The sequence below is a fragment of the Streptomyces sp. NPDC058751 genome (assembly GCF_042746485.1).
GTDB lineage: Bacteria > Actinomycetota > Actinomycetes > Streptomycetales > Streptomycetaceae > Streptomyces.
Genome location: NZ_JBHYPZ010000011.1, coordinates 1 through 197,377, shown reverse-complemented (window position 1 = coordinate 197,377; position 197,377 = coordinate 1). Strand labels below are relative to the sequence as shown.

At 70.4% G+C, this 197,377-nt stretch carries 172 protein-coding genes, 8 tRNA genes, 2 pseudogenes and 1 riboswitch; of the genes and pseudogenes, 88 read left to right on the top strand and 94 right to left on the bottom strand.

The genetic code is table 11. From position 1 onward, the window contains the following. The 4 genes and pseudogenes from ACFW6B_RS13670 to ACFW6B_RS13655 form a co-directional block, all read left to right on the top strand. Window positions 1–177 (top strand): annotated as a pseudogene (locus ACFW6B_RS13670) (flavoprotein); the annotation flags it as partial. 36 nt (window positions 178–213) lie between these two features. Beyond that, a complete protein-coding gene (locus ACFW6B_RS13665; protein WP_386595344.1) occupies window positions 214–684 on the top strand; it encodes an ArsI/CadI family heavy metal resistance metalloenzyme in 471 nt (156 codons plus the stop codon). A 3-nt stretch (window positions 685–687) separates the two neighbouring features. Beyond that, window positions 688–1,941: an MFS transporter gene (locus tag ACFW6B_RS13660; RefSeq protein ID WP_386595341.1), complete on the top strand. Its 1,254-nt coding sequence runs from the start codon at window positions 688–690 to the stop codon at window positions 1,939–1,941. A 599-nt stretch (window positions 1,942–2,540) separates the two neighbouring features. Beyond that, the gene (locus ACFW6B_RS13655; RefSeq protein ID WP_386595339.1) at window positions 2,541–2,975 is read left to right on the top strand and encodes a hypothetical protein; all 435 of its coding nucleotides are present in this window, start codon (window positions 2,541–2,543) and stop codon (window positions 2,973–2,975) included. Window positions 2,976–3,246: 271 nt separating this feature from the next. Here the strand turns inward: ACFW6B_RS13655 and ACFW6B_RS13650 are convergent, their stop codons facing one another. Continuing rightward, window positions 3,247–3,471, bottom strand: a complete 225-nt coding sequence (locus ACFW6B_RS13650) for a multiprotein-bridging factor 1 family protein (protein WP_386595338.1) — start codon at window positions 3,469–3,471, stop codon at window positions 3,247–3,249. A gap of 183 nt (window positions 3,472–3,654) precedes the next feature. Here ACFW6B_RS13650 and ACFW6B_RS13645 point away from each other — a divergent pair, with 183 nt between their 5' ends. Both ACFW6B_RS13645 and ACFW6B_RS13640 read left to right on the top strand, forming a co-directional pair. Then, window positions 3,655–4,578 carry a hypothetical protein gene (locus ACFW6B_RS13645; protein WP_386595336.1) on the top strand — a complete coding sequence of 308 codons (924 nt, stop codon included), beginning with the start codon at window positions 3,655–3,657 and terminating at the stop codon, window positions 4,576–4,578. Next, window positions 4,575–6,374: a hypothetical protein gene (locus ACFW6B_RS13640; protein WP_386595333.1), complete on the top strand. Its 1,800-nt coding sequence runs from the start codon at window positions 4,575–4,577 to the stop codon at window positions 6,372–6,374. The genes ACFW6B_RS13645 and ACFW6B_RS13640 overlap by 4 nt, the downstream gene beginning before the upstream one ends. A 193-nt stretch (window positions 6,375–6,567) precedes the next feature. Here ACFW6B_RS13640 and ACFW6B_RS13635 read toward each other — a convergent pair. Then, window positions 6,568–6,654 (bottom strand) — tRNA-Leu (locus ACFW6B_RS13635). Window positions 6,655–7,141: 487 nt separating this feature from the next. Here ACFW6B_RS13635 and ACFW6B_RS13630 point away from each other — a divergent pair. The 7 genes from ACFW6B_RS13630 (at window position 7,142) to pknB (ending at window position 15,406) form a co-directional block, all read left to right on the top strand. Beyond that, a complete protein-coding gene (locus ACFW6B_RS13630) occupies window positions 7,142–7,267 on the top strand; it encodes a hypothetical protein (protein WP_386595331.1) in 126 nt (41 codons plus the stop codon). Then, the gene (locus ACFW6B_RS13625) at window positions 7,255–8,097 is read left to right on the top strand and encodes an FhaA domain-containing protein (protein ID WP_386595329.1); all 843 of its coding nucleotides are present in this window, start codon (window positions 7,255–7,257) and stop codon (window positions 8,095–8,097) included. The genes ACFW6B_RS13630 and ACFW6B_RS13625 overlap by 13 nt, the downstream gene beginning before the upstream one ends. A 10-nt stretch (window positions 8,098–8,107) precedes the next feature. Further along, complete coding sequence (locus ACFW6B_RS13620; protein WP_386595328.1) at window positions 8,108–8,629, top strand: FHA domain-containing protein; 522 nt, start codon at window positions 8,108–8,110, stop codon at window positions 8,627–8,629. Between the two features lie 120 nt (window positions 8,630–8,749). Beyond that, complete coding sequence (locus ACFW6B_RS13615; protein ID WP_386595326.1) at window positions 8,750–10,285, top strand: Stp1/IreP family PP2C-type Ser/Thr phosphatase; 1,536 nt, start codon at window positions 8,750–8,752, stop codon at window positions 10,283–10,285. A gap of 26 nt (window positions 10,286–10,311) precedes the next feature. After that, the gene (locus ACFW6B_RS13610; protein ID WP_386595323.1) at window positions 10,312–11,760 is read left to right on the top strand and encodes an FtsW/RodA/SpoVE family cell cycle protein; all 1,449 of its coding nucleotides are present in this window, start codon (window positions 10,312–10,314) and stop codon (window positions 11,758–11,760) included. Beyond that, window positions 11,757–13,238 (top strand): peptidoglycan D,D-transpeptidase FtsI family protein, encoded by a 1,482-nt coding sequence (locus ACFW6B_RS13605; RefSeq protein WP_386595321.1) that lies wholly within the window; start codon window positions 11,757–11,759, stop codon window positions 13,236–13,238. The genes ACFW6B_RS13610 and ACFW6B_RS13605 overlap by 4 nt, the downstream gene beginning before the upstream one ends. 170 nt (window positions 13,239–13,408) lie before the next feature. Continuing rightward, entirely contained in the window at window positions 13,409–15,406 is a 1,998-nt protein-coding gene (gene pknB / locus ACFW6B_RS13600; protein WP_386595319.1) for a Stk1 family PASTA domain-containing Ser/Thr kinase, read from the top strand. A 172-nt stretch (window positions 15,407–15,578) separates the two neighbouring features. Here pknB and ACFW6B_RS13595 read toward each other — a convergent pair whose 3' ends face one another. From ACFW6B_RS13595 to ACFW6B_RS13570, 6 genes are all read right to left on the bottom strand, one after another. Then, window positions 15,579–16,340, bottom strand: coding sequence for a class E sortase (locus tag ACFW6B_RS13595; RefSeq protein WP_386595317.1), 762 nt, complete (start codon window positions 16,338–16,340; stop codon window positions 15,579–15,581). Between the two features lie 87 nt (window positions 16,341–16,427). After that, entirely contained in the window at window positions 16,428–17,909 is a 1,482-nt protein-coding gene (locus tag ACFW6B_RS13590; RefSeq protein ID WP_386595314.1) for a class E sortase, read from the bottom strand. Continuing rightward, window positions 17,906–18,544, bottom strand: a complete 639-nt coding sequence (locus ACFW6B_RS13585; RefSeq protein WP_266760638.1) for an aminodeoxychorismate/anthranilate synthase component II — start codon at window positions 18,542–18,544, stop codon at window positions 17,906–17,908. Before ACFW6B_RS13585 ends, ACFW6B_RS13590 begins: the two co-directional genes overlap by 4 nt. Beyond that, window positions 18,541–18,702: a hypothetical protein gene (locus tag ACFW6B_RS13580; protein WP_386595312.1), complete on the bottom strand. Its 162-nt coding sequence runs from the start codon at window positions 18,700–18,702 to the stop codon at window positions 18,541–18,543. The genes ACFW6B_RS13585 and ACFW6B_RS13580 overlap by 4 nt, the downstream gene beginning before the upstream one ends. 31 nt (window positions 18,703–18,733) lie before the next feature. Beyond that, window positions 18,734–19,459, bottom strand: coding sequence for a class E sortase (locus ACFW6B_RS13575; RefSeq protein ID WP_386595310.1), 726 nt, complete (start codon window positions 19,457–19,459; stop codon window positions 18,734–18,736). A 68-nt stretch (window positions 19,460–19,527) separates the two neighbouring features. After that, window positions 19,528–20,307 (bottom strand): DUF881 domain-containing protein, encoded by a 780-nt coding sequence (locus ACFW6B_RS13570; protein WP_386595308.1) that lies wholly within the window; start codon window positions 20,305–20,307, stop codon window positions 19,528–19,530. A gap of 142 nt (window positions 20,308–20,449) precedes the next feature. Between ACFW6B_RS13570 and crgA the strand changes: the two genes are divergently transcribed. Beyond that, window positions 20,450–20,704, top strand: coding sequence for a cell division protein CrgA (crgA, locus tag ACFW6B_RS13565; protein ID WP_386595306.1), 255 nt, complete (start codon window positions 20,450–20,452; stop codon window positions 20,702–20,704). 290 nt (window positions 20,705–20,994) lie between these two features. Here the strand turns inward: crgA and ACFW6B_RS13560 are convergent, their stop codons facing one another. After that, window positions 20,995–21,906 (bottom strand): rhomboid family intramembrane serine protease, encoded by a 912-nt coding sequence (locus tag ACFW6B_RS13560; protein WP_386595304.1) that lies wholly within the window; start codon window positions 21,904–21,906, stop codon window positions 20,995–20,997. Window positions 21,907–22,049: 143 nt separating this feature from the next. Further along, complete coding sequence (locus ACFW6B_RS13555) at window positions 22,050–22,583, bottom strand: peptidylprolyl isomerase (protein ID WP_386595302.1); 534 nt, start codon at window positions 22,581–22,583, stop codon at window positions 22,050–22,052. A 450-nt stretch (window positions 22,584–23,033) separates the two neighbouring features. Here ACFW6B_RS13555 and ACFW6B_RS13550 point away from each other — a divergent pair, with 450 nt between their 5' ends. Beyond that, window positions 23,034–23,735 (top strand): DUF5324 family protein, encoded by a 702-nt coding sequence (locus ACFW6B_RS13550; RefSeq protein WP_386595300.1) that lies wholly within the window; start codon window positions 23,034–23,036, stop codon window positions 23,733–23,735. Window positions 23,736–24,216: 481 nt separating this feature from the next. Here ACFW6B_RS13550 and ACFW6B_RS13545 read toward each other — a convergent pair. Continuing rightward, window positions 24,217–24,289, bottom strand: a tRNA-Ala gene (locus ACFW6B_RS13545). A 181-nt stretch (window positions 24,290–24,470) separates the two neighbouring features. On the opposite strand from ACFW6B_RS13545, the gene ACFW6B_RS13540 reads away from it, so the two are divergent. Both ACFW6B_RS13540 and ACFW6B_RS13535 read left to right on the top strand, forming a co-directional pair. After that, window positions 24,471–25,019: a helix-turn-helix domain-containing protein gene (locus ACFW6B_RS13540; protein ID WP_386595298.1), complete on the top strand. Its 549-nt coding sequence runs from the start codon at window positions 24,471–24,473 to the stop codon at window positions 25,017–25,019. A 126-nt stretch (window positions 25,020–25,145) separates the two neighbouring features. Continuing rightward, on the top strand, window positions 25,146–27,125 hold the full coding sequence (locus tag ACFW6B_RS13535; RefSeq protein ID WP_386595296.1) for a protein kinase: 1,980 nt from the start codon (window positions 25,146–25,148) through the stop codon (window positions 27,123–27,125). Between the two features lie 32 nt (window positions 27,126–27,157). On the opposite strand, the gene ACFW6B_RS13530 is transcribed toward ACFW6B_RS13535, so the two are convergent. Both ACFW6B_RS13530 and ACFW6B_RS13525 read right to left on the bottom strand, forming a co-directional pair. Further along, window positions 27,158–28,726 (bottom strand): hypothetical protein, encoded by a 1,569-nt coding sequence (locus ACFW6B_RS13530; RefSeq protein WP_386595294.1) that lies wholly within the window; start codon window positions 28,724–28,726, stop codon window positions 27,158–27,160. 269 nt (window positions 28,727–28,995) lie between these two features. Then, a complete protein-coding gene (locus ACFW6B_RS13525; RefSeq protein ID WP_003999697.1) occupies window positions 28,996–29,124 on the bottom strand; it encodes a DLW-39 family protein in 129 nt (42 codons plus the stop codon). 328 nt (window positions 29,125–29,452) lie between these two features. Between ACFW6B_RS13525 and ACFW6B_RS13520 the strand changes: the two genes are divergently transcribed. Next, window positions 29,453–29,890, top strand: a complete 438-nt coding sequence (locus tag ACFW6B_RS13520; protein ID WP_386595289.1) for a DUF6344 domain-containing protein — start codon at window positions 29,453–29,455, stop codon at window positions 29,888–29,890. Window positions 29,891–30,163: 273 nt separating this feature from the next. Here ACFW6B_RS13520 and ACFW6B_RS13515 read toward each other — a convergent pair. From ACFW6B_RS13515 to dnaA, 9 genes are all read right to left on the bottom strand, one after another. After that, window positions 30,164–30,237 (bottom strand) — tRNA-Ile (locus ACFW6B_RS13515). Window positions 30,238–30,338: 101 nt separating this feature from the next. Continuing rightward, window positions 30,339–31,058 carry a DUF3566 domain-containing protein gene (locus ACFW6B_RS13510; RefSeq protein ID WP_386595287.1) on the bottom strand — a complete coding sequence of 240 codons (720 nt, stop codon included), beginning with the start codon at window positions 31,056–31,058 and terminating at the stop codon, window positions 30,339–30,341. Window positions 31,059–31,076: 18 nt separating this feature from the next. Then, window positions 31,077–33,668 carry a DNA gyrase subunit A gene (gene gyrA / locus ACFW6B_RS13505; protein WP_386595284.1) on the bottom strand — a complete coding sequence of 864 codons (2,592 nt, stop codon included), beginning with the start codon at window positions 33,666–33,668 and terminating at the stop codon, window positions 31,077–31,079. A gap of 42 nt (window positions 33,669–33,710) precedes the next feature. Then, window positions 33,711–35,774, bottom strand: coding sequence for a DNA topoisomerase (ATP-hydrolyzing) subunit B (gyrB, locus tag ACFW6B_RS13500; RefSeq protein ID WP_386595282.1), 2,064 nt, complete (start codon window positions 35,772–35,774; stop codon window positions 33,711–33,713). A 942-nt stretch (window positions 35,775–36,716) separates the two neighbouring features. Next, complete coding sequence (locus ACFW6B_RS13495; protein WP_386595280.1) at window positions 36,717–37,292, bottom strand: DUF721 domain-containing protein; 576 nt, start codon at window positions 37,290–37,292, stop codon at window positions 36,717–36,719. Continuing rightward, a complete protein-coding gene (recF, locus tag ACFW6B_RS13490) occupies window positions 37,289–38,413 on the bottom strand; it encodes a DNA replication/repair protein RecF (protein WP_386595278.1) in 1,125 nt (374 codons plus the stop codon). Before recF ends, ACFW6B_RS13495 begins: the two co-directional genes overlap by 4 nt. A 189-nt stretch (window positions 38,414–38,602) precedes the next feature. Further along, entirely contained in the window at window positions 38,603–39,478 is an 876-nt protein-coding gene (gene gnd / locus ACFW6B_RS13485) for a phosphogluconate dehydrogenase (NAD(+)-dependent, decarboxylating) (protein WP_386595276.1), read from the bottom strand. 190 nt (window positions 39,479–39,668) lie between these two features. Then, window positions 39,669–40,799, bottom strand: a complete 1,131-nt coding sequence (gene dnaN / locus ACFW6B_RS13480) for a DNA polymerase III subunit beta (RefSeq protein ID WP_386595274.1) — start codon at window positions 40,797–40,799, stop codon at window positions 39,669–39,671. Window positions 40,800–41,829: 1,030 nt separating this feature from the next. Beyond that, window positions 41,830–43,854: a chromosomal replication initiator protein DnaA gene (dnaA, locus tag ACFW6B_RS13475; protein WP_386595272.1), complete on the bottom strand. Its 2,025-nt coding sequence runs from the start codon at window positions 43,852–43,854 to the stop codon at window positions 41,830–41,832. Between the two features lie 399 nt (window positions 43,855–44,253). On the opposite strand from dnaA, the gene rpmH reads away from it, so the two are divergent. The 9 genes from rpmH to ACFW6B_RS13430 all read left to right on the top strand — a co-directional run bounded on the left by rpmH (window position 44,254) and on the right by ACFW6B_RS13430 (window position 51,322). Further along, a complete protein-coding gene (rpmH, locus tag ACFW6B_RS13470; protein WP_015659252.1) occupies window positions 44,254–44,391 on the top strand; it encodes a 50S ribosomal protein L34 in 138 nt (45 codons plus the stop codon). A gap of 21 nt (window positions 44,392–44,412) precedes the next feature. Further along, window positions 44,413–44,784, top strand: a complete 372-nt coding sequence (gene rnpA / locus ACFW6B_RS13465; RefSeq protein ID WP_386595270.1) for a ribonuclease P protein component — start codon at window positions 44,413–44,415, stop codon at window positions 44,782–44,784. Further along, window positions 44,781–45,134 carry a membrane protein insertion efficiency factor YidD gene (yidD, locus tag ACFW6B_RS13460; protein ID WP_386595268.1) on the top strand — a complete coding sequence of 118 codons (354 nt, stop codon included), beginning with the start codon at window positions 44,781–44,783 and terminating at the stop codon, window positions 45,132–45,134. The genes rnpA and yidD overlap by 4 nt, the downstream gene beginning before the upstream one ends. 3 nt (window positions 45,135–45,137) lie before the next feature. Continuing rightward, a complete protein-coding gene (gene yidC / locus ACFW6B_RS13455; protein WP_386595266.1) occupies window positions 45,138–46,430 on the top strand; it encodes a membrane protein insertase YidC in 1,293 nt (430 codons plus the stop codon). A gap of 15 nt (window positions 46,431–46,445) precedes the next feature. Further along, window positions 46,446–46,955, top strand: coding sequence for a R3H domain-containing nucleic acid-binding protein (locus ACFW6B_RS13450; protein ID WP_266760610.1), 510 nt, complete (start codon window positions 46,446–46,448; stop codon window positions 46,953–46,955). Window positions 46,956–47,073: 118 nt separating this feature from the next. Further along, window positions 47,074–47,790 (top strand): 16S rRNA (guanine(527)-N(7))-methyltransferase RsmG, encoded by a 717-nt coding sequence (gene rsmG / locus ACFW6B_RS13445; protein ID WP_386595264.1) that lies wholly within the window; start codon window positions 47,074–47,076, stop codon window positions 47,788–47,790. A gap of 422 nt (window positions 47,791–48,212) precedes the next feature. Continuing rightward, entirely contained in the window at window positions 48,213–49,286 is a 1,074-nt protein-coding gene (locus tag ACFW6B_RS13440; RefSeq protein ID WP_386595352.1) for a ParA family protein, read from the top strand. Further along, the gene (locus tag ACFW6B_RS13435) at window positions 49,283–50,377 is read left to right on the top strand and encodes a ParB/RepB/Spo0J family partition protein (RefSeq protein ID WP_386595262.1); all 1,095 of its coding nucleotides are present in this window, start codon (window positions 49,283–49,285) and stop codon (window positions 50,375–50,377) included. Before ACFW6B_RS13440 ends, ACFW6B_RS13435 begins: the two co-directional genes overlap by 4 nt. Window positions 50,378–50,704: 327 nt before the next feature. After that, window positions 50,705–51,322, top strand: a complete 618-nt coding sequence (locus tag ACFW6B_RS13430) for a GNAT family N-acetyltransferase (protein WP_386595260.1) — start codon at window positions 50,705–50,707, stop codon at window positions 51,320–51,322. A 145-nt stretch (window positions 51,323–51,467) separates the two neighbouring features. Here ACFW6B_RS13430 and trxA read toward each other — a convergent pair whose 3' ends face one another. The 9 genes from trxA to ACFW6B_RS13385 form a co-directional block, all read right to left on the bottom strand. Continuing rightward, window positions 51,468–51,800, bottom strand: a complete 333-nt coding sequence (gene trxA / locus ACFW6B_RS13425; RefSeq protein WP_386595259.1) for a thioredoxin — start codon at window positions 51,798–51,800, stop codon at window positions 51,468–51,470. A gap of 45 nt (window positions 51,801–51,845) precedes the next feature. After that, complete coding sequence (gene trxB / locus ACFW6B_RS13420; protein WP_386595257.1) at window positions 51,846–52,805, bottom strand: thioredoxin-disulfide reductase; 960 nt, start codon at window positions 52,803–52,805, stop codon at window positions 51,846–51,848. A 249-nt stretch (window positions 52,806–53,054) separates the two neighbouring features. Next, window positions 53,055–53,954, bottom strand: a complete 900-nt coding sequence (locus ACFW6B_RS13415) for a hypothetical protein (RefSeq protein WP_386595255.1) — start codon at window positions 53,952–53,954, stop codon at window positions 53,055–53,057. Further along, complete coding sequence (sigM, locus tag ACFW6B_RS13410; RefSeq protein ID WP_386595253.1) at window positions 53,951–54,679, bottom strand: RNA polymerase sigma factor SigM; 729 nt, start codon at window positions 54,677–54,679, stop codon at window positions 53,951–53,953. The genes ACFW6B_RS13415 and sigM overlap by 4 nt, the downstream gene beginning before the upstream one ends. Window positions 54,680–54,747: 68 nt before the next feature. Then, complete coding sequence (locus tag ACFW6B_RS13405) at window positions 54,748–55,668, bottom strand: hypothetical protein (RefSeq protein ID WP_386595251.1); 921 nt, start codon at window positions 55,666–55,668, stop codon at window positions 54,748–54,750. Between the two features lie 176 nt (window positions 55,669–55,844). After that, on the bottom strand, window positions 55,845–56,252 hold the full coding sequence (locus tag ACFW6B_RS13400; RefSeq protein WP_386595250.1) for a hypothetical protein: 408 nt from the start codon (window positions 56,250–56,252) through the stop codon (window positions 55,845–55,847). Window positions 56,253–56,349: 97 nt separating this feature from the next. Then, complete coding sequence (locus ACFW6B_RS13395) at window positions 56,350–58,074, bottom strand: protein kinase family protein (protein WP_386595248.1); 1,725 nt, start codon at window positions 58,072–58,074, stop codon at window positions 56,350–56,352. A gap of 118 nt (window positions 58,075–58,192) precedes the next feature. After that, window positions 58,193–60,433: a murein biosynthesis integral membrane protein MurJ gene (gene murJ, locus ACFW6B_RS13390; RefSeq protein WP_386595246.1), complete on the bottom strand. Its 2,241-nt coding sequence runs from the start codon at window positions 60,431–60,433 to the stop codon at window positions 58,193–58,195. Between the two features lie 46 nt (window positions 60,434–60,479). Beyond that, a complete protein-coding gene (locus ACFW6B_RS13385) occupies window positions 60,480–62,918 on the bottom strand; it encodes a DUF6049 family protein (protein WP_386595244.1) in 2,439 nt (812 codons plus the stop codon). Window positions 62,919–63,140: 222 nt separating this feature from the next. Between ACFW6B_RS13385 and ACFW6B_RS13380 the strand changes: the two genes are divergently transcribed. Beyond that, on the top strand, window positions 63,141–64,607 hold the full coding sequence (locus ACFW6B_RS13380; RefSeq protein WP_386595242.1) for a CCA tRNA nucleotidyltransferase: 1,467 nt from the start codon (window positions 63,141–63,143) through the stop codon (window positions 64,605–64,607). A 98-nt stretch (window positions 64,608–64,705) separates the two neighbouring features. Here the strand turns inward: ACFW6B_RS13380 and ACFW6B_RS13375 are convergent, their stop codons facing one another. The 4 genes from ACFW6B_RS13375 to ACFW6B_RS13360 form a co-directional block, all read right to left on the bottom strand. Further along, the gene (locus tag ACFW6B_RS13375; RefSeq protein ID WP_386595240.1) at window positions 64,706–65,200 is read right to left on the bottom strand and encodes a hypothetical protein; all 495 of its coding nucleotides are present in this window, start codon (window positions 65,198–65,200) and stop codon (window positions 64,706–64,708) included. A gap of 114 nt (window positions 65,201–65,314) precedes the next feature. After that, the gene (locus tag ACFW6B_RS13370) at window positions 65,315–66,577 is read right to left on the bottom strand and encodes an MFS transporter (protein ID WP_386595238.1); all 1,263 of its coding nucleotides are present in this window, start codon (window positions 66,575–66,577) and stop codon (window positions 65,315–65,317) included. 78 nt (window positions 66,578–66,655) lie between these two features. After that, a complete protein-coding gene (locus ACFW6B_RS13365) occupies window positions 66,656–67,738 on the bottom strand; it encodes an inositol-3-phosphate synthase (RefSeq protein WP_386595236.1) in 1,083 nt (360 codons plus the stop codon). Window positions 67,739–67,782: 44 nt separating this feature from the next. Next, on the bottom strand, window positions 67,783–68,466 hold the full coding sequence (locus ACFW6B_RS13360; RefSeq protein ID WP_386595234.1) for a PadR family transcriptional regulator: 684 nt from the start codon (window positions 68,464–68,466) through the stop codon (window positions 67,783–67,785). 374 nt (window positions 68,467–68,840) lie between these two features. Between ACFW6B_RS13360 and ACFW6B_RS13355 the strand changes: the two genes are divergently transcribed. From ACFW6B_RS13355 to ACFW6B_RS13345, 3 genes are all read left to right on the top strand, one after another. After that, window positions 68,841–71,600, top strand: coding sequence for a transglycosylase domain-containing protein (locus ACFW6B_RS13355; protein WP_386595232.1), 2,760 nt, complete (start codon window positions 68,841–68,843; stop codon window positions 71,598–71,600). 149 nt (window positions 71,601–71,749) lie between these two features. Continuing rightward, window positions 71,750–71,962, top strand: a complete 213-nt coding sequence (locus ACFW6B_RS13350) for a hypothetical protein (RefSeq protein WP_386595230.1) — start codon at window positions 71,750–71,752, stop codon at window positions 71,960–71,962. Window positions 71,963–72,235: 273 nt separating this feature from the next. Continuing rightward, the gene (locus ACFW6B_RS13345) at window positions 72,236–73,759 is read left to right on the top strand and encodes a glycosyltransferase family 87 protein (protein WP_386595229.1); all 1,524 of its coding nucleotides are present in this window, start codon (window positions 72,236–72,238) and stop codon (window positions 73,757–73,759) included. Between the two features lie 90 nt (window positions 73,760–73,849). On the opposite strand, the gene ACFW6B_RS13340 is transcribed toward ACFW6B_RS13345, so the two are convergent. The 3 genes from ACFW6B_RS13340 to ACFW6B_RS13330 all read right to left on the bottom strand — a co-directional run bounded on the left by ACFW6B_RS13340 (window position 73,850) and on the right by ACFW6B_RS13330 (window position 76,636). Continuing rightward, on the bottom strand, window positions 73,850–74,881 hold the full coding sequence (locus ACFW6B_RS13340) for an alanine racemase (RefSeq protein WP_386595227.1): 1,032 nt from the start codon (window positions 74,879–74,881) through the stop codon (window positions 73,850–73,852). Between the two features lie 158 nt (window positions 74,882–75,039). Next, on the bottom strand, window positions 75,040–76,161 hold the full coding sequence (locus ACFW6B_RS13335) for a lipid II:glycine glycyltransferase FemX (protein WP_386595225.1): 1,122 nt from the start codon (window positions 76,159–76,161) through the stop codon (window positions 75,040–75,042). Between the two features lie 163 nt (window positions 76,162–76,324). Further along, entirely contained in the window at window positions 76,325–76,636 is a 312-nt protein-coding gene (locus ACFW6B_RS13330) for a hypothetical protein (RefSeq protein WP_326786772.1), read from the bottom strand. 287 nt (window positions 76,637–76,923) lie between these two features. Here ACFW6B_RS13330 and rpsF point away from each other — a divergent pair, with 287 nt between their 5' ends. From rpsF to rplI, 4 genes are all read left to right on the top strand, one after another. Next, a complete protein-coding gene (rpsF, locus tag ACFW6B_RS13325; protein ID WP_037615007.1) occupies window positions 76,924–77,214 on the top strand; it encodes a 30S ribosomal protein S6 in 291 nt (96 codons plus the stop codon). A 74-nt stretch (window positions 77,215–77,288) separates the two neighbouring features. Beyond that, window positions 77,289–77,885, top strand: a complete 597-nt coding sequence (locus ACFW6B_RS13320; RefSeq protein WP_386595222.1) for a single-stranded DNA-binding protein — start codon at window positions 77,289–77,291, stop codon at window positions 77,883–77,885. Window positions 77,886–77,942: 57 nt separating this feature from the next. Further along, complete coding sequence (rpsR, locus tag ACFW6B_RS13315; protein ID WP_003949403.1) at window positions 77,943–78,179, top strand: 30S ribosomal protein S18; 237 nt, start codon at window positions 77,943–77,945, stop codon at window positions 78,177–78,179. Window positions 78,180–78,197: 18 nt separating this feature from the next. Then, window positions 78,198–78,644, top strand: a complete 447-nt coding sequence (gene rplI / locus ACFW6B_RS13310) for a 50S ribosomal protein L9 (protein ID WP_386595220.1) — start codon at window positions 78,198–78,200, stop codon at window positions 78,642–78,644. Between the two features lie 227 nt (window positions 78,645–78,871). Here rplI and ACFW6B_RS13305 read toward each other — a convergent pair whose 3' ends face one another. After that, window positions 78,872–80,209 (bottom strand): MATE family efflux transporter, encoded by a 1,338-nt coding sequence (locus ACFW6B_RS13305; protein ID WP_386595218.1) that lies wholly within the window; start codon window positions 80,207–80,209, stop codon window positions 78,872–78,874. 459 nt (window positions 80,210–80,668) lie between these two features. On the opposite strand from ACFW6B_RS13305, the gene dnaB reads away from it, so the two are divergent. Next, window positions 80,669–82,138 carry a replicative DNA helicase gene (gene dnaB / locus ACFW6B_RS13300; protein WP_386595216.1) on the top strand — a complete coding sequence of 490 codons (1,470 nt, stop codon included), beginning with the start codon at window positions 80,669–80,671 and terminating at the stop codon, window positions 82,136–82,138. A gap of 12 nt (window positions 82,139–82,150) precedes the next feature. On the opposite strand, the gene ACFW6B_RS13295 is transcribed toward dnaB, so the two are convergent. Beyond that, window positions 82,151–82,717, bottom strand: coding sequence for a dihydrofolate reductase family protein (locus tag ACFW6B_RS13295; protein ID WP_386595214.1), 567 nt, complete (start codon window positions 82,715–82,717; stop codon window positions 82,151–82,153). A 259-nt stretch (window positions 82,718–82,976) separates the two neighbouring features. Next, a complete protein-coding gene (locus ACFW6B_RS13290) occupies window positions 82,977–83,822 on the bottom strand; it encodes an oxidoreductase (protein WP_386595213.1) in 846 nt (281 codons plus the stop codon). Between the two features lie 107 nt (window positions 83,823–83,929). Here ACFW6B_RS13290 and ACFW6B_RS13285 point away from each other — a divergent pair, with 107 nt between their 5' ends. Further along, the gene (locus ACFW6B_RS13285; RefSeq protein WP_386595211.1) at window positions 83,930–84,844 is read left to right on the top strand and encodes a LysR substrate-binding domain-containing protein; all 915 of its coding nucleotides are present in this window, start codon (window positions 83,930–83,932) and stop codon (window positions 84,842–84,844) included. Window positions 84,845–84,937: 93 nt separating this feature from the next. Continuing rightward, window positions 84,938–86,323: a serine hydrolase domain-containing protein gene (locus tag ACFW6B_RS13280; protein WP_386595209.1), complete on the top strand. Its 1,386-nt coding sequence runs from the start codon at window positions 84,938–84,940 to the stop codon at window positions 86,321–86,323. Between the two features lie 72 nt (window positions 86,324–86,395). Here the strand turns inward: ACFW6B_RS13280 and ACFW6B_RS13275 are convergent, their stop codons facing one another. From ACFW6B_RS13275 to ACFW6B_RS13265, 3 genes are all read right to left on the bottom strand, one after another. Then, complete coding sequence (locus ACFW6B_RS13275; RefSeq protein WP_386595207.1) at window positions 86,396–86,848, bottom strand: GNAT family N-acetyltransferase; 453 nt, start codon at window positions 86,846–86,848, stop codon at window positions 86,396–86,398. A gap of 9 nt (window positions 86,849–86,857) precedes the next feature. Continuing rightward, on the bottom strand, window positions 86,858–87,346 hold the full coding sequence (locus ACFW6B_RS13270; protein WP_386595205.1) for a MarR family winged helix-turn-helix transcriptional regulator: 489 nt from the start codon (window positions 87,344–87,346) through the stop codon (window positions 86,858–86,860). 168 nt (window positions 87,347–87,514) lie between these two features. Beyond that, the gene (locus ACFW6B_RS13265) at window positions 87,515–88,381 is read right to left on the bottom strand and encodes a GNAT family N-acetyltransferase (protein ID WP_386595204.1); all 867 of its coding nucleotides are present in this window, start codon (window positions 88,379–88,381) and stop codon (window positions 87,515–87,517) included. Window positions 88,382–88,540: 159 nt separating this feature from the next. Between ACFW6B_RS13265 and ACFW6B_RS13260 the strand changes: the two genes are divergently transcribed. Next, window positions 88,541–89,167: an HAD family hydrolase gene (locus ACFW6B_RS13260; RefSeq protein ID WP_386595202.1), complete on the top strand. Its 627-nt coding sequence runs from the start codon at window positions 88,541–88,543 to the stop codon at window positions 89,165–89,167. A 48-nt stretch (window positions 89,168–89,215) separates the two neighbouring features. Here ACFW6B_RS13260 and ACFW6B_RS13255 read toward each other — a convergent pair whose 3' ends face one another. The 5 genes from ACFW6B_RS13255 to ACFW6B_RS13235 all read right to left on the bottom strand — a co-directional run bounded on the left by ACFW6B_RS13255 (window position 89,216) and on the right by ACFW6B_RS13235 (window position 93,083). Next, window positions 89,216–89,698 (bottom strand): NUDIX domain-containing protein, encoded by a 483-nt coding sequence (locus tag ACFW6B_RS13255; RefSeq protein ID WP_386595200.1) that lies wholly within the window; start codon window positions 89,696–89,698, stop codon window positions 89,216–89,218. Between the two features lie 181 nt (window positions 89,699–89,879). Beyond that, complete coding sequence (locus ACFW6B_RS13250; protein ID WP_386595198.1) at window positions 89,880–90,785, bottom strand: LysR family transcriptional regulator; 906 nt, start codon at window positions 90,783–90,785, stop codon at window positions 89,880–89,882. A 214-nt stretch (window positions 90,786–90,999) separates the two neighbouring features. Continuing rightward, a complete protein-coding gene (locus ACFW6B_RS13245; RefSeq protein ID WP_386595196.1) occupies window positions 91,000–92,199 on the bottom strand; it encodes a cystathionine gamma-lyase in 1,200 nt (399 codons plus the stop codon). Further along, window positions 92,196–92,687: a low molecular weight protein-tyrosine-phosphatase gene (locus ACFW6B_RS13240; RefSeq protein ID WP_386595194.1), complete on the bottom strand. Its 492-nt coding sequence runs from the start codon at window positions 92,685–92,687 to the stop codon at window positions 92,196–92,198. Before ACFW6B_RS13240 ends, ACFW6B_RS13245 begins: the two co-directional genes overlap by 4 nt. Window positions 92,688–92,705: 18 nt before the next feature. Then, entirely contained in the window at window positions 92,706–93,083 is a 378-nt protein-coding gene (locus ACFW6B_RS13235) for a phage holin family protein (RefSeq protein ID WP_386595192.1), read from the bottom strand. An 81-nt stretch (window positions 93,084–93,164) separates the two neighbouring features. On the opposite strand from ACFW6B_RS13235, the gene ACFW6B_RS13230 reads away from it, so the two are divergent. The 4 genes from ACFW6B_RS13230 to ACFW6B_RS13215 all read left to right on the top strand — a co-directional run bounded on the left by ACFW6B_RS13230 (window position 93,165) and on the right by ACFW6B_RS13215 (window position 95,679). Then, window positions 93,165–93,482, top strand: coding sequence for a cupin domain-containing protein (locus ACFW6B_RS13230; RefSeq protein WP_386595190.1), 318 nt, complete (start codon window positions 93,165–93,167; stop codon window positions 93,480–93,482). Between the two features lie 163 nt (window positions 93,483–93,645). After that, window positions 93,646–93,858, top strand: a complete 213-nt coding sequence (locus tag ACFW6B_RS13225; protein WP_386595188.1) for a DUF5326 family protein — start codon at window positions 93,646–93,648, stop codon at window positions 93,856–93,858. 544 nt (window positions 93,859–94,402) lie between these two features. Next, window positions 94,403–95,140 (top strand): IclR family transcriptional regulator, encoded by a 738-nt coding sequence (locus ACFW6B_RS13220; RefSeq protein ID WP_386595350.1) that lies wholly within the window; start codon window positions 94,403–94,405, stop codon window positions 95,138–95,140. Window positions 95,141–95,241: 101 nt separating this feature from the next. Beyond that, window positions 95,242–95,679 carry an SsgA family sporulation/cell division regulator gene (locus ACFW6B_RS13215; RefSeq protein ID WP_037615045.1) on the top strand — a complete coding sequence of 146 codons (438 nt, stop codon included), beginning with the start codon at window positions 95,242–95,244 and terminating at the stop codon, window positions 95,677–95,679. 83 nt (window positions 95,680–95,762) lie between these two features. Here ACFW6B_RS13215 and ACFW6B_RS13210 read toward each other — a convergent pair whose 3' ends face one another. Further along, the gene (locus tag ACFW6B_RS13210; protein ID WP_386595187.1) at window positions 95,763–97,268 is read right to left on the bottom strand and encodes a YibE/F family protein; all 1,506 of its coding nucleotides are present in this window, start codon (window positions 97,266–97,268) and stop codon (window positions 95,763–95,765) included. A gap of 72 nt (window positions 97,269–97,340) precedes the next feature. After that, window positions 97,341–97,497, top strand: a riboswitch (TPP riboswitch). Here ACFW6B_RS13210 and thiC point away from each other — a divergent pair. Then, entirely contained in the window at window positions 97,492–99,312 is a 1,821-nt protein-coding gene (gene thiC, locus ACFW6B_RS13205) for a phosphomethylpyrimidine synthase ThiC (protein ID WP_386595185.1), read from the top strand. (Overlaps the previous riboswitch by 6 nt.) Before the next feature lie 56 nt (window positions 99,313–99,368). Here the strand turns inward: thiC and ACFW6B_RS13200 are convergent, their stop codons facing one another. Both ACFW6B_RS13200 and ACFW6B_RS13195 read right to left on the bottom strand, forming a co-directional pair. Further along, on the bottom strand, window positions 99,369–99,764 hold the full coding sequence (locus tag ACFW6B_RS13200; RefSeq protein WP_386595183.1) for a VOC family protein: 396 nt from the start codon (window positions 99,762–99,764) through the stop codon (window positions 99,369–99,371). Further along, on the bottom strand, window positions 99,761–100,123 hold the full coding sequence (locus ACFW6B_RS13195) for a DUF1801 domain-containing protein (RefSeq protein WP_386595181.1): 363 nt from the start codon (window positions 100,121–100,123) through the stop codon (window positions 99,761–99,763). Before ACFW6B_RS13195 ends, ACFW6B_RS13200 begins: the two co-directional genes overlap by 4 nt. 209 nt (window positions 100,124–100,332) lie before the next feature. On the opposite strand from ACFW6B_RS13195, the gene ACFW6B_RS13190 reads away from it, so the two are divergent. Continuing rightward, a complete protein-coding gene (locus ACFW6B_RS13190) occupies window positions 100,333–101,277 on the top strand; it encodes a LysR family transcriptional regulator (RefSeq protein WP_386595179.1) in 945 nt (314 codons plus the stop codon). Beyond that, window positions 101,274–102,734, top strand: coding sequence for a VWA domain-containing protein (locus ACFW6B_RS13185; protein ID WP_386595177.1), 1,461 nt, complete (start codon window positions 101,274–101,276; stop codon window positions 102,732–102,734). The genes ACFW6B_RS13190 and ACFW6B_RS13185 overlap by 4 nt, the downstream gene beginning before the upstream one ends. A 211-nt stretch (window positions 102,735–102,945) precedes the next feature. On the opposite strand, the gene ACFW6B_RS13180 is transcribed toward ACFW6B_RS13185, so the two are convergent. From ACFW6B_RS13180 to ACFW6B_RS13170, 3 genes are all read right to left on the bottom strand, one after another. Further along, complete coding sequence (locus ACFW6B_RS13180) at window positions 102,946–103,809, bottom strand: hypothetical protein (protein WP_386595175.1); 864 nt, start codon at window positions 103,807–103,809, stop codon at window positions 102,946–102,948. Between the two features lie 180 nt (window positions 103,810–103,989). Then, window positions 103,990–105,132, bottom strand: a complete 1,143-nt coding sequence (locus tag ACFW6B_RS13175; protein WP_386595173.1) for a metallophosphoesterase — start codon at window positions 105,130–105,132, stop codon at window positions 103,990–103,992. A gap of 202 nt (window positions 105,133–105,334) precedes the next feature. After that, complete coding sequence (locus tag ACFW6B_RS13170) at window positions 105,335–106,447, bottom strand: LacI family DNA-binding transcriptional regulator (protein ID WP_386595171.1); 1,113 nt, start codon at window positions 106,445–106,447, stop codon at window positions 105,335–105,337. A gap of 548 nt (window positions 106,448–106,995) precedes the next feature. Between ACFW6B_RS13170 and hisC the strand changes: the two genes are divergently transcribed. The 6 genes from hisC (at window position 106,996) to ACFW6B_RS13140 (ending at window position 117,515) form a co-directional block, all read left to right on the top strand. Beyond that, window positions 106,996–108,072 carry a histidinol-phosphate transaminase gene (gene hisC, locus ACFW6B_RS13165; RefSeq protein WP_386595169.1) on the top strand — a complete coding sequence of 359 codons (1,077 nt, stop codon included), beginning with the start codon at window positions 106,996–106,998 and terminating at the stop codon, window positions 108,070–108,072. A gap of 296 nt (window positions 108,073–108,368) precedes the next feature. Then, complete coding sequence (locus ACFW6B_RS13160; RefSeq protein WP_386595168.1) at window positions 108,369–109,877, top strand: cytochrome ubiquinol oxidase subunit I; 1,509 nt, start codon at window positions 108,369–108,371, stop codon at window positions 109,875–109,877. A gap of 20 nt (window positions 109,878–109,897) precedes the next feature. After that, window positions 109,898–110,905 carry a cytochrome d ubiquinol oxidase subunit II gene (gene cydB / locus ACFW6B_RS13155; protein ID WP_386595167.1) on the top strand — a complete coding sequence of 336 codons (1,008 nt, stop codon included), beginning with the start codon at window positions 109,898–109,900 and terminating at the stop codon, window positions 110,903–110,905. Between the two features lie 60 nt (window positions 110,906–110,965). Then, on the top strand, window positions 110,966–114,493 hold the full coding sequence (gene cydD, locus ACFW6B_RS13150) for a thiol reductant ABC exporter subunit CydD (protein WP_386595165.1): 3,528 nt from the start codon (window positions 110,966–110,968) through the stop codon (window positions 114,491–114,493). 101 nt (window positions 114,494–114,594) lie between these two features. After that, window positions 114,595–116,313, top strand: coding sequence for a GAF domain-containing protein (locus tag ACFW6B_RS13145; protein WP_386595162.1), 1,719 nt, complete (start codon window positions 114,595–114,597; stop codon window positions 116,311–116,313). Window positions 116,314–116,459: 146 nt separating this feature from the next. Then, window positions 116,460–117,515, top strand: a complete 1,056-nt coding sequence (locus tag ACFW6B_RS13140; RefSeq protein WP_386595160.1) for a peptidoglycan DD-metalloendopeptidase family protein — start codon at window positions 116,460–116,462, stop codon at window positions 117,513–117,515. 58 nt (window positions 117,516–117,573) lie between these two features. Here the strand turns inward: ACFW6B_RS13140 and ACFW6B_RS13135 are convergent, their stop codons facing one another. From ACFW6B_RS13135 to ACFW6B_RS13115, 5 genes are all read right to left on the bottom strand, one after another. Next, entirely contained in the window at window positions 117,574–118,461 is an 888-nt protein-coding gene (locus ACFW6B_RS13135; protein WP_386595158.1) for a Cof-type HAD-IIB family hydrolase, read from the bottom strand. A 118-nt stretch (window positions 118,462–118,579) separates the two neighbouring features. Then, window positions 118,580–119,476 carry an LLM class flavin-dependent oxidoreductase gene (locus ACFW6B_RS13130; protein WP_386595156.1) on the bottom strand — a complete coding sequence of 299 codons (897 nt, stop codon included), beginning with the start codon at window positions 119,474–119,476 and terminating at the stop codon, window positions 118,580–118,582. Between the two features lie 368 nt (window positions 119,477–119,844). Then, window positions 119,845–120,393 (bottom strand): RNA 2'-phosphotransferase, encoded by a 549-nt coding sequence (locus ACFW6B_RS13125; RefSeq protein ID WP_386595154.1) that lies wholly within the window; start codon window positions 120,391–120,393, stop codon window positions 119,845–119,847. 194 nt (window positions 120,394–120,587) lie between these two features. Beyond that, window positions 120,588–121,532, bottom strand: a complete 945-nt coding sequence (locus tag ACFW6B_RS13120; protein ID WP_386595152.1) for a MerR family transcriptional regulator — start codon at window positions 121,530–121,532, stop codon at window positions 120,588–120,590. 41 nt (window positions 121,533–121,573) lie between these two features. Then, window positions 121,574–123,367, bottom strand: a complete 1,794-nt coding sequence (locus ACFW6B_RS13115; RefSeq protein WP_386595150.1) for an SDR family oxidoreductase — start codon at window positions 123,365–123,367, stop codon at window positions 121,574–121,576. Window positions 123,368–123,636: 269 nt separating this feature from the next. On the opposite strand from ACFW6B_RS13115, the gene ACFW6B_RS13110 reads away from it, so the two are divergent. The 6 genes from ACFW6B_RS13110 (at window position 123,637) to ACFW6B_RS13085 (ending at window position 127,747) form a co-directional block, all read left to right on the top strand. Beyond that, window positions 123,637–124,605, top strand: coding sequence for an ABC transporter ATP-binding protein (locus ACFW6B_RS13110; protein WP_386595148.1), 969 nt, complete (start codon window positions 123,637–123,639; stop codon window positions 124,603–124,605). Then, window positions 124,595–125,500, top strand: coding sequence for an ABC transporter permease (locus tag ACFW6B_RS13105; RefSeq protein ID WP_386595146.1), 906 nt, complete (start codon window positions 124,595–124,597; stop codon window positions 125,498–125,500). Before ACFW6B_RS13110 ends, ACFW6B_RS13105 begins: the two co-directional genes overlap by 11 nt. Continuing rightward, window positions 125,497–126,408, top strand: a complete 912-nt coding sequence (locus tag ACFW6B_RS13100; protein WP_386595144.1) for an ABC transporter ATP-binding protein — start codon at window positions 125,497–125,499, stop codon at window positions 126,406–126,408. Before ACFW6B_RS13105 ends, ACFW6B_RS13100 begins: the two co-directional genes overlap by 4 nt. A gap of 10 nt (window positions 126,409–126,418) precedes the next feature. Further along, on the top strand, window positions 126,419–127,138 hold the full coding sequence (locus ACFW6B_RS13095) for an ABC transporter permease (protein ID WP_386595142.1): 720 nt from the start codon (window positions 126,419–126,421) through the stop codon (window positions 127,136–127,138). A 379-nt stretch (window positions 127,139–127,517) separates the two neighbouring features. Further along, a tRNA-Ser gene (locus tag ACFW6B_RS13090) sits at window positions 127,518–127,604 on the top strand. Continuing rightward, complete coding sequence (locus ACFW6B_RS13085; RefSeq protein ID WP_386595140.1) at window positions 127,568–127,747, top strand: hypothetical protein; 180 nt, start codon at window positions 127,568–127,570, stop codon at window positions 127,745–127,747. The genes ACFW6B_RS13090 and ACFW6B_RS13085 overlap by 37 nt, the downstream gene beginning before the upstream one ends. 80 nt (window positions 127,748–127,827) lie before the next feature. On the opposite strand, the gene ACFW6B_RS13080 is transcribed toward ACFW6B_RS13085, so the two are convergent. The 9 genes from ACFW6B_RS13080 to ACFW6B_RS13040 form a co-directional block, all read right to left on the bottom strand. Beyond that, window positions 127,828–128,682 (bottom strand): HAD family hydrolase, encoded by an 855-nt coding sequence (locus tag ACFW6B_RS13080; RefSeq protein WP_386595138.1) that lies wholly within the window; start codon window positions 128,680–128,682, stop codon window positions 127,828–127,830. After that, a complete protein-coding gene (serS, locus tag ACFW6B_RS13075) occupies window positions 128,679–129,956 on the bottom strand; it encodes a serine--tRNA ligase (RefSeq protein WP_386595136.1) in 1,278 nt (425 codons plus the stop codon). Before serS ends, ACFW6B_RS13080 begins: the two co-directional genes overlap by 4 nt. A 592-nt stretch (window positions 129,957–130,548) precedes the next feature. Beyond that, window positions 130,549–131,484, bottom strand: a complete 936-nt coding sequence (gene pheA / locus ACFW6B_RS13070; protein ID WP_386595135.1) for a prephenate dehydratase — start codon at window positions 131,482–131,484, stop codon at window positions 130,549–130,551. Window positions 131,485–131,634: 150 nt separating this feature from the next. Next, window positions 131,635–132,957, bottom strand: a complete 1,323-nt coding sequence (gene efeB, locus ACFW6B_RS13065) for an iron uptake transporter deferrochelatase/peroxidase subunit (protein ID WP_386595133.1) — start codon at window positions 132,955–132,957, stop codon at window positions 131,635–131,637. 8 nt (window positions 132,958–132,965) lie between these two features. Continuing rightward, the gene (locus ACFW6B_RS13060; protein WP_386595131.1) at window positions 132,966–134,966 is read right to left on the bottom strand and encodes a copper resistance CopC/CopD family protein; all 2,001 of its coding nucleotides are present in this window, start codon (window positions 134,964–134,966) and stop codon (window positions 132,966–132,968) included. 13 nt (window positions 134,967–134,979) lie between these two features. Then, entirely contained in the window at window positions 134,980–135,459 is a 480-nt protein-coding gene (locus ACFW6B_RS13055; protein ID WP_386595129.1) for a copper chaperone PCu(A)C, read from the bottom strand. After that, the gene (locus ACFW6B_RS13050; protein ID WP_386595127.1) at window positions 135,456–136,109 is read right to left on the bottom strand and encodes an SCO family protein; all 654 of its coding nucleotides are present in this window, start codon (window positions 136,107–136,109) and stop codon (window positions 135,456–135,458) included. Before ACFW6B_RS13050 ends, ACFW6B_RS13055 begins: the two co-directional genes overlap by 4 nt. A gap of 193 nt (window positions 136,110–136,302) precedes the next feature. Beyond that, window positions 136,303–137,049 (bottom strand): YcnI family protein, encoded by a 747-nt coding sequence (locus tag ACFW6B_RS13045; protein ID WP_386595126.1) that lies wholly within the window; start codon window positions 137,047–137,049, stop codon window positions 136,303–136,305. A gap of 221 nt (window positions 137,050–137,270) precedes the next feature. Next, window positions 137,271–138,116: a hypothetical protein gene (locus ACFW6B_RS13040; protein ID WP_386595124.1), complete on the bottom strand. Its 846-nt coding sequence runs from the start codon at window positions 138,114–138,116 to the stop codon at window positions 137,271–137,273. Window positions 138,117–138,367: 251 nt separating this feature from the next. Here ACFW6B_RS13040 and ACFW6B_RS13035 point away from each other — a divergent pair, with 251 nt between their 5' ends. Together ACFW6B_RS13035 and ACFW6B_RS13030 are read left to right on the top strand one after the other, a co-directional pair. Next, entirely contained in the window at window positions 138,368–138,820 is a 453-nt protein-coding gene (locus ACFW6B_RS13035) for an ATP-binding protein (RefSeq protein ID WP_386595122.1), read from the top strand. 291 nt (window positions 138,821–139,111) lie between these two features. Next, window positions 139,112–139,936 (top strand): triphosphoribosyl-dephospho-CoA synthase, encoded by an 825-nt coding sequence (locus ACFW6B_RS13030; RefSeq protein WP_386595120.1) that lies wholly within the window; start codon window positions 139,112–139,114, stop codon window positions 139,934–139,936. A 160-nt stretch (window positions 139,937–140,096) separates the two neighbouring features. Here the strand turns inward: ACFW6B_RS13030 and ACFW6B_RS13025 are convergent, their stop codons facing one another. Further along, the gene (locus tag ACFW6B_RS13025; protein WP_386595119.1) at window positions 140,097–141,584 is read right to left on the bottom strand and encodes an aminopeptidase P family protein; all 1,488 of its coding nucleotides are present in this window, start codon (window positions 141,582–141,584) and stop codon (window positions 140,097–140,099) included. Window positions 141,585–141,683: 99 nt separating this feature from the next. Further along, the gene (locus ACFW6B_RS13020) at window positions 141,684–143,183 is read right to left on the bottom strand and encodes a PP2C family protein-serine/threonine phosphatase (RefSeq protein ID WP_386595117.1); all 1,500 of its coding nucleotides are present in this window, start codon (window positions 143,181–143,183) and stop codon (window positions 141,684–141,686) included. A 482-nt stretch (window positions 143,184–143,665) separates the two neighbouring features. Here ACFW6B_RS13020 and ACFW6B_RS13015 point away from each other — a divergent pair, with 482 nt between their 5' ends. Together ACFW6B_RS13015 and ACFW6B_RS13010 are read left to right on the top strand one after the other, a co-directional pair. After that, window positions 143,666–144,331 (top strand): bifunctional DNA primase/polymerase, encoded by a 666-nt coding sequence (locus ACFW6B_RS13015; protein ID WP_386595115.1) that lies wholly within the window; start codon window positions 143,666–143,668, stop codon window positions 144,329–144,331. Between the two features lie 130 nt (window positions 144,332–144,461). After that, entirely contained in the window at window positions 144,462–144,962 is a 501-nt protein-coding gene (locus ACFW6B_RS13010; protein ID WP_386595114.1) for a hypothetical protein, read from the top strand. 241 nt (window positions 144,963–145,203) lie between these two features. Here the strand turns inward: ACFW6B_RS13010 and ACFW6B_RS13005 are convergent, their stop codons facing one another. Both ACFW6B_RS13005 and ACFW6B_RS13000 read right to left on the bottom strand, forming a co-directional pair. Beyond that, entirely contained in the window at window positions 145,204–146,169 is a 966-nt protein-coding gene (locus ACFW6B_RS13005) for a DUF5926 family protein (protein WP_386595112.1), read from the bottom strand. A gap of 134 nt (window positions 146,170–146,303) precedes the next feature. After that, window positions 146,304–146,846 carry an ATP-binding protein gene (locus ACFW6B_RS13000; RefSeq protein WP_386595109.1) on the bottom strand — a complete coding sequence of 181 codons (543 nt, stop codon included), beginning with the start codon at window positions 146,844–146,846 and terminating at the stop codon, window positions 146,304–146,306. Here ACFW6B_RS13000 and ACFW6B_RS12995 point away from each other — a divergent pair. After that, the gene (locus ACFW6B_RS12995; RefSeq protein ID WP_386595354.1) at window positions 146,803–146,928 is read left to right on the top strand and encodes a hypothetical protein; all 126 of its coding nucleotides are present in this window, start codon (window positions 146,803–146,805) and stop codon (window positions 146,926–146,928) included. The genes ACFW6B_RS13000 and ACFW6B_RS12995 overlap by 44 nt on opposite strands. A 132-nt stretch (window positions 146,929–147,060) precedes the next feature. Here ACFW6B_RS12995 and ACFW6B_RS12990 read toward each other — a convergent pair whose 3' ends face one another. After that, complete coding sequence (locus tag ACFW6B_RS12990; protein ID WP_386595108.1) at window positions 147,061–147,870, bottom strand: glycerophosphodiester phosphodiesterase; 810 nt, start codon at window positions 147,868–147,870, stop codon at window positions 147,061–147,063. Between the two features lie 257 nt (window positions 147,871–148,127). Between ACFW6B_RS12990 and ACFW6B_RS12985 the strand changes: the two genes are divergently transcribed. After that, window positions 148,128–149,606, top strand: coding sequence for a S1C family serine protease (locus ACFW6B_RS12985; RefSeq protein WP_386595106.1), 1,479 nt, complete (start codon window positions 148,128–148,130; stop codon window positions 149,604–149,606). A gap of 163 nt (window positions 149,607–149,769) precedes the next feature. Here the strand turns inward: ACFW6B_RS12985 and ACFW6B_RS12980 are convergent, their stop codons facing one another. Continuing rightward, the gene (locus ACFW6B_RS12980; RefSeq protein ID WP_386595104.1) at window positions 149,770–150,660 is read right to left on the bottom strand and encodes a DUF2637 domain-containing protein; all 891 of its coding nucleotides are present in this window, start codon (window positions 150,658–150,660) and stop codon (window positions 149,770–149,772) included. A 428-nt stretch (window positions 150,661–151,088) separates the two neighbouring features. On the opposite strand from ACFW6B_RS12980, the gene ACFW6B_RS12975 reads away from it, so the two are divergent. Beyond that, window positions 151,089–151,173 (top strand) — tRNA-Ser (locus tag ACFW6B_RS12975). Window positions 151,174–151,276: 103 nt separating this feature from the next. On the opposite strand, the gene ACFW6B_RS12970 is transcribed toward ACFW6B_RS12975, so the two are convergent. Both ACFW6B_RS12970 and ACFW6B_RS12965 read right to left on the bottom strand, forming a co-directional pair. Beyond that, entirely contained in the window at window positions 151,277–152,554 is a 1,278-nt protein-coding gene (locus ACFW6B_RS12970; protein WP_386595102.1) for a hypothetical protein, read from the bottom strand. 337 nt (window positions 152,555–152,891) lie between these two features. Next, window positions 152,892–153,794 carry a bifunctional DNA primase/polymerase gene (locus tag ACFW6B_RS12965; RefSeq protein WP_386595100.1) on the bottom strand — a complete coding sequence of 301 codons (903 nt, stop codon included), beginning with the start codon at window positions 153,792–153,794 and terminating at the stop codon, window positions 152,892–152,894. Between the two features lie 257 nt (window positions 153,795–154,051). On the opposite strand from ACFW6B_RS12965, the gene ACFW6B_RS12960 reads away from it, so the two are divergent. The 7 genes from ACFW6B_RS12960 (at window position 154,052) to ACFW6B_RS12930 (ending at window position 161,684) form a co-directional block, all read left to right on the top strand. After that, window positions 154,052–155,236, top strand: a complete 1,185-nt coding sequence (locus tag ACFW6B_RS12960) for an acyl-CoA dehydrogenase family protein (RefSeq protein ID WP_386595098.1) — start codon at window positions 154,052–154,054, stop codon at window positions 155,234–155,236. Next, window positions 155,233–156,273, top strand: coding sequence for a bifunctional MaoC family dehydratase N-terminal/OB-fold nucleic acid binding domain-containing protein (locus tag ACFW6B_RS12955; RefSeq protein WP_386595096.1), 1,041 nt, complete (start codon window positions 155,233–155,235; stop codon window positions 156,271–156,273). The genes ACFW6B_RS12960 and ACFW6B_RS12955 overlap by 4 nt, the downstream gene beginning before the upstream one ends. 1 nt (window position 156,274) lies before the next feature. Beyond that, on the top strand, window positions 156,275–157,333 hold the full coding sequence (locus tag ACFW6B_RS12950; RefSeq protein ID WP_386595093.1) for an acyl-CoA dehydrogenase family protein: 1,059 nt from the start codon (window positions 156,275–156,277) through the stop codon (window positions 157,331–157,333). Continuing rightward, window positions 157,330–157,725 (top strand): MaoC family dehydratase, encoded by a 396-nt coding sequence (locus ACFW6B_RS12945; RefSeq protein WP_386595092.1) that lies wholly within the window; start codon window positions 157,330–157,332, stop codon window positions 157,723–157,725. The genes ACFW6B_RS12950 and ACFW6B_RS12945 overlap by 4 nt, the downstream gene beginning before the upstream one ends. Continuing rightward, on the top strand, window positions 157,722–158,888 hold the full coding sequence (locus ACFW6B_RS12940; protein ID WP_386595090.1) for a lipid-transfer protein: 1,167 nt from the start codon (window positions 157,722–157,724) through the stop codon (window positions 158,886–158,888). Before ACFW6B_RS12945 ends, ACFW6B_RS12940 begins: the two co-directional genes overlap by 4 nt. Before the next feature lie 447 nt (window positions 158,889–159,335). Beyond that, window positions 159,336–159,929, top strand: coding sequence for a SigE family RNA polymerase sigma factor (locus tag ACFW6B_RS12935; RefSeq protein ID WP_386595088.1), 594 nt, complete (start codon window positions 159,336–159,338; stop codon window positions 159,927–159,929). 78 nt (window positions 159,930–160,007) lie between these two features. After that, window positions 160,008–161,684, top strand: a complete 1,677-nt coding sequence (locus tag ACFW6B_RS12930; RefSeq protein WP_386595086.1) for a long-chain fatty acid--CoA ligase — start codon at window positions 160,008–160,010, stop codon at window positions 161,682–161,684. 138 nt (window positions 161,685–161,822) lie between these two features. Here ACFW6B_RS12930 and ACFW6B_RS12925 read toward each other — a convergent pair whose 3' ends face one another. Both ACFW6B_RS12925 and ACFW6B_RS12920 read right to left on the bottom strand, forming a co-directional pair. Then, a complete protein-coding gene (locus ACFW6B_RS12925; protein WP_386595084.1) occupies window positions 161,823–166,073 on the bottom strand; it encodes a PAS domain-containing protein in 4,251 nt (1,416 codons plus the stop codon). Window positions 166,074–166,378: 305 nt separating this feature from the next. Continuing rightward, window positions 166,379–166,969, bottom strand: a complete 591-nt coding sequence (locus ACFW6B_RS12920; RefSeq protein WP_386595081.1) for an SSI family serine proteinase inhibitor — start codon at window positions 166,967–166,969, stop codon at window positions 166,379–166,381. 157 nt (window positions 166,970–167,126) lie between these two features. Here ACFW6B_RS12920 and ACFW6B_RS12915 point away from each other — a divergent pair. Both ACFW6B_RS12915 and ACFW6B_RS12910 read left to right on the top strand, forming a co-directional pair. Next, window positions 167,127–167,217 (top strand) — tRNA-Ser (locus tag ACFW6B_RS12915). A 239-nt stretch (window positions 167,218–167,456) separates the two neighbouring features. Beyond that, window positions 167,457–167,529: transfer RNA gene (locus ACFW6B_RS12910), tRNA-Arg, on the top strand. A gap of 125 nt (window positions 167,530–167,654) precedes the next feature. Here the strand turns inward: ACFW6B_RS12910 and ACFW6B_RS12905 are convergent. Next, the gene (locus ACFW6B_RS12905; RefSeq protein ID WP_386595079.1) at window positions 167,655–169,196 is read right to left on the bottom strand and encodes a helix-turn-helix domain-containing protein; all 1,542 of its coding nucleotides are present in this window, start codon (window positions 169,194–169,196) and stop codon (window positions 167,655–167,657) included. 263 nt (window positions 169,197–169,459) lie between these two features. Between ACFW6B_RS12905 and ACFW6B_RS12900 the strand changes: the two genes are divergently transcribed. From ACFW6B_RS12900 to ACFW6B_RS12865, 8 genes are all read left to right on the top strand, one after another. Next, entirely contained in the window at window positions 169,460–170,356 is an 897-nt protein-coding gene (locus tag ACFW6B_RS12900; RefSeq protein WP_386595077.1) for a DUF2797 domain-containing protein, read from the top strand. A gap of 136 nt (window positions 170,357–170,492) precedes the next feature. After that, window positions 170,493–170,843: an antibiotic biosynthesis monooxygenase family protein gene (locus tag ACFW6B_RS12895; RefSeq protein WP_386595076.1), complete on the top strand. Its 351-nt coding sequence runs from the start codon at window positions 170,493–170,495 to the stop codon at window positions 170,841–170,843. Beyond that, window positions 170,818–171,750, top strand: a complete 933-nt coding sequence (locus tag ACFW6B_RS12890; RefSeq protein WP_386595074.1) for an amidohydrolase family protein — start codon at window positions 170,818–170,820, stop codon at window positions 171,748–171,750. Before ACFW6B_RS12895 ends, ACFW6B_RS12890 begins: the two co-directional genes overlap by 26 nt. Window positions 171,751–171,860: 110 nt before the next feature. After that, the gene (locus tag ACFW6B_RS12885) at window positions 171,861–172,601 is read left to right on the top strand and encodes a response regulator transcription factor (protein ID WP_361682791.1); all 741 of its coding nucleotides are present in this window, start codon (window positions 171,861–171,863) and stop codon (window positions 172,599–172,601) included. Next, entirely contained in the window at window positions 172,598–174,250 is a 1,653-nt protein-coding gene (locus tag ACFW6B_RS12880; RefSeq protein ID WP_386595072.1) for an ATP-binding protein, read from the top strand. Before ACFW6B_RS12885 ends, ACFW6B_RS12880 begins: the two co-directional genes overlap by 4 nt. Before the next feature lie 14 nt (window positions 174,251–174,264). Next, window positions 174,265–175,773, top strand: coding sequence for a glycosyltransferase (locus ACFW6B_RS12875; RefSeq protein ID WP_386595069.1), 1,509 nt, complete (start codon window positions 174,265–174,267; stop codon window positions 175,771–175,773). Then, the gene (locus tag ACFW6B_RS12870; RefSeq protein ID WP_386595067.1) at window positions 175,770–178,103 is read left to right on the top strand and encodes an ArnT family glycosyltransferase; all 2,334 of its coding nucleotides are present in this window, start codon (window positions 175,770–175,772) and stop codon (window positions 178,101–178,103) included. Before ACFW6B_RS12875 ends, ACFW6B_RS12870 begins: the two co-directional genes overlap by 4 nt. A gap of 189 nt (window positions 178,104–178,292) precedes the next feature. Then, complete coding sequence (locus ACFW6B_RS12865) at window positions 178,293–178,934, top strand: TetR/AcrR family transcriptional regulator (RefSeq protein WP_386595065.1); 642 nt, start codon at window positions 178,293–178,295, stop codon at window positions 178,932–178,934. A gap of 276 nt (window positions 178,935–179,210) precedes the next feature. On the opposite strand, the gene ACFW6B_RS12860 is transcribed toward ACFW6B_RS12865, so the two are convergent. After that, window positions 179,211–179,681, bottom strand: coding sequence for a PPOX class F420-dependent oxidoreductase (locus ACFW6B_RS12860; RefSeq protein WP_386595063.1), 471 nt, complete (start codon window positions 179,679–179,681; stop codon window positions 179,211–179,213). 154 nt (window positions 179,682–179,835) lie between these two features. Between ACFW6B_RS12860 and ACFW6B_RS12855 the strand changes: the two genes are divergently transcribed. Beyond that, the gene (locus tag ACFW6B_RS12855) at window positions 179,836–180,564 is read left to right on the top strand and encodes an ANTAR domain-containing protein (RefSeq protein ID WP_386595348.1); all 729 of its coding nucleotides are present in this window, start codon (window positions 179,836–179,838) and stop codon (window positions 180,562–180,564) included. Between the two features lie 132 nt (window positions 180,565–180,696). Here the strand turns inward: ACFW6B_RS12855 and ACFW6B_RS12850 are convergent. Together ACFW6B_RS12850 and ACFW6B_RS12845 are read right to left on the bottom strand one after the other, a co-directional pair. Then, a pseudogene (locus tag ACFW6B_RS12850) lies at window positions 180,697–182,355 on the bottom strand (MFS transporter); the annotation flags it as partial. A gap of 21 nt (window positions 182,356–182,376) precedes the next feature. Continuing rightward, complete coding sequence (locus ACFW6B_RS12845; RefSeq protein WP_386595060.1) at window positions 182,377–182,883, bottom strand: MarR family winged helix-turn-helix transcriptional regulator; 507 nt, start codon at window positions 182,881–182,883, stop codon at window positions 182,377–182,379. A 294-nt stretch (window positions 182,884–183,177) separates the two neighbouring features. Between ACFW6B_RS12845 and ACFW6B_RS12840 the strand changes: the two genes are divergently transcribed. Further along, a complete protein-coding gene (locus ACFW6B_RS12840; RefSeq protein ID WP_386595058.1) occupies window positions 183,178–183,375 on the top strand; it encodes a hypothetical protein in 198 nt (65 codons plus the stop codon). Between the two features lie 205 nt (window positions 183,376–183,580). Here ACFW6B_RS12840 and ACFW6B_RS12835 read toward each other — a convergent pair whose 3' ends face one another. The 9 genes from ACFW6B_RS12835 to ACFW6B_RS12795 all read right to left on the bottom strand — a co-directional run bounded on the left by ACFW6B_RS12835 (window position 183,581) and on the right by ACFW6B_RS12795 (window position 190,202). After that, complete coding sequence (locus tag ACFW6B_RS12835) at window positions 183,581–184,384, bottom strand: hypothetical protein (protein ID WP_386595056.1); 804 nt, start codon at window positions 184,382–184,384, stop codon at window positions 183,581–183,583. A gap of 103 nt (window positions 184,385–184,487) precedes the next feature. Continuing rightward, on the bottom strand, window positions 184,488–185,384 hold the full coding sequence (locus ACFW6B_RS12830; RefSeq protein WP_386595054.1) for an RNA polymerase sigma factor SigF: 897 nt from the start codon (window positions 185,382–185,384) through the stop codon (window positions 184,488–184,490). Between the two features lie 244 nt (window positions 185,385–185,628). Beyond that, on the bottom strand, window positions 185,629–186,624 hold the full coding sequence (locus tag ACFW6B_RS12825) for a SigB/SigF/SigG family RNA polymerase sigma factor (RefSeq protein WP_386595052.1): 996 nt from the start codon (window positions 186,622–186,624) through the stop codon (window positions 185,629–185,631). A gap of 235 nt (window positions 186,625–186,859) precedes the next feature. Next, entirely contained in the window at window positions 186,860–187,153 is a 294-nt protein-coding gene (locus tag ACFW6B_RS12820; protein WP_386595050.1) for a Dabb family protein, read from the bottom strand. 127 nt (window positions 187,154–187,280) lie between these two features. Next, the gene (locus tag ACFW6B_RS12815; protein WP_386595048.1) at window positions 187,281–187,457 is read right to left on the bottom strand and encodes a hypothetical protein; all 177 of its coding nucleotides are present in this window, start codon (window positions 187,455–187,457) and stop codon (window positions 187,281–187,283) included. Between the two features lie 496 nt (window positions 187,458–187,953). After that, window positions 187,954–188,038, bottom strand: a tRNA-Ser gene (locus tag ACFW6B_RS12810). Window positions 188,039–188,095: 57 nt separating this feature from the next. Continuing rightward, window positions 188,096–188,590, bottom strand: a complete 495-nt coding sequence (gene tadA, locus ACFW6B_RS12805; protein WP_386595046.1) for a tRNA adenosine(34) deaminase TadA — start codon at window positions 188,588–188,590, stop codon at window positions 188,096–188,098. A gap of 275 nt (window positions 188,591–188,865) precedes the next feature. Next, complete coding sequence (locus ACFW6B_RS12800) at window positions 188,866–189,405, bottom strand: hypothetical protein (RefSeq protein WP_386595346.1); 540 nt, start codon at window positions 189,403–189,405, stop codon at window positions 188,866–188,868. Between the two features lie 614 nt (window positions 189,406–190,019). Further along, window positions 190,020–190,202, bottom strand: a complete 183-nt coding sequence (locus tag ACFW6B_RS12795) for a hypothetical protein (RefSeq protein ID WP_355768499.1) — start codon at window positions 190,200–190,202, stop codon at window positions 190,020–190,022. A 138-nt stretch (window positions 190,203–190,340) separates the two neighbouring features. Here ACFW6B_RS12795 and upp point away from each other — a divergent pair, with 138 nt between their 5' ends. Then, window positions 190,341–190,976 carry a uracil phosphoribosyltransferase gene (upp, locus tag ACFW6B_RS12790; protein WP_386595043.1) on the top strand — a complete coding sequence of 212 codons (636 nt, stop codon included), beginning with the start codon at window positions 190,341–190,343 and terminating at the stop codon, window positions 190,974–190,976. A gap of 247 nt (window positions 190,977–191,223) precedes the next feature. On the opposite strand, the gene ACFW6B_RS12785 is transcribed toward upp, so the two are convergent. Together ACFW6B_RS12785 and ACFW6B_RS12780 are read right to left on the bottom strand one after the other, a co-directional pair. Next, on the bottom strand, window positions 191,224–191,877 hold the full coding sequence (locus tag ACFW6B_RS12785; RefSeq protein ID WP_386595041.1) for a LytR C-terminal domain-containing protein: 654 nt from the start codon (window positions 191,875–191,877) through the stop codon (window positions 191,224–191,226). A 90-nt stretch (window positions 191,878–191,967) separates the two neighbouring features. Then, window positions 191,968–192,264, bottom strand: a complete 297-nt coding sequence (locus tag ACFW6B_RS12780; protein WP_003999914.1) for a type II toxin-antitoxin system VapB family antitoxin — start codon at window positions 192,262–192,264, stop codon at window positions 191,968–191,970. Between the two features lie 306 nt (window positions 192,265–192,570). On the opposite strand from ACFW6B_RS12780, the gene ACFW6B_RS12775 reads away from it, so the two are divergent. The 3 genes from ACFW6B_RS12775 (at window position 192,571) to ACFW6B_RS12765 (ending at window position 197,346) form a co-directional block, all read left to right on the top strand. After that, window positions 192,571–194,631, top strand: a complete 2,061-nt coding sequence (locus tag ACFW6B_RS12775) for a penicillin acylase family protein (protein ID WP_386595039.1) — start codon at window positions 192,571–192,573, stop codon at window positions 194,629–194,631. After that, a complete protein-coding gene (locus ACFW6B_RS12770; RefSeq protein WP_386595037.1) occupies window positions 194,621–195,247 on the top strand; it encodes a GNAT family N-acetyltransferase in 627 nt (208 codons plus the stop codon). The genes ACFW6B_RS12775 and ACFW6B_RS12770 overlap by 11 nt, the downstream gene beginning before the upstream one ends. 104 nt (window positions 195,248–195,351) lie before the next feature. Next, window positions 195,352–197,346 (top strand): copper resistance protein CopC, encoded by a 1,995-nt coding sequence (locus ACFW6B_RS12765; RefSeq protein ID WP_386595034.1) that lies wholly within the window; start codon window positions 195,352–195,354, stop codon window positions 197,344–197,346. Window positions 197,347–197,377 lie beyond the last annotated feature (31 nt).

The following is a 197,377-nucleotide window of genomic DNA, read 5'->3' as shown; positions in this document are numbered from 1 at the left end:
GACCGGGAGGCCGCCGAACGGGTCGAGCTGACCCTGCCGGAGACCGGAGTCTGCGGCGGCGCCGGCCTCTTCGACGACCCCGCCGCCTCGCAGGACAGCGACGGCGGAGGCTGCTGCGCGGCCCCGGCCACCATCCAGATCGGCATCGGCGCCCCGGCCCCCTCCGGCGGCTGCTGACCCACCATCCCACCCATCACCAGCAGGAGGATCGCCATGTCCCGCGTACAGCTCGCCCTCCGCGTCCCCGACCTCACAGCGTCCATCGCCTTCTACACCAGGCTGTTCGGCACCGGGCCCGCCAAACTCCGCGACGGCTACGCCAACTTCGCCATCGCCGAGCCCCCGCTCAAGCTCGTCCTGATCGAAGGCGCCGAGGGTGAGGCGACGCGCATGGACCACCTCGGCGTCGAGGTCGAGACGACCGAAGCGGTGCACGGCGCCACCGCCCGCCTGGCCGAGGCCGGCCTGGCCACCGACGTGGAGAACGACACCGCCTGCTGTTACGCCCTCCAGGACAAGGTCTGGGTCCACGGCCCCGGACGAGAACCCTGGGAGGTCTACGTCGTGAAGGCCGACGCCGACACCCTCACCAGGCAGCAGGGCGGCACCTGCTGCACCGGCCCGACCGAGGACACACAGGCCGAGCCAGCGGCCAAGGCAGTCTCAACGGCACGCTGCTGCTGACCGTTGACGACCAACCTTCAGACCAGCGGGGCCACGACCGGAACCGGGGACCGGTCGCGGCCCCGCGCCGCCCTGCCCGCCCTGTGCCTCACCCAGATCACCGGCTGGGGCATCGTCTACTACGCCTTCCCCGTGCTTCTTCCGCGGTTGACAGCGGACACCGGCTGGTCGAGGAGTGCCACGACCGCAGCATTCTCCGCAGCCCTGCTCACGTCGGCCCTTGTGGGGATACCTGTCGGCCGCATCCTCGACCGGCGAGGACCTCGCGCCGTCATGACCACCGGCTCGCTGCTCGCTGTCGCGTCGGTCCTGCTCATCGCCGCGGCCCCCAACTTCTACGTCTTCGCGGCGGCCTGGCTCACGGCCGGTACAGCCATGGCGGCCACGTTCTACCAGCCCGCCTTCGCCGCACTCACGCGCTGGTGGGGCCCCGACCGCATCCGCGCCCTCACCCTCGTCACCCTCGCCGGCGGCCTGGCCAGCACCGTATTTGCGCCGATCACCGCACTGCTCGATGACCACCTCGGATGGCGTGCCACCTACGGCGTGCTGGCAATCGTCCTGGCAGCCGTCACCGTTCCGGCCCACGCCCTGGCCCTGCGAGCCCCGTGGCCACCCGCACCGGAGACAGCAGCGGCCCCCGACCGCACGCCGATCGCCCGCAGCCGCCCCTTCCTGCTCCTCGCAACGGCCTTCACCTGTTCCGGGTTCGGCATGTACGTGGTCGTCTTCGGGATGGTCCCTCTGATGATCGAGCGCGGTGCCACTCCCTCAACGGCCGCCTGGGCACTGGGACTGGGCGGAGCCGGACAGACCCTCGGACGCACCCTGTACGCCGCCCTCGCCCGCACGACCAGCGCTACAACCCGCACGGCCGTCCTGATCGCAGCGGGCGGAGCCACCACCACGGCCCTGGCCCTCGTGCACGGCCCCATACCGCTGCTGATCCTGCTGGCCGTTCTCGCCGGAGTCGTACGCGGCAATCTCACCCTGCTCCAGGCCACGGCCGTCAGCGATCGCTGGGGAACATCGCACTACGGGCGGCTCTCCGGGCTCCTGAGTGCGCCGGCCACCGTAGCGGCGGCCCTCGCCCCCTGGGCCGGTGCAGCCCTGGCCGACCCTCTGGGCGGCTACGGCGGACTGTTCCTCGCCCTTTCCGTGCTTTCCGGGGTGGCCGCCGTACTGGCCCTCGCCTCGGGTCAGGCCGCATCGGCCCGGCGTGAAGCCGACCCGCCGGGCTCTCGTCGGCGCACGTGAGCCGCTCGAACTTCCGCTGCCCCTTCCCAGCCGCGCGCCCTCACGGCCCCGCTGCACCACGCACAGCCCTGTGCGTCATGACTTGGCGGCGCTCCCTCGTCATGTCATCGCGCTCACTCAGGAACCCGGAAGCACTCGGCACCTGCAGGACCCACCATGCAGTCGAGAACAGCGGCAGAGACAGGAACAAGGCGACAGGGGGAACCGGGGAAGCCCCTCCCTCAAGCCCCGCGGGACGGACAGGCCTTCCCGCACAACCGCGCAGTACGGCATATGCCCCACTATTCCGGGGTCGACACGCACTGGAGCCGCCGCTTCCTCGGACAGGGCTGCCCATTCCCGATCACTGCAATTACCAACGACAAGGACATGCATGTGCAGGCCTTCGTCCAACGACAGGCATACCCCGAGGAATCGGAGAATCCGCATCCGGGTAATGGACAGGACACCACATTCCCGTCAGGCCTGCGCCACACCTCCAGGCCGAATTCCCTTCCCGGAACATGCAGCGGTCAGGGTAATTGATCAGGTCGCCACATCAGGCGAACAAGCCCTTGCGGATTGGGTATGTTATGCCCTCTCATAGATAGGGTTCTGGAATGATCGAAAGCCTTCCCTGGGAAGACGTCGCCGGCAATCCGGAGAAGTTCATCGAGCTCCTGGAAGAGAAGGAGGCGGAGCTGCAGCGGGAAACACACAAGGTCCGTATGGAGTTGCGCCTCGTACGTCAGATCAAGAAGCAGATGGATATCGCGGCCGAGTGGCGTGAGTCCGGCATCCCCGAGCAGCGCCAGACCGAGCCGGGTCACGACAACCCCGCACCGATCACCTCCACGGAGGGGAAACCGCCCAGCCGCAAGGACCGCATCCTCCACCTCATGAGCCAAGATCCGCAACGACACTGGAAGGCCCTGGAAATGGCGGACGCCCTGAACGAAACCAGCAAAGGAAAGAGCGTTCGGGTCGCGATGGACGAGCTGTACCGAAGCGGAAGGATTGCGAAACTTCCGAACGCTTTCCATCAGTACACCTAGCGGAACCAGGCCGTCCGGAATAGACGGAAAGGCCGCCACCGAGGAGTAGGGTCCAAGGTGGCGGCCAGTGGCGACGAACCCCACCGAAAACCTTCCAAGCGCCGGATCAGTTCGTCATGCTGCATTTTACGAGCGGCAGCGCGCCGCCGGTAGCACTGCGCGAAAACTGGTCCTGCCCTTCGCCTGAAGGGATGACCGCCTCGTGTTCAGCCTCGAACTGCCCTTCCGTGCCGCGATGACGCGGACCAGCACAGTTGCTTCTTGGCCTCCGTCACACTTCTCGACCGGGCCACAGGTCCGCTTCCAGCGCTTTCTCCAGGTTGGCGATGGTCAGCAGATCGGGCCACGCCTCCCCGTTGAGCGCCTTGGCGATGGTGAAGCGGGCGACGCCGCTGTTGCGCGACAGCTCCGCGACCGTCCAGCCCTTGCGCTCGATGGCCGCCCGCAGCCCGAGGGCCAGAGCCTGGGCGACGCGCGCTCCGTGATGCTCCTCCATGACCGCCTCAGGCCACACACCGCCGGCACAGTAAGCGCGCGGCGGCAGACGACGGGCATTCCCCTGAGGCATGAGGTGAATTCTGACCCATCCGGTCCTTCCCGGTCGCGCGGGACTGCTGTCTCAGGTACATGTTATTCGAATAACATCCCGCCTGCCGGGGTGTTGGTGTGGCGACACGTGATGAGCCAGCGGATCGATTCCTACGGCCCGTCCGGCTCCCCCGCGGGGTGGAGCCGCGTCGGCGACGAAGTGCGCCGCGTCGTCCGTCTCGCCGACCCCCTGCTGCCCTATCAGGCGCGTGAACTGCTCTCCGCCCTGGCCCAGTTGGCGCTCTTCTGCAACGGCGAGGGCCTTCCCGGAAAGGCCGAGGTGTGGCTGTCCCGTGAGGTGATCGAGCGCTTCATCGCGGTCGGCTGCCCCAACGTCAGGCAGAGCACCCGCGGCAACTACCGGACCAGGCTCCTGCGGCTCAGCGAGGTCGTCCTGGGCGGCGAATGCCGGACCGGCAAGCCCGCCAAACTGTCGAGTTCGGTTCCCAACAGTCCCTACACCCGCACCGAACTCGCGGACCTGTGGGGCTGGGTCAGTGGGCAGCCCACCGAGGAGCTTCGATGGGGCTGCAAGACACTCATGGCGCTCGGACTCGGCGTCGGCCTCGACTCACCGGAGATCATCCCCCTGCGCGTCCACGACATCCGCAGAGCCTCAGGCGGTGGCGGCCCGGTCGTCGTGGCCACGCGCGGCCCCCGGAAGAGGGAGATCCTCTGCCGCCGCCCCTGGGAAGGAGTCCTGGCCTCCGCCGCCGATCGTCTCGACACCGCAGGCACCGCCCAATACCTGTTCCGCCCCAACTGCTTCAGCCGTGGCACGAACACCGTCACGAACTTCCTGGCCCGCACGCAGCCCGGCCCGAACGTCCCTCGCCTGATCATGGGCCGTCTCAGGTCCACTTGGCTGACCGAACTCTTCGAAGAGCGGCTGCCCATCACCGTCATCGTGGCCGCGGCCGGCGTCGACACCCTCCACGGCCTCTCCCGCATCCTGCCGTTCCTGCGTGCCGTCCCCGCCGAAGAAGCCGCCCGCCTGCTGCGAGGCAGCCGATGACGACGCCACGCAGTCTGCCCAGCGATCGCCACGAGCGCCTCCTGGCGATGCGCGCCGAGCGCAGGCTCATCGACGACGCCGACGTCGAGGCGGCGGTCGAGGAAGTCGACCACAGCCAACTCGTCCCGCTGCTGGAGGAGTTCGTCCACCTCCCGCGCGGCCGGCACCGCACCTTGCGCCTCAGAAGCCTCCTGGTGGGCCTCCACCTCTGCGCCCAGGACACCGTCGGCAAGATCGTCCTGGAACGGGTCACGGACATCCTCTACTTCCGCCTCAGCCCGCACCTGCGCGCCCGGCTCGGCATACCCGAGTACGAAGACCATGACCGCGGATTCGAAGCGGCCTACGCCGTCGTCCGGCGCCTCTTCCACGCGATGAAGGACGCGATGAACCCCTCACCGCTGCCGCCCAACGGGCACCTCGCACGCGAAAAGGCGAACGCGCTGACCGCGGCAGCGGACGTCGACGACCTGGCGGAGCAGGAACGGCGGCTGGCCCTATTCACCGAATTCGTGCTGGACGCTTCCGTGCGCCCCCTCCACGATCTGCTGGCGGAACTGGCAGAGGTCTCCCTGGGCGTGGACGCCACCCCCGTCCGCACGTTCTCCCGCGGCCGTCGCACGAACGGGCCCGAGCTCGCCACCGACCCCGACGCCGGCTGGTACGCACGTGAAGGCGACCACAAAGATCCCGATGCGCCGGTATCCGACTCCATGCGCCCTCCTCCGCCGACCGCCACAAAGGGCAAGGCCAAAACCTCCCCGGGCAAGAAGAAGACATCACTCAAGAAGAAGTACCTCTTCGGCTACGACGCCCACCTCGTCGTGACCCGCGACGCCGAGCACGACGCCGTACTCCTCGACGACGGCACCCCGAACCCCGACGTCCTCCCGGTCGTCGTCCTGGGCATGGCCCTCGACAAACCCGGCCAGCGCCCCGCGTACAACGGCGTGAAGATCCTCGACCGGCTCCGCGAGCGGGGATACCGGCCCGGCTACCTGGCCGGGGACCGTGCCTACAACAACTCCGAGCCCGACGAGTGGCAGCTCCCGGTCCGGACCATGGGCTACAAGCCCATCTACGACTACAGAGTGAACCAGCTCGGCAAGCAGGCCTCGGCGGACGGCGCGATCCTCGTCGAGGGCCGCTGGTACTGCCCGTCCATGCCCGAACCCCTCATCACCGCCACCATCGACCTGTACACCGAACGCATCGACCAGGAGACCTGGATCAGACTGATCGCGGCCCGCCGCGGCTACCGCGTCATGCCCAAGGAAAACGCGGACGCCGACGGCCACCAGCGGATGATGTGCCCCGCCGAAGCGGGCAAGGCCCAGTGCCCGATCAAACCGCACACCCTCGGCCGCGGCATCCACCTTCCGCTCGTCGACCCCGAGCCCAGCCCGGCAGGACCGCTCAAAGTCTGCCGCCAGCGCACGATCACCGTCAGCCCGGAAGCCGGCGCCAAACACTGGCAGTGCCTGGACTACGGCAGCCCGAAGTGGCAGAAGATCTACTTCCGGCTCCGCAACAGCGTCGAGGGTTACAACGGATACGCAAAGAATCCACTGGCCGAGAGCATCGAAGCCGCGGGATCACGCCGCATCCGCGGCATCGCGGCCCAGACGATCCTCCTCGCCTTCCAGCTCGCCCACGCCAACCGTCGCAAGATCCAGAAGTGGCTCGAGACGCTGGCGCTCGGCGGTGAACGTCCCCGCCGTCGAACCCACCACAGGCAGAAACGCAAAGCCACCGGAACCTGGACACCCACAGGCCATCTGTCGAGAGTCGGCTGACCCGGCCATCGGCGCCCAGCACCAACCCGAAGAACAACCAGTAGCGAAAAAGCAGGGCCCTGACCGTGAGATACCTCACGGTCAGGGCCCTGCTCACGTTCCCCGTCCGAACCGGACAGTCCGCCGTCACAACGCGAAACGGGCCCCACCGGGACTTTCGTCTCCGGTGAAGACCCGTTTCGTCGGTTCTTCCTGGTGCGCGAGGGGGGAGTTGAACCCCCACGCCCTTGCGGGCACTGGAACCTGAATCCAGCGCGTCTGCCTATTCCGCCACCCGCGCATTGGGTGTGTCTTCCGTCTCCCGCTTTTTTGCCGCGAGCGCCTTCCGACATGCAGAAGATTAGCACGCTGCCAGGGGTCGAATCACATCCCTTTCCCCCGCCCCTCCCGCCCGCCCGTCGGCCGCCCCGGGCACCCGGCCCCCACAGGCCCGGTGCCCTTGCCCCGCCCGGCCTCCCGGCCCGGGCCGGCTCCGCGTCCCGCGCCGGCCGCCCCCTCACCTGCGCGCAGGCGCCCCTCACGGGTTTCGGACAGAACCGGTTCACGTATCAACCTCGTACCGGTCCAGCGCATCTCCCCAGTAGTCGGACGGGCTGCACAGTCAGGTGCGGGACACTGGTCCTGGGGCGCCTCTACGATCCATGGCAGGAGCAGTAGCGGGAAGAGTTCGAAGAGGGGCCTCTCAGGGAACTTCGGGAGGGGACTTCGGAAGGTGTCGACGAGCCGTCGACCGTGCCGACAGGGGGAACCAGCCGATTTCCCGACGCGTGGATACGATCAGTAAGCAGTACCAGCAGGGCCGGCCAGCCCGGCTGGTCCGGCAGGGCCGGAAAGACGACAGCAAGCTGTACCAGGACGGCAACGACGGAGGAGGTGCCCCATGGGAGTCCTGAAGAAGTTCGAGCAGCGTCTCGAAGGTCTGGTCAACGGCACCTTCGCCAAGGTGTTCAAGTCCGAGGTCCAGCCCGTGGAGATCGCCGGAGCGCTGCAGCGCGAGTGCGACAACAACGCCACGATCTGGAACCGCGACCGGACCGTCGTCCCGAACGACTTCATCGTCGAGCTGAGCACGCCCGACTTCGAGCGCCTCAGCCCCTACTCCGGCCAGCTCGGCGACGAGCTCGCCGGCATGGTCCGCGACTACGCCAAGCAGCAGCGCTACGCCTTCATGGGCCCCATCAAGGTCCACCTGGAGAAGGCCGACGACCTCGACACCGGCCTGTACCGGGTCCGCAGCCGTACGCTCGCCTCCTCCACGAACCAGCAGTCCCCCGAGCGCGCCCCCGCGGGCCCCGCCCAGGCGGGCCCCCGCGGAGCCCAGGGTGGCTACGGCTACCCGCCCGCGGCCGCTCCCCCCATGCCGTCCGCTCCGCCGCCCGGCGGCCGTCCGGGCATGGCACCCATGGGTGCCCGGCCCCCGGCCGGTCCGGCGGCGGGTGGCCGTATGCGGCACTGGGTCGAGATCAACGGCTCACGCCACCAGATCTCCCGCCCGACGCTGGTGCTGGGCCGCAGCACCGAAGCCGACGTGCGGATCGACGACCCCGGCGTATCGCGCCGGCACTGTGAGATCCGGACCGGAACGCCCTCGACGATCCAGGATCTCGGGTCCACCAACGGCATCGTGGTGGACGGGCAGCACACAACCCGCGCTACGCTCCGCGACGGCTCGCGGATCGTCGTGGGCAGCACCACCATCATTTACCGGCAAGCCGAAGGGTGAAGCGGGGGCAATGTCAGAGCTGACCCTCACGGTCATGCGGCTGGGTTTCCTGGCCGTACTGTGGCTGTTCGTGATCGTGGCCGTGCAGGTCATCCGCAGCGACCTGTTCGGAACGCGCGTCACACAGCGCGGCTCGCGCAGGGAGGCCGCGAGGCCCCAGCCGGCCGCGCGGCAGGCCGCGCCTCCGCAGCAGCGCCAGCAGCAGGCGCCTGCCGCCGGCGGCAGGCAGCGTCGCGGCGCACCGTCCAAGCTGGTCGTCTCGGAGGGCACCCTCACGGGCACCACCGTGGCCCTCCAGGGGCAGACCATCACCCTGGGACGGGCGCACGACAGCACCATCGTGCTGGACGACGACTACGCGTCCAGCCGGCATGCCAGGATCTACCCCGACCGGGACGGCCAGTGGATCGTCGAGGACCTCGGCTCCACCAACGGCACGTATCTCGACCGGAGCCGGCTGACGACTCCGACGCCCGTTCCGCTGGGCGCGCCGATCCGCATCGGCAAGACCGTCATCGAGCTGCGGAAGTAGTACGACAATGAGCGAGCGGAGCGAGCACGCAACGGCGGTCCACACAAGGGACCCCGGCGCGCTCCCGACCGGAGGGTGGGCACCGTGCGGATGTACCCGGAGCCGACGGGCGAGGTGCGCATGAGTCTGTCACTGCGCTTCGCCGCCGGATCGCACAAAGGCATGATCCGCGAGGGCAACGAGGACTCGGGCTACGCCGGTCCCCGTCTGCTCGCGATCGCCGACGGGATGGGCGGCCAGGCCGCCGGTGAGGTCGCCAGCTCCGAGGTGATCTCCACCATCGTCGCGCTCGACGACGACGTGCCCGGATCCGACATCCTCACCTCACTGGGCACCGCCGTGCAGCGTGCCAACGACCAGCTCCGGATGATGGTCGAGGAGGACCCGCAGCTCGAAGGCATGGGCACCACGCTCACCGCCCTGCTGTGGACCGGCCAGCGGCTCGGTCTCGTCCACGTCGGCGACTCCCGCGCGTACCTGCTGCGGGACGGCGTCCTCACGCAGATCACCCAGGACCACACCTGGGTGCAGCGCCTCGTCGACGAGGGCCGCATCACCGAGGAGGAGGCCACCACCCACCCGCAGCGCTCCCTGCTGATGCGCGCGCTGGGCAGTGGCGACCACGTCGAGCCCGACCTCTCGATCCGCGAGGTCCGCGCCGGCGACCGGTACCTGATCTGCTCCGACGGCCTCAGCGGTGTCGTCTCCCACCAGACGATGGAAGACACCCTCGCCAGCTACCAGGGCCCGCAGGAGACCGTGCAGGAGCTCATCCAGCTCGCGCTGCGCGGCGGCGGCCCCGACAACATCACCGTCATCGTGGCCGACGTCCTCGACATCGACTCCGGCGACACCCTCGCGGCACAGCTCTCCGACACCCCGGTCGTGGTCGGCGCCGTCGCCGAGAACCAGCACCAGCTCCACGACAACGGCGCCATGCAGACCCCCGCCGGCCGCGCCTCCGGCCTCGGCCGGCCCGTGCCCGGACAGGGCGGCGAGTTCGGCCCGCCCGGCAGCGGCGACACCACCGGCTACGTCTCCACGAACAGCTTCGACGACTACACGGACGACGACTTCGTCAAGCCGCGCACCGGGCGCAAGTGGCTGAAGAGATCCTTCTACGTCGTCCTGACGCTCGCCGTCATCGGCGGCGGCCTGTACGGCGGCCACCGCTGGACGCAGACGCAGTACTACGTCGGCGCCCAGGACGAGCACGTCGCCCTCTACCGGGGCATCAGCCAGGACCTGGCCTGGCTCTCGCTCTCGAAGGTGGAGAAGGACCACCCCGAGATCGAACTCAAGTACCTGCCGCCCTACCAGCAGAAGCAGGTCAAGGCGACCATCACCGAGGGCGGTCTCGCCGACGCGCAGGCGAAGATCGACGAACTCGCCGTGCAGGCCTCCGCCTGCCGCAAGGACGCCCAGCGCCGCGCCGCCGAGAGCCAGAGCAGCGCGAAGCCCAGTTCGAGCAAGGCCGACGGAACCACGGGAACCACGAAGACCTCCCTTACGTCCAAGGCCACGTCCAGCCCGAGCCCGACCCCGTCGAGCCCGGCACCCTCGTCCTCCAAGTCCACGACCGCACCCACTCCCACACCCGGCCCCAGCCTCTCCGACGAGGAGAAGAAGCTGGTCTCGCTGTGCGGTAAGCAGTAAGAAGCCGTGAGGGGCCCTGTCACACGATGAGCAGTAGTACGAACACGCCGACGCACCACACGTCCACGATCGGATCGATCGGCACACCGAGCCGACGCAACACCGAGCTGGCCTTGCTGGTGTTCGCCGTTGTCATCCCGGTGTTCGCCTACGCCAACGTGGGCCTCGCCATCGACGACAAGGTGCCCACCGGCCTGCTGAGCTACGGCCTGGGCCTCGGCCTGCTGGCCGGTGTCGCCCACCTCGCGGTGCGCAAGTTCGCTCCGTACGCGGACCCGCTGCTGCTGCCGCTGGCCACGCTCCTCAACGGGCTCGGCCTGGTGATGATCTGGCGGCTCGACCAGTCGAAGCTGCTCCAGTCGATCAACCAGGCGGGCAACGCGGCACCGCGCCAGCTGCTGTACACCGCGCTGGCGATCACCCTGTTCATCATCGTGCTGTTCTTCCTGAAGGACCACCGCGTCCTGCAGCGCTACACCTACATCTCCATGGTCGGCGCCCTGGTCCTGCTGCTGCTCCCGCTGGTACCGGGCCTCGGCGCCGAGCTCACCTACGGCGCCAAGATCTGGATCTCGGTCGCCGGGTTCTCCATCCAGCCCGGTGAGTTCGCGAAGATCGTGCTGGCGGTCTTCTTCGCCGGCTACCTGATGGTCAAGCGCGACGCGCTCGCCCTGGCCAGCCGCCGCTTCATGGGCCTGTACCTGCCGCGCGGCCGCGACCTCGGCCCGATCCTCGTGGTCTGGTTCATCTCGATCCTGATCCTGGTCTTCGAGACCGACCTCGGTACGTCGCTGCTGTTCTTCGGAATGTTCGTCATCATGCTGTACGTCGCCACGGAGCGGACCAGCTGGATCGTCTTCGGTCTGCTGATGTCCGCGGCGGGCGCCGTCGGCGTGGCCAGCTTCGAACCGCACGTCAAGACGCGTGTGCAGGCCTGGCTCGACCCGATGCACGAGTACCTGCTCAGCCGGGCCGGCGTCCAGGACGGCACCGTCCACTCCGAGCAGGCCATGCAGGCCCTGTGGGCCTTCGGCTCCGGCGGCACCCTCGGCACCGGCCTCGGCCAGGGCCACTCCGAGCTCATCCGGTTCGCCGCCAACTCCGACTTCATCCTCGCCACGTTCGGCGAGGAGCTGGGTCTGGCCGGTGTCATGGCGATCCTGTTGATCTACGGTCTGATCGTGGAGCGCGGCATCCGCACCGCCCTCGCCGCCCGCGACCCGTTCGGCAAGCTGCTCGCCGTCGGGCTGTCCGGCGCCTTCGGACTCCAGGTCTTCGTGGTCGCCGGCGGCGTCATGGGCCTGATCCCGCTGACCGGTATGACCATGCCGTTCCTCGCTTCCGGCGGTTCCTCCGTCATCGCCAACTGGGCCCTGATCTCCATCCTGATCCGCATCAGCGACACTGCCCGGCGCCCGGCGCCCGCCCCCGCCCCCAACCCCGACGCCGAGATGACCCAGGTGGTCCGCCCGTGAACAAGCCCCTGCGCCGGATCGCGATCTTCTGCGGGCTCCTCGTCCTCGCCCTGCTCCTCCGCGACAACTACATCCAGTACGTCCAGGCGGACAGTCTGCGGACCGACCCGAACAACCGCCGCGTCGCCATCGAGCGGTACGCCACCCCGCGCGGCAACATCATCGTCAACGGCGATCCCATCACCGGGTCCGCCGAGACGAAGAAGAACGGCATCAACGACTTCGTCTACAAGCGCACCTACAAGAACGGCGCCATGTGGGCGCCGGTCACGGGGTACGCCTCGCAGGCCTTCGGTGCCACGCAGCTCGAGAAGCTGGACGACGGCATCCTCACCGGCAACGACGACCAGCTCTTCTTCCGCAACACCCTGGACATGCTCACGGGCAAGGAGAAGCAGGGCGGCAACGTCGTCACCACCCTCAACGCCGCCGCGCAGAAGGCCGCCTACAAGGGCCTGCTGAGCCGGGGCAAGGGCGCCGTCGCCGCGATCGACCCGCAGACCGGCGCGATCCTGGCACTGGCCTCCACCCCGTCGTACGACCCCTCCTCCTTCGCCGGGAACACCGACGACGACGCGAAGGCCTGGAACAAGCTCCAGAAGAAGAACAACCCCGACGACCCGATGCTCAACCGGGCGCTGCGCGAGACCTACCCGCCCGGCTCCACCTTCAAGGTGGTCACCGCGGCGGCGGCCCTGGAGAACGGCCTGTACACGACGGCGGACCAGCGCACCGACACCCCGCTGCCGTACATCCTCAAGGGCACCCGGACCGAGCTGAAGAACGAGGGGAACATCCCCTGCAAGAACGCCACCATGCGCGTGGCGCTCCAGTACTCCTGCAACACCGTCTTCGGCAAGATCGGCGCCGACCTCGGCAAGGACAAGATGCTGGCGCAGTCCGAGAAGTTCGGCTTCGGCTCCGAGCAGTTCGTCCCGGTGCGCTCCAACGCCTCCGTCTTCCCCAAGTCGATGGACGCGGCCCAGACCGCGCTCAGCTCCATCGGCCAGTTCGAGACCGCCGCGACCCCGCTGCAGATGGCCATGGTGGCCTCCGCCATCGCCAACAACGGCACGCTCATGAAGCCCTACATGGTCGACAAGCTCCAGGCGCCCAGCCTGGACGTCGTCTCGCAGACCGAGCCCGAGAAGCTGAGCGAGCCGCTCTCCGAGTCCAACGCCCAGATCCTGCAGTCCATGATGGAGACGGTCGTCAAGGAGGGCACGGGCAAGAGGGCGCAGCTCTCCGGCGTCACCGTCGGCGGCAAGACCGGTACCGCCCAGCACGGTGTCGCCAACAGCGAGAAGCCGTACGCCTGGTTCATCTCCTACGCCAAGCTCGCCGACGGCAGCATCCCGGTCGCCGTCGCCGTGGTCGTGGAGGACGGCAGTGCCGTCCGTGACGACATCTCCGGTGGCGGTCTGGCCGCGCCCATCGCAAGGGACGTGATGAAGGCAGTCATCGACAGCAAGAAGTGACCCCGCTCACGTCCCCATCACATCGGTGCACGTTGCGATACCGGTCCTGTCACGGGTGACGGTCTAGGCCAGGTCACAGAAGCCGATCCGGGTACGGTATGCCCGGACAGCACACCGCCGGACCACACAAAGGTGCGGTCGGGACCGACGGAGAGGGCTGGTAGGTAGCTATGGAAGAGCCGCGTCGCCTCGGCGGCCGGTACGAGCTGGGCCACGTGCTCGGCCGTGGTGGCATGGCGGAGGTCTACCTCGCGCATGACACCCGGCTCGGCCGTACCGTGGCGGTGAAGACGCTGCGGGCCGACCTCGCGCGCGACCCGTCGTTCCAGGCCCGGTTCCGCCGGGAGGCCCAGTCGGCCGCCTCGCTCAACCATCCCGCGATCGTCGCCGTCTACGACACGGGTGAGGACTACATCGACAACACCTCCATCCCGTACATCGTGATGGAGTACGTCGACGGGTCCACGCTGCGCGAGCTGCTGCACTCGGGCCGCAGACTGCTGCCCGAGCGGTCCATGGAGATGACCATCGGCATCCTCCAGGCCCTGGAGTACTCGCACCGCGCCGGCATCGTCCACCGCGACATCAAGCCCGCCAACGTCATGCTGACGCGCAACGGCCAGGTCAAGGTCATGGACTTCGGCATCGCCCGCGCCATGGGCGACTCCGGCATGACGATGACGCAGACCGCCGCGGTCATCGGCACGGCCCAGTACCTCTCTCCCGAGCAGGCGAAGGGCGAACAGGTCGACGCCCGCTCGGACCTCTACTCCACCGGCTGTCTGCTCTACGAGCTGCTGACCGTGCGCCCGCCCTTCGTGGGCGACTCCCCGGTGGCCGTCGCCTACCAGCACGTCCGCGAGGAACCCCAGCCCCCGTCGGTCTTCGACCCCGAGATCACGCCCGAGATGGACGCGATCGTGCTGCGGGCCCTCGTCAAGGACCCGGACTACCGCTACCAGTCCGCCGACGAGATGCGCGCCGACATCGAGGCATGCCTCGACGGCCAGCCCGTCGCGGCCACCGCCGCCATGGGCTCGGTCGGTTACGGCGGCTACGGCGACGACCAGCCGACCACGGCCCTGCGCTCCGCGGACGCCCAGGCCACGTCGATGCTGCCGCCCATGAACCCGGACGACGGCGGCTACGGCTACGACGACCGTCCCGACCGGCGCCGCCAGAAGAAGAACAACACCTCGACGATCCTCCTGGTCGTCGCCGGTGTCCTGGTGCTCATCGGCGCGATCCTGATCGGGAAGTACGCGTTCTCGGGCAAGGGGACGGGCGGCGACGCGTTCAAGGTGCCCAACTTCGTGAGCCAGACGCTGCCGGACGCCCAGAAGATGGCGGGGAACCGGGAGCTGAAACTCAACCCCACGAAGAAGCCGTGCGAGGACGAGCCCAAGGGCAACATCTGCTCGCAGGACCCGCCCCTGGGTTCGACGGTGAACAAGGGCGACACGATCAATGTGGTCGTGTCCACCGGCGCGCCGAAGGTCTCGGTGCCTAGCGTCAAGGGCAAGACCCTGGACGAGGCCAAGAAGATCCTCGAGGACGACAAGTACGGGTTCACGGTCAAGCCGGTGTTCGAGGAGTCCACGGAGGAGCCGAACAGGGTCCTTGAGCAGGACCCGGGTCTCGGTGACGAGGTGGAGAAGGGTTCCACCATCACCCTGACCGTCTCCAAGGAGAAGAAGCAGTCGGTCGTCCCGAACGTCTCCGGCAAGAGCTGTGACGAGGCCAAGGCTCAGATGACGGCCAGCAACCTCGTCGGCGAGTGCGTCGACACGGAGACCGACGACCAGAACCTGGTGGGCAAGGTCATCCAGACGACCCCGACGGCCGGCACCCCGGCCGACCCGGGCTCCAAGGTGCAGATCCAGATCGGCAAGGCCAAGCAGCAGCAGCAGTCGGCGGTGCCGAGCGTCGTCGGCAAGACCGTGGCCGAGGCGAGGCAGATCCTCCAGGGCGCCGGCTTCAACAACATCCAGTTCCAGCCGGGCAGCGACGGAAGCGACGACGCCAGGGTGATCGCCCAGGACCCGAACGCCAACACCCCCGTCGACAGCCCGGACAACACCGTGGTCAGGCTGACGACGATCAAGATCGGCGGCAACAACAACGGCGGCAACGACGGCGGCGGCTTCCTCGGCGGGAACAACGGATAAGCCCCCACCAAGGACCGCCCTCGGACGACCGAGCGGGAAGGGCCCCGGCACTCTTGGAGTGCCGGGGCCCTTCCCGTCGAACCGCGTCCGTGAGCTGTATGTGAGCTGGTGAGCGAAAGCCCCGTGGCGTCGGCGCGTCACTCCGGTGCGGTGCGCAACGGCTCCGAGAGGGCTAACGCAGTTCCTTCGGGGGTGTCCGGGCGTTGTCGACCTTCTCCACGCGCTCCAGTTCGCCCCACACCACGTAGCGGTAGCGGGAGGTGTAGACCGGGGTGCAGGTCGTCAAGGTGATGTAGTGGCCCGGCTTCGTCCTGCCGGACTGCTTCGGGACGGTCTTGAGGACCTCGACGTTGTACTTCGAGGTCTCCGGGAGGATGCCGAAGACCTTGTAGACGTACCACTTGTCCCGGGTCTCGAAGACGATCGCGTCGCCCTCGTCGATCTTGTCGATGTTGTGGAACTTGGCGCCGTGGCCGTCCCTGTGGGCGGCGAGGGTGAAGTTGCCGTCCTTGCCGCTCGTCGGCAGGGACGACTTGACGGGTTCCGTGTAGTAGCCGGCGACGCCGTCGTTGAGGATCTTCGTCGCCGTGCCCTTCTCGACCAGGATCTCGCCGTTCTTCATCGCCGGGACGTGCAGGAAGCCGATGCCGTCCCTGGTGTCCAGGGCGCCCGGACCGCTCGGGGTCTGCGCCCAGTTGTCGCGGACCCTGTCGCCCTGCTTGTGCGCCTCGCGGTCGGCCATGACGTTCGTCCACCACAGCGAGTAGACGACGAACAGGCCGAGCACCAGCCCCACCGTGATGAGGAGTTCGCCGAAGAAGCTGACCGTCTTCGCGAACCATCCCATGGGACGGCGTCCGCCGCGCACGTCACCGGAGACCGTGTATCCGGCCGCCGATCCGGCGCGTTCGTCGTGGTCGGTCCTCGCTGCCACTGTTCATCTGCCCCGTCTGGTCCGACTCAGGTTGTCTCTCGTGCACGTTCCGCCCGCCCGCGTCCGTGCGCGCGCCGGCGTCCGTCATCAGCCGAGCAGCGCGTCGGGCTTGCCCTTGCTGCGCGGCCGGTCCTCGACCATCTTGCCCCAGACGATCATCCGGTACTTACTGGTGAACTCCGGTGTGCAGGTGGTCAGTGTGATGTAGCGGCCCGGCCCGGTGAAGCCCGAACCCTTGGGGACGGGGTCGAGCACGCTCGTGTTGCTCGGAGGCGTCACCGGCAGGATCGACGCCATCTTGTAGACGTAGTAGTCGTCCTGCGTCTCGACGACGATCTCGTCGCCCGGCTTGAGGCGGTTGATGTAGCGGAACGGTTCGCCGTGGGTGTTGCGGTGACCGGCGACCGCGAAGTTGCCGGTCTTGGCGTCGGGCATGGCCGTCTTGAGGGGCGCTTCGCCGTAGTGGCCGACCATGCCGCGGTCGAGCACCTTCGGCTTGCTGATGCCCTCGGCGATCGGCGCGACCACGTCCAGCTTCGGGATGTGCAGGATGGCGAAGCCCTGCCCCGGCGAGAACGTCCCCGGATTGCGCTTGCCGTCCGCCCAGTCCTGCTGGAGGCTGCTCGCCTCGCTTCCCGCCTGCTGGTGCGCCCGCACGTTCGACCACCAGAGCTGGTAGGTCACGAACAGCAGCATCAGCACGCCGGTGGTGATGAACACCTCGCCGACCATCCGGCTCACGAGGACCGTCGCGCCCGGTTTCGAGGCCCGTGCCGCCCGCCGGGCGTCCATCCGGCTCCGAGGGGCCTCAGCGGGCCCCTGAGCCGCCTCCTGGGGCTCCTGGGGGTCCTGGGCCCCTCCGGGCCGTCCGTGGCGTCTGGCGGCCTTACGGCGGGCCGCCCGGCCCCCGGGAGCGGCGACGGTCCCGTTGTCGGCCGCACGCCCGCGGCGCTCCGCCCTCGTGGGCGCTGCGGCACGGCTCAGCGCGACCGTCTCGTCGTCCAGCGGCAGGCCCGGCACGACCGGTTCCGCCGCGGGAGCGGCCGCCGGTCCGCGGTGGTGAGGGGTCGCGGGCTCCTCGTACGGCGGGGCGTACGTCCGCTCGTACTCGTCCGTGTACGAGGGTGCCGACGCCGGCGTGGAAGGCATGGCCTGCGTCGGCGCCTGGGCCTGGGCTTGTACCTGGGCCTGCGCCTGCGCCTGGGCGTACGCCTGGGCCGCATACGCCTGCGCCGCCTGGGCCTGGGCTTGCATCTGGGCTTGCATCTGGGCCTGGGCCTGCGCCTGGGCCGCGTACGCCTGGGCCTGGGCGGCCTGCAGTTGCGCGGCCTGCATCCGGGCGGCCTGCTCCTGCTGTGCGTACCAGTCGGGTCCGTACCCGCCGTGGCCGTAGCCCTGCTGCTGTGCGCCCTGCCCCTGGCCGTGCTGTACGCCCTGCCCCTGGCCCGGCAGCGGATCCGTCAGCGGGTCCGCGAGCCCCCCGACCGTCGCCTCGAACGCGCCGGCGCCCCCGTACGCGGCCTCGCCGCCGTAGGGGGAGCTGTCGCGCTCGGGGCGCAGCGCTGTCACGCCGTGGCCCTGCCCACCACCGGGGCGAGCCCCGCCGACCTCGCCACGGCCACCTTGTCACCGCACTCGAGCAGCCAGTTGGCGAGCATCCGGTGGCCGTGCTCGGTCAGCACCGACTCCGGATGGAACTGCACGCCCTCGACCGGAAGTTCACGGTGCCTCAGACCCATGACGATCCCGTCGTGGGTACGGGCCGTGACCTCCAGCTCGGCCGGAACGGTCTCCGGCTCGGCCGCCAGCGAGTGGTAGCGGGTCGCGGTGAAGGGCGACGGCAGTCCGGCGAAGACCCCCTTGCCCTGGTGCTCCACGAGCGAGGTCTTGCCGTGCAGCAGCTCGGGCGCCCGGTCGACCACACCCCCGTACGCCACCTGCATCGACTGCATCCCGAGGCAGACGCCGAAGACGGGGACCCCGGTCGCGGCGCAGTGCCGCACCATGTCGATGCAGACACCGGCCTGTTCGGGGGCGCCGGGCCCCGGGGACAGGAGCACACCGTCGAAGCCGTCCTGGGCGTGCGCCGTCGACACCTCGTCGTTGCGCAGCACCTCGCACTCCGCGCCCAACTGGTACAGGTACTGGACCAGGTTGAAGACGAAGCTGTCGTAGTTGTCCACAACGAGGATGCGCGTGCTCACTGGTTGTCCACCGTCACATCGTTGAAGGGCAGCAGCGGTTCGGCCCACGGGAAGACGTACTGGAAGAGCACGTAGACCGCCGCCAGGACGAGGACGAGCGAGATCAGCGCCCTCACCCATACGCTCCCCGGCAGATGCCGCCAGATCCAGCCGTACATGCCGTCCCTTCCGTCGCCGTACGCCAACAGACTAACGGCGCAGAGCCGCCGGTTTCCCTGCCTCCACGGGCTGTGTGGAATCGAGGTGTGCCCAGACGATCAACCGGTGGCTGTGCCCCCACTCCGGATCGCACGTGGTCAGCGTGAGATAGCGCCCCGGACGCGTATACCCGGACTTACGTGGCACAGGGTCGATCACCTCAATGTCGGAGGGCACCGTTTTGAAGGGGCCTTTGTCGATCCGATACGTGAACCAGGTCGTCCCGTCCGTCAGAACCACCGCGTCACCCCGCCGGAGCTGGGGAAAGTCCTTGAACGGATCACCGTATGTGCGCCGGTGACCCGCGACCGAGAAATTGCCCTCCTGGCCGAGCCGGGCGGTCCCCCGGTAGTGGCCGAGCCCCTTCTTCAGCACCTGCGCGGCCGTGCCTTCGAGCACGGGCTTGTTCCACGTGAAACCAAGACGCGGGATGTACATGACCGCGAAGGGTCCGCCGTACTCGTAGGGACCGGGCGCCTTCGGGCTCGTGCCCGCCGTCCCGCCGCCGCTGCCCGTACCTCCCGAGGAGTCCGGCGGGGTCTTCGGCGGCTCGGTCACCGCGCCCGTCGACCACTGCTTCTGGAGCACTTCGATCTGGTGGTCCATCGCGCTGTCGGCCTTGACGCCCGTCCAGAACAACACGTAGACGACGAAGAGCACGATCAGGGTGCCGGCGGTCAGGCACAGCTCACTGATCGTCCTGACGAGCACTCGCACCGACACAAGGCCCCCCGGCGGCAGTTCGCTCCACGGGCTTCACCCACCGCTCCGCGAGGTCCGGGCGCCTATTCCACGGGCTTCGCGTAGTGGAGATCCACTGTGCCCGAGTAGCCGGGAAGAGTCACCGTCCCGTTCTCCTCGACTTTCCAGCCGAGCCCGTAGACGTTGACGTACACCATGTAGTTCTGGATCGCCGGGGAGGCGGCGAGCGACTTCTGGAGCTTCGCCGGGTCACCGATGGCGGTGATCTTGTAGGGGGGCGAGTAGACGCGGCCCTGCAGGATCAGGGTGTTGCCGACGCAGCGCACGGCGCTGGTGGAGATCAGCCGCTGGTCCATCACCTTGATCCCCTTGGCGCCGCCCTGCCAGAGCGCGTTCACCACCGCCTGGAGGTCCTGCTGGTGGATCACGAGGTAGTCGGGCTGCGGCTCGGGATAGCCGGGGAGCTTGGCCGTCGCGTTCGGCGGGGCGTCGTTGAGCGTGACCGTGACCGCCTCGCCCTTGAGCTTCCGGGTCCCCGCGTTCTTCTCCAGCGCCTCGAGCCTGGCGTCGCCGGCCGCGCTGCCGCCGTCCTCGCCGCCTGCGAGGGCGTCCACATCGCGCCGCAGGCTGCCGTTGGACTCGTCCAGCGTCGCGTTCTTGTGGCTGCGCTCCTGAATCAGGTCGGAGAGTTTCAGCAGCGACGAGTCCGTACGGATGTTCGTACCCTTGGCGGTGTCGAAGCTCGTGAAGAAGATGAGGCCCGCGAGGGCGAAGACGCCCACGGTGAGGACACGTACCGGCCGGAAACGTCGCGTACCGCCAGGACTGGAATTCGTCCCGGGGAAGTCGGCAGAATTGCTCAACGTACCCTTATCTCCTTCGGCGCCGCGGAAGCACTACGCTAACGGACGCCCGGGGGAGCGCTCAGTGTCCCCTTGTACGCTGCCCCGGAGCCCGCCCCAGTTCCCTGCGCGGCCACGCAGCGCATCGACAGGAGAGACCCTCGTGCCGAAGTCACGTATCCGCAAGAAGGCCGACTACACGCCGCCCCCGGCGAAGCAGGCGACCAACGTCAAGCTGACCAGCAACGCCTGGGTGGCCCCGGCCATGCTGGCCATGTTCCTCATCGGTCTGGCCTGGATCGTCGTCTTCTACGTGACGGACGGCTCCCTGCCGGTCGACGCCCTCGGCAACTGGAACATCGTGGTCGGCTTCGGCTTCATCGCGGCCGGGTTCGGCGTCTCCACGCAGTGGAAGTGAGCGTCTTCGCCCACCTGGAAGCGACATGGGCACGAGCTCTGCCCACAGCTGTCCACTGAGTTATCCACAAGAGTTGTCCACAGGTGGAAAAGAAAGACGATCTGTGGATAACCAATAGGCGGTTGACGCTGGTGTGATTGGTCGACCGGCCCCCGCAAACCTGTTCGCCCCCTGTCCGACCTGCGAAAACTCGGGTCAGTGACAGGGGGCACAGTTGTTCCCGCACAGCGTGCACAACATCCGGAATGATCTGTGGACAACATCACTTCTCAGGTGAGCCGAACGCTCCCTCAGGTGAGCTGAGCCGTCCTGACCAGGGTCGTGACGACCACTGCGGCCAGCATCAGCGCGGCGACCCCGTACTGGACGAGGCTCCTCCGCTCACGCGGGGCGTGGACCATGGCGTAGCCCACCACCACACCACCGATCAGACCGCCGACGTGCGCCTGCCAGGCGATGTTGAAGCCGGGCGAGAAGCTGATGATCAGGTTGACCACCAGCAGGCCGATGATCGGGCGCATGTCGTAGTTGCGCCTGCGCATCAGGACCGCGGTGGCGCCGAACAGGCCGAAGATCGCGCCGGAGGCGCCGAGCGAGGGCTGGGCGGGGTCGGCGAGCAGATAGCTGAACGCGCTGCCCGCGAGGCCCGAGACGAAGTAGAGGGTGATGAAGCGGAAGCGGCCGAGCACCGCTTCCAGGGGACCGCCGATCCACCACAGGCTGACCATGTTGAACAGGATGTGCATGACGCCGCCGTGCAGGAACATCGACGTCACCATGCGGTACCACTGGCCCTCGGCCACCCCCTGGACCTCGCCGGAGAGAAGGGCGCGGCCGAAGAGGTCGAAGCTGTCGGTGAAGGAGCCGCCCACCGCGACCTGGACGAGGTAGAAGGCCAGGTTGAGGCCGATCAGCACCTTGGTGACGAGCCGGGGGTCGGACGCGACGGTGCCGCCCGCGAGGGTGCGGGGCTGGTTGGCCGTCCGGGCGTGGCCGGTGCCGGAGCCGCCGCGGACGCAGTCGGGGCACTGGAAGCCGACGGAGGCGCTGACCATGCACTCGGGGCAGATCGGACGCTCGCAGCGAGTGCAGCGCACACCGGTCTCCCGGTCCGGGTGCCGGTAGCAGCCGGGCAGGCTCCGCGCGTCCTGCGGTTCCTGATCCCGCGGGCCCTGCGGGCTGCCGGGCGGCTGCTGGTCCATGGGGTCCCCTCAATCTCCGTACGGCTCGCACACGGTCTCGGCGGGTCCGGGTGCAACGCACCGCCCCGTCCATCCTTACGGATGCACGGGGCGTTTTGTTCCCTGCGGGACGCTTCGGGCTCACGAGAGAGCCCGGCGCGGGCTCAGCGTTCGCGGGTCTCGACGACGACCGACTCGATCACGACGTCCTCGAGCGGACGGTCCGTGCGCGGGTTGGTCGGGGCGCCGACGATGGCATCCACGACCTTCTGGCTGGCCGCGTCCGTGACCTCGCCGAAAATGGTGTGCTTGCGGGTCAGCCAGGCCGTCGGGGAGACGGTGATGAAGAACTGCGAGCCGTTGGTGCCCGGGCCCGCGTTGGCCATGGCCAGCAGGTAGGGCTTGTCGAACCGCAGGTCCGGGTGGAACTCGTCCTCGAACTGGTAGCCGGGGCCCCCGGTGCCGTTGCCCAGCGGGTCGCCGCCCTGGATCATGAAGCCCTTGATCACCCGGTGGAAGACCGTGCCGTCGTACAGCTTGTCCATGGACGTCACACCCGTCTCCGGGTTGACCCACTCGCGCTCACCCGTGGCGAGTTCGACGAAGTTCCGGACCGTCTTCGGCGCGTGGTTCGGCAGGAGCCGGATGTCGATGTCGCCCTGGCTGGTCTTCAGGGTGGCGTAAAGCTGCTCGGCCACGATCTGCCTTCCGTTGCCTTCTCTTGACTGCCCGATCCTCGCACGGACCGGGCCGCTCGGCCCCCGACCGCCACCCCCGGACGCACGTACGGACACCGGCTCCTGGAAGAACGTCATACGTACGGAAAGTGGTGCGCGCGGGAAGTCGCGCCCCCGGAAATCCCGTCGAGTCGCGCCGGACGGGAGCGGGCCGAGGCGATCCGTGGCATTGTCGACGACAAGCTCCTGTTGCCCGCATTGATCCGCTTGATCCGCTATCTCACTCGATCGACATCCGACCGGCTTCATCCCCGGAGTCTCCGGGAGTCGGCACCCGTGACACGGATGCCCGCCCTCACATGCCCCGCTCCCTCTGGGCGGGCATGATCGCCCCAGGGGTGGAAAGGTGAACTGTGTGTCTTTGGGGGTACCTGGTACCCCCGACGTACGCCACCGAGGAGGAGGAAACCCGTGACCCGCATCGACAGCGTGCGCGCCGCGACCGGCTCGGCGAAGGACAGCGTGCTGCACGCCGCGGAAGTGGTGGCGCCTTACGCCGACACGGCCAAGGACAAGGCCTCGTACTACGCGAGCGAGGCACGCGTGCGACTCGCGCCGAAGGTGTCGCAGGCCGCCGAACAGGCCCGCGTCCAGTACGACGTCCATGTCGCGCCGCGCCTTGAGCAAGCCCGTACGCATGTGCCGCCGAAGGTCGACCTGGTCGCCCAGGAAGCGGCCGTCCGCACCCGCAAGGCGGCCCGTCAGGCCGCCGACTACTCCAAGCCGAAGATCGAGCAGGCGGTGGCCGCGACCCAGCCCGTCCGGGACGAGGCGGCCGCGCGCGGTGTGGCGGCCATCGCCGCCCTGCGCGGCCAGGTCACACCGCAGGAGATCCAGAAGCTGCTCCGCAAGCACGAGCGCCGCGCGAGGACCGGCCGTCTCGTGAAGGGGCTGGCCGTGCTGGGGATTCTGGCGGCCGGCGCTTTCGCCGCCTGGAAGTGGTGGGACAAGCAGGCCAACCCCGACTGGCTCGTCGAGCCCCCGGCCGCGACCGAGGTGCCCGAGACGGGGCACCTGTCGGCGGTCGACGGCAGCGGTCAGTCCGACCTGGACCCCGAGGTCCAGGCCAAGGAAGCGGAGGAGAAGGCGGCGGAGCGCGACGACCGTCACTGAACCGTCCAACACCGCCGTGGGGCAGAAGACTTGACGGTCTTCTGCCCCACGGCGGTGTTTCACGTGGAACATCGGCGGGAGCGTCAGCGAACGCTCCGCGCGGGATTTACCCGCACCCTCCTCGATGACGTTTGCAACGGTCCTCGTGTGCAGCATCCATGAAGATGTTGTTGACGGAGTGCGCCGAAGCGGTCACACGACAGCCCCCGCAACAGCCCGCACAAGGGTCCTGGCAGCCCCGTCGCCCCACCGTCGCCGCATCGGCCGCGCGCACAGCGCGCCCACAGCCCGGACACCGTCCGCGCCGTTTGCGCAAAGAACTGCAACGCCTGCAAAGTCACTCCTGTGACTCACGTCACTGACGTCACACCGCCCCGGTCCTGTCGGGTTCAAGAGCCGCCCCACCAGGGGCGCGCGCGGGCACGGAGGACATACGAAAACCGGCCAGCCGCCCTTGTGGGCGTCCGGCCGGTCCGATGTGTGGAGCCTAGGGGAGTCGAACCCCTGACATCTGCCATGCAAAGACAGCGCTCTACCAACTGAGCTAAGGCCCCGTAAGAGGAGCGTCCGACCACAGGAACCATCTGTCGACGGGCGCCGCAGACCAGAGTACCGGGTCATCCAGGGGATCTCGCAAAATATTGGGGGTCCCCGTGGACGACCACTCTCCGTAAGATGCTCGACGTGGTTCGCTGTCGCGAACCGCGGTACTTGGGGAAGCGATGGGGAGACGCAATGGACGCCGCACAGCAGGAAGCAACCGCGAGAGCCCGCGAGCTGCAGCGGAACTGGTACGGGGAGCCGCTGGGGGCGCTCTTCCGTAGGCTCATAGAGGACCTGGGACTGAACCAGGCGCGTCTTGCCGGGGTGCTGGGGCTGTCCGCACCCATGCTGTCGCAGCTGATGAGCGGTCAGCGGGCCAAGATCGGCAATCCGGCGGTGGTCCAGCGCGTCCAGCTCCTGCAGGACCTGGCGGGGCAGGTCGCCGACGGAAGCGTCAGCGCCGCCGAGGCGACCGAGCGGATGGACGAGATCAAGAAGTCCCAGGGGGGATCGGTGCTCAGCAACACCACGCAGTCCACGACCAGTTCGGGAGCCCCGACGGTCAAGCGGGTGGTACGCGAGATCCAGTCACTGCTGCGTTCGGTGGCCGCCGCCGGAGACATCATCGACGCGGCGGACACCCTCGCCCCGACCCACCCCGAACTGGCAGAGTTCCTCCGGGTCTACGGTGCCGGCCGTACGTCCGACGCGGTCACGCACTACCAGTCCCACCAGAGCTGAGCCGAGCCCGGCCGCCGACCGCCCGGTGCCGGAGGCTCTGACGCCTGCCGGCCGCCGCACGTCACGCAGCCGGGCACCTCGGAAGAGGTCCCCGGACCGACCGCCGAAGGGGAGCGACGTACGACCATGGGTGAGGTCTTCGCAGGCCGGTACGAACTGGTCGACCCGATCGGGCGCGGGGGAGTCGGTGCGGTGTGGCGCGCCTGGGACCACCGGCGGCGGCGCTACGTGGCCGCGAAGGTGCTCCAGCAGAGCGACGCGCACGCCCTGCTGCGGTTCGTACGGGAACAGGCGCTGCGGATCGACCATCCCCATGTGCTCGCCCCCGCCAGCTGGGCCGCGGACGACGACAAGGTCCTGTTCACCATGGACCTGGTCGCCGGAGGCTCCCTGGTCCACCTGGTCAACGACTACGGCCCCCTGCCCCCCGCTTTCGTCTGCACCCTGACCGACCAACTCCTCGCGGGTCTCGCCGCCGTGCACGCGGAGGGGGTGGTGCACCGTGACGTCAAGCCCGCCAACGTGCTCCTCGAAGCGACCGGCACGGGCCGGCCGCGGCTGCGTCTGTCCGACTTCGGCATCGCCATGCGGCTGGGTGAACCCCGGCTCACCGAGACCAACTACGTGGTGGGGACGCCGGGTTACCTGGCCCCGGAGCAGATGCTGGGCGCCGAGCCCGACTTCCCCGCCGACCTGTTCGCCGTCGGCCTGGTCGTCCTGTACCTCCTGGAGGGCAGCAAGCCCGACGCCAAGGCTCTGATCGAGTACTTCGCCGAGCACGGCACCCCGTCCGCGCCCCGGGGCATACCCGAGCCCCTGTGGCAGGTCGTGGCGATGCTCCTCCAGCCGGATCCGCATTCCCGCTTCCGGACCGCCACGGGGGCGCGCAAGGCTCTCGCCGCGGCCGTCGAGCTGCTGCCCGAGCCCGGACCCGACGACGAGCTGATCGAGGTCTTCGACCAACTCGGCCCACTGCCCGAGGGGTTCGGGGCCACGGGGCCCCTGGAGCGCAGGAACGCTTCGCCGGAAGGTTCGAGGACCCTGTCCTCCCGCGGACTTGCGGACACCACGGCCGCCGCCCCCGGAATCGACACCGGCTCGGTCTTCGGCCCCGGCACCGACTCGGTCTTCGGCTCCGCCACCGGCACGGGCCCAGGACTCGGCACGAGCGGCTCCGGCGTTCTTCCCCCCTCGGCGTCCGCACCCGACCCGGAGGAAGGCCCGTCCGTCGGTGCCGGCGGCGCGGAGCAGGGCTCGGCGCGGTGGCCCGCCGAGGGCGGCCCGCCGGGTCGGCCGGATAGCGCCGAGGCGGGAGCCGAGCCGAGTGGGGGGCACGTACGGCATCCGGCCGCCCCTGACGGCACGCAGACCGGTCAGGACGGCCACGGCGCACAGACCGGTCCCGCCTCCCCCGTCGTGCAGGCCGGCCTCCCGTCCCAGGGCGCACACGCTCGGCCCGAGCCCCAGGGCACACAGGCCGAGTCCGCGTCCCAGGGCGCACGGTCCCGGCCCGCGTCCGAGGACGGCCGGTCTTCTTCCGCGCCGGACGGCACACCCCCGGCCCCGGCCCCGGGGAACTCCGTCCGGCCGTCCTCGATGTCGGACACCGGAAGTTTCCATCTGCCCCCGCCGAGGCCCTCGACCGCGGCCGACCCCCGGCGGCAACCGCGGACCGAGCCCCCGGGCGCCTCGTCGCCGTACCCACGGCCACCGCACCTCCAGGCGCCCGGGACGGACCCGCAGTCGCCCACACCCCCCAGCCCGGTCCCGGTCCCGCTCCCCCCGCCGGCGTCCGCACCGTTCTCCGTGCCGACGTACGACACGACTCCCACCCCGACTCCCCCGACCGCGCCCGTTCCCGCGTACGCGTCCTTCCCGCACCGGTCCCCGGTCCCGCCTGCCGCGATGCCGCAGCACACGTACGCGTCCACCGCTTCGTACACCGCGCGGTCCGTTCAGGTTCCGCCCGGGAACGCGGCGCGTCCGGAGCACCGCGGGAGGCACACCCGGCCGCGTCCGGGACCGCCCGCGGCGATCGCCGTGCCGATGCTGCTGCTCGCCCTGGCCTGCTTCGCGGTGGGTTTCTGGGCACTGGCCCAGCTCTGAGCCCGGGAAGGGCGGGGAAGCGTCACCGGGCGCTACAGGCCCCGCGCGGCCCCCTGCTCCCAGGGAGCCTGTGACGGCACCGGCAGCGAGGCCGAAGCCGTGTCCGCGTCCTCGGGGACGGCCGCGGGCCGGACGGCCCGCGCCGCGCGGCGGCGCGCGACCACGGTCCACATCCCGAGCGTCAGCGTCAGCAGGGTCCCGGTGCCGATACCGCCCGCGGCGATCAGTCTCATGACGCCGCTGCGGCCGGTGTCACCGCCCTGCCCGGTGCCCGTCGTACGGTCCGCCGTCCCGTCACCGGCCGCGTCGTCGATGTCGCCCGCCGGAACGGCGAACACGTCCCGGGGCTCCGGCTTCCCCGCGTAGGAGGGCCCTGTTTGCGCCGCTCCGGACACGTTCACGCGCAGCGTCAGCCCGAACGGCCCCTCGCCGAAGCGGTCGGCGACCTGTGCGGCGAGGTGGACCACGAGGTAGTAGGAGCCGGCGAACCGCATCCCGCTCACGCGGTCGTTGAGCGCGTAGCGGTTCTCGTAGGCGACGGGAGGCAGCGGGCCGAGCGCGACGGAGCGCTGGTCGCCGTCGTACCCGGAGCCGACATCGTCGACGAAGCCCCGTACCGGGTTGTAGAGGGCCATGACGAGAGCGGTGCCGACAGAGCCCTCCCCACGGCTCGAACTGCCCAGGTCCGCGGTCACGTGGACCTGCTGTCCCCAGTCGACGGGCACCTTGTAGAAGCGGGTCTGTCCCGGGCCGACGGTGTCCTTCCAGACTCCCTGTTCCAGCGGGGCGGCCCTGCTGAACCCGGCGCCACCGCCGCGGTGCCTCGCCTCGCCCACGAGCGCCTCGGGCGACGCCGAGTTCCAGATTTCCGGGGCGGTCGTGGTGTCGGGCGCCGTCCTCAGACGTGGCTCCGACACATAGCCGAGTTCCAGGTCCCAGGGGCGGGGCGCGGAGGGCTCCGTGCCGGACGGACCCGCCGTGCCCCTCGTCGTACCCGCCGCTCCGGTGCGCTCGACGACCACGTAGTACGTCCCCTCGGCCTGGCAGGCGTACCGCTCACCGCTCGTCTCACGGGACGCCCAGGCGGCGACGGGGTGCGGGCTCTGGGTGGCGCCGAAGTGGACACTGCCGGTGGACGAGCAGTTGCGGCCGTTGGCGTCCTGCAGGGAGACCTTGAGGCCGTCCGAGTAGGAGACCGTCCCGCCCGGCCGGGGGACGGCGGTGGCGGAGACGTACGCGTCGGAGACGGCGTCGAGTTCGAGACGGTAGTACAGCCTGCCGTCCCTCCCCACGGCCCCGATGGAGCTCTTGTACGTGCGGCCGGGCCGGAGGAGTGCGGAGTCCGTCGTGCCGGACGCGCCCTCGACGACGACGGCGTCCTCGGCGAAGGCGTACGGCCCGGACGTACCGTCGGCGGCCGTGCCCGGGCCTTCCGCTGCGGCCCGCGCACCGGCGGCCCCGGGAGCGGCTGCGGCCCGGCCCACAGGCGCGAGGGTCACGCACAGCACGGCCGTCGTCGCCGTCACCGCCACGAGCGTCCGGCCGTACCCCGGCCCCGCGCACCGGCCTCCGTCATGCCGGCCCCCTGTGCGCCGCCCCATCACGCGCCACCCCTCGTCGAAGCCCCCTGGCGCGAACCATCCTGCCCCGTCGGCCACCGCGGCACCGGGCTATCGGTGGGAGCGGCCGAAAGGATCCGGCCGAACCGCTGTCGGTCCCGCCCCGGCGACCGGTCCGCTCCGGCCCCCTTGCCCACGTGAACCGCATGAACCGCGCGAAGCGGCGGGATTCCGGGAACCGGAGGGATCCCGGGAACACAAAACCCCGACCGCGAGGCGGCCGGGGTCTGCTCCGAGACTGTTGTCGATCCTCACGAACCCGTGGGCACGGAGTCGGTCGCCTCCGTCCACAGATCCTGCTCGGCGCGATCCGCCTGGATCTGGCGGTACACGAGGAGCCCGCCGATGGCGGCCAGTGCGACCAGGAGAAGCTTCTTCACCGCGCGACCTCGTCTTTCGTTGACGTAGGGGACTTCTGGCGCCCGACTATACACACCGACCGATATCGATCGGTGACCTGGATCGGCCCTCAACTGCGGCTCCGCGCACCGCGGGAGGACGGGATTCGGGACACCTCGATCTCACGGTGAGCACGCGTCACAGACAGCGACTTTCAAGGGCATCCTTGAACTTTTCCCATCACTTGCGACCATACGGGTGGTGTTCATCTGAACATCAACGCGCCACGAGCGCGGGTCCACCACTTCGCGGCCCGCATACACATCATGAGGAAAGTACGCAAATCGCCTGACCCGAAAGTGAGGGGCCGTGACCCGGAACAAGGTCATGAAGCTCTGGAGCGCGATCGTCACCGCCTTCCTGGCGCTCTGCACGGCGCTCGGACTCGTCACCACCACCGCGGCCGCCGCGGTACCGCAGACCGGTCCGGCCCGCAACACCGGGACCACGGTGGCGGCCCCGGCGATCGCCCCGGTCCCGGCCTTCCGGACCTGGTCCCACAGCCGGGCCCTGCCCCCCACGATGAAGCAGCGCATCCGCGCCGAGGCGCACGGATCCTCGCCGAACTGCCGCCACCGCGTGCCGGCGGACGAGGGCACGGCAGACGAGGGCACGGCGGACCCGGCCGCTCCAGGCGGCCTGGAAGGCCCCGCGGAACCCGACACCTGTTCAGGGCCCCGGGCCCTCGCAGCGCCCGGCACAAAGCCCCTGGAGGCCCTCGCACCGGTGACGCGGCCCCACCCCTGAGCGGCCGCCGGTCCGAGCACCACGACAGGCCCCTGGCCAGGCACAGGACGGACGCCGGCATCAACGGACATCACTCCGTGGCGTGCGGCCCGCACCCCCTCACGGACACCCTGAAGTAGCGGCGAACTTGCGTACGAAGCTCCCAGGGCGAAGGCCCGGCGACCCGGAAGGGTCGCCGGGCCTTCGGCATTACGGCTCAAGCACGCAGGCATGCGCAGGAGCGCACGAACGCCGAAGACCCCCAGTCATGATGACTGGGGGTCTTCGAACCGGTGGGGCTAACAGGATTTGAACCTGTGGCCTCATCCTTATCAGGGATGCGCTCTAACCAACTGAGCTATAGCCCCGCCGCGCTTTGCGGTGTGTGTCCCGCGCGCTGACCTCTGAAGATTAGCGCACGACGCGGCCAGTCCCAAAATCGATAGTCGGAGGGCGTTCGAAGACGCCCTCACTCGTCCTCTGCGAGGGTCAGCTCCACACCGCCGACGAAGCCGGCGGAGAGGTTGTAGATGAACGCGCCGAGGGTCGCCAGAGCGGTCGCGAGGACCACGTCGATGACCGCGATGACCGACGTGAACATCAGGACGTGCGGGAGCGAGAGGAAGGACTGGAGGTCGAAGCCGTTGGACTCGTTCGACCCGGTCGCCTCGGAGATCGTGCCGCCGACCGTCGAGAAGACGCCCATGGCGTCCATGACCATCCACAGCACCGCCGCCGCCACGATCGTGCAGATGCCGAGCGCGATGGAGAGCAGGAAGCTGACCTTCATCACCGACCACGGGTCGGCCTTGGCCACCCGCAGCCGCGCCTTGCGCACGCGCGGCGTCGTGCTGGCACCGGTGCGCGGCCGGCGGACCGCGCCGACCGGCTGCTGCTGCGCCGGGTACGCCTGCGGCGGGTGATACGGCTGCGCGGGCTGCTGCCCGTGCCGCTCGCCCGGCAGTGGTGTCGCCGCCGCCGGCGGCACCGGCGGCGTGCCGGGGGCGACCGGCGCCCCGACCGGGGCCGCCTGCCCGCCCGCGTGCTGCTGGGCCTGCTGGCCTCGGGTGTCCGTCACAGTTCCCCCCTGGGATCCATGAGAATCATGGGAGCCAGTCCCGTCCATGGCGGTGCCACGGCCGCCGTCCGTTTCCGTACCGGTCGCTCCGGCGCCCGTGGCTCCACTCACGACGACTCACTCCTCGCGCTACTCGGCCGAGGACGGCTCGCCCTCTTCCGTACCGACGGCCTCGACGCCCTCGACGGTCTCGTCCACGGCATCGTCGCCGTCGACCTCCTCCGCCTCCCGGCCGGCCTCGGCGTTACGAGCGATGCCGACCACGGCATCGCGCTTGCCCAGGTTGATCAGTTGGACGCCCATGGTGTCACGGCCCGTCTCCCTGACCTCGTTGACTCGCGTACGAATCACACCACCCGACAGTGTGATGGCGAGGATCTCGTCGGTCTCCTCGACCACCAGCGCGCCGACGAGGGAACCGCGGTCCTCGACGATCTTGGCGGCCTTGATGCCGAGGCCGCCGCGACCCTGGACGCGGTACTCGTCGACGGCGGTCCGCTTCGCGTACCCACCGTCTGTGGCAGTGAACACGAACGTACCGGGTCGAACAACATTCATCGAGAGAAGCTCGTCGCTCTCGCGGAAGCTCATGCCCTTGACGCCCGAGGTCGCACGGCCCATCGGTCGCAACGCGTCATCCGTCGCGGTGAACCTGATCGACTGCGCCTTCTTGCTGATCAGCAGCAGATCGTCCTCTGCGGAGACAAGTTCGGCCCCGATCAGTTCGTCGTCGGATCCGTCCTCCGTCTCGCGCAGGTTGATCGCGATGACACCCCCGGAACGGGGCGAATCGTAATCCTTGAGCGGAGTCTTCTTGACCAGTCCGCCCTTGGTGGCCAGCACCAGGTAGGGCGCCGCCTCGTAGTCGCGGATCGCGAGGATCTCGGCGATCGCCTCGTCCGGCTGGAAGGCCAGCAGGTTGGCGACGTGCTGTCCACGCGCGTCACGGCCGGCGTCCGGGAGCTCGTAGGCCTTGGCGCGGTAGACCCGGCCCTTGTTGGTGAAGAACAGCAGCCAGTGGTGCGTCGTCGACACGAAGAAGTGGTCGACGATGTCGTCCTGCTTCAGCTTCGTGCCGCGGACACCCTTGCCGCCCCGCTTCTGCGAGCGGTAGTCCTCGGTCTTGGTGCGCTTGATGTAGCCGCCGCGCGTGATGGTGACGACGATGTCCTCTTCGGCGATCAGGTCCTCGATGGACATGTCACCGTCGAAGGGCACCAGCTTGGAGCGGCGGTCGTCGCCGAACTTCTCGACGATCGCGGCGAGCTCCTCGCTGATGATGCCGCGCTGGCGCACCGGCGAGGCGAGGATCTCGTTGTACTCGCGGATCTTGGCCTGGAGCTCGTCGTGCTCCGAGATGATCTTCTGTCGCTCCAGGGCGGCCAGTCGGCGGAGCTGCATCTCCAGGATCGCGTTGGCCTGGATGTCGTCGATCTCCAGGAGGCCCATCAGGCCCTCTCGCGCGATCTCCACGGTGTCGCTGCGCCGGATGAGCGCGATGACCTCGTCGATGGCGTCCAGGGCCTTCAGGAGGCCGCGCAGGATGTGCGCGCGCTCCTCGGCCTTGCGCAGCCGGAACTTCGTGCGGCGGACGATGACCTCGATCTGGTGCGTCACCCAGTGGCGGATGAACGCGTCCAGGGAGAGAGTGCGCGGCACGCCGTCGACGAGCGCCAGCATGTTCGCGCCGAAGTTCGTCTGCAGGTCGGTGTGCTTGTACAGGTTGTTCAGGACGACCTTGGCGACGGCGTCGCGCTTGAGGACGATCACGAGCCGCTGGCCGGTGCGGGAGCTGGTCTCGTCCCGGACGTCGGCGATGCCGCCGATCTTGCCGTCCTTGACCAGGTCGGCGATCTTCTGGGCGAGGTTGTCGGGGTTGACCTGGTACGGGAGTTCGGTGACCACCAGGCACTGGCGGTTCTGGATCTCCTCGACCTCGACGACCGCGCGCATCGTGATGGAGCCGCGGCCCGTGCGGTACGCCTCCTCGATGCCCTTGCGGCCCACGACGAGCGCGCCGCTCGGGAAGTCCGGGCCCTTGATGCGCTCGATCAGGGCGTCCAGGAGCTCCTCGTGGGAGACGTCGGGGTTCTCCAGGTACCACTGGGCGCCGGCCGCGACCTCGCGCAGGTTGTGCGGCGGGATGTTGGTCGCCATGCCGACCGCGATACCGGCGGAGCCGTTGATCAGCAGGTTCGGGAAGCGGGCCGGCAGGACGGTCGGCTCCTGGGAGCGGCCGTCGTAGTTGTCCGTGAAGTCGACGGTCTCCTCGTCGATGTCGCGGACCATCTCCATGGACAGCGGCATCATCTTGCACTCGGTGTACCGCATCGCGGCCGCCGGGTCGTTGCCGGGAGATCCGAAGTTGCCGTTGGAGTCCACCAGCGGCATGCGCATCGACCACGGCTGCGCGAGGCGGACCAGCGCGTCGTAGATCGAGGAGTCGCCGTGCGGGTGGTAGTTGCCCATGACGTCGCCCACGACACGGGCGCACTTGTAGAAGCCCTTCTCGGGCCGGTAGCCGCCGTCGTACATCGCGTACAGGACGCGGCGGTGGACGGGCTTGAGACCGTCCCGCACGTCGGGCAGGGCGCGCGAGACGATGACGGACATCGCGTAGTCGAGGTACGAGCGCTGCATCTCCGTCTCGAGCCCGACGGGCTCGATGCGCAGGGTGGAATCGCCCTCTTCGGGAACGCTCGGGGTGTTCTCGTCGGTCATTGCTGGTGAAGATCCTTTCTGACGCGGTCAGCTGAGACCGACTCAGATGTCGAGGAAGCGGACGTCCTTGGCGTTGCGCTGGATGAACGCGCGGCGTGCTTCGACGTCCTCGCCCATGAGGACCGAGAACAGGTCGTCGGCCTGGGCGGCGTCGTCGAGGGTGACCTGGCCGAGGACCCGGTGCTCGATGTCCATCGTGGTCACGCGCAGTTCCTCGGCGTTCATCTCACCGAGACCCTTGAAGCGCTGGATCGAGTCCTCGCGGACGCGCTTGCCCGCCTGGCGGCCGATCTCGATGAGGGCGTCGCGCTCACGGTCCGAGTACGCGTACTCGAAGTCGTCCCGGCCCCACTTGATCTTGTAGAGCGGCGGGCGGGACAGGAACACGTGCCCGGCCTCGACCAGGGGCCGCATGAAGCGGAACAGGAAGGTCAGCAGCAGGGTGTTGATGTGCTGGCCGTCGACGTCGGCGTCCGCCATCAGAATGATCTTGTGGTAGCGGAGCTTCTCGATGTCGAAGTCCTCGTGGACTCCGGTGCCGAAGGCGGAGATCAGTGCCTGGATCTCCTGGTTCTGCAGGATCTTGTCGATCCGCGCCTTCTCGACGTTGAGGATCTTTCCCCGGATCGGGAGGATCGCCTGGTACTGCGGGTTGCGGCCGGACTTGGCCGAGCCGCCGGCGGAGTCACCCTCGACGATGAAGATCTCGCACTTGGTGGGGTCGTTCGACTGGCAGTCGGAGAGCTTGCCCGGCAGGGACGCCGACTCCAGCAGGCCCTTGCGGCGGGTGAGGTCGCGCGCCTTGCGGGCCGCCACGCGCGCGGTGGCCGCCTGGATCGACTTGCGGATGATGTCCGCGGCCTCGTTCGGGTTGCGGTCCAGCCAGTCGTTGAGGTGCTCGTAGACCGCCTTCTGGACGAAGGTCTTGGCCTCCGTGTTGCCCAGCTTGGTCTTGGTCTGGCCCTCGAACTGGGGCTCGCTCAGCTTGACCGAGATGATCGCGGTCAGACCCTCGCGGATGTCGTCGCCCGTGAGGTTGTCGTCCTTCTCACGGAGCAGCTTCTTGTCGCGCGCGTACTTGTTGATGAGCGAGGTCAGCGCCGCACGGAAGCCCTCCTCGTGCGTGCCGCCCTCGTGGGTGTGGATGATGTTGGCGAAGGAGTAGACGCCCTCGCTGTAGCCGCTGTTCCACTGCATCGCGACCTCGAGGGACAGGCTCTTGTCCTTGTCCTCCGCCTCCAGGTCGATGACGGTGGGGTGCACCGGCTCTCCCTTGCGGGAGTTGAGGTACTTCACGAAGTCGACGATGCCGCCTTCGTAGTGGTACGTGACGGTCTTGACCTCGGCCTTCTCGTCGGCGCCCGCCTCGTCCGCACCCGAGGTGGCCTTCGCCGACTCGCGCTCGTCGGTGAGCTTGATCGTCAGGCCCTTGTTGAGGAACGCCATCTCCTGGAAGCGCCGCGAGAGCGTCTCGAAGGAGTACTCCGTGGTCTCGAAGATGTCCGCGTCGGCCCAGAAGGTGACGGAGGTGCCGGTCTCGGCGATCTCCTCGTGCTGCGCCAGCGGGGCCGTCGGGACGCCCATCTTGTAGTCCTGCGTCCAGCGGTGGCCGTCGGTCCTGACCTCGACGGAGACCCTGCTCGACAGGGCGTTGACGACGGAGACGCCAACGCCGTGCAGACCGCCGGAGACCGCGTAGCCGCCGCCGCCGAACTTGCCGCCCGCGTGCAGCACGGTCAGCACGACCTCGAGGGCCGGCTTGCCCTCGGACGCGACGATGCCGACCGGGATGCCACGGCCGTTGTCGACGACGCGCACACCGCCGTCCGGCAGGATCGTGACCTCGATCGTGTCCGCGTGGCCTGCCAGCGCCTCGTCGACCGAGTTGTCCACCACCTCGTACACGAGGTGGTGGAGTCCACGCTCACCGGTCGAACCGATGTACATGCCAGGTCGCTTGCGGACCGCGTCCAGACCCTCGAGGACGGTGATGGCACTGGCGTCGTACGAGGATGTGACCTCGCCGTTCGCGCCGGCGTCGGTGGACGGGATGTTCTCGTTGGGGTTGCCGGAATCGGCCACGAAGCGCCCTTTCTGGCACAGCACGAGCCGAACTCCCGGCGGGTGGCCGGAGCGGCTGCGGCGTGTTGCGTTGGTAAGCCTTAGTCAGCGTTGCTCGGTGCGTCCCACTAGTGGGGCGGGATTATCTTCCAGTCTACCGGTAGCGCTGACAGTGATGGGGGTTTGCCGGTACCTGAGTCCGCATGTGCCGCCCTGAACCGGTCTCGCCCGACTCCCCATATGCGGACCCGGGCCCAAAGAGGCTTACAGCGGCACTCAGCCCTTCCGAGAGTCAACCTCCGGCTACTGACGGGTCAGGTCCCCGTCCAGCGTCGCGCGCGGTCACCCGCGGCGGTCGGCCGGAGCCCTCGGGACAGCACCCCGCCGCCTGGCCGAGGCGCCCTTCGGACAAGCACCGACAAGCCTCTGACCAGCGGATATGTAAGGTCCTCCGGGTCGGCGGGCAGAGGGTGACGAAGAGCGGCGCACCCTGCGGACGACGGCCGCCGAGGAACCGTGGGAACACGTGGTCATCCTCGGGCGGGACCGGTGGAGGAGCCGGACCCCCGCCGGTCGGCCGCCGCGGGTGCCCTGTGGCGTCGGCACACACCCCGGACCCGGGGGCGGCACGGCCGGGGTCCGCCGCGGACGACGGCCGGAATTCGTCCACCGCCGTCGGCCCGGTTCCGTTCCGATCACCAGGTTCGGCAGGGGAAGGCGGCCCGAAACGGCCGGGATCACCCGGTTCGAGGCGGACCGCCGCGAGGACGGCCGGCACCGCCCGGTCCGGCCGGCGGCCGTCCGCGGAGGGGCCGGGATCGCCCGCCGCCGGAACCGGGGAGGCCGTCGGCCGGAGGTCGTCCGCGGGTGCCACGACACCGGTCACCGTCGCGGGAAAGGGGTGGCCACAGCCACGAGACGCCACGAGACCCCGTGAGAGAGGCGTGCGCGCGAGCACGCCCGGTTTCAGGGCCCGGCGTACGCCGGTCACCCGTAGGTGTCGCCGGGACCCGTACTGCCCGGCGCGCGCAGCGGCCCGTACCGCCGCGAGGGGCCCGTCGGCCCCTGGACCTTGATCAGGCGCACCGTTCCGCGGCCGAGGTCCTGGTTCAGCCGTGCCACGAGCTGCGGTGCCAGCAGGCGCAGCTGGGTGGCCCAGGCGGTCGAGTCGCACTGCACCGTGAGCACCCGCTCGGCCGGGTCGTCGTCGTAGCGCAGCGGGACGCAGTGCTTGGCCAGGTCGTCGCCGACGATCTGCGGCCAGCGGCCCATCACACCGCCCACCGCGGCCGGGGTCTCCCATCCGCGCTCGGTGAGCAGACGGTTGATGGCGGCGCCGAGCGCCATGGGGTCGCGTCCGTCGGCACCCGAACCCGAGCGCAGGCCGCCGCCGCGCCGCGCCTGCTTCTTCTGCCGGGCCGCGTCCCCACGCGCGCGTGCCTGTTCCTTCGCGGCGCGCAGCGCCACACGCGCGAGGTCGACGCCGGACGGCTCCGGGGCCTTCTTGCGGGGCCCGGTGCCGGACGTGCCCCCGGCACCCGCTCCCGATGTGTTCTCTGTCACAGGCGTTCCACCGTGCCTTCGGACACGGCGTACCGCGTCCCGGTCAGGACATCCGGTACGTCGTCGTCCACGGCCGCCGTCACAAGCACCTGCTCACCGGGGGCGACGAGCTCCGCGAGGCGCTCGCGCCTGCGGCTGTCCAGCTCCGCGAAGACGTCGTCGAGGACCAGCACCGGCTCGTTGCCCTCGGCCCTGAGCAGGTCGTACGAGGCGAGGCGCAGCGCGAGCGCGTACGACCAGGACTCGCCGTGCGAGGCGTACCCCTTGGCGGGCAGCCGGCCGAGCTTGAGGACCAGATCGTCCCGGTGGGGCCCCACGAGGGTCACACCTCTCTCGATCTCCTGCTTGCGGGTCTCCTCCATGGCGGTCATGAGCTGGGCGTAGAGCTCCTCACGGGTGTGGCCCACGACCCCGGGCGAGGACGCCTTGTACTCCAGGGCCACGGGCCCGCCGCCGGGCGCCAGCTGCTCGTACGCCTTGTCGGCCAGCGGCTGGATCGAGGCGACCAGGTCGAGCCGCTGGGCCATCAGCTCGGCTCCCACGCGCGCGAGGTGCTGGTCCCACACGTCGAGCGTGGACAGGTCCAGGGTGCGGCCGGCGTGCCGACGGGCCAGCGCGGCCGACTTCAGGAGGGTGTTGCGCTGCTTGAGGACCCGGTCGTAGTCGGACCGGACGCCCGCCATGCGTGGGGACCGGGCGGTGATCAGTTCGTCGAGGAACCGTCGCCGCTCCCCGGGATCGCCCTTGATCAGTGCGAGGTCCTCGGGCGCGAACAGCACGGTTCGCACGATGCCGAGCACGTCACGCGGCCTGACCTGCGAGGACCTGTTGATGCGGGCGCGGTTGGCCTTGCCGGGGTTCAGCTCCAGTTCGACGAGCTGCTGGCGCTCTCCCTGGCGCACGGCGGCCCGGATGATCGCCCGGTCGGCGCCCATGCGCACCAGCGGCGCGTCCGAGGAGACGCGGTGGCTGCCGAGGGTCGCGAGATAGCCGACGGCCTCGACCAGGTTCGTCTTGCCCTGCCCGTTGGGTCCCACGAACGCGGTGACGCCCGGATCGAGCGGGACCTCGACCCGGGCGTACGAGCGGTAGTCGGCCAGCGACAGATGCGTGACGTGCATGGTCGTTCGCCGACCTCCCCCGGCATGGTGTTTCGGGTTTTCCCCAAGGTCCGTACGGACCTTGGCCCTCAGGTTCTTCCCCAGTTGTGGACAACCGGGCCTTCTTCACCCAGTCATGAACAACCAGGTCTTCTTCCCCCGACTGTGGACAACCGGGTCACCCCGGGTGTGGAGAACCCGGGGCGTCGATCAGGCCTTCTCGACGGCGTGGCCGCCGAACTGGTTGCGCAGCGCCGCGATCATCTTCATCTGCGGCGAGTCGTCCTGCCGCGAGGCGAAGCGGGCGAAGAGGGATGCGGTGATGGCGGGCAGCGGGACGGCGTTGTCGATGGCCGCCTCCACGGTCCACCGGCCCTCGCCGGAGTCCTGCGCGAAGCCCTTGAGCTTCTCCAGGTGCTCGTCCTCGTCCAGCGCGTTGACGGCGAGGTCGAGCAGCCAGGAGCGGATGACCGTGCCCTCCTGCCAGGAGCGGAAGACCTCGCGCACGTCCGTCACGGAGTCGACCTTCTCCAGCAGTTCCCAGCCCTCGGCGTACGCCTGCATCATCGCGTACTCGATGCCGTTGTGAACCATCTTCGCGAAGTGGCCCGCACCGACCTTGCCGGCGTGCACGGCCCCGAAGTCGCCCTCGGGCTTGAGCGCGTCGAAGACCGGCTGCACCTTGGCGACGTGCTCGGCGTCGCCGCCGTACATCAGCGCGTAGCCGTTCTCCAGGCCCCAGACGCCGCCGGAGACACCGCAGTCGACGAAGCCGATGCCCTTGATGCCCAGCTCGACCGCGTGCTTCTCGTCGTCCGTCCAGCGCGAGTTGCCGCCGTCCACGACGACGTCGCCCGGCTCCAGCAGGACGGCCAGCTCGTCGATGGTGGACTGGGTCGCGGCGCCCGCGGGGACCATGACCCACACCACGCGCGGGCCCTTGAGCTTGCCCACGAGTTCTTCCAGGCTGTGGACATCGGCGAGGTCCGGGTTGCGGTCGTATCCGATGACGGTGTGACCTGCGCGGCGTATCCGCTCGCGCATGTTGCCGCCCATCTTGCCGAGGCCGACGAGACCGAGCTCCATCAGTTGTTCCTTAGGGGTTGCGACGTGGCGTGAGGGCACTCTCGTACCTGTGTCCGAGCCTAAACCGGGGGGTACCACCCACGCCTTTCGGGCACCGGTGGAACTCACGCACATCTGTGGACATACGCGCTCAGACGTATGCCCGCCCATGGTGCGCCCGCCGGCCCCGGGGGACCGGCGGGCTCCGGGGTCAGCCGGACAGGCGCACCGGCATGATCAGGTACTTGTAGGCCTCGTCCGCCTCGGCGTCCACGGCGGGCCTGCCGCTGAGCAGGGCCGGCTTCGTGGACGTCGTGAAGGAGAGCTGGGCCACCGGCGAGTCGATGGCGCTCAGTCCGTCGAGCAGGAACGTCGGGTTGAAGGCGATCGAGACGTCGTCGCCCTCGAGCTGGGCGTCGACCCTCTCCACAGCCTGTGCATCGTCGCTGGAACCGGCTTCCAGGATCAGCACGCCCTGCTCGAAGCTCAGCCGCACCGGGGTGTTGCGCTCGGCGACCAGGGCCACGCGCTTGACGGCCTCCACGAAGGGCGCGGTCTCGATGACGGCGACGGAGTTGAACTCCGTCGGGAACAGCGAGCGGTACTTCGGGAGGTCGCCTTCGAGCAGACGGGTGGTCGTACGGCGCCCGGCGCCCTCGAAGCCGATCAGGCCCTCGCCCGCGCCGGAGCCGGACAGCGCCAGGATCACGCTCTCGCCGCCCGTGAGGGCCTTGGCGGTGTCCAGGAGCGTCTTGGCGGGCACCAGGGCGACCGCGGACGCCTCCGGGTTCTCCGGCTTCCACAGGAACTCGCGGACCGCGAAGCGGTACCGGTCGGTGGACGCCAGGGTGACCTTGTCGCCCTCGATCTCGATGCGCACACCGGTCAGCACGGGGAGCGTGTCGTCGCGCCCGGCGGCGATGGCCACCTGGGCGGCGGCGGAGGCGAAGACCTCACCGGGGACGGTGCCCGTCGCCGACGGCATCTGGGGCAGTGCCGGGTACTCCTCCACAGGCAGGGTGTGGAGTGTGAACCGCGAGGAGCCGCAGACCACGGTCGCCCGTACACCGTCTGTGGAAATCTCCACCGGGCGGTTGGGGAGCGCGCGGCAGATGTCCGCGAGGAGGCGGCCGGACACGAGGACCGTGCCCTCCTCGTCGACCTCCGCGTCCACGGAGACCCTCGCCGAGACCTCGTAGTCGAAGCCCGACAGGCTCAATGCGCCCTCTTCGGCCTTCAGAAGGAGGCCGGCGAGCACAGGAGCCGGCGGACGGGCCGGGAGGCTGCGTGCCGCCCAGGCCACTGCCTCCGCGAGTACGTCGCGTTCCACCCGGATCTTCACCGTTGCCGCCTCCGTCTGTTGCCGGCGCTCTCGCCCTGCTGGCCTTCGTCGTCTGACTCGGTGCCGTTCCGACCGCTGAGGGGAAGGACACCGGGGACCAGTCTGACGCACGGCGCTGACAGTCGTTGCCCCTCGGGGTCAAGTCGCACCGAGCGGCGGTCGAGGCTCCGAGAGCGAGTTGTGCACAGCCCCCTCTTCGAAACGATTCCCAGGCTCTCTCTAGTTGGTCTTAGTAGTAGGGCCTGTGGATACCGTGGATAACCCCGTTTACGCAGCTCAGAGGCGATTTTTTGTCCACCGGCCCTGTGGGCGGAAGCAGTGGACAACTCGGGGTCGCTGTGGACGACGGAAAGTTCTGCACACCCGGTCCACAGCCGGGGGCGACTTCTCCCCAGCACCGTCCCCAGCTTTACCCACGTTCCCCACAGGCCAATCCGGCACCTTGGTGTGACGCCTTTCACTCGACGCGGTGAGATGGTGCGGCGCGTTGCCGAACAGTGGACAGGCTTGTGGAGAAGCTGGGGATCACTGGGGACAACCAGCTCGAGCCTGTGGGTCGCCAGTGGACAACTTGGCACACAGCCTGTGGATCCTCTCTTCATCCACAGGCTGTGGAGAGTCTCTGTCCACGAATCCACAAGCACCTGACCTGGTCTGATGGCCTTTCAACAGCCTTGCCTGTGGAAACGATCTGGACAACTTCCCAGTCCCCAGGATGTGGACGGGAAAAAGTTGGCACATCTGTGGAAAGTGGCCGTAACCATGCTCGGATTCGAACAGCAGATGTCGGGTCGGTAGCGCCGACAGCGGGGCCGGCACCCCCGGAACGCGGTCCCGGAGCCCTCGGGAAGCGTGTGGACCGGGCGGGAACGGGGAGCCGGAGCGGTGGCGGGGCCGCGGGCGGGAGCGGTGGCGGGGCCGCGGGCGGGAGCGGTGGCGGCGGCTGCGGGCGGGAACGGCGAAGGGCGCCCCGGGACATCGTCCCGGGGCGCCCTCAGGCAGCGGTGCCGTCGTCCGGCACCGGCCTCCGTCAGCCGTTCTTGATGCGGTTCGTGAGTTCGGTGACCTGGTTGTAGATGGAGCGGCGCTCGGCCATCAGCGCGCGGATCTTCCGGTCGGCGTGCATCACCGTCGTGTGGTCGCGGCCGCCGAACTGCGCGCCGATCTTCGGCAGCGACAGATCGGTGAGCTCACGGCACAGGTACATGGCGATCTGCCGCGCCGTCACGAGGACGCGGCTGCGCGAGGAACCGCACAGATCGTCCACCGTGAGCCCGAAGTAGTCGGCGGTGGACGCCATGATCGCGGTCGCGGTGATCTCGGGGGCCGAGTCCTCGCCGCCGGGGATCAGGTCCTTGAGGACGATCTCCGTCAGGCCGAGGTCCACGGGCTGCCGGTTGAGCGACGCGAACGCCGTCACCCGGATCAGCGCGCCCTCCAGCTCGCGGATGTTGCGCGAGATCCGCGACGCGATGAACTCCAGCACCTCCGGCGGGGCGTTGAGCTGCTCCTGGACCGCCTTCTTGCGGAGGATGGCGATACGCGTCTCCAGCTCGGGCGGCTGGACGTCGGTGATCAGACCCCACTCGAAGCGGTTGCGCAGCCGGTCCTCCAGGGTGACCAGCTGCTTGGGCGGCCGGTCGCTGGAGAGCACGATCTGCTTGTTCGCGTTGTGCAGCGTGTTGAAGGTGTGGAAGAACTCCTCCTGCGTCGACTCCTTGTCCGCGAGGAACTGGATGTCGTCGACGAGCAGGATGTCCATCTCCCGGTACCGCTTGCGGAAGCTGTCGCCCTTGCCGTCGCGGATGGAGTTGATGAACTCGTTGGTGAACTCCTCCGAGCTCACGTACCGGACCCGGGTGCCCGGGTAGAGGCTGCGCGCGTAGTGCCCGATCGCGTGCAGCAGGTGCGTCTTGCCGAGCCCCGACTCCCCGTAGATGAAGAGGGGGTTGTACGCCTTCGCCGGCGCCTCGGCGACGGCCACGGCGGCGGCGTGCGCGAAGCGGTTCGAGGCGCCGATCACGAACGTGTCGAAGAGGTACTTCGGGTTCAGCCGCGCGGTGGGCTCGCCCGGACCCGGTGGTGGCACGGGCTGCGCGGACTTCGCCCCGGGGGCACCGCCCGCGGACGGCAGCGAGGGGACGCCCCTGCGTCCCTGTCCGCCGTCGGAGGGGTCCTGCAGATCGCGGCGCTCCGGGCGCTGGTCGTAGTCGGGGCGCTGCTGCTCGTAGGGCGGACGTTCCACCGACTGGGTCCGGTAGTCCTGCGGCGGCGAGGCGTAGGGGTCCCGCTCAGGGAAGCCGAGGCGCTGCTGCTGCCAGCCGTAGTCGTCCTGGGAGTGGCGCGGCCAGGCGCCCGGCTCCGGGCGCTGGTAGTCCGGGTACGCGGGACGTGCGGTCGGCAGCTGGTCGCCCGGGGCGCCGGGCAGCGGTTCGGCGCGGTGGCGGCCGTAGCCCTCGTACCCGTCGCGGCGGGAGTCGTACGGAGCGCGGTCGTCGCGGCCCTGCGGCTCGTACGCGCCGCGGTCGTCACGGCCCTGGCCGCCGTCGTAGCCGCCGCGGTCGTCACGGCCCTGGCTGTCGTAGGCGCCGCGCTCGTCCCGCCCCTGGCTCTCGTACGGGCTGCGCTCGTCCCGGGTCTGTGTGCCGTCGTACGCGCCGCCGTCGTACGCGTTCCGGTCGTCGCGGCCCTGGCTCTCGTAGGGGTCGCGGCCCTGGCCCGGTCCGGTGGGGAGCTCGGGCTCCTCGTAGCGGGGCGGGGCGGGCATGGAGGGCTCGCCCGCGGAGTCGTCGACGGTGATGGCGATCCGGATGGGGCGCCCGCACTCGCGGCTCAGCGTCTCGCTGACGATCGGCGCGAGACGGCCTTCCAGCACGTTCTTGGCGAACTCGTTGGGGACGGCGAGCAGAGCGGTGTCCGCGACCAGGGCCAGGGGCTGGCAGCGCTTGATCCAGTGCTCGTCCTTGGCCTCGACGCCCTGCCCCCTGCCCTCGCCCAGGAGCTGTTCCAATACGCGTGGCCACACTGCGGCAAGATCGGCAGGTACGTCAGCCACGGGGCACGCTCTCTCACGGGTCCCACGAACGTGTGGTTCTGGGAACGGGTTGGGAAGTCAGTCGCTTGGGGCGGGGAGGAACAAAACCGCTGGGGCGGCGAGAAGGGAACGAATCGGAGTCCAGCCAAGGTAGTCAGGGCGACCGGTGCGGTTCAAGTTGTTGTCCCCAGCCTGTGGATAGTGTCCCCCGCGGAAGGTTGGTTTGACCGGATGGCGTAGCCGCGCGTACCGTAACCAGGTCGAGTTGTCGATGGCTGCTGCCGCCTGCCTCCGATGGGCACAGATCGCGAAGAGTGATCGGGAAGCGGTGCACTCGGGCGTAATGCGAGTTTCCTCGTGGGCGCACGGTGACAGCCAGGGCGGCACCCCGCCACCACCGATTCTTTCTGGAGCCCCCGAGTGAGCAAGCGCACCTTCCAGCCGAACAACCGTCGTCGCGCCAAGACCCACGGCTTCCGTCTGCGGATGCGCACCCGTGCCGGCCGCGCGATTCTCGCGAACCGCCGCGCCAAGGGTCGCGCCAGCCTGTCCGCCTGATTACTCACAGGTCATGATCTCGTGCTGCCTACCGAGCATCGGCTGAGGCGGCGCGAAGACTTCGCGACCGCGGTACGCCGAGGACGTCGGGCCGGACGCCCGCTTCTCGTCGTCCATCTACGTAGCGGTGCACCGGACCCGCACGCGCCTGGGGAGAGCGCTCCCTCGACGCGTGCGGGTTTCGTCGTGAGCAAAGCCGTGGGCGGAGCGGTCGTGCGCAACAAGGTGAAGCGCAGACTCCGCCATCTGATGCGCGACCGAGTCACCCTGTTGCCCCCCGGTAGCCTGGTAGTCGTACGAGCGCTGCCCGGTGCGGGTGACGCCGACCATGAACAGCTGGCCCGAGACCTGGATGCCGCTCTGCAGCGGCTGCTGGGAGGGGGCGCGCGATGAAGTACCCACTGCTTGCTCTCATCAAGCTGTACCAGTGGACGATCAGCCCGTTGCTCGGGCCGGTCTGCAAGTACTACCCCTCGTGCTCCCGGTACGGCTACACAGCCATCGACCGGCACGGTGCGATCAAGGGAACGGCACTGACCGCCTGGCGCATCCTCCGGTGCAATCCGTGGTCGCTGGGCGGTGTGGACCATGTCCCGCCGCGCAAGCGCCCGCGGTGGCACGAATTGCTGCGTAACGCCTGGCGTGCACGCAGGGGCGGGACCTCCGCCGCCGAACCGGCCACCGGGGAAACCACTGCCCCGGGCCCGGCCGCCGAGACCCCGTCCCATGCTCAAGGAGCTTGATTAGTGGACACGATTGCCAGTCTCTTCAGCTTCATCACGACACCCGTTTCCTGGGTCATCGTCCAGTTCCACACGGTGTACGGCGCCATCTTCGGCCCCGACACCGGGTGGGCCTGGGGCTTGTCCATCGTGTCCCTGGTGATTCTGATCCGTATCTGCCTGATCCCGCTCTTCGTGAAGCAGATCAAGGCGACCCGGGCCATGCAGACGCTGCAGCCCGAGATGAAGAAGATCCAGGAGCGCTACAAGAACGACAAGCAGCGCCAGTCCGAAGAGATGATGAAGCTGTACAAGGACGCGGGCACCAACCCGCTCTCCTCGTGCCTTCCCATCCTGGCGCAGTCCCCGTTCTTCTTCGCCCTGTACCACGTGCTCAACGGCATCGCGACGGGCGAGACGATCGGCGTCATCAACGAGGAGCTGCTCGCCAGCGCCCGTAAGGCCCACATCTTCGGTGCCCCGCTCGCCGCGAAGTTCACCGACAGCGCCGAGACGGTCGAAAAGCTCGGCGCGACGCTGACCGACGTCCGGGTCGTCACCGCCGTCATGATCGTCCTGATGTCGGCCTCGCAGTTCTACACCCAGCGTCAGCTGATGACGAAGAACGTCGACACCACGGTGAAGACGCCCTTCATGCAGCAGCAGAAGATGCTGATGTACGTCTTCCCGATCATGTTCGCCGTCTTCGGCATCAACTTCCCGGTCGGTGTCCTCGTCTACTGGCTGACCACCAACGTGTGGACCATGGGCCAGCAGATGTACGTCATCCGCAACAACCCGACCCCGGGCTCGAAGGCTCAGGCCGCGTACCTGGAGCGCCTGCAGAAGCGCGTCACGCAGCACGGCAAGACGCGTGGCCGCGGCGAGAAGGCCATCGTCAAGGCCATCGTCGTCAAGGGCCGCGACCGCAACGAGTACGAGCGCAAGTTCATCAACAGCCTGACCAAGGCAGGTCTCGTGGCCCAGCCCGACGGCCTCGTGATGGCCGGCGAGACCACGACGGCCGTCGAGTCCGAGGACGGCACCACCACGGCAGCCGCTCCCAAGCGTCAGCAGCCGAAGCGCCAGACCAAGGCGCAGCGTCAGTCGGGCGGGGCGTCCAGCAGCGCACCGGCAGACGATGCCGAGCCGAAGACTTCGCTGAGCAAGTCCGACGAGCCGCAGGACGCCAAACCCTCCTCCGCCGCGAAGCCGTCCTCCGGCAGCGGCAGCAAGCCCGGCACCGGTACCCGCAGCAAGGCCCAGTCCGGACAGCGCAAGGGCCAGCAGCGGCCCAAGTCCCCGTCCAAGAAGTAAGAAGGAGTCCATCCCGTGACGGAAGGCACCACCTCCGCCGCCGCTGAGGGCGACACCCTGACCCGCCTGGAGCAGGAGGGCGAGATCGCGGCGGACTACCTCGAGGGTCTGCTCGACATCGCCGATCTCGACGGTGACATCGACATGGACGTCGAGGCCGACCGCGCCGCTGTCTCGATCATCAGTGACTCGGGCGGCCGAGACCTGCAGAAGCTGGTCGGCCGGGACGGCGAGGTGCTGGAGGCGCTCCAGGAGCTCACGCGTCTGGCCGTGCACCGGGAGACCGGGGACCGCAGCCGGCTGATGCTGGACATCGCGGGGTTCCGGGCCAAGAAGCGCGAGGAGCTCTCCGAGCTGGGTGCCAAGGCCGCCGCCGAGGTCAAGAGCTCCGGTGAGCCGGTGAAGATGGACCCGATGACGCCCTTCGAGCGCAAGGTCGTGCACGACGCGGTCAAGGCCGCGGGTCTGCGCAGCGAGTCCGAGGGCGAGGAGCCGCAGCGCTTCGTCGTCGTGCTTCCTGCCTGATCGGTACGTAGGTTCCTTCGGCCCCGTCTGTTGCGCAGACGGGGCCGAATTTTGTCAGCCTGATAGTCCTGGTGATCAGCGCCCAGTGCGCTCAAGCGGTACGGAAGGACGGTCCCCCGTGACGGAGGCAGCGGAGCTTCCCCCCGCGCCCGAGCAGGCGCGCGAGGTATTCGGCGATCGCTTCGCGGATGCGGTCCGGTACGCGGAACTACTGGCCGAGGCGGGAGTGCAGCGTGGGCTCATCGGCCCTCGCGAGGTGCCCCGGCTGTGGGAGCGGCACCTGCTGAACTGTGCGGTGCTCTCCGAGGTCGTGCCCGAGGGCGTGACCGTGTGCGATGTCGGTTCCGGTGCGGGGCTGCCCGGCATTCCCCTGGCGCTCGTCCGGGAGGACATCAAGATCACGCTGCTTGAGCCTCTGCTGCGTCGGACCAACTTCCTCTCCGAGGTCGTGGAACTGCTCGGTCTCGACCATGTGACCGTCGTGCGCGGCCGCGCCGAGGAGGTCATGGGGAAGCTCCAGCCGGTTCACGTGGTGACCGCCAGGGCGGTCGCTCCGCTCGACCGGCTGGCGACATGGGGCATCCCGCTGCTGCGCCCGTACGGCGAGATGCTGGCCCTCAAGGGCGACACCGCCGAGGAGGAGCTGAAGGCCTCTGCCACCGCGCTGAGCAAGCTCGGTGCCGTGGAGACCTCCATCCTCCACGTCGGGGAGGGCATCGTGGATCCGATGTCCACCGTGGTGCGGGTGGAGGTGGGTGAGAGCCCCGGCGGTGTGCGTTTCGCGGCCAAGCGGGCCAAGGCCGCCAGGACCGGCCGGACGCGCCGCAGGCGCTGACCCCGGACGATGTGAGCGTCATTACTCCCGGTTCCCGTATGAGGGGCCGGGAGTTCTGCTGTGCGGAAGTTTCGCTCTTCAAAGCCGGGAGTTGTTTCTCACTTCCGTCGGCCGGCCGGTCGGATCGGATCGGTCTCGTCACATTGGTCTCGATGGCGGACCTGGACGGCCATGGCCACTGGGGCAAAAGCTGGCAAACCTGCGCATATCGGAGTGTCGTGCCGCGATGAACTGGGCGGCTCGGCATCGTGTTTCACGTGAAACGTCGCTCACTGTTGCACGGCATCATCAGTCGCGGCCGAGCTGCGGCCGAACCCCGCGATCGGAAGCCTCTCGGGTCACTCGGAGGTGGCCAGGAGTTGTCCACAGAGGTGGATTTCTCCACAGAACAACGGGCCTCGCTGGTTCGCGACCCCAATGGCATGGGAGGCTCTGTTCATTGCGAGCCTGAAGTCGAGGAGAGTGAATCCTTGCGGTCCGACGCCAACATCGCGGGACCGATGACCGATCCGGTCCCCGGTCCCCGTACCGAATCGACGGGGGTAGATGTTTCACGTGAAACACCGCCCCCGATGGACGACACTCCCATCGGTCGTGCTGCCCAACTGGCTGTGGAGGCGCTAGGTCGCGCCGGCGAGGGCCTGCCACGGCCCGAGCGGACCCGAGTCATCGTGGTCGCCAACCAGAAGGGTGGGGTGGGTAAGACCACGACCACGGTCAATCTTGCCGCCTCGCTGGCCCTGCACGGCGGCCGGGTCCTGGTGATCGACCTCGACCCTCAGGGCAATGCTTCCACGGCCCTGGGCATCGATCACCATGCCGAGGTCCCGTCGATCTACGACGTGCTGATCGACAGCAGGCCGCTCTCCGAGGTCGTTCAGCCGGTCCCCGATGTCGAGGGCCTCTTCTGCGCTCCCGCCACCATCGATCTCGCCGGTGCGGAGATCGAGCTGGTGTCGCTGGTGGCCCGGGAGAGCCGGCTGGAACGAGCGATCCTGGCGTACGAGCAGCCGCTGGACTACATCCTCATCGACTGCCCGCCGTCGCTCGGTCTGCTGACGGTCAACGCCATGGTCGCCGGCGCGGAAGTGCTCATCCCCATCCAGTGCGAGTACTACGCACTCGAAGGGCTGGGCCAGCTCCTGCGCAACGTCGAGCTGGTGCGCGGGCACCTCAACCCCGACCTTCACGTCTCGACGATTCTGCTCACCATGTACGACGGCCGGACCCGCCTCGCGTCCCAGGTAGCGGAGGAGGTGCGCAGCCACTTCGGCAAGGAGGTGCTGCGGACGAGCATTCCGCGTTCGGTCCGAATTTCGGAGGCCCCGAGTTACGGGCAGACGGTTCTGACTTACGATCCGGGTTCGAGCGGTGCTCTCTCGTATCTTGAGGCCGCGCGCGAAATCGCCCTCCGAGGAGTCGGAGTGGCGTACGACGCGCAACATGCCCATGTGGGCGGACAGAACGATCAGAACATGGTGGAGGGGATCCAGTGAGCGACCGACGACGGGGTCTGGGGCGGGGTCTTGGCGCGCTGATCCCCGCGGCTCCGACAGGTGAGCGGCCGGGTGTTTCGGCGAGTGGGGCACCCTCCTCGCCGACCGCCGGCCCGGTACTCACAACGGAGCGCGGGGTGGCGGTGGCGAAGGTGACAACGCTGCCGTCTGTTTCACATGAAACGGAGGACGAGGCGTCGATCGCAGCGCTGGAGGCGTTCCAGGCTCCTGTCGGTGCGCACTTCGCCGAGCTGCCCCTCGACGCCATCACGCCGAATCCGCGCCAGCCGCGTGAGATCTTCGACGAGGACGCTCTCGCTGAGCTCGTCACCTCCATCAAGGAGGTCGGACTCCTCCAGCCTGTCGTCGTGCGCCAGGTGGGTTCCGGGCGCTACGAGCTCATCATGGGAGAGCGCCGTTTCCGGGCCTGCCGTGAGGCGGGGCTCGAGGCCATTCCGGCGATCGTGCGAGCCACGGAGGACGAGAAGCTTCTCCTGGACGCGCTCCTCGAGAACCTGCACAGGGCTCAGCTGAACCCGCTGGAAGAGGCGGCGGCCTACGACCAGCTGCTCAAGGACTTCAACTGCACGCACGACCAGTTGGCGGACCGGATCGGACGGTCGCGTCCTCAGGTCTCCAACACCCTGCGCCTGCTGAAGCTCTCCCCGGCGGTTCAGCGCCGCGTGGCTGCCGGAGTTCTCTCCGCCGGACATGCGCGGGCACTCCTCGCGGTCGACGACTCGGAGGAGCAGGACCGCCTGGCTCACCGCATCGTCGCCGAGGGGCTTTCGGTGCGGGCTGTGGAGGAGATCGTGACCCTCATGGGGTCGCGTCCCCAGACCGCTCAGCGCTCCAAGGGGCCGCGGGCCGGCAGCAGGATGTCTCCGGCGCTGAGTGATCTGGCGACGCGCCTCTCGGACCGCTTCGAGACCCGGGTGAAGGTCGACCTGGGGCAGAAGAAGGGCAAGATCACTGTCGAGTTCGCTTCGATGGAAGACCTTGAGCGCATCCTCGGCTCCCTCGCCCCGGGAGAAGGACCGGTTCTTCAGAAGAGCCTTCTGGACGAGGACTCCGACGACGCGGAAAGCTGAGTCGGCTGACTGGTGGACCGATGTCCGATCGGGCCCACAGAAGAGCGGGCCGTGTCCGGCGTGTGCCGGAATACGGCCCGCTCTTTGCTTTCTGGCGGTATCGAGGGAATCGCATCGTGGATACGATGCGATGGGTATGGCGCATCCACCTGGCAGCACCTTCATAGGGGAGGCGGGGGTCATGCGGACCGTGAGCCGTACCGGACTGATGACCGCAGGTCTGGGACTGGGAGCAGTCGGCGGGTTCGTCGGCAGCCTGCTCAGAGAGCGGAGCCATCTGGCAGCTGCCCGTGACGCCGCGGGCGAAGGAAGCGAGGAACATCCTTCATGGGGCGTCGGCTCGTACCGCTCACGCTGGACAACCTTCCGGACCTTCCCCAGCGCTGTCGGTCGTGCGTCTTCTGGGAACTGGATCCTGTCAGCGGTGAAGCCGCGGTAAAAGCGGGCACGAGCGCCGTGGAGAAGGAAGCGTGGATCTCCTCGGTTCTGCTGGACTGGGGATCCTGCGGCCGGGTCGCCTACGTGGACGATGTGCCGGTGGGCTACGTGCTTTACGCGCCGCCGGCCTACGTCCCCCGCTCCACGGCATTTCCCACGAGCCCCGTCGCCCCGGACGCGGTTCAGCTCATGACCTCGTTCATCATGCCGGGCTATCAGGGACAGGGACTGGGCCGGGTGATGGTCCAGACGGTGGCCAAGGACCTGCTGCGCCGGGGGTTCAAAGCGATCGAGGCTTTCGGGGACGCCCGGTGGAAGGAACCCGCCTGTGTCCTGCCCGCAGACCATCTCGTCGCGGTGGGCTTCAAGACGGTGCGTCCTCACCCCAGGTACCCCCGCCTGAGGCTGGAACTTCGGACGACGCTCTCCTGGAAGGAAGACGTGGAGCTGGCGCTGGACCGGCTTCTCGGAGCGGTTCAGAAAGAGCCGGTGCTGCGTCCTTTGTGACGGTCGGCCGCAGCGCTCGTGCCCCGTGGTCGACGCGGTTGCCGGGTGATTCGCCGTCCTCCGGTAAAGCGAATGGGCCAGCCCGCTCGGGCTGGCCCATTCGTGTTTCACGTGAAACACATGCCGCGTGTGCGGCCGTCGCTGATCAATCGGCGATGAAGTCCTCGAGGTCGCGCACGATCGCGGCCTTCGGCTTCGCACCGACGATGGTCTTGGCGACCTCGCCACCCTGGTAGACGTTCAGGGTCGGGATCGACATGACGCCGTACTTGGCGGCCGTCGCCGGGTTCTCGTCGATGTTGAGCTTGACGATCTCGATCTTGTCGCCGTGCTCGGCGGCGATGGCCTCGAGCGAGGGGGCGATCTGGCGGCACGGGCCGCACCAGGCGGCCCAGAAGTCCACCAGGACGGGCTTGTCGTTCTTGAGGACGTCCTGCTCGAAGGTTTCGTCGGTCACGTTCTTGAGGGTGCCTGCCACTGCGGGCTCCTTAACTTATGTGGGCGGTGGGGAGGACGGAGATGATCAGACGGTGGCGGCAGCGGTCTCGCTGTCCGTGAGAGCGGCGAGGTAGCGCTCGGCGTCGAGGGCGGCGGCGCAACCGGTGCCGGCCGCGGTGATCGCCTGGCGGTAGGTGTGGTCGACGACGTCACCGGCGCCGAAGACGCCCGTCAGGTTGGTGCGGGTCGAAGGCGCGGCGACCTTCAGGTAGCCCTCGCCGTCCAGGTCGAGCTGGCCCTTGAAGAGCTCGGTGCGCGGGTCGTGACCGATCGCGATGAACAGACCGGTCACCGGCAGCTCCGAGGTCTCACCGGTCTTGAGGTTGCGCAGCGTCAGGCCAGCCAGCTTCGGGTCACCCTTGATCTCGGCGACCTCGCTGTCCCAGATGAACTTGATCTTCGGGTCCGCGAAGGCACGCTCCTGCATCGCCTTGGAGGCGCGCAGGCTGTCCCGGCGGTGAACGATCGTGACGGACTTGGCGAAGCGCGAGAGGAAGGTGGCCTCCTCCATCGCGGTGTCGCCACCGCCGATGACGGCGATGTCGTGGTCCTTGAAGAAGAAGCCGTCACAGGTCGCGCACCAGGAGACGCCACGCCCGGAGAGCGTGTCCTCGTTGGGGAGACCGAGCTTGCGGTGCTGGGAGCCCGTCGTGACGATCACGGCCTTGGCGCGGTGCACCGTGCCGGCGGTGTCCGTGACGGTCTTGATCTCGCCCGTCAGGTCGACGGCGACGACATCGTCCGGGACCAGTTCGGCACCGAAGCGCTCGGCCTGGGCGCGCATGTTGTCCATGAGCTCGGGGCCCATGATGCCGTCCTGGAAGCCGGGGAAGTTCTCGACCTCGGTGGTGTTCATCAGCGCACCGCCCGCGGTGACGGCGCCTTCGAAGACCAGCGGCTTCAGCGACGCGCGCGCGGTGTAGAGCGCCGCCGTGTAGCCGGCGGGCCCAGACCCGATGATGATCACGTTACGGACGTCGCTCACGGCTTGATTCCTCGTCTCTGGAGACTGCTGCATACCGGTGGGAGCATCTCTCAGTACTCTCACCCCACCCAACGGATCCTAAGGGGCTTCAATTCCCGCTGTGTCAGGGCACACGAAGACCGGGGGTCGGACCGAGACCCCAAGGGGTGCCAGGGCGACGGACCTCTGTGCTTCACCGTGGCAGGGGGTGCTGATGGGGCGCTCGGGACGACGACGGCCGATGTGCCGGAGGTTCCGTGGCAGGTGGGTTCAGGAACGTGAGTACGACCGCGTCAGCAGCAGCTTGCCGGGCGACGGAGAGGACTGTTTCTCACAGGAGGCGTCGACGAGGTAGGCCATGACCCTCGCCTTGTCGGAGGCGTCGGACACCACGAGGAGATAGACGCTCTTCCCCTGGAACGAGCCCTTCTTGGCGGCGAGGATCACCCCGGGATCTCCGGTTCCCTGCTGGACACACTGGGGAGCCGCGGGGGCAGGAGTGATCAAGGTTTTCACGCCGCCGGAGTCGGTACCGGCGTCCTGTGACTCGGCACTCCAGGGCTTGGCACTGGGCAAGCCGTCACCTGACGCCTTGCTCTTCGTGAGAAGGCCCGAGACCTCGCCCTTCAGCGTCTGCTCGGAGAACACCGTCCGCGGCCCCGACTCGTGCTGGGATGCTGTCTGGGAACTCTTGCCGGAGCCGTTGCCGTCCAGGGACTGGACGAGGATCGTGCCCAGCCCCAGAGCCGCGGCAGCGATGGCGGTGGTGAGGAAGACCGTCCTGCGGCGGGCACGCCGTGTCCGGTGGGAGCGACCGGGGCCGGTGGCCCCGCGGGGATGTCCTGAAGGACTGGCGGCGGCCGACGTTTCACGTGAAACAAGAGGACGGTCGGCGTCGGCTGTCCCATCGGGAGCGGTGCCCGGCAGGGCTTCCGCGGCCAGCGCGGCATCGATGCGTTCGGCGACATCGTCGGGCATCCGTGGGGCCCCCGGCAGATCGCCGAGGAGACCGCGGATCTCCTCCAGGGAGTCGTACACGTCGGTGCAGAGCACGCACCCGTCGAGGTGCTGCCGTACGTCCTCGGTACGGGAAGGTGAGAGCAGACCTTCGGTGAGGTCGGAGATCTCCGCGACGTCCGGGTGTCCGGCCTTGTCCGTCGTGGATGTCACGCCTGCCCACCTCCGCCCTTCACAGCAGCTGAACCGTTCGGCCCTGTCTCACGGGGACCTGACGCCGGGGGTCCCGCTGCGGGTGGGACGGATGTCCCCTGCGTCCGGTTCCGTCCGCCGGCCGACTTCTTCGTTTCCTCGCCGTCCTGGCTCCCCGTGCGGAGATGGGTCAGCAGGGGAAGCAGCCGGGCTCTGCCGCGGGCGCAGCGGCTCTTCACCGTGCCGGTCGGAACATCGAGGATGCGGGCCGCCTCCGCCACGGGGTAGCCCTGCATGTCCACCAGGACCAGGGCGGCGCGCTGGTCGGCGGGAAGCGTGGCGAGGGCGCCGATGAGCTCACGGTGGAGGTCGTTGCGTTCGGCCGGAGCCGCGGCGGACTCGTGCGGTTCGAGGAGCTGCTCCAGGCGCTGGGTGTCATCGACGGGGGACGTCTTCCTGGAGGCTGTCTTACGGGCCCGGTCCAGGCAGGCATTCACCGTGATGCGGTGGAGCCAGGTCGTGACGGCCGACTGGCCACGGAAGGTGTGGGCGGCCCGATAGGCCGAGACGAGCGCGTCCTGGACCGCGTCAGCGGCCTCCTCGCGGTCTCCCAGCGTCCGCAGGGCCACCGCCCACAGACGGTCCCGATGACGCCGCACAAGCTCACCGAAGGCATCCGGATCACCCTCGACGTGCCGGGCCAGGAGGTCCTGATCGCTTCTGGCGTCGCCGGTGGCCTCGTGCAAGTGCTTCCCCTCCCCCCACGGCTGCTCTCTGAGCGTAGTGCCTACGGATGACGACCGTCTCACGACCTCTAGGAGGTGGGATCGGGGAATTTGCTGATCGTTGCCAGGGTGGTGTCCCGCTGCTTCCGCACCGCTTGAAGCTCCTTCTGATGCCTGGCTATCAGAGACGTCTGGATCCGCGTCTCCTCGGCCTGCCATACCTCTGTCAGCCGGGAGGACTTCTTGCACCTGACGTCTGCCGTGGCGACCTCCCTCTCGAGCTTCGTGACAGATGCGCCTGCGAAGCGACGGTCGTTGCTCGCGGAGAACGCTTCGGCTGCGTAGGTGTAGCCGGCATCCCGCATGCAAGCCGACCACTTCTCCAGGACGTTCCTGACGCGATCGGTCCGCAGCGATTCGGCGAAGGATTCCTTGTCGAGCGATTGCACTGATACGGGGTTGCCCGGAGTCGCTGTCGGGGCGTACCCGAGTTTCTTCAGTGCCTCACCGGCGCATCCCCCGGGGGGCACCGTCTTGCCTTCCTTGTTCTTTCCGCCCCGGCCGACCTCGCCAGGCTTCGTGCTGCCGCCGGTAAGGGTGAACTCTTCGTCCTCCGAGAGCGTGATCCTCTCGGCCGACGATGTCTCTGCCGTGGGCTTCGGGGTCCGGTAGCCGAGGCGACTGGCCAGCCGGCCGTCGGTGATTCCGTAGCGCCGCTCATTGTGCTTGCTCACGCCCGGAACGGGCGGCTTCGGGAGGACGGTCGTGGTGTTCCCGTGCTCCTTCATACAAGTCAGGGTGAGCTCGTTGAACAGCGTGGAGAGTTGGAAGATCTTGAACTCGTCGAGCATGTAGGTGTCGAGCGGCAGATCGACCTTTTCCGCGACAGGCAGGCTCTTGGCGTCGGGCGAGGTGTCGTGTGGTTCACCGTTGCCGGAGCAACCTGCTGTGGTGAAGAGCGAAAACGATATGCACAACAGGGAAGTGAGGGTGCGGAGAGGAGGTTTCATGATGGCTGCCTGTGAGCGAGTCGTGGGAACGGGAAGTGCAGACAGGAAAACGGATGGGGCCGCCCTGTCCGGGCAGCCCCATCCGCGGGTTTCTTGGAAGTTTCTTCCCGACCTGCCGTCAGTCGGTCTTCATGGTCCGGAAGTCAGGGGAAGAGCTCTGGGACCGGTGATTCGGTTCAGTTGCAGCCGGTCTCATTGAAGGTGCTGGACGCATTGTTGTTCTTCAGGGTGCTGTTCAAGTTGGTCCAGGCCCAGGGGCTCACTTCCTGGCGAGGTCCCTGCTGGTTCGAGTTGTAGTACACGAAAAGCCAGTTCGCGTGCTGCCAGTTCTGCACCGAAGCAGCGTTGTTCTTGAGCGTCAGTCCTGCGCCGTTACCAGGGCCGATGAACTTGAAGTTGGTGTGGTTGTAACCCCAACAGTCGTCCAGGTCGACCTTGGCGCCCTTCAGGTCCGAGTTGTAGTAGAAGCACGCGTCCTTGTCCGTCTGACAAGTACCGTCACCGCTGGCGCTGGCAGACGGAGCCACTGTGAGGAGAGCCGTAATGGAAAGCGCAGCTGCGGCGAGCCCACGTATCTTCTTCATTTTTGATCCTGCCTTGGGTATGTGGTCCGCCACCCGAATGGGAGGCGGACCACACCGAGGCTAACGAAGCCACTCTTCAAGATCAAATTGAAGGGCTTTACGAACCGAACACCCTGATTTCCGAGATTCCGCCCCGGTAGGAGCTACTGGAGCCCGGCTCGGGCGGAAGGCTGGAAATGTGCACCAGGACGAAACGCGATTTCACGGGTTTCGTGAGAGCTTCCGTCAGGTTGTTCCCGGCTTTGGACAGCCCGGTAATTCGCTGCGAATACCCTGAGAGCGATGACGGGGTGACCGAACCGTCCGGAGCGGCAAGGACCTCGACGGTCTGGCCCGCGCGGTAGAAGTCGATCTCCAGCTTGGTTATGGTGCGGACCGTGCCGAGGTCCACGACGATGCCACTGCCGTCCTTGCGCTCGGAAAGGTTGCCGAAGTTCGGGTAGCCCACGTAGTGCGGAGTGATCCAGGACGTACCGGATGATCCGTCGACGGCGAGGGGAACCTCGTCCTCGCTGATGCCGGAACCGATGGGAGTGAATTCGGCAGCGGACGCGACCTTGAGGAGCTTCCCCACGGGCGGCTTGTTCTTGGTGCCGCCCTTCTCGTTGCCGTTCGTCGTCTGGGTCTTCTTGGTGTCCTCGGGCTCGTCGTGCTTCATCAGCGCGTCCGCGAGCTGCCAACTGCCCAGGCCCAGTGCGGCGATGAGGAGAGCCGACACGGCCCACTTCAGGGCTGTGCCGGTACGGCTCTGCAGCGGGGGCGGCGGAGGCGGCAAGGGCTGGGTGGCGCCCGGGTGCGGCGTCGGGCGGCCGTACGTGCCCTGCTGGTACGTCGTGCGCTGGTACTCGGGCGGTGCGGTGAACGCGGGCTCCGGCGGGCGGATGCGGGGCATCTCGCCGATCGCCTTCACGAGCTCCTCCGGCGTGGTGCACGGGGACTCGTGGCGGGAGGCTGTCGCACCGTCGTTGGCGAGCGCGCGCATGGCGAGCTCCGACAGACCCCGGTGGACGCCGGCACGCACCTGGTCGGGCGCGATGAGACCGATGTCCTTGGGCAGCCCCGACAGGCCGTAGGCATCGCTCTCGTACGGCCAGCGCTGGGTGAGCGCGGCGTACAGGAGCGCGCCGATGGCTTCCGTGTCGGTGCGCTGCGGGGTGTCCGAGCCGATGCCGCGCAGCGCCGCGTTCACGGCGAGGCCGCGGATGCGCCACTGTCCTGTGGACGTGCGCAGCACGGCGCCCGGCGTCAGCTTGAGGTGCGCGAGGCCCTCGCGGTGCGCGGCGGCCATGGCCCCCGCGACCTGACTGACCATCTGGTAGGCCTCGTGCACCTCGAGGGGACCCGAGGCGAGGAGCGCGGTGAGCTCCGTGGCGTCCGGCAGCCACTCGTGGACGACGTAGACGAGATCGTTCTCCTCGACCGCGTCCAGGACCTGGACGAACCGGGGATCGCCCAGCAGGGCGGAGGAACGGGCCGCCGCCAGTACGGAGCGGGCTCGCGGATGGTCGGCGGGCAGCAGGTGCACCCCGACGGCACGGCGGAGCTTCTCGTCCATCGCGCGCCAACTGCTGAAACCGTCCAGCCGGGTGACGCACTCTTCGAGGCGGTAACGCCTGGCAAGTTTGTGACCGCTGTGCAGTTCGGGCGGTGAGGCCTTTCCGGGACCCTCGGTCCCGCCGCTCCCCTGTGCCTCTTCGCTGTCCGTTTCCCGCTCCCGGTTGAGGGCCACCCCGTCGGACGTGGTCTGGTCCGCCTTGGCGGTCAGCGGTTCGTCACCGCTGTTGTCTGCCACGTCGACGGCAGCCGTACTCCGCTCCGCCACCGTCGTCCCTGCCTCCCCATCTATTGCGCGCTGTCCGACGCAGAAACCAATTGTGCCCACAGTCCGGCGCTATGCACGACACACGGCGACGGACGATGGTTGTGCGCCTACCCCCGCCTCAGCGCCCCAGGCGCCCGCGGACCATTCCGACCATTGAGTTGAGTTCTTCGATGCGCATCTTGCGCGCCGCGACGTAGAAGACGCCGAGCAGGGCGATCGATCCGAAGACGAGCGCCGCGATCGAACCGATCACGCCGTACCCGAGGAACCGGGTGATCGCGAAGCCTACGGCGCCGCCCACCACAGCGCCAGGTACGGAGGCCAGACACAGCCGGGCGTACGTGCGCAGCACGCGAGCACCGTCCAGGTCGCCGCCCAGTCGTCTGCTCAGTCGCTGCCAGGCCACGCCGACACCCACCGCGTACGCGAGCCCGTACGCGCCGGCCATGCCGACGACCGCCCACTGCGCGGGCAGGACCAGGTAACAGACGGCCGAGACGGCCGCGTTGACGGCGGCCACGATGACCGTGTTGTAGAAGGGCGTGCGGGTGTCTTCGTAGGCGTAGAAACCGCGCAGGACCACGTACTGCACCGAGAACGGGATCAGACCGAGGGCGAAGGCCATGAGGACGTAGCCCTGGGACTCGGCGGACTCGAGGCCGCTGGAGCCGAAGAGCAGGGTGCACATGGGGATGCCCAGGGCGAGGAACATGAAGGCGACCGGGACGATCGCGACGGCGGAGGTCCGCAGACCCTGCGAGATGTCGTCGCGGACGGCTCCCGGGTCTCCGTCGTGGGCCGCGCGCGAGATCCGCGGAAGCATGGCCGCCATGACGGAGACCGTGATGATCGCCTGCGGCATGCCCCAGATCAGCTGGGCGTTGGCGTAGGCCATGATGCCCGCGCCGCCCTCGCCCACGGTCTTGCCCGCCGCCGTGGCCAGCTGCGTGACGACCAGGACGCCGGCCTGGTTGGCGAGGACGAAGAGCACGGTCCACTTGGCGAGCTTGACGGCCTTGCCGAGGCCGTGACCCTTCCAGTCGAAGCGCGGACGGAACCGGAAGCCGGCCTCGCGCAGGTACGGAACCATCGCCATGGCCTGGACGACCAGGCCGAGCAGGGTGCCGATGCCCAGCAGACGGATGCCCTCCGGCGGGATGTTGGTCACCTCCATCCCGGAGTGGCGGGCGGTGCCGTAGACCCAGAGGAACATGCCGAACGTGAAGATCATGACGATGTTGTTCAGGACCGGGGTCCACATCATCGCGCCGAACTTCCCGCGGGCGTTGAGGATCTGGCCCATGACCACGTGCACGCCCATGAAGAAGATCGTGGGCAGGCAGTAGCGGGCGAACGTGACGGCCACGTTGTTGGCCGGAGGATCGCTCGCGATGGCCGTCGACATCAGCTTGACCAGCAGTGGCGCGATGAAGACCGCGATGGTGACGATCACGCCGAGGGCCACCATGACGACCGTCAGCAGGCGGTTGGCGTACGCCTCGCCTCCGTCGTCGTCCTCCTTCATGGAACGCACGAGCTGGGGCACGAAGACCGAGTTGAGGCCACCGCCGACGGTGAGGATGTAGATCATCGTCGGCAGGGTGTACGCGACGGTCCAGGCGTCACCGAGCGTCGCCGCACCCAGAGCCGCGGTGATGATCATGGTTCGCACGAAGCCGGTGAGCCGGGACACCAGCGTGCCCGCCGCCATCACGGCGCTCGACTTCAGCAAACCGGAAGCACGGCCGCCGGACTTCGCCGGAGCGGCCGCGGGCGGCTGAGGGGCCGTCGGAGCCGGCTCGGGGGCCGGAGCCGGGACCGAGGCGGAAGAGGAGGCGTAGCCGTGACGGACGCCACCCTGCTGCTGGTCGCGGAAGAGGTGAGCGAAGGCGTCGGGCTCATGCTGTTCCTCGCCGGCCTGGGTGACCAGATCGTCCACGCCCACGTACTGGGTGGTCCGGGCGTCGTCGCCGTACGGCAGGTGACGCGTCGGACCGGACGGTTCCGGAGGCGGTGTCTGGGCCCACAGCCGGGGGTCGGGCGCGTACTGCGAAGCGGGCGGGCGCCCGTACAGCGGCTGCTGGGGCTCGTACGTCCCGGGCGGCGGCGGAGGGTGCGCGGCACGGTCGTAGAGCGCCTCCGCCACGGGGTCCTGGGCCGAGAGGTCCTGGGCCCGGTACGGATCCTGGTCGTAGGCGTCCTGGAGGTACATGTCCGCGGGTGACCCCGGCGGTGTCTGAGCGGTCTCCGGCGGGCCCTCGGGGCGGCCGGAGCGGCCCGGGGCCCGGTCCGGGTAGTCCTCGGGGTAGCCCGAGGATCCCGCGCCCTGGCCGCGGTCACCGTCGTACGGCGCGTTCATGGTTACCCCACCTCATCGTCCCCGGGCCCACCGGCCACGACATCGCTCAACGGTCCACTCTCTCACCCGTGCCGGACGGGTCGGCGCTTTCCGGTGCGGTGTCCGGTGTCGGGTCACTCGGCTGCTCCGGGTCGTCTGCCCCGGACTCCGAGTCGGAAGCCCGTTCGGGACTGGTCTCGGAGTCTTCGGTGGTGTCAGTGTCCACGGTGCCCTCGGCGTCCTCGTCGTCGCCCCCCGCATCGGGACCGTTCGCCGCGTCCTCCTCGGCCTGCCGGGCCGCAGCGCGCTTACGCTGCGTGTACATCCGGAAACCGGCGAGTACGAGGAGCAGGACACCGCCGCCGATGACGAGCATCACCGTGGAGGTGATCTCGGTGACCTTCACCTCGAAGGGAACAGGCTCTCCGTACGGCTGCCCGTCCTCCGTGTAGAGCTGGGCGACGACCTGGACGGGGCCGTTGGCCTTGGTGGACGTCGTGAACTTGACCGACTGGCTGTGCTCGCCCGCGACCTGGATCGGCTGCTCGTCGTACGGGCCGTCGCCGATCTTGAGGCGGGTGGGCTGCTGCGAGGTGAGGCGCAGCACCAGATGGCCGACGCCCTGCACGAGGTTGTTCTGGACGGTCACGGGGATCGTGGCGCTGCGCCCGGACAGCTTCGCGTCCGACTTCTGGATGAGGTGCACCAGGCTCATGAGCCCGTCGAGATAGGTCTCCACGCCCTCCCGGAAGTCCGCCGCCTCCGCGGTCCGCCCGCGCCAGGACGCCGACATGCCCCGCTCTATGGCCCGTCCGAACGGGGTGACCACACGGGACTCGTCCGTCAGGATCATCCGGAACTTGTCCAGCTTGGCCTGGGTCGCCTGGATCCTCTCGAACGCCGAGCGGGGCAGCTCCCGGTGGCGCAGCGCCGACGGGTACGAGGACGCGGAGGGCACCTTCGTGGTGGCGCCGGGGTCCGGCTTGGCGGTGGCCGCCTCGGTCAGCCCCTGGGACTGCGACCAGTTCCCCTGCTGGAGCGCCCGCAGCCCGTCGGCCATGGACTGCGCCTGGCTCGCCGTGGGCATGCGCTGCGGAGCGACGACGATGCTGCGCTCGTTCTTCGGCTCCTGCAGGTTGATCGTCAGGCTCTGCGCGAGGAACTTCTGGATGGCGAGCGTCGAGGTGTCCGCCTTCATCATGTCGCCCTGGAACGCGGTCGACAGCTGCTCGTCCGCGACCACCGCGGTGGTCCCGCCGCCGATGGGGCGGGCGGCGCTGGGCGTGTAGGACAGGCCGCCCGTCTCGCGCAGGCTGTCGCTGCGGGCGATCACCTTGTCCGCGCCGGCCGACGTGGCCACCTTGATGATCGACGGGTCCACCGCGCCGTCCGCGGGCCAGGCGAACTCCGTGCTCGGCTTCACGTGGACGATCGTCTCCACCGTGTCGGCCGCCACATCGGTGGCGTCCTTGAGGTGGCTCAGGGAACCGGTGACGTCCTTGCCGTGGTGGGCCAGTGACGCGAGGTCGGGGTCGGCGAACGGGAGGGCCACGAGGCTCCGGCCCTGGACCGTCTTCTCCAGTTTGTCGAGCCAGGCATTGGCCACCGCCTGGTTCTCCCCGGCGACGGTCGTGCCGTTCTTCTGCTGGATCCGGTAGCCGCCCCTCATGGCGTCCACGGAGGCCAGCAGGTCCGGGTCGACGACCCAGGTGACATCGAGCTGGTTGCCCAGCGAAAGGAGCTGGTCCAAGCGCCCGCCCGGGGCGATCTCCTTGGCCAGGTCGTCGTTCTTGAAGACGGGCGTCTGCTGGGCGTCCGAACCCGTCTCCGCCGTCAGGTGGACGGTGGAGACGAGCGGCCAGAGGTACGTCGTCTTCGTCTTCGTGTCCGCCGCTTCGGGCTGCCAGGGCAGGAAGGTCCGCTCGATGCCGAGGACCTGGTCCCACTGCTGGGCGGTGGTCCGGCCCGTGAGCGAGACACCGAGCTGGTAGACCCCGTCGGAGCCGAGGTCGAGATCCTTGACCGGGACCGAGATGGTGAAGCGCTGCGAACTGCCGGCGGTGAGCTTGTCGACCTTCGCGACGTACTTGCCGCCGATCTCCAGCGGGTCGACGCCCGGCTGGAAGCCGGTGCGCTTCGCGACCTGGTCGATGGCGGAGCGGGTGTTCAGGGACGGTCCCACCCGGATGCCCACATGGGCGTCGGTGACCGTCTGCTTGCCCGTGTTGGTGACCGAGCCCGAGACCGTGACCGTGTCACCGTCCGTGGGGACGCTGGGTGTCAGCGAGTCGAGGCTGACGTCCACGGGGCCGGACGAACCCTTGGCGGGAGCCATGGACCCCGCGGTGGCCGCAGAGGTCTTCTCGGCGGCCTGGGAGGGCGTGCTCAGGGGCAGCTGGAGCAGCCCGGCCAGCATCGGCGCCCCGGCCAGCAGTGCACCGCTGCGCCGGAGCCACCGGCGGGCAGGTGAGGGACTCGTCCCTTGGAAGTCTGCCGCCTCGGCCACGCGCTCGCCCGTCCCTCGTCGTCGTCAGTGGTCGTCGGAATGTGCGTCCACGCATGGTAACGAGGTGCGCTGAGAGTAAGTGCCACGGACTGGTTCGCAAGATCAGGGATGGGCACCGACTGTCCTGTATGTGCGCCTATTCTCCCGCGAAAGGGCGTGAGGTGCCGGTGTGGGATTTATCCAGGCGCCCCCCGCCGCCGCGGCCACGTACCCTTTTCTGTTGTGCCGAACGCCAACGAAGACAATTCCAGTGCCCTGAGCCAGGTGCAGCGCCGCGCGGTGAGTGAACTGCTGCGGGTGTCTCCTGTCGCCGACGAGCTCGCCCGCCGTTTCCAGGAAGCCGGGTTCTCGCTCGCCCTGGTCGGCGGCTCGGTCCGGGACGCGCTCCTCGGCCGGCTCGGCAACGACCTGGACTTCACGACGGACGCCCGGCCCGAGGACGTTCTGAAGATCGTCCGGCCCTGGGCGGACGCGCTGTGGGAGGTCGGGATCGCCTTCGGCACGGTCGGGGCGCAGAAGGACGCCCGCGTGGGTGACGTGGAGCAGTCCTTCCAGATCGAGATCACGACGTACCGCTCCGAGGCGTACGACCGGACCTCGCGCAAGCCGGAGGTCTCCTACGGCGACTCCATCGAGGAAGACCTCGTGCGCCGCGACTTCACGGTGAACGCGATGGCCGTCGCGCTGCCGGAGAAGGCGTTCATCGACCCGTACGGCGGTCTGGACGACCTCGCCGCTCGCGTCCTGCGTACTCCGGGCACGCCGGAGGCCTCCTTCTCCGACGACCCGCTGCGGATGATGCGTGCCGCACGGTTCGCCGCACAGCTCGACTTCGAGGTGGAACCCGAGGTCGTCGCCGCCATGACGGACATGGCCGGGCGTATCGAGATCGTCTCCGCGGAGCGGGTGCGGGACGAACTGAACAAGCTGGTCCGGTCCGCCCATCCGCGCAAGGGCCTGACGCTGCTCGTGGAGACGGGGCTGGCGCAGCATGTGCTCCCCGAACTTCCCGCGCTGCGGCTGGAGCGTGACGAGCACCACCGGCACAAGGACGTCTACGAGCACACGCTGATCGTTCTGGAACAGGCGATGGCGCTGGAGGAGAGCGGGCCCGATCTGACGCTCCGGCTCGCCGCGCTGCTCCACGACATCGGCAAGCCGCGGACGCGCCGCTTCGAGCAGGACGGGCGGGTCTCCTTCCACCACCACGAGATGGTGGGCGCCAAGATGACCAAGAAGCGGATGACGGCGCTCAAATACTCGAACGATCTCGTCAAGGACGTCTCACGTCTGGTCGAGCTGCATCTGCGCTTCCACGGGTACGGCACCGGCGAGTGGACGGACTCCGCTGTACGCCGCTATGTGCGTGACGCGGGACCGCTCCTCGACCGTCTCCACAAACTGACCCGTTCCGACTGCACCACACGCAACAAGCGCAAGGCGACCGCACTCTCCCGCGCCTACGACGGGCTGGAGGAGCGCATCGCCCAGCTGAAGGAACAGGAAGAGCTCGACGCGATCCGTCCCGACCTCGACGGCAACGAGATCATGGGGATCCTGGGTATCGGGCCCGGCCCCGCGATCGGCCAGGCCTACAAGTTCCTGCTGGAGCTGCGGCTGGAGAACGGGCCGATGGGGCATGACGCCGCGGTGACGGCGCTCAAGGAGTGGTGGGCCCAACAGGGCTGAGAGGCGGGCGGCCCGCCATGTTTCACGTGAAACATGGCGGTCGGGTCACGCGAAGGGGCGGTGTTTCACGTGAAACGCCGCCCCTTCGCGTGGCTCCCTTACTTCGAGTAGTCCTTAAGGCAGAGCAGGAAGTCACTGCCGTCACCGCTCTCGGTGTAGGAGTACTGGAAGTCCTTGGCCTCCGCCGCGCACTTGCTGTCCGCGGTGGCCGAGGTGAACGAGCCCTCGACCTTGGCCAGCACGATGTACTGCGCCTGCGACGAGCTGCACTCGACGACCTCGAGGTCGGGGTTGGTGCTGCTGCCGTTGCCGCGGTGCATGCAGTCACCGACCGCCGCCGTGTTGGCGTCGTCGCGGCTGGCTATGTAGCCGCCGATGACCGCGACGGCCACCACGACGACGGTCAGGACGTTCTTGACCAGCTTGAAGGTGATCTTGCGCTTCGGCTGCTCCGGCGGGACCGGGGCGTAACCGGCGGGCGGCTGCTGCGGATATCCCTGCGGAGGCTGCCCCTGCGCGAACGGGTTGCCACCCTGAGGCGGCTGCCCCTGGGCGTACGGGTTCTGGCCCTGGGTCGGCGGCGGAGTTGTCACTGAAGGTCCCCCCTGGAACGTAGGTGCGTGATGCGAACGTAAGACGCACATAAGTTATCGGGCCCCTGTGACAACGGAGTAGTCAGAAGTGGCTCTGTGGCATTGATGTGACACTTACTGGAGCTCAAAGCGGGCCATAGCGACCGCAATTGACGCGTAGACCGCCGCCACGGTGAGGACGAGGGAAACGGACCGCCCGTCAGGAGGCAGCATCAGAGCGGCCACCGCGGCCGCTCCGACGAAGGCGACGTTGAACAGGACGTCGTAGACGGAGAAGATCCGGCCGCGGAAACCGTCGTCCACGGCGGACTGCACGATGGTGTCCGTGGCGATCTTCGCGCCCTGTGTGGTCACGCCCAGTGTGAAGGCGGCGCCCAGCGTGGGGGTGGGTGCGAAGGGAAGGCAGAGCGCGGGAACCAGGACCGCGGCGGTGCCGGCGCAGACGGCGATCCAGCGGCCCGGGCCCAGCCGGCCGGCCGCTCCGGGCGTCACCACGGCGGCGACGAAGAAGCCGGCCCCGGAGACGCCCACGGCCAGTCCCAGGAGCGCGAGCCCGCTGTCCGAGCCGGACGCCCACGCGTAGCGGCAGAGCATCAGCACCATGACCGTCAGGGCGCCGTAGCAGAAGCGCATCAGGGTCATCGTCATCAGAGCCCAGGCCGCCTCCCGCCGTGGCGGCTCCGCGAGATGGCGTACGCCCGCGACGAGGCCCCGCGCCGTTCCGGCGAGGGCCGCGCCCATGTACGGGCGGACCGGGTCCTGGTCCGGGCCGAGGAGCGCCGGGGCGATACGCAGCGAGGCGAGGGCCGCGCACAGGTACAGCGCCGCTCCCAGGAGGACCACTGCCGCGTCGGAGTCCGCGGCGACCAGTCGTACGGCGAACGCGAGAGCGGCGCCCGCGGTGGCCGCGAGCGTTCCCGCGGTCGGTGAGAGCGAGTTGGCCACCACCAGCCGGTCCCTGTCGACGACACGGGGCAGCGCGGCCGACAGCCCGGCCAGGACGAAACGGTTGACGGCGGTGACGCAGAGCGCGGAGGTGTAGAAGAGCCAGTCGGGCGCCGGGCTCAGTATCAGGAGAGCCGTCACGCACGCCAGTGCCGCGCGCAGCAGATTGCCGTACAGGAAGACCTGCCGGCGCCGCCACCGGTCCAGCAGGACGCCCGCGAAGGGGCCGACGAGGGAGTACGGGAGGAGGAGCACCGCCATCGCGGAGGCGATGGAGGCCGCGGAGGTCTGCTTCTCCGGTGAGAAGACCACGTAGGTGGCCAGCGCGACCTGATAGACGCCGTCGGCGCCCTGGGACAGCAGCCGTACACCGAGCAGGCGTCTGAATCCCTGGAAGCGCAGGAGGACGCGCAGGTCACGCACGACGGCCATGGGACACAGCCTCACATACGAGGAGGGTCCCCGGGCGGTTAAGCCCGGGGACCCTCGACAGCGAACGCGCGGACGTGCTTAGCGCTCGACCTCGCCCTTGATGAACTTCTCGACGTTGGCGAAGGCCTCGTCGTCGAAGTACTGGACCGGCGGGGACTTCATGAAGTAGCTCGACGCGGAGAGGATCGGGCCGCCGATACCGCGGTCCTTGGCGATCTTCGCGGCGCGCAGGGCGTCGATGATGACACCGGCCGAGTTCGGGGAGTCCCAGACCTCGAGCTTGTACTCCAGGTTCAGCGGAACGTCGCCGAAGGCACGGCCCTCGAGGCGGACGTACGCCCACTTGCGGTCGTCGAGCCAGGCCACGTAGTCCGAGGGACCGATGTGGACGTTCTTCTCGCCCAGCTCGCGGTCGGGGATCTGCGAGGTGACGGCCTGCGTCTTCGAGATCTTCTTGGACTCGAGGCGGTCACGCTCGAGCATGTTCTTGAAGTCCATGTTGCCGCCGACGTTGAGCTGCATGGTGCGCTCGAGACGGACACCGCGGTCCTCGAACAGCTTCGCCATCACGCGGTGCGTGATGGTGGCGCCGACCTGCGACTTGATGTCGTCGCCGACGATCGGGACGCCCGCCTCGGTGAACTTGTCCGCCCACTCCTTGGTGCCGGCGATGAAGACCGGCAGAGCGTTGACGAAGGCGACCTTGGCGTCGATGGCGCACTGGGCGTAGAACTTCGCCGCGGCCTCGGAACCGACGGGCAGGTAGCAGACGAGGACGTCGACCTGCTTGTCCTTCAGGATCTGGACCACGTCGACCGGGGCCTCGGCGGACTCCTCGATGGTCTCGCGGTAGTACTTACCGAGACCGTCCAGGGTGTGACCGCGCTGGACCGTGACGCCCTTGTTCGGGACGTCGCAGATCTTGATGGTGTTGTTCTCGCTGGCACCGATGGCGTCGGAGAGGTCGAGGCCGACCTTCTTCGCGTCGACGTCGAACGCGGCGACGAACTCGACGTCACCGACGTGGTAGTCGCCGAACTGGACGTGCATCAGGCCGGGCACCTTGGTCGCCGGGTCGGCGTCCTTGTAGTACTCGACGCCCTGAACCAGCGACGCGGCGCAGTTGCCCACGCCGACGATGGCTACGCGAACCGAACCCATTCCGGTTGCTCCCTGTGTCTATCGGTGAAACCCCGGACGGGGTCTCACGTGGCGGTGTCGTCGGACGGATCCGGCCGGGGGCTGTCCCGGTGCCGGGGCAGGCCGCCCGTCTCTCCAGATGTGTTGTCCTGCTGAGCGGAGCCTTCGGTGCCGGGACGTTTGACGTCCCGGCCGGCCCGCTCGCTCTCGATGAGCTCGTTCAGCCAGCGCACCTCGCGCTCCACGGACTCCATTCCGTGGCGCTGGAGCTCAAGCGTGTAGTCGTCGAGGCGCTCCCGGGTGCGCGCCAGTGAGGCGCGCATCTTCTCGAGGCGCTCCTCCAGACGGCTGCGGCGACCTTCCAGTACGCGCATGCGTACGTCGCGTGACGTCTGCCCGAAGAAGGCGAAGCGAGCCGCGAAGTGCTCGTCCTCGTACGCGTCGGGCCCCGTCTGCGCGAGAAGCTCCTCGAAGTGATCCTTACCTTCCGCCGTCAATCGGTAGACGATCTTGGCGCGACGCCCCGCGAGTGCTGCCGACAGGGCGTCTTCGGGTGTGGATCCCGCTTCCTCGATCAACCAGCCGTTGGTGACCAGCGTCTTGAGGCACGGGTAGAGCGTTCCGTAGCTGAAGGCACGGAACACACCAAGTGACGTATTGAGTCGTTTGCGCAGCTCGTAACCGTGCATCGGGGACTCGCGGAGCAGGCCGAGTACGGCGAACTCGAGGATCCCGGCACGCCGGCTCATCGTCGCCTCCTCCCTGTCGCTGCCTCGTCGGCACGGTCTTTATGTCGTGCTGATGTATCGACTCGATACATCAGCACGATAGAACGGCCCTGCGGATGGGACAAGGGGGAGTGGAGTGAACGGCATCACATCACCGATTCATACGAAGCAAGTTGCCTGATTTGAGGTGAACCTCGGTGCTAGGTGGGTTTTGGCGGTGCGTACTCTGTGCGGGATGGACACCACCGGGAACCGAGTGACGTCTGAGAACGTCAACGTCTTTGGTGCAGTACGGGTGAATGCGCAATCGACCGCATCCGTACTTCGGGGGGACCGGAAACCAGCCGCCGTTTCCAGGCGCGCAAAGGTGCGCCTGCCCGAGGAGTAGTCGTTCGATGAGCGAGCACCGTCGCAAACCGCCGCAGCCGCAGGGCGGCGGACGTGCCGCGGCCCGGCGCGGCCAGCCGCAGGCAGACCCGTCCGCAGGCCGCCGCGATGCACCGCGAGACGCCGCCGGGTCTTATTCCGATTCGTACGGCGCGGGGGGTGAAGAGAGTCCCTACGGCAGCCGTGCCGATGCGCGGCGTGCCACGCAGCGCGGAACCGGTGGGAGCCGGCGCAGGGCCGCCGACGGCGCGGGCCACGGCGGCGCCGGAGGAGGGGGCGGCCGACGCGGCGGTCCCCAGGGCCCGGACGGCTCCGGCCGTGGCCGTGGCCGCGCCCCCGAGCCCGGCAAGAAGCGCATCATCGACTACCCGCGCGCGGGCCGTTACGGCGCCGCGCGCTGGGTGCCGTCCTGGAAGCTCACGACGGGCCTGTTCATCGGCTTCACGGGCAGCCTGGTCGCGGCCGCCGGCGTCGGGTACGCCCTGGTGGGCATTCCGGACATCGGCAAGACCGCCAAGGCGCAGAACAACGTCTACTACTGGGCCGACGGCACCGAGATGGTCGCCACGGGCGGTGAGGCCAACCGTCAGATCATCGACTACGCCGACATCCCCAAGGAGATGCGGTGGGCGGTGATGTCGGCCGAGAACAAGACGTTCGAGACCGACAGCGGCGTCGACCCCGTGGGTATCGCCCGCGCCTTCGTGAACATGGCCAAGGGCGGCCAGACGCAGGGTGGCTCCACCATCACCCAGCAGTACGTGAAGAACGCGATGCTCGAGGACCAGTCGCAGACGGTCTCCCGCAAGCTCAGAGAGCTGTTCGTCTCGATCAAGGTCGGGGCCAAGGTGCCCAAGGAAGCCATCATGGCGGGCTACCTGAACTCCGCGTACTACGGGCGCAACGCCTATGGTCTCCAGGCCGCCGCGCAGGCCTACTTCGACAAGGACGCCAAGGACCTGAACCCGAGCGAGTGCGCCTTGCTCGCGGCGGTGCTCAAGGGCGCCACGTACTACGACCCCGCCGGATCCCCGTCGATCGACCCGGTCCAAGCCACGCAGGAGAAGAACCGCGCGCGCGCCGAGGAACGCTGGCGCTGGATCCTCGACGAAGAGGTCAAGGACGGCCGTCTGGACGCGGCCACGCGGGGCAAGTACACCGAGTTCCCCGAGCCCGAGTCCCCGCGGTCGAACGCCGCGCTGGGCGGCCAGGTCGGCTACCTGGTCGACCTGGTCAACTCGTACCTGGTCAACAACAGCGACAAGACCGGGATCACCGAGACCAAGCTCCGGCGGGGCGGGTACCAGATTCACACGACCTTCAACAAGAAGAAGGTCGACGCGCTCGAAGACGCGGTGAAGAAGGTGCAGAAGGACAACATCAAGCCCAAGCTGCGGCCCAAGACCGACAAGTACGTCCAGTTCGGCGGGGCGTCCGTCGACCCGGACACCGGTGCGATCGTGGCCATCTACGGCGGTGTGGACGCGACCAAGCACTTCACCGACAACGCCGACCAGACCGGTGCGCAGGTGGGTTCGACGTTCAAGCCCTTCGTGCTGGCCGCCGCCATGTCCTGGGGCGTCAGGAATCCCGACGGGGACCCGACCCAGGCGCAGGACGAACGCACCGTCATCTCGCCGAAGAGCCTGTACAGCGGCAAGAACAAGCTCAAGATCAAGGACTTCGACGGCAACGACTGGGTGGACGACAAGGGCAAGGAGTGGCTGCAGACGAACGACGGCCAGCAGTCCTACAACGCGCCCTCGTACCAGATCGACCTGCGTGAGGCCATGCGCGAGTCCGTCAACTCCGCCTATGTCCAGCTGGGCATGGACGTGGGCCTGGACAAGGTGAAGGACTCCGTCCTGCGCGCGGGCATCAAGGAGTCGAGCCTCGCCAGCTCCAGGTTCCCCTCGTTCTCCCTGGGCACCTCCTCCCCGAGCGCGATCCGCATGGCCGGGTCGTACGCCACCTTCGCGGCCAGCGGCAAGCAGCGCGACCCGTACTCGGTCGAGAAGGTGACCAACAGCGAGGGCACCGTCTTCCGGCACGACAGCATCGCGAAGACCGAGGAGGCCTTCACCGCGAAGGTCGCCGACAACGTCACCGACGTCCTGAAGACCGTGGTCGAGAAGGGCACCGGGACCAACGCCCAGCTCAAGGGCCGTGAGGTGGCCGGCAAGACCGGTACGACGGACGGCAACAAGTCCGCCTGGTTCGTCGGCTACACCCCGCAGCTGTCCACGGCGATCGGCATGTACCGCCTGGACGACGACGAGACCAAGAAGAACCGCGAGTTCCTGGAGATGTACGGCACGGGTGGTGAGGAGACCATCCACGGTGCCTCGTTCCCGTCCCAGATCTGGCAGGACTACATGGAGACGGCGCTCAAGGGCCAGAAGGCGGAGCCGTTCCCGGTGCCCGAGGAGATCGGTACGGTCATCAACGAGGCCCCGGCCCCGACCCCGACGCCCTCGGCCACCGAGAGCGCGACCGAGAGCCCGAGCCCGACCCCGAGCGCGACCCTGCCGTCTCCCACGCCCTCGGTCACCGAGACCTGCCGGAAGTTCGACTTCAGCTGTAACAACAACGGCGGGACCGACAACGGCGGGACCGACAACGGCGGGACCGACAACGGAGGCACGGACAACGGCGGGACCGACAGCGGGGGCACGGACGGCGGCGTGACCACCTCGCCGACGCCGACCGTCACCACCGGTACCAGCAGAGGCAACGGCAACGGAGGCCTCTTCGGGACCTCCGGCTGACAGTCGCCGAACCGGCTTCGCGCGTGTGTGTCTCCTGACCGCACGCGCGAAGCCGTTTCTGCACGTGGGTGGTCGGCCCCCGGTGCTGCCGTACCTGTGGCCGATGCGGTTCTCCCGAGTGGAGGGGCCCTTCCGAAAGGACGTCTCCTGTGCCGGCACTGAAGCGCTCTCTCGTCGTACTGCCCATCGCGGCAGTCCTCGCCATGGCGGGCATCGCCTCGGTGGCCGGCTGTGACGGCGCGACGGGAGGCGAACCCGCCGCCGCGGTCCCCGCTGCCGGCCCTACGGCGGCGCTGCCCGGTCAGGTGGGCAAGAGCCTCCCCGCCGCGCTCTACGCGGCCGTGACGGCGCACTACGGGTAAGGCCTCAGCCAGGCCGACGGCAAAGGGCAGCTCCAGCGCGTCACGCCCGAGGAGTGGAAGGTTTGCTTCCAGAAGCCGGGTCCGCTCGGCGATTCAGTGATCTTCGGAGTCGTCCGCACCGGGGAGCCCTGCCCGGCCCGGTGGATCGACAAGCTGTAGTGATACGCGGGTGAGGACGTTCCCGTACCGCTGTCGGGGAACTCGGCGGGCCGGACCGGACCGGAAGGGTCGTCCCTGCATCTCTTCTCGGACGCGTACGGCAGGATGTGCGGCATGCCCAGTGCAGAGACGACGCGAGCGAGCGATCACGAGCCGGAGCAGGTGCGGCCGACCAGGGACGACGAGGTCGCCGCCGGCGGCAGTGAGCTGATCGGCGGCCCCATCGGGCTGCGTGCGCTGACCGGGACGTCCTGGTGGACGCCCGTACGGGTCGTCGCGCTGGTGATGATCGGCATGTTCGCCCTCGGCATGGTCCAGAAGATGCCCTGCTACGACGGCGGCTGGTTCTTCGGAGCCGGCTCGCAGTACACGCACGCGTGCTACTCGGACATCCCGCACCTCTACCAGGGGCGGGGTTTCGCCGACGGACTCGTGCCGTACTTCGACAAGATCCCCGGCGACATGGAGTACCTCGAATACCCGGTCCTGACCGGCGTGTTCATGGAGGTCGCGGCCTGGCTCACGCCGGGCGGCGGGAGCATCCAGCGCCAGGAACAGATCTACTGGATGGTCAACGCGGGGATGCTGATGGTGTGCGCGGCCGTCATCGCCGTGTGCACCGCGCGCACCCACCGCCGCCGTCCCTGGGACGGCCTCATGGTCGCCCTGGCCCCCGCCTTCGCGCTGACGGCCACGATCAACTGGGACCTGCTCGCCGTGGCCCTGCTGGCCGCCGCGATGCTCATGTGGTCCCGTGGACGCGTCCTCGCCTTCGGTGTCCTGATCGGGCTCGCCACGGCCGCCAAGTTCTACCCGTTCCTGCTCCTCGGGCCGCTCTTCCTGCTGTGCTGGCGTGCCGGCAGGTGGCGTGAGTTCGGTACGGCGCTGCTCGGCGCCGTCGGTGCCTGGCTGGCCGTGAACCTCCCCGTCATGTACCTCGCGCCCGAGGGATGGGCGAAGTTCTACAGCTTCAGCCAGGAGCGGGGCGTCGACTTCGGTTCGGTCTTCCTGTTCGTCTCGCAGTGGCTGAAGATCGCGATCACGCCCGAGACGGCCAACGCCTGGGCGCTGGTCATGATGGTGGTCATCTGCGCGGCGCTGAGCGCCGTCACGCTCCTCGCCCCCCGCCGCCCCCGCTTCGCCCAGCTCGCCTTCCTGATCGTCGCGGCCTTCATCCTCACGAACAAGGTCTACTCGCCGCAGTACGTGCTGTGGCTGGTCCCGCTCGCGGTGCTGGCCCGGCCGCGCTGGCGGGACTTCCTGGTCTGGCAGGCGTGCGAGGTCGGGTACTTCCTCGGCATCTGGATGTACCTCGCGTACACGACCAGCGGCGACGCCCACAAGGGCCTGCCGACCGACGGGTACCAGGTCGCCATCGCCGTCCACCTGCTGGGGACGCTGTACCTGTGCGCGCTGGTCGTACGGGACATCTTCAGGCCGGAGCGCGACGTGGTGCGCCGTACGGGCGAGGACGACCCGTCGGGCGGGATCCTCGACGGCGCCGAGGACGTCTTCGTCCTCGGCCCGGCCGCACATCCGGCGCGGCACGCGGCGCACTTCGACGAGGTCCCCCACGCCGACGCGGTTCCCCATGGCGGCTGGCACGACAATCCGGCACCCGGAGATCGTTCGCTCTGAGCGAACGGAGCCCGAAAGGGGCACGCGAAAGGCCGTACACGGACACCGTGTACGGCCTTTTCTTCGGTCCGGAGCGCGCCGGACCCGCGGTCAGCGCTCGACGACGCGGTCGAACTGCGTGGTGGTGTGCCGCAGATGGGCCACCAGTTCGTCGCCGACCTTCGGCTCCGTGGCGTCGTGCGGCACGAAGAGGATCGAGACCTGCATGTGCGGGGGCTCGGCGAACCAGCGCTGCTTGCCCGCCCAGACGAACGGAGAAAGGTTCCGGTTGACCGTCGCGAGGCCGGCGCGCGCGACGCCCTTGGCGCGCGGCATGACGCCGTGCAGGGCCTTGGGGGCCTCCAGGCCCACGCCGTGCGACGTACCGCCGGCCACGACCACGAGCCAGCCGTCCGAGGCGGCCTTCTGCTGCCGGTAGCCGAAGCGGTCGCCCTTGGAGACGCGCGTGACGTCCAGGACGGCCCCGCGGTACTCCGTGGCCTCGTGGTCCCCCAGCCACAGCCGCGTCCCGATGCGGGCGCGGAAGTGGGTCTGCGGGAACTGCCGCTGGAGCCGCGCGAGTTCCTCGGCCTTGAGGTGGCTGACGAACATCGTGTGCAGGGGCAGCCGGGCCGCGCGGAGGCGGTCCATCCAGCCGATGACCTCCTCGACGGCGTCCGAGCCGTCGGTGCGGTCCAGCGGCAGGTGGATCGCGAAACCCTCCAGCCGGACGTTCTCGATGGCGGAGTGCAGGTGCGGCAGGTCGTCCTCGCTCACGCCGTGCCGCTTCATCGAGGACATCACTTCGACGACGACACGGGCGCCCACGAGGCCGTACACGCCGTCGACGGACGACACGGAGCGGATGACGCGGTCGGGCAGCGGCACGGGCTCCTCGCCGCGCCTGAACGGCGTCAGGACCAGCAGATCGCCGCCGAACCAGTCCTTGATCCGGGCGGCCTCGTACGTGGTGCCGACGGCGAGGATGTCCGAGCCCAGGCGGGTGGCCTCGTCCGCGAGCCGTTCGTGGCCGAAGCCGTAGCCGTTGCCTTTGCAGACGGGGACGAGCCCCGGAAACTGCTCGGACACCTGCTTGTGGTGTGCCCGCCAGCGCGCGGTGTCGACGTAGAGCGTGAGCGCCATGGCCGGTCCCGGAACCTTTCTCGTGGCTGCGGTGTATCAGAGGTGTGAAAGGAAATTGTCGCCGATTCGCGGTGCCGATGGGGCTGTCCCGGGCCGGTTCGGCGGCCCGGGCTGCGATTCGGGGCGTTCCGGCGGCCCGGGACGCGGTTCCGGACGGCTCAGCGGCGGGACATGTACATGTCGAGCGCCTTGTGGAGCAGCTTGTTGAGCGGGAAGTCCCACTCGCCGAGGTACTCGGCCGCCTCTCCGCCGGTGCCCACCTTGAACTGGATCAGACCGAAGAGGTGGTCGGTCTCGTCCAGCGAGTCGGAGATGCCGCGCAGATCGTAGACCGTCGCGCCGAGCGCGTAGGCGTCGCGCAGCATGCGCCACTGCATCGCGTTCGAGGGACGGACCTCACGGCCGATGTTGTCCGAGGCGCCGTAGGAGTACCAGACGTGGCCGCCCACGACGAGCATCGTCGCGGCGGACAGGTTCACGCCGTTGTGACGCGCGAAGTACAGCCGCATGCGGTTCGGGTCCTCGGTGTTGAGGGCCGTCCACATGCGCTGGAAGTACGACAGCGGCCGCGGCCGGAAGCGGTCGCGGATCGCGGTGATCTCGTAGAGCCGCTGCCACTCCTCCAGGTCCTGGTAACCGCCCTGGACGACCTCGACGCCCGCCTTCTCGGCCTTCTTGATGTTGCGGCGCCAGAGCTGGTTGAAGTTCTTGTGGACCTCTTCGAGGGAACGATTGGCCAGCGGCACCTGGAAGACGTAGCGGGGCTGGACGTCGCCGAAGCCGGCGCCGCCGTCCTCGCCCTGCTGCCAGCCCATGCGGCGCAGCTTGTCGGCGACCTCGAAGGCGCGCGGCTCGATGAAGTCGGCCTCGATGTCCCGCAGGCGCTTCACGTCCGGGTTCTGGATGCCGCCCTTGATGGACGTGGCCTCCCAGCGCCGGATGATCACCGGCGGGCCCATCTTCACGGAGAAGGCGCCCTGGTGCTTGAGGTGCGCGAGCATCGGCTGCAGCCAGTCGTCGAGGTTCGGCGCGAACCAGTTGATGACCGGTCCCTCGGGCAGGTAGGCGAGGTAGCGCTTGATCTTGGGCAGCTGGCGGTACAGCACCAGGCCCGCGCCGACCATCTGGCCGGTCTTCTCGTCGAACCATCCGAGGCTCTCGGAACGCCACTCGGCCTTCACGTCCGCCCATGCGGGGACCTGCATGTGGCTGGCCGCGGGCAGGCTCTGGATGTATGCCAGATGCTGCTCTCGGCTGATGGTCCTCAGGGTCAGGCTCATTCGGGGCGCTCCTCGGGCTGGTGTGTCCCCATGGGTACAAGGGCTCCGGCTCTCGCGCCGAAGCCTACTGCGCCCTGTGAGCGCCTCGAATAGCCGTATGGAACCTGGGCCCCGGGGACGCGTCGCGAGGCGTTCCGAGGCCAGGGGAAAACGGACGTTCGACTCAGATCACGCCGCCGAAGAGGCCGCCGTGGGCCAGACCGAGGTAGAAACCCACGCCGGACAGACCGAGTCCCACGATCAGTCCGAAGCGTTCCCGGGTCGTCTCGGAGATGAACTGGCCGTAGGCGCCGGTGAGGATCCCGATCAGACCGGCCCACGAGCTCAGCAGGTGGAGGCTGTGGAACATCGACGTGACGAAGGCGAGGACTCCGCACACCAGGGTCACCGCGAGCAGGGTGTCCTGGAGCGGATGCGGTTTGCCGTCCGTGGCGAAGAGTGAGCCGGTCGTGCTGGGACGCATTACCTGTGCCATGGGGCACCTCCTGCGGAAGGCGGCGCATCGTAGCGCCGTACACACCCGATGTGTACAGATTGACGGCCGACCCGGCCAGATTTCAACCGGAAGCGGGTGTGCAGGTAGTCTGTACCGTCTGCACCGGTGTCTGCCCAGGCTCAAGGCCGGGTCACGACAGGGTTCACCGCTCGGTTCACCGATCGGCGGCCCGATTGTCAGTGGCTGCCGATACCGTTGCGTACGCATCACGACCCTCCTGCCACGGAACGACCGTGGCCGCCGAGTCCAAAGGAGGTGGGTTCCACATGCGTCACTACGAAGTGATGGTCATCCTCGACCCCGATCTGGAAGAGCGCGCTGTCGCCCCCCTGATCGAGAACTTCCTCTCCGTCGTCCGCGAGGGCGCCGGAAAGGTCGAGAAGGTCGACACCTGGGGCCGTCGTCGTCTCTCGTACGAGATCAAGAAGAAGCCCGAGGGCATCTACTCGGTCATCGACCTGCAGGCCGAGCCTGCGGTCGTCAAGGAGCTCGACCGCCAGATGAACCTGAACGAGTCGGTCCTCCGGACCAAGGTCCTCCGCCCCGAGACCCACTGAGCTCTCCAGCTCAGTTGATTTCGGGCATCGAGTAGCACCAGCAGCCAGCAGCAAACCCGCCGAGAGGTTCCCCTATGGCAGGCGAGACCGTCATCACGGTCGTCGGCAATCTTGTCGACGACCCCGAGCTGCGCTTCACCCCCTCCGGTGCGGCGGTCGCGAAGTTCCGTGTCGCGTCCACTCCCCGCACCTTCGACCGGCAGACCAATGAGTGGAAGGACGGCGAGAGCCTGTTCCTGACCTGCTCGGTCTGGCGGCAGGCGGCGGAGAACGTCACCGAGTCGCTCCAGCGCGGCATGCGCGTCATCGTGCAGGGCCGCCTGAAGCAGCGGTCCTACGACGACAACCAGGGCGTCAAGCGCACGGTCTACGAACTGGACGTGGAGGAAGTCGGCGCCAGCCTGAAGAACGCCACGGCCAAGGTCACCAAGACCACGGGCCGGGGCGGTCAAGGCGGCCAGGGCGGTTACGGCGGTGGTGGCGGCGGCCAGCAGGGCGGCGGCTGGGGCGGTGGCCCCGGCGGCGGTCAGCAGGGCGGCGGCGCTCCGGCCGACGACCAGTGGGCGACCGGCGGTTCCGCCGGTGGCAACCAGGGCGGCGGCGGTGGCGGTGGCTGGGGCGGAAGCTCCGGCGGCTCCGGCGGCGGCTACTCGGACGAGCCCCCCTTCTAGGCCTCAGGGCCGAGGGTGGGCCGTACCCCCACTTCTTGATCACACAGGAGATACACCATGGCGAAGCCGCCTGTGCGCAAGCCGAAGAAGAAGGTCTGCGCGTTCTGCAAGGACAAGGTCACGTACGTGGACTACAAGGACACGAACATGCTGCGGAAGTTCATTTCCGACCGCGGCAAGATCCGTGCCCGCCGCGTGACCGGCAACTGCACGCAGCACCAGCGTGACGTCGCCACGGCTGTGAAGAACAGCCGTGAGATGGCGCTGCTGCCCTACACGTCCACCGCGCGATAAAGGAAGGGTGACCGACACATGAAGATCATCCTTACCCACGAGGTCTCCGGCCTCGGCGCCGCCGGCGACGTCGTCGACGTCAAGGACGGCTACGCTCGCAACTACCTCATCCCGCGGAACTTCGCGATCCGCTGGACCAAGGGTGGCGAGAAGGACGTCGAGCAGATCCGTCGTGCTCGCAAGATCCACGAGATCGCGACCATCGAGCAGGCCAACGAGGTCAAGGCCCGTCTCGAGGGTGTCAAGGTCCGCCTGGCCGTTCGCTCCGGCGACGCCGGTCGTCTCTTCGGTTCCGTCACCCCGGCCGACGTCGCCTCGGCGATCAAGGCTTCCGGTGGCCCCGAGGTCGACAAGCGCCGCATCGAGCTGGGCTCGCCCATCAAGACCCTGGGCTCCCACGAGACGTCCGTGCGTCTGCACCCCGAGGTTGCCGCCAAGGTCAGCATCGAGGTTGTCGCTGCCTGAGTGCAGCACTCGGCATAGCTGAGAGGAAGGGCCGCACCCCTCGGGTGCGGCCCTTCTGCTTTCCCTGGGCACGTGCGTACGGGCGTGTTCCCTCGGCCCGTGTGGATGGGGGTGCTCCCCGGGCCCGTGTGGATGGGTCCGGACGGAGTTGTTTCGTGGATGCAGGGGATCGCCGTCGTTTCACGTGAAACGGGCGCTTGTGGTTCTCGTGAGGCGTCCGGCCTGTGTCAGCGGGTCGCGCCGGTGACGATCCAGCGGCCCGAGCGGGAGCGCAGCCACAGGGTCAGCATCCGGATCGTCATCATCAGCGTCATCGTTCCCCAGAGCGCGGTCAGCCCCCCACCGAGGACGGGGACGAGCAGGGCGGCGGGGGCGAACACCGCCAGGGTGAGCAGCATGGCCCGGGCCAGGTACGGTCCGTCCCCCGCACCCATCAGCACGCCGTCCAGCACGAAGACGATCCCGCAGACCGGCTGGGAGACGGCCACCATCACCAGCGCGGGCAGCGCCGCGTCCCGTACACCCGAGTCGCCGCTGAACAGCGGAAGGAACAGGGGGCGGGCGGCGATGACCAGCAGTCCGAGTACGAGCCCGGTGACGAGTCCCCACCGCAGCATGCGGCGGCACGCCTCACGCGCGCCATGAGCGTCGCCCGCACCGAGGTAGCGCCCGATGATGGCCTGTCCCGCGATGGCGATGGCGTCGAGCGCGAAGGCGAGCAGACTCCACAGCGACACGATGATCTGGTGTGCCGCCATGTCGGCGTCCCCGAGCCGGGCGGCGACCGCCGTGGCGATCAGGAGGATCGCCCGGAGCGACAGCGTTCGGACGAGCAGAGGGGCGCCGGCCTGTGCGCAGGCTCGTATGCCGACGGCATCCGGTCGCAGGGAAGCGCCGTGCTTCCGTGCTCCGCGGAGTACGACATGGAGGTAGACGGCGGCCATGCCGCACTGGGCGATGACCGTGCCCCAGGCGGACCCGGCGATACCGAGGCCGACGCCGTAGACGAGGACGGTGTTGAGGAGCGCGTTGGCGGCGAACCCTCCGACGGCGACATGGAGAGGGGTCTTCGTGTCCTGGAGCCCGCGCAGGATGCCGGTGGCGGCCAGTACGACGAGCATGGCGGGAATGCCGAACAGCGAGATCCGCAGATAGGTCGTCGCGTACGGGGCCACGGAGTCGGACGCGCCGAACAGTTCCATGAGGAAGGGCGCGGCAGGCAGGGCGACGGCGATCACGGCCACGCCGATGAGCAGGGCGAGCCAGATGCCGTCCATGCCCTGGCGGATCGCGGCCCGCAGATCGCCGGCGCCGACCCTGCGGGCGACCGCAGCGGTCGTGGCGTAGGCGAGGAAGACGAAGACTCCGACGGCTGTCATGAGGAGGGCCGAGGCCACGCCGAGTCCGGCCAGCTGCGCGGTGCCGAGATGGCCGACGATGGCACTGTCGGCCAGCACGAAGAGAGGCTCGGCCACGAGGGCGCCGAACGCCGGAACGGCCAGTGCGACGATCTCCCGGTCGTGCCGACGCCGGGCGGCCCTGGGGGCCGCGGAAGCCTGTGTCATGGGCATCAATCTAATCTTCCACAGGTAAGAGATGCAAAAGGCGAAGGACCCTTACCTCTTGGTGTGCGGGGTGTGGTGTGGCGCACTGTTCGAGGCGATCTTGGTCCTGCTGGGGAAGTTTTTCTTCTACACAGCCGGTGGATGGGAAAAGACCAGGTCAGATCATGTTCTCTGTGAGGCTTGAGGGCTTGTTCACAGGGCTGTCCACCGGGTCGTGCACAGGTTTCGCCGAGTTCTCCACAGCATTGGGGCCGTCGTCCACATGGCCTGTGGATAACTGGATTGGCTGAGGCTGCCCGCGGGCCTAACGTGGTGCGGCGCCCGTTCTCCTCTCCGCCCTCGGAAAGCACGCAAAACCGACGCGCGGGATCCGGAGCCGGGCCGCTCACTTGTCAGTGCCGTGCCGTAGAAATTGATGGCACTGCTAGGTCCGCTCCGCGGACGGGAGGAGGTGGCTCGGTGACTATTTCCGAGCCCTTGGACGACCCCTGGGCAGACAGTGGGCCCAGTGATCGTCTTCCCTCGTCCCGCCGGCAGGGGAACGGAGGCCGAGGCCGCGACGAGCAGCACGACCGCGACAACGGATCGTGGGAGAGCGGCGGTTCATCCTTCGAACGGGTGCCGCCGCAGGACCTCGACGCCGAGCAGTCGGTCCTCGGCGGCATGCTCCTGTCGAAGGACGCCATCGCCGACGTCGTCGAGGTGCTCAAGGGCCACGACTTCTACCGGCCCGCGCACGAGACCATCTACGGAGCGATCCTCGACCTGTACGCGAAGGGTGAGCCGGCCGACCCCATCACGGTGGCGGCCGAACTCACCAAGCGCGGCGAGATCACCAAGGTCGGCGGCGCCCCCTATCTGCACACGCTGGTCCAGACGGTCCCGACCGCCGCGAACGCCGAGTACTACGCGGAGATCGTGCACGAGCGCGCGGTCCTGCGCCGACTGGTCGAGGCCGGCACGCGCATCACGCAGATGGGGTACGCGGCCGACGGCGACGTCGACGAGATCGTCAACAGCGCCCAGGCCGAGATCTACGCGGTCACCGAGCAGCGCACCACCGAGGACTATCTGCCGCTCGGCGACATCATGGAGGGCGCGCTCGACGAGATCGAGGCGATCGGCTCGCGTTCGGGGGAGATGACCGGCGTGCCGACCGGCTTCACCGACCTCGACTCGCTCACCAACGGTCTGCACCCCGGCCAGATGATCATCATCGCGGCCCGTCCCGCCATGGGTAAGTCGACGCTGGCCCTGGACTTCGCACGCGCCTGCTCGATCAAGCACAACATGCCGAGCGTGATCTTCTCGCTCGAAATGGGCCGCAACGAGATCGCGATGCGCCTGCTGTCCGCCGAGGCGCGCGTGGCACTGCACCACATGCGGTCCGGAACCATGACGGACGAGGACTGGACCCGGCTCGCCCGCCGTATGCCGGACGTCTCGGCCGCCCCCCTCTACATCGACGACTCCCCGAACCTGTCGATGATGGAGATCCGCGCCAAGTGCCGCCGTCTCAAGCAGCGCGCCGACCTCAAGCTCGTGGTCATCGACTACCTCCAGCTGATGCAGTCCGGCGGCAAGCGTTCCGAGAGCCGCCAGCAGGAGGTCTCGGACATGTCGCGAAACCTGAAGCTGCTGGCCAAGGAGCTGGAACTGCCGGTGATCGCGCTGTCCCAGCTCAACCGTGGCCCCGAGCAGCGTACGGACAAGAAGCCCATGGTCTCCGACCTGCGTGAGTCCGGCTCGATCGAGCAGGACGCGGACATGGTCATCCTGCTCCACCGCGAGGACGCGTACGAGAAGGAGTCCCCGCGCGCCGGTGAGGCGGACATCATCGTCGGCAAGCACCGTAACGGTCCGACGGCGACGATCACGGTGGCCTTCCAGGGTCACTACTCGCGCTTCGTGGACATGGCCCAGACCTGACGGCTGAAGCGCTCAGCGCCTCGTCTCGTACCTGGTCAGGACCACGCCGCCGGGAAACGTCCGCGTCTCCAGCAGGTTCAGGTTCACCCAGCCGTCCAGCGCGGTGAAGAACGGCGTGCCGCCGCCCACCAGGACCGGGTGGGCGGCGATCACGTACTCGTCGATCAGCCCGGCGCGCATGGCCGCCCCGGCGAGCGTCGCGCCGCCGATGTTCATCGGGCCGCCGTCCCCGGCCTTGAGCCGGGTGATCTCGGCGACCGCGTCGCCGGTGACCAGGCGGGTGTTCCAGTCGACCTTGTCGATCGTCGAGGAGAACACCACCTTCGGTGTGTCCCGCCAGTTCCGCGCGAACTCGATCTCCGCCAGGGTGGCGTCGGGCTGCTGGTCGCCGGTCGGCCAGTGGGAGCTCATCGTCTCCCACAGCTTGCGCCCGTACAGCGACAGGCCGCTCGCCTGCTCGTGGTCGAGCCACAACCGGAACAGCTCGTCGCTCGGCGGTCCGCCCCAGCCGATGTCGTCGCCGGCCGCGGCGATGTAGCCGTCCAGGGACAGGTTCATGCCGTAGATCAGTTTCCGCATGGCCCAGCCTTCCGTCCGTGGGTGTCCGGTGTATGGACCAGCGCGGCGCGGGAAACTCATCGGTGCGCGATCCGGGCCCGCCGGTAGTCCTCGTGCTCGGGACCCAGCGTGGTGTACCCGGCCGACACGGGCAAGCCTCCTGATCTCGGCCTCGCCCGCACGAGGGAACGCCACGGATCTGGGACCGATCACGGGTGACAAGGCCGTGAGACAGCCAGGAACGCCCAGGTCGCGCAGGACCGGCATGCCACGAGCGGACTCACTCCGTGTCGAAGTCCGTCCCCCGGGAGACCTCCTCCCATTCGGTGAGCTCGGCCCGCACGGAATCCAGGTGCGAGGTCAGGAAATCCACCGCGTCGCCGCCGAGGGCGAGGCGGAGCGGGGTCTTCTCGGCGTCCAGAGCCAGCCGGATCGCTGCCGCGGCCTTCGCCGGGTCGCCGGGCTGGCTGCCGTCGCCGCTCTGCACCGTCTGCCGGGTCGCGCCGACCTTCTCCTTGTACGCCGGGTTCTCCTCGGAGAAGTACGCCGCGCCCTTGCCGAACAGGTTGGTACGGAACGCGCCGGGCTCCACGATCAGCACCTTGATGCCGAACGGTGTCACCTCGTCGGCCAAGCCCTCCGACAACTGCTCCAGCGCCGCCTTGGTCGCGCTGTACGCGGAGAACCCGGCGAAGGACAGCTGCCCGCCGAAGCTGCTGATGTTCACGACCGATCCGCTGCCCCGCTCCCTCATCTGTGGCAGCAGCACCCGGGTCAGACGCGCGGGACCGAACACATGCAGCTCGAACAGATCACGCAGCTCCCGGTCGGTGGTCTCCTCGAACGCCCCCACCTGGGTACGGCCGGCGTTGTTCACCAGCACGTCCACCCTGCCGTAGCGCGCCAGGACGTCGGCGGCCACCACATCGATCCGCTCGCCGTCGGTGACGTCCAGGCTGATCGCCTCGACACGGTCCGGGTGCGCGGCGACCAGGTCGTCCAGTGCCTCGGCCCGCCGGGCAGTGCCGATCACCGTGTCACCAGCGGCGACCGCGGCCTCCGCGATGGCCCGTCCGAAACCGCTGCTCGCGCCGGTCACCAGCCAGACCTTGGCGTCCTCGCTCATCTTCGTCTCCTTCGTCAACTGCCCTTCAGGGCCTTCCGGTTCGACAGACCCGATCCTTCGTCAGGCATCGGCGGGGCGTCCAAGACCCGTTGTGATAGCCATGGGTTATGAACGTCCATGGGCGTGATCTGCATTACTTCATCTCGGTCGCCGAGGAATTGAGCTTCACGCGCGCTGCCGAGCGGCTGTTCGTCTCCCAGCCTGCCCTGAGCAAGCAGATCCGGATGCTGGAGAAGCAACTGGGCGTCGCCCTGTTCGAACGGGACCGGCGGACAGTTCGGCTGACCCCCGTGGGGGAAGTCCTCTTACCGCACGCCCGCGCGGTACTGGCCGCCTGGCAGGGCGCGGAGGCCGCGATGGAGGAGGCGAAGACCGCCGAGCGGCGCACTCTGGTGATCGGCATGTCCACCAGCCCGGGCCGTGGGCTGCTCCCCGCCCTGCGGGCCCGCCTCGTCTCCCGGCATCCGGACGCACGGCCTGTCCTGCGCCAGGTCAACTGGGCCGATCCCAGCGCCGGGCTGGCGGACGGATCCAGCGACGTGGCCTTCGTCTGGCTGCCGCTGCCGGACGATGACCAGTACCGGTACGCGGTGGTGGCCCGCGAGCCACGGCTGGTCGCGCTCCCGGACGGACACCCCTTGGCGGCGCGGGCCGCGTCCGACCCCGAGGGGAAAGTGGATTTCACCGACCTGCTGGAAGAGCCCTTCCTCGCTCTACCACCGGAAGCCGGCCCGCTGCGGGACCACTGGCTCGCCCTGGACGCCCGGGGCGGTCGGCAGCCGCGGATCGGCGGGGTGGTGGCCAGCGCCGAGGAGACGCACGAGGCGGTCGCCGGCGGCCAGGGAGTGGCGCTGCTGGCCGCTGGCAACGCCCCGCTGCTCGTCCGGGACGAGGTGATCGCCGTGCCGGTACGGGGTGTCTCCCCGTCTCGGCTGGCGGTGGCCGCCCGCCAGGACGACAAGCGGGCGCTGGTTCTCGCCTACCTCGCCGCTGCGCGGGAGGTCGGAGCCGCAGCCCGTTGATCAGGCGCCGGGTTGTGCCATGGCGTCGGGGTCCACGGTGGCTCCGGTCCAATCCATTCGACGTCCGGAGCCCGGCCGGGGTGGACTGGTGTCATGACGACATCCCACGATGACCTGCTTCCCGGTACCCGCCGGGCCCTGCTGCACCGCATTGCCGTCGCGCAGAGCGAGGGACGGGCGCCGTCACTCGTCGCCTCGGTGGTGCGGGGCGGGAAGACGGTATGGAACGGAGCACGGACCTCGGTGCCGGGTCACGGCCCGGACGAGAACGTGCAGTACCGGATCGGCTCCATCACCAAGACCTTCACCGCCGTTCTGGTGCTGCGGCTGCGTGACGAGGGTGTCCTGGATCTCGGTGACCCGTTGGAGAAGCATGTGCCGGGCACCGGTGCGGGGGAGGTCACCATCTCCCAACTGCTCGCCCACACCGGAGGGCTGGCCGCCGAGTCGCCTGCTCCGTGGTGGGAGCGTACATCCGGCTCCCTGCGTCCCGAACTGGCCGACGTGCTGGGCGAACAGCCCTTCCGGCATCCGGTCGGACGACGCCACCACTACTCGAACCCCGGCTACACGTTGCTCGGCGCGCTGGTCGAGGAACTGCGCGGCGCACCCTGGGAGGAAGTACTGCACCGCGAGGTTCTCGAACCGCTCGGCCTGCACCGCACGAGCGCCCGCCCGCAGGCGCCGCACGCGGGGGGATGGGCGGTCCATCCCTGGGCGGACGCCATGATGCCCGAACCCGTGGAGGACCTCGGGCGGATGGCTCCGGCCGGGCAGCTGTGGTCCACCACCGGGGACTTGGCCCGCTTCGCCGTCTTCCTCGCGCACGGTGATGACCGGGTGCTGAGCGCGGAGTCCGTCAGGGAGATGCGTGCGCCTGCCGCTCCGCCCGAGACCGCGGACCTTGCGGCGGGGTCCTCGTACGGGCTCGCCCTGCAGATCACGCACCAAGGCGGCCGGACCCTGGTGGGGCACGCCGGCTCTCTGCCGGGCTTTCTCGCCGCACTGGTGATCAGCGCGGAGGACGACGTGGCGGCAGTGGTGCTGTCCAACTGCACCTCGGGGCCGGCCGTGTCCACCGTGGCCGCCGATCTGGTGCGGATCGTCGCCGAGGCGGAGCCACGGATCCCCGAACCCTGGCAGCCGATGTCCGAGGTGGACCAGAGCGCCTTGGAGTTGGCGGGGCAGTGGTACTGGGGGACCCAGACATTCGGACTGCGGTTGCCGGCCGACGGGAGTCTGGTGCTGAGCCCGCTCTCGGGTGTCGGCCGGGGGGCCGGCTTCCGGGCGAACGGCGACGGGACGTGGACGGGGCTCAACGGCTACTACGCGGGCGAGCTTCTGCGGCCCGTACGACGGCCCGACGGCTCTGTGAGCCATCTGGACCTCGGGTCGTTCGTGTTCACGCGGCAGCCGTACGACGAGGACGCTCCGGTGCCCGGTGGAGTGGACCCGGAAGGCTGGCGAGGGGTCCGGTAGCCGCCACCGGATGCGAGGCGGCCTGTTTCACGTGAAACAGGCCGCCTCGCCGACGTGCGTCGTCGGCAGGCTTCAGAGCGGCAGTTTGAAGCCGACGTGCGAGGCCTCGAAGCCGAGCCGCTCGTAGAAGCGGTGGGCGTCGGTGCGGGAGACGTCGGAGGTGAGCTGGACCAGTCGGCAGTCCTGGCGGCGGGATTCCGCGACCGCCCACTCGATGAGCTCTGTCCCGAGACCGCTGCCGCGTTCGTCGGCATGGACGCGTACGGCCTCTATGACGGAGCGGGTGGCCCCTCTGCGGGACAGGCCGGGAATCACGGTGAGCTGCAGGGTGCCGACGACGCGCCCGTCGCGGACGGCGACGACCAGGTGCTGGTTGGGATCCCGGCTCAGACGCTCCAGTGCGGCCAGGTACGGGCTCAGATCGTCCGGCGACTCGCGTCGGGCACCCAGTGGGTCGTCGGCCAGCATCGCGACGATGGCGGGCACATCGTCGGCGAGTGCGGCTCGTATCTCAAGATCTGCCATGAACGCACCCTACGAGGGCACGCTCACGGAAGTCGCGGAGTGGACGGGCGCGTTCAACGACTCCACGACCCGGACCAGGGGCGCCAGGTCAGGGTTCTCGGCCGCGTCGTCGAGTGCTTCGCGCAGTGCGGCGTCATTGGTGGGCCGCGCTTCGGAGAGGAGCTCGAGTCCCGCGTCGCTGACGTTCGTGTAGATGCCACGCCGGTCGGTCGGGCAGAGATAGCGGGCGAGCAGTCCGCGGTCCTCGAGGCGGGTGACCAGCCGGGTGGTGGCGCTCTGGCTGAGGACGACCGCGTCCGCGACCTGCTTCATCTGGAGATGCCCGCCCTCGCCGTCGTGCTGTCGGCTGAGCACGTCGAGCAGGGAGTACTCGCGCACGCTGAGCCCGTGCTCGGACTGCAGGGCCCGCTCGATGTGGGCCTCGATCCTCCCGTGGAGCAGGGAGAGCGCGCACCATCCCTGGGCGAGGGCGGTGAGCGCGGGGTCCTTGGCTGTCATGGCGTTTCCTCCGTCCCGGAGCGGCTCAGTCCAGGATAGAGCACTATCGCAATAGCCCGCGCCTGCAATTATTGTGGATGCCGGCGGAGCACTCACGCGGTCTGCGCACGACAGGATCCTGGCGGCAGCGCCCCGATCCGGCACACCGCGCGTCCGGATTCGTTGTCCCTAGCCGGCGGCCACGGTCAGAGGTGCGAAGCGGCGGGTCCAGTCGCCGGGAAGTTCCGGGATCTTGTGCGTCATGACCGCGTTGAAGGCGACGGAAGCCAGCCCGCGTTCCTTCAGCCAGCGCAGCAGCTCCTCGTGCCGCGTGTCGATGTCGGTACGCAGCGGACGGTCGGTGTGGGCGGCGAGCGAGGAGACGAGAGCCTTCGCCGTCCTCGTGTCCCGGGCGATCAGGGGGCCCACGACCTGGGTGGTCATGTTGGGCCAGGCGGCCGCGAAGCCGATGATCCGGCCGTTCTCCTCGGCCACGCGGAGCTGGTCGGCGAAGGCGGGCAGCCGCGCGATCATGTGGGTGCGGTCGACGCCGAAGACCTCTTCGTCCAGTCGCAGGACCGGGGCGAGATCCTCGGCCGTGGCCGGACGGGTGAAGATCCCGGGCTCGGAGCCGTCAGGAGTGAAGACTCCACGGACCATCTCCGACCGGCCGGTGACCTTGAAGCCCAGCTCCTCGTAGAGCGGGAGTCCGTACGGGGTGGCGTGCAGGGTCAGCGGGGTCGTGCCCATCTCCTCGACGACGTGCCGCATCAGACGACGGCCGACCCCCTGGCGTGCGTGTCGCTCGGCGACGAGGACCATGCCGATCGCGGCCAGTTCGGGACGCTCGCGCGGTCCGTATTCCGTCACGACGCACGCGGTGACGAGACCGCCGGCGGGGTCGTCGATGCCGTATCCGGTCCCCCCGGCGAGCAATAGACCCCACTTGTGTTCCTCACGGGGCCAGCCCCGGTCCTCGGACAAGTCGGCACAGGCGACGAGGTCGCGGGGCGTCAGGCGGCGAATGGGCAGAGCGGTGAGGGAAGGAGTCGACACGCAGGTCAGGCTGTCCGAGATGGACCTCTGCCGTCCACCGCTTTCCCGGTACTCCTGCCGGCTTTCGGCCACAGGCCGCACCAGCGATGGTGAACGGCCGGGGGTTTCACATGAAACCCCCGTCTATGAAAGCTGGTTGGCCCAGTAGCCTCGGCGAACATGGCGAGACTTCATCTCTTCGACCTCGACGGTACGCTGCTCCACGGCAGCACCGCGCCGTTGGAGATCTCCCGGCAACTCGGCCTGGAAGCCGAGACCATCGCGCTCGAAAAGGCCATCTCCGAGGGGCGCATAGGCCCCCCGGAGTACGCGGCCCAGGTGCATGCTCTGTGGGCGGATCTCACCGAGGCGCATGTGACGGCGGCTTTCGACGGTGCGCCCTGGATGTCAGGGATCGAGGACGTCTGGAGGGACATCCGCCGGAACGGCGACTACTGCGCCGTCGTCTCGCTGTCACCGTCCTTCTTCGTGGAGCGCCTGCTGTCGTGGGGAGCGCACGCGGCTCACGGCTCGCGCTTTCCCGCGGTGCCTTTCGTGGAGCCGTTGGATCCGGCGGGTGTTCTCAGTGCCGCGGCAAAGGTGCAGGTCGCAGATCTGCTCTGTGCGGAGTTCGGGGTGAGCCGAGCCGACTGCGTCGCCTATGGCGACTCGGGGTCGGACAGGGATCTCTTCGGCGTCGTACCGGTGTCGGTCGCGGTCAACGCGGACCGGCATCTGAGCGGCCTCGCCACGCATTCCTACACGGGACGGGACCTGGGCGCCGCGTATCGGCTGGTGGGGCGGTAGGGCGCACCGGGTGACCGGACGGCCGACTCGCTCCGGCATCTCTCCCGGTCAGCCCAGGTCGGGTGCGTGCATGGCGCGTACGCCCTCGATGTTGCCGTCGAGATAGTGCCTCAGCGACAGGGGCACGAGATGGACGGAGGCGATTCCCACCCGGGTGAACGGGATGCGGACGATCTCGTACTCGCCGCTGGGCTCGTCCACCTCGGGACCGTGCCGCAGGGACGGATCCATGGACTCCAGCCGGCAGACGAAGAAGTGCTGGACCTTCACACCGGTCGCGCCGCCGTCGTCGCCGATGTGCTCGACCGTGTCGACGAAGCAGGGGACCACGTCGACGATCTTGGCGCCGAGTTCCTCGTGCACCTCGCGATGGAGCGCCTCGACGACAGTCGTGTCCTCCGGTTCGACCCCGCCACCTGGTGTGAGCCAGTAGGGATCGACGCCGGGCTTGGTGCGCTTGATCAGGATCAGGTCGTCACCGTCGAGCAGGACGGCACGTGCGGTGCGCTTGACCACGGGTCGGACGGTCATGGGAGAAATGTGGCCCGGCCGGTTCCACGTGAAACATCGTGCGGCCGCGATTCCGTGGGAAAGCCCTGCAGAAAGTCCTGGGCCCGGGGAAGGCGGGCGACGGCCCTCGTGCGAGCAGCCCGTCCTGGCCCTGGGCGGCGGCATACCTGCCGAGGCTCCTGGCTTCCCGTCCCCGCCGGTCTCAGCTCCAGTCGGAGGCCGCCCGCAGCAGCCACTCGTGCGCTCGGGCGATGTGCGGCATTGCCAGCGTTCCGGTCCGCACGACCAGGAAGTACGTACGCAGCGGGGGTACGGCGGGGTCGAGGAGCGCCACGACGTCTCCGCGCTCGACGGCGTCGGAGCAGAGGTATCGGGGCAGGACGGCGAGGCCCGCGCCCGCGCTGGCGCAGGCGAGGACCGCCCGGAGATCCGGGACGATCACCGTGCCGGAGACCGCGGGGCGGCAGTCGAAGACCGAGGCCCAGTAGCGGGCGACGAGCGGCAGCGACTCGTGGACCTCGACGATGGGCAAGTCCTTGAGAGCGTGGGCGCCCTTGCGGCGGAGTTTGCCCGGACCGATCTCGGCAGCCCAGCGCGGAGCGGCGACCAGGACGTGCTCTTCGTCGCAGAGCGGAGTCGCGGTGAGAAGTGCGCCCCGTGGCTGGGCCGTCGTCATGGCCAGATCATGATGTCCGGCGGCCAGTCCCTCCATCGTCTCCTCCGCGTTGCCGAAGGAGGCGCGCAGCGCGAAGCCCTGGCCGTCGTCGCCGGTCAGTTCCATGAGAACGGGCAGCGCGCGTTCCGTGGTGAACTCGGGAGGCCCGGCGAGATGCAGGGTGCGAAGGGGCGAGTCCTCGTCGAGACCGGTCTCGGTGATCTCCACGAGGGCGTCGAGATGCGGTGCCGCCTTGTGGGCGAGTTCGTCACCGATGGTCGTGGGAGTCACCCCGCGCGCCTGGCGCAGGAACAGGGGTCGCCCCAACTGGCGCTCCAGCGTGCGGATCTGCGATGTGACGGCCGGCTGGGACAGGCCGAGCAGTGCGGCGGCACGAGTGAAGGAGCCGGCCCGGTGCACGGTCACGAACGTGCGCAGCAAGGCCAGGTCCATGGTGCCTCTCCCCTTTCAGCACCCCGTGCGAGCCCCAACTATAAATAAGTCGATAGGTCTCTGTCGCTACGGTGATTGGACACTGACACAGAGTCAACTAGCCTTGTTCGCGCGGTTCTTCGCGCGCAGAACCGGGACGGTCCGAGCCACGAGGGGGGAGGCTCGGACCGTCCGTCGTGCGTAGCGGGGCGCTGGTCCCGCGGTGCCGGAAGCCCTACCGCGCGGATGCGTCGAGGGCCCGCAGGATGTCCGTCACCAGGTCCTCGGGGTCCTCGGCGCCGACGGAGAAGCGGATGAAGCCTTCCGGGACGGCGTCGCCACCCCACCGCCCGCGCCGCTCGGCCGTGGACCGTACCCCGCCGAAGCTGGTGGCGTCGTCCACCAGACGCAGCGCGTCGAGGAAACGCTCCGCACGCTCGCGCGAGGGCAGCGTGAAGGAGACGACGCATCCGAAGCGGCGCATCTGCTGCGAGGCGATCTTGTACGAGGGGTCCTCGGGCAGTCCCGGGTAGCGCAGCCCCGTCACCTCGGGACGGTCCCGCAGGACTTCGGCGATCGTCTTCGCGGTGGCGGTCTGCCGGTCGGCCCTGAGCTGGAGCGTGGCGAGCGAGCGGTGGGCCAGCCATGCCTCCATGGGGCCGGGGATGGCACCGACGACCTTGCGCCAGCGTCGTACGGGAGCCATCAGACCGGCGTTCCTGCCGGTGACGTACCCGAGGAGGACGTCGCCGTGCCCGGTGAGCATCTTGGTGCCGCTGGCCACGGAGAAGTCGGCGCCCAGCTCCAGCGGACGCTGCCCGAGCGGGGTGGCCAGCGTGTTGTCCACGGCGACGAGCGTGCCCTGCGCATGCGCGGCCGCGACGAGGCGTCGAAGGTCGCAGACATCGAGACCCGGGTTCGACGGCGTCTCGATCCACAGCAGCTTCGCGCCGTCCAGCACCTCGAGCTGGGCGTCGCCGGCGGTGGGGGCGGTGCGCACCTCGACGCCGAACGCGTTGAGCTGCTCACGCACCAGCGGAAGCACCTGGTAGCCGTCGTCGGGAAGGACGACGACGTCGCCGGCCCGCAGCTGCGAGAAGAGCACCGCGGAGATGGCGGCCATGCCGGAGGGGAAGGAGAGGGTCTCGACGGACTCCTGTCCGGGTGCCTCCAGCTCGCCGATGGCGCGCTCCAGGAGCGTCCAGGTCGGGTTCTCGTCACGGCCGTAGGTGTAGGGGCCGGTGGCCTCACCGGGCAGATGGAAGTGCGCGGCGAAGACCGGCCCGGGAAGGGTCGGCTCGTACTTGACGGGCTCGGGCAGCCCGGCGCGTACCGCCCGTGTGCCGTCGCCCGCCGCCGTCACCGGTGTCTCCGCCCGCTCTCCCGCGGGGCCGGTGCCCTCGTCGTCCGCCGTGACGAAATCCCCTGACGTCATGCCGCTCGTCCCTCCACTTGCTCTCGTACCGCGGCGAGCAGCCCGGGGCTCGCCGCCTCCACCATCTCAAGACATTCCTCGAAACCGCCCATCTGTCCGTAGTACGGATCAGGGACGTCCAGGTCGTCTCCCGCGGCGGGGTCGTACGAGCGCAGCAGCCGGATCTTCCCGGCGTCCCCGGCACTGTCCGCGAGGCGGCGCAGGGCCTTGAGGTGGCCTGTGTCGAGAGCGATGACGAGATCGAGGCGGGAGAACCACGAGGCCTGGAACCGGCGGGCCGCGTGGTGGCTCTCGTAGCCGTTCGACTCCAGTACGGCGACGGTGCGTTCGTCGGCTCCGTCGCCCTCGTGCCAGCCGTCCGTGCCGGCGCTGTCGACCTCGACGAGTCCGTCGAGTCCGGCCCGCGCCACGTGGGCGCGGAAGACGGACTCGGCCATCGGCGAGCGGCAGATGTTTCCGGTGCAGACGAAGCAGACGCGGTAGGTCATGGGAACCTCCCGGTCGTTTCAGTCGCCGTCGGGCAGCACGACGTTGAGCGCCCAGGAGACGACGGAGATGATCAGGCCGCCCAGGACGGCGGTCCAGAAGCCCTCCACGTGGAAGCTCAGGTCGAGTTTGTCGGCGAACCACGAGGTGAGCAGCAGCATCAAGGCGTTCACCACAAGGGTGATCAGGCCGAGGGTGAGGATGAAGAGCGGGAAGGTCAGCACCTTCACGATCGGCTTGACGAGGGAGTTCACCACTCCGAAGACCAGCGCGACGAGGAGGAGGGTGGCTATCTGTCCGCCCGTGCTGTCGCCCGTCAGGGTTATCTCGTCGAGCAACCAGACGGCGACGGCCAGGGCCCCCGCGTTGGCGAGCGTCTTGACTACGAAATTCTTCATGTGTCTGATCGTGGCAGAGAGATCGACTGGCCAGAAGAGGCTGTGGAAACAGCCTGTGGTGCACAGAGGCGGACGAGGGCGATGAAGGCATTCCGGCTTGATGAACTGGAGGCGGAGCGTGCCGCCAACGACGGTGCGTACCTGCAGTTTCTGCGTGAGCGGAACATGTCGGTCGGGCTGTACGCCCTCGACGCGGGCGCCATGGACCCGCAGAAGCCGCATGCCCAGGACGAGGTGTACTTCGTCGTCAGTGGGCGGGCGTCGATCACGGTCGGCCTGGAGACCACCCAGGTGGCCCGGGGAAGCGTCGTCTACGTGCCTGCCGGGGTCGCCCACAAGTTCCACCACATCACGGAGGACCTGCGGGTCCTGGTGATGTTCTCTCCGCCCGAGAGCTGACCCCGCGTCTCAGGGTTCCCTAGGGGAACGGTCAGGGGAGGACAAGGGGTGCGAGGCCCCCGCACGGGCCCTTCCCCGGCCTAGCATCGGATGCGAGACATCAGAGAACCCGGAATCAGTGTCCCGGAGCGGGACGACGGGCGAGGAAGGCAAGGACAGGGCGATGCAGGAGATCTTCAGCGGTATGCCGTGGTGGGTGAAGTGGGTCGCGGTGCCGGTCATCGCCCTCGTGGTGTTCGGCGGTCTGATAGCGAGCATCGTCGGGTTCGTCATCGGCCTGCTCTTCAAGCTGCTCGTCTTCGTCGCGCTGGTCGGCGGGCTGATCTTCATCGTGCGGAAGTTCATGTCGGGTTCCTCCTCGCGCAGCGACTGGTGAGGCACGCGAGGGTGAGCGACAGGTAACGGAAAAAGGGGAAAGGGAACCCAAGGTTCCCTCGGCCGGGGGAAGTTTTCCGTCGAGGCCGCCTCCGAGCGGTGACGGGCCGTTAGAGTCCGGAACTCGACGCGGGTCCGACCCCGCGGGCAGCGCACAGCCCCCTCCCGTGATTTCCCGCACGGGCGGTCCTCCTCGCTCTTCGGAGTGCCTCTTGGCCACGGTTGACACCGCACCCGCACCATCCGTCGCTCCACCCTCCCGGCGACCGGGTACGCCGACGGCGACCCGCGTTCCACCGGTTCAGCCGCGTACCTCGCCGGGGGAGCCACCCCTCTCGCGCGCCCCCTCGGCTCCGCCCGGGAAGCAGGCGGAGCCCCGGACTCCGGTGGCGGGGGAACCAGCCCGGCGCACCGCGCCGGCGAAAGGGCCCACCGGACCGTCGGGGACCCGCGGCCCACTCCCGACGGCCGTGGGCCAGGCAAGGATCGGCAGCACCGCGCAGGGGCAGCCGGAGGCCGCTCCCCTGGACTCCCACACCACCACGCTGATCGGCTCGGTCCAGCGCGCGATGCGTCTGCTGGAGGCCGTCGCCTCGCGTGAGCAGGGAGCCCCCGCCAAGCAGCTCGCCCGGGAGGCGGGGCTGGCGTTGCCGACCGCCTACCACCTGCTGCGCACCCTGGTCCACGAGGGCTATCTGCGCCGTGACAGAGGGCTGTTCTTCCTCGGTGAGGCCGCCGAGCGGCTGAGCAGCAGCGGCGCGCGGCAGAAACGTCGCAGCACGATGAGGGACACACTCGCGCACTGGCGCGACGCGATCGGCGCACCCGTGTACTACGCGGTCTACCGCGAGGGTGAGATCGAGGTCGTGTGTGTCGCCGACACCCCGGCGAATCCCGCGGTCGAGGAATGGGCCGACTTCCGCGAGACCGGGCACGCCCACGCGGTCGGCCAGTGTCTGCTGGCCCAGCTGGACGACAAGTCCCGGCGTGACCACCTCGACCGCTACCCGGTGCGGGCTCTCACCCCGTACACGGTGCGTGACGAGGACCGCCTGCTACGACGCCTGGAGCGGACGGGCCGGATGGAACCGGTGATCGAGCGGCAGGAGTACGTGCTGGGCACGGTCTGCGCCGCGATCCCGGTCACCGCGGGCAGTTCGGCCGCGGCCGTGGCCTTCTCCCTCCCCTCCCACCAGGGTGACCGGCTGATGCCCACGGCGCGGAAGCTGCAGGGCGAGGTCGGCCGGAGGCTAGGAACACTCGCCTTCTCTATCAGTATCTGAAAAATCACTCCTTGTAATGTGGCATGCACGTTGAGCAATATTTCCAGCAGTGTCAGGTGGGACGACTCCTGGCCAGTCGACGGCAAACGACGGGGTAGGCGATGCGCGAGTCGGTGCAGGCAGAGGTCATGATGAGCTTCCTCGTGTCCGAGGAGCTGTCCTTCCGCATTCCTGTCGAGCTGCGATACGAGACCTGTGATCCGTACGCCGTGCGGTTGACCTTCCATCTGCCCGGCGACGCGCCGGTGACCTGGGCGTTCGGACGGGAACTGCTCATCGACGGGGTGGGCAGGCCCTGCGGCGACGGCGATGTGCACATCGCTCCGGCCGAGCCGGAGGCGCTCGGCGAGGTGCTGATCCGGCTTCAGGTCGGCGGTGACCACGCGCTGTTCCGGTCCGGGACCGCGCCGCTCGTCGCGTTCCTCGACCGGACGGACAGGCTCGTGCCGCTCGGGCAGGAACGCTCCCTCGAAGGTTTCGACACCTCTTTGGACGCGGTGCTCGACCGCATCCTCACGGAGGAGCAGAGCGCGGGCTGAGGCCCTGTCCGGCACGGAGCGGAGGAACGCTTCCTCACAAGGGCCGCCGGTGCAGGATGGTTTCGGCGTTTCCGCGGGACGCGTCAGTGCTTGCGGCGGCGTCCCTTCCCGCTTCGTGCCGGGGTCCTGTCGGTCGCCGGCTGCGCGGGGACGGGGGCGCCGCCCTCGCGGTCCGCGGCCACCACCAGGGCGGCCAGCGCGGTCGTCACCGGCACCGCGGCGACCAGACCGATCGAGCCGACCAGCGTGCGCACGATCTCCTCGGCGACCAGTTCGCTGTTGGCGACGGCGTCCACGCTGCTCTGCGCGATCGAGAAGAGCAACAGCAGCGGCAGCGCGGCGCCCGCGTAGGCCAGGACGAGTGTGTTGACGACCGACGCGATGTGGTCGCGGCCGATACGGATGCCCGCGCGGTACAGACCGCGCCAGCCCATCGTGGGGTTCGCCTCGTGCAGTTCCCAGACCGCGGACGTCTGCGTCACCGTCACGTCGTCCAGGACGCCGAGCGAGCCGATGATGACACCTGCCAGCAGCAGACCGCTCATGTCGATGGACGGGTAGAGACCGTGGATCAGACCGGTGTTGTCGTCGGTGTTGCCGGTCAGCACGGCCCAGTCGATGAAGAACGAGCCGAGGAGACCGATCAGCACCAGGGAGAGCAGGGTGCCGACCACCGCCACGGAGGTGCGGGCCGACAGGCCATGACACATGTAGAGCGCGATCAGCATGATCGCGCTGGACCCGACGACGGCCACGAGCAGAGGATTCGAGCCCTGCAGGATCGCGGGCAGGATGAAGAAGTTCAGGATCACGAAGCTGATGGCCAGGGCGACCAGCGCCATGATGCCGCGCATCCTGCCGATCACCACGACGACCACCGCGAAGATCACGGCGAGCAGTGCCAGAGGCAGCTTCCGGTTCGCGTCCGTCACCGAGTACTGGAGCTCCTTGGGAGCGGACGGCTCGTACGCGACAACGACCTTCTGGCCCTGCTCCAACTGCCGTGACTGATCGGGCTGGACGATCTCGGTGAACGTGCGGCCCTCGTCCTTCCCGGTGTCGATCCGGACGGTCGCCTTCTTGCAATCCTTCGCCGTCTGTCGCTGGGCGGAGGAACCCCCGGTGGCGGTGGCGCCGCCCGTCGAGGCTCCCGGAGCGGCGTTCACGGACTTGCAGTCCACCAGCTCGATCCTGGTGACCGTCGCCTGCTGGGTCTGTCGGTCGAAGCCGACACCGGTGCGCTCGTGGCCCGGCGCGCCGCCGGGCCACAGGACCACGAGACCCGCCACGACCGCGACCGCGAAGGGGATCAGTACCGCGGCGATGACCTTGCGCAGATGCTTGGAGACCGGTGCGGCGGGACCGTGGCTGTGGGAATGCCCGTGCCCGGCGCTCACCGGCTCGTCGTGCCCACGACGGGGATCCGGCCCCGACCCGTCTCCCGAACCGTGATGATCACTTCCAGGGCCGTGTCCATGCCTGTGCTCGTGCTCGTGGCTGATACCGGAGCCATGCCCGCGGCCGCCGTCGGAGCCGGGACGGCGTGGTGGCTCGGACGGGGGGAACGGGTGCTGCCGGGTCGTCGTCACCGCTCGATCATCGCAAGTGCGTCAAGGCGCCCTCTGTTCACCGCGCCAGACATGACGCTAGCGTGGAGGCGCTTTTGTACACGCGGGAGCTCGGAGCACCGGGCTGAGAGGACGCTGACCTCCGTCTTCGCGATGTTTCACATGAAACATCGGCGATCGGAAGCCGCTGCGTCGACCGCTGAACCTGTTACCGGGTAATGCCGGCGTAGGGAGTAGAGGTCTCATGACCGACAAGGATGTACGCACGCCTGTCTCCAGCCGGGCGGACGGGGTTTCTCCGTCGTCCCCGAGCGGGCAGGGCGAGCAGTCCATCGGCTGGCACAAGGCATACGTCGGGGGTACACGTCCCGACCTGCGGGTGCCGGTCCGCCAGGTGCACCTCACCAACGGGCAGTCCGTGACGCTGTACGACACCTCCGGTCCGTACACCGATCCGACTGTCGACACCGATGTGCGCAGAGGGCTGGCCCCCCTGCGTGAGGGCTGGATCATCGCCCGTGGAGACACCGAGGAGTACGCGGGCCGTCCCATCCGTCCCGAGGACGACGGGATCAAGCACACGTCCCCGCGGGGAGGGCTGCGCAATCTCGACGCCGTCTTCCCCGGCCGGCCGCGTCAGCCGCGCCGGGGACGGTCCGGGCAGGCGGTCACCCAGCTCGCCTACGCGAGGCGCGGTGAGATCACGCCCGAGATGGAGTTCGTGGCGGTCCGCGAGAACGTCGACCCCGAGGTCGTACGGGAGGAGATCGCCGCGGGCCGGGCGGTGCTGCCCGCGAACGTCAACCATCCCGAGATCGAGCCGATGATCATCGGCAAGCGGTTCCTGGTGAAGGTCAACGCCAACATCGGCAATTCCGCGGTGACGTCCTCCATCGAGGAGGAGGTCGAGAAGATGACCTGGGCGACCCGCTGGGGCGCTGACACGGTCATGGACCTGTCCACCGGCCGCAACATCCACACCACCCGGGAATGGGTGCTGCGCAACTCCCCCGTACCCATCGGCACCGTGCCGCTGTACCAGGCGCTGGAGAAGGTCGACGGCCGTGCCGAGGAGCTGACCTGGGAGATCTACAAGGACACCGTCATCGAGCAGGCCGAGCAGGGCGTGGACTACATGACGGTCCACGCGGGCGTGCGCCTGGCGTATGTGCCGCTCACCGCGAACCGCAAGACCGGCATCGTCTCGCGCGGCGGCTCGATCATGGCCGCCTGGTGCCTCGCGCACCACAAGGAGTCGTTCCTGTACGAGAACTTCGAGGAACTCTGCGAGATCCTCGCCGCGTACGACGTCACCTACTCGCTCGGCGACGGGCTGCGGCCGGGCTCCATCGCGGACGCCAACGACGCGGCGCAGTTCGCCGAGTTGAGGACGCTCGGGGAACTCAACAAGGTCGCGAAGCGTTTTCAGGTACAGACGATGATCGAAGGCCCGGGACACGTCCCGATGCACAAGATCAAGGAGAACATCGACCTTCAGCAGGAGATCTGTGATGAAGCTCCGTTCTATACCCTCGGCCCGCTGACGACGGACGTCGCGCCGGCGTACGACCACATCACTTCCGGCATCGGTGCCGCGATGATCGCCTGGTGGGGCACGGCGATGCTCTGCTATGTCACGCCCAAGGAGCACTTGGGCCTGCCCGATCGTGACGACGTCAAGACCGGCGTCATCACCTACAAGATCGCCGCCCACGCAGCCGACCTCGCCAAGGGGCACCCAGGTGCGCAGGAATGGGATGACGCGCTCTCCGACGCCCGCTTCGAGTTCCGGTGGGAGGACCAGTTCAACCTGGCCCTCGACCCGGACACGGCGCGGGAGTTCCACGACCAGACATTGCCGGCCGAGCCCGCCAAGACGGCCCACTTCTGTTCCATGTGCGGGCCGAAGTTCTGCTCGATGAAGATCAGCCAGGACATCAACGAGCGGTTCGGCGGGGAAGTGGCCGACGGCGCCTCCGCCGCGGAGATCTCGGAGGGCATGCTCCAGAAGTCCCGGGAGTTCGCCGAGGCGGGCAACCGCGTGTATCTGCCGCTGGCCGACTGAGCCACCGCATGAGGGCGCGGTCCGGGGCGGCCCCCGGACCGCGGCCCTCGGCAGGGTCATGGCGTGACGTCCTGCGGGTACCAGCGCAGTTCGACGGTGTTGCCGTCCGGGTCCTGGACGTAGACCGAGGTGGCGGTGCCCCGCGCGCCGAAGCGTTCCACGGGACCCTCGAGCACGGTGAAGGAGCCCGACGCGATGACCTGGTCCCAGTCCAGCGGTTCCACGGTGAGACAGATGTGGTCGACGTTGGACCCGCCGCGGGCATGGGCGATCAGGTCGATGATGGTCTCCGCGGTGACCCTCACCGACGGGAACGGCGCCTGACCGCGCCGCCATTCGGAGACGCGTACGGGTTCCAGGCCGAGGAGTCCGGTGTAGAAGTCCAGGGACCGTTCGACGTCCTCGACATTGAGGACCAGGTGGTCGAAGGCCTTCACGCGCAGAGTGGTCATGTCGTCTCCAGGGCGACGGCGTGGCGGAGCCACGCGCTGAACAGGGTGGGGTCCACCTCGTCGGCACGGCTGAGCTTCACCGAGGCCATCCGGCGGGCTCCGGCGACCAGCCGACCTGACGGATCGGCCACGTCCTGGCCGCGCCAGAGGCCGAAGGTGACGTAGGACGTGTAGGCCTTGAGCAGGCAGACCGGGGTCCGGCCCGGCTTGTCCCCGAGGCTCCAGGTGGGATGGCCGTGCCACAGCGCGCCGGAGTCGGCGGGGAGGGCGGAGTCGACGACGTGTCCGACCCTCTCGCCGATGTCACGCAGCGGGCCGTCGAGCCCGTCCAGGTAGGCGGTGATGTCCGAGGAAGTCATGTGGGTCCCCGTTCGGAAAGGGTGTGATGGACGGGATGGACGTGGTGCGCGCAACCGGGCGCGGAAGCGCTGTGCACTCGGCGGGCCGGGGGACTCGCAGGCTTTTTCCCACCGCCGGGTGGACGTCTTCTACGATCCGCCGCGGGACGGACGCCATCAAGGCACGATCGCTGTACGACCGTTGAGCCAGATTTAACGCCGGGGGATTCATGCTGGAGCGACTGGAGACCGAGACCTTTCTGACGCTGGCCGAGGAACTGCACTTCGGCCGGACCGCAGAACGGCTGCTGATCACGACCGGGCGGGTCAGCCAGGTGATCAAGAAGCTGGAGCGCCGCGTCGGCGGCCGGCTCTTCGAACGCAACAGCAGATCCGTCCGCCTCACCCCGGTCGGCCGGCAGCTCGCCGACGATCTGACGCCCCTGGTCGCCGGGATGGAAGCCGCGCTGCGAAGGGCGGCCGACGCCAGCCGGGGAGTCACCGGAGAACTGCGGGTCGCCTTCCTCGGTGAGTGGACGGCACCCGCGCTTCTCAGGGCGGTCGGACTGTTCGGCGAGCGCCACCCGGACTGCCGGGTCGACGTCCGGGAGGTTCAGCTCTCCAACTCCCGGGCGAGCCTGATGGACGGTTCGGTCGACGCGCTGCTCGCCTCGTTCCCCTTCGACGGAATGTCCTGCGGCCCCGCCCTGCTGCGGGAGGGACGGGTACTGGCCGTCGCGGCCGGTCATCCGCTGGCCCGCGAGGAACGGCTGTCCCTCGAGGTGCTCGCGGAACACCCCGTGGTCCAGTACCCCCAGGTGACCTCGGCAGCCTTCAAACGGGACCGCACACCGGACCACACCCCCTCGGGCAGGCCCGTTCCGAAGGGGCCGGCCGGAGGGTCGTTCTCCGAGATGCTGACCCTGGTCGCCATGGGCCGTGGCGTCCTTCCTGTCGGGGAACACTCCCGGCAGTACTACCCCCGGCCCGACATCGCCTACATACCCCTTCACGACGCGCAGCCGATCGAACGGGGACTGGTGTGGAGGAAGGGCGACACCACCGAGCGGCTGCGCGAGTTCGTACGGGCCGCGACGGACGCGGCCGGCTCCTTCCACGGGCAGGTGTACAGGTCGGATCCACCGACGGCTTCTCCAGGGAGACTGGGCGCATGACAGCGACATCGATGAGCAAGGGTGCCAACCTTCCCGTCGCCGCGCAGCGGGTGCGGGTCGTACTCGGCTGGTCCGCCGGCCCCGGCGCGCCGGACGCCGACGCCTCGGCCCTGCTGCTCCGCGCGGACGGGCGGGTGCGTGACGACGGTGACTTCGTCTTCTACAACCAGCCCGGTCACGCCTCCGGGGCCGTCCGTCACACGGGCAAGCGACGGGAGGGCGAGGGCACGACGGACACCGTCGAGGTGGATCTGCGTTCCCTGGAGCCGGAGATCCAGCGGGTCGTTCTGGGCGCCTCCGCCGACGGGGGCACCTTCGGTGAGCTGTCGGGTCTGAGGCTGCGGCTGTTCGACGCCGAAACCGGGCAGGAGCTGGCGTTCTTCGCGATGGAGGCGACGACGGAGACGGCGTTCATCGGAGGTGAGCTGTACCTGAGGGGCGGGCAGTGGAAGTTCCGCGCGGTGGGCCAGGGATACGCCTCCGGACTCGCGGGTCTGGCCACCGACTTCGGGATCAGCGTGGACGAGGACCCGGGCGCCTCCGGGAGCACCGACGCGAGGAGCGCGGGCACCGGGGCCGCCCCGCCGGCACCGACAGCCCCACCGGTCGCCGCGCCTCCGGCACCCCCGACCGCGCCGCCCGTTCCCCAGGCAACCCAGACACCCCCGGCACCCGCCCCAGGATCGGCTCCCCGGCTCGTCAAGGGCGAGGAGCGGCTGCCCGTGGACATGCGCAAGCGGCTCTCCCTGCGCAAGGAGCAGGTGGCGGTCAGCCTGCGCAAGCACGGGGCCGTGGACGTCAGGGCCCGCGTCATCCTGGTCCTGGACGCTTCCGGCTCCATGTCGCTCCTGTACTCCAAGGGCGTCGTGGTCGACGTGGTGGAGCGGATGGCGGCGGTGGCGGCCCAGCTGGACGACGACGGGGAGATGCAGGCGTGGACCTTCGCGTCGAACCCGGCCCGGCTGCCCGATCTCGCCCTGGGCGATCTTCCGGAGTGGCTGGAGCGCCATGTCCGGGTCGGTGAACTGACCCTGTTCCGGCGGAAGAAGCCGAAGAAGGGTCTGCTGCCGGGACAGGTGGACATGCGGGCCGTCGGCATCCAGAACGAGGAACAGAAGGTGATCGCCGAGGTGCGGGCGTTCGTCCGTGAGCACCCGGCCGCCGATCCCACGCTGGTGCTCTTCTTCTCCGACGGCGGCGTCTACCGCAACAAGGAGATCGAGAAGGAGCTGCGGGAGGCGGTGGACGAACCGGTCTTCTGGCAGTTCGTCGGGCTGGGGCGCTCCAACTACGGCGTCCTGGAGCGGTTCGACACCCTGCCGGGCCGACGCGTCGACAACGTGGGTTTCTTCGCGGTCGACGACATCAGCGACGTACCGGATCCGGAGCTCTACGACCGGCTGTTGTCCGAGTTCCCGTCGTGGACGAGGGAGGCGCGGCGGTTGGGCATCATCTGAGGCACCCCGAAACCGGCAGCCGGACCACAGCCCGGACAGCCAGCCGGACCACGGCCCGGCCCCGGCCGGGCAGCCCGAGGAGACCGGGTCCCTGCCGCGGCCGTACGGGGAGGTGTTCACGGCAGCGGGAAAGGGCGCAGTGGCACGGTGTACGGGCCCGCGCGGCCGCGCGGGCCCCGTCCCGCCACGACCCGGCCGTCGGCCGGCCGGGTCACTCGGGCTGGTGTTCAGGCCCTCCGAAGTCCGGGCTGGTGAAGTCCGGGCTGGAGAAGCTCGGGCGCGGGCCCGCCGCAGGTCCGCCCTCGGGGCTGCTGAACCCCGGTCGGCCGTACCCGAGGTGGGGTATGCGGCTGGGGGCCGGTGCGGGGCGGCCCAGTGCCGCCGAGCCCGGGTCCGCGAGGGCTTCCCGGAGGAACGGCATGATGCCGCGCTCCAGCAGGGCGTCACGCCAGGCTTCCTTGGCCCGGGTGACCTGTCCGGTCAGTTCGTCGCCCGCTTCGGCCCGGAGGGAGGAGGAGCTGTTGCGCAGGGCGGTCAGCAGCAGTCCGGCCGCGGCGACCAGGATGGCGGCCGCCGTGACCGCGCCGAAGACCCATCCGGTGGTCAGAAGGGTTCTGGCGATGGTCGGCTCAGGGTCGAGCATCCGCAGGACGTAACCCACGAGCAGGAAGATCACCGCGGCCGTCCCGGCGAGGACGGGGGCGAGCACCGCGACGACGGCGACCGCTCCGGCCCCGGCGGTCTCGGTGACCTCCCCCACGGTGGTGGCGAGCCCCATCGTGGTCGTGCCCGGCTCCGTGGAGCCGGTCTCCTCGCCCGCGGCCGGGGCGGACCGCACCGGCCGGCGCAGTTCGCTGCGGATCTTCACGTAGTGCGCGTACTCGTCCGACGCGGCCGTCGTGATGAGGGCCGTGGCGTTGAGCGCCATGGTGCGCAGTTGTTCGAGGTTGAGCCGCCGGCCGACAGCGGCGAGTTCCGGGCGGTGTGGTGCGGAGCGCAGCGCCTCATCGAGGATCCGCTCGTATTCCTGGCGGTCCTCGCTCAGCAGGTGCTGCGGAACGCTGTTCATCTGCATCCCCCGATGCTCCGTAGGGCTGATGGCTCGCACGCTGACGAGCCGTTGGGCAGAAACGGAGGGGAGCCTGCTACGGATAAGGCGATGGTAGAGCGGCGACGGCACGCCGTGACAGGGGGTTTCCAGAAATTGGCCCCTGTCCGGAGCGGTCCGTCCGCCGGGCTTCTGCCCGGCGAACGCTCAGACGTCCAGCGGAAGTTGTTGGACCAGCAGCTTTCCGGCCATGGTCACTCCACCGTCCATCGCGATGGCCAGACCCTCGGCGTAGACGTGCGGTCCTTCGATGACGGGACCCGATCCGGCCTCGCCGTCCTCCGGGACCGCCTCGCCCAGGAGGTAGGGGATGGGGCTGTGGCCGTGGACGACGCGCGTACCGCCGTACGCGCCGAGCAGCTCGCGGACCGCCCCGGCCCCCTCGTCGCGGAAGGCGAAGCGCCGGGTGAACTTGCGGAAGAGGTCCCAGCAGTCCTCGGCGTCGTTGCGGGTGAGGGTCTCGCGGACGGTGTCGTTGACCGCTTCGATGGAGTCGCCGTAGTCGAGGTAGGCGGTGGTGTCGGAGTGCACCAGAAGGTGACCGTCGACCAGTTCCATGGCGTCGAGGCGGGCCATCCACTGCAGGTGGTGGTCCTGGAGGCGGTCCATGTCCGTCTTCTGGCCGCCGTTGAGCAGCCAGGCGGCCTGGAAGGTGGCGGTGCCGGCGCCGGAACTGACCGGTGTGTCGCCGAACCGCTTGGCGCCGAGCAGCAACAGCTCGTGGTTGCCCATGAGCGCCTTGCAGTAGCCGCCGGCCGCGGCCGCCTCGGCGGACAGCCGCATCACGAGGTCGATCACGCCGATGCCGTCCGGGCCGCGGTCGGTGAAGTCGCCGAGGAACCACAGGCGCGAGGTACCGGCCGACCAGCTGCCGGCCGCGTCGACGAGGCCCTTGGCCTGGAGCGCGGCGACGAGCTGGTCGAGGTAGCCGTGCACGTCACCGACGACGTACAGCGGGCCGGGTCCGTTGCCGGGCGCCGGGGCGGGCGCGCCGGAGGGGCTGACGACGACCTGCTGGGTGTCGCCCCGGTTGATGACCGGCAGATCACGCTGTGTGGGCGTGTACCCCTCGGAGAACTCGCCCGGGAACTCCGCCGGAGACTTCATGGACGCGTAGGGGGAGGATTCCCCCGACGCGTACCGCGCAGTCTCCCCGACAGGTCCGGCGCCCTCGCCATGAGGCGTGTTCTGCGCATACGGACCGGTCTCGTGGACGTACCCCGGTACCCGGAAGTCGCGCAACGTCGCCGTCCGCACCACCTCGGGTCCCTGACCGGCCCCCTGAGTCATCGACCCCTCCACCACCATCGCGCCGCATCTGCACCGGTTCGGACTGCCTGGTCGCAGCGGCCCGCGGTGTCGTCCGCCCATCATAGGAATGCGGATCGCGCCATGTGATGACCCAGGGGTGGTGAATCGGAACAGGAGCCCAGTTCACCGCGGTTTTCGCCCGAATTGGGCGGGGCTCGCCCCGCCCTCGCCCGATCGGTCCTCAGCGCTGCCCGGGTGATCGGGGCGGACTGACGGTCGTCCGCGGCGGCCGGCGCTGCGACGAGGTCCGCACGATCAGCTCCGTGGGTATCACCTGCTCGACCGGTTGATCCGATTCGACCCCCTCGATGGCGTCGATCAGCAACTGGACGACGGCCGTGCCGATCCTGCGCGGTTTGAGGGAGAGGGTCGTGACGGGCGGCTCGGTGCTGGCGTAGACGTTCGACTCGCTGCAGCACACCAGAAGCAGGTCGTCGGGTACGCGCAGACCGTAGCGGCGGGCGGCGGCCAGCAGGTCGGTGCCGTTCGGGTCGAAGAGGCCGTAGACGGCGTCCGGGCGGTCGGGCCGGGCGAGGAGCCGGTCGGCGGCCACCGCCCCGGCGCACGGATCGTGCGCCGGGTAGGCCTCGTACACCGGATCCTGTCCCACGCGCTCGCACCAGCGCAGGTACGCGGTGGTGGAGAGATGGGTGTACGTGTCCGTGGTGGTGCCGGTGAGGAGGCCGATGCGGCGGGCGCCGGCGTCGGCCAGGTGGTCGAGGATGCCGAGGACCGCGGCCTCGTGGTCGTTGTCCACCCAGGCGGTGACCGGGAGCGATCCCACGGGCCGGCCGTCGGAGACGACGGGCAGCCCCTGGCGGACCAGCTCGCTGACGACCGGGTCCTGGTCGGACGGGTCGATGACCACGGTTCCGTCCAGGGCGACGTTCGACCACACGTCGTGGCGGGAGGTCGCGGGGAGGATGACCAGGGCGTACCCCCGGGCGAGCGCGGCCGAGGTGGCGGCTCTGGCCATCTCGGCGAAATACGCGAACTCGGTGAAGGTGAAAGGTTCATCCCCGTACGTGGTGACGGTCAGGCCGATCAGGCCGGACTTGCCGGTACGGAGGGTTCGGGCCGCGGCCGAGGGGCGGTAGCCCAGCCGGTCGGCGACTTCGCGGACATGGCGTCGGGTGGCGTCCGGGAGCCGTCCCTTGCCGTTGAGGGCGTCGGACACGGTTGTGATGGAGACCCCTGCTGCCGCGGCCACGTCTCTGATACCGGCCCGGCCCGGCCGACCGCCTCGGCGGGAGGTCTCCGCCCGGCTCACCTGGTGCTTCCCTGCTGCTGTCATGGCGAGCCGATAGTAGGGCTCCTGCGGTGGGGTAGCGCGGACGCATATGCACGCGTTGACAGGCACGTTTCTGCATGATCGAAATGCTTTAACTTCCTTTGAAGTGAAGGAAGTTGGGCGATCCCATCCCAGTACGTGACTTGTCGGCGCGCGCGAGCCTGCCAAGCGGGCCATGTTTCGAAGAGGTCTCAACTCACCTGTACGAGGGATGCGCGCCACGGCGTGAGCCACCGGCGCATGTGATAGCCGTCGGCGCGCCCCCTTTTCGTACGACTTCGTACTTCGACGGCCGCCTCGCTGCCTCGCCGCCCGCCTCACCGCCCGCCCGGCCGCCTCACCGCCGGGCTGCCTCACCGCCGGGCCGCCCGGCCGTGGGCCGGCGACGGCCGGCCCGGTGCCGCCCGGGCCCGCGGATGATCACCCGGCGGGCACGTGGTGGTGTCAGGTTGTCCACAGGCCATTCGCAGCGGCGCGGAATCCTCATAAGGTGAGAAGCATTGGTAGCCGGTGGTGGTCATGAGCCGCTGGTGGTCACGAGGAGGACTGCGGTGAGCGACACGAACCCCAAGCTGCGTGCCGAGCTGGCGGGTATTCCCACCTACAAGCCCGGCAAGCCCGCCGCCGCCGGCACCGTGGCGTACAAGCTGTCCTCCAACGAGAACCCGTATCCGCCGCTGCCCGGCGTGGTCGAGAGCCTGACCGCGGCGGCCGGTTCGTTCAACCGCTACCCGGACATGGCGTGCACCGGGCTGATGAACGAGCTGGCGGACCGTTTCGGCGTCCCCGTCTCCCACCTGGCGACGGGCACCGGCTCGGTCGGCGTCGCGCAGCAGCTCCTGCAGTCCACGAGCGGCCCCGGGGACGAGGTCATCTATGCCTGGCGCTCCTTCGAGGCGTACCCGATCATCACGCAGATCAGCGGGGCGACCTCGGTGCGGGTGCCGCTGACCCCGGGCGAGGTGCACGACCTGGACGCGATGGCCGACGCCATCACCGACCGGACGCGGCTGATTTTCGTCTGCAACCCGAACAACCCGACCGGCACGGTGGTGCGCCGGGCCGAACTGGAGCGGTTCCTGGACCGGGTGCCGAGCGATGTGCTGGTCGTCCTGGACGAGGCGTACCGCGAGTTCATCCGTGACGCCGAGGTGCCGGACGGTGTGGAGATCTACCGTGACCGGCCCAACGTCTGTGTGCTGCGCACCTTCTCCAAGGCGTACGGCCTGGCGGGTCTCCGGGTCGGCTTCGCGATCGCTCACGAGCCGGTGGCAGCCGCGCTGCGCAAGACGGCGGTGCCGTTCGGTGTGAGCCAGCTGGCCCAGGACGCCGCGGTGGCGAGCCTGCGGGCCGAGGACGAACTGATCGGCCGGGTCGGCTCCCTGGTCTCCGAGCGCACCCGGGTGGTCGACACCCTGCGCGGTCAGGGCTGGACGGTGCCCGAGACGCAGGCCAACTTCGTGTGGCTGCGCCTGGGGGAGCGCACCCTGGACTTCGCGGCGCACTGCGAGCAGGCCGGTGTCGTCGTGCGTCCCTTCGCCGGCGAGGGCGTCCGCGTCACGATCGGTGAGACCGAGGGGAACGACATCTTCCTGAAGGCGACCGAGAGCTTCCACAAGGGGCATTAGCCGCCCGGCCGTCAGGGGTTGCCGCTGGTGGTGGAACCCCCGCGGTGAATGCGGACGAAAGAGGGGCCCGTACGCGTCGCGTACGGGCCCCTCGGCATGTGCGGGCCCTTCTGCTCGGGCTCGGGGCCCTTCGGCCGGGCCCAAGGGCCCCCCACCCCTCGGCCCTCGAACGGGCATGCGTCATAATTGCTTGTGAATGTGAACGCGTTCACAAGCGTGTCCCGGTATTCCAATAATGTCTACTCAAAAACGGGCAAACTGCCACTGCAACTGCCGCGACGTAAGGAGATGACGACGTGGACTTGGCATTGGCGCCAGAAACTATGGCGCGATGGCAGTTCGGCATTACCACCGTCTACCACTTCTTCTTCGTGCCCCTGACGATCTCGCTCGCCGCGCTCGTCGCCGGTCTGCAGACCGCCTGGGTGCGTACGGAGAAGCAGAAGTACCTGAGCGCCACCAAGTTCTGGGGCAAACTCTTCCTGATCAACATCGCGATGGGCGTCGTCACCGGCATCGTCCAGGAGTTCCAGTTCGGCATGAACTGGTCCGCCTACTCGCGCTTCGTCGGTGACATCTTCGGCGCCCCGCTCGCCTTCGAGGCCCTGCTCGCCTTCTTCTTCGAGTCCACCTTCATCGGGCTGTGGATCTTCGGCTGGGACCGGCTCCCGAAGAAGCTCCACCTCGCCTGCATGTGGATGGTCTCCATCGGCACCATACTGTCCGCGTACTTCATCCTCGCGGCCAACTCGTGGATGCAGCACCCGGTCGGTTACCGGATCAACGAGGAGAAGGGACGCGCCGAACTCACCGACTTCTGGCTCGTCCTGACCCAGAACACCGCGCTCGCCCAGGTGTTCCACACCCTCACCGCGGCCTTCCTGACCGGAGGTGCCTTCATGGTGGGCATCGCCGGGATCCATCTGGTCCGCAAGCGGCACGTCGCCGTCATGAAGACCTCGCTCCGCCTCGGTCTCGTCACCGTCGTCATCGCCGGTCTCCTCACGGCGGTCAGCGGCGACACCCTCGGCAAGGTCATGTTCAAGCAGCAGCCCATGAAGATGGCCGCCGCCGAGGCGCTGTGGGACGGCCAGGAGGCGGCGCCCTTCTCGATCTTCGCGTACGGAGACGTCAGCAAGGGCCACAACACCGTCGAACTGTCGATCCCGGGGATACTGTCGTTCCTCGCCAACGACGACTTCAACTCGTACGTTCCCGGCATCAACGACACGAACAAGGCCGAGCAGGAGAAGTACGGCCCCGGCGACTACCGCCCCATCATCCCGGTCACCTTCTGGTCGTTCCGCTGGATGATCGGCTTCGGCATGGCCTCCTTCGCGATCGGCATCGTCGGACTCTGGCTGACCCGCAAGAAGTTCTTGCTGCCGCAGCACCTGAGGGTCGGTGAGGACGAGGCACCGCATCTGGTCCTGTTCAAGAACAAGGCACTCGGCCCGAAGCTCACCAAGTGGGGTTGGCGCATCGCCATCTGGACCCTGGCCTTCCCGCTGATCGCCAACTCCTGGGGCTGGATCTTCACCGAGATGGGCCGTCAGCCGTGGGTGGTGTACGGCGTTCTGCAGACCCGGTTCGCGGTCTCCCCCACCGTCTCGCAGGGCGAGGTCATCACGTCGCTGATCGTCTACTCACTGCTCTACGCGATCCTCGCCGTCATCGAGGTCAAGCTGCTCGTGAAGTACGTGAAGGCAGGACCGCCCGAGCTCACCGAGTCCGATCTCAACCCGCCCACCAAGATCGGCGGCGACTCCAGTGACGCCGACAAGCCGATGGCCTTCTCCTACTAGGCTCAGGGAGCTGCTGAGTCATGGAACTTCACGACGTCTGGTTCGTCCTCATCGCGGTCCTCTGGACCGGCTACTTCTTCCTGGAGGGCTTTGACTTCGGAGTCGGCATCCTCACCAAGCTGCTGGCCCGCAACCGCATCGAGAAGCGGGTGCTGATCAACACGATCGGTCCCGTCTGGGACGGCAACGAGGTGTGGCTGCTCACGGCCGGCGGTGCGACCTTCGCCGCCTTCCCCGAGTGGTACGCCACGCTCTTCTCGGGCTTCTATCTGCCCCTGCTGATCATCCTGGTCTGTCTGATCGTGCGCGGTGTCGCCTTCGAGTACCGGGCGAAGCGGCCCGAGGAGAACTGGCAGCGCAACTGGGAGACAGCGATCTTCTGGACCTCGCTGATCCCCGCGTTCCTGTGGGGCGTGGCCTTCGGCAACATCGTGCGCGGAGTGAAGATCGACCGGAACTTCGAGTACGTGGGCAACTTCTGGGACCTGCTCAACCCGTACTCGATCCTCGGCGGTCTGGTCACGCTCACGCTGTTCACCTTCCACGGGGCGGTGTTCGTCGGACTCAAGACGGTGGGGGACATCCGGGAGCGGTCGCGGAAGCTCGCGCTGCAGGTCGGCCTGGCGACAGCCGTGCTGGCTCTGGTCTTCCTCGTCTGGACCCAGGTCGACAGCGGTGACGGCGCGTCGCTGGCCGCGCTGATCGTGGCCGTGGTCGCCCTCGTCGCGGCACTGGTGATGGTCGGCGCCGGGCGTGAGGGATGGGCGTTCATCCTCTCGGGGCTCACCATCGTGGCCGCCGTCGCGATGCTCTTCCTGTCGCTCTTCCCGGACGTCATGCCATCCTCGCTCAACGAGGACTGGAGCCTCACGGTCACCAACGCCTCGTCGAGTCCGTACACCCTGAAGATCATGACTTGGTGTGCCGCGATCGCCACACCGATCGTCCTGCTCTACCAGGGCTGGACCTACTGGGTGTTCCGCAAGCGCATCGGCACGCACCACATCGCTGTGGACATGTCGCACTGAATCCGATGGAGCGGCATGTTTCACGTGAAACGTGCCTGACGGGCCAAAGGTGTGTTTCACGTGAAACCAATCGATCCGCGCCTCCTCCGGTACGCCCGAGCCACCCGTGGCTTTCTGGTCGCGGTCGTGGGGCTGGGCGTCGCCGGAGCGGCTCTGGTCATCGCCCAGGCGATGCTCATCGCCGAAGTGGTGGTGGGTGCCTTCCAGCACGGGTTCTCCGCCGCTGAACTGCGCACTCCCCTGATGTTGTTGACGGCCGTGGCGTTCGGGCGCGCTGTGGTGGCCTGGCTCACCGAGCTCGCCGCGCACCGCGCGAGCGCCGCGGTCAAGTCGGAGCTGAGGGGACGGCTGGTGGAGAAGGCCGCGTCCCTCGGGCCCGGGTGGCTCGGCGGCCAGCGGACGGGTTCCCTCGTGACCCTCGCGACACGGGGCGTCGACGCGCTCGACGACTACTTCTCGCGCTATCTGCCGCAGTTGGGCCTCGCGCTGGTGGTCCCGGTCGCCGTCCTGGCGCGGATCGTCACCGAGGACTGGGTGTCCGCCGCGATCATCGTCGGCACCCTGCCGCTCATTCCCCTGTTCATGGTGCTGATCGGCTGGGCCACGCGCGGCCACATGGACCGCCAGTGGGGCATGCTGTCCCGGCTGTCCGGACACTTCCTGGACGTGGTCGCGGGACTGCCCACACTCAAGGTGTTCGGCCGGGCCAAGGCGCAGGCCGAGTCGATTCGGAAGATCACCGGCGAGTACCGGCAGGCGACCATGCGGACGCTCCGGATCGCCTTCCTGTCGTCCTTCGCCCTGGAACTGCTCGCCACCATCTCGGTCGCCCTGGTCGCGGTGACCATCGGAATGCGGCTCGTCCATGGCGAGATGGACCTGTACATCGGGCTCGTCATCCTCGTGCTGGCGCCCGAGGCCTATCTGCCGCTGCGGCAGGTGGGAGCCCAGTACCACGCCGCCGCCGAAGGGCTCGCGGCCGCCGAGGCGATCTTCGAGGTGCTGGAGACCCCTGAACCGAGGTCCGGTTCGCTGAGCGTGCCCACAGGGGCGATCGCCTTCGACGGCGTGACCGTCCGCTACCCGGGGCGCTCCGCGGACGCGGTCTCGGACGTCTCCTTCACCGTCGAGCCCGGTGAGACGATCGCCCTCGTCGGCCCCAGCGGGGTGGGCAAGTCGACCTTGCTGAACGTCCTGCTCGGGTTCGTGGAGCCCACCGCCGGCCGAGTCCGTGCCGGCGGAATCGATCTCGCCGACGCCGACCTCACGGAGTGGCGCTCGCGGATCGCCTGGGTGCCGCAGCGGCCGCACCTGTACGCCGGATCCGTCGCCGAGAACGTACGACTGGCGCGACCCGACGCCGACGACGCGGCACTGCGCAAGGCGCTCGTCGACGCCGGTGCGGCGGAGTTCGTCGACGCCCTGCCCGCCGGGACCGACACGGTCCTCGGAGAGGACGGCGCCGGACTCTCGGCCGGTCAGCGTCAACGCCTGGCACTCGCGCGGGCGTTCCTCGCGGACCGGCCCGTGCTGCTGCTCGACGAGCCGACGGCCTCGCTCGACGGCGAGACCGAGGCCGAGGTCGTCGCGGCGGTCCGGCGGCTGGCCGTGGGACGGACCGTGCTGCTGGTCGTGCACCGGCCGGCCCTGCTGGACGTCGCGGACCGGGTGGTCCGCCTGGAAGCCGCTGCCGTCTGCGCGCCGAGGCCGGCGCCCGAGACCGGCGCCCACGCCTTCGCCGAGCCGACGCACACACAGCCGCTCCAAGAAGCCGGCCCGGAGGAGCCGTTTCCGGCGGAGGCCGGAGGACTCGTCACGACGGCCCGGGAACGCGGCGGCGTGCTCGCCCGCGTCCGGGCGATGGCGGCCCCCCGCCGTGGTCCGCTCACGCTCGCCCTGCTTCTCGGAAGCCTCGCGCTCGGGAGCGCCGTCGGCCTCATGGCCACCTCCGGCTGGCTCATCTCACGGGCCTCCCAGCAGCCGCCGGTCCTCTATCTGATGATGGCCGTGACGGCCACCCGGACGTTCGGCATCGGACGGGCGGTGTTCCGGTACGCGGAACGGCTCGTGTCGCACGACGCCGTGCTGCGGATGCTGGCCGACACCCGGGTGTCCGTCTACCGGCGTCTGGAACGGCTCGCGCCCGCCGGGCTGCGGACCACCCGGCGCGGTGACCTGCTCTTGCGTCTCGTCGCCGACGTGGACGCCCTCCAGGACTACTGGCTGCGCTGGCTGCTGCCGGCCGGAGCCGCAGTCCTGGTCTCCGCCGCCTCCGTCGGATTCACCGCCTGGCTGCTCCCCGAAGCGGGCGCCGTTCTCGCCGCCGGTCTGCTGGCGGCCGGTGCCGGGGTTCCCCTGGTGACCGGCGCCGTGGCGCGCCGTGCCGAGCGGCGGCTGGCTCCCGCACGCGGCGCGCTGGCGACCCAGGTGGCCGATCTGCTCACGGGAACCGCCGAGCTGACCGTCGCGGGCACGCTGCCCGCCCGTACCGACCGGACGAGGAAGGCCGACGGCGTCCTCACGGGGATCGCCTCGCGGGCCGCCACCGCGACCGCCCTCGGCGACGCGCTCACGGCACTCGTCTCCGGGCTCACCGTCGCGGCCGCCGCCCTCGTCGGCGCCCAGGCGGTCGCCGCCGGGCGGCTGCACGGCGTGCTCATGGCCGTCGTCGTCCTCACCCCGCTCGCCGCCTTCGAGGCCGTCATGGGACTGCCGCTCGCCGTCCAGTACCGGCAGCGGGTGCGCAAGAGCGCCGAGCGCGTGTACGAGGTGCTGGACGCCCCCGATCCCGTACGCGAGCCCGAACAGCCGCGACCGGCGCCCGCCTCCCCGTTCCCGCTCCAGGTGTCCGGGCTCCGGGCCCGGCACGCGGGACAGGACCGGGACGCGCTGGACGGACTCGATCTGACCCTCGAGGAAGGCCGCAGGATCGCCGTGGTCGGCACCTCCGGAGCCGGCAAGACGACGCTCGCGCAGGTGCTGCTGCGGTTCCTGGACCCCGAGGCGGGGACGTACACGCTCGGCGGGGCGGACGCGGACGGGATGGACGGGGACGCCGTGCGCCGACTGGTCGGCCTGTGTGCCCAGGACGCGCACCTCTTCGACAGCACCGTGCGCGAGAACCTGCTGCTCGCCCGCAAGGACGCGACCGAGGCCACGCTGCGCGACGCGCTCGGACGGGCCCGGCTCCTCGACTGGGTGGACGGACTGCCCGACGGGCTCGACACCCCGATCGGAGAACACGGGGCACGGCTGTCCGGCGGCCAGCGCCAGCGGCTCGCGCTGGCTCGCGCGCTGCTCGCCGACTTCCCCGTGCTCGTCCTCGACGAACCGGCGGAACACCTCGACCTGCCGACGGCCGACGCGCTCACCGCCGATCTGCTGGCCGCGACCGAGGGCCGTACGACCCTGCTGATCACACACCGGCTGGCCGGACTCGACGCGGTGGACGAGGTGATCGTGCTCGCACGGGGACGCGTCGTCCAGCGCGGGTCGTTCGCCGAACTGACGGCCGTCGAGGGGCCGCTGCGGGCGATGGCGGAACGGGAGAGCGCCGCGGATCTGCTGGTGCGCGTGGCGGCGCCCTGAGCGCCGCGGGGACGGATCGCGGGTGGCGCGAAAGGCCGGCTCTCCTCCCCGGCCCGCACACCCGACTTTCCCTGGCAAAAGGTACTCATTAGGCTCGGAGCATGTCAGCGGCGAGGGGCTCCCCGGTCCCGGGCGACGACACGGACGCGGCGGCCCGGACGGTCCGTGCTCCGGGAGGTTTGGCCGGTGGGCCGGACGCACGGGTCCCGCGACTGCTGGAAGCCGTGCGCTCGGTCGGGTCCGGGCTGGAGCTGCACTCCAAGCTGGACAGGATCTGCGAGACGGCGGCCGAACTCACGGACGCGCGCTACGCGGCCATCGGAGTCGTGGACGAGAGCGGGGAGGGCCTCGCGGACTTCGTCCAGCGCGGCGTCGACGAGGAGACCGCCCGCAGGATCGGGCGGAGGCCCGACGGCCACAAGGGGCTGTTGGGCGCGCTCGTCCGCGACCCCGATCCGGTGCGCCTCGCGAACCTGACCGACGACCCGCGCTCCTGCGGGTTCCCGGCCGGCCATCCGCCGATGCGCAGTTTTCTCGGCGTACCGATCCGGGTGCAGGGGGAGATCTTCGGGAACCTGTACCTCACGGAGAAGCGCGGCGGCGGCACCTTCGACGACGACGATCTCGACATGGTCCGGGTGCTCGCCACCGAAGCCGGCATCGCCATCGGCAACGCCCGTCTGTACGAGGCGGCCAAACAGCGTGAACGCTGGATCGACGGCTCCGTGGCCGTCACCACCGCGCTGCTGGCGGGCGACGACGCCGAGGAGGCTTTGCAGACCGTCGCGGAGCAGGCCCGCCGGCTCTCCGGCGCGGCGGCCGGGATCGTGCTGCTCCCCACGGAGGAGGGCGGTCTGGAAGTCGTCGCGGTCGCCTCGGACCACCCGTCGAAGGTGCTCGGCGTGGTCGTTCCCCCCGAGAGCGAACTGGTCGCAGAACTCCGCGACGGAAGGCCGGTGTTCCTGGCGGACGCGTCCACCGACCCGCGCATGCGGACGGATCTCACCCACGCCTACGGGCCCGTCATGATGCTCCCCCTGCAGAGCGACGGCCGGGTCCTCGGCGCCCTCCTCACCCCGAGGTCCCGCGACGGACGCCAGTTCACCGAGACCGAACGGACGGTCGCCACGCAGTTCGCCTCCCAGGCGGCCCTGGCGCTGATGATGGCCGACACCCAGCGCGACCGGGAACGGCTCGCGGTGTACGAGGACCGCGACCGGACGGCCCGCGACCTGCACGACCTGGTCATCCAGCGGCTGTTCGTCACCGGGATGATGCTGGAGAACGCGCAGCGCCGGTCCGACGTGCCCGAGGTGCGGCAGGGCGTCGGCAAGGCGGTCGGCGAACTCGACGTCACCATCCAGGAGATCCGCGCCGCGATCTTCGCGCTCCGGCAGGGCCCCGCAGACGCTCCCTCCGGACTGCGCACCCGTGTGCTGCGCGAGATCAACATGGCCGCCGTTCCCCTCGGTTTCCACCCCGGACACCGCTTCACCGGCCCCGTGGACACGCTGGTCGGCGAACTCATCGGCAAGAACCTCATCGCCGCGCTGCGGGAGGTCCTCTCCAACGCCTTCCGGCACGCGAGGGCATCCAGGATCGAGGTCTCCGTCGAGGCGGACGTGCTGCTGCCGGACGGGCGGCCCGGTGTGCGCCTCGCCGTCGCGGACGACGGGGTCGGCATTCCCGAAGGCGGCCGGCGCAGCGGCCTGAAGAACCTCGAACGGCGTGCCGAGTCGCTGGGCGGCGCGAGTTGGTACGGGCCGGGGATCGGCGAGGACGGAGGCGGCACGACGGTGGTGTGGCAGGTACCTCGCTGAATCCCCTTGTGCGGCCCGCCCGTTCGCGGACGGCCGGCCCGGTGCGGCACCCTCCGGCCGGGCCGCTGGGCCATTCGTGACGTCCTGTCCCCCAGGTGTACGCCTTGAACGGGCCGGGCCCGAAGGCGCGGGCCACGATCGCTGTCATGCGCTCATCTCGCCGTCATCCCCTGCTCGTACCGGCCCTGTTGTCCGCTCTCGTCGTCCTCGCGGCCCGGCCTGCGGTGGCCGACGGCGACGGGGCGGAGCTCGACATCAGCGCCCAGGTGGCGCGGCTGTACGAGGACGCCTCCGTCGCGACGGGACAGTACGAGGCGGGGCGGCGGGACTCCGATGCGCAGCGCGGCCGGGCGGAGCGGGCCGAGCGGCTCCTGGTGCGGGAGCGGCGGGAGATCGCGGTGCTGCACGACGACCTGGGACGTATCGTGCGCGCCCAGTACCGGCAGGGCGGCAGGCTGCCGTACACGGCGCAGATCCTGTTCGCGAAGGACCCCGAGGGCCTGATGCGCGGTCAGTACGCCTTGCGGCGGGCCGATCTGGCCCTCGCCGGCGCCGTCGAGAAGAGCAGGCGTGCCGAGGGCCGGCTCGCCGCGAGCGAGGCGAAGGCCCGTGCCGAGTGGCAGGCGCTGGAGAGACGGGCCGGGGAACTCGCCGCGGTCAAGCGGACCATCGAGGCGAAACTCGACGAGGCGCGGTCGGCGTTGCAGAGCCGGGCGGACGCCTCCGTGGCGGCCGGCTCCTGCCGCGGGGCGGTCCGTCTCGACCAGCCGCAGGTGGCGCTCACGCGGGCGTGGGTCGCGCCCGTGGAGACGTACGAACTCTCCGCGGGGTTCGGCAGCGGGGGCGAGCGCTGGGTGCACCGGCACACCGGCCAGGACTTCGCGGTGCCCATCGGCACCCCGGTGCGGGCGGTCGGGGAGGGCCGGGTGGTGAAGGTGTCCTGCGGCGGTGCCTTCGGCATCGCGGTCGTGGTCGAGCATCCCGGCGGTTACTACACGCAGTACGCGCATCTCGCGTCCGTCGCCGTCGACCAGGGCCAGCGGGTCTCGACCGGGGAATGGATCGGCCAGTCGGGCACGAGCGGCAACTCGACCGGTCCGCATCTGCACTTCGAGGTGCGGGTGACGCCGGAGACGGGTTCGTCGATCGACCCCGTGCCGTGGCTGGCGGAACACGGGGTCGTCGTCCAGGACAGGCCCTAGGGCCTGCCGGTCCTCGGGCGGTGGGTGCCGAAGGGATCTCGGTCGTGCCGGTGAGGGGCTACGAGCCGTCCGCCAGGATCCGCTCGATCACGACCGCCACCCCGTCCTCGTTGTTCGCGACCGTGCGCCCGGAGGCGGCGGCGATCACGGCGGGGTGGGCGTTGCCCATGGCGTACGAGCGGCCGGCCCAGGTGAGCATCTCGACGTCGTTCGGCATGTCGCCGAAGGCGACGACCTCCTCGGGCGCGATACCGCGCTCGGCGCAGCACAGCGCGAGGGTGCTGGCCTTGGAGATGCCGGGGCCGCTGATCTCCAGCAGGGCGCTGGGGCTCGACCGGGTCACGTTGGCCCGGTCGCCGATGGCCGGGCGGGCGACGGAGAGGAATGCGTCCGGGTCCATCTCCGGATGGAACGCGAGCACCTTCAGCACCGGCTGGTCGGCGTCCAGCGCGTCTTCGGCGAGGAGCTTCTCGGCGGGCAGGACGATCTCCGGGGGCTCCATGTGCATGAGCGGGTAGCCCGGTTCGAGATGGAGGCCGTACGTCCGCTCGACGGCGCACACCGTGCCGGGTGCGGCGGTCCGCAGGATCCGGACGACGTCCAGCGCGATGTCGGGCGTCAGTTCGCGGATCTTGACGAAGCGGTGGGCGCCGGGGCCGCCGTGCAGGTCGACCACGGCGGCGCCGTTGCCGCAGATGGCCAGCCCGTGCCCGTGGACGTGGTCGCTGACGACGTCCATCCAGCGGGCCGGACGGCCGGTGACGAAGAAGACCTCGATGCCGGCCTGCTCGGCGGCGGCGAGGGCGGCGATCGTGCGGTCGGACACCGATTTGTCGTCGCGCAACAAGGTGCCGTCGAGGTCCGTGGCGATCAGCCGGGGCGGGACGGTGGAGGCCGGGGTCTCGGGCCGGCGAGTCGCTGAGGTCACGTGCTCATTCTCCCGCATATATGCGCACGGCCGTGCGGCGGTCCGCACACTTGAGTGGTTACCGTCCTCGCCCCGCCCCACCCCCGCCCCACCCGTGTTGTCGGGCATGCCGCAGGCGGGGGCGTGGCGGCCCGGTTCAGCGGAGCTGAGCCATCGCTTCCATGGCGATCCGCTCGAAGACCTTCGGGTCGGCGGCGAAGTCCGAGTCGGGGATCGGCCAGTGGATCACGATGTCGGTGAAGCCCAGTTCGGCGTGCCGGCCCGCGAAGTCGACGAACGCGTCGAGGGACTCCAGGGGGCGGCCCTTGTCGGGGGTGAAGCCGGTGAGCAGGATCTTGTCGAGCTCCGCCACGTCCCGGCCGATCTCGGCACAGGCGTCGGCGAGCCTGGAGACCTGTCCGCGAATGGCCTGAACCGACTGCTCGGGGGTGCCCGTCTCGTACAGCTTCGGGTCGCCGGTCGTCACCCACGCCTGCCCGTGACGGGCGGCGAGCTTCAGTCCGCGCGGGCCGGTGGCGGCCACGGCGAACGGCAGCCGGGGGCGCTGGACGCAGCCCGGGATGTTGCGGGCCTCGTGCGCCGAGTAGAAGTTGCCGCCGTAGGAGACGGAGCCCTCGGTGAGGAGCCGGTCGAGCAGGGGGACGAACTCGCCGAAGCGGTCGGCGCGCTCACGCGGGGTCCACGGGTCCTGTCCGAGCGCGGTGGCGTCGAAACCGGTGCCGCCTGCTCCTATACCCAGCGTGAACCGGCCGTTCGAGACGTCGTCGAGGGAGATCAGGTCCTTGGCGAGGGTCACCGGGTGCCGGAAGTTCGGCGAGGTCACGAGCGTGCCGAGGCGCAGCCGGTCGGTGACGGCGGCCGCCGCGGTCAGGGTCGGCACGGCTCCGAACCACGGGCCGTCGCGGAAGGTCCGCCAGGAGAGGTGGTCGTAGGTGAACGCGGTGTGGAAGCCCAGGTCCTCGGCGCGTCGCCACTTGTCGCGGCCTTCGTCGCGCCAGCGGTCGATCGGCAGAATCACAGTGCTCAGTCGCATGGGACCGACTCTACGAGAGACCGAGCGGGTGCCGCATCGACCGCGCGGCCCGGACGGCGGCGTCACCGCAGCAGTTGTCGGACAGGACGTGGACCTCCCGCGCCCGCCCGGCCATCTCGCGGCGCGCTCACGGGACCGGCTCAGGAACTCCACCGCGGGCCTCCCCGGGGCGAACCGGTGCGGGAACCGGAAGACCGGCGTCCCCGGACGGCCGGACTCGCGCAGTGGTTCGAGGGTCCCGGGATCGACGTCCGGCCGGTTCCGCTGCCGCGCGAAGGCCGGTCACAGATCCGCGGGCAGTGCTCCCGGCCGTGTCGGGTGCCCGGTGTGCAGGGAGAACGCCTTCACGTCGGAACGGACGTCCGGGGTCAGTGCGGGCCGGGGAAGCGCAGATAGCGCGGAGGTACGGCCTCCGTCAGCCAGACGCCGTTGGCGCTGACCCGGAAGACGTGGCCGTCGCGGTGCATGGCGGCGGCGTCCACGGAGAGGACGACCGGGCGGCCGCGGCGGGCGCCGACGCGGGTGGCCGTCTCCCGGTCCGCCGAGAGGTGCACGTCGTGCCGGTTCATGGGTCTCAGACCCTCGGCGCGGATCGGGTCCAGGCTGCGGGCCACGGTCCCGTGGTAGAGGTACGCCGGCGGGGTCGCCGGGGGCAGTCCGAGGTCGACCTCGACGGAGTGGCCCTGGCTGGCCCGGATCCGGGTTCCCTCGACGGCGAAGCGCCGCTTGTCGTTGGTGGCCACCACGTGATCGAGCTCGTCACGCGTGATCCGGAAGCCGTGCGCGGTGGCGGCGGAGATCAGCGCGTCGATCTCGACCCAGCCGCCCTCGCCGAGGGCGAGACCGATCCGCTCGGGCTGGTGCCGCAGATGCTTCGCGAGGTACTTCGACACCTTCACGGTGCGTTTTTCGTCCATCGGTTCACCGGCCCGTCTTTTCGTACGGTCATCCGTTCGTCCGCGCGTCTGTTCATCGGTGTGCTCCTTCATCCTCCCAGCGTGCCGGGCGAGAGGCGGATCACGCATTTGATTTTGGTTCGGAGGTTTGATCCACAGCCAAGCGCTGTTATCCACAGGCGAATTGACGAAGCTGTGGACAACACGGTTCGGCTTTACGGCACTTCGTCAACAATGCTGCGGTGAGGTCCGTTTGCCGCCAGATGGTCCAACATGCGTGCCCGTACCTCCCTTTCGGCGGCCGCCGTCACGAACTCCGCCGCGTGCTCCGCGCCGACCAGACGTTCCACGGCCAGCATCGTCCCGGCGGCCACCTGTACCGGGCGCGCGCCTTCCGGCGCCACCGGGCCCTGCCACGCGGTGAGGCGCCGGCTCGGATGACGTGTGGCCGACATCCGCATGGCACGGGCGAGTTCGGCGTCCACCGCCCGCTGAGCGAGCGGTCGCAGCCGTCGTACGAGCGAGGCCGCCTCGGCCGCTTCCGCGTCGCTCGGCGGACGCTCTCCCGGACGGCGCGCGAAGACGTGCTCCGCGGTGAACTCGAGGAAACGGGAGGCCATGTGCTCCACCTGCACCCTCAATTCCCTCAGATGGCAGGTGACGGCGGACAGCGGCACGCCGGAACCGCACAACTCGACGGCCACCGAGAGCTCTTGGGGGCTCGGGACGACGAAGGTGTCCTCGTCCCCGGGAACGGGCTCCAGTACGCCCAGTTCCACGGCCTCCGCCACGGCCGTGTCGTCGAGGCGGCCGCCGAACCGCTCCACGAGCTCGCTCCGGGAGATCCGGGCGGCCTCCTCGTCGCTCCACGGCCCGTCGACCTCCGCGACCAGGCCGAGTATCCCTCCCAGCCCCCGGCCTGCGTCCCAGGCCTCCAGGAGCTCCTTGATCGACGCCAGTGTGTAGCCGCGGTCCAGGAGGTCGGCGATCTGCCGCAGCCGCGCCAGATGGGCGTCCGCGTACACGTTGGCGCGCCCGCGCCGTTCGGGGCGGGGCAGCAGCCCACGGTCCTGGTAGGCGCGGATCGTCCGGACCGTGGCGCCGCTGTGGTGCGCCAGGTCCTCGATGCGGTACGCGGCACCGCCGGGATCGTCGCTCATCTCTCCCCCTCCCGCGCTCGGGTCCGGAACGGACCGCGCACTCACCAGGGCGGCTCCATGCGCGCGATCGCGCGCAGCGTCCGGGGCGCGAAGCGGTGCAGGAGGCGGGTGCCACGTGCCTCCGCGGTGACCGGAACCACCGCCTGGTCGTGGACGACCGCGCGCAGGACCGCGTCGGCGACCTTCTCCGGCGGGTAGCCGCGCAGCCGGTAGAGCCGTGCCGCCCTCTTCCGGCGCCGCTCCTCCTCCACCGCGTCGACCCCGGCGAAACGCGCGGCCGTGGTGATGCCCGTGTCGACGAAGCCGGGGCAGACGGCCGAGACGCCGATGTCCCGCCCGGCCAGCTCCGCGCGCAGGCACTCGCTGAGCATCAGCACGGCCGCCTTGGAGGTGCTGTAGGCGGGCAGCGTCCGCGAGGGCTGGTACGCCGCCGCCGAGGCGATGTTGACGATGTGGCCGCCCTGCCCGCGCTCGGCCATCAGCTTCCCGAAGAGCCGGCAGCCGTGGATGACCCCCCACAGGTTGACGTCGAGGACCTTCCTCCAGTCCTCCGGCGTGGTGTCGAGGAAGGATCCGGAGAGTCCGACACCGGCGTTGTTCACCAGCACGTCCACCACGCCGTACTCGGCGGCGACCTTGGCGGCGAGCTTCTCCATGGCCCGCTCGTCTCCGACGTCGGCCGTCTCGGCCCAGGCCGCGGGCGAACCGATCAGCAGGGACGTCCTGGCCGTGCGGGCCGCGGCCTCCCCGTCCCGGTCGACGGCCACCACCCGTGCCCCCGCCTCCGCGAACGCGAACGCGGTGGCCCGCCCGATGCCGCTGCCCGCGCCGGTCACCAGCACGAGCTGCCCGCCGAACCGGTCCGCGTGCCTGCCGGAGGCCACCGGCCCGGGAGCGGGCGCTCCGGCCTTCCGGTCCTCGTCGGCGCTCACGAATCCCGATATCCAGTCGGCCACCCGGTCCGGGCGGGTGCGCGGGATCCAGTGCCCGGCCGGGAGGGTGCGGCGCACCGCGCCGGGGGCCCACCTCTCCAGTTCGTCGTAGAGCCGCTCGGAGAGGAAGGCGTCGCCGAGGGGCGTGATGAGCTGCACGGGCGCGTGCGCGTACGCGTCCTCGCGGGGACGGCCGAGCCGGGACCGCACGTTGTCGCGGTAGAGCCACGCGCCGTGCGCCGCGTCGGACGGCAGCGACGGGGTCGGGTAGTCGCCCGCGGGCACCTTCTCCAGCCGCTGGAGGATCTTCGGCCACCGCTTGCCCAGGGGACCGCGCCAGGCCAGTTCCGGGAGCACCGGCGTGTGCAGCATGTACACGTACCAGGACTTGGCGCCCTGCCCGAGGAGCTGGCCGACCCTCCGCGGAGTGGGCCGTTTCGTCCGCCGCCTGATCCAGTGGCCGAAGTGGTCGAGGGACGGACCGGACATCGACGTGAAGGACGCGATCCTGCCCTCGGTACGGGCGACGGTGACGAACTCCCACGCCTGCACCGAACCCCAGTCGTGGCCCACGAGGTGCACCGGCTCGCCGGGGCTGACCGCGTCGATCACCGCCAGGAAGTCGTCGGTCAGCTTCTCCAGCGTGAACCCGCCGCGCAGGGGGCGCGGCGCCGTCGACCGGCCGTGCCCCCGCACGTCGTACAGCACGACGTGGAAGCGGTCGGCGAGCCGCGCGGCGACCTCGGACCACACCTCCTTGGAGTCCGGATAGCCGTGCACGAGCACCACGGTGGGCCGTCCGGCGTCGCCCAGCTCGGCGACGCACAGCTCGATCCCGCCCGTCCGCACCCGGCGCTCGCGCGCGCCCATGAGACCGGGCCCGCCTGCCGACACCATCGTCATGCCACCGCCCCACCCTGTCCGCACCCCGACCGCGGTACGTGTCCGTAACGTGACACTGGCGAATGTGACAGTTGTTAGAGGCTGCGTCAATAGACCCGGGCGGCCTGTGGACGACCGGCCGGCGCCCGGCGGGACCGGTCGGCGGGACTTGCCGGCGCCCGGCAGCCGTACCTGAGGGTGACCCCTACGGGCCCGTACGACTGGAGAGTGACTCGGATCCACCTCCGTGGGCTGACGACCGCCGTGCCCCGCGCCACTACCGTCGAAACGTGACTGTCATCGCGACCGAAAGCCTGAGCAAGCGGTACCCCCGGGTGACCGCGCTCGACCGGCTCTCCGTGGACGTCGGGCCTGGTGTGACCGGACTCGTCGGGGCCAACGGAGCCGGCAAGTCCACACTGATCAAGATCCTGCTGGGTCTGTCCCCCGCCACCGAGGGCCGCGCCCACGTGCTGGGCCTCGACGTCGCCACCGAGGGCGCCGCCATCCGCGAGCGGGTCGGGTACATGCCCGAGCACGACTGCCTGCCGCCCGACGTCTCGGCCACCGAGTTCGTCGTCCACATGGCGCGGATGTCCGGGCTGCCGCCGGCCGCGGCCCGCGAGCGGACCGCCGACACCCTGCGCCACGTCGGTCTGTACGAGGAGCGCTACCGCCCCATCGGCGGCTACTCCACGGGCATGAAGCAGCGCGTCAAACTCGCGCAGGCCCTCGTCCACGATCCCCAGCTGGTCTTCCTGGACGAGCCGACCAACGGTCTCGACCCGGTCGGCCGCGACGACATGCTCGGACTGATCCGCCGCATCCACACGGACTTCGGCATCTCGGTCCTGGTCACCTCGCACCTGCTCGGCGAACTGGAACGCACCTGCGACCACGTCGTGGTCGTCGACGGCGGCAAGCTGCTGCGCTCCAGCTCCACCACGGACTTCACCAAGACCACCACGACACTCGCCATCGAGGTCACCGACAGCGACGAGCACCCGGACGGCACGAGCGCCGTGCGCGAGGTGCTCAGCGCGCGCGGGATCGAGACCCACGACGGCGGCGGACTGCCCGGCGCCGGGCACATCCTGCTGCTCACCACCGAGAGCGAGGACACCTACGACGTCGTCCGCGACGTGGTCGCCGACCTCGGCCTCGGCCTGGTCCGCATGGAACAGCGCAGGCACCACATCGCCGAGGTCTTCAGCGACAGCGACGACCAGCGGAAGGAGGCGGTCGGCCATGGCGGTTGAGCACCCCGTCACCCACCCGGGTGAGCAGACCCGTATCCACAACATCGGCTACCGCGACTACGACGGCCCGCGTCTCGGCCGCGCCTACGCCCGCCGCTCCCTCTACTCGCAGTCCCTGCGCGGCGCCTACGGACTCGGCCGCTCGGTCAAGTCCAAGGTCCTGCCCATGCTGCTCTTCGTGGTGATGTGCGTCCCCGCGCTGATCATGGTCGCCGTCGCGGTCGCCACCAAGGCGAAGGACCTGCCCGTCGACTACACGCGCTACGCGGTGATCATGCAGGCGGTCATCGGCCTGTACGTCGCCTCGCAGGGCCCCCAGGCGGTCTCCCGGGACCTGCGTTTCAAGACCGTCCCGCTGTACTTCTCGCGCCCCATCGAGACCGCCGACTACGTGCGCGCCAAGTACGCGGCCCTGGCCTCCGCCCTGTTCGTCCTCACGGCCGCCCCGCTGATCGTGCTCTACGTGGGCGCGCTGCTGGCCAAGCTCGACTTCGCCGACCAGTCCAAGGGCTTCGGACAGGGACTGGCCTCCGTGGCCCTGCTGTCCCTGCTTTTCGCGGGCATCGCCCTGGTCATCTCGGCGATCACCCCGCGCCGCGGCTTCGGCATCGCGGCCGTCATCGCCGCCCTGACCATCTCCTACGGAGCGGTCTCCACCGTCCAGGCCATCGCCTTCGAGCGGTCCAGCAGCGGAGCCGTCCCCTGGATCGGGCTCTTCTCGCCGATCACGCTCATCGACGGAGTCCAGACGGCCTTCCTCGGCGCCTCCTCCGCCTTCCCCGGAGAGGTGGGCCCCTCGTCCGCGCAGGGCGTCGTCTACCTCGTCGTCGTCCTGGGTCTCATCGCCGGCTGCTACGGCCTCCTGATGCGCCGCTACCGAAAGGCCGGACTGTGACCACGCTCAGCATCGACCACGTATCGCGCTGGTTCGGCAACGTTGTGGCGGTCAACGACATCACGATGACCATCGGCCCCGGTGTCACCGGACTGCTCGGCCCGAACGGAGCCGGGAAGTCCACCCTCATCAACATGATGGGCGGCTTCCTCGCCCCCTCCACGGGCACCGTCACCCTCGACGGCAAGCCGACCTGGCGCAACGAGGACATCTACCGGCACATCGGCATCGTCCCCGAGCGCGAGGCGATGTACGACTTCCTCACCGGACGCGAGTTCGTCCTCGCCAACGCCGAACTGCACGGCCTCGGCGCGAAGGCGGCCGACCGGGCACTGGCCACCGTCGAGATGGAGTACGCGCAGGACCGCAAGATCTCCACGTACTCCAAGGGCATGCGGCAGCGCGTGAAGATGGCGTCCGCGCTGGTCCACGACCCGTCGCTGCTACTGCTCGACGAGCCGTTCAACGGCATGGACCCGCGCCAGCGCATGCAGCTCATGGACCTGCTGCGCCGCATGGGCGACGAGGGCCGCACCGTGCTCTTCTCGTCCCACATCCTCGAAGAGGTGGAGCAGCTCGCCGCCCACATCGAGGTGATCGTCGCCGGGCGGCACGCGGCGAGCGGCGACTTCCGGCGCATCCGCCGGCTGATGACCGACCGCCCGCACCGCTACCTGGTCCGCTCCAGCGACGACCGGGCACTCGCCGCCGCGCTCATCGCCGACCCGTCGACCTCCGGCATCGAGGTCGACCTCGCCGAGGGCGCGCTGCGCATCCAGGCCGTCGACTTCGGCCGGTTCACCGCCCTGCTGCCGAAGGTCGCGCGCGAGCACGGCATCCGGCTGCTGACGGTGTCGCCGTCCGACGAGTCGCTGGAATCCGTCTTCTCGTATCTCGTCGCGGCGTAGGAGGCCGAAGATGTACGACCCCACAGTCGCCCGGCTCACCTACCGGGGCCTGCTCGGCCGCCGGCGGGCCCTCATCCTCGGCGTCCTGCCCGTCCTGCTCATCGTGATCTCCGCGGCCGTCCGGGGCTTCTCCGGAGCCGACGACCAGGTGGCCTCGGACCTGCTCGGGGGGTTCGCCCTCGCCACCATGGTGCCGATCATCGGCGTCATCGCGGGCACGGGAGCGATCGGACCCGAGATCGACGACGGCTCGGTGGTGTACCTGCTGGCCAAGCCCCTGAAGCGGCCCACGATCATCTTCACCAAGCTGATCGTCGCGATCGCCGTCACCATGGCCTTCTCGGCGGTGCCGACCTTCGTCGCGGGCATGATCCTGAACGGCAACGGCCAGCAGATCGCCGTCGCCTACACCGTGGCCGCCCTGGTCGCCTCGATCGCCTACGCCGCGATGTTCCTGCTCCTCGGGACCGTGACCCGGCACGCGGTGGTCTTCGGCCTCGTCTACGCGCTCGTCTGGGAAGCCCTGTTCGGTTCCCTGGTGTCCGGCGCGCGCACGCTCAGCGTCCAGCAGTGGGCGCTCGCCGTGGCCCACAAGGTGACCGGCGGCGACATCGTCACCTCGGACGTGAGCCTGCCGACCGCGACGGTCCTGCTGGTCGTGGTCACCGCCCTCGCCACCTGGTACGCGGGGCAGCGGCTGCGGTCGCTGACGCTGGCCGGCGAGGAGTGAGAGAGGAATTCCGTGCGGGCTCCCGCGCGTGGTGTCCGTCACGGGCACCGCGCGCGGGAGCCCTCTTCTCGTTCTTCGTCCGTCGGGCGGGGGCGTCGGCGCGGACGGTGCCGCAGGCGGGCTCCCGGGGTGCGCCCTTTAATTCAGTGGCGCCCAAGTCGGCTCACGGGCACAGTGGTTGTGTTCACGCCGCCGCGTCGAGCCGGCGCCGCACACCGGGAGAGGAGCGCGACGATGTTCATCAGGAGCAGTTCGTCGAGCTCCCGACAGGGCAGCCCCCGGCGGGTTCCGGAGTAGTTACCCCTCCGTCGAACCCGCTCGCAGGGGAGTTGCCCGGGGCGGCCGCTTCGAGCGCGCGTCATGCGCGGGCCGCCCACCCGGAGGATTGGCCGAGTGGAAAGGCACCGGCTTGCTAAGCCGTGGTCGGGGGTGAAGCCCCGCGCGCGTTCGATCCGCGCATCCTCCGCACGACGTTCCCGTTCCCATCCGCTGCCGCTGCCGCTGCCGCTGCCGCTGCCGCTGCCGCTGCCGCTGCCGCTGCCGCTGCCGCTGCCGCTGCCGCTGCCGCTGACCACCGTAGGCAAGGCCGCCGGTCGCCCGTCGCGATGACGCCGGTCGCCGAAGGCGGAGGCACCCACAGCGAGGCCGCCGCAGGCGGGCTGCGGCGGCCGGCTCGGGTCATCACATCACTACGGACGCGTCAGCAACCGCTCCAGCACGACCGCGATCCCGTCCTCCTCGTTCGAGGACGTCACCTCGTCCGCGATCGCCTTGAGGTCGGCGTGGGCGTTGGCCATGGCCACCCCGTGGGCCGCCCAGGCGAACATCGGGAGGTCGTTCGGCATGTCGCCGAAGGCGATGGTGTCCGCGGACCTGACGCCCAGGCGCCGGGCCGCCAGAGACAGTCCCGTCGCCTTGGACAGACCGAGCGGGAGCAGCTCGACGATCCCCGGACCCGCCATCGTGACGCCGACGAGTCCGCCCGCGACCTTCAGGGCCACGGCCGCGAGCTCGTCGTCGGAAAGCGTCGGGTGCTGGACGTACAGCTTGTTCAGAGGCGCCGACCACAGGTCCGCCGCGTCCTTGATCGCGACGACCGGCAGCGCGCCCTCCAGCCTGCGGTAGCCGGGACCCACCAGCACCTCGCCGTCGAGCCCGTCGCGGCTCGCGGCCAGCAGCAGCGGTCCGACCTCCGCCTCGATCTTGGCGAGCGCGAGACCGGCGAGCTGCCGGTCCAGCGTCACCGAGGTGAGCAGCCGGTGCTCTCCCGCGTGGTAGACCTGCGCGCCCTGACCGCAGACCGCGAGACCCTGATAGCCGAGTTCGTCGAGGATGTGCCGCGTCCAGGGCACCGCGCGCCCGGTGACCACGATGTGGGCGGCGCCCTGTTCGGTCGCCGCGGCGAGCGCGTCACGTGTGCGCGGCGAGACCGTCTCGTCGGAACGCAGCAGCGTCCCGTCGAGATCGGTCGCGACGAGCTTGTACGGGAACGTCCCCGGCCCGGTGGACCCGGACGCTCCCGGCGAACCGGCGGTGCTGGTCACTTGGAGATCGGCTCCAGAACCTCACGGCCGCCCAGGTACGGACGCAGCAGCTCGGGAACCCGCACCGAACCGTCGGCGAGCTGGTGGTTCTCCAGGATCGCCACGATGGTGCGCGGGACGGCGCACAGCGTGCCGTTCAGCGTCGCGAGCGGCTGGACCTTCTTGCCGTCGCGCATGCGGACCGACAGGCGGCGGGCCTGGAAACCGTCGCAGTTCGAGGCCGAGGTCAGCTCGCGGTACTTGCCCTGGGTCGGGATCCACGCCTCGCAGTCGAACTTGCGGGAGGCCGAGGACCCCAGGTCGCCGCTGGCCACGTCGATCACCTGGAAGGGCAGTTCGAGGCCGGTCAGCCACTGCTTCTCCCACTCCAGGAGCCGCCGGTGCTCGTTCTCGGCGTCCTCGGGAGCCACGTACGAGAACATCTCGACCTTGTCGAACTGGTGCACGCGGAAGATGCCGCGGGTGTCCTTGCCGTACGTGCCGGCCTCGCGGCGGAAGCACGGCGAGAAGCCGGCGTAGCGCATGGGCAGCTTGCCGGCGTCGAGGATCTCGTCCATGTGGTACGCCGCGAGGGGGACCTCGGAGGTGCCGACCAGGTAGTAGTCGTCCTTCTCCAGGTGGTACACGTTCTCCGCGGCCTGGCCGAGGAAGCCGGTGCCCTCCATGGCACGCGGGCGGACCAGGGCCGGGGTCAGCATCGGAGTGAAGCCGGCCTCGGTGGCCTGCGCGATCGCCGCGTTGACGAGGGCGAGCTCCAGGAGCGCGCCGACACCGGTCAGGTAGTAGAAGCGCGAGCCGGACACCTTGGCGCCGCGCTCGACGTCGATGGCACCCAGGGCCTCGCCGAGCTCCAGGTGGTCCTTGGGCTCGAAGCCCTCGGCGCCGAAGTCGCGGATGGTCCCGTGCGTCTCCAGGACGACGAAGTCCTCCTCGCCGCCGACCGGGACGTCGGGGTGCACCAGGTTGCCGAGCTGGAGGAGGAGCCGCTTGGTCTCCTCGTCCGCCTCGTTCTGGTCGGCCTCGGCGGCCTTGACGTCGGTCTTGAGCTGCTCGGCCTTCTTCAGCAGCTCGGCACGCTCGTCCGGGGTGGCCTTGGGGATCAGCTTGCCGAGCGACTTCTGCTCGGAACGCAGCTCGTCGAAGCGGACGCCGGACGACCTGCGCCGCTCGTCGGCGGAGAGGAGGGAGTCGACGAGCGCGACGTCCTCTCCACGGGCGCGCTGGGAGGCGCGAACACGGTCGGGGTCCTCACGGAGCAGGCGAAGGTCAATCACCCCTCAAGGCTACCGGTGCGGACTTCCGGCCAACGACCCGATATTCCAGAGCGTGACGGCTGTCCGGTTATGAGTGAAATGTCGGATCGAACCCCTTGATCGCCGAGTCGCGTCCGAGCCGTGTCCGCGTCGCGTCAAGGAAAAGGGGCCTACTCCCCGGAACGGGGCAGACGGCGCTTCGGTGATTGACCGGACTTCCTTGTGGGCGGCGGGACTTGCGGGATGGGTTGTCCACAGGGTGTGACGGTTCCCGAGAGTTATCCACAGGGTGTGTGGATGATCTGTGGATGTTGGAATTGATCGTTCCGATACCCTTCCGGTGGCCGTGGAATTCGCGGTCCAAACCCTCTGGACAGCCACTTTCGGGTGTAAATGATTCGCTCCATCGGGTTGATCGATGGAAAAGGGTAGACGAAGAGGGACGTACGAGGGTGTGGACGGACTTGGGTCGAGTAGCCGATTTGTCGACGATGTAATGCTTCGTTGTCGACTTGTCCCCAGGTCGAGAAGCACCCCTGTGGATAACCCTGTGGACAGTGGAAATCGGCAGGCGGGCCCGAGGGGAACGCTCGGACGGCTGTGGATCCGCCGCTCAGAACCGGCCGTCGGCGCAGCGCGCCAGCCAGTCCGAGGCCGCGGAGAACTCGTCGTCCGACGTACCGGGCCGCAACGGCCGTACGTCCTCCAGGGCGACACCGGCCCGCGGATAGGAACCGAGAAAGCGCACCTGGGGACAGATCCGCTTGAGGCCCATCAGCGCCTCGCCCACCCGGCGGTCGGTGATGTGGCCCTCGGCGTCGACCGAGAAGCAGTAATTGCCGATGCCCTGTCCGGTCGGGCGGGATTCGATCCGCATCAGGTTGACGCCGCGCACGGCGAATTCCTGGAGCAGTTCGAGCAGCGCTCCGGGGTGGTCGTCGCCGAGCCAGATGACCACGGACGTCTTGTCGGCGCCGGTCGGCGCGGCGGGCCGGGCGGGGCGGCCGACCAGGACGAAGCGGGTCTCGGCGTTCGCCGCGTCGTGGATCTCGGTCACCAGCGGTTCGAGGCCGTACGTGGCCGCGGCGAACTCGCCCGCGAAGGCCGCGTCGAAACGGCCTTCCTGCACCAGCCGGGCGCCGTCCGCGTTCGAGGCCGCCGACTCCCAGACGGCGTCCGGCAGATGGGCGGCCAGCCAGTTGCGCACCTGGGGCTGGGCGACCGGGTGTCCGGTGACCGTCTTGACGTCCTTCAGCGCCGTGCCGGGCCTGACCAGCAGGGCGAACGCGATCGGCAGCACGACCTCGCGGTAGATCATCAGCGGGTCGCCCTTGGCGAGCTCGTCCAGGGTGGCGGTGACACCGCCCTCGACGGAGTTCTCGATCGGGACGAGCGCGCCCGCGGCCTGGCCGCCGCGTACCGCGTCGAGCGCGGCCGGGACGGACACCATGGGGACCAGCTCCCGTGTCGCGGCCTCGGGGAGCGTGCGAAGGGCGGCCTCGGTGAACGTACCCTCGGGGCCGAGATAGGTGTAGCGCGTCGCCGACATACCGTCACCCTAATGGGCCGCGCCGGACGCGTCGGACGCCCGCGGCCCGCCGCGAGCGAGCCCGGTACGGAGCCCGGTACTGCGGTATGGAGCCCGGTATCGCCCGCCGTCGCACGGACGGAACGGCATGGCACGGACGGGACGCCCCCGTCATCCCTCCAGCAGCCGCTGCCCCACGTACTCCCCCTCCGCCGCGCCGCCCGGCACCGCGAAGAGGCCGCTCGACTCGTGGCGGACGTACGCCGAGAGCGCGTCGCCGCGGTCGAGCTTGCGCTGGACGGGGACGAAACCGCGCACGGGATCGGCCTGCCAGCACACGAAGAGCAGACCGGCGTCGGGCGTCCCGTCGGCACCGATGCCGTCGTGGAAGGAGAACGGACGGCGCAGCATCGCGGCGCCGCCGTTCTGGTCGGGCCGGGTGATGCGGGCGTGCGCGTTGACCGGCACGACCAGGTTGCCGTCGGCGTCGGTCTTCTCCAGGTCCATCGCGGTGGTCTCCGTGCCGCCGCTGAGCGGTGCCCCGTCGGACTTCTTCCGCCCGATGACGTCCTCCTGGGCCTTGCCCGAGAGCTTCTCCCAGTCGTCGAGCAGCATGCGGATACGGCGTACGACGGCGTAGGAGCCGTTCGCCATCCACTCCGGGGTGCCGGAGGCGGGGACGAAGACCCGTCCGTCGAAGTCGGGCTCGCCGGGCTTGGGATTGCGGGTGCCGTCGATCTGGCCCATCAGGTTGCGGGCACTCATCGGCTCGGCGGTGGCGCCCGGCGAGCGGTTGAAGCCGTTCATCTGCCAGCGCACACGTGCCGCGGCGCCGGCGTCCTTCTGGATCGCGCGCAGGGCGTGGAAGGCGACGAGGGCGTCGTTCGCTCCGATCTGCACCCACAGATCGCCGTCGCTGCGCGCCTTGTCGAGGCGGTCGGAGGAGAAGTCGGGCAGGGGATCCAGGGCGACCGGCCGCTGCTTCTCCAGGCCCGTACGCGCGAAGAAGCTGTGTCCGAAACCGAAGGTGACGGTGAGGGACGACGGGCCGGCGTCACGGGCGATGTCCGTGTCCTCGTGGCCCGCGGCCTCGCCCGCCATCAGCCGCCGAGCCGTCACCGACCAGCGGCGCAGCAGTGCCGCGGCCTCCCTGCGGCCCGCGCCCGCCGTCAGGTCGAAGGCGACGAGGTGGCCGCAGGCGTGGAGGGCGGTGGTGATGCCCGGCTGATGTTTCCCGTGAAACATCGCCATGTCCGCGCCGACGGAGGTCAGCGGGACGGCCTTCGCCGGGGAGGGTGCCGCCGCGTACCCCACGGCGGCACCCGCCGTTCCGAGCGCGAGCCCGGTGGCGCCGGCGGTGCCGAGCAGCCGGCGCCGTGACATGACCCCCTGCGGAGCGTCGTTCCGCGGTGCGGCGTCGGAGGGCGACGCCTCGGGGGACGGAGCTTTCCGGGCGGAAGAGGCGGTGGTCCCCGGTGTGGACTGGTCAGGCATGGTCAGGTTCAGCCGATCTGCGCGTTCTTGTTCACGGTGGCCTGGTCGATGTCGGAGGTGCGCACGGTCACCGCGATCTTCCAGTCGCCCGCCAGCGGGATCTGCACCCCGCTCGCCGCCCAGTGCCCGGTGGCGACCCGGTCGGGAGTCACGGGCAGCGGGCCGATGTTCTTCGCGGTGAGGGTGAAGGCGACCTTCACCTCGGGGACGTCGAAGGCCTTGCCGTTCGGCCGGAACACGAAGACGTGCATCTGGTTGCCGCCGACCCGGGCCGGGTCGAGGGTGATCTCCACCGTGCCCTTGCCGTCCTCGCCGCCCGTGTCGAACGGCAACTTCAGGGACAGCGGCCCGGAGCGCTGCGCGGCGGACGCGGTGGCCTGCCGGGCCGCCTCCGCCGTGCGTCCCGGCTCGGTGGCCGTCAGCGCGGTCGTGACCGCGAGCAGGACGACCGCGACCCCCGCCTCGGCGAGCACCGAGCGCCGCAGGCCCGAGCGGTGCGGGTCGGCGTCGCGGACCCGCTTCTCGCGGGTGGAGTCCATGGCGGCCTGCTGCCGGGCGAGCTGGGCGGCGCGCCGGGAGTCGGCGGGGACGGTGGCGGGGGTCCTGAGTTCGGAGCGCTGCTCCACGACGACGGCCGCCTCGGGGGCCGTCGTCCCGGCGAGCCGGGCCGTCCAGCGCCGCGAGATCCACGCGATGCCCACGAGGAGGGCCACCAGGCCGACCTTGACGAGCAGCAGCCGTCCGTACGAGGTGTCGGTGAGCGCCGACCAGGAGCCGAGCTGCCGCCACGACTGGTAGATCCCGGTCGTGACCAGGACGAGGACGGAGCCGAACGCGAGACGGGAGAACCGGCGGACGGCCGCCGCCTCGACGGGTGTGTCCGCAGGGGCCCGGAACAGCGCCACGGCCAGCGTCGACAGACCACCGAGCCAGACGGCGACGGCGAGCAGGTGCAGGACGTCGAGGGGCATCGCGATGCCCGGCTGGACGCCGGTCGAGGCGTGTTCGGCCATGGCCCAGGTCGCGGCGAGGCCGGCCGTGACGACCGCGCCGCCGACGGCGAGCCCGAAGGTGAGGTCGTTCTTCTCCGCGGCCAGGTACCCGGCTTCGGCGTCCGCCTCCTCGGCGTCCGTGGTGCGGGCGTTCGTGGTGTCGGTGTCGGTGTCGGTGGCTTCGGCCGGTTCGCCGCCGCCGGTGTCCGCTCCGGCCGGGCGTTCGTCCCCGTCGCGTCGGGCGTACGCGCCGAACAGCACCGCGATGAACAGCGCCGCCGCGGCGATCAGCAGCAGCCTCGACACCAGGGCGGCGCCCGACTTGGTCTGGAGCACCTCGCCGAGCAGGGTCAGGTCGAAGATGTCGCCGACCTTGCCGGACCCGACGTAGGAACCGCGCAGGAGCAGCAGGGCGAGGGTGGAGGCGGTGAGCGTGAGCCATCCGCAGACCACGAGCCGCTGCACCGGCCGGACGCCCGAGCCGCGCTGCCAGCAGGCCAGTACGAAGGCGGCGCCGCCGACGAGCAGGATGAATCCGGCGTACGACAGGTAGCGCGCGGTGTCGTAGAGGAAGCCCACCGGTCCGCCGCCCGCCGCCTGGCCGGACAGCGCGACGGAGGTCTGCGAGGGGGCGCCGACGGAGAAGGTGAAGGCCCCGGAGACGGGGTGGCTGTCCGCCGACACCACCTGGTAGGTGACGGTGTACGTGCCGTCGGGCAGCCCCGGGCGCAGCTTCAGGCCGTAGGTGTCGCCGCCCAGGTCGCTCGCGCCGCCGGTGTCGACCCGCTCGCCCCGGGGGTCGAGCACCTGGAGCGAGCCGTCGTTCAGCGAGACCTGTTCGGAGAAGGTGAGCGAGACCTGGTCGGGTGCCTTGTCGACCACCGATCCCTGCGTCGGGTTGCTCCCGGTCAGCGCGGCGTGCGCGGAGGCGGGCGCGGCACCCGCCAGGAGTGCTCCGGTGACCGCGAGGAACAGCAGCAGGAAGGTCCTGAAGCGGGGGGCGATGGTCGGTGTCACGGTGATGCCTCCCTCAGCGTCCGGTCTTCGGGTTGTAGGTCGCGGGCTTCACCGGCATGGAGATCCTGACCGTGCCGGACTTGGCGAAGTGCAGTTCCACGGACACCTTCTCGCCCTGTCCGGGCTTGTGGGTGAGCTTTTCGAACATGAGGTGGCTGCCGCCGCTGGCGAGGTCCAGGGTGCCCCGGGCGGGTACGGCGAAGGACTTCTCCTCCCGCATCGCGCCGTCCACGGTCGCGTGCATCGTCACGTCGTCCGAGAGGTCGCTGGTGACCGAGGTGAGGGTGTCGGCGCCGCCGGAGTTGGTGACGGTGAAGAAGCCCGCCGCCATGGTGTCCATGCTCGGTGCGGGCATGTAGGCGCCGGTGACCTCGAGTTCGGGATCGGCGGAGGACGACGCGGAGTCGTCCGAGCCGCAGCCCGTCAGCGTCCCGGCGGCCAGGACGAGGGAGCAGGCGGCGAGGAGTCCCGCGCGGCGCGTACGGCCGCTCACGGGTTCTTCCCCTCGGCGATCCTGGGCAGGTCCTTGGCGTAGTCCTCGACGGTGGCCTTCTCGCCGTACAGCACGTAGCCCGCGTCGGTCTTCGGGGAGAAGGCGACGACCTGGGTGCCGTGCACGGAGACGGGCTTGCCGTTCTTGTCCTTGGTCGTCGGCTCGATGGTGATGCCGAGGCGGCGGGCGCCGGCCTGGATCGTGGCGAAGTCACCGGTCAGGCCGACGAAAGAGGAGTCGACGCCCTTGAGCCAGGTGCCGAGCGCGGCGGGCGTGTCGCGGTCCGGGTCGGTGGTGACGAACACGACGCGCAGCTTGTCCTGTTCGGCCTTCGGGAGCTGCTTCTTGGCGACGGCGATGTTGTTCATCGTCAGGGGGCAGACGTCGGGGCAGTGGGTGTAGCCGAAGTAGACGAGCGTGGGCCGGCCCTCGGTCTCCGCGCGCAGGTCGTACTTCTTGCCGGTCGTGTCGGTGAGTACGAGGTCCGGCTTCTCGAACGGGTTGTCGAGGACCGTCGCGGCCTTGGTGGAGCCGGATTCGGCGGAAACGGCGGCGACCGGCTCGTTGCCGTCGTCGCCGCTGCCGCAGGCGGAGAGGGTCAGAGCGGCGGCGGCGAACAGGGCGGCCGTCGCGTACGTCTTCTTGCGCATAGAAAAATGTCCCAGATGTGAGCGTTCCGGTGGGCGCCGGGGGTCTGCCGGGGCAGAGGGGCCGGGCCGGACGCCGGTCCGGAGAGCCGCGTCCGCCGGCCTCGCGGCCGGGAGCCGGCGCCGGAAGGGCCGCGGCCCTCCGGCGCCCACCAGGAGCGTGTGTGTCTCAGTGCCTCAGGTGCGTGCCGGCACCTCAGGCGGTCGTACGCCGCCGGCCGGCCAGAACGCCGTACGCCACGCCCGCCAGGCCGACGAGGATGCCCACGCCGCCGAGCACGCGCGCGGTGGTGTCGCTGGAGTCCGCGGCGGAGGCGGCCTCGTCGGTGTGCTCGTCGGAGTGCTTGTCGGCCTCGTCCGTGTGGGAGGCGTCCTTCGCGGCGGTGCCGCCGTGGTGCCCGTCCTCGGTCGCGGCCGTGAGCGCGAGGGCCGGGGCCGGGTGCTCGGGCTCCTCCGCGCCCTTCTTCTGCGGCTCGATCCAGCGCACGACTTCCTTGTCGGAGTACGTCTGGACGGCCTTGAAGACGAGTTCGTCGGTGTCCTCGGGCAGCGCGCCGATGGAGAGCGGGAACTTCTGGAAGAAGCCCGGCTGGACGCCCTTGCCGTCGGCGGTCCAGGTGACCTTGGTGACGGCCTCGTTGATCTTCTGGCCGTGCGCGGTGATCGGCTTGTCCAGCGTGGACTTGGTGACCTTCACGGTCCAGCCGTCGAGCGGCTGGGGCATGACGGAGGACAGCGGGTGGTCGGCCGGGAGGCTCACCTCGAGCTTGACGGTCGAGGCGCTGTCGCTCTCGTTGGGCACCTTGAAGTTCACGACGGTGTAGCCGCCCTTGGCGGCCGCGCCCTCGGGCTGCACGCTGACGTGCGCGAACGCGGGGGCGGACAGGGCGAGAACGGCGGTGGCGGCGACGGTGCCGACGGCGGCGAGACGAGAAGCCTTCATGGAAGGAGGTACTCCACTTTCAGTCCGGTGACGAAGGGGAGCGCGTGCGCCTCGACGTCCCGTGGAAGGGGCGAGGGGTGCCCGGGGGAGACCCGGCCGGCACGCGCGTGCGGCACGACCGCGTCCCCTCCGGGAAGGTCCGTGAATCCCGCGCGGTCCGTGGAGTCGGGGACTCCGGCGACCGGGGGAATTCCGTGGATTTCCGTGAAAGGCGCGTCGTGTCAGGCGGCGAGGGCGAACGCGGCGGAGGGCGGCCCGCGCCGGACGACCGTGTGCTGGAGCGCGGTCGTCCGTGGAGCGAGGGGCGCGAGCGGCGCGGTGCGAGGCGTGCGCGTGATCTCGGGCGCTCCGGGAAGCCCCGTGCGCAGGGCGCGTACGAGGGTCAGGGAGGCGCGCAGGGAACGTACGAGCGCCGCTTCCGCGACTCCCTGCGCCGACAGGCGCATGAGACGCAGGAGGGCGAGGTCGCCGTGGCGCAGCACCCACCCGGCGGCGACGGCCGCGAGCACGTGGGCGAGCAGCATCGGCAGGGAGGGCAGCACCGGCATCGGGGTGCCCGCGACGGCGTCCGCGGCGTGGTCCATGGACGACGCCATGCCCGTCGTGCCCGAGCCCGTCGTGCCCGTGCCGATCCGCGCGTCGGTGAGGATCTTCATGGCCTGCGCGGGGCTGATCGCCGCCGCGGCCGTGCCGCACACCAGACGGGCGGCCCGCTCCACGAGCGCGGCGTCGGACATCGGTGTCCCCGGCGCCATCGCGCCCATGGACGGCCCGGTGGCCGTCGTGCCCGTCCGCGGACCGAGTCCGAACAGGGTGTGCAGCGCCGTCTGGCCGAGCGCGAGCAGTGCCACGATGCCCGGCAGCGCGCGTTCGCGGCCCGCCAGCGAGGCGGCGACGGCGAAGACCGTGAGGAAACCGGCGCCCAGTGTCCACAGGGGGACCGTGGCGCAGGAGGCGATCCCGTGACCGGCCGCGGCCAGCGCGACGCAGACCGCGGCGAACACCGCGGCCCTCAAGGTCCGGAGGCCTGCTCCGGAACGCGCCGAACGCTGGTGGGGGGCAGTCATGGCGGGCTCATCATCGCACTGGGCCCCGACGCTTCGTACGGCAGGTCCGATTGACGGCTTGTGACCGGTCCGTCCGCCGGACGGCGGGCGCCCGAAGGGCCGTCGTCCGGCGGCTGATCGCTCGCGCATACACCGCCGGCTCACGGGAGCGCGTCGGCTGTATGGGCGGCATCACGTCGCGTATGCGATTGCGCACGGGTTGTCGCGGCAATACGTAACGGTATGTCGAGCCGCGGCCGGGAGGCTGGAGCATGAGCATCTGGTGGTCACTCCATCTGCGGCGCGAGGCTGCGAGTGTCCCGCTCGCCAGACGCCTGCTGCTCGGCACGATGGAGAGCGCGGGCGTGGACCCGGACATCTCGTACGACCTCTCCGTCGCTCTCACGGAAGCCTGCGCCAACGCCGTCGAGCACGGCGGGGGCGACGTGCGGGGCTCTTCCTGCGAGGCGTACCGCGTGACGGCCTACCTCGACGGTGACCAGTTCCGTATCGAAGTCGCCGATTCCGGCCCCGGTTTCCCGGCCGGCAACGCCCGCGCCCTGCTCCGCCAGGCCGGCGAGGACGCGGAGCACGGACGGGGGCTGTGCCTGATCCGCGAGCTCGCCGACCACGTCCACATCGGCAACAGGCCGGGGCGCGGCGCGGTGGTCAGCTTCGACAAGATCCTCAAGTGGAAGACGGCCCCCTCGCTGCTGCCGGCCTGACGCGCCGGGCCGAACCGGTGTCCCGCGCCCGGCGGGAACCACGGGCGTGATCCCCCGGCGGGAACCATGGGCGTGATCCCGGGGAGAGGCACGGGCGGCTGATCCCGGTGGGATGCACAGGTGACTGATCCGGGCGGGATCCCGCGGGCGACCGGCCCCGGTGGGATCCACAGGCCGCCGACAGCTTCTGCCCAGGTTCTTCAAGGGCCGCGCGTCTAGGTTCCCTTCGCACCCGACCGGCCCCGGCTCCCGTGCCGTCACCGCCGGCGTACTCGGAGGAGGGGGACGTCGATGAGCAGCCGCGCGGAGGACGAGGCGCTGGCCCGGGCCGCGGTGGCCGCCCTGACCCGGCAACTGGAGCTGGCCCCCAAACCCGGACTGCCGGACCCGCGCGACCTCCGCGCCCGGGTCACCCGACGGGATCTCGGTTCCCTGCGCTGGTCCGCCCAGGCGCTCGTCCCCGGCCTCGCCGCCATGGCCGCCGCCGCCCGCCGCACCGGCCGGCCCACGCCCGAACTCCGCGCCGAACTGGGCTCGATCGGCCGGTGCGCCGAGCACTCGGTGGCCCTGACGGGCGGCGGTCACCGCGGCGCCCTGTGGGTTCTCGGGCTGCTGGTCGCCGCGGCGGCTCTGGACCCCGGGGCCCGTGGACCCGGGGTCACCGCGACGGCCAAGCGGATCGCGGCGCACGCCGACCGGCGGGCACCGCGGCGGCCCTCCCGCGGTTCGTCCGTCTCGGCGCGGTACGGCGCGGCCGGCGCGCGCGGCGAGGCGCGGGCCGGATTCCCGCACGTGCGCAGGGCGTTGGACGCGCTCGCCGCCGCCCGCGCGGCCGGTGCGCCCGAGCCGTGCGCCCGTCTCGACGCCCTCCTCACCGTCATGTCCACGCTCCAGGACACCGAGTTGCTGTACACGGCGGGTCCCCACGGCCTTCGCCATGTCCAGGACGGCGCCCTGGAAGTGCTCGAAGCGGGAGGCACGTCCACGCGGGCGGGACGCTCGGGCCTGGCCGCCCTCGACGACGACCTCCACGCGCGCGGGTGGAGCCCCGGCGGCAGCGGCGCCCTGCTCGCGGGCGCGCTGTTCGTGGACGCGCTTCCCCTCGCGCCCGCCTGACGCCGGTTCGGCTCCGCTCCGGCGCCGGAGCCCCGTCGGCGAGGAGGGCACCCCAGCTCGTGCCGGAGCCCGGGAGGCCGTCCCCGGACGCACCGGTGGCCGGGCGCTTCGAGAAGCACCCGGCCACCGGTCCCGTGTCCCCGCCCTCGCGGGGACGGGGTCAGCCCTTGAGGGACGCCATCCAGGCCTCGACCTCGTCGGAGCGGCGCGGCAGGCCGGCCGACAGGTTCCGGTTGCCGTCCTCGGTGACGAGGAGGTCGTCCTCGATGCGGACGCCGATGCCGCGGTACTCCTCCGGCACGGTCAGGTCGTCCGCCTGGAAGTACAGGCCCGGCTCGACGGTCAGGCACATGCCCGGCTCCAGCGTGCCCTCGACGTACGTCTCGGTGCGCGCGGCGGCGCAGTCGTGGACGTCCATGCCGAGCATGTGGCCGGTGCCGTGCAGGGTCCAGCGGCGCTGGAGACCGAGCTCCAGGACACGCTCGACGGGACCTTCGAGGAGCCCCCACCCGACGAGCCGCTCGGCCAGCACGCGCTGGGCGGCGTCGTGGAAGTCGCGGTACTTGGCACCCGGCCGGACGGCCGCGATACCGGCCTCCTGGGCGTCGTACACGGCGTCGTAGATCTTCCTCTGGATCTCCGTGTAGGTGCCGTTGACCGGGAGCGTGCGCGTGACGTCGGCGGTGTAGAGGGTGTGGGTCTCCACGCCCGCGTCCAGCAGCAGCAGGTCGCCGGAGCGGACCGGGCCGTCGTTGCGCACCCAGTGCAGGGTGCAGGCGTGAGGCCCGGAGGCGCAGATCGAGCCGTAGCCGATGTCGTTGCCCTCGACCCGCGCGCGCAGGAAGAAGGTGCCCTCGATGAAGCGCTCGCTGGTGGCCTCGGCCTTGTCCAGGACCTTCACCACGTCCTCGAAGCCGCGCACGGTGGAGTCGACGGCCTTCTGCAGCTCGCCGGCCTCGAACTCGTCCTTGACGAGCCGGGCCTCGGACAGGAAGACGCGCAGTTCGTCGTCGTGCTCGCGGGTGACCTTGTCGGTCAGCGCGGCCTCGATCGCGGCGTCGTAGCCGCGCACGACGCGGACGGGACCGGTGGCTTCCTTCAGCGCGGCGGGCAGTTCGCGGACGTCGGAGGCGGGGATGCCGTAGAGCTGCTCGGCCTCGGCCAGGGAGTGGCGCCGGCCGACCCACAGCTCGCCCTGCCCGGACAGCCAGAACTCGCCGTTCTCGCGGTTGGAGCGCGGCAGCAGGTAGATCGTCGCCTTGTGGCCCTCGGCGGCGGGCTCCAGCACGAGGACGCCGTCCTCGGTGAGGTTGCCGGTGAGGTACGCGTACTCGACCGAGGCACGGAAGGGGTACTCCGTGTCGTTCGAGCGGGTCTTCAGGTTGCCCGCGGGTATCACCAGGCGTTCGCCGGGGAAGCGCGCGGACAGCGCGGCGCGGCGGGCAGCGGTGTGCCCGGCCTGGGCGATGGGCGTGAGGTCCCGCAGCTCGGTGTCGGCCCAGCCGGACTTCATGCTTGCGGCGAGCTCGTCGGACACGCCCGGGTACAGGCCGTTCTTGCGCTGCTTGATGGGCTCTTCCTCGCCCGCTTCGTCAGCGGCTTCGTCGAGCACGGCTTCCGGGGTCTCCGGTGTGAGCGCCTCCGACACGGTCTGCCTCCTTCGTACGACTCTGGACCTCCCCCATCGTACGGTCGTACTGAAGGGGGCCCAGGGCCGGAAGGCCTGTTACACCGGGTGAGGACCCTCTCAGTCGAAGCGGGCCGCCAGGAGGACGACGTCCTCGTCGCTGTCGGCCTCGTCGAGACCGTCCGGGAGCACACCGCGCAGCACGTGGTCGGCGATCGCGCCGGGATCGTCGCGCAGCGCCCTCGGGACGCTCGCCGCCGCCGCGTGCAGCCGGGCGAAGGCGCGGTCCATCGGGTCGCCGGTGCGGTGCAGCAGACCGTCGGTGTAGATCAGCACGGTCTCGCCGGGCTCGGCGGTCAGTTCGACGCTCGGCGCCTCCCAGCAGGCGAGCATGCCCAGGGGAGCGGACAGGGAGGTCTCCACGAACTCGGTGCGCCGCGGGCCGATCACCAGGGGCGGACTGTGTCCGGCACCGGCGAGCGTGAGCTTGCGCAGGGCGGGCTCGCAGTACGCGAACAGGGCGGTGGCGGAGCGCGCGGGTTCGGTCAGCCGCAGCAGCAGTTCGAGGTCGGAGAGCACGGCGACGGGGTCCTCGCCCTCCATGACGGCGTAGGCGCGCAGGGAGGCGCGCAGTCGGCCCATGGCGGCGACCGCGCTGGGCCCCGAGCCGGTGACGGAGCCGACCGCGAGGCCGAGCGCGGCGTCGGGCAGCGGCAGCGCGTCGTACCAGTCGCCGCCGCCGCGCGGGCCGGTGCGGTGCCGGGCGGCGAGCTGGACGCCGGAGACCCGGGGCAGCCGTGGGGGCAGCAGTTCCTCGGACATCGTCGTCGCGCGCGCACGCGCGCGTTCGAGTTCCAGGAGCCGGGCCAGATGCTCCGTGGCGTAGCGGGCGTAGAGGCCGACGAGGTGGCGCTGGCGTTCCACCGGCTCGGCGGGCTCGTCGTAGAGCCACACGGCGGCACCGAGACGGCCCGCCGCCTCCGTGGACAGCGGCAGCGCGTAACTGGCGGCGTAGCCGAGGCGGGCGGCGACCTCGCGCTGGCGCGGATCGAGCCCGTCCTCCGAGAGGAGGTCCGGCTGGGTGATCTCGCCCTCGCCGCCCGGCAGTCCGTCCAGGATCTTCCCGTACGACATGGAGCTGCGCGGCACCGTCTCGATGTGGCCTAGATCCGCCCGGGCCAGACCGAGGCCGATCGTGGTGTCGGGGCCCAGTCCGTCGCCGGGTTCCAGGACGACGAGACCGCGCCGGGCGCCCACGAGGGCGGCTCCGGCGCGCAGCAGTTCCTGCAGCGCGTCGTCCAGTGACGCGGTGCGGGCCAGGCACTCGGTGAGTTCGTGGAGCGTGGTGAGGTCCGAGACCCAGCCCGCGAGACGGTCCTGGAGGGCCGCTCCGGGTCCGGCCGGTGAGGCGCCCGGGGGAGCGGGCGTCGGCGCGACAGTGTGGGTGGGCGCAGGAACCGCTGAATCGATTCCGGCCACTTTCGGAAGGTGAGGGGCGTTCATGGCGTCCGGCTTTCCGACCGGTGCGTTTTGCTCAATAGCATCGCAAACCCCCATGTCGTTCTGCGCCGCTAGCGGTGTCTCCACATGTACACGTACTCGTGAGGGGATGTCCAGCATTGTCCTGCCGGGATTCCTGGTGTCCGTGAGACCGGTGGTAACCCTTGCGGGAAATTGAAATTGGCCTAAAACTGACTCGGGCAACGGCTTATTGAGGTCGACTGGCCTTGTTCGACGGAGCGTCACAGCGGTCGTGATGGGTACGTACTCGGTGAAGGCCAGGGGTGGTTGAGATCCGCCCGGAACCTGGCGACGGACCCGGGCGTCTTAACCACCGACGACCGTGCCCCATCCTCCCGTGGCGGAGGCGGCTAGGAATACGCGGGACGTAAAACGCCAGGCGCCGCCACCCCACGCCATGCCCATGCTTTGGATATGCGCGGTATGGGCGCGGACACAGCCACATGCTCGGCCCAGAGGGGTTCCCCTTGTCTCCAGCAGGGGTGTGATGCGCCAGCAGGTACGCACAGTGAAGTGATCGACACATGGTGTGATGTGATCCTCGGTGTTGCCAGGCGTGCAACGGAAAGGAACGAGCGCTCATGCGCGAGATCCCCGGAAGGCGACGCAGGCTCCTGTCCAGGCGAAACGACGGGGGGCCTGAGATGCTCAGCGCGGCCCTGACGTTCGCGACCGCATGGCGGTGGCCCGTCCTGCCGGGTGCGGCGGCCGATCCGCGGGGGCGTGCCCGCTGCGGCTGCCCCGACCCGGAGTGCGCGGTGCCGGGTGCCCATCCCTTCGACCCCGGCCTCCTCGCGGCCACCACGGACGAGCGCATGGTGCGCTGGTGGTGGACCAACCGGCCCTCGGCCCCCGTCGTGCTGGCCACCGGCGGCGGCGCTCCCTGCGCGGTGAGCCTGCCCGCCCTCGCGGCGGCCCGCGCGCTCGACGCCCTCGACCGCGCGGGCATGCGCCTCGGCCCGGTCGTCGCGTCCCCCTCGCGCTGGGCGATCCTCGTCGCCCCGTACTCCATGGAGCAGCTCGGCGAACTGCTCTACGCCCAGGACTTCGTCCCCGGCTCCCTGCGCTTCCACGGCGACGGCGGGTACATCGCGCTGCCGCCGTCCGAGACGGGCGAGGGCGGGATCCGCTGGGAGCGCGCTCCGCTTCCCGGGTCGGCCGCCCCCTGGGTGCCCGGCGTGGAGGCGGTCGTGGGCGCCGTCGTCGAGGCGCTCACTCGTACGGGTGTGAGCGCGCCCGAGTTGTAGGGGCGTCCGGCGTGCGGCGCGGCGAACGCACTCCCGCGCTCGTTATCGTCCGCCTATGCAGCGTCGTTCCGGGGGGTGCCGGGCCGCAGCGCCGTCGGGCGGCGGGCCGGACCCCCGAAGAGTCCGCCTGATGGCGCTGGCGTCGGCCGTGGCGTCCGTCCTCACCCTGCCACTGGCCGGGGCCTCGGCCGGGCCGGTGGGCGACGGCGGCGCGTCGGCCCTGCGCGGGGCGGCCCCCGCGGACGGCCGGCCACGGACGCCCGGACCCCGGCGCACTCCCCTGCTGCTCGGTCTCGCCACCGCCGCCCGGTGCGGTCCCGAACTCTCCTCGCCCGACGGCGTCGAGGCGCAGACCTGTGTCCTGACGCAGGGCGAGGAGACCTGGGCGCGCACCTACTACCGCAACGCGACCGGCCACGCGCTGGGCTCGTCCCTGACGCTGATGGGCCCCGACGGCCGCACGGTGCAGACGGCCTGCGCGGTGGACGCGGAGGACGATCCGGGGGTGTGCGAGACACCGAGGGAACGCACGGCGGGAGAGCCGGGTGCCTACTCGGCGGTGGTGGAATTCGCGATGAGCGGCGACGGGCCGCTGCTGCTGCGCTCGGGAAGCAACTCGGGGCGCCGGTAAGGCGATTGATATTGTTCGGGATTCCGAACATGGAAAGACCCGGTTGCTGGCGACGGGGGATGCACCAGCAACCGGGCTACTCGAACGGTAACAAGAGATCGGCGGTTCGCAAATTCGATCTCGGCTATTCGGACACGGATTTACCTGTCACAACGGGGAGTTGTGACAGGAGTCACCCGTTTCCGAGACCCTGACGAGCTGACCGGTCGGTCAGTTCTCGGTCCCGTGGGCCCGCTGTGGGTCAGCTGAGCGTCACCTGGCGGTTGGTGAGCCCCCCGCGCGCGCGGCGCTCGTCCGCCGTCAGCGGCGCGTCCGTGGCCAGAGCGGTGGCGAGGCGCTCGGCGAACTCGGCCGCCGGCTTCTCGACGTCGTCCGCCGTGACACCGCTCGGCAGGTCCCAGACCGGCACCGTGAGCCCGTGCGCACGGAAGGAACCCACGAGCCGGGTGCCCTCGCCGAGGCTCGAACGGCCCTCGGCGTGCAGTCGCGCGAGAGCGTCCAGAAGCTGCTCCTCCGGGTACGGCATGACCCAGCGCAGGTGGTTCTTGTCGGGCGTCTCGCACCAGTAGGCGGCGTCGACCCCGGAGAGCTTCACCGTCGGGATGGCGGCGGCGTTGGCCCGCTCCAGCGAGGCGGTCACCTCGGGCGTCGCGTTCTCCGCGTCCGGGACCCAGAACTCGAAGCCGCTGTGCACAACTGGCTCGAAGGCGCCTTCGGGGTCGAGCAGGTCCTGGAGCCGCGGGCCGTCCGCCGGGGCGCGCCGGCCCTCGACCGGGGTGCCGGGCGGCGCGACGAGCGCGCGTCGGAGGGTGTCGGCCAGGTCGCGGCTGATGTCGCCGGACGACGTGTCGTTCTGCAGGCCGAGCAGCACCGAGCCGTCCTCGCGGCGCAGCGCGGGCCACGCCATCGGCAGGACCGTGGCGAGGGTGACCGAGGGGACGCCCTCGGGCAGGCTCTCCCTGAGCGTCAGTCCGACCGTTGCGGCGGGCACCAGCTCGCGCAGCGCGACCCAGTCGCCCTCGCCCCGCAGACCCTCGAACGGGCGGTGCACCAGCTCGGTCGCGGCGTGGGCGGCGGCCCGGCCGTGACATGCCTTGTACCGGCGGCCGCTGCCGCAGGGGCAGGGCTCGCGGGCGCCGACGACCGGGATCTCGCCGTCCTTGAGCTGCGGCTGCTTGGCCTTCGTCTGGGGTCGCTTCTTGGCCATCGTGGCTGTCTCCCGATCACGGCTCGTCTCGTACTGGCGCGAGCCTAGCCGTTCGCGGGGAGACCGACGGGATCCTGTGGACAACGCACCGCGTCGTCCTGGAGTTCGGCGGCCGCTCCGCGCCCCGGCCCGGCTCAGTCGAGGTCGTCGAAGACGTCCGTGAAGTCCAGACCGGGGATGCCGGACACCCTCGGCGACGTGACGCGCGTAGCGAAATCGTCGCGCCGGTGCGCCGCCTCCACGTCGCCCCGGACGACCACCCACACCGTGACCTCGCCGCGGATGCCGTCCCGGACGCCCCAGTCCTCGGCCAGCGCCGTGATGATGTTCAGCCCGCGGCCGCCCCGGGCCGTGACCGACGGAGTGGCGGGCACCGGGCGGGTCGGGCCGCCGCCGTCCGTCACCTCGACCGTCAGCCGTCCCGCCGGATCGACACGCCAGGCCGCGCGCACGTCGCCGTCGCCCGCGAGGGCGTCGCCCAGGGGCCTGCCATGTCGGCACGCGTTGCTGAGCAGCTCGGAAAGGATCAGTACGGCATCATCGACGACCGTTTCCGCGACGCCCCCCGAACGCAGTTGATCGCGCATCCGGTGTCTTGCTTCCCCCACGCCCGCAGGGCCATGGGGTACGGCCATGCTCGACGACGTGGGCACCTCCTGTGCCACCACCAACGCCACCCCCGAGACCTCCTTCACCCCACGCCAGGGTGTGAATGCCCCTTTGGGCTGGACCGGAAACCGGCCGATCGACGTCTGCTGACGCACTCGTAACGATCGAATGCGGAAAGAAAGCGCCGGTGCACTACCTGTGACGGAGTGGCTGGTTCTCGATGGTTTCCGGAGGGCAGTCGGAGTGTTCTCCGGGGGCCGCCGTCACTCGTGCAGGGCCAGGTCAGCGGCCGAGTTGACGGAGTACCGCACGGGGTCGGTTGGTGATGATGGCGTCGATGCCCAGCTCGACGCAGAGATCGACGTCCTCGGGCTCGTTCACGGTCCAGACGTGCACCTGGTGACCGGCGCGTTTCAGCCGCTCGACGTACCCCGGGTGAGAGCGGACGATCCGCATCGAGGGGCCTGCGATCCGGACACCGGCGGGCAGTCGTCCGTCGCGCAGCCGGGGGGAGACGAACTGGAGCAGATAGACCGTCGGCAGGGTCGGGGAGGCGGCCCGGACGCGGTGCAGCGAGCGCGCCGAGAAGCTCATGACGCGCACGGCGGACTCGGCCGGGGAGGCGGGGGCGTCCAGGCCGAAACGCTTCAGCAGCTGGAGCAGGCGCTCCTCGACCTGGCCCGCCCAGCGGGTCGGGTGCTTGGTCTCGACGGCCAGCTCCACACGGCGGCCGGCGTCGGCGACGAGTTCGAGCAGTTTCTCCAGGGTGAGGACGGAGGTGTCCGTCAGGCTCCCCGGGGTGTGCTCCCAGTCGGGCGACTCGTCGCGGTTCTTCCACGAGCCGAAGTCCAGTGCCGTGAGTTCGGCGAGCTCCAGGGCGGAGACGGCTCCGCGGCCGTTGGACGTCCGGTTCACGCGGCGGTCGTGGACGCAGACGAGATGGCCGTCGGCGGTCAGCCGCACATCGCACTCGAGGGCGTCCGCACCGTCCTCGATCGCCTTCTTGTACGCGGCCAGCGTGTGCTCGGGGGCCTCTTCGGAGGCTCCGCGGTGGGCGACGACCTGAATCGGGTGCTGTCGTGCGAGGGTCACCGCGTCATGGTGCCACCGTCGTCAGGCACGTGTGAGGTGAGATATCTCCCAACTCATTCCCTTTGGTAATAAAAGTCCGTTATAAAGGATGGCCTCGGACGCACAGCCACCGCTTATGGTGCCCTGACGGCCTGTGGGAAAAGCTGACAGCGTACAAAAACACGTGCACAGCTGAATCGCGCCGGGCCATCGACAAGTGTGAGTGGGCGTGACCGAGTGCGACCGAGAACAACAGCCGTGGATCGAGGAGAAGAGCTGTGAGCACCGAGAACGAGGGCAACGCAGTACCCCCGGCCCCGTCCGCACCTCCCGTGCCGGTGGAAACTCCCACTGCTTTTGCGCAGGACGTCCCGCACGCGGGGAACGAGCCGACCACCCCGATCCCCGCGGTGCCCGGCGCACCGCAGCACGAGCCGGCGCCCGCGGGCACGCCGGCGTACGCGTCGAACGGAGCCGGGCAGGGGAGCGACCCCTACGGACAGGCCCCGACCCAGGGCTCCGCCCCCGAGGCGGGCTGGCCGCCCCCGCCGCCCGCCACCCCCTCGTACGCCGACGGCGGTTCGGGGCACGGCGGCTGGGGTTCCTCCTACCAGCAGCCCGAGCCGAAGCCGAAGAACCGGCGCGGCGGTCTGATCGCCGCGGTCCTGGTGGCCGCGCTGGTCGCCGGCGGTGTCGGCGGCGGCATCGGCTACTCGCTGGCCAAGAACGACGACGGCTCCACCGACTCCACGACGGTGTCGGCCCCGAGCAGCAGCGGCGAGGTCAAGCGCGCCTCGGGAACGGTCGCGAACGTGGCGGCCGGCGCGCTGCCGAGCACCGTCACCATCGAGGCCCAGAGCAGCAACGGCGAGGGCGGCACCGGCACGGGCTTCGTCTTCGACAAGCAGGGCCACATCCTCACCAACAACCACGTGGTGGCGGACGCGGTCGACGGCGGCAAGCTCAGCGCCACCTTCCCGAGCGGGAAGAAGTACGACGCCGAGGTGGTCGGCCACGCGCAGGGGTACGACGTCGCGGTCATCAAGCTGAAGAACGCGCCCTCGGACCTGAAGCCGCTCGTCCTCGGCGACTCCGACAAGGTGGTCGTCGGCGACTCCACGATCGCGATCGGCGCGCCCTTCGGTCTCTCCAACACGGTGACCACGGGCATCATCAGCGCCAAGAACCGTCCGGTCGCCTCCAGCGACGGCAGCGCCAGCAGCAAGTCCTCGTACATGAGCGCCCTGCAGACGGACGCCTCGATCAACCCGGGCAACTCCGGCGGTCCCCTGCTCGACGCCTCGGGCGCGGTGATCGGCATCAACTCGGCGATCCAGTCGTCGAGCGGCGGCGGTCTCGGCGGCTCCGGCCAGTCCGGTTCCATCGGCCTGGGCTTCGCGATCCCGATCAACCAGGCCAAGCACGTGGCCCAGCAGCTCATCCAGACCGGCAAGCCGGTGTACGCGAAGATCGGCGCGTCCGTCTCCCTGGAGGAGGGCACGGGCGGCGCGAAGATCACCGAGGAGGGCGCGAGCGGCTCCGCGGCGGTCGAGGCCGGCGGTCCCGCCGACAAGGCGGGCCTCAAGCCCGGCGACGTCATCACCAAGCTCGACGGCATGACGGTCGACAGCGGTCCGACGCTCATCGGCGCGATCTGGACCCACAAGCCGGGCGACACCGTCAAGCTCACCTACACGCGCGACGGAAAGACCCACACGGTCGACGTCACCCTCGGCTCCCGCGAGGGCGACAGCTGACCCTTCGTGCAAGCCGAAAGGGGTGTCTCTCGCGAGAGACACCCCTTTCGCGCATCCGCCGTCCCGCCCGGCCCGGAAGAGCTCATACCGGGGAAGAACCCGTGCCGGTAGAAGCCCGTGCCGGTAGGAACCCGTGCCGGTAGGAACCCGCGTCCGGGACGGGTCAGACGCGCGTCTTCTTCGCGGCGGCCGCAACCTTCCTGCCCTCGGTCCGGTTCCCGGCGCGTTCCGGGGCCGACGCCGGGCGGGGGCGCTGCCGATGGCGGGACGCGGACTGGCGGGGCGGCCGGGTCAGCGTGATCTGACGGACTAACTGCTGGAAGCAGGTCAGCGACGCGAGGGCGGGCACGACGGCCGTGGCCACACCGGTGACCGTCTGGTTGGCGTCGGCCACGCAGAACATCATGGCGACGGAGGAGAACAGCAGGACGACATACCACGAGTGCACGGCCCGGCGCCGGTGCAGGGCGGCTCTCAGGATGGAGAGCGAGGCCACCACCCAGGGGCCGTACACCAGGAGGGGCCACCAAGGTCCCGTGCCGCTCTGCGCGTTGGACGCGATGCGCTGCAGGGGCGAGTAGGCCACCATGCCGCTGAAGACGCTCACCATCGACACGGTGGCGGTGGCGACCGCGGCGATCGCGAAGCTGACGGCCTGCAGCCAGTTGCGGGGGTTGCGCACCCGCACCTTGCGGTGCCCCGTCGGGGAGCGCCGGATGGGCGGCAGCTCCGTGGTGATCTGCACCAGGTTTTCCATCGGATCACCGTCGTACTCACCGCCGTACTCGCCGACGCGCTCACCGACGTGCTCACCGACGTATTCGCCGACGTATTCGCCGGTGTACGTCGGCTCGCTGCGCGGGGGCGGCACGGTGACCTCCTGCTCGGCCGCCGCGGCGTCCTGCAGGAGGTAGGTGAGTTCCTCGACGGGGTCCCAGCCCTGTTCGTTCAGGGCGGTCACGGGATCGCCGTACGGGCCGGTCCCCGTCCCGGCGGGGTATCCGGGGTTCTGCCCGTACCGGGCGAAGGACAGGTCCGGGTATTCGTCATTCACAAAAGTTCGTCCCGGTCGCGTGAGCGCCGTGGCGGCCGGAGCTTTCCCGGCCGTTCCACCGCTGGCCGATGTCCACTTGAACCGTGGCAGGTGCCGCGGGGGCCGGGGCAGGGTCCCTTGCCGTAGCTCCGGAACCGGTCGGAGCGAGAGATCTTGCTTTCGCCATGTTCCCCTAACGCCGTTGCCCCTCCTTCAGATGTTGCGGCAAACGAGTGAGCGCGAGGTCTCGGAACCGTCCGCGGAAGCGGCTTCCCGCGTCCGTGCCGGACGGCTTCCCGGACCTTTTCCCGGACCGCTTCCCGGGCCGGGGAGAAACCCCCTGGTACCGCACTATTGGGGCGTGGACGGCTCCGGCGGGGGCCACGGCCCCCGCCGGGCGCTCGCGGCCGGTAGGCTGTAGCCGCTCCGCCCCAGGTGGGACGGGGCGAGGTGGGTTGCCCGAGCGGCCTAAGGGAACGGTCTTGAAAACCGTCGTGGCGCGAGTCACCGTGGGTTCAAATCCCACACCCACCGCAGTTCATGGACGTGCAGGACGAATGGGGTGCCCCTCGGTGAGGGGCACCCCATTCGCGTGGGGGGCCGTCCCCCGTCGGTCCGGCCCGGCGGCCGGGGCGGGTCAGGAGTGCTCGCGGGCCGCCGGGTTGTTCAGGCAGAGCGCGATGTTCCGGACCGCGGCGGTGAGTTCCTCGATCACCCTGGCCGCCTGTTCCGCGTTGTGGAAGGCCGGGCGTTCCGCCAGCGACAGACCCAGTTCCTGCGCCGCCCGGAGGGCCGCTCCGGCGCTCTCGGCGGGAGGCGGTGACGGGGCGGCGGCGGGCGCGGACGTCCCGTCCGGGGGAGGGGGCGTCGGCGTGGCGGGCCGGACCGGTGCGGCCGGGTTCGCCAGGGGCGCGCCGGAAGCCGCAGGCGTCGGCCGGGCGGTCGGCTCGGGAGCGGCGGGTGCCGAAGGGCCGGCCGGCGCGGTGCCGGTCTCCTGCTCCCCCCGGTACCTGTCGAACGGGAGGTGGAAGGTTCCGGAGCCGCTGACCGGGAAGGTGTGCGTCTCCTCCTCCGGACGGGACGGCGGAGCCGGTGGGGACGGCACGGTGTAGGGGCCCTGGGCGATCTGCTGGACGTGCGGGGGAAGGTCCGGAGCGCGACGCGTCCGGGGCAGCAGGAGGTGTTCGAAACCGGGGAACGCCAGGGTGGCCGAGTGGGTGGAGGCGCGGGGGCCGTACTGGGCCTGCCACTGCAGGCGGTAGCAGTCGACCTGGTCGGCGCAGGCGGCGCGGGTGTGGAAGACCGCGGTGTTCTCCCCCAGGTCCGGGTACCAGAGGTTCGGGCCCGGGAAGTGCACGGTCCGTCCCCGGGGCTTGATCTGCTCGGCGCACCCCATGCAGCAGCCCTCCGGCACCATGAGGGAGATGCCGCCGCTCTGCTCGGGGCGGCGCGGACCGCTCTCCCAGCGGTACTCCCCGTGGTGGCAGGGGGGCAGCTCGCCGCAGGCGTGACAGACGGCGTAGTGCTCCGGGAGGACCTGCCAGTCGTGGCTGGCGGGAGCGCACCAGTGCTTCGGCGTGGACCGGGACAGGTTCTCGCTGCGCAGGACCAGGATCACCGGGCGCTTGTAGAACTCGGTGCGCTCGGGGGTCGGTTTGACAGCCTGGCCGTTGGCCCGCCGCAGTTCGTTAGCGTGCCACCACAGCTCCAGGTGTTCGCCCCATGCCTTCTCGTAGCACTCCGGCCACCAGTCGCCCGGGTAGTCGTTGATCTCCAGGACCCGCCAGGCCTGCCGGTCCAGTACCACAATGGAGCCGGCCCGCAACCGCAGGTGTGTCCTGTCGTCACCCTCGTCCGGCCAGTCGTGCCGGCCGATGTGGGTGGGTTGGCCCGGGAGCCACCTGCGAACCTGCATGCCACGCTCCTCGGCAACGAAACTTCAAAGTTTCAAATGGGGCGGTTGGGCACATTCTGAACAATCAAGGCGTTTGGTTCGGTGTAGACACGCACACGCCGTTGACTCATGACGACCGGAAATGCGTTCCGCGTCACCGCTTCCTTCCGGAAACGCCTTTGCCGACGGGTGTTTTTCACCGCTCGGTCCGTCGCCGGGACGGGCCTCTCGGCGATCCGGGGCAGGTGGGCCCATACCCGGACGCCGTGTCCCGACGCTCACCCGTACGTGTGATGAAACTCCACGGGGCGTCACCCCGTACGTGTGCATCGCCCCGACCGCCCGTCAGCGCCGCCCGTCAGTGCCGTCCGTCGGCGGGGGCCGCCATCCGTGCCGCGGAGGCGATCGTCGAGCGGGCCTCCTGTTCGGTCAGGCCCGTGCGGACGGCGGCCTGGACGAGCCGGGCGGTCAGCTGGGGGCCGATGCCGTTCTCGTAGGCGCGGCAGGCGGCCCAGAAGAGGCGGGTGTTGCGCTGGCCCTCGTGGGCGGCGAGGACGAACCGGACCAGTCCCTGGCCCTGCCGCTCGGTCGCGGAGGGCGTGGAGGGCGTGGAGGTGGTGGAGGCCGTGGGGCGGTGGGCGCGCGGTGGGGGCAGGAGCAGGCGCAGGAGTTCGGGCGGGCAGGGCGCGGGTGCGAGCCGGGAGGTGCCGGGTGCCGTCCCGTACGCGCCGTGCTCGGTGCGTGAGCCGGGGCCGACGAGGTAGCCGCCGGCGCCGCGGATGTCGATGCCGGGGGCGAGCCGGCTCGCCGAGTTGGGGACCACGACGTCCGGCGGTCCGCTCAGCCACAGGTGGCGGCCGCCGCTGGGGGTCAGGACGACCACGGTGTCCGGGATCGTGAAGAGGTGGCGCAGGGCCAGTTCGCGCAGGGCGGCCGAGGAGTCGGTGTCGGACTTGGTGTCGAGGTCGACGCCGATGAGGTGGTGCGGAGGTAATCCGCAGGCGATGCCGTAGCCGGTGGCCCAGGGGGCGGCGGCGAACAGTTCGCGGATGCGCCGGGGATCGGTCGAGGCGTCGTACACGCCGTGTCCGAAGCGGCCGCATTCGCCGTGGCACGGCCGGGGGTCGGGGTCGTCGCGGTGGGGGGAGCGCAGGGCCGGGAGCTTCGTGCGGGACAGCGGGATCACCGCGAGTCCGCGCTCGGCCGCGGACAGGGCATGGGCCAGGGCCAGAGTGGTGGCCCGCCGGTCGATGGTGGCCATGTATCCATAATCGTACGGGTGTTCGGGAAAAGGAAGGGCTCCCGACCTCCCCGAATCCTTCGGACCCCCTGACCCCCCGGACTCCCCGGACTCCCCGGATTTTCCGGTCCCCGGCCCGCGGGGCGGGACGGGTGCCGCGGTGCCCGCGCCGACGGTCGGCGCCCGCCCCGTGGCGGGGTCCACGACCTTGACAGGTGACGGTATCTGACGGACAGTCAGAAAACCTTGTTCGTACGAGGTCCGGGAGGGCCGCCGTCGTGCACCTCGCCCCCACCGAGCGCCAGCAGCGGCTGCGCGCCGAACTGCGCACGTACTTCCGGGACCTGATGCCGGACGGGCCGCCGCCCCCCGACGACCCCGCCCGGCAGCGGGAGCTGCTGCGCCGCATCGGCGCCGACGGTCTGCTCGGACTCGGCTGGCCGGCCGAGTACGGCGGGCAGGGGCGCGGAGCGGACGAGCAGTTCGTCTTCTTCGACGAGGCCTACCGGGCAGGCGCCCCCGTCTCGATGGTCACGCTGAACACCGTCGGACCGACCCTCATGAAGTACGGCAGCCGGGAACAGAGGGAGTTCTTCCTGCCGCGCATCCTGAAGGGCGACCTCGTCTTCGCCATCGGGTACTCGGAGCCGTCGGCCGGTACGGACCTCGCCGCCCTGCGCACCCGCGCCGTCCGGGAGGCCGGGGAGGGCGGCGACGGGGGAGGGTCCTGGCGGATCGACGGCCAGAAGGTCTTCACGTCCAACGCCCAGAACGCCGACTGGATCTGGCTCGCCTGCCGGACCGACCCGGACGCGCCCAGGCACCGGGGCATCTCGATCCTGCTCGTGCCCACCGACGCCCCCGGGTTCTCGTGGACACCGATCGAGACCGTGGGCGGCCAGACCACCACGGCCACCTACTACGACGGGATCCGCGTCCCGGCCGGGAACCTGGTCGGGGAGGAGAACGGCGGCTGGGCGCTCGTCACCAGCCAGCTCAACCACGAGCGGGTCGCCCTCGCCGCGACCGGCATGCAGGCCGAGGACTTCTACGCGGCCGCCCTGGAGGCGGCCCGCACCCCCGATCCGGTGACCGGGCGGCGCGCGGCCGACGAGCCGTGGGTGCGCTTCCAGCTCGCCGAGGTGCACGCCCGGCTGGCGGCGTCACGCCTGCTCAACTGGCGTCTGGTGGGGGACGTGGGAGCCGGCGGGCCGGCGCCCGGGGACGCGAGCGGAGTGAAGGTCATGGGGACCGAGTCCGCGGTCGCGGTGTACCGGATGTGCCAGCACGTCGTGGGACCGCGGGCCCTGGTCCGGGCGGGTTCTCCGGGGGAGTTCGGGGGCGGCGGACTGGAGCGGATGAACAGGGCGGCCCAGATCAACACGTTCGGGGGCGGGGTGAGCGAGGTGCAGCGGGAGATCGTCGCGACGATGCGGCTCGGCATGCGGCGGGGGCGGCGGTGAACGGCCGGGGAGCGGGCGACACGGGCCCCGCGACGGGCGGCGGCGCCGGGTCCGAAGGGGCCGCCCGGGAGGGCGTCGCGCCGGACGGGGACGGGCTGTCGGCGCGGCTGAAGGAGTACGAGGGGCGAGCGGCCACCGCCGGGGGCGTCGGCAGGGATCCGGTCAACGCGCCGATGATCCGGCACTGGTGCGAGGCCATGGGCGACACCAACCCGGCGTACACGGGACCGGACGCGATCGCCCCGCCCACCATGCTCCAGGCGTGGACGATGAGCGGCCTCTCCGGGCACGCCGACCGGCCCGGCCGCTCCACGACCTACGACGAGCTGTTCGCCCTGCTCGACGGCGCCGGATACACCTCGATCGTCGCCACCGACTGCGAACAGGAGTACCTGCGGCCGCTGCGCCCCGGGGACGAGGTCACCTTCGACTCGATGATCGAGTCGGTGTCCGGACGCAAGACGACCAAGCTGGGCACGGGCTACTTCGTCACCACCCGGATGGACATCCGGGCGTGCGGCGAACTCGCAGGGACGCACCGGTTCCGCATCCTCAAGTACGCCCCGGCTCGACGGACTCCGAAGAACGCGGGGCCGGGGACCGCGGAGCCGGGCGCCAGGCGTCCGCGCCCGGTGGTCAACCGGGACAACGCGGGGTTCTGGGAGGGCGTCGGAGCGCGCCGGCTGCTGATCCAGCGCTGCACGGCGTGCGGGACGCTGCGCTTCCCGTGGCTGCCGGGCTGCGGGGCGTGCGGCGGCCCGGACTGGGACACGGTCGAGTCGGGCGGCGAGGGGACCGTGTACTCGTACGTCGTCATGCACCACCCGCCGTTCCCGGCGTTCGACCCTCCCTACGCCGTCGCGCTGGTCGAGCTCGCCGAGGGCGTGCGGATCGTGAGCAACGTGGTGGGGGTGCCCTGCGACGAGGTGCGGATCGGGATGCCGGTGCGGCTCGAGTTCCGGCGGTACGACGAGGAGCTGGTGCTGCCCGTCTTCCGGGCCGCCGCTGCCGCCGCGGTGCCGGGCGAGGTGAGCTGACATGGACTTCACGCCCACCGAGGAGCAGGCGGCCGCCGTGGACCTGGCCGCGCGGATCCTCGGCGACCACTCCACCCACGAACGCCTCACCGCGGCCGGTACGGGCAGTGACGCCGGACTGTGGAAGGAACTGTGCGCCGCCGGGCTGGTGGGGGCGGTCGCGGACACCGGGCTCCTCGGGCTCGTCCTGCTGCTGGAGGAGCAGGGGCGCGTCACGGCCCAGGTGCCGTTCGCCGCGAGCTGTGTGTACGGGCTGCTCGCGGTGGCGGCGCACGGCTCGCCGGAGCAGCGCGAGCGGCTGCTGCCGGGGATCGCCGACGGGACGGTGGTGGTGACCGGCGCGATATCGGGCGCGCAGGCCCTGTCGGCCTCCCCGCCCCCCTCCGCCTCCCCCGCCGTCTCCGGGACGCTGACCGGTGTCCTTCCCGCCGTGCCGTGGCTGCGCGACGCCACCCACGTGCTCGTCGCCGACGAGCGGCGCGGGCTCTGGCTGGTCCGCGTGGCGGAGGCGGCGGCGAGCGAGCCGGTCGAGCTCACGGCACCCTGGTCGGCGGGGCGGCTGACGCTGGAGGGGACGCCGGGGGAGGCGCTGGGCGCCGCGGGCGCGTACGACGACCTGCTGGCGACGGCCCGTACCGCCTTCGCCGGACTCCAGGCGGGGGTGTGCGCGGGTTCGCTGGCGCGGGCGGTGGAGCACACGAACACACGCGAGCAGTTCGGGCAGCCGCTCGCCGCCCGGCAGGGCGTCCAGCTGCGGGCCGCCGACGCCTACATGGACACCGAGGCGATACGGGTGACGGCGTACGAGGCGGCGTGGCGGCGCGACGAGGGGCTGCCGTACGCGGCGCACGCCCTCACGGCCGCCTGGTGGGCGTCCGAGGCGGGCCGACGGGTGGTGCACACGGGCCAGCATCTGCACGGAGGGGCGGGCGCCGACCTCGGGCACCCCGTGCACCGGCACTTCCTGTGGGGCAGGCAACTGGACGCATATCTCGGCTGCGGGGGCGAACTGCTCCAGGAGCTCGGGGAGTTGATCGCGAACGGGGAGGTGGGGACATGAGGGTGGGAGACGTGCTGCCGCCGCTGGAGATCGAGATCACCCGCACGCTGATCGTGGCCGGGGCGATCGCCTCACGGGACTACCAGGACGTCCATCACGACGCGGACCTGGCGCGGGCGAAGGGATCGCCGGACATCTTCATGAACATCCTGACGACCAACGGCCTGGTCGGACGGTACGTGACCGACCACTTCGGCCCGGCCGCCGTGCTGCGCGGGGTGGCGATACGGCTGGGCGCCCCCAACCACCCCGGGGACACCATGGTGTTGACCGGCTCCGTCGAGGAGGTCGACGGCGACACGGCGACCGTCAGGATCCTCGGCGCCAACGGCATCGGCCGGCATGTCATGGGCACAGTGACGGTGACCGTCCCGGCAGGCGGTGCCGCATGAGTGTGCGCAAGCAGGACAGCCTCGGCGGGCGGGCGGCGGTCGTGGGCGCCGGGGCCACCGAGTTCTCCAAGGACTCGGGGCGCAGCGAGCTGCGGCTGGCGGTGGAGGCGGTGCGGGCCGCGCTCGACGACGCGGGGCTGACGCCCGGGGACGTGGACGGCCTCGTGACGTTCACGATGGACACCAGCCCGGAGATCACCGTCGCGCAGGCGGCCGGGATCGGGGAGCTGTCGTTCTTCTCGCGCGTCCACTACGGCGGCGGGGCGGCGTGCGCGACCGTCCAGCAGGCGGCGCTCGCCGTCGCCGCCGGCGTGGCCGAGGTGGTGGTCTGCTACCGGGCGTTCAACGAACGGTCGGGCCGCAGGTTCGGCTCGGGCGTACAGCGGCGGGAGCCGTCCGCGGAGGGCGCGGCGCTCGGCTGGTCCCTGCCGTTCGGGCTGCTCACCCCGGCCTCCTGGGTGGCGATGGCGGCCCGGCGGTATCTGCACGCCCACGGACTGACGCCGGAGGCGTTCGGCCATGTCGCGGTGACGGACCGGAAGTACGCGGCGACCAACCCGGCCGCGTACTTCCACGGCAGACCGATCACCCTCGCCGACCACGCGGCCTCGCGCTGGATCGTGGAGCCGCTGCGGCTGCTGGACTGCTGCCAGGAGACGGACGGCGGCCAGGCGCTCGTGGTCACCTCCGTGGAGCGGGCCCGCGACCTGCCGCACCCCCCGGCGGTGATCACGGCCGCCGCGCAGGGCGCGGGACGGGCCCAGGAGCAGATGACCAGCTTCTACAGGGACGACCTGACCGGGCTCCCGGAGATGGGCGTGGTGGCCAGGCAGCTGTGGAGGACGGCGGGAATGGGCCCGGCGGACATCGACGTGGGAATCCTGTACGACCACTTCACGCCGTTCGTGCTGATGCAGCTGGAGGAGTTCGGCTTCTGCAAGCCGGGGGAGGCCGCGGACTTCGTCGCCGAGGAGAGGCTGCCGCTGAACACGCACGGGGGGCAGCTCGGGGAGGCGTACCTGCACGGGATGAACGGGATCGCGGAGGGCGTACGGCAACTGCGGGGCACGTCCGTGAACCAGATACCGGGCGCCTCCCACGTGCTGGTGACCGCGGGAACCGGGGTCCCGACATCGGGCCTGATCCTCGGAGCCGATGCCTGAGACCACCGCCACCCCGACGCACCCGCAGTCGGTATCCGGCGCGAGGGGCCGTGCCGGTACACCGATGTCCGCCGCCACCCCGACGCACCCGCAGTCGGTATCCGGCGCGAGGGGCCGTGCCGGTACACCGATGTCCGCCGCCACCCCGACGCACCCGCACCCGGCGACGCGCGGGAGGGGCCGTGCCGGTACATCGATGCCCGTCGCCACCGACGCCCGCATCTCCGTCCAACGGCGACGGGCTGATGCACCGGCACGGCCCCGACCCACCCACCGGACGGGAACCGCACCCGGCGGCCGTCTCTCAGGGGTGAACCCTCAGACCCGGTGACCCGCTTGTCCACCTTCAGGAGGTGGGACCGGCACCGCTTCTACAACCTGAGGCGGACACCGCTTCGGGACCTGCGGCCGATCCGCCGCACGAGGGGGCGAACCTAGCGTGGAGCCATGACCACACTCGTCTGCCCGAGCGCCTCGAACGCCGCCACCGGGGCGGCACGGACCCTTTCGTACCCGTCGTTCTCGTCGTACGTGAAGGCGCGGCAGCCGGTGCTGCTGCGTACCGCCCGGTCGCTCACCGCGAACCCGAGCGACGCGGAGGACCTGCTGCAGACGGCGCTGACGAAGACGTACGTCGCCTGGGACCGGATCGAGGACCACCGGGCGCTGGACGGCTATGTGCGGCGCGCCCTGCTGAACACGCGGACGTCGCAGTGGCGCAAGCGCAAGGTCGACGAGTTCGTCTGCGAGGAGCTGCCGGAGCCCGAGGGGCTCCCCGCCCCCGACCCCGCGGAGCAGCAGGCACTGCACGACGCGATGTGGCGGGCGATCACCAAGCTGCCGGCGCGGCAGCGGGCGATGGTGGTGCTGCGCTACTACGAGGACCTGAGCGAGGCCCAGACGGCGGAGGTCCTCGGGGTCTCCGTCGGCACGGTCAAGTCGGCGGTCTCCCGTGCGCTGGGCAAACTGCGCGAGGACCCCGAGCTGATACCCGTCCGCCAGGAAGGCCCCCGTTCCGGGGCCGAGCGTGCCCTGCGGTGATCGATCATTCCGGGGCCTAGTGACATACCACGCGGTATGTGCGCAGAATCAGCGCAACCCATTACTACCGCGTAGGCAATGTCGCCCCGGGAGGACGCCGTGCTGAGCACGATGCAGGACGTACCGCTGACTGTGACCCGCATTCTGGAACACGGGGCGCTGGTGCACGGAGGGTCGCAGATCACGACCTGGACGGGCGAGGGCGAACCGCACCGCCGCAGCTTCCGCGAGGCCGGGCGGCGCGCGAACCAGCTCGCCCACGCCCTGCGCGACGACCTCGGGGTGACGGGCGACGAGCGCGTGGCGACCCTGATGTGGAACAACGCCGAGCACGTCGAGGCGTACTACGCGATCCCCTCCATGGGCGCCGTGCTGCACACCCTGAACCTCCGCCTCCCGGCGGAGCAGCTCGTCTTCATCGTCAACCACGCGGCCGACCGCGTGGTCATCGCCAACGGTTCGCTGCTCCCGCTGCTCGCACCGCTCCTCCCCCACCTCCCGACGGTGGAGCACGTGGTGGTCTCCGGCCCCGGCGACCGTTCCGCGCTCGACGGGACGGGCGTGCGGGTGCACGACTACGAGGAGCTGCTCGCCGGCAAGCCGGACGTCTTCGACTGGCCGGAGATCGACGAGCGGCAGGCCGCGGCCATGTGCTACACCTCCGGGACCACCGGGGACCCCAAGGGCGTCGTCTACTCCCACCGTTCGATCTACCTGCACTCCATGCAGGTGAACATGGCCGAGTCGATGGGGCTCACCGACTGCGACACGACCCTCGTCGTGGTCCCGCAGTTCCACGTCAACGCCTGGGGCCTGCCGCACGCGACCTTCATGTCGGGCATCAACATGCTGATGCCGGACCGCTTCCTCCAGCCCGCGCCGCTCGCCGAGATGATCGAGAGCGAGCGGCCCACGCACGCCGCCGCCGTCCCGACGATCTGGCAGGGACTGCTCGCCGAGCTGACCGCCAAGCCCCGTGACGTCTCCTCCCTGACCCAGGTGACGATCGGCGGCTCGGCCTGTCCGCCCTCGCTCATGGCCGCCTTCGACGCCCTGGGCATGCGGGTCAACCACGCCTGGGGCATGACCGAGACCTCCCCGCTCGGCACCGTCGCCCGCCCGCCGGCCCACGCGGTGGGCACGGAGGAGGAGTTCGCCTACCGCCTCACCCAGGGCCGTTTCCCGGTCGGCGTCGAGGCCCGGCTCACCGGCCCCGGCGGCGAACGGCTCCCGTGGGACGGCGAGTCCGCGGGCGAACTGGAGGTCCGGGGCCCCTGGATCGCCGGCGCCTACTACGGCGGCAACGACGGGGAACCGCTGCGCCCCGCCGACAAGTTCAGCGAGGACGGCTGGCTGAAGACCGGCGACGTCGGCACGATCAGCGCGGACGGCTTCCTGACCCTCACCGACCGCGCCAAGGACGTCATCAAGTCGGGCGGCGAGTGGATCTCCTCGGTCGACCTGGAGAACGCCCTCATGGCCCACCCGGACGTGGCCGAGGCCGCGGTCGTGGCCGTCCCCGACGAGAAGTGGGGCGAGCGCCCGCTGGCCACCGTCGTCCTGAAGGAGGGCTCCACCGCGGACTTCGAGAGCCTGCGCGCCTTCCTCGCGGAGGAGGGCAAGATCGCCAAGTGGCAGCTCCCCGAGCGCTGGTCGCTCGTCGAGGCCGTCCCGAAGACGAGCGTCGGCAAGTTCGACAAGAAGGTGATCCGCAAGCGGTACGCCGAGGGCGGCCTGGACGTGACCAAGCTCTGACCCGCGGGACCTGAACGACATGTGCCGGGCGGGGGACCCCAGGGTCCCCCGCCCGGCACACACGCGTTTCACGCCGGTACGGGCACGGGGCCGCACCGCCCGGCCCGACAGGACCCGGAGCGCCCGGCCCGGCAGGCCCTAGTTGGTGCCGATGCGGGCCAGGAGGTCGACGATCCGCTCCTGGACCTCGTCGCTCGTCGAGCGTTCGGCGAGGAACAGCACCGACTCCCCCGCGGCCAGCCGCGGCAGTTCGGACGCGTCGACGGCGGCGGTGTAGACGACGAGCGGCGTGCGGTTCAACTGCCCGTTCGCACGCAGCCAGTCCACGATCCCGGCCTGTCGGCGCCGTACCTGCATCAGGTCCATCACCACGAGGTTCGGCCGCATCTGCGCGGCCAGGGTCACCGCGTCCTCGTCCGTCGAGGCGCGCGCGACCTGCATCCCGCGCCGCTCCAGCGTCGCCGTCAGCGCGAGCGCGATCTCCGCGTGCTCCTCGATGAGCAGTACGCGCGGCGGGTGCTGCTCGGAGTCGCGCGGCGCGAGCGCCTTCAGGAGCACGGCGGGGTCGGCGCCGTACGCCTCCTCGCGCGTCGCCTGTCCGAGGCCGGCCGTCACCAGGACGGGAACCTCGGCCGCCACGGCGGCCTGGCGCAGCGACTGCAGCGCCGTGCGGGTGATCGGCCCGGTCAGCGGGTCGACGAACAGCGCGGCGGGGAACGCGGCGATCTGCGCGTCGACCTCCTCGCGCGAGTTCACGACGACCGGCCGGTAGCCGCGGTCGCTCAGCGCCTGCTGGGTGCCGGCGTCGGGCGCCGGCCACACGAGCAGCCGCCGCGGGTTGTCCAGGGGCTCCGGGGGCAGCTCGTCGTCCACGGGCCGCAGCTGCGGCGGGTCGGCGACCTCGACGGCGCCACCGGGACCGTCGAGCGGCTCGGGACCCTCGGCGGCGTTCTCGTCGGGCGCGCCTATGGCGTAGGACCGTCCGGCGCCCTCGGTGGTGCCGGGCCGCCGGGGTCCTCCGGCGGGCTGGGCGGCCTGCGGAAGGGCGGGAGTGGCGGTCTCCGGGCGTTCGGCGGCGGGCTCGGGCGGAGTGCCGAGCTTGCGGCGGCGGCCCGCGCCGCTCGTCGCGTGCGGGGGAGGAGTCGCGGTCTGGACACCGCCGCCCGGCCGGTCCGCCGCGACCTGACGGGTGAACGGGACGCCCTGGCCGAGCGTGCGCACGCTTATGGCACGGCCCTGCGTCGAGTTGGGGTCGGCCGAGGGCGCCGTCTCGGCGGGCAGCGGCTGGGCCGTCCGCGCGGCCGGGCGCTCCGGGGGCAGCGGGGCGGGAGCCGCCCGGTCGGCCGGGGCCGCCGGGAGAGCGGGCTGCGCGCCGGCACCGGCGGTGTTCGCGTCGGGCCAGGGCTGCGCCGCCGGAACGGGCGCGGAACCCGGCTGCGCGACGACGGCGGGCAGGCCGGCGGGAACCGGCTGACCGGCGGGCGCGGCGACCCGGACGGCCTGCGGGGGGAGTCCCTGCGCGGGCACCGGCTGTCCGAGCGCGGGCACCGGCTGTCCGGGAACGGCCTGCGCGGGAAGTCCTTGCGCGGGCACGGCCTGTCCGGGGACGGCGGGAACGGGGACGGCCGGTGCGGGCAGCGCCTGCGCGGGGACAGGCTGTCCGGGGACGCCCTGGGCCGGGACCGGCTGTCCGGGGACGCCCGGTGCCGGGAGCGCCTGTGCGGGCGTGCCGGGCGCCGCCTCGGGAGCCGGCCCGGCGAGCTGACGGGCACGCCGACGGCCCGTCGGGGCGTCGGCCGGGTGCGGCTGCGGCGGGGTGTGATCGTCGTCGGGGTCGTGCCGCATCGCGTCGTGACGGCCGTCGGGCTGCTGCGCCAGCGCGACCTGGGCCTGCACCTGCGCCTGGGCCGCCTGGGCCGCCTGCGCCTGAGCGGCCTGGACCTCGGCGGCGTGGGCCTCGGCCGCCTGCGCCTGGGCGGCCTGCACCTGCGCCGCGGCCTGGACGTACTCCGGCGACTGGTCCGCCTCCGCCGGAGGCAGCGCGAACACCGTGCGGGCGCCCGTCTCCTGCGCGTCGGCACTCTCGGCCGCCGCGGCCAGCGCACGGCGGCGCCGCCCGGTCGGCCGGCCCGCCTCGTCGGTGGTGCCGTCGTTCTCCTCGGGACCGTTCTCCGGCGCCGCCGCGGAGGGTGCCGCCGGCAGCGCGTTCTGCTCGCCGTCACGGCGCGCGCGCCGCCCGGAGGGCACCGGCACCCCCTGAGGCGGCACCGTCCCGCCCAGGCCGGATCCCACGGCCGCGGTTCCCGCCCCGTGCTCGCCCGCCATCACGACCGCGCCCTCGGCCACCCCGTCGGGCGTGCCGACGGCGTCGCCCGTGCCCTCGGCGGGACTGGGCCGGCCACGGCGCCGCCCGCTACCGCCGGAGCCGCCCTCGTCGGCGTCGCCCGGCTGCTCCTGCGCGGGAACCGCCGGCTCGCCCGCCGCCTGCTCCTCCACGGCACGCCGACGACGGCGCCCGGTGGGAAGGGTCGCGCCGGCCGCCTCCAGGGCGTTCGGAGCGGACTCCCCCGACTCCTCGCCCTCCAGGAAGGCGTCTGTCGAGGCCCGCCGGGCCCGCCGCCGGCCACCGCTCTGCTGCGGGGCCTGCTGCAGGGCCTGTCGCGGGTCCTGCTCGGGAAGGGCGATCTCGGCGCCGACCGACGGAACGGCGTCGAGCGGAACCACGCCCGCCCCGCCCCCGATGGGCACCTCCAGGACGTACGCGCTGCCGCTCATCCCCGGCACCTCGTGCGTCTGGAGCACACCGCCGTGCGCGCGCACGATCCCGCGCACGATCGGCTCGTGCACCGGGTCTCCCCCGGCGTACGGACCGCGCACCTCGATGCGGACGACCTCGCCGCGCTGCGCCGCCGCCACGACGACCGTGTTGTCCATGTAACCGCCCGTCGACACCGGCGCGTTGCCGGTCGCGTCGACGCCCGCGACGTCCGCGACCAGGTGGGCGAGGGCGCGCGCGAGACGCTGCGGGTCCACCTCGGCCTCGATGGGCGGCGCGTGCACGGCGAACTGCACGCGTCCGGGACCGATCAGCTCCACGGCGCCCTCGACACCGGCCGCGACCACGGCGTCCAGCATCACGTTCGTACGGAAGAGCGTCTCCACGCCCGCGTCCAGCCGCTGGTAGCCGAGGACGTTGTCGACGAGCGTCGTGATCCGCGAGTAGCCGGCCGAGAGGTGGTGGAGCACCTGGTTGGCCTCCGGCCAGAGCTGCCCCGCGTCGTCGGCGGCCAGCTTGGCGAGTTCGCCGCGGAGCTGGTCGAGGGGGCCGCGCAGGGAGTGGCCGAGGACGGCGAGCAGCTGCTCGTGCCGGGCGGCCAGTGCCTCGTAGCGGTCCTTCTCCCGCTCGCCGAGCGCCGCGTACCGCTCCTCGCCGGAGGCGAGTTCCTCCTCGTGCCCCTCGGTCAGTTCGGCGAGCTCGGCGGTGTGCCGCTCCCGCAGCTCCTCCAGCTCGGCGGCGTGCTCCTCGCCTATCCGCTCCAGCTCCTCGGCGTGCCGGGCGGCGGCCGCTTCCTTCTCCTCGACCAGGGTGTCGTACGGGCGCCGGTCGGTGAAGGTCATGACGGCGCCGACGAGCTGGTCCCCGTCGCGCACCGGAGACGTCGTCAGGTCGACCGGAACCTTGTCCCCGGACTTCGACCACAGCACCTGCCCGCGCACCCGGTGCTTGCGCCCGGAGCGCAGCGTGTCGGCGAGCGGCGAATCCGAGTAGGGGAAGGGCTCGCCGTCCGCCCGCGAGTGCAGGACCAGGGTGTGCAGTTCCCTGCCGCCGAGATCGCTGGCCCGGTATCCGAGGATCTGGGCGGCGGCGGGGTTGACGAGGACGACCCGTCCGTCGGTGTCCGTCCCGACGACACCCTCGGCCGCCGCGCGCAGGATCATCTCGGTCTGGCGCTGCGAACGCGCGAGCTCGGCCTCGGTGTCGACGGTGCCCGACAGGTCGCGCACGACGAGCATCAGCAGTTCGTCGGGGGTGGGGCCGTGGTTGGCGTAGGCCTGCTGGCCGCTCTCCAGGTTCGCGCTGGTGACCTCGACCGGGAACTCCGAGCCGTCGGTCCGCCGCGCGACCATCCGGGTCGGCTTGGTGCGCCCGCGCTCGTCGGTGGTGTCGGGGCGCCGCATGGAGCCGGGGATCAGCCTGGAGTCGAACTCGGGGAGCAGATCGAGCAGCCCGCGGCCCACCAGGGCCGTGCCCGGGGCCTCGAAGGCCTCCAGGGCGATCGTGTTGGCGTTGACGACGGTCCCGTTGGTGTTGACCAGGACCAACGCATCCGGCAGCGCGTCCAGTATGGCTGCGAGGCGAGCAGCGCCTCGGGATGGCCTGCTGCTCACGAGACGCTTCCTCCCTGTTACCGCACCTTGCCGACCGCGGAGGCCATCTTGCCAACCGGCCCGCGGCGTGTCACGCGAGGGAGTCTACGGGCAGAGGTTGCGCTCGCGATGCCGGATGAGAGGGAGGTCGCACACATATGAGAGGCGGAAGCGGAGCAAAACCTGTGACCACGCATTTCACCGTACGGAACCGTGAGAGCACCGTGAGATCACTGTGACTCCACCGTGTCCTCGGCCCGCCCGGGCCGGGGCCGGACGGACGGGAACCGCCGGACGGGCTCTAGGGGGCGGGCGTCGGGCGGGACCTAGGAGCGGGCGCCGGGCAGGACGGGGACCAGGGCGTTCCAGCGCGAGATCTCGCAGCCGTTCGAGCGGTCGTAGCGCGCGTCGACGGGGCGCCCCGCCCAGGTCCCCGTGACCCGCGCGGTGGCCGGGCCCCCGTAGACCATCGTGCACAGGCTGTCCGGCGGCACCGGGGCGAAGGTGTCCTTGCCCCAGGTGGTCATCCGGTCCAGCCGGTCGCAGGCCTCCGCCGCACGGGTGTGGGTGCCGCCGGCGGGGTGGCACTCCAGCTCGAACGTTCCGTCCGCGCCGCCGCCCACGCCGTCCACGGTCACGGTCAGCCGGTCCGAGGAGTCGTCCGGACGGGCCGGCGGGGGCATGAGCGCCGGGAGGACGACTCCGCGCACGGCGGCGAGGGCCGGTGACGACGGCGGCCCGGCGGGGAACAGCGGCGACGTTCCGCCCGCGGACGCGGTGGAGGGGACGGACGGGGACACCAGGGGTACGGGGAGCGCGCCGGGGGCGTCGGCGGGGGTGCCGGCGACGGCGCCGGACACGGAGGAGAGCGCGGCGGTGGCGGACACGGCGGCGGCGAGGAGCAGTCGGCGCAACATGACCTGCCTAACGCGGAGCGACCCGTCCGGTTGCGTGTCCGGCGAGGCTTTGCAGTGCGGCGCATCTGCCTAGTACCGTGGGGGGCGATTGGTGACGCGGCACTCGCCTGTGTCATCATCTGCACGCACCACTCGCGCTTGCGTGAGGGGTTGTGCGGGAGGCGTCGCCTAGTCCGGTCTATGGCGCCGCACTGCTAATGCGGTTTGGGACTTCAATCCCATCGAGGGTTCAAATCCCTCCGCCTCCGCCCGAAGATCCGAAACCCCGGTCCACTGGACCGGGGTTTCGGCGTTCCAGGGGTCCGCGAGAGCTGCCGTGCGCGGTGGCGTCCAGGGCGACCGCGAGCACCCGGAACCGCGTTTTCCCAGCTCACAAGGGGTGAGGGGAATGGATTTCACATGGCGGCGGCAGTCATGTAATGTTCTTCCTGTCGCCGCGAGCGGGGGAAAAGCCCCGGGAGCGGAGACAAGAACAAAAACAGAACAAGCACTCGTAGCTTAACGGATAGAGCATCTGACTACGGATCAGAAGGTTGCAGGTTCGAATCCTGCCGAGTGCACACAGATCAAAGGCCCCGCCGGTTGAACCGGTGGGGCCTTTGGCGTGAGCGGGTGGGGCCAACCCCTCGGGAACCGTGAGCGGTTCGGTCGGGGCGGCGTTCGGGGCCGGAACGGAAAAGAGGGCTCAGTACCGCTGGGGGGCCTCCGGCATCCAGCGCCGGGGCGGGTCGGCGTACCGGTAGCGGGGGAGCCCGGTGACACCGGCGGTGCGGAAGGGACGGCCGTGGTCGTCGAGCCGGGTGGTGCCCGTGCGGCCCTGCGAGGACCAGTCGAGGTCGAGGTACCAGTCGCACGCGCAGTGCTCGGTCCGCGCCTTGATCAGCAGCACCTCCGGGTCCTCCACGGAGACCCGGTACGGGAGGCGCCTCGCCGGCAGGATCTTGTCCCCTCTGCGGCCGGGTACGGCCCGCGGGACGGGGGTGTGCGCGTCGAGGGCCACCGTGAAGGCCGTCGGCGTGATGCCCGGGCTGCAGCCCAGGGACGTGTCGTAGACGAAGGATCCGTCACCCGGGGGCGCGGCACGGCGCACGACGCGGACGTGCAGGGCCTCCAGGACGACGGCGGCCGAGGAACGCCCCTGGACCGCCACGCGGACGATCGTCTCCCCGCCGTGCGCCGCGTCCTGCGCGGTCGCCCACACCTCGGCGTCCTGGGCGGACGGGGGCGGGGGGACCTGTCCCGGGGGTTTTTCGATGACGTAGTCGTGGCTGCAGTCGTCCTTCCACACATGGGAGTTCACGGTCCAGGTGAACGGGACGACCGGGCTGGACGGCTGTGCCGAGGTGCCGGTGGGCGACACCGACGGACCGCGGCGCGACGACGCTCCGCTGCCGGGCGAACCGTGGGCCGGGGACCCCGGGAACGCGGAGAACGCCGCGAACCCCGCGGTGGTCAGGAGGAACGCGGTGCCCAGGACGGCCGACACGACGGCCGGGCGCCGCCGGTACCAGGCGCGGGGGGACCGCTCACGCGCGGTGCCGGGCGGTGCGACCGGGGCGACCGGCGCGGGCGTCGTGCCTGACGTGCCGGGCGCGTCCGCCGCCCCCGCCGCGTCCGGAGTGGGTTCCGCGAGGGGCGCCGGTCCGGCGAGGGGCGCGGAAGTCCCGCCGCGCTCTGCTGCGCGCCCCTTCGCGCGGCTGTCCGTGCCGCCGTCAGCTCCGCCGTCCGCTCCGCCGTCCGTGTCGTGCTCCGCGAGGCTGTCCGTGCGGCTTTCCGCGCCTGCGCTTCCGCCCGCGCCCCGTTCCGTGCTGTTGCCGGGGCCCCCGCCCGTGCCGTCCTCCGCGTTCCCCTCCGCACCGCTCTCCGCGGCACGTTCCGGTGCGTTCGGTTCGCCCCCGGACGTGCTCCCGGATGCACCCCCGGACGCGCCCTCGGCCGTCCGGCGCGGTCGGGCGGCCGTCGGGCGGGACCGTCGTCGCTCCGCGACCGCGAGGATCCACAGGCGGTGCAGCTCCACGCGCTCCTGGCGCGAGGCCCCGCACAGCGCCGCGAACCGCTCCACCACACCGAAGTCCAGCGGCACGGCCTCGCCCGCGCAATAGCGGTGCAGCGTGGAGGCGTTCATGTCGAGGCGCCGGGCCAGGGCCGCGTAGCTGCGATCCGTACGGGTCTTGAGGCGCGCCAGCAGCTCCGCGAACCTCGTCACGTCCTCGTCGGCCGCGGCCATGGCCCGAGCCCACCTCCGCTCGTGTCGGTCCGTCCCGTCCCGGGACGGGATTCCAGGCGATCCATGTCTTTGCACGTCAACAGCCCTGGGATGGTTCCACTGTTGTGGACACGACCGCAGTGGTCGCCGCGGTTTCCCAGGGCCGCCGATGCTCTTGGTGTCGCCCCCCAGCGGTACGGCCGCACCGGCCGACCTGTTCAGGGGAGCGCGGGCGACTCTGCCGGGGCCCTGCCCGTGTCGGTGGGAGGGCCTACTGTCGTCGTGTGCGGCGGGTGTGGGTGTGTTCGGGGGTGCGGTGGTCGGGGGACGGGGCCGTGCTGGTGTGGGGCGGGGGGCGGACGAGTCCGCTGGTCCGGGGGCGGCGGGTCGCGTTCGGTGTCGTGGACGGGGGTGTGCGGACATGCGTCGGGGCTCGGGGGAACGCGTGTCCGGTGCGGGCCGTCGTGTCACCGCGCGGCACGGGCGGGCGGTGCGAGGAGTGCGCGCGGCTGGACCGTGCGCACTTCGTCGCCGCCGACACGCTGGCCGATGACCCGCGGCCGTACCGCGTGTACCTCGCGTGGTTCGGGCCCGGCCTGGTCAAGGTGGGGATCACGCGGGTCGATCGGGGTTCCGTCCGGCTCATGGAGCAGGGCGCCGTCACCTTCAGCTGGCTGGGGCAGGGGCCGTTGATGGCCGCGCGCCGGGCCGAGGAACTGCTGCGGGCCGCGCTCGGGGTGCCGGACCGGATCCCGTACGCGGACAAGCGGGCGGTGCGGCCGGTGCTGCCGGGGCCCGGGGAGCGCGTCGCCGAGATCCGGGAACTGCACGAGCGGGCCGGGGGACTCGCCGGCTGGCCGGAGTCGCTCGCGCGGGCCCCCTTCGAGCCCGTGGACCACACGGAGCTGTTCGGGCTCGCCGGGCTCGGGCCCGTCCAGGTGGTCGTGCGCGAACTGGCCGCGGGAGGCTCCGTCGACGGCGAGCTGCTCGGTGCCGCGGGCCCCGACCTCCACCTCCTCACCGGACGGGGAGCCGTCGTCCTCGACACCCGGCTGATGACGGGGTGGGACCTGACCGGAGTCCGGGCCGCGGCTGCGGACGCGGATCCGGGCCCGGGGATCACCTTTCCCGTGAGGGAGCCGCCCGCGGCGGACACCGGGGTTCAGGACGGCCTGTTCTGAAGGGAGGGCGGGGGAGGGAGAGGGAGAGAGGGAGGGGGGCGTGCGGCGGGGCGGATGGTCAAGACTTCGATCCCTTTTGGATCCCGTTCGGAAAGGCGCTGGACGACGGGTGACGCCCGCAAGGAGAGTGGCGGACATGAGCGATCACCTTCCCGCGCCTGTCGCGGCCCACGAACCCCCCTACTACGCCGCCGTGTTCACCTCCGTACGGACGGAGGACGACGGCGGGTACGCGGAGACCGCCGAGCGGATGGACGAGCTGGTCAAGGAGATCCCGGGCTATCTGGGGATGGACTACGCGCGGACCCCGGGCGGACTGGCCATCAGCGTCGGGTACTTCCGGGACGAGGCCGCCATCAAGGAGTGGAGCGCGCACGCCGAGCACCGGGCGGCACAGCGGCGCGGCCGGGCCGACTGGTACGAGCGCTACACCCTGCACATCGCCAAGGTCGAGCGGAGCCATGGGTTCGAGCGTGCCGACGGCTGACCGGGAGGGCGCGACGGGCGAGGGCGTGCGGGACGAGGCGCGGGAGGTGCGGCGCTTCTGGGAAGGGCTCGGGCTGCCCGGGCTCGTCGACGTCCACACGCACTTCATGCCCGAGCGGGTGCTGCGCAAGGTGTGGGCCTACTTCGACGGGGTCGGTGAGCTCACCGGCGGCATCGAGTGGCCGATCGCCTACCGCGCGGACGAGGCCGAACGCCTGGCGCTGATCCGGGGGTTCGGGGTGCGCGCCTTCACGGCGATGCTCTACCCGCACAAGGCGGGCATGGCCGAGTGGCTCAACTCCTGGGCCGTCGACTTCGCCCGGCGCACCCCGGACTGCCTGCACACCTCGACCCTCTTCCCCGAGCCGGGCGTCGAGGGTTACGTGCGCGAGGCGGTGGAGGCCGGCGCGCGCGTCTTCAAGGCGCACGTGCAGGTGGGGGCGTACGACCCGGCGGACGAACTCCTCGACCCGGCCTGGGGACTGCTGGCCGAGGCGGGCGTCCCGGTGGTCATCCACTGCGGTTCGGGGCCCTCGCCCGGCAAGCACACCGGCCCGGGACCGGCCGCGGCCGTCCTTCGCCGGCATCCCCGGCTGCGGTTCGTCTTCGCGCACATGGGGATGCCCGAGTACGAGGACTTCCTCGGCCTCGCCGAGCGGTACGACGGGGTGCGGCTCGACACGACCATGGCGTTCACCGACTTCAGCGAGCGGCTCGCGCCGTTCCCGCCCGCACTGCTGCCCCGGCTCGCGGACCTCGGGGACCGGGTGCTCCTCGGCACGGACTTCCCCAACATCCCGTACCCGTACGTCCACCAGCTGCGCGCGCTGGAACGGCTCGGGCTGGGCGACGACTGGCTGCGGGCGGTCTGCTTCGGGAACGGAGCCCGTCTCTTCGGCCTCCGCTGACGCCGGCAAGGGAGTACCCAGGAGCTTCCTGAGAGGCACCTGTGCGTTTCTCAGGAAAATCACAGGTTGCCGAAAGGGTGCTCTCAGCGGCGCCCGCCAAGGTGTCCACCATGACCACGACCTCGCCCCAGGGGCGCACCGAACTGCTGAGGCCGGACGGGAGCCCCGTCCGGGTGCTTGTGGTGGACGACGAGCTGTCGATCACCGAGCTGCTGTCCATGGCCCTTCGCTACGAAGGCTGGCAGATCCGCAGCGCGGGTGACGGGACGGGCGCGGTGCAGACCGCGCGCGAGTTCCGGCCCGACGCCGTGGTGCTCGACATGATGCTGCCCGACATGGACGGCCTGACGGTGCTCGGCCGGCTCCGCCGGGAGCAGCCCGACGTCCCGGTGCTGTTCCTGACGGCCAAGGACGCGGTCGAGGACCGCATCGCCGGCCTCACCGCTGGTGGCGACGACTACGTCACCAAGCCGTTCAGCCTGGAGGAGGTCGTGGCCCGGCTGCGCGGTCTGATCCGGCGCTCCGGCGCGGCCGACCGGCGCTCCGAGTCCGTGCTCGTCGTCGGGGACCTCACCCTGGACGAGGACAGCCACGAGGTGTCGCGCGGCGGGGACAACATCCACCTCACCGCGACCGAGTTCGAGCTGCTGCGCTTCCTGATGCGCAACCCGCGCCGGGTGCTGAGCAAGGCGCAGATACTCGACCGCGTGTGGTCGTACGACTTCGGCGGCCAGGCCAACGTGGTTGAGCTCTACATCTCGTACCTGCGCCGGAAGATCGACGCCGGGCGCGAGCCGATGATCCACACCCGGCGCGGGGCCGGCTATCTGATCAAGCCCGCCACGTCATGAGCGGACGACGACGGCCGCGAGCGCAGAAGAGGCGGGCACGACAGCCGAGGACCCTGCGGACGCGGCTCGTCGTCGCGTCCGTGGCGCTGATCGCCGTCGTGTGCGCGGTGATCGGCACCGTGACCGCGCTCGCCCTGCACGACCATCTGTACCGTCAGCTCGACGACAAGGTGAAGGACGTCGCCATGCGCGCGGTCGGCGGCCTCATGGACGGCAAGCAGCCGCCGGGCGACCGGAGCACGGTCCCGGACACCGGTCCCGGCGCGGACGATGGGACGCCGGCGAGCGCCAAGGCCGCGAAGTTCGTCAAGCAGCCGCCGACGCAGCCCAAGACCATCGCCGCGTACGTGGAGGACGGCGAGATCGCCAGCGCCGCCGTCTCCGAACAGCGGAGCGACAGCAACGGTTTCTTCAAGGACATGAGCGCCCGCGACCTCGACGCGGCGCAGAAGGCGGCCGTCGCCTCCGTGGCTAAGGACCGCCGGGCGCACTCCGTGGACGTTCCGGGCCTCGGCGAGTACCGCGTCCAGTACGTCACGGGCCGGGACGGCGGTGGCGCGTACTACGTCGCCCTCCCGACCGCCGAGGTCAACAACACCGTCAACACCCTCGTCATCGTCGAGGCCAGCGTCACCGCCGCCGGTCTCGGCGCGGCCGTCATCGCCGGTTACGTCCTCGTCGGCCTCGCCACCCGCCCCCTGCGCAAGGTCGCCGCCACCGCCACCCGGGTCTCCGAACTCCCCCTGCACACCGGTGAGGTGAACCTCAGCGAGCGCGTCCCGGAGGCCGAGACCGACCAGCACACCGAGGTCGGCCAGGTCGGTGCCGCGCTCAACCGGATGCTCGACCACGTGCACGGCGCCCTGCACGCCCGCCAGCAGAGCGAGATGCGGGTACGGCAGTTCGTCGCCGACGCGAGCCATGAACTCAGGACCCCCCTCGCCTCCATCCGCGGGTACGCCGAGCTGACCCGGCGCGGACGCGAGCAGGTCGGTCCCGACACCCGGCACGCCCTGGGCCGCATCGAGTCCGAGGCGGGCCGTATGACGCTGCTCGTGGAGGACCTGCTGCTGCTCGCGCGCCTGGACGCCGGACGGCCCCTCCAGTTCGAGCAGACCGATCTCGTCCCGCTCGTGGTGGACACCATCAGCGACTCGCGCGCGGCGGGCATGGACCACAACTGGCGGCTCGACCTGCCCGAGGAACCGGCGCTGGTGTCGGCGGACGCGGCACGGATCCAACAGGTGCTGGTCAATCTGCTGGGCAACGCCCGCAAGCACACCCCGCCCGGTACGACGGTCACCGCGCGTGTCCAGCGGCGCGGGCCGTGGATGTGCGTCGACGTGGAGGACAACGGCCAGGGAATCCCGCCCGACCTGCTGCCGCACGTGTTCGAGCGGTTCGCCAGGGGCGACTCCGCGCGCTCCCGGGCCACCGGGTCCACCGGTCTGGGGCTCGCCATCGTGCAGGCCGTCGCGACCGCCCACGACGGCGCCGTGACCGTGGACAGCGTCCCGGGGCGGACCGTGTTCACGGTCCACCTGCCCGCGCCCGGCCCCGTCGCGCCGCGGCCGGACCCCGAGACGAACTGGCAATCGCACTCACAGGCACAGCACAGCGCCACCACATGGGTGCGACAGGGGGCTTGACGAGAGTCGTTCCCATGCGAACCGACTCTTCTCCCGGCGATCTGCCGGCGCGGGAGCACCTCCCGGCCGCGGACGCGGGTACGCCAGTCCTGGACGTCGTGATCCCCGTCTACAACGAGGAGAAGGACCTCCAGCCGTGCGTGCTCAGACTGCACGACCACCTCCGGCGCACGTTCCCGTACGCGTTCCGCATCACGGTGGCGGACAACGCGTCCACGGACAGCACCCCGCTGGTGGCGGCCGGGCTGGCGGCCCGGATCCCGGAGGTCCGGTCCTTCCGGCTGGAGCAGAAGGGCCGCGGCCGGGCGCTGCGGACCGTGTGGTCGCAGTCCGAGGCGCCGGTCCTCGCGTACATGGACGTGGACCTGTCCACCGACCTGAACGCGCTGCTGCCGCTGGTGGCCCCGCTGATCTCCGGCCACTCGGACCTCGCGATCGGCTCGCGGCTGTCCCGCTCCTCCCGCGTGGTGCGGGGGGCCAAGCGGGAGTTCATCAGCCGCGCCTACAACCTGATCCTGCGCGGCTCGCTCCAGGCCCGCTTCTCGGACGCGCAGTGCGGCTTCAAGGCGATCCGCCGTGATGTCGCCCAGGTGCTGCTGCCGCTCGTCGAGGACACCGGATGGTTCTTCGACACCGAGATGCTGGTGCTCGCCGAGCGGGCCGGGCTGCGCATCCACGAGGTGCCGGTCGACTGGGTCGACGACCCGGACTCGACCGTCCACATCGTGAGGACCGCGACCGACGACCTGAAGGGCGTGTGGCGGGTGGGACGCGCCCTGGCCACCGGCTCGCTCTCGCTCGACCGGCTCGCCCGCCCCTTCGGGGACGACCCGCGCGACCGCGAGCTGACCGGCGTACCCAAGGGCCTGGCCCGCCAGCTCGTCGGCTTCTGCGTCGTCGGCGGCCTGTCCACCCTCTTCTACCTGCTGCTCTACAGCGTCTTCCGCTCCTTCTCCGGGGCACAGGTCGCCAACGCGCTCGCGCTGCTCGTGTCGGCGGTCGCCAACACGGCGGCCAACCGGCGGCTCACCTTCGGCGTACGCGGCCGGGGCGGCGCCGTCCGGCACCAGGCGCAGGGCCTGGTCGTCTTCGGCATCGGGCTCACCCTGACCAGCGGATCGCTCGCCGCGCTCAATGCCGCGACGAGCGACCCCGCGCACTCCACCGAGCTGGCGGTGCTCATCGCCGCCAACCTCGCGGCGACCGTACTGCGCTTCCTGCTCTTCCGCGCCTGGGTCTTCCCCGACCGGCGGGGCGGGACGCCCGCACCGTCCCCCGTGGTGGCCTCGCACCAGCCGTCCCCGCCGTTCCCGCCGTTCCGTACGACGGGCGCACGGCAGGGCGACGCCGCCGGCCCGCCGCCGCAGTACCCGGGGGCGGCCTCCTTCTCCCACGACACCGGCTTCTCCCACGACACCGGCCGGTTCCGCGGCGACGAGGCCACGGACCGCTCCCGGCGGGATTCGACCATGCAGTTGCAGGCGGTGCGCCCGCACGATCACGATCCGAGGAACGCGCGATGACGACACGACCCGACACGACCGCCGACAGCGGCAGCGGTGCCGGTACGAGCATCGGGACGGACACCGGCACCGGCGGCGGTACCGTCGCCTCCGGTCACGCCTGGGGCCCGCCCTCCTCGGCACCGCCCCCGATCGCCCCCGGGGCCGGCGAGTCCCGGCGGCCCCTCCTCCGGCGGGTCTGGAGGGGCCGGCCCGAGGACCCGCGCTGGGCGCGCCCCGCCCTCCTCGGCCTGCTGCTCGCCACCGCGGTGCTGTACCTGTACGGCCTGAGCGCCTCCGGGTACGCCAACTCCTTCTACTCCGCGGCCGTGCAGGCCGGCAGCCAGAGCTGGAAGGCCCTCTTCTTCGGCTCGCTCGACTCGGCCAACGCCATCACCGTCGACAAGCCCCCGGCCTCGCTGTGGCCGATGGCCCTGTCGGTACGGATCTTCGGCCTCGGCTCCTGGGCGATCCTCGTCCCCGAGGTGCTGATGGGCGTGGCCACGGTCGGCGTCCTGTACGCGGCCGTACGCCGCCGCTTCAGCGCCGCGGCGGGTCTGATCGCCGGCGCGGTCCTCGCGCTCACCCCGGTCGCCGCGCTGATGTTCCGGTTCAACAACCCGGACGCGATGCTCGCGCTGCTCATGACCGTCACGGTCTACTGCGTGATCCGTGGCCTGGAGGACGGCCGTACGAAGTGGCTCCTGTGGGCGGGTGCCGCGGTCGGCCTCGCCTTCCTCACCAAGACACTCCAGGCGTTCCTGATCCTGCCGCCGCTGGCCGTGCTGTACGCGGTCTGCGCGCCGGTGCCGGTCCGCAGGCGGTTCGCGCAACTGGGCCTCTCGGCGGTCGCGATGACCGTCGCCGGCGGCTGGTGGGTCGCGATCGTCGAACTGTGGCCCGCGTCCTCGCGCCCGTACATCGGCGGTTCGCAGAACAACTCCTTCCTGGAGCTGACCTTCGGCTACAACGGGCTCGGCCGTATCAATGGCGACGAGACCGGCAGCGTCGGAGGCGGTGGCGGCGGCGGTGGCACCGGGATGTGGGGCGAGACCGGCTGGGACCGCATGTTCAACACCGAGGTCGGCGGCCAGATCTCCTGGCTGCTCCCGGCGGCCCTGATCCTGCTGGTGGGCGGCCTGGTCCTGACCCGGAAGGCGAAGCGGACCGACCTGGCCCGTGCCTCGTTCCTCGCCTGGGGCGGCGCGCTGCTGATGACCATGCTGGTCTTCAGCTACATGGCCGGCATCTTCCACCAGTACTACACGGTGGCCCTGGCCCCCTACATCGCCGCCGTGGTCGGCACGGGCGCGACGGCGCTGTGGGAGGAGCGGGGCAGGGCGTGGGCGGCGCTCACCCTCGCCGGCTCGGTCACCGCGACCGCGGCCTGGGGATACGTCCTGCTCAACCGCACCTCCGACTACCTGCCGTGGCTCAAGTGGCTGGTCCTCGTCGGTGGTCTGACCGCCGCGCTCGGCCTGGTCTTCGTGGCCCGGCTGGGCAGGCGGCTCGCCCTCGCGGCAGCCGGGCTGGGCTTCGTGGCGGCGGCCGCGGGCCCGACGGCGTACACGCTCTCCACCGTGGACACCGGGCACACCGGGTCCATCGTGACGGCGGGTCCGGCCGGTGCGGGCATGGGCGGCCGGGGTGGTTTCCCCGGCGGCGGCGGTGGCACGCGGGGCGGTTTCCCCGGCGGCCAGAACCAGCAGAACGGCAACGGCGGCATGCCGAACGGGCAGCAGGGCGTGCCCGGCGGCGGCACGGGCCAGCCCCCGACGGGCGGCACCGGCGGCTTCCCCGGCGGCGGCCAGAACCAGCAGGGCGACGGCAACGGCGGGTTCCCCGGTCAGCAGGGCAACGGCAACGGTCAGGGGCAGGGCCAGGGGCAGAACCAGCAGGGCGGCATTCCCGGCGGCGGTACGGGCGAGGGCGGTATGCCCGGCGGTGGCGGCGGGGCCGGAGGACTGCTGAACGGCGCGAGCGTCGGCTCCGAGGCGAAGGCGCTGCTGTCGAAGAACGCGGGGGACTACACCTGGGCGGCCGCCGCGATCGGCTCCCAGAACTCCGCGAGCTACCAACTGGCCACCGGCAAGCCGGTCATGGCGATCGGCGGCTTCAACGGCACCGACCCGTCCCCGACCCTGGCCCAGTTCAAGAAGTACGTGAAGGACGGCAGGATCCACTACTTCATCTCGGGCGGTGGCATGGGCGGCGGCATGGGCGGTGGCGGAAACTCCGGCGGCGCCTCCACCTCCTCGCAGATCAGCTCGTGGGTCACGGCCAACTTCAAGAAGGTGACGGTGGGTTCGGCCACCTTCTACGACCTGACCCGGCCGACCGGCGACAGCTGACCGGTACCGGGGTGAACGGGCGGTGGCCCGGAGCGTGTCCGCTCCGGGCCACCGCCCGTTCCGGGTCGCTCCCGTGGCTGTTTCGGGCCTCGGGCCGGCCGGGGCCGCGAGGGGCCCGCTTAGCATCGTCGGGGAGGGTGACCGGGGAGTCCGGCCCGGTCCATGGGCGAGTTCCGAGGAAGGTGCGCCATGGCGGGGGCAGCGGACGGGGCGAAGCGGCCGGGGCGGACCAGTGTCTGGCTGGAGGGCGGTGCCCCCCGCGGCCGGGCCGCCCGGGGCGGTGGCCGGCCGTCCGGGCTCGACCGGGAACGGATCACCGCGGCCACGGTGCGGTTGCTGGACGCGGACGGGATCGCGGGGTTCTCCATGCGCCGGCTGGCGGCCGAGCTGAACGTCACCGCGATGTCCGTGTACTGGTACGTCGACACCAAGGACGAGCTGCTGGAGCTCGCGCTCGACGCCGTGCTCGGTGAACTGGAGCTGCCGGAGGCCGAGTCGGAGGACGACTGGCGGGATCGGCTTCGGGGGCTGGCGACCGGGTACCGGGCGCTGCTGGTGCGCCACCCGTGGGTGTCGGGGCTGATCGGGAACTTCCTGAACATCGGGCCGCGGGCGGTGGCGTTCTCGGTGTGCGTGCGGCGGGTGATCAGGGACACCGGGATGCCGGCGTACGGGTGGACGGGGGCGATGTCCGCCGTGCTCCAGTTCGTGTACGGGTCGCACTTCGCCGGGGTGGCGGGGCTCGGGGAGGAGACGCGGGAGCGGGACTTCGGGTTCGCGCTGGAGCTGTTGATCGCGGGCATCGAGGCGATGGTGCCGAGGCCCGGCTGATGCCGGTGGGTGGGTCGGGGCCGTGCCGGTACATCCGCCCGTCGCCGTTGGACGGAGATGTGGGCGTCGGTGGCGACGGGCATGTGATGTACCGGCACGGCCCCTCACGCCGGATCCCGGCCGCGGGTGTGCGGTGGCTCGGGCCCAGTCCCTCACCGGCGTGGTTTTCAGCCCCTCCGGCGTTTGAGGAGCGGGGAGCCGGGGGCGGCGCCCCCGGGTACGGGAAGGGTAGGGGCGGAGGGGGCGAAAAAACGTGGTGGCCCGTCGGCGGGCCGGCTAGTCCTGCGGGGCCAGGTGGGCCGGGAAGCCGCCCGTCGCCACGGGGCCCCAGCGGGTCGGGGTGATGCGGATGAGGGACTTGGCCTGCTTGCGCATCGCCGCGCGGTACTCCTCCCAGTCGGGATGCTCACCGGCGATGTTCCGGTAGTACTCGACGAGCGGCTCCACGGAGTCCGGTGAGTCGATCACCTCGGCGGTGCCGTCGACCTGGACCCAGGGCCCGTTCCACTCGTCGCTCAGGACGACCAGGCTCACCCGTTCGTCCCGCCTGGCGTTGCGCGTCTTGGCACGCTCGGGGTACGTCGAGACGACGATGCGGCCCGAGTCGTCGACACCACAGGTCAGCGGGGAGCCCTGGGGACCGCCGTCGGCACGGCGGGTGAGCAGGACGGCCCGGTGGCGGGGGCGTACGAAGTCCAGCAACTCGTCGAGGGAGACAGAGGTGTTCGTCGCGATTTTGGGTGCCATGCGGTCAGCGTAGGGCGAGTGCCCCGCCGCCGCCCGCGGGCCGGGCCGGTGGGCGGCGCCCGAGATCGGCGAAGCGGCTAAAGTGCTCTTCGTCCTGTGCTCGCAGTCAGGAATGTGCTGCGGAGCTCTCCTGCGCATGGCCGTTTGGCCCTGCATGCCGAAGAGGTTCGTGGTGGCTGCGTTCGAGTTTTCCGAATTGTCCCGTTCCGATACGGGTTTCGAGCTGGCGGAAGGCCTGACGGCGGCCGCTCAGCAGTTGCACGAGACATCGAGCCCCCGTGCCACCCTGCGCACCGCCGTCCGGCTGGCCGTGCGCATCCTGCCCGGCGTCGAGTACGCCGGGATCTCCGTCATCGAGCCCAAGGCCCACCGGCAGACGCTGGCCTGGACGGACGAGGTCGTCCGTTCCGCCGACGCCCTGAACGCGGGCCGTGAGCACCACCCGTACTGGAACCGGCTGTGGACGGCGCCGGTGGCCCGGATCGAGGACAGCGCCGCGGCGGACGGGGACGGGGACCGCGCGCTCTCGGACCTCGGGCTGCGGTCGGTGCTGTCGCTGCGGCTGCGTGCCGACCGGCGGCGGCTGACCGTCCTGACGGCGTACGCGCGGGAGCCCCGCGCCTTCGACGAGTCGGCCACCCGGATGGGGCGGCTGTTCACCGCGCACGTGGGCATCGCGCTGGACTCGGCGACCCTGCGCGAGCAGCTCACCGAGGCGATGCGCACCCGGGACCTGATCGGCCAGGCCACCGGCATCCTGATGGAGCGGCTCGACATCGACGCCTCCGAGGCGTTCGACAGCCTCGTGCGCACCTCCCAGCGGGAGAACGTGAAGCTCCGTGACCTGGCCCGGCGGGTCGTCGACGCCAGTGAGGGCGAGTGAGCCGGTCCCGTGACCGATGAAGACCGGCCCGTGGGGGGCGCGCCGCCGTTCAGAGCGCGCGCATCCCCACGGGCCGGTGTCCGTGACCGCGGCTGTCCGCTCCACGGCCGTCTGCGGTCAGCGTGTTCCGGAGGCGCCTTCGGTCGCCGGGGCCCCGGCGGTTTCGGTGACGTCCGCCGCGGCGGCCGGTGCTCCGGGCCTCTCCGCGGCGGCCTGGGCCATCGCGCCGGACGTCCGCAGCGGGACCTCCTTGATGAACAGCACGATGAACAGGGCGATCAGCGCCATACCGGAGGCGATCAGGAAGACGTCCGCGATGCCGTGGCCGTACGCGCTCTCCATGACGGTGCGCAGCGGTGCGGGCAGCTTGTCCATGTCCGGGATGGAGCTGGAGTCCGAACCGGACGCGAGGGCCGCGTACTTCGGGCCGAGGTCGGTCAGCCCGTCCTTCACGTGGTCGGTGATGCGGTTGACCATGACCGCGCCGAGCGCGGAGACGCCGATCGCACCGCCGAGGGACCGGAAGAACGTCACCGTGGAGCTCGCCGCGCCCAGGTCCGAGGGCGCCACCTGGTTCTGCGTGGAGAGCACCAGGTTCTGCATCATCATGCCGATGCCGAGGCCCAGCAGCGCCATGAAGACCGCGACGTGCCAGTAGGCCGTGTCGTGGCGGATGGTGCCGAGCAGGCCGAGGCCCGCGGTGACCAGGACGCCGCCGGAGACGAGCCAGTACTTCCACCGGCCGGTCTTGGTGATGATCTGGCCGGAGACCGTGGAGGAGACGAACAGGCCGCCGATCATCGGGATCGTCAGGACGCCCGACATCGTCGGGGACTTGTCCCGGGCGAGCTGGAAGTACTGGCTGAAGAACACGGTGCCGGCGAACATCGCGACGCCCACGAACAGCGAGGCGAGGGAGGAGAGGGCGATGGTGCGGTTGCGGAACAGCCGCAGCGGGATGATCGGTTCGCTCGCCCTGGACTCGACCAGCACGAACAGCGCACCGAGGACGATCGAGCCGCCGACCATCGTGTACGTCTGCCACGAGATCCAGTCGTACTTGTCACCCGCGAAGGTGACCCAGAGCAGCAGCAGCGAGACCGCGGCGGAGATGAGGAACGCGCCGCCCCAGTCGACCTTCACGTCCCGCTTCACGACGGGCAGGTGCAGGGTCTTCTGCAGCACGATCAGCGCGATGACCGCGAACGGCACACCGACGTAGAAGCACCAGCGCCAGCCGAGCCAGCTCGTGTCGGTGATCACGCCGCCGAGCAGCGGACCGCCCACGGTCGCGACGGCGAACGTCGCGCCCAGGTAGCCGGAGTAGCGGCCGCGCTCACGCGGGGAGATCATCGCGGCCATCACGATCTGCGCCAGGGCGGACAGACCGCCGACGCCGATGCCCTGCACGACGCGGCAGGCGATCAGCGTGCCGGGGTTCTGGGACAGACCGGCGGCGGCCGACCCCAGTACGTAGATGATCAGCGCTATCTGGACGAGCGCCTTCTTGCTGTAGAGGTCGGACAGCTTGCCCCACAGGGGCGTGGTCGCGGTCATGGCCAGCAGCGAAGCCGTGACGACCCAGGTGTAGGCGGACTGGCCGCCGCCCAGGTCGCCGATGATCTCGGGGAGCGCGTTGGTGACGATCGTCGACGACAGGATCGCGACGAACATGCCGAGCAGCAGCCCGGAGAGGGCCTCCATGATCTGCCGGTGCGTCATCGGAGCGCCGTCGGCGTCTCCGTGCTTGGCCTGAGAGCCCCGCACACCGGCTGGTGTGGTCGTTGCCATGGGCTTCCTTTTCTTACGTGTTCACGCGGGTGTACGGGTGGTCTGTTCTGACACGTCTGTCGCGTACGGGGGCGGGGGCGCGGGCGTCCGCCGCGGTGAGCGGCAGTCGCCGAAGCTCTCGCGCAGCCGGCCCATCAGCTCGATGAGCAGTCCGACCTCGTCGTCGGACCAGTGGCTCAGCCGCTCGGAGAGCAGGCGTGACGTACGCAGGGACAGCTCGTCGAGGCGGGCGTGCCCGGCCGCGGTGAGGCGCAGGATGCGCGAGCGCTTGTCCGCGGGGTCGGGGCACCGTTCGATCCAGCCGCGGTCGGCGACGTGCGCGACATGGCGGCTGGTCACCGACATGTCCACGGAGAGCAGCTCGGCGAGCCGGCTCATCCGCATCTCGCCGTACCGGCCGAGCAGGGTGAGCACGGCTGCGGATCCCGCGGGGCAGTCGGGCGGCAGGATCCGTCCCATCCCCCGTTTCACGGCGCCGATGGCGCTGAGCTGACGGGCCAGTTCCTCGTACTGCGCCTGCTCGGCCATCGCACCCCCTTATTCGTTGCTTAGGGCAACCATAAAGAAGTTGGTTGCCGCAGGCAAACTAATTCGACGCTTCAGGGCTAAAAAGTTGGCAAAGGCACGTGTTGGCGGACGGGAACGCGCAGGTGGGAAGGGGGACGAGGACGGGCGGGGGTGGACGGGGGCGGCCGCCGAGGTGCGGCGGCGGAGTGGAGCGGCGTGCGTGCTGGTCGCGGGCGGTGTGCGGACGCGTCACGATCGGCCTGAAGGGGAACCCGGCACTTGGGCAGCCCGCGCGCATTCGCTAGGGTCCGGCCTATGGCAAACACCCAGGGCCCCGAGGGCAACTACGACCCCGCGGGCAGCACTCAGATGTTCCGTGCGTTCGTCGACGAGGCCCCCCAGGGCCGGCAGCAGCAGGCGGCCGCTCCCGCGGGTCCCCGCGTGGGTCTGATCGTCGGCGTCGTCCTCGCCGTCGCGGTCCTCGCCGGGGTGGCCTGGCTCGCCTTCATGTGATCCGACGGGACCGCGCGTACCGACGGGGCCGCGCGTACCGGCGGGACCGCGTGAATCGGCAGGATCGCGTGAATCGGCGAGGCCGGTGAGTTCCGTGCGCGACCTGCAAGTTCCGGTTACGGCCGGGGGGTTCCGGGCGGAACCGGTGGCTCCCCGGTGGGCCCGGTGGACGGGCTGAGTGGAGCGACCCCGCCGGGCCGCGCCCTTACTTCCACTCGACGGACACGTCCTGGGTCTCGACGTGCATGCCCAGCGGCACCCGCCAGGCGTCGACGCACACCGTCCAGGTCCCGCTCTTCCTCGCGCCGGGGGCGATCGGCGCCGGAAGGGCCTCGGCGGACCGGATCGTCGCCCAGTCGGTCCCGAGCGCCCCGATGATGTGCGTCCCGAAGGTCACCGTCCCCGAACGGACCGCCGTACCACCGGTGTTGCTGAACGAGACGGTCACCTTCTCGCACCAGCGCAGACCTGTGGCCGCGCGCGAGGGATCGCTCACGGCGAGTACGGCGGGCCCGGCGCTCGCCGTCGGAGCGGGCGCGGGCGGTGCCGACGAACTCCCCGAACTCCCGCCCGGGCGCCCGGAGTCGCCGCCGGAAGCCGAACCGGAGGGTGAGGAAGTCCCGGCGCCGGTGCCCGAGCCTCCCGTGCCGGCCTGCCCCGCCCCGGTGCCCGCCCCGTCCGAGGCCGGGCCTCCCGTACCGGCGGAACCGTCCGCCGAACCGTCCGAGCCGCCCGCGCCACCCGTGCCGTCGGACGGGACCACGCCCGGACCGGTGGCCGGCGATGCCTTCCCGGGCCCGGAACCCGCCTCGTCCCCGGGGGTGCCGGAGCCGTCGGCGGCCGAGCCGTCCAGGGGCACCAGCGACACCTCGCCCGAAGGCGCCACCACCGCCCCCGACGCCCCTGGGGAGCCGTCCGCGGCCCCGACGGCGGCGTAGCCGCCGCCCCCGCCGCTCCCGCAGGCGGCCAACGCCCCGCCCAGACACAGAACGGCCGCCGAGGCACTCACCAGGACACCTCGGCGACCGTTCGTCGACCCGTGACGCATCGGCTCGTGACGCATCGCGCCAGTGTGGCTGACGATCCGTCAATTATGAACCCCGCGTGGAAGGTCAGTCGGAGATGAGGCCCTCGCGGAGCTGGGCCAGCGTGCGCGTGAGCAGACGGGAGACGTGCATCTGCGAGATGCCGACCTCCTCGCCGATCTGCGACTGGGTCATGTTCGCGAAGAAGCGCAGCATGATGATGCGGCGCTCGCGGGGCGGCAGTTTGGCGAGCAGCGGCTTGAGCGACTCGCGGTACTCCACGCCCTCCAGCGCGGTGTCCTCGTAGCCGAGACGGTCCGCGAGGGAGCCCTCGCCCCCGTCGTCCTCGGGGGCGGGCGAGTCGAGCGACGACGCCGTGTACGCGTTGCCGACGGCGAGCCCGTCGACCACGTCCTCCTCGGACACCCCGAGTGCGGCGGCGAGCTCGGCCACCGTCGGGGACCGGTCGAGCTTCTGCGAGAGCTCGTCGCTGGCCTTGGTGAGGGCGAGCCGCAGCTCCTGGAGGCGGCGCGGGACGCGGACCGACCAGGAGGTGTCGCGGAAGAACCGCTTGATCTCGCCGACGACGGTCGGCATGGCGAAGGTCGGGAACTCGACGCCGCGCTCGCAGTCGAAGCGGTCGATCGCCTTGATCAGGCCGATGGTGCCGACCTGGACGATGTCCTCCATCGGCTCGTTGCGGGAGCGGAAGCGGGCCGCCGCGTACCGGACGAGCGGGAGGTTGAGTTCGATGAGGGTGTCCCGGACGTAGCCGCGCTCAGGGCTGTTCTCGCCGAGTGCCGCGAGGCGCAGGAAGAGGGAGCGGGACAGGGTCCGGGTGTCGATGGCGCCCGAGGACTCGGGGACCGGAGCGGCTTCCGGGGCCTCGGCGGCAGGGACATCGTGAAGCGCGGCGTGCGCCTCGGGCACTGCGTCGCTCTTCGTGAGCGTGAGCACCTTCGAGCTGCCCTGATCTGCGGACATGCCACCCCCTTTGGGTCGCGGACGGTCGCGGCAGTCGCTCCCGTCGGAGGAACGCAGCCTCCACCTGAATACCGGCGGCGAGGCCGCGGCAAACGCGCTCCCGGAAGAATGTCACATGTCGGCAACACGCTGTAGAGACTTGTCGACATGTAGAGGCTGAATCGCCCCTGGAAAAACGGGGTCTGATGGTGATTCAGCGCTGAACAGGCGTAAAAAACGACCTTGAGCGATTAGCTCTTTCCGGTTACGCCTCGATCCTGTTTGCGGACCGAAGACGTGCGAAGCTGCGGGCGAGGAGCCTTGACACGTGCATCTGGGAGACTCCCAGCTCGATGCTGATCTGTGACTGGGTGAGGTTGCTGTAGTAGCGCAGGAGCAGGATCCGCTGCTCGCGTTCGGGCAGTTGTACGAGCAAATGCCGTACGAGGTCGCGGTGTTCGACCCCGTCGAGCGCGGGGTCCTCGTATCCGAGCCGGTCGAGCAGCCCCGGCAGGCCGTCGCCCTCCTGGGCCGCTTCGAGGGAGGTCGCGTGGTACGACCGTCCGGCCTCGATGCAGGAGAGCACCTCCTCCTCGGTGATGCGCAGCCGCTCGGCGATCTCCGCCGTGCTGGGCGAGCGCCCGAACGCGGTGGTCAGGTCCTCGGTCGCGCTGTTCACCTGCACCCACAGCTCGTGCAGCCGGCGCGGCACGTGGACGGTGCGAACGTTGTCACGGAAGTACCGCTTGATCTCGCCGACGACGGTCGGCATGGCGAAGGTCGGGAACTGCACGCCCCGGTCCGGGTCGAAGCGGTCGATGGCGTTGATCAGGCCGATGGTGCCGACCTGGACCACGTCCTCCATCGGCTCGTTGCGGGAGCGGAAGCGGGCCGCCGCGTACCGGACGAGCGGCAGGTTGGCCTCGATCAGGGCGCCGCGGACCCGGTTGTGTTCGGGGGTGCCGGGGTCCAGCACCTTGAGCTCGCCGAAGAGCACCTGGGTGAGGGCCCGGGTGTCGGCCCCGCGGCGCCGCTCCTGCGGGGCCTCCTGGACCGGTGCGGCGCCGGACGCGGTGCCCGGCGCGGAGGAGGCGGCGGAGGGGGCGGCGGTGGCCGTGGGGCCCTGGGGGCCGGGAGCGGCGTTCGGTGCCGGAGTCTGCGCCGTGCTCCGCGCCGGGGGTGACGGCGGGGCGGAGGCGAGGGCTGTCGCCCGGTCCTCGGCCGGGGCTTCCTCCTGGGGCGGCGCAGTCCTGGCCGACACGGTCAACGCCACCTCTTCGTTCGTCAACGATCCGTCGACGTATCCGTCAACTCATCCGTCAAAAGCGGTCATAGCATCACAAGACATGTGCACTGTGTGCAAGCACCGCATAACGCCGTGTTGGGGTGAGTTGTGGGTGAGTCGGGTGAGTTGCGGGCGAGTTGGGGTTCAAGACGATGAAAACCCATGACCGGTTGCGGTCAAGGAGTCGGCACGGGTGTGCGAACAAAAAGAGTCAGAACGGGTAGTCGGCGATCACCCAAGTGGCGAATTCCCGCCAGAGTGCGACACCGGCCACATGGGCCGGGTGCTCCAGGTAACGCTTGAGGGCGTCGGCGTCCTCGACGGCGGAGTTGATCGCGAAGTCGTACGCGATGGGCCGGTCGCTGATGTTCCACTCGCACTCCCAGAACCGCAGCTCGGGGATCAGACCGCCGAGCGCCCGGAAGGCGGCGACGCCCTCGACGACGCGGGGGTCGTCGCGCAGGACGCCGTCGTCGAGCTTGAACAGGACCAGATGGCGGATCACTGGCACTCCAGGGTGGTGGGGTGGTTCTTCGCTCGGCCGCGCCCGCTCGGGGACGCGCCGGACTCCGTCATACCTGCTCGGCGCCGGGTGCGCGGGAAATCGGCCGCGTCGGCGTCGGTGCCCGGCGTCAGTTCGCTCCGTCGGCGATCCAGGTCATGAAGTCGCCTATCGCCCCAGCGGCGTTCGATATGCCCTCGAACGCTATCTGGACGTAGTCGGCGGCCTTGGCCGGATCCGTGATGATCACGTAGAGCACGAAGACCACGAGCACGTAGATGGCGATCTTCTTCGAATTCACCGCCACCGCGGCCTCCCCTGTGACTGCTGCGCCCGTCGGCCCCCTGCTGCCGGCGGTGAGTGTAACTTCACGCCGCCTTTAAGGACCAACGGCCCGCTGGTAGAGGTCCTTTGCGGGCCCCGTGCGGCGCTCTCGCGGTCCAGGATGGAAGGGAGCCCCAGCGGGAACCGACAGGAGTCCGAGGGGGCCCGGACGGACCCCACTGCGGGGTCCTCGTCGCCCGATACTCCCCCAAGACGGCGGCGAGGGCTTGCGGGTCCTTCCGTGGGGGAAGCGGGCGCCCCCGATTGCGCCCCTTCCCCCCTCCTCTGTGGGAGCGGAGAACCCTTTCGGGTAAGGGGAAGCCCCGGTGGCTGAGCGGCGCCGGGGCTTCTCCGCGTCCCGCGCCCCCCGAGCCCCGCACCCGCCCCTCACGGTCCCGCGCCCCGCAGTCCCGGGTCCCGCACGGCCCCGCCCCCGGAACGCGCGAAGGGCCCCGTCTTTCGACGAGGCCCTTCGGAAGCGGTAGCGGAGGGATTTGAACCCTCGGTGACTTGCGCCACACTCGCTTTCGAGGCGAGCTCCTTCGGCCGCTCGGACACGCTACCGAGGGAGACCCTACCCCAAGGTGGGCCGTGGTCTGAAATCCGTTCCCGCGGTCGGCGTCAGCGCTCTCGGAAGAAGTCGGTGAGGAGCGTGGCGCACTCCTCGGCGAGAACGCCCTCGACGACCTCGGGCCGGTGGTTGAGACGCCGGTCGCGGACCACGTCCCAGACGGAGCCGGTCGCGCCCGCCTTCTCGTCGCGGGCGCCGTACACCACCCGTTCGACACGGGACTGGACGAGCGCGCCCGCGCACATCGTGCAGGGCTCCAGGGTGACGACGAGCGTGCACCCGGACAGCCGCCACTCGCCGAGTGCGGCGGCGGCCCGGCGCAGCGCGAGGACCTCGGCGTGCGCCGTCGGGTCTCCGGTGGCCTCGCGTTCGTTGTGCCCGGCCGCCAGCACGGTCGTACCGTCCGGGGACAGCACGACGGCGCCCACGGGAACGTCTCCGCCCCGGACGGCGAGCCGTGCCTCGTCCAGCGCGAGCCGCATCGGGGCCCGCCACCGGTCACGTACGGGATCGGGCGGCGGGGGTGCCTGACGCGGGGTGCTCATCCGGGGAACCTAGCGGAATCCCGCCGGCTCCGGCGGAAGGGTCCTGCCGGCGCGGTCTCCCACCGGCCTCCGCCGGTCCCCGCTGTCCCCTGCCGACCTCTGTCGGCCCCACCGGCCCCCGCCGGTCGCCACCGTCCCGCCGCTCCCCCGTCCCGGAGACGGTGAGTGGCGGACGGCAGGCCAAGACCCGGCCCGCTGGATCGGGCCGGTCCGGTTCGTCGGTATGGGGGCAGGGTCGCGGGCGAGAGGGCCGGGCCCACCGTTTCCGGAGCGTCCTAGCGGACCGTCTCCAGGACCTCTGCCGCTCCCAGGGCCTCGGCGATCGTGCCGAGCGCGTCGCCTTCGTCCAGGGCCAGCAGTTCCTTCTCGCTCACTCCGAGGTCCGCGAGGATGTAGCGGTCCCCGACGGGGCTGTGCGACACGGCGTCGCCGGACGCGCTCCCCTGGTCCTCGTCGTCGTCCTCGGAGGCGCCCGGTTCACCGTCCTCCGTGCCGTCCAGATCCAGGGAGTCCAGGTCGGCGTCGTCGCCGCCCGGCTCCCGTCCTAGCAGTTCGTCCGTGAGCAGGATCTCGCCGTACGAACTGCGGGCGGCCGAGGCGGCGTCCGAGACGTAGATACGAGGATCCTCCTCGCCGTCGACGCGGACGACGCCGAACCACGCGTCCTCCTGCTCGATGAGCACGAGCACCGTGTCCTCGTCCGAGACTTCACGGGCCAGATCGGTCAGATCCGACAGGGTTTCCACATCGTCGAGCTCTGTGTCGCTCGCTTCCCACCCGTCTTCGGTGCGCGCGAGCAGTGCGGCGAAGTACACCGTGACTCTCCCACTGGTCATAGGTGTGCCGGTTGGGGTTCCCCCCGGCGGAGGCTGTGGGCGAGGAGTGCTGCTGCTCCGAGCCCCGCCCACTCGGAATCGTGGCAGAAAGACAGCGTTCAGGGGACGTCTTCGGCCTGCTGTGTCCGCCTCTTTTGATCGCTAACAGCGGATCGTACGCGGCTGCCCGCGCCGCGTGACACCTCCCCGCCCGGCACGTCCGCCACACGGCCCCCCGTGGCGCGGGCGCGGCCCGCTCCCACGGAGGCCGGGCGGCCCGATCCGTCCCGGGGCGCGACGACCGTCGTACGGGCGCGTTCCCTTGCCCCGGCGGGTGTGCCGCCGACGGAGGGGGCGGTGTTCCCGCAGACGGGGCCGCCGCGGTTCCGGGGTGGCGTCCCGCCGATTCCCCCGTGGGCGTGTCGGCTCCGGTTCCGGCGGTGGCGGCGCGGTTCCGGTTCCGCCGACGGGCGTGCCGGCCTCCCGCACGGCCCTTCCGGTCCGCTCCACGGCCGTTCCGGACGGTCCCGCGGACACGGCGCCGCCCGGGCGGGCACCCGGGGCCGTCCGGCGGGTGCGGCGCACGGGCCGGGAAGCACGGGCCGACGGGACGGCTACCAGCGGAACGTGCGCATGCGCATCGCGTGGCGCAGCCGGGCGGTTTTGGCGCGGCGGGGCTGGACCCGGTCGCGCAGCTCGCGCGCCTCGGCGAGGTCCCGCAGGAACTGGGCCCGCCGCCTCCTGCGCTCGGCGTCGCTCTCCAGCCGTTCGGACGACTCCTCTTGCTGGTTCCGCATAGGCACACCACCCCAGGTCCGTCCCTCCCACCTTCCCCCCGACGGATGGTTTGATGCCAGCGGACGGGTGATGCCGGGCGGGATGCCTTGCCGGGCGCGTCAGTGGCGGGTTCCGTCGGCCCCGCTACTGTTGTGGACATGCGTCTTCACGTCGTCGACCACCCCCTGGTCGCCCATAAGCTCACCACTCTGCGCGACCAGCGCACCGACTCCGCGACCTTCCGGCGGCTGGCCGACGAACTGGTCACCCTGCTCGCCTACGAGGCCACCCGCGACGTGCGCACCGAGCAGGTCGACATCGTGACGCCGGTCTCCCCGACCACGGGTGTCAAGCTCTCCCACCCGCGCCCGCTCGTCGTGCCGATCCTGCGCGCGGGCCTCGGCATGCTCGACGGGATGGTCCGGCTGCTGCCGACCGCCGAGGTGGGCTTCCTGGGCATGGTGCGCGACGAGGAGACGCTGGAGGCGTCCACGTACGCCACCCGGATGCCGGACGACCTCTCCGGCCGTCAGGTGTACGTCCTCGACCCGATGCTGGCCACCGGCGGCACGCTCGTCGCCGCGATCCAGGAGCTGATCAAGCGCGGCGCCGACGACGTCACCGCCGTGGTCCTCCTCGCCGCCCCGGAGGGCGTCGAGGTCATGGAGCGCGAACTGGCGGGCGCCCCGGTCACCGTGGTCACGGCCTCGGTCGACGAGCGCCTGAACGAGCACGGCTACATCGTGCCGGGTCTCGGCGACGCGGGCGACCGGATGTACGGGGCCGCCGAGTAACTCCGAGGCGCTCGCGGACCGCCCCGGGCCGACGGCTACCGCCCGCCCGGGGGCACGCGCGAGCACGAAGCCGGCCGCCCCGCCCGGGAGCACGCGCGACGGCGGAACCGGTCGCTTCCCCACGAGTACGAGTACGAGCACGGTTCCGGAGCCGGTCGCTCCCGTACGGACACGGCTCCGGAGCCAGCGGCTCGCACGCGAGCGCGGCTCCGGAGCCGGTGGTGCTTCTCCGGGGGCGGCCCCGGGGTCAGCAGTGCTTCTTCGAGGCGGGCGCCGGCTTGGGCTGGGTCAGCACGGTCAGCGCCTTGTCGGCGTCCTCCTTCTTCGCCAGTTCCTTGAAGCCGGTGCCGATGATCAGGTCGACCGTGGTGGCCTGGGCGCGGCCGTCGGTCTTCAGCTGGGCACCGGAGAGCTGGGTGTTGAGGACGGGCAGCGCGGCCTGGCCGGCGGTCCTGGCGCCGAGCAGTATCCCGGCGCCCGCGACCTTCTTGTCGTACGCCGCGGCCGCGTTCCCGACGTCACCGATCTTGAAGCCGCGCTTCTTCAGCTCGTCCGCCGTCTGCTTGGCGAGCCCGCTGCGGGGCGTCGCGTTGAAGACGTTCACGGTGATCTGGCCGGGCTTCGGCAGGGTGGCCGCGACGGCGGCGGCCGCGGCGGCCCTCGCCTCCGGCGTGACCTTCGAGGCGCAGTCCGCCTTGGTGCTCGCGGCCGTGGCCTTGCCGCCGCCCGTGTAGATGTCGATGAGCTGCAGGGATCCCCACCCGATCAGCCCGAGAACGGTGACGGAGGTGATGCTCACGAAGACGAATTTGCGCCGCCCACGAGGCCGGCGCATCCGCGGGTACTTGTCCCCCGTGATCCGATACTGGCCACCCATGCCAGGGGGAGTAAGCATGCTCATGGGCGCAGCGTAGTGCGCCGGGGCGCTAATGCCTACTAGATGATCAATGCCCGGTGTTCAGTTCAACCCATTGGGGTCAAGCCGTGGCCATTAGTCCAGTTCAAGAACGCGCGCGTGCAGCACCTGACGCTGCTGGAGCGCGGCCCGGACGGCACGGTGGAGGCCGTCCTCCAGGTACAGGTCGCCCTGCCATTTGACGACGTGGGCGAAGAGGTCGCCGTAGAACGTGGAGTCCTCGGCGAGGAGGGTCTCCAGGTCGAGCTGGCCCTTCGTCGTCACGAGCTGATCGAGGCGGACCGGGCGTGGCGCGACGTCCGCCCACTGCCGGGTGCTTTCCCGGCCGTGGTCGGGGTACGGCCGGCCGTTTCCGATGCGCTTGAAGATCACACGGAAAGCCTACCGGTCAAGACCTTCCGGGCGCAGCCATGGCGGCGGAGTGCGGCGCTGGAAAAGATGTCGTAAATCCTTGCAAACCGGGAACAGGTGTCTGATACGGGTGGCGGCGTCGCGCGGGCGGCTGCCGTCAGGGTCGCTCCCGAGCGGGTCACGGGCGCCTTCGCGCCCTCCTTCCCCGGCTTCCTCGCGACCGCGGGTCGCGGGGGTTCACCGGGCTTCACCGGGTCTTCGTTCCCGGCGTACGATCCCCGAAGGTTAAATTAGGTTAGCCTAACCTGACACGACTGGGGATGAACCGTGACCTCCGAGATCTACCGTGACACCTGGGGCATCCCGCACCTGCGCGCCGACAGCGCCCTGGAACTCGCCCGCGCCCAGGGCCGGGTCACCGCCCGGGACCGCGCCTGGCAGCTCGAGGTCGAGAGGCACCGCTCCCAGGGCACCTCGGCCGCCTTCCTCGGCGCGGAGTCCGTCGGCTGGGACCGGTTCGCCCGGCAGGCCCGGCTCGACGACACCGCGCGACGCTGCTTCGCCTCCCTGGAGGAACGCGACCCCGAGACCGCCGAGTGGATCGTCGCGTACGTCGACGGAGTCAACGCCGGACTGGCCGAAGGGGCCGCGCGGGCACCCGAGTTCGCGGAGAGCGGCCTCGCCCCGGGGCGCTGGGAGCCCTGGAGCCCGCTGGGAGTGTGGCTCGGTACCCACATCCTGTTCGCCGGGTTCCCCGCCAAGCTGTGGCGCGAGGAGGTCGCCCGGCGGCTCGGTGCCGAGGCGGTCGGCCTGTTCGCCATGGACGGGCCGGGCACGGCCGGGAGCAACGGATGGCTGGTGAGCGGCGAACGCACCGTCACCGGGCAGGCCGTGATCGCCGGCGACCCGCACCGCTTCATCGAGGACCCCGGCGTCTACCAGCAGATACGCCTGTCCTGCCCGGAGTTCGACGTCGTCGGCCTCGCCGTCCCCGGAGTCCCGGGCATCGCCCACTTCGCCCACACCGGAACCGTCGCCTGGGCGATCACCAACGCGATGGCCGACTACCAGGACCTCTACCGCGAGCGGCTGCGCGACACCGGCACTGGGACCGTCGAGGCCCTCGACCCCGACGGCGTGTGGCGGACCGCGGCACGGCACACGGAGCGGGTGGAGGTGGCCGGCGGCGAGAGCGTCGAGGTCGAGGTGATCGAGACGGCGCGCGGCCCCGTGGTGATCGGGGGCACCGGCGCCGAGGAGGCCGTCAGCCTGCGCTACCCGCCCCGCGTGACGGCGGACCTCGGGTTCGGCGCGCTCCTGCCGCTGCTGCGGGCCCGCCGGGTCGCCGACGTGGACCGGGCCTTCGACGCCTGGGCGGAGCCCGTGAACGTCGTGCAGGCCGCCGACACCGAGGGCGGGCTGCTCCACCGCGTCGCGGGCCGGGTCCCGGTGCGCCACCCGGCCAACCGCGTCCGGGTGGTGCCCGCGTGGGAGGCCGGCCACGAGTGGACCGGCTGGCACGAGACGCCGTACGGCCCGGTCGAGGACGGGCTCGCCGTGATGGCGAACCAGCGCGGCCCCGCGGCCCCGCTCGGCGTCGAGTTCGCGCCGCCGCACCGCGCCGACCGCATCCGTCAACTGCTGGAGAAGGGCGGGACGTTGTCGGCGGCGGACATGCCGGCCATCCACATGGACACGCACCTCGCCTCCGCCGCGGCCGTCCTGGACCCGCTGGCCGCGCTGGACCTCTCCGGGGAGGCGGCCGGCCTCCGGGACCGGCTCCTGCGCTGGGACCGGAACATGGACGCCGACAGCACCACGGCCGCGCTGTACGCGCAGGTGCGCGACGCGGTCGTACGACGGCTCGTGGCGCACCCGGCGCTCGCCGTCCTCGCCGACCCGCCCGCCTACCCGGCCGTCCTCATGCCCTGGCTCGCGCTCACCCCGCGCGTCGCCTTCGCCCTGGAGAACCTGCTGACGGCGGGGGAGCGGTACGGCATCGACCGCGACGCCGTGATCCGGGCGGCGGTCGAGGAGGTGGCCGCCGCGCCCGTCTCCCGCACCTGGGGCGACACCCACCGCCTCGCCCCCTGGCGGGCGCTCACCGGCACCGCGTACGAGGAACCGGCCCTGTCCGGCGACAACGACTGCGTCCTGTCCACCTCCTCGCTGCCCGGACTGACCGACCTGAGCGCCCGCGGCCCCGCGGCCCGCTACGTCTGGGACCTCGCCGACCGGGACGACAGCCGCTGGGTGGTCCCGTTCGGAGCCGACGGCGTTCCCGGCGCGGTCCACCACCGCGACCAGCTCCCCCTGTGGCTCGGGGGAGACCTGGTCCCGGTCACCACCGACTGGAACACGCTGACCAAGGAGAGCGATGACGACTGAGACGTACGCCGGCGCCCGCGAGGCCGTCCACGAGCAGCGGATCGACGGATTCGGCACGGTCCGCGTGCTGCCCGTGGACCCGCACGCCGATCTCGACGTGCTGCACGGCTGGGTCACCGAGGAGCGGGCCGCCTACTGGGGGATGACCGGGTTCACCAGGCAGCAGGTGCTGGAGACCTATCTGCACCTCGACTCGCTCGACACCCACCACGCCTTCCTCACCGTCAAGGACGGCGTACCGGCCGCGCTCTTCCAGACCTACGAGCCCGAGGCCGACCGGGTCTCCGAGTGCTACGAGGTCCAGCCGGGCGACATCGGCGTCCACCTGCTCATCGGGCCCCCCGCCCCCGGCGCCGGCGCGCGGCCGGGCTGGTCGTCCACGCTGCTGTCGGCGTTCCTGTCGTACGCGCTCACCGGCCTCGACCGGCAGCGGGCCGTGGTCGAGCCCGACGCCCGCAACGCCAAGGCCGTCGACCGGCTGACCCGGCAGGGTTTCGTCCCCGCGGGAGACATCGTGCTCCCCGAGATCGACCTGCCCGAGGTCCATCTGCCCGAGAAGCGCGCCCGGCTCGCCTTCCTGACGCGCGAGGCGTTCGAGAAGGGCTCGCCCTCCTGACGCGCGGGGCGTCCGGGAGGGGTACGACGGCGCCGGGGTGAGCCGGACGCGGCCCGTTTCCGTACATGACCGAGACTCTGGACATGCGGATACGGAGACGGCGTGTGAACGGAAACCGGTGGCGAGAGCGACGGTTCGGCACCAGGGCCCTGGCCCTGCTGGGCGGTGTCCTGGTCCTGGTGCTCTTCGGCGGCGTGAGCGGCGCGTCCGCGCACGCCGCGCTGAAGGGCACCGATCCGCAGGAGGGCAGCGTCCTGAAGTCGGCGCCCCGCCGGGTGACGCTGACGTTCAGCGAGTCGATCGGCCTGTTCGAGGACTCCTTCCGCGTGCTCGACCCGGAGAACCGGCGCGTCCGCACCGGCGAACCGGAGCACGCGGACGGCCGCTCCGACACCGCCGTCGCCACCCTGCCGCGCGGCCTCCGCGACGGCACGTACACGGTGGCCTGGCGGGTCGTCTCGGCGGACAGCCACCCCGTCTCCGGCGCCTTCACGTTCTCCGTCGGCAAACCCTCCACGACCCGCGCGCCGCTGCCGCCCACCGCCGGGGACCCCGTCACCTCGGCCCTCCACGACATCGCCCGCCACGCCGCGTACAGCGGACTCGCCCTGCTCATCGGGGCGGTCACCTTCGTGCTCGGCTGCGGCTTCACGGGGTCCGTACGGCGTCTCCTGGTGACCGGCTGGTGGATCCTGCTCGGCTCCACGCTCGCGCTGCTCCTGCTGCGCGGCCCCTACGAGCGGGGCACCGGCGTGTCGGCGGTCCTCGACCCGGAGGGCCTCGGCGACACCCTGGCCGGCCGTCCGGGAACGGTGCTGGTGGCGCGGCTGGCGCTGCTCGCCGCGGTCGCCCTCGTCCCCTCGCGGGTGCTGGCACGGGGCCGGGACGCAGGGCGTGGCGTCCTCGTGCTCGGCGCGCTGTTCTCCCTGGCCCTGGCGGTCACCTGGGCCGCCGCGGAGCACGCCTCCGCCGGGATCCAGGTCCCCGCGGCGATGGCCTCCTCCGTGCTGCACCTGCTCGCCATGGCGGTGTGGCTCGGCGGTCTGGCCGCCCTGCTGACCGCCCTCCACCGTCCCGCCGAACCGGTCCCCCCGGCCGTCGTCACCCGCTTCTCCCGGCTCGCCCTCACCTCGGTCGCCGTCCTCGTGGTCACCGGCGTCTACCAGTCCTGGCGCGGCCTCGGCTCCTGGGACGCCCTGACCTCGACCCCGTACGGCAGGCTCCTGGTCCTGAAGACCGTCCTGGTGGCGCTGCTCCTGGCGGCGGCCGCGGTCTCGCGGCGCTGGACGGTCCGGCCGGCGACGGCGCGGACACCCGCCACCGTTCCGGTCGGGCGTGTCGCGGTCGCGGTGGCGGCGGGGGCGCCGACGCGACCGGGCACGGTTTCCGGGGACGTGCGCGAGGAGCGGGCGGACGAGGAGGACACGGACGACCGGGAGACCGTGGACGGCCGGAAGGCCGCTGCGGGCGACGGGGCGACGGCGCAGGGGCCGACGGCGGACGGACGGACCGGGGACGAGCCCGCGGGAGACGGGCCCACCGGGGACGGACGGGCGGCGGACCGGGGGCCGGAGGGCGACGGGACGACGGACGGGCCCGGGAAGGGCGAGACCGAGTACCACCAGGGCCTGCGCCGCTCGGTGCTCGCCGAGGTCACCATCGGCATCCTGGTGCTGGTGATCACGACGATGCTGACCGGCACCCAGCCGGGCCGCGCCGCCACGGAGAGCGCCGACGCGGTGGCGGCCGTGCGCAGGGTGACCTCGAAGACGACCGTGGTGCCCTTCGACGTCGGCACGCCGGGCGGACACGGCAAGGCCCAGATCGAGCTGACGCCCGGCCAGGTCGGGGAGAACTCCGTGCAGGCCGTGGTCTTCGGCCCCGACGGCGGCCTCACGACCGTCCCCGAGGTGCGCCTCACCTTCACCCTGGAATCGCAGAAGATCGGCCCGATCGACGCCGAGATCACCGACAAGGGCGGCTACTGGACCTCCGGCGGCCTCGTCCTTCCCGCCCCCGGCACCTGGACGATGAGGGTCACGGTCCGCACCAGCGACATCGACGCGATCACGGTCTCGCGGAAAGTGAAGATCGACTGAGCCCGGCGGGCGCGGGCCCCGGCCACGAAGG

Coding starts and splice junctions, on each gene's coding strand:
- ACFW6B_RS13190 (WP_386595179.1), top strand. CDS start 100,333: ATGCTGGAGCGACTGGAGACCGAGACCTTTCTGACGCTGGCCGAGGAA.
- ACFW6B_RS12995 (WP_386595354.1), top strand. CDS start 146,803: ATGCTCGACGACGTGGGCACCTCCTGTGCCACCACCAACGCCACCCCC.
- ACFW6B_RS13610 (WP_386595323.1), top strand. CDS start 10,312: ATGAGCAGTAGTACGAACACGCCGACGCACCACACGTCCACGATCGGA.
- ACFW6B_RS13105 (WP_386595146.1), top strand. CDS start 124,595: ATGGCGGTTGAGCACCCCGTCACCCACCCGGGTGAGCAGACCCGTATC.
- cydB (WP_386595167.1), top strand. CDS start 109,898: ATGGAACTTCACGACGTCTGGTTCGTCCTCATCGCGGTCCTCTGGACC.
- ACFW6B_RS12875 (WP_386595069.1), top strand. CDS start 174,265: ATGCGAACCGACTCTTCTCCCGGCGATCTGCCGGCGCGGGAGCACCTC.
- ACFW6B_RS13655 (WP_386595339.1), top strand. CDS start 2,541: ATGATCGAAAGCCTTCCCTGGGAAGACGTCGCCGGCAATCCGGAGAAG.
- ACFW6B_RS13295 (WP_386595214.1), bottom strand. CDS start 82,717: ATGCGGAAACTGATCTACGGCATGAACCTGTCCCTGGACGGCTACATC.
- ACFW6B_RS13260 (WP_386595202.1), top strand. CDS start 88,541: ATGGCGAGACTTCATCTCTTCGACCTCGACGGTACGCTGCTCCACGGC.
- ACFW6B_RS13130 (WP_386595156.1), bottom strand. CDS start 119,476: ATGCGACTGAGCACTGTGATTCTGCCGATCGACCGCTGGCGCGACGAA.
- ACFW6B_RS12770 (WP_386595037.1), top strand. CDS start 194,621: ATGACGACTGAGACGTACGCCGGCGCCCGCGAGGCCGTCCACGAGCAG.
- ACFW6B_RS13235 (WP_386595192.1), bottom strand. CDS start 93,083: ATGAAGAATTTCGTAGTCAAGACGCTCGCCAACGCGGGGGCCCTGGCC.
- efeB (WP_386595133.1), bottom strand. CDS start 132,957: ATGCCTGACCAGTCCACACCGGGGACCACCGCCTCTTCCGCCCGGAAA.
- rpsR (WP_003949403.1), top strand. CDS start 77,943: ATGGCGAAGCCGCCTGTGCGCAAGCCGAAGAAGAAGGTCTGCGCGTTC.
- ACFW6B_RS12920 (WP_386595081.1), bottom strand. CDS start 166,969: ATGTTGCGCCGACTGCTCCTCGCCGCCGCCGTGTCCGCCACCGCCGCG.
- ACFW6B_RS13175 (WP_386595173.1), bottom strand. CDS start 105,132: ATGACTCAGGGGGCCGGTCAGGGACCCGAGGTGGTGCGGACGGCGACG.
- ACFW6B_RS13270 (WP_386595205.1), bottom strand. CDS start 87,346: ATGACAGCCAAGGACCCCGCGCTCACCGCCCTCGCCCAGGGATGGTGC.
- ACFW6B_RS13250 (WP_386595198.1), bottom strand. CDS start 90,785: ATGGACCTGGCCTTGCTGCGCACGTTCGTGACCGTGCACCGGGCCGGC.
- ACFW6B_RS12840 (WP_386595058.1), top strand. CDS start 183,178: ATGGCAAACACCCAGGGCCCCGAGGGCAACTACGACCCCGCGGGCAGC.
- ACFW6B_RS13290 (WP_386595213.1), bottom strand. CDS start 83,822: ATGAGCGAGGACGCCAAGGTCTGGCTGGTGACCGGCGCGAGCAGCGGT.
- ACFW6B_RS13245 (WP_386595196.1), bottom strand. CDS start 92,199: ATGACGTCAGGGGATTTCGTCACGGCGGACGACGAGGGCACCGGCCCC.
- ACFW6B_RS13540 (WP_386595298.1), top strand. CDS start 24,471: ATGGACGCCGCACAGCAGGAAGCAACCGCGAGAGCCCGCGAGCTGCAG.
- ACFW6B_RS13115 (WP_386595150.1), bottom strand. CDS start 123,367: ATGACGATGGTGTCGGCAGGCGGGCCCGGTCTCATGGGCGCGCGCGAG.
- ACFW6B_RS12865 (WP_386595065.1), top strand. CDS start 178,293: ATGGCGGGGGCAGCGGACGGGGCGAAGCGGCCGGGGCGGACCAGTGTC.
- ACFW6B_RS13040 (WP_386595124.1), bottom strand. CDS start 138,116: ATGACTGCCCCCCACCAGCGTTCGGCGCGTTCCGGAGCAGGCCTCCGG.
- ACFW6B_RS13140 (WP_386595160.1), top strand. CDS start 116,460: ATGCGCTCATCTCGCCGTCATCCCCTGCTCGTACCGGCCCTGTTGTCC.
- ACFW6B_RS13355 (WP_386595232.1), top strand. CDS start 68,841: ATGAGCGAGCACCGTCGCAAACCGCCGCAGCCGCAGGGCGGCGGACGT.
- ACFW6B_RS13345 (WP_386595229.1), top strand. CDS start 72,236: ATGCCCAGTGCAGAGACGACGCGAGCGAGCGATCACGAGCCGGAGCAG.
- ACFW6B_RS12930 (WP_386595086.1), top strand. CDS start 160,008: ATGTCGCCCCGGGAGGACGCCGTGCTGAGCACGATGCAGGACGTACCG.
- ACFW6B_RS12890 (WP_386595074.1), top strand. CDS start 170,818: ATGGGTTCGAGCGTGCCGACGGCTGACCGGGAGGGCGCGACGGGCGAG.
- ACFW6B_RS13305 (WP_386595218.1), bottom strand. CDS start 80,209: ATGACACAGGCTTCCGCGGCCCCCAGGGCCGCCCGGCGTCGGCACGAC.
- ACFW6B_RS13015 (WP_386595115.1), top strand. CDS start 143,666: ATGCGCGAGATCCCCGGAAGGCGACGCAGGCTCCTGTCCAGGCGAAAC.
- ACFW6B_RS13535 (WP_386595296.1), top strand. CDS start 25,146: ATGGGTGAGGTCTTCGCAGGCCGGTACGAACTGGTCGACCCGATCGGG.
- pheA (WP_386595135.1), bottom strand. CDS start 131,484: ATGTCGGCGACGCGCTACACCTATCTCGGCCCCGAGGGTACGTTCACC.
- ACFW6B_RS13010 (WP_386595114.1), top strand. CDS start 144,462: ATGGCGCTGGCGTCGGCCGTGGCGTCCGTCCTCACCCTGCCACTGGCC.
- ACFW6B_RS13335 (WP_386595225.1), bottom strand. CDS start 76,161: ATGAGCCTGACCCTGAGGACCATCAGCCGAGAGCAGCATCTGGCATAC.
- ACFW6B_RS13360 (WP_386595234.1), bottom strand. CDS start 68,466: ATGAGCCGGCGTGCCGGGATCCTCGAGTTCGCCGTACTCGGCCTGCTC.
- ACFW6B_RS13530 (WP_386595294.1), bottom strand. CDS start 28,726: ATGGGGCGGCGCACAGGGGGCCGGCATGACGGAGGCCGGTGCGCGGGG.
- upp (WP_386595043.1), top strand. CDS start 190,341: ATGCGTCTTCACGTCGTCGACCACCCCCTGGTCGCCCATAAGCTCACC.
- ACFW6B_RS13615 (WP_386595326.1), top strand. CDS start 8,750: ATGAGTCTGTCACTGCGCTTCGCCGCCGGATCGCACAAAGGCATGATC.
- ACFW6B_RS13365 (WP_386595236.1), bottom strand. CDS start 67,738: ATGGGTTCGGTTCGCGTAGCCATCGTCGGCGTGGGCAACTGCGCCGCG.
- ACFW6B_RS12880 (WP_386595072.1), top strand. CDS start 172,598: ATGAGCGGACGACGACGGCCGCGAGCGCAGAAGAGGCGGGCACGACAG.
- ACFW6B_RS13625 (WP_386595329.1), top strand. CDS start 7,255: ATGGGAGTCCTGAAGAAGTTCGAGCAGCGTCTCGAAGGTCTGGTCAAC.
- ACFW6B_RS12950 (WP_386595093.1), top strand. CDS start 156,275: ATGGACTTCACGCCCACCGAGGAGCAGGCGGCCGCCGTGGACCTGGCC.
- ACFW6B_RS12870 (WP_386595067.1), top strand. CDS start 175,770: ATGACGACACGACCCGACACGACCGCCGACAGCGGCAGCGGTGCCGGT.
- ACFW6B_RS12935 (WP_386595088.1), top strand. CDS start 159,336: ATGACCACACTCGTCTGCCCGAGCGCCTCGAACGCCGCCACCGGGGCG.
- rplI (WP_386595220.1), top strand. CDS start 78,198: ATGAAGATCATCCTTACCCACGAGGTCTCCGGCCTCGGCGCCGCCGGC.
- ACFW6B_RS13560 (WP_386595304.1), bottom strand. CDS start 21,906: ATGGACCAGCAGCCGCCCGGCAGCCCGCAGGGCCCGCGGGATCAGGAA.
- ACFW6B_RS13285 (WP_386595211.1), top strand. CDS start 83,930: ATGAACGTCCATGGGCGTGATCTGCATTACTTCATCTCGGTCGCCGAG.
- ACFW6B_RS12940 (WP_386595090.1), top strand. CDS start 157,722: ATGAGTGTGCGCAAGCAGGACAGCCTCGGCGGGCGGGCGGCGGTCGTG.
- ACFW6B_RS13650 (WP_386595338.1), bottom strand. CDS start 3,471: ATGGAGGAGCATCACGGAGCGCGCGTCGCCCAGGCTCTGGCCCTCGGG.
- ACFW6B_RS12885 (WP_361682791.1), top strand. CDS start 171,861: ATGACCACGACCTCGCCCCAGGGGCGCACCGAACTGCTGAGGCCGGAC.
- ACFW6B_RS13045 (WP_386595126.1), bottom strand. CDS start 137,049: ATGAAGGCTTCTCGTCTCGCCGCCGTCGGCACCGTCGCCGCCACCGCC.
- gyrA (WP_386595284.1), bottom strand. CDS start 33,668: ATGACCGACGAGAACACCCCGAGCGTTCCCGAAGAGGGCGATTCCACC.
- gnd (WP_386595276.1), bottom strand. CDS start 39,478: ATGGAGCTCGGTCTCGTCGGCCTCGGCAAGATGGGCGGCAACATGCGC.
- ACFW6B_RS13195 (WP_386595181.1), bottom strand. CDS start 100,123: ATGACTTCCTCGGACATCACCGCCTACCTGGACGGGCTCGACGGCCCG.
- ACFW6B_RS13340 (WP_386595227.1), bottom strand. CDS start 74,881: ATGGCGCTCACGCTCTACGTCGACACCGCGCGCTGGCGGGCACACCAC.
- ACFW6B_RS13170 (WP_386595171.1), bottom strand. CDS start 106,447: ATGACAGCAGCAGGGAAGCACCAGGTGAGCCGGGCGGAGACCTCCCGC.
- ACFW6B_RS13230 (WP_386595190.1), top strand. CDS start 93,165: ATGAAGGCATTCCGGCTTGATGAACTGGAGGCGGAGCGTGCCGCCAAC.
- ACFW6B_RS13050 (WP_386595127.1), bottom strand. CDS start 136,109: ATGCGCAAGAAGACGTACGCGACGGCCGCCCTGTTCGCCGCCGCCGCT.
- ACFW6B_RS13405 (WP_386595251.1), bottom strand. CDS start 55,668: ATGAAACCTCCTCTCCGCACCCTCACTTCCCTGTTGTGCATATCGTTT.
- ACFW6B_RS13020 (WP_386595117.1), bottom strand. CDS start 143,183: ATGCTGGACATCCCCTCACGAGTACGTGTACATGTGGAGACACCGCTA.
- ACFW6B_RS13620 (WP_386595328.1), top strand. CDS start 8,108: ATGTCAGAGCTGACCCTCACGGTCATGCGGCTGGGTTTCCTGGCCGTA.
- ACFW6B_RS13030 (WP_386595120.1), top strand. CDS start 139,112: ATGAGCAGCCGCGCGGAGGACGAGGCGCTGGCCCGGGCCGCGGTGGCC.
- ACFW6B_RS13275 (WP_386595207.1), bottom strand. CDS start 86,848: ATGGCAGATCTTGAGATACGAGCCGCACTCGCCGACGATGTGCCCGCC.
- ACFW6B_RS12830 (WP_386595054.1), bottom strand. CDS start 185,384: ATGTCCGCAGATCAGGGCAGCTCGAAGGTGCTCACGCTCACGAAGAGC.
- ACFW6B_RS12860 (WP_386595063.1), bottom strand. CDS start 179,681: ATGGCACCCAAAATCGCGACGAACACCTCTGTCTCCCTCGACGAGTTG.
- ACFW6B_RS13440 (WP_386595352.1), top strand. CDS start 48,213: ATGGGAGGCTCTGTTCATTGCGAGCCTGAAGTCGAGGAGAGTGAATCC.
- ACFW6B_RS13370 (WP_386595238.1), bottom strand. CDS start 66,577: ATGGCCGTCGTGCGTGACCTGCGCGTCCTCCTGCGCTTCCAGGGATTC.
- ACFW6B_RS12795 (WP_355768499.1), bottom strand. CDS start 190,202: ATGCGGAACCAGCAAGAGGAGTCGTCCGAACGGCTGGAGAGCGACGCC.
- ACFW6B_RS13225 (WP_386595188.1), top strand. CDS start 93,646: ATGCAGGAGATCTTCAGCGGTATGCCGTGGTGGGTGAAGTGGGTCGCG.
- ACFW6B_RS12845 (WP_386595060.1), bottom strand. CDS start 182,883: ATGGCCGAGCAGGCGCAGTACGAGGAACTGGCCCGTCAGCTCAGCGCC.
- ACFW6B_RS13320 (WP_386595222.1), top strand. CDS start 77,289: ATGGCAGGCGAGACCGTCATCACGGTCGTCGGCAATCTTGTCGACGAC.
- ACFW6B_RS12965 (WP_386595100.1), bottom strand. CDS start 153,794: ATGGCCACCATCGACCGGCGGGCCACCACTCTGGCCCTGGCCCATGCC.
- ACFW6B_RS13185 (WP_386595177.1), top strand. CDS start 101,274: ATGACAGCGACATCGATGAGCAAGGGTGCCAACCTTCCCGTCGCCGCG.
- ACFW6B_RS13215 (WP_037615045.1), top strand. CDS start 95,242: ATGCGCGAGTCGGTGCAGGCAGAGGTCATGATGAGCTTCCTCGTGTCC.
- ACFW6B_RS13580 (WP_386595312.1), bottom strand. CDS start 18,702: ATGTACGGCTGGATCTGGCGGCATCTGCCGGGGAGCGTATGGGTGAGG.
- ACFW6B_RS13120 (WP_386595152.1), bottom strand. CDS start 121,532: ATGAGCGACGATCCCGGCGGTGCCGCGTACCGCATCGAGGACCTGGCG.
- ACFW6B_RS13640 (WP_386595333.1), top strand. CDS start 4,575: ATGACGACGCCACGCAGTCTGCCCAGCGATCGCCACGAGCGCCTCCTG.
- ACFW6B_RS13255 (WP_386595200.1), bottom strand. CDS start 89,698: ATGACCGTCCGACCCGTGGTCAAGCGCACCGCACGTGCCGTCCTGCTC.
- ACFW6B_RS12945 (WP_386595092.1), top strand. CDS start 157,330: ATGAGGGTGGGAGACGTGCTGCCGCCGCTGGAGATCGAGATCACCCGC.
- tadA (WP_386595046.1), bottom strand. CDS start 188,590: ATGAGCACCCCGCGTCAGGCACCCCCGCCGCCCGATCCCGTACGTGAC.
- yidD (WP_386595268.1), top strand. CDS start 44,781: ATGAAGTACCCACTGCTTGCTCTCATCAAGCTGTACCAGTGGACGATC.
- murJ (WP_386595246.1), bottom strand. CDS start 60,433: ATGAACGCGCCGTACGACGGTGACCGCGGCCAGGGCGCGGGATCCTCG.
- ACFW6B_RS13135 (WP_386595158.1), bottom strand. CDS start 118,461: ATGCGGGAGAATGAGCACGTGACCTCAGCGACTCGCCGGCCCGAGACC.
- ACFW6B_RS13180 (WP_386595175.1), bottom strand. CDS start 103,809: ATGCAGATGAACAGCGTTCCGCAGCACCTGCTGAGCGAGGACCGCCAG.
- ACFW6B_RS12785 (WP_386595041.1), bottom strand. CDS start 191,877: ATGAGCATGCTTACTCCCCCTGGCATGGGTGGCCAGTATCGGATCACG.
- pknB (WP_386595319.1), top strand. CDS start 13,409: ATGGAAGAGCCGCGTCGCCTCGGCGGCCGGTACGAGCTGGGCCACGTG.
- ACFW6B_RS13145 (WP_386595162.1), top strand. CDS start 114,595: ATGTCAGCGGCGAGGGGCTCCCCGGTCCCGGGCGACGACACGGACGCG.
- rpsF (WP_037615007.1), top strand. CDS start 76,924: ATGCGTCACTACGAAGTGATGGTCATCCTCGACCCCGATCTGGAAGAG.
- ACFW6B_RS13095 (WP_386595142.1), top strand. CDS start 126,419: ATGTACGACCCCACAGTCGCCCGGCTCACCTACCGGGGCCTGCTCGGC.
- ACFW6B_RS13400 (WP_386595250.1), bottom strand. CDS start 56,252: ATGAAGAAGATACGTGGGCTCGCCGCAGCTGCGCTTTCCATTACGGCT.
- ACFW6B_RS12895 (WP_386595076.1), top strand. CDS start 170,493: ATGAGCGATCACCTTCCCGCGCCTGTCGCGGCCCACGAACCCCCCTAC.
- ACFW6B_RS13125 (WP_386595154.1), bottom strand. CDS start 120,393: ATGGACGAAAAACGCACCGTGAAGGTGTCGAAGTACCTCGCGAAGCAT.
- ACFW6B_RS13035 (WP_386595122.1), top strand. CDS start 138,368: ATGAGCATCTGGTGGTCACTCCATCTGCGGCGCGAGGCTGCGAGTGTC.
- ACFW6B_RS12905 (WP_386595079.1), bottom strand. CDS start 169,196: ATGGCCGCGGCCGACGAGGACGTGACGAGGTTCGCGGAGCTGCTGGCG.
- ACFW6B_RS12970 (WP_386595102.1), bottom strand. CDS start 152,554: ATGCAGGTTCGCAGGTGGCTCCCGGGCCAACCCACCCACATCGGCCGG.
- ACFW6B_RS12855 (WP_386595348.1), top strand. CDS start 179,836: ATGCCGAAGAGGTTCGTGGTGGCTGCGTTCGAGTTTTCCGAATTGTCC.
- ACFW6B_RS13330 (WP_326786772.1), bottom strand. CDS start 76,636: ATGGCACAGGTAATGCGTCCCAGCACGACCGGCTCACTCTTCGCCACG.
- ACFW6B_RS13280 (WP_386595209.1), top strand. CDS start 84,938: ATGACGACATCCCACGATGACCTGCTTCCCGGTACCCGCCGGGCCCTG.
- ACFW6B_RS13200 (WP_386595183.1), bottom strand. CDS start 99,764: ATGACCACTCTGCGCGTGAAGGCCTTCGACCACCTGGTCCTCAATGTC.
- ACFW6B_RS13005 (WP_386595112.1), bottom strand. CDS start 146,169: ATGGCCAAGAAGCGACCCCAGACGAAGGCCAAGCAGCCGCAGCTCAAG.
- ACFW6B_RS13645 (WP_386595336.1), top strand. CDS start 3,655: ATGAGCCAGCGGATCGATTCCTACGGCCCGTCCGGCTCCCCCGCGGGG.
- ACFW6B_RS13665 (WP_386595344.1), top strand. CDS start 214: ATGTCCCGCGTACAGCTCGCCCTCCGCGTCCCCGACCTCACAGCGTCC.
- recF (WP_386595278.1), bottom strand. CDS start 38,413: ATGCACGTCACGCATCTGTCGCTGGCCGACTACCGCTCGTACGCCCGG.
- ACFW6B_RS13430 (WP_386595260.1), top strand. CDS start 50,705: ATGGGGCGTCGGCTCGTACCGCTCACGCTGGACAACCTTCCGGACCTT.
- thiC (WP_386595185.1), top strand. CDS start 97,492: ATGACCGACAAGGATGTACGCACGCCTGTCTCCAGCCGGGCGGACGGG.
- ACFW6B_RS13240 (WP_386595194.1), bottom strand. CDS start 92,687: ATGACCTACCGCGTCTGCTTCGTCTGCACCGGAAACATCTGCCGCTCG.